Here is a 230,686-nt window from a genome sequence, read left to right on the forward strand (position 1 = left end):
GTCTTTTTCAAATTTTGATGATGCTTCTGTTCTTAAATTTAATTTTTTAGATACATTTCTTATGTTTACACCTTCAAAATTTGCACATTCTAAAAGAACCATAGTTGTATCATCTTTAACTTCTGAATTTAATCCACCCATTATACCTGCAAGACCAATTGTCTTTTCTCCGTCTTTTATGCATAATACATTTTCATCTAAATCTCTTTCAACTTCATCTAAAGTAGTAAACTTCTCACCACTTGCAGCTCTTTCCACAACAAAATTATTAGTTTTTATTTCTCTTGCGTCATAAGCATGTAATGGTTGACCAAGCTCTATCATAACAAAGTTTGTAATATCTACAATGTTATTTATAGGTCTAACACCTACTTCTAAAAGTCTTTCTTGCATCCAACCTGGAGATTGTTCTATTTTAACATTTTTTATACCTTTAAGCATAAATCTTCTGCATAGGTCATCTTTTATATCTACTTTATAGCTATCACAAATATTTTCAGTACACTTTGCTTTATATTCTATTTTAGGCATCTTATAAGTAGTTCTTAAAGTAGCAGCAGTTTCTCTTGCTATACCAACAACACTTAAACAATCTTGCCTATTAGATGTTATTTCAAACTCAATAACTGCACTACCCATTTTAACAACTTCTTTTATATCTACACCAATTGGAGTATCTTCTGGTAATATTAAAAGACCATGTACTGGCTCATCTCCAGCTGTTCCTAACTCTTCTTCAGAACAGAACATACCTTGAGATACTACACCTCTTAATTTGCCTTTTTTAATTTTAAGTCCTCCATGTAATGTAGCTCCATGTAATGCTACTGGAACTATATCTTGTTCCTTCATATTAGTTGCAGCTGTAACTATTTGTATTGGTTCTTCTTTATTAATATTCACCTCACAAATAACTAACTTTTCTGCATCAGGATGCTTCTCTATTTTTGTTATTTTTCCTGTAACTACATTTGTAATATCATCTCCTGTAATTACAAGTTCTTCTACCTTTGATCCTGATAATGTTAACGCATCTGCTAATTCCTTTGGTGAAATGTTTATATCAACGTAATCTTTAAGCCAATTTACTGGAACTTTCATTGTTATTCCTCCTTTAAATTATAATTTATTAAAACTGATTTAAGAATCTCATATCACTTTCATAAAGTAATCTTATATCATCAATTGCATATTTTTGCATAACCATTCTATCTAATCCAAAACCAAATGCAAATCCACTATAAACTTCTGGATCTATTCCACATTTTCTTAAAACTTCTGGATGTACCATTCCACATCCTAATATTTCTATCCAACCACTACCTTTACATACTCTACATCCTTCTCCATTGCATACAAAGCAAGTTGCATCCATTTCTGCTGAAGGTTCTGTGAATGGGAAATGATGTGGTCTAAATTTAGTTTTAACATCACCAAACATTTTTTTAGTAAATGATTCCAATGTACCTTTAAGATCTGCAAATGTTACTCCTTTATCTATAACAAGTCCTTCAACTTGATAGAATATAGGTGAATGAGTAGCATCAACTGCATCAGAACGATAAACCTTACCTGGAGCTATCATTTTTATAGGTGGTTTTTGGTTTTCCATTGTTCTTATTTGTATAGGAGATGTCTGTGTTCTTAACACTACATTATCATTTATATAAAAAGTATCTTGTTCACCTCTTGCTGGATGATCTTTTGGTATATTTAAAGCTTCAAAGTTATAGTAATCCTTCTCTACTTCTGGTCCTTCTTCTATAGAAAATCCCATTGATAGGAATATTTCTTTTATATGTTCAAGTGTTAAATCTAAAGGATGTCTATTACCTATTGTTTGTTTTTTGCCTGGCATAGAAATATCTATAACTTCATTTTTAAGTTTATTATCTTTTTCTCTTTTAGCAATGTCAGTAGCTACTTTCTCTATAGACACTTCTAAAGCACTTCTAACCTCATTGGCAAGCTTTCCAATCACAGGTCTTTCTTCTTTAGATAAACCTCCCATTCCTCTTAGTATCTGAGTAAGTTCACCTTTTTTTCCTAAGTACTTAACTCTTATATCTTCAAGGTTAGATTTTTCTACAACAGCTTTTATTTCTTCTAATGCTGAAGACTTAATTGCTTCTAATTTTTCCTTCATAATTAAATAAACTCCCTTCTTTAAAATAAATTAAACCTTTATGTAAAATTGTTATAAGTTATATAACATTTACTATCTTAATCCTAGACTAAAAATTTTAATTTAATCTTATAAATTACATAGATTTTTAAGATTAACTTTAAGTTTATGCATTTATCAAATAATATTTTATATTTATTTTTGCATATAAAAAATCCGCCCCTACAAAGGGACGGATATATCCGCGGTACCACCCTAATTAAACTTAAAATAAGTTTCTCTTAGTTAAAAGATATCGGTTTAACCCGCTAATTACTACCATTTTTATAACTTCACAATTAGAACTCCAGAGTGAACTTCACTATAAAACATTTCATATAAGAACTCTCAATCTATGATTCTTATTCCCTGTATGCTTTTTATACCTACTTTTCTCCTTCACAGTTTAGACACATAAATTAATATAATAATGCTTAGTTTATCATTTAATACAATATGCCTCAAATATTAATTTTTAAATATAGTTTCTATTATACTCATGTTTCATTTTAAATTCAACATTTTATTTAATATTTTTTTGTCTTACTGCCTCATACATCATTATAGATGCTGCAACTGAAGCATTTAATGATTCTGCTCCACCTGGCATTGGAATTTTTACCTTTTCATTGGAAAGTTCATAAATTTCATCACTAATTCCATTTCCTTCATTTCCTACAGCTATAATAACTTTTCCCGTAAGATTAATGTCATAGAAATTATTCTCAGTGTCTAAAGAGCTAGTAACTAATTTATATCCACGTTCTTGTAACTCTTTTAAAAAAGATAAATCTTTATCTTCAATTATTGGAATATTAAATATTGACCCCATTGTTGATCTTAATGTTTTTTCATTATATATATCAACTGTTCCTTTGGTAATTATAATTCCTAAGCAGTCAGATGCATGAGCAGTTCTTATTATAGTTCCAAGATTACCAGGGTCTTGAATTCTATCCACTAAAATGTATACTCCGTCCCTGTTTGATAAATTTAATGCTTTGTTTTCCACTACAGCAATAGCACCTTGAGGAGTATCTGTACTACTTATGATTTTTAAAATACTACTACTTACTGTATAAACGTCTCCTAAAAAATTTATATATCTATCATAATTTTCACTAGTACAATTTTCACTTATAAATATATATTTTATATTAAATTCAGATTTTATTGCTTCTTCTATAAATCTAAAGCCTTCAACTAAAAATAACCCTTGAGAATTTCTATGTTTTTTTTCTTTTAGTTTTCTTACATTTTTTATTAATGCATTTTCTTTACTACTAATGTACTGCAACATTTAATCCCCTATCTAATTAATTTTTCAAGATTATTTAGTTGCTTAGTTTCACCTATAGCTACTACTATATCTTCTTCTTGTATTCTTTCATCTGGTGATGGAGCAACGTTTATTTCATTATGAGTTTTTATAGCCATAATATTTATTCCGTATTCTGCCCTTAAGTTAAGTTCTCTTAAAGTCTTACCATACCAAGCTGGTGAACTTACAATCTCTGCAATACTAAAATCTGGAGAAAGTTCTATATAATCTAAAATATTAGAAGAACATAAGTTATGAGCTACTCTTACTCCCATATCTTTTTCTGGGAATATTACTCTATTAGCTCCTATTTTATATAAAACTTTTGCATGTAAAGCATTATTAGCTTTTGTTATTATATGTTTAACACCTAATTCTTTAACTAATAATGTTGATAATATACTTGCTTGGACATCAGATCCTATACTTATTATTGCAACATCAAAATTACTAATTCCTAATGCTCTTAAGCTATGCTCATCATTAGCATCAACTTGTACTGCATGAGTAACTTTATCAGATATGTTTTGTATTACTTCTTCATCTTTATCTACTGCTAAAACATCATTTCCTAGTGCATACAACGTTTCTGCAACAGATGTTCCAAATCTACCTAATCCAATTATAATAAATTGCTTTTTAACCATAATAATCACCTCTACCCAACTAAAATTTTATCTTCTGGATATTTTATACAAACTTTTTTATTTTTTCTTTTCTTAGCAATAGCTAAAACCAATGTTAATGGACCAACTCTTCCAGCATACATTGTAAGCGCTACTATTATCTTTCCAATAGTGTTTAACTTTTGAGTTAACCCCATAGTTACTCCAACTGTACCAAATGCTGATGTAGCTTCAAAAATATAAGACTCAAAAGGTTCTCCACTGGCAGACTGTGTTATAGCTAATAAGACAGAAACTGTAATTACTAATCCTATAGCTATAATCATAATAGCAAAAGATTTATATACTATATCTTGATTAATTCTTTTTTTAAATATAACAGTTTCATCTCTACCAGCTATAACTGATTTAACTGTCATATAAAGTATACCAGCTGTAGATGTTTTTAATCCTCCTGCTGTAGATCCTGGTGAACCACCTATAAACATTAATATTATTGTTAAAAATATTGATGGAATAGTCATTCCAGCTACAGATATAGAATTAAATCCTGCCGTTCTAGGACTTACTGATGCAAACATAGATGCTAAAAGTCTTTCTTTTATTCCCATATTTTTCATAGTTTCAGGATTATTATATTCAAATATGAAAAATAGTATTGTTCCTCCAATTAATAAAGTAGAAGTCATAGCTATTACTACTTTACTATGTAGTGATAATTTTTTTCTATTTCTATAGTTATATATTTCATCCCATACAAAAAAGCCCAATCCACCTATTACAATTAGTGCTCCTATTGTACATATTATAACGACATTGTCTCCATAATTAACTAAACTATTAAAGTTACCCATAAGATCAAATCCAGCATTACAAAATGCGGATATGGCATGGAATATACTATAATATATACCTTTTATCAATCCAAACTCAGGTATGAACTGTGTGCTTAATAATAATGCTCCAAGTCCTTCTATGGAAAAAGTAAATATAAGTATATACTTTGCAAGTTTAACTATTCCTTGTAATGAGGTTGAATTCATGGACTCCTGCATTATTAGCCTTTGCTGCAATGTTATTTTTTTACCTATAAGTAATGATAACATTGTTGCAAAAGCCATAAACCCTAATCCACCTATTTGTATAAGACATATTATTACTGTTTTGCCGAAATAATTCCAATGGGTACCAGTATCTACCGTAATTAAACCTGTTACACATACTGCTGATGTAGATGTAAATACTGAATCTATAAATGGAGTAACAGTACCATCATTACTTGATATAGGTAAACTTAATAATACTCCTCCCAAGAATATAATTCCGGCATAACCAATAGCTAATATCTGCATAGCTGTAAAATTTTTCATTTTAAAAAAATTACCTAGCTTTGATTTCACCAATAACACCTCTAATCATATATTTTCTCTTGAATGTAATTATATACTCTTTTTCTAAAATATTATACTACTTTTACTTATTTTCTTTAAATAATTATATAATACAAAAATGTAGCACAAGGCTACATTTTTATGTATTGTATTTAATTAAGCTCCTAATTGTTTTTTAGCAACTTCAACTAATTCAGCAAATGCTTTTGGATCATTTATAGCTATCTCAGAAAGCATTTTTCTGTTTATATCTATTTCTGCAAGCTTCATTCCGTTCATGAATCTTGAATATGAAAGACCATTCATTCTTGCAGCTGCGTTTATTCTAGCTATCCAAAGTTTTCTGAAGTCTCTTTTCTTTAACTTTCTTCCAACATATGCATTTCTTAATGCTCTTATAACTGACTCATTAGCAGTCTTAAATAACTTGCTCTTTCCACCGTAGTATCCTTTTGCAAGTTTTAATACTTTTTTATGTTTTTTACGAGCATTGATAGCTCTCTTTACTCTTGCCATTTAAAATACCTCCTAAATTATAAATATGGTAGTAATTTTTTCATTGCTTTCTCTTGAGTAACTGAAACGTATCCAGTTTTTCTAAGATTTCTTTTTGTTTTTGAACTTTTCTTAGTTAATATATGGCTTTTGAAAGCTTTTGCTCTTTTTAACTTTCCTGTTCCTGTTTTCTTGAATCTTTTAGCTGCACCTCTATGAGTTTTCATTTTTGGCATAATAAATTCCTCCTCTCAGTGTTTATGCTCTTTTTGGAGCTAATATTAATATCATATTTCTACCCTCTTGTTTAGCTGGCTTTTCTATAGTATAAACATCACCTAGCTTTTCAACAAAAGAGTTCAATATCTTATGTCCTACTTGTGAGTTTTCAATTTCTCTACCTCTAAATCTCACAGTAACTTTTACCTTATCTTCATCTAATAAGAATTTTTTTGCTCTATTAGCTTTTATAGTTATATCATTCTCTTCAATAGTAGCACTCAATCTGATTTCTTTTATGCTTATTGTTTTTTGCTTTTTCTTAGCTTCTTTTTCCTTTTTTTGTTGTTCATAGATAAACTTACCGAAATCCATAATCTTACAAACTGGTGGTTTTGCATTTGGAGAAATCATAACCAAATCTAATTCCTTTTCCTCAGCAATTCTTAATGCTTCCTTAGATGTTAGAACTCCTAATTGCTCACCCTCATCAGTAATAACCCTAATTTCTTTTTCCCTTATGTCTTCATTCATCATGAAGTCTTTATTTTTACTAATAGCAATTCACCTCCTGGTGTAATATATAGAATATATCTTATAATATATTTCTAACACTGATTATACTTATATAATAATAAAAGGACGGCAAAGCCGTCCTACTGCATTCATAGAATAATTTTACTACAGTGTAACCTTACTAGCATAACTGCAAGGTGAGAAACGGCTGTTTCTTCTTGTTTAATCTCTTATTTATTTCAACATCATGTATTGTAACCTAATTTTCTTTTAATGTCAATACTTTTTTCAAACTTTTAAATAGCTTTTTATTTGCTTGCATTTTATACATTCATCACAAAAGGAAACTCTATCACCAAATACTTTTTTTATAGTTTCTATAAGTTCCTTACTTTTACAATTTTGAACACAATGTATTATAACCTTTTGCGGTGCTGTTGTAATCAATCCACTTATTATTAAATCTTCAATTGTTACATTCAAATTTAAATTATCTACAGAAAGTTCATCCATTATACTTTGAAGAACATCTTCACCTAATTTATCTACAAGTGCATAATTACCATCATTATTTATGATTATATGAAGCTCATCTATTTTGCTTTCTTGGACATCTATAAAATATTTTAATAATTTTATAAACTCATCATACTCTTTTTCAACCATAAATTTTTCCACTATTTTTTCAATAATATCTTGTATTTCACATGAAAATTGCTTCATCCTAAATTTTATAAATCCATCTATATTTATATCACTGTTTTCTTCTAAAAATAATACTATTTTATCTACAATATCATTTTTTCTATTCATATAATAAATCATATGTTCATTTATTGGACTATTTTCCTTTTGTAAAATATTCAAAACTTCCTTTTTTATTTCTATAATATCTTCACATTTTAAAAAGTAAAAATTATCAACTAAATACTTAGAAAGATTTTTTTCACAAAAGTCATCTACAAGCTCTTTAAACAAAATATTTCCTATATACAAATTAAACATTTTTTGAAATTTAACATCATAATTTTCGTCATCACAATAAATCTTTATAATATGATGTTTATTTTCTATACTTTCAGAAACTCCTATTCTTACGCCTTTAATTTTGAAATACTCTCTTGCATTTCTTATAGCATCTATTAAATAATCTCTAGAATTCTCTTTTATAAGTGTTAGCATCAACATATAGCTCACTCCTTTTTAGTATGGTAACTACCTAACTATAAAAGCTATAACTTGTAAACATATTATTTAAATGATAATATATAAAAAATTATATTTCGTAATTATTATGTGTTTTATAACAATTCATATACATTAATATTTTTAACAATTATCGACAGCTAAATTATAAATTTTAAAGTTAAAATACTTCAACTTGAATTTATAATTTATCCATTTATCAAATGAGAAATCTTTATATACTTAATTCTATATTAGTATATAGTTACTCTTCTCAATTGATAGTAAAAATTTAATGTATAAATTAAATTTAAAACCTCTCAATAAAAATCAAAGAAAGAAGTGTTCATCATTGAAATTAGCATTAGTTGATTTTAGAATTTCTCAAGAAGAAATTAGAGCTCTTGAAAATTTAAATTGTATAGTAATGAAATGTCCTCCTTGTAATAAACTTTATGATGCAGTTTGTGGACATCCCGATATGCTCATAAATGTAATTTCTAATAAAAAATTAATGGTACATCCTGATATGAATACAGATTTTATTAACATTTTGAAAAATAAATATAATATATCTTTTATGTATTCAAATAATAGACTTACAGATAATTACCCTTATGATATATTTTTAAATGCAGTAAATTTAGATAACTATTTTATACATACTTTAAAACATACAGATAAAAAACTTTTGAATTTAGTTTCTCACAAAAATTTAATAAATGTTAAACAAGGATATTCTAAATGTTCTACTGCAATAATAAATGAAAAAGCATTGATAACTACTGATAAATCTATTTATAATGCCTTATCACATTATGATTTAGATGTTTTGTTACTTCCATCAGGAGATATAACTCTTCCTGGTTTAGATTATGGATTTATTGGTGGAACCTGTGGTCTACTAGATTCTAAGCATTTAGTCTTTTACGGTTCTTTAAATCAATATAAATTTAAAGATAATATTCTAAAATTTTTAAATAAACATAATGTCACACCTGTTTATCTATCTGATACCAAACTAATAGATAGAGGAAGTATTTTCTTTTTAGATATTTAGGCTTTTAGATTAGACTCTTAATTTATTATATTTTGATTTATAGTTTTTTGTTAAAAATTAACTTCGACTTTTAAATTTGTAAATTTACAAATTTTAAACTTAATTAAACCTCTTTGAAAGTTACATTTGAAATTTAATAGTTTATTTAAGACTAATTAATTTTTAATGTAGCTTTAACTCTAATTTTTGTAAATATGTATTAAAATAATTTTTTAAACACAAAAAAACTCATTACACAAATGTAATGAGTTTTTGGAGGCGCCACCCAGATTTGAACTGGGGATAAAGGCTTTGCAGGCCTCTGCCTTACCACTTGGCCATGGCGCCAAATTGGAGCGGAAGACGGGATTCGAACCCGCGACGTTCACCTTGGCAAGGTGACGCTCTACCACTGAGCCACTCCCGCATTTTTGGTGGCTCGAGCAGGAATCGAACCAGCGACACGAGGATTTTCAGTCCTCTGCTCTACCGACTGAGCTATCGAGCCTAAAATTTATTTAATTAAATGGCGACCTAGAAGGGACTCGAACCCTCGACCCCCGGCGTGACAGGCCGGTACTCTAACCAACTGAGCCACTAGGCCAAAATGGTGGTCACAACAGGGTTCGAACCTGTGACCCTCTGCTTGTAAGGCAGATGCTCTCCCAGCTGAGCTATGCGACCATCTCTTGTGCTCTCACTGAGCACATTTACATAATACAAAATCTTTAACCATATGTCAACACTTCAGTTATTAATTACATTAATTTATTTTTATTTTTCTTTTATTTTATTGTTGTTTCTTTATTTTGCTTTATAATCTATTTTTTATATATAATGCTTAAATTTTCTTTTTATTTTCTATTATTTATAGAGAGATGCAATCTATAACTTAAATTTATACATCAAATTTTCATTATCAGTTAAGAAAAATAAGTACAAATATAATTAGTTAAGAATTATGAATTAAGAATTTAGGATGAAAGTGACAACCACTTTCTGAAAATGATTTTTAAAAATCTATAAATATAATTTGCTTTGCAAATTTATAAAAAGATATGTTGAGAATTACTAGAAACGAAGTGAGTAGTAATAACCACAACTGTTCACTATTAACTAAAATATAAGATTCCAATTTTTTAATTTAACTTCAATACTTTAAACAATATACTTATCATAAGTTAAATATTTTTTTGGAATCCTATATCTTAAATTTTAGGTTTTTACGTTATTATTTCTCAATTTCTTTTAATAATTTACCTATATCTTCTTGAGTAAAATCATAACTTTTATTACAAAAATGGCACTTAAGTTCTTCTGTTTTTCCATCATCATATATTTCTTGTAAATCTTTTTTTCCTATACTTATTAATGCATTTTCAACTTTTTCTCTTGAACAATCACACTCAAACTCTAAAACACCCTCATCATAAAACTTTACATCCATATCATCAAATAGAGAATTTATAATATCCTGTACCGTTTTTCCATCACTTATCATTGTTGTAACTGAAGGTATTTCTTGAAGTCTATAACTTATAATATCTGCTACAAAATCAGATGCACCTGGCATCATTTGTATTATAAATCCACCAGCAGCTTTTATACTTAAATCTCTATCAACCAAAACGCCAACTGCTACTGCTGAAGGAGTTTGCTCTGAAACAGTAAAGTAATATGCTAAATCATCACCTATTTCACCAGTACATATTGGCACTTGACCTACATACGGTTCTTTTAGTCCCATATCTCTTATAATTTGCAGATATCCATCTGTTCCTATAGCTCCACCTACATCTAGTTTTCCCTTACTATTTAAAGGAAGATCTACACTAGGATTTCCTATGTATCCTTTAATTTTTCCATCGGTATGAGCTGTTACCACAACACCTTTTGCATCTCCACCTCCATTTATTTGTAATGTTAAACTATCATTTTCTGATTTTAACATAGCACTCATAAGTCCTGCTGATGTAAGCATTCTTCCTAACGCTGCAGATGCTGTCGGTGTGCAATTATGTATTTTAGTAGCCTTTTGTACCATATCTGTTGTTATAGCTGCTATTATTCTAACCTCTCCATCTTTAGCTGTTGCTCTTATTATCTTATCCATAAATCTCCAACCTCCTATTTACAATTAATATTAAAACATTATTTTCTTACTACATAAGTTATTCTTTCACTATCTTTTGTTATTTCTTTATCTTCATAACAATCTAATATGCAATTTACTTTAAATCCTATTTTATTTAGAACATTTAATATAAATTTACTTTCATACGCCCTCTCTATATGTTCTTCATCAAACCTTTTATAAACTTGTCCTTCTTTAACAAAAAATGTTAGATACATATTTACTATGTCATCTTCAAGATAATTTTCCCAAATATAGACAACATCTTCACTATCATAATTAAATACATTATTGCCTAATATATTTAATAATTTATTACTAGAATTCATATCAAAAATGAAAGTTCCACCTATATTTAACACTTCATAAACACCTTTGAAGTAATCTTCTAATGCTTCTTCTTCTATTATATAATTAGTAGAATCTAAACAACATGTAATAAGATCAAATTTATTTTTTATTTTCAAATTACATATATTTTGACAAAGCACCTTTGCTCTTATAGACTTTTCTCTTAATTTTTCCTCTGCCACAGTAAGCATTTCTTGAGATAAGTCTACAGCATATACATTCTGAAATTTTTCACCAACCTCGACAGTTAAATTTCCAGTTCCACAAGCCAGATCTAAATAATTTTTTCTTTCTATATTAAGTTCATCACATATGCTTAATATTTTAGTTGCCCATTTTTTATAATCAACGTCTCCATATATAAGTTCATCATAAATAGTAGCAAAATCTTTATAACAACTCACTATTGAACCTCCATCCTCTATATATTATAAATATATCTTCGTTTTAAAATCTATTGCAATTATATATTAAAAACTTCTTATTCTATACAATTTATAAGATTTAATGTTTATAGCTTTTCTTAATATATAATACTAAATTGTTAAAATACGCACAAGAAGGTTTTTTGTTAATCATTTATTTCATTATTTTTGGGTATTTTAAGTTGCTTTTTCTTTTTAGTCATTAAACCACCTATTCTACCACTTTCTTCTGTAGTCAAACTGCTCCAACCATGTTTTTCAACTTTATCTTTAAGACCTAACTCTTCTGCTATTTCATATTTCATTTTTTCTCTCAATTTTTCATAAGGAGTTAGTTCTCTATTACTTTTCAACTTTGCTTTTATAACTTTTTTTAATGGTGTTTTTCCCATAAAAACCCCTCCTATCGTATTAATATTCTTTACGATAAAAGGATTTTTATACATAAAAAGACTTGCAAAACGCAAGTCCTTTTATTGTTCAATATAGGTATATTTAAAATCTATAGTTCCCCACATAGGTCTAGTAAAGTTTTTAATTTCTTTTCTAACATATATATTCCTTATCTTCCATAAGCATGGACTAATAACACTATCTTCTTCTACCAATATTTTTTCCGCCTCATTAAATAATTCCATTCTACTCTTTTGATTATTAGTTCTAGAAGCTTCTCTTATTAATCTATCATACTTTTCATTAGACCAACCTGTTTGTATTATCCCAGCTGTAGATGACCATATATCAAAAAACGTGCTTGGATCATTATAATCACCAATCCAACTTTGAGCTGCCATTTGATAATCCATAGCCCTAGTTTTCTGTTGAAACTCAACCCAACCAACATATTCTATATCTATATTTACACCTAATTTTTTTTCAAAAATACTCTTTTCTAACTCACTATAATATTTAGATTTCTCATTTATTTCTGATTGTAAATATTTAAATGTATGATTTTTAGGATCTGGATCTAAACCAAGCTCCTTAAGTCCTTCTATTAGCAATTGTTTAGGATTATCATATTCTTTTTTCAAGTTATTCACTGGGAAATAATTCACATTCGTTCTATATTCTTCGCTCCCCAATTGAACACCTGGCGGACACCAACCTAATGCTGGTTCTGCTAAATTTCTAAAATCATCTTCACAGGCTTCTTCTCTTGCTGCTGCAATTATAAACGCTTTTCTTATTTTATTATTTTTAAAATATTCATCCTGTTGATTAAATATAGTATAATTTACTGAACCATCATAACCTTTTTTTATATTGAAACTGTTACTATCATTTAACTTTTCAATAGTTATTTTATCATAAACATTTGCTATGTCTAAATCTCCGTTTAAAAGTTCATTCATTTTTCTTTCTTCATCCTGCACAACTTTCATTGTAATTTTTTCTAATTTAACGGATTTTTCATCCCAATATTTTTTATTTTTCACAAGTTGAATCTCATCATCGTGAGTCCAACGAGATATAATAAAAGGTCCTGTGTAAACCATATATTGTGAACCTGATCCATATAGTTCCCCATATTTTTCTACTATGTCCTGTCTTTGAGGTTCCATAACTTTAAAATAAGTTAAGTTTAAAAAATATGCCGTTGGTACTTCTAAAGTTATTTGCAATGTAGATTCATCTATTTTCTTTACTCCTAATTCTCTTTCAGGAACTTGTCCTAAATTAAAATCTTCTGCATTTTTTATTGGATATAATAGAAATGCATATGGAGAGTTAACTTTTGGAGATAGTGTTCGTGTTATCCCATATATATAATCCTCTACCTTTACAGGCTGACCATCACTCCACTTCATATCTCTTAACTTAAAAGTCCAAACTAACCCATCATCAGATACAGACCATTTTTCAGCTCCTGCCGGTTTTATAATATCTTCACCATTTTCATCAACTTCTATTCTAGTAAGCCCTTCCATAACATTAGTTAAAACTTGAGATGAATAAGTATCTACTGTTTTTGATTGATCTAAAGTTTTAGGATCGGAATCTAAAAGCACTTGGAGATGATTTTTATCCTTTTCTACTATTTTATCCTTATTTTCTTTTCCTTTATTACATCCTACTAAAGCAATCATACAAAGAATAACTGCAATAGATATTTTAAATATATTTTTAAACTTCATCTCTACTACTCCTTAACTTATATTAAGACTCTGTTAAATCTTTTTACACTTTTAGCAAAATAGATAATTTTCTCATAATTAATGTGATATCTTTTCAAATTTTCCTTAATTCATCACTTCATAAAAATATCTATATATTAATTATATATTAATTATATGTAAATATTCAATTATATTAATATATTATCATATAAATCTTATAAGGGAAATAATCTTAATTTTTTAACACATCATTTTAAAATTATATATAGTTTCAAATTTCAACTTATACTTTTATCAAGTGAAGATTTTTAGTTTAAATAAAACAATTTAGTAGGTGATCATTTACAATTTAAAATAAGAAAAAGTGACGCACACAACGCCACTTTTCTTATTTTTATATTTATGTTATTCTCTTCCTGAAGTGTATACATTTTTTAAATCAGCAGTTCCAAATGTAGGAGATATATATCCTTTAACAAATTTACGAACATATGTGTTTTTAAATCTCCACACACCTTGAGTTATAACTGCATCATCAACTAATAATAATTTTTCTGCTTCTGCAAAAAGTTTAGCTCTTTCTTCAGTATCCATTGTTTTAGTCGTTTTATTTATTAACTCATCATATTTTTCACTTGTCCAACCTGTTGGAACTATTCCAGCAGTAGACATCCACATATCAAAGAATGTCATAGGATCATTATAATCTCCACCCCAAGCTTGAGAAGCTATTTGGAAATCTAATTGTTTAGTTCTATCTTGGAATATAGGCCAATCAACATACTCAACTTGTACATCTACACCTAAAGCTTGTTTAACATTTTGTTGTTCAAATTCAGCAAATTGTTTATTTGTAGCACTTGTTCCAGATTCTAAATATTTAAATGTGTGTTTTGATGGATCTGGATCAAGACCTTCTTCTTTTAATCCTTCTATTAATAACGCTTTTGGATCAGAATTTTCTTTTTTAATTTCATCTAAAGCATTAAATTTAATCTTTTCTCTAAATTCAACATCGCCAATTTTAACAGCCGGAGGACACCAAGCTGTCGCTGGCTCTGCTAAATTTCTATATAAAGTAGAACATGCACCTTCTCTATCTTTAGCAATAGCATATGCCTTTCTTATTTTTTTATTTTTGAAATACTTGTCATTTATATTAAACATTGTGTAAGTTGTTGAACCGTCATAGCTTTTCTTAATTTCAAAGGCATCCATTTTATCAAGTTTTTCTATCCACTCCGGTTTAGAAACACCAGCTATATCTAAAGACCCATTATATACTTCATTCATCCTTGCATTTTCATCTTTTATAATCTTCATTGTAGCCTTTTCTAGCTTAACATTTTCTGCATCCCAATACTCTGGATTTTTTTCTAATTCTACTTTATTGTTATGAACCCACTCTTTTATAACAAATGGTCCACAAAATACCATTGTATTTGCATCCGTACCATATTTGTCCCCAAATTTTTCAACTATATCTTGTCTTTGAGGTTGCATTACTTTAAAGTATGTTAACTCTAAAAAATATGAACATGGATTTTCAAGGGTAAATTCTAGGGTTTTATCATCTATTTTTTTTATTCCAACATCTTCCACTTTTGCTTTTCCACCATTATAAGCTTGTGCATTTTTAATTGGATATAATAAGAATGCATATGGTGAAGCTACTTCTGGATTTAAAGTTCTTGTAATACCATAAACATACTGGTCTGCTGTTACAGGCTGTCCATCATTCCACTTCATATTATCTCTTAATTTAAAAGTCCACTTTAATCCATCATCTGATTTTTCCCATGATTCTGCTCCAGCTTCAATTACTTTTTCTTGTCCATTTTCATCTACAGTTAGTCTTGTTAATGCTTCATTTACATTTGTTAAAACTTCAGATGAATATTTATCTGTTGACTTAGATTGGTCAATTGTTTTAGGCTCGTCCTGTAATATTACATTAACATATTGCTCCTTATCTATTTTTTCTTTACCTTCTTCTGCAGCATCCCCAGTACCTTTTCCAGCACTTCCACATCCAGTAAATACCATTGACGTAGTCAATGAAAGTGTAAGTAAAGCTGCTAATATTTTCTTGCTCTTCATAAGATTTCCCCCTTTTATTACCATTACGCACCATTACAGGTAAAAGTAAATCAATAATTTACTTATTGCTAACTAGCGTATATTGTAAAGTTTATTTTTTTAATTTAAAATTACCTTATACTTATGATTATATATATACATTTAAATAAATCAATAACATTGTCACATTTTTTACAATATTTTAAAAATATATACATTTGCATAACATTTAATAAGAGAAGTTCATTTTTAAACTAATTTATTAACTTTTTAATAACTTTGTTAATTTTTTTAAAATATTTCTACATGCTTCTTGCTTTAATATTATTTTTTTACATATAAAGTTGATGTTTTTTATCTTTTTTAATTTTTGATTTTTAAATTTAAAAGCGATTTCAAAATAATCTTTTATTTTGAAATCGCATGTTTTATTTATCTATTCTCTACCTGATATATAGGTGTGTTTTAATTCTACTTCACCCCACATTGGAGACATATAGTTTTTAATATAATTTCGAACATAGGTATTTTTAAATCTAAACACCGTTGGTCCTATAACAGCCTCATCTACTAGTAACAACCTTTCTGCTTCTTCAAATATTTTAACTCTTTCATTCTGATCTGTAGTTTGACCTGCTTTCTTTATTAACTCATCATATTTTTCACTTTCCCATCCATTAGGAGCCATTTTAGCAGTTGATATCCACATATCAAAGAATGTATTTGGATCATTATAATCACCAAGCCAACCTTTATGAGCCATTTGGTAATCTAATTTATTAGTTCTTTCTTGGAATATTGGCCATTCAACATAATCTATATCTACATTTACACCTAAAACACTTTTGAAATTTTGTTGCATAAAATCACCAAATTCTTTGGATCTAGCATCAGTTCCAGATTCTAAGTATTTAAATGTATGCTTTGTTGGATCTGGATCCATATTTTCTTCTTTAAGACCTTCTATTAATAATGCCTTTGGATCTGTAGTGCCTTCTTTCTTTAATTCATCTAAGAAATTAAAATCAACTTTCTTTCTATACTCTTCTCCACCAATTTGTATTCCTGGAGGACACCAAGCCGTTGCCGGTTCTGCTAAATTTCTAAATAAAGTTTTACTCATTCCTTCTCTATCCATAGCATAAGTAAATGCCTTTCTTATCTTTGCATTTTTAAAATATGGATCTGTAAAATTATATGCTATATACCACGCAGTACCATCGTAACCTTTTTTAACTTCAAAATTATTAGTTTTATCCAATTTTTCTATCCATTCCGGCTTAGAAACACCAGCTAAATCTATAGATCCATTATATAATTCATTCATTCTTGAACTTTCTTCTTTTATAATCTTCATAGTAACTTTTTCTAACTTCACCGCATCTTTATCCCAATAGTTAGGATTTTTAACTAATTCAACTTTGCTTTGATGAACCCAATCAGTTATCATATAAGGACCTGTAAACAAGAACGTATTTGCCTCTGTTCCATATTTATCTCCATGTTTTTCTATTAAATCTTTTCTTTGTGGTTCCATAACTTTAAAATACGTAAGTTCTAAGAAATAGGTACATGGTGCTTCTAGCGTGAACTCTAAGGTAGATTCATCAACTTTTTTAAGTCCTAAGTCTTCTGCTTTAGCTTTTCCTGTATTAAATGCCTGTGCATTTTTTATAGGATACAACAAATACGCATATGGAGAACCAGTCTCTTTATTTAAAGTTCTAGTTATACCATATATATAATCATCTACAGTAACCTTTTGTCCATCGCTCCAATTCATATCTCTCATTTTAAAAGTCCATTTTGTTCCATCTTTAGACATTTCCCAAGATTCTGCACCAGCTGGTACAATTGTATCTTTTCCATCCTTATCTACTTCTAAACGAGTTATAGCTTCCATTGCATTTCCTAAAACTTGAGACGACACTGTGTCTGTTGCTTTAGATGGATCTAATGTTTTAGGTTCTGCACCTAAAATCATATTTAAATATTGATCTTTATCCATTTTTGCTTCTTCTTTATTGTCATTTTTACTATTCTCACCTTTTTTTACATTTCCGCAACCTGCCAAAAAAACAGACATTCCTAAAGAAATTGTTAATAAAGCTGCCAACAACCTTTTCCCTTTCATATTCCCTACCCCCTTAATTTTTTTATTTCTCTCTTAATATATATTCTTAAACAGCTTAAGTAATTCTATTTTTAAGTTTTATTAATACAGTTTAAACCATATATTAATAGTTAAACCATTTTCTTCATAGCCTAATGAAAGTTTCACCATTATGTATTATTAAAAATTTGTATTTTAAAATGTTTTTTAAAGGGCCATTCCATAACTGGAATAGCCCTTATCTTTTTATTAACGACCTGAAGTATATAGATATTTAAGATCCATAATTCCAACGCCAAATGTTTTTGTTGTTGCATTTTTTACATACTTACGAACATATGAATTCTTAAATCTATAAACTGTTGGACTAAACACTGCTTCATCATAAACTAACATTTTTTCTGCCTCTGCAAATAACTTAGCTCTTTCTTCTGGATCTATAGTTTTAGTTGTTTTTTGTATTAATTCATCATATTTTTCATTTTTCCATCCACTGTGCACAACGCCAGCTGTAGACATCCACATATCAAAGAATGTCATAGGATCATTATAATCTCCTGTCCATCCCATTGAAGCTATTTGATAATCTAGTTGTTCTTCTCTACTTTGGAAAACAGCCCATTCACAAAATTCTGATTTTAAATTTACGCCTAATACACTTTGGAAATTTTGTTGTTCAAAATCAGCAAATTCTTTAGAGGTTGCATCTGTTCCTGCTTGTAAAAAGGTTATTGTATGCTTAGATGGATCTGGATCTAACCCTAATTCTTTTAATCCTTCTATAAATAAAGCTTTTGCATCTGGGTTTTCCTTTTTAAGTTCCTCAACAGGATTGAACTCAATTTTCTTTCTATACTCTTCATCACCAATCGAAACTGCTGGAGGACACCAAGCTAATGCCGGTTCTGCTAACCCTTTATATAAAGTTTCACACATACCTTCTCTATCTGTTGCTAGCATAAATGCCTTTCTTATTTTTGCATTTTGGAAATATTTATCCTTGTGATTAAAGAACATATATGCTGATGAACCATCATAACTTTTTAAGACTTCGAAGTTGCCACTATCATCAAATTTCTTTATCCATTCTGGTTTACTAACTCCAGCCATATCTAAAGAACCATTGTAAAGCTCATTCATAGCAGAACTTGTTTCCTTTATAATCTTCATTGTAGCTTTTTCTAATTTAACATTTTCTGCATCCCAGTATTCAGGATTTTTTTCTAATTCAATCTTATTATTGTGTACCCACTCTTTCATTTTAAAAGGTCCACATGACATCATAGTCTCTGCTTCTGTTCCATATTTATCTCCATACTTTTCTATTACATCTTCTCTTTGTGGTTGCATTACTTTAAAATATGTTAAATTTAAAAAGTAAGAGCATGGATTTTCTAAAGTAAATTCTATAGTTTTATCATCTATAGCCTTTACCCCTACATCTTCTAATTTACCTTTTCCACCATTATATGCTTGTGCATTTTTAATTGGGAACAATAAGAATCCATATGGTGAACCAACATCTGGGTTTAACGTTCTAGTTATACCATAAACATATTGTTCAGCTGTTACTGGCTGTCCATCAGACCACTTCATATCCCTTAATTTAAATGTCCATTTTAGTCCATCTTCTGACTTTTCCCAACTTTCTGCTCCAGCTTCTTTAATTACTTCCTTGCCATTTTCATCAGTTTCTACTCTTGTTAGCGCTTCATTTATATTTGTTAAAACAATAGATGAATATAAGTCACTTGATTTTGATTGATCTAGTGTTTTAGGTTCTTGAGTTAACCACGTATTTATATACTGCTCATCATCCATTTTTGATTCTTCTTTATTATCCCCACCTGCTGCATTGTTATCATTTTTTTTACTTTCCCCACAACCAGTTAAAGCTAAAGATGCAGTTAAGGAAAGTGTTAATAAAGCTGCTAATAATCTTTTACCTTTCATAAAAATAGCCTCCCTTTTATCAACCTAAGCAAATGAATAATTCACTTGGCAATATTATATACTTATATATATTTGAAAAGAACTTAAAAAATTACTTTTTTTTACTTAATTGTAATTTTTAATTATACCTATAGCGTATATTAAAGCTCTACTCAAATCAAGTTACTTTTTTATGAACTTTGAAATAATTTAATAATATAAATTCATATTTCTGAATATATCAAAGCTATTTATACTGTTGAAAAGGTTTTTATACCTCTTTTCTTTATTTTTTGACATCTTTTTTTTACTTTATTGCATCTTATTTTAGTTAACAATCTTTATTATTTATTTAAAAAAGAAAATATTTTAATATTTTCTTATAAGAAAATATAACATTTTTAAACTTTTGTATGCAAATATGAATATTTATATACAATTTTAAACATATGTATAATTCTAGCAACTTTATTGCAATAAAATATCTTCCTTTTAAGCTTTTACTACATTAAAAGAAGAATGGCTTCAAATGAATAAATTCATTTAAAACCATTCTTTTTTATAAAAACTTCATATCATATTTTATAATAAATGACATGCTACAAAGTGGTTTGGTTCAACTTCTTTGAATTCTGGATTTTTTTCACTACAAATAGGTTTAGCATATCTACATCTAGCTGCAAATCTACATCCTGGTTTTGGATTTATAGGACTTGGAACTTCTCCCTCAAGAGCTATTCTATTCTTATTCCTTCCAATTTCCGGGTCTGGTATAGGAATTGCTGAAAGTAGCGCTTGAGTATATGGATGCAATGGCTTTTCGTATAAATCATGACTTGATGCAAGTTCAACCATAGTACCAAGATACATAACACCAACTCTATCTGATATATGCTTAACCATAGATAAATCATGGGCAATAAATAGATAAGTTAATCCCAGTTCCTTTTGTAATTTTATAAGCAGATTTACTACCTGAGCCTGTATTGACACATCTAGTGCAGATATAGGCTCATCACAAACTATAAAATCTGGTTCTATAGCAAGAGCTCTGGCTATACCTATTCTTTGTCTTTGTCCACCTGAAAACTCATGTGGAAATCTTGACGCGTGCTCCTTATTTAATCCAACCAATTGCAAAAGGTGATATATTTTATCAGTTCTCTCTTGACCACTATATAATCCATGTATATCTATACCTTCACCAATTATATCACCAACAGTCATTCTAGGATTTAATGATGCATATGGGTCTTGGAATATTACTTGAGCTCTTCTTGCAAATTGCTTTTTTTCTTTTTTATTTAGCTTACTTATATCATGACCATCAAACAATATTTCTCCATCTGTAGCTTCATAAAGTCCCATAACTGTTCTACCACAAGTTGTTTTACCACAACCTGACTCACCAACAAGTCCTAAAGTTTCACCTTTATAGATATGAAAACTAACATCATCAACAGCTTTTAGTGTAGCATTTTTTCCTACATTAAAATATTTTTTTAAATTTTTAACATTTATTAAAATTTCATTATTATCTTTTTTTCTTCTATCACCAGCCATTACTCTTCACCTCTTTTCAGAACTTCAGGAACTTCAACCTTAGGTGCCATTGAATGTTTTAACCAACAAGCTACTTCATGAGTATCACTAATAACTGTAACCTCTGGCATTGCTTCTCTGCAAATTCCCATACAATATTCACATCTAGCTGCAAAAGGACATCCAACAGGTGGCTTTATCAAATCTGGAGGTGTTCCATTTAATGCATATAATACATCTTTATTCTTAGTATCTAATCTAGGAACTGATTGCAATAGCGCCCAAGTATATGGATGCTGTGGATCATAGAATATTTCATCTAAATTTCCTCTTTCTATTATTTGTCCTGCATACATAACTTGAATTCTATCAGCAACGTCTGCAACAACACCTAAATCATGAGTTACCAAAATAACAGCTGTTCCAAGCTTTTCTTGTAAATCTCCTATAAGATCCATAATCTGCGCTTGAATAGTAACATCAAGAGCAGTAGTTGGCTCATCTGCTATAAGAATCTTAGGGTTACATGCAAGCGCTATAGCTATCATAGCCCTTTGTCTCATACCACCTGAAAATTCATGTGGATATTGATAAGCTCTTTTATCTGCATTAGGAATATTAACAAGATCAAGCATTTTTATAGCTTCTTTCATAGCCTCATCTTTACTCATTCCTCTATGAATAATTAAACTTTCTGATATTTGTTTTCCAATTGTCATAGTTGGATTCAAAGAAGTCATAGGATCTTGGAATATCATAGATATATCCGCACCTCTAAGCTCTCTTAATTCTTTTTCATCCATATCTAAAACACTATTCCCATCAAATTCAATTTTACTTCCTTCTTTAATCTCTGCTGGCATCGGTTCTGGAAGCAATCTCATTATAGCTTTCGCTGTAACAGTTTTACCACAACCAGATTCTCCAACTACTGCCAATGTTTCACCTTTATTTAAATGAAAGCTTATACCTCTTACTGATTGAACTTCACCAGCATAAGTATGAAACGAAACTCTCAAATCTTTTATATCTAATATTTTTTCCATAGCTATTCCCTCCTACTACTGACGTAATTTTGGATCTAATGCGTCTCTCAGACCATCTCCAAGTAATTGGAATGATAGCATCGTTAAAGAAATCGCTAATGCTGGGAAGAACAATTGCTCTGGATAGAATATTAAGTTCTGTTGAGCAGCTGATGCCAATGCACCCCAGCTTGTGTCTGGTGATTGTACGCCAAGTCCAATATAACTTAAAAATGCTTCACCAAATATAAATCCAGGTATATCAAATGTTATGGCAACAATCATAACACCTAGTGTGTTTGGTATTAAGTGTCTTGCTATTATTCTTGATGAACTTGCACCTAGTGCCTTTGCTGCAAGAACATATTCTTGCTCTTTTATTTGTAGTAATTGTCCTCTAACAAGTCTAGCCATATAACACCATCCTGTAACGGTCATGGCTAAAATCAACGCTCCAATTCCCTTGCCAAATATCAAAGAAAATAATATTACTATTATTAAATAAGGTATACTTACTAATATTTCTAATATTCTCATCATTATATCATCAACTATTCCGCCAAAGAATCCTGCAACGCCACCATATATAGCACCAAGAACTGTATCTATAATAGCTCCAACAAGACCTATAAATATAGATACCCTACCACCTTGCCACACTCTTCCAAAAGTATCTCTTCCTAATTGATCTGTACCAAACCAATACTGTGAATTTGGTGGTTGATTTACTAAATCATTGTTTGTAACTTCAAAACTTACGCCAGATATAGCTCTTGCTATCATAGGACCTATAATAACCATTATAGTTAAAGCTATTAATATACAAAGCGATACTATTGCAACTTTGTTTTGTTTTAATCTTCTCCAAGCGTCTTGCCAATAAGTCATACTAGGTCTTAAAATTAAATCTGAATCTAACTCTTTACAACCTATAATTTCAAATTTTTCTTTTGATAATTCTGCCATAATACACACCCCCTATTTCTTTCCACCTGAAACTCTGATTCTTGGGTCAACTAATCCATATACTATATCTACTACAAATAGTGAGAAAATAAATAAAAAAGAAATGAATATTGTTTGTCCCATAACCATTGGATAATCTCTATCGTTTATTGATGAAACGAAATATTGTCCTAGTCCAGGTATAGCAAATATACTTTCAATAACAAATGATCCTGTAAATATATTTGCAATTTGAGGTCCTAATAATGTTATAGCTGGAAGTATCGCATTTCTTATAACATGCTTCCATATTAAGCTTACCTTTGAAACACCTTTAGATTTTGCAGTTAATATATAATCTTGTCCTATTACATCAAGGCAATTTGCTCTCATATATCTTGCATAAGTCGCTATAGATCCAAAACTTAATGCTATAGTTGGAAGTACTGTGTATTTAAGTCCACTTATTCCAAATCCAGCCCAACCAGTTGATGGTAATAACATCCATTTAACTGTGAAGAAGAATTGTAATAATGACCCTATTACGAAACTAGGTACAGAAATACCTAAAATCGCTATAAACATAACTACATAATCAGGCCATTTTCCCCTATTAAACGCCGCTATAATACCTAATAAAATTCCTAAAGTAAATCCTATTGCTATAGCTTGTATTCCTATTTTAGCTGAAATCGGTGCATAACTTGCAATAGATTCTGTAACACTTCTTCCTGCATAAGTTATAGACTCTCCTAAATCTCCATGTAGTGCATTTGTTATAAATTTTTGATATTGCACTATTACTGGCTCATTCAAACCATACTTTTGATAATAGTTTGCCTTAATTTGCGGTGGCAAATTTCTAGCCATAGAAGCCAGTGGGTCACCTGGTATAGCATGTATTAACATAAATGTTATTGTTATAGCTATAAATAGCGTTACAAACATGTACCCCAGTCTTTTTAACGTAAATTTTAACATCACATCATCCCTCCATTAAAATAAAGTGCTTGCAACGAACTATTTTATAAGTTCGTTGCACTTTTATTGTAAAACACCCTTACTTTCTTCCAGAAGTATAAGCGTATTTATAATCATTTACTCCGAATAATGGATACATTACATCATGAACATATTTAGCTACGTAAGTGTTTCTCTTTCTATAAACCATTGGTGAAATAACTGCTTCTTTATATATTAATAGTTCTTCTGCTTGTTTAAATAGTGCCGCTCTTTCATTTTGGTCTGTAGAGTTTTGAGCTTTCTTAATCAATTCATCGTATTCTTCACTTTTCCAGTCAGTTGGCACAACCCCTGCTCCTGATATAAACATATCAAAGAATGTCATTGGATCATTGTAATCACCTTGCCATGCTGCTGCAGCCATTTGATAATCAAATTCTTTTGTTCTTTTCTGGAAGATTGGAAAATCAACCTGTTCCACTTGAACATTTACACCTAATACTTGACTATAATTTTGTTGTGCAAAATCAGAAAACTCTTTCGCCTCTGCATTAGTGCCAGACTGTAAGTACTTAAATGTATGTTTAGATGGGTCCGTATCTAAACCTAGTTCTTTTAATCCCTCTACTAACAATGCCTTTGGATCTGAATTTTCATCCTTCACCTTTTTAACAAAATCTTCTGATTTACTTCTAAATGTTTCCTCACCACTTTTTACTGCTGGTGGGCACCAAGCATATGCCGGTTCTGCTAAACCTTTAAATAAAGTTTGAACTGAGCCTTCTCTATCTGCAGCTATCATAAATGCCTTTCTTATCTTAGCATTTGACATATATTTATCCTTAGTATTAAAGAATGTATATGTTGTAGCCCCATCATAGTTATTTATAACATTAAAGTTTCCAGTTTCATCAAACTTTTTAATCCATTCTGGCTTAGATACACCACAAGTATCTAGTGACCCATTTAAAAGCTCACTCATTCTTGAAGGTACTTCCTTTATTATTTTCATTGTTAGTTTATCTAAACTTACTTTATCTTTATCCCAATATTGATCATTTTTTTCTAATACAAATTGGTTATTATGTGTCCACTCTGTAATTTTAAATGGTCCATTAAATATTAATGTATTCGCTTCAGAGCCATATTTTTCTTCATTTTGCTCTACAATATCTTGTCTTTGTGGTTGCATTACTTTAAAAGATGTTATTCCCAAGAAGTAAGCACATGGACTTTCTAGTGTAATTTCCAATGTTTTATCGTCAACTGCTTTAACTCCTAATTCTTCAATTGGTAACTTACTTGAATTCACTTGTTCCGCATTTTTTATCGGATATAATAAGAATGCGTAAGGTGAACCAGTTTCTGGTTTCATTGTTCTTTTTATTGAGTATTCAAAATCTTTAGCAGTAACAGGTTTTCCATCACTCCAATTAGAGTCTCTTAAGTTAAATGTCCACTTTAATCCATCCTCGGAAGTTGTCCAACTTTCTGCTACTCCTCCAGCAACTTGTTCCTTTCCATCTTTAGTTTCTGTTCTTGTTAATGCATCCATACATTGAACTAAAACCTCTGAAGAATAAGTATCAGAACTTTTAGAAACATCTAAGGTTTTTGGTTCCAATGTCAATACATTTAAATATTGCTCTGCATCCTTTGTTCCCTCTCCTACATTTTCTCCATTAGCACTTTCACTTCCACCACTTCCACAACCAGTAAGAGCTATAGATGCAGTTAAAGAAACTGCTAATATTGTTGCTAACATTCTTTTGCTTTTCATTATTAGTCCCCCTTATTTTGTGGCAATGAATTTAATTGCGTATTATATTTTGAATTTTTAGATAATTCCAATTAATTTTACGCCCTAAATCATAAAATTTTATTTTTATCTAAATTTTCAATTTATTAATATTTTAATTTTAAATATATTCATATTTTATATATATTTTTAAACACTGCCACTTAACTTTTATACTTAACTTTTTACCAAAATCCAAACAGAATTATTTGGAAATTTTTATTTTTTATAATACTATCACATCACTTTTCAATTGTCAAACAATTTAGTTTTCATTTGTTTATGAAATTTTATTACTTTTAATGATTTTTTCAAATTTTTTTTATTTTTCTAATGCTAAAAGTCATTAATTTTCTCTATTTTGGAAAAATTTATTTCTAATTTGTAAACATTGTTCTTTTTTCTACTATTATATTCAATATAGAATATACTTTTTACAATTTAATATTAATCATTTATTTTTTTAATATACTCTAATTGTTTTACAAATAATTAGTTTAAAGTTTATCTTTGAAACTATTATTTTTAAGCTGTGTTAAAATTAACTACTAATTATTTATTTTTCACTATTTGTTATTTAAATTTAAGTCATAATAAATATCCTCCTGATTTTTTTAATATTTTTTCTATTTTTTAACTTATTATATTTTATTTATATATATATTTATGTAAGTAATTATATTTATTATGCTTAAATTTAAAACTATTTTTTAATTTTTTTTTAACAATGACTGATTTAAAATGTATTTTATTTGTATACCGTTTACTATTTTAAAATAATTTTTTCTAACTTACACTTAGTATATTTTGTTTGTTATGTTAAGTTTTATATCTTTATTTTAAATTTTTCTGTTTTATTTTTAAAATTTATTTGTTTTTCATAAAAATTGCAATTTTTTTTAAAGCAACTTTTAACAATTCATACATTGTTTATTATTCTGTAAATTTATTACATGATTCTTTTTTTGTTTTATTTTAATTTTTTCTTTTTATTTTGCAATAGAATTTGAAATTAATTGCATTTTTTTCATAGTGCAATTGTTTTCATTCCTATTTTTTTATTTTTTATTCATATATATATATCTTTTTTTATATAATTATTTTAATATACTATATAGAAGCTAATATTTTTTATATTGTTTCATATATTTTAATATGCATATTTTTACAAAGGTATATAACTTTATTATGTAAAAATATATAATACTATTATAGAGAAATAAATTTTAATTCTAATATTAACAACTTAATTTTGGAGCTAATATATCAATTATATTTTCTCATGTAATACGGATTATAATATATATTTGAGGAGTGATTATTTTGAATTATAATGTAGCTGTTGTAGGTGCTACTGGTATGGTAGGAAGACAATTTATAAGTATATTGGAAGAAAGAAACTTTCCTATAGATAATATTTATTTCTTTTCTTCCAAACGTTCTGCAGGTAGTACTTTAGTTTTTAAAAATAAAAAAGTAATTGTAGAAGAATTAACAGAAGCTAATATTAAAAATAAAAAAATTACCTTTGCATTATTTTCAGCTGGTGGTGATACTAGTTTAAAATTTGCTAAAACTTTCGTAAAATATGGAGCTATAGTTATAGATAATAGTAGTGCTTTTAGAATGGACCCTGCCGTTCCATTAGTTGTTCCAGAAGTTAATTGGGAAGATATAAAAAATCACAAAGGTATAATTGCCAATCCTAATTGTTCTACAATACAAGCAATGGTAGCTTTAAAACCACTATATGATGTATATGGAATAGATAGAATCATATATTCAACTTACCAAGCTGTTTCTGGAGCTGGTCTAGGTGGATTTAAAGATCTTGAAAATGGTTCAAAAGGAGAAAGTCCTAAGAAATTTACATCTCCTATAGCTTTTAATTTAATACCACAAATAGACGTGTTCTTAGAGAATGGATACACTAAAGAAGAAATGAAAATGATAAATGAAACAAGAAAAATCTTTCATGATGATTCTTTAAAAATAACAGCAACTACTGTTAGAGTTCCTGTATATCATGGTCATAGTGAAAGTATTAATGTTGAACTAAAATCTTCTTTTAATATAGAAGATATATTTAAACTTTATGCCTCTTCTAAAGGTATAGTTTTAAAAGATGATATTGAAAATTGTATTTATCCTATGCCTATAGATGTTGCTGGGAAAGATGAAGTTTATGTTGGTAGAATTAGACGAGATTTTAGCACAGACAATGGAATCAATCTTTGGGTTGTTGCTGACAATATAAGAAAAGGTGCCGCACTAAATGCAATTCAAATTGCTGAAGTATTTATTGAAAAAAATCTTATTTAATTATATATTTTAGAAATATAAATTTATTTTAGAAAGGATTGTTAATATGAGTATTTTTAAAGGTTCTGGAGTAGCTATAATTACCCCTTTTACTAAAACAGGAGTTGACTTTAATAAATTAAAAGAATTATTGGAATGGCATATCTCTAATGATACAGATGCAATTATTATTTGTGGAACTACCGGTGAAGCTTCTACAATGACTGAAAAAGAAAAAAAAGATACAATAAAATTTACTGTTGATACTATAAATAAAAGAATTCCTGTAATTGCTGGTACTGGAAGTAACAATACAGCTTCTGCTATAGAAATGAGTAAATATGCTGAATCAGTGGGAGTAGATGGATTATTAGTTATAAATCCATATTATAATAAAACTAGCAAAAAAGGTCTTGTTGCACATTTTAAAGCTGTTAACGATAATGTAAATACACCAATAATAGTTTATAATGTACCAGGTAGAACTGGCATGAATATACCGCCTGAAGTATTAAAAGAAATATGTGAATTTAAAAATATAGTTGCAGTTAAAGAAGCTAGTGGAGATATGAGCCAAATTATAAAAATAAAAGCTCTATGTAAAGATAAACTAGATATTTATTCTGGAAATGATGATCAAATAGTTCCAATATTAGCTATGGGCGGTATAGGTGTTATATCTGTTCTTGCTAATGTGATTCCTAATAAAGTTCATAATATATGCAAATTATTTGAAGAGGGTAATGTTAATGACGCTCTACAGCTACAATTAGATACATTGGATTTATCTAACAATTTATTTATAGAAACTAATCCTATTCCTGTTAAAACAGCTCTTAATTTAATGAACAAAAATGTAGGTGATTTAAGATTACCACTTGTTGATATGGAAGATAAAAATAAGGAAGCTTTAAAATCTTCTTTATCTGCTCATAACTTATTATAAAATTTAAAGATTCTATATGCCCATAATTTAAAACCATATAGAATATAATCTTTAAATCATTTAGGAGGATACTATGATAAAAGTACTTTTAGTTGGATGTAGTGGAAAAATGGGAAAAATGATTTCTTCCACATCTAAAAACTTTAAAAATTTAGAAATAGTAGCTGGTATTGATAAATTTAATGATAACACTTTAAATTATCCAATATTTAATACTATATCTGATTGTAATATAGATATAGATGTAATTTTAGATTTTTCTAGACCAGATTCTTTAAAAGATATTTCAACTTTTGCACTTAAAAATAATAAACCTGTGATATTTTGTACTACAGGATATTCTAAAGAAGAAAAATCACAAATACTAGAATTATCTAATACTATTCCTATTTTCTATTCTGCAAATATGTCTATTGGTATAAATATAGTCAATTCTGTGTTAAAAAATATAAGTAATTTACTTTTCAAAGATTTTGATATAGAAATAATAGAAAAACATCATAATCAAAAAGTAGATGCACCTAGTGGTACCGCATTACTTCTTGCTAACACTATTAAAAATTCTATAGATTCAGATACTAATTTCATATATGGAAGAGAAGGAATCTCCAAAAGAGATGATAAAGAGATAGGTATACACACAGTTCGTGGTGGAAATATAGTTGGAGAACATGAAGTTATATTTGCTGGTGCCGGTGAAGTTATTTCAATAAAACATTCTGCTATTTCTAGAGAAGTTTTTGCAATAGGTGCATTAAGAGCCTGTGAATTTATGTTTAATAAATCTAAAGGTTTATACTCTATGGATAATATCGTAAATACTAATTTATAAAAAATATAGCTCTAGAGAATCTAGAGCTATATTTTTTTTATGAAATTTTCTAATTTTTTTAAAGCAGCTTTTAATTCCTCATTGCTATAACAATAAGATATTCTAATATATCCTTCGCCACCTTCTCCAAAAGCAGTTCCTGGAACTATTGCTACTTTTTCTTCATTTAAAAGTCTATGACAAAATTCTTCACTAGTCATATTAAATTTTCTTATTGATGGGAATATGTAAAAAGCCCCTTCTGGTCTGCACACCTTAAATCCCATATCTTTCAATCGCGTATATACATAATCTCTTCTCTTTTTAAATTCTAATTTCATAGTTTCAACATCTTTAAGACCATATTTTAATCCTGACAAAGCCCCATACTGACTTATAGATGTAGCACAAGATACATTATATTGATGTACCTTTAGTATATTTTTCATAATATCTTTTGTAGTACATATATATCCTATTCTTAAACCAGTCATAGAAAACATCTTAGAAAAACCACTAACCATTATTATCTTTTCTCTTATATCATAACACTGACTTATAGAATAATAGTCACCATAACAAAGAGATGCATAAATTTCATCACTTATAACTATAATATCATTTTCCTTTATTATGTTATGCAAGCTTTCCCTTTCCTCTAATGTAAGTATACTTCCACAAGGATTACTTGGACATGATAATACTAATATCTTAGGTTTGTGAGTATTAATCATTTCCTTCAAATGACTAATATTTATAGTAAAATCCTCATTCAAATTGTAATTTACTATTTCACCACCTACGATTTTAGTTATACTTTCATATGCAGGATATGCTATATTAGGTATTAATACTTTATCTCCACTATTTATAAGTGCCATAAAAGTGCTCATAAGACCTTCACTACCACCTACTGTAATGCATATTTCATCTTCTTCATACTCTATACTATTATTTTTTAAGTATGCACTTATTTCTTGTCTAAGCTCTAATATCCCAGCATTTGGTGTATATGTAGTTTTATTTTCCTCAACTGCTTTTAAAACTCCATTTTTCACTGATTCTGGCATTGGAAAATCTGGTTGACCTAGCGTTAATGATATTGCATCATTAACCTTTAAAACCTTATTATAAAATTTTCTTATACCTGATATCTCTACTTTTTCTATATTTTTGCAAAAAATATTATCCATCTTTAATTACCCCAATTCTATATTAAAATTCTATTCCTTTTCTAGCTGGAACTCCTTCATTATAATAATGCTTAACTTCTTTCATCTCCGTTATAAGATTTGCCTTTTCTGCTATTTTTTCAGGAAGATCTCTTCCAGTGATTATAAGTTCCATATCTTTAGGCTTATTATCCATAATGTATATTATCTGTTCTTCTGTTAAAAGTTTATTTGTTACAGCACCAATCACTTCATCTAATATCAAAATATCACATGTTCTATTTTTTATAGTATCTAAACAAAAATTATATGCTTCTCTTATTTCTAGCTTTAATTGTTGTTTTTCTTCTTCATTTAAAGTCCAGAAAAATCCTTTAGTCTTTTCAAACCTAAATATATTAAAATATGGAGCCATTTTTTTAGCACTTTCAAGCTCACCTGTATTTCCTGTTTTCAAAAACTGAACAACATATACAGTGTATTTATTCCCTGCTGCTCTAGTTGCTAAACCCATAGCTGCAGTAGTTTTACCTTTTCCATTTCCTGTATATATTTGAATATATCCTTCTTTTAAATTTCCCAAAATTATTTCCTCCTACTTCATTATATATGTATTTTAAATCTAATTGTAAAATACTATTCATTTTTTATAAAAACCTTTAATTTTATAGTTTTTAAAAATTTTATTTCATAAATATATAAATTGAATTTATGTTGATAATTTATAATGGTTACTGTATAGTTTTATATTAACGTATAAAGTTTTTTATAAAAACAAATAAATATTACATATATGTCTTTAAATAATTTTTATTTTATTATATCATTTATGTTGTGAGTATTAACTAATGAAAGGAGTTATATATATGAATTATAATTTAACAGATCCATATGAGATAGCTAGATTTATAAAAGAATCAAAAAAAGCTACTCCAGTAAAAGTATATGTAAATGGTGATTTAAGCAATTGTAAATTTGATAACATAGAATGTTATGGCCATGGAAATTTTTACATATTATTTGGAAACTATGATGAGGTTAAAGATTTCTTAGATAAAAATAATAGTATAATCAATAATTTTAGAGTAGAAAATGATAGAAGAAATTCTGCAATTCCTATGCTAGATATGAAAGATATAAATGCTAGAATAGAACCAGGCGCTATAATTAGAGATAAAGTTAGTATTGGTAAAAATGCGGTTGTAATGATGGGTGCAGTTATTAATATTGGTGCTGAAATTGGTGAAGAGAGCATGGTTGATATGAATGCAGTAATAGGTGCTAGAGGAAAACTAGGTAAAAGAGTTCATCTTGGAGCTGGTGCTGTAGTTGCTGGGGTTTTAGAACCACCTAGCAAATCTTCATGTGAAATTGGAGATAATTCTCTAATTGGTGCTAATGCCGTTATACTTGAAGGTGTAAAAATTGGTGCAAACTCTGTTGTAGCAGCAGGTTCTGTTGTTACTGAAGATGTACCTGACAATGTAGTTGTTGCAGGTTGCCCTGCTAAAATTATTAAATCTGTAGATAATAAAACTAAAGGAAAAACTGAACTGTTAGATGATCTTAGAAAATAAAAAAGGTGCACAGCACCTTTTTTTATTTTCTATATTACATCTTGAATTTTTTCACTATCATTACAATCTTTATTTTCATTATCTTCCATATCAAATTCCTTATTTTCTGTATCACAAATAGCTATATCACTTTCGTCTTCTTCAACTCTTTCCATTTTTGATATAGAAACTTCATATGCTATTTTTTTAACTACTTCAGTATCAGATATTCTTTTTTGATACTCTCTACTTTGAACTCTTCCCCAAATTCTTATGTTATCGCCAACTTCTAAACTCCTACAGAACCTTGAATTTCTTCCCCATGCAATAGTAGGTATATAATCTGACTTGTTATATAATCTATTTACTGCTAATAACATATCTGCAATTTCTCTACCAAAAGGAGTTGTCCTATATATAGGCTCTTTACATATATATCCATCTAAGAAAATTTGATTTGGGTTTTTACTTTTTTCTTTTAACTCTCTAATATCTCTAGCAAAAACAGTTAATATAAGTCTATTAGATCCATCTACAAATTTATTATAAGATCTTAACTGTCCTTCTACTATTAATTCTGTTCCTAAATTCATATCTATACCAGTTGTAAGTCTTTCTGAAACTGTTATATTTAAAATATCAGTAGTATCACTTAATCTTGGAACTTCTAAACTAAAATTATAAAACCCTTCTCCATACATTTCATGACTAAATTCTAATCCTGATATAATTTTACCCTCTAAATAAATTTTGTTATTCAACATTGTATTGTCCATAGTAACCCCTCTTTCCCTTAGTTCAGTTTAGTTTTATATCATAGTATATTCTTCTTATCCGATAACTATGACCAATTTTATGAAAATTCTTATAATTCTTAATTTTATACCTTTAATCATTTGTTTCCATTATAATACAAATAGTATTTCTATGCAATGTATTATTTGTTTTTTATTTGCCTTCCATTACCATCTATTTTGTATCCATCATCATAGATTAAGTCTGTGATGGTAACAAATTCGTACCCTTCTTTTGATAATTTTTCTAAAACCATTGCTAAGGATTGTGGCGTATATTTTGCATTATGAAATAGTACTATAGATCCTTCTTTAGCTTTTTTTAGAACTCTTTCTGCTTCAATTTCTGCACCTTCACCTTTCCAATCTATACTATCTACATTCCATTGTATACATTTTCTACCTGTTTTCTCTACAATATCTAATGCCATATCATTAAATGCACCTTCTGGAAATCTAAAAGTTTTACTGGTTTTATTAGTAACATCTAATAATTTTGCGTCAGTTATATCCAGTTCTTTTATTATTTTTTCTTTTGATATAGAAGTCATATTTGGATGTTTATTACTATGATTTCCTAATTCATGCCCCCTTTTATCAATTTCTTTTACTTCTTCTGGAAAATCATCTATCCAAAGGCCAACCATATAAAATGTAGCTTTAGCATTGTACTTATCTAGAACATCTAAAATTTCATCTATATTGTTTTCTCCCCAGGTAGTATCAAATGTTATAGCTATCTTTTTCTCTTTTGTTTCAACTGAATAAATAGGCAACTTTTTATTGCTTTGCGAAACCACCTGAAGAGTGCTTGTACTACTTATTCCTATAATAGTAAGTCCAATAATCATAAGTATTGATAAAGTAATTATGAATCTTTTTTCCCCCTTAAATATCTCTATCCCCTCCATAAAATTAACTACCTAGTTCAATTAAATATTATTCAAATCTGATTCACTATATTACTAAAACTATTTTAATTTTTAATATAAATATAATGAAATAATTTTTAATCATTGATATAATGTAATATGAACTTAATTTTCACATTACATTTTAAAATATATTTAAGAACACTTTTAAAATGAATACATGCTCAAAATTACTTTATTAATAGAGAAAACATTTAAAATCAACCTTTAATGTTCATAAAATAATTTTAATTTAATGTGAATTTAATTATTTTATTAAAATAAAAATAATTAACTGGGTTACTTTATATAATATAAATATATAGGGCTCCAAAATTGCAAAGTATGAATTTTGGATACCCATAAGGTAAATACTACTTTTAATTAACTTAAGTATAAGAAAATGTTTAAAACATTCTTATAACTTATAAATTAATTGAGTAAGTATTTTACTATAATATTAATATAAATATAAGCTATTAAATAATTAAACTTATATTTTATTGATAAGTCTTTACTTTTATTCAAAGGAGGAAATTGAATGTTTGAAGATTCTATGAACTTAGCAGAGAATAAATTATTATTATTATATATTCTAAATAAAATCAAACTTCCTATTTCCAATATGCAAATTACAGAAATAATTTTAGAAAATAACTTTATGAATTATTTCACGCTACAGCAATATATAGTAGAACTGACCTCTGCAAATCTTTTAAAACATATTACTGACCACGGGAAAGATAGGCTAGTTATTGCTGATAACGGAAAAGAAGTTCTTTCATTATTTGAAAACAGAATCTCTAAAGAAAAACTTTCTCAGCTTGAAGAATATATGGAACATAAAATCTCTAGTATAAAAAAAGAGCTTACTGTAACTGCTGATTATACTATAGAAAATAAAAATAGTTATTTAGTTAATTTAATTGCTTCTGAAAATGATACAACACTTATAGATTTAAAAGTTAGTGTGGCTTCTAATAAGCAAGCTAGAGAACTTTGTTATAGATGGAAATCTAATTCTTCAGATTTATATACAAAAATTATTAATGCATTAATTGACGAAGATTAAACTTAAATTTTAATCATTCCTTTGGGCTCAAAATTTAAAGGAATGATTTTTTTACTTTTACTTATTTTATCTATTTTTATCAATTGATTATAATATATATCTTCAACATATATATTTTTTTCATCCACCAGAATATCTTTTAATATACCTCCTATTTCTATTTCATCAACTTTTTTTAATTTTGTAATATCAACAATTGTTATTGTTCCATCGCCAAAATTTGATATATAACAATAATTATTATAACAACACATATCTATAGGTATATTACCTATAGTTATACTAGCTATTTTATTATCTTTTAGCGATATAACTTTTAATTCACCCTTTGTCTCCTCGCCCATATTACTTTCACATACTAATATTTTTTCACCATTTTCATACCATAAAGCTTTTACAGGATAATTACCTACCTTCATATTTTTTATTTTTTCTTTTTCTTTTAAATTTATTATGCTTATATCATTACTTAAAGTATTTGCTACAACAATACTATTATTTTCTGGTGAAAAGTCTAAACTATGAGGTGATATACCACAGCTTATTACTTCTACTAGTTCTTTAGATAAAATATCAAAACATACTATGGTGTTAGATTCTTCACAAATTATATATAACTTATCGCCTATTAACCCCATATGACTACATCCTGATCCTATATAAAATTCTTCTATACCTCCATCATTTTTAAACAAATATATTTTATTGTTTTCAAAACTAGATATTATAAATGCTTTGTTATCAATACATATATTAAACGGTTTTATTTTTTCATGATAATTTAATTCTATAGGTTTTTCTAAAGTAAAATCATTAATATTTATTTTATCTATCCTATCGCTAGCAGAATTACAAATATAAAGATAACTCAAAAAATCACCTCCTCACAAGACATAAATATTTTAAAACTTACACATATAAGTCTATTACTTTTATACATATATCTTATGTTAAGGTGATTTATTATGATACAGTTTTTGTCATTTTTCGATTTATTAGGCATGTGAAAATAAATAATAGACCAAAGATTTGAAGCATATTAGTCTATTATTTATTTGATTATGCCTTACTTAAAATTTCTAATTATTTTTCTCATATCTCCAATCATATATAAAGATCCACTTATTAATAATAAATCTTCATCTTCACAGTATGATAAAGCTTTTTTATAAGCCTCTTCATAAGTTTTTATAGCTTCACAATCAATTTCTAACCTATCTATCTCTTTTTTTAATTCTGTTGCTAATTCTGCCCTTTCACTATTAGGGGTAACACAAATTACTTTATATGCATTAGGTGCTATAACATCTACCATATCCTTAACTTGTTTATCTGCTAATATCCCCAATATTAATACCATCTTTTTATAGTGAAAATATTTTTTTATACTTTCATCTAATTTTTTTATTCCATCTATGTTATGTGCACCATCTATGACTACCATAGGACTACTATTCATAATTTCTAGTCTTGCTGGCCATTTAACTTTTTTTAATCCTTCTATTATATTTTTTTTAGATATATTAACTCCTAATTTTATAAGTTCTTTTGCTGCATAGATTGCTACAGTAGAATTAGATATCTGATGAGTTCCTAATAATGCTAAATCGTACTCTTGCAACATATCATCTTTAATTAATATATGTTGTGCTAAATTTTTTTCCTCATCTATAGTAATTACTTTATCAAATTCTGCAATATCATTTGGTACTTTTATAAGCGGAGCATTTTTATCTTTTGCAACACTTTCAACAACTAGTTCTACTTCTTTTTTTTGTGGAAATAATACAATCGGTGTATTCTCTTTTATTATACCTGCCTTTTCATAGGCTATTTTTTCAATTGTATCACCTAATATCTGTGTATGGTCATAACTTATAGAACCTATTATACTTAAAATTGGATTTATAACATTTGTAGAATCTAATCTTCCTCCAAGACCTACTTCCACTACTACAAAATCAACATTTTTATTATAGAAATATAAAAATCCACAGCAGGTTATTATTTCAAACTCTGTTGGATTTCCATATCCACATTCACAAACTTTTTCTACTGCTTCTTTAACCTTAGAAACTATATAACACAAGTCATCTTTAGTTATATTTTTTCTATTTATTTGTATTCTTTCTTCGAATTCTTCTATATAAGGCGATATATACGTTCCCACAGCATAACCACTATCCATAAGAATTGAAGTTAACATTGCTGTTGTAGACCCTTTACCATTAGTTCCTGCAACATGAATTGTTTTTATTTTTTTATGGGGATTCCCTAAAAACTCTAATAATTTTTCTGTTCTTTCAAGCCCATATTTACTTCCAAATTTAGCTGTTTCTTTTATATATCTAATAGCTTCTTCATAATTCATTTGTAAGCCCCCCGTCTTTAAGTAACGTAAAATTCTTAATTTATCTATATATGATTTTATCATATTTAATACATTTAATATAGAAAAAACCTTGTATGTATAACTCTTTTTATTCTTAAACTGAAACAATATAAAACCTATTTAAAAGAACTTTTCACCAATTTATTTTCTTAATTTATAAAACTGTATTCATATAAGGTTCCAAGTTAAGTTTTAAAGTTATTCATTTATCAAATGAGAAAACTCAAATTAATATTTTATCAATAACTAACAAATTATTTTAGTCAAAAGTTAAGAGTGAATAGTGAACAGTTGTGGTTATTACTACTCACTTCGTTCCTAGTAATTCTCAACGTATCTTTTTAATTTGGTCTTATCTAAAAATTTAAACAAGCAATACCTCTAAACATTGGCTCCATAACAAATGGGACAGGCACGATAAGGTCTATTTTCTCCGCTAACACTTGATGCTCTTCTAGTTTTATATTTTTCTACTAATAAATCAAAGCCAGTCCCGAACACCTGAATAAGCAATTATCCAAAATTTTTACGCCTTCACAAGAGGGACAGACGCGTAATTGGCTACTTTGCTATACTTTGGGCTAGATGCTTTTGTTGATTTTAGTTTTTCTCCAATAGTACTCGAAGTCGGTCCCGAACAACTACGCAGCAAAGCTGCTATTTTAGGACCGGCTTTGATTGCTTTAGGTTTTATTGATAATCTTTCGATTTCACTGTAAAAATAACTTATGGAAAATTCACTTTGGTATACCTGTCCTTCTTGTTACAGTGGTACACTTAGCTGCTAAACTTTCTTCAATTTTTCTTTCAACCTCAAGTTTTACTCCATTCAATTCAAAAGAAACTGGTGATCCAGTTTCATCCGACATTGTCAATTATATAATTGTTACGGCTGTACATTTTAAAAATATTATATATTTTTAGTTAAGAGCTAAGAGTGGATAGTTAACAGTTATTGTGGTTATTTTTCTCAACTGATAACAAAATTTAATGTGAATTTTATTTTAGAAAAAATGAAATAGCCCTTATAATTAATCATAAGGACTATTTCCAAATTATTTTATATATTATTTAGTTAAGTTTTCTATACTCTCAAGTACAGCATTATACATTTCTTTGTATTTTTCACCTTTTGCCTTTTCTTCTTCTACAACAGCAGCTGGTGCTTTTGATACAAATCTCTCATTAGATAATTTTTTTTCTACTCTTTCAATTTCTGATTTTAACTTAACTTTTTCTTTGTTTAATCTTTCAAGTTCTTTTTCTAAATCTACAAGTTCTAATAGTGGCATATATATTTCAGCACCTTTAGATACTACTGTTACAACATTTTCTGGTGCATCATCTTTAGAGTTTATTAATATAACTTCACTTGCTGAAGCCAACTTTTCAAAGTATGGAACTCCCTCTTTAAAAGGCTCTGATACTTCTGTTGCATAAATATAAGTTTTTGCTTTTCTTGAAGGTGGAACATTCATTTCACTTCTAGCATTCCTTGTATTTTTAATAGCATCTATAATATAATTCATATATTCTTCTGCTTTTTCATCTTTTAATTCTTCTTCAAATTCTGGCCAATTAGAAATTGTTATTGATTCTGAATCCTCTTTTAAGTGAGTATATATTTCTTCTGTTATAAATGGCATTACTGGATGAAGTAATTTTAATCCAGCTACTAATACATCATTTAATACATTTAATGTAACACCTTTAGCTTCATCATCATCACTATATAATACAGGTTTTACAAGTTCAATATACCAATCACAGAATTCTGTCCACATAAAGTCATATACTTTTTGAAGTGCAACTCCAAGTTCAAATTTCTCTATATTATCAGTAACTTCTTTGATAATAGAGTTCATTCTTGATAATATCCATTTATCTGCTATTGAGTAATTAGTACAATCTTTGTATTTTTCCATTAAATTTTCATCAAAGTTCATCATAACAAATCTTGAAGCGTTCCATATTTTATTTGCAAAATTTCTTGCAGCTTCAACTCTTGACTCATAGAATCTTATATCACTTCCAGGAGCATTTCCTGTTACTAATGAGAATCTTAATGCATCAGCACCATAATTTTCTATTACTTCTAATGGATCTACTCCATTTCCTAAAGACTTAGACATTTTTATTCCTTGATCATCCCTAACAATTCCATGCATAAGAACATTTTCAAATGGTACTTGATCCATATTATAAAGTCCTGAGAATATCATTCTAGCTACCCAGAAGAATATTATGTCATATCCAGTTACTAATGTGTTTGTTGGATAGAAATAACTTAAGTCCTCTGATTTTTCTGGCCAACCTAATGTTGAAAACGGCCATAATGCAGAACTGAACCAAGTATCAAGTACATCCTTATCTTGTTCTACATTTGAAGAGTTACATTTTGAACAAGCTGTAACATCGTCTACAGATACTGTTAACGCTCCACAGTCTTTACAATACCAAACAGGAATTCTATGACCCCACCATAATTGTCTTGAAACACACCAATCTTGAATGTTTTCCATCCAGTTAAAGTATATTTTATCAAATCTTTCTGGTATAAACTTAGTTTCTTTTTCTTTTACAGCCTTTATTGCAGGCTCTGCTAAAACATCCATTTTTACGTACCATTGCTTTGATAACATTGGTTCTACAACTGTTTTACATCTATCATGTATCCCTACATTATGACTATGCTCTTTAATCTTAACAAGATATCCTTCTTTCTCTAATTCTTCTACTATAAGTTTTCTTGCTTCATATCTATCAAGACCAGAAAATTTTCCATAACCTTCACTTATCTTACCATTTTCCTCTAAAACAACTATCTCAGGTAATTTATGCCTTTTACCAACTTGATAATCATTAGGATCATGTGCTGGAGTTATTTTAACTGCACCTGTACCAAATTCAACGTCAACATAATCATCTGCCACTATTGGAATTTCTCTATCTACTAGTGGTAACTTAAGCATTTTTCCTACTAAGTGAGCATATCTTTCATCTTTTGGATTAACTGCTACTGCTGTATCTCCAAGTAAAGTTTCTGGTCTTGTAGTTGCTATTTCTATTTTTTCATCACTACCTACTACTGGGTAATTTATATGCCAGAAATGTCCACCTTGCTCTTCATATTCTATTTCAGCATCTGAAAGTGCTGTCATACATTTAGGACACCAGTTTGTTATTCTATTCCCTTGGTACATAAGTCCTTCATTATAAAGTTTTACGAAAACTTCTCTAACTGCCTTACTAACCCCTTCATCCATTGTGAACGTTTCACGAGTAAAGTCTGCAGAACAACCCATTTTTTTAAGTTGTGTTCTTATTCTCTCTCTATATTCTTCTGACCACTCCCAAACTTTTTCCAAAAATGCTTCTCTACCCATTTCTTTTTTCTTTAAACCTTTTTCAAGTAAAGCATTTTCTACTTTAACTTCTGTTGCTATACTTGCATGATCTTGTCCAGGAAGCCATAAAGTACTATATCCTTGCATTCTCTTAGTTCTTATTAATATGTCTTGAAGTGTATTATCAAGAGCATGACCTAAATGTAATTGTCCAGTTATATTTGGTGGTGGCATTATTATTGTATATGGTTTTTTACTTTTATCAACTTCAGGTGTGAAAAATTTCTTTTCTTCCCACCATTTATACAATCTTTCTTCAAACTCTTTCGGATCATAATTTTTTGCTAATTCTTTATTATTTTCCATAATAAATCCTCCTCTTCTTAATCTGTTTTTGTTTTTACAAAGCTAAATTTTCAATGTATATACTTAAATTTCATAATTTATAAAACAAAAAAAAGAGCTCTTTCATCCAAAAGGACGAAAAAACTCGTGGTACCACCTTTTTTCCCTGCAAAAACAGGCTCATATAAATTAACGATTTGACAACCGTCTCTATCTACTAAAGTTCAATAAAGAAGCTCCAAAGCTACCTTCAGATTATTCCATATAGAAAACCTTTCATCCTAGAGTTTTCCTCTCTTTGATACTTCCAAATCCTACTCCTCTTTTTCAATGCTTTTATTTTAAATATTATTTTTAATAATTATATATTAGTTTTGCTATAAAAGTCAACAGAGTAAATCTAATTACACTATAGTTATGTATACAAGTTTAGTAAAACATTACAAATAATGATTTCAATATTTACTATTTAAATTTAGAGTTTATATTTTATAGTATTACCAAAATACTAAATTAAATTGTAAATTTGTTATTAATTATATTTAAGTATGTATAAATTAAGTGTTATTGTCAATTATTACAAATGTAATTATATTTTTATTTGGGAGGTCTCGTATGAAATATTTTGAAAAAGCTAATGATCTTTATAATAAAAAACAATATGAACACGCAATAAATTTTTATAAAAAATCTATTGAAACTAAAGAAAATGAAGCTGCTTCCCTTTATAATACAGCAGTATGTTTTATTAAATTAAAAGAATTTGATAAAGCTATTATAAATTTACATAATGCATTAAATTTCAAAAAGGAAAGCTCCTATTTCTTTAATCTTGGCTATTGTTATGCAATGATTAATGAAAAAAATAAGGCACTAAATTATTTTAATATTGCATGGTCATTAAATCCTAAAGATGCTGAGTGTGAAAAAGCTATTAATTTAATTCTAAAATCGTACCTTCACAAAGCATCTTCATAAAAAACATAAAATAACTAGTCAAAATCTATTGATATTTGAATTTTTATAGAAACTATATTGAAGCAAAACTTTTCTTATATAAATTATAAGGCAGTTCATTATTCCATACAAAGTTAATTTTACATTAAACTTTTTCTATAAAACATCAATAGTATTGACTAGTTTTTTTACCATTCTCCTACAACTTTAGAATTTCTATGGTCATTTTTAAAATTATTATTATCAAAGTAATTTCCACCAGAATAAAATGTTGTATCTACATTTATCCATCTACCACTTGATTGATCATAAAACTCATTCCATGAATGATTTACCCATTGCTCACCGTTAAAGCCTTCACCTATAACCATTCTAACTTGTATATCATTCGCCCTACACATCGCCACAAATAAGCATGCATAGTCAAAACATACACCTTTTCCTGTATTAAAAGCTTCTATAGCTCCTGATTTTACTATTTTTAAATTATTTGATATAACTTCTGTTGCCTTTTCATCATCATATTTTATATTATTACCTATCCAATTATAAATGTCTTCTGCCTTTTCATAGGTACTTTCATTTTCTTTTACAATGGATAAAGCTGTTTTATTTATAGCAGCACTAGATTTAACTCCTTCATCCAAAGTAATTCCATTGTAATAAATTACAGCTTTTCTATCTAAGTATTCATTAAAAACACTTTTATCATTTTTACTAATATCTGTATCTTCAACAATTATCTTAAAAGATTCATTTACTACTTGAGGCAAATTTTTAACTACATTTGAATTTATCACTGGATTTACCACATTTTTTGATACATAGGTATATATTTGTGATTCTTCTAATGTATTCATATACTTTGGATTTTTATTAAACATAGCTCCAAAACTCAATAAAAAACATAATATAACTAAGTTGCAAATTGCCTTAGGACTTTGAAATAGCGCACCATATATCCTTCTGGATAAATTAGATTTTCTTTTTAAACTACTATCAATAGCCTCCAATATTGGAGTTAATATTATATTACTAACAACCCATAAAATAAATACAATAATCACTTGAATTATCAATATAAAAGATATTGTAACAGCAATTCTAGTAACAAAAATATTTTTAGTACATAAATTCATTATCCAGTTTGGTAAGTATTCATAAATATTATTAAACTTACCTTCATTATGCATTTGAAAAATAATCCATACATTTTTACTACCTATTATTATAGAAAATATCAATGCTAAACTAGTAAAGATAGAATTTATTACCTCTTTTAACGCTTCTGTTGAATTTTTTTTAAGAAATCCTATGATAATAGGATATATTAACACTGCTATTAATATTATATTTACCACATTACTTTTCAGAATGTAACACCACCTTTTATTTATATAGTTTTAAGTTTATATTCTCTAATTTAAATAAACTAGTAATTCAGTTTCATCCTAAACCATTAATTAATTATAGTTATATTTATCTTTTTCTAGCTAATAACAAAAATTTAAAGAGTAATTTAAATTTTGCTTATTTCCCCATCTATTATAATCTATGCATTATAATATTTCTTTTAATATAGTCTTTATTTCATCATATTTGTATCCACGTCTTAATAAATAATCATATAATTTTTTGTATAATTTTTCTTTATTAGCTTCTGATTTTTTTAAAACATTTAATCTTTTCAATGCTAAATCATGCAGTTCCTCAAAGTTTACTTCTTTTTGTTCTACAGTTTCAGAAAAATCATCACAAGTTATAATACTATTTACAACTTTATTTATTATACTAAAATCATATCCATTTCTTAAAAGATAATCACTTAATTTCTTTTTCAATTTTAAATAATTTTTTTCACTTTTAATTAAAGTTTTATATTTCTTTTCCCCTAATTTTAACGCTGTTAACTCTTCTTGTTCATTAGAAATCGTATTTAATTTACTTTCTATAACCTCTTCACTTATACCTTTATTTACTAATGAAAATTTTATTTTTGATTTCCCGTGAACCTTAATTTTATCTTTTATATAAAGTTCTGCATACCTTACGTCATCAACAAATGAATATTCTTTTAAAAATTCTATCACTCTTTGTATAGTTTTATCATCATATTCTTTACTTAGTAATTTATCATACATCTCTTTTTCTGTTTTATAAGATCTTTCTAAAATCTTTAATGCAGCATTTTTAGCCTTTATATAATTATCTTCCTCTACAACTTCTATAATCTTATTTTTGTCTAATTCTAAACCTTTTTTCAAATTATGATAATAAACCAATTCATTGCTACAAGCAAATAAAAATTCGTCATTAACATATACATTTACTCTATCTTTATTATTTTTTTGAACTTGAATTTTACTTATAATGTATTTCATAATAGATTTTATTAGTATCCTTTCTTTAATATCTATATCTCCTTAATATTTATAAGCAGACAATCCTCTATTTAAAATATTTCACTTCTAGTCAACGATTTACTTCAGTTTTAAATGAATATTCAAGAGTTTTGGTTTAAAAAAGCTTAAACCAATAAAAATTTCATTAGTTTAAGCTTTACTTTTATTCATCTCTAAGTAATATATGAATTGTAGGATCTTTTAAAACTTTTCTTGCCACTTTATATAAATCTTTTTTAGTTACATCACTTAATTTTTCCATTTCTTCTATGAATTCATATATATGTTCGCCTTCCATAGCCTGATGTAATACATAATTCCCCAAATCCGTAACATCTTCCAACGTTGATGCTACTGCAGTTTTAAATACTTTTTTCATAATCTCTATAGTTTCATCATCAAATATTATTTTTTCTTCTGTTATATCCTTTATACATTTATCAATAGTTTCTAACGTTTCTTCCACATTTTCTTCTGCTATTGATGTATAAATATATAATGTTTTTAATCCTTCACTTAAGTCTAATGTAGTATAAACATCATAAGCAAGTCCCCTGTCTTCTCTTAATTCTCTAAATAATATTGAGTTAGAACTTTCTCCAAACTTATGATTTAAAACCCTAAGTGCTAACTCTTCATCTTTTGTAAGATTATTAAATGAATACAAGTATAATACTGTACTTTGTTCTATTTCCTTTTTATAAGTTACTTCTTTTTTACATATATTTTTTTCAAATTCTACAATAGGTTTTTTTACTTCCTTTGATTTCCAATTGCCGAAATAATTATCAATTAAAGTCCTTATATATTCATGATCATAATTTGAAACTATTGATATATAACAATTATTCGGAACATAATATTTTTTATAAAACTCAACTAAATCTTCCTTTGACATAGCATTTATATGTTTTTCTTTTCCTATTACATCACACTTTAGTGGGCTTTTTAAAAATGCCATATCATTTATTCTGTTAAAGCTTAATTCTTCTAAATCATCTTTTCCACTTTTAACTTCAGAGATAATAACTCCTCTTTCCTTTTCTAACTGTTTTCTAGGGAATATAGAGTTAATTGTTAAATCTGCTAATAAATCTAAAGATTTATTTAATTCCTCATTAAGAGTTGTAGTACTATATACTGTACACTTATAATCTGTATACGCATTATACTCTCCCCCTAAACATTCTAATTCGTAATTTAAAACCTCATTATCTCTGTTTTTAGTACCTTTAAATAGCATGTGTTCAACAAAGTGGGCTATTCCTTTTTTATCATTCATCTCATATAATGCCCCTATATTAAACCCAACATGAACAGAAGCTAACTGAGTTTCTTTTTTTATTGTTATAAGCCTTATTCCATTTTCTAAAATAATATCACAGGTATCAAATATATTCTTAATAGTAATACCCTCCTCCCAAAATTTTCATAATCACTTTACATATATTTTTAAAAATAATATTCAAAATTCAAATAATATTTTATTTCAAAATATAAAAGAATACTGAATTATTATTTCTAATATTTTAAACTAAATATTTTTATTATATCATTTTATTTGCACATAACAAGAATAATTCTTTTATTCCTATAAATTACTATAATATATTGCCCCTGCTAAAGCAAATTTAAAATTTTATCAATAAATTTATAATTTTTTTTACATTTTCCTACTATATTATTTTCACGATTGATGTTATAATATAGATTTTTTCAATATATTCCATTGATATTATGTTAATACTATGTTACTATAAGTTGTATTTCAACTTTAGAAAAACTTAAAATATGAATTATTTAATAAGTTTATAGATTTATATGACTAACTACATTATAGAATAACATTATTAAGTTTATAGGTTATTTAAATTTTTATATAAAACATAATAGAAAGAGGAATGTTAATGAATAAAATTAAATTTGAAGATTTAAATCTTAAGCCTTCAGTATTAGAGGCTATTAATGATTTAAAATTTGAATATCCGTCTGATATTCAAGCTAAAAGCATACCAGTAAGCTTAGAAGGTTTTGACTTAATCGGTCAAGCACAAACTGGTACTGGAAAAACTGTTGCATTTGGTGCTCCACTTCTTAGTCTAATGGAACCCTCTAACGGAAACGTTCAAGCAATAATATTAGCCCCAACAAGAGAACTTGCAATACAAGTTAGTGAAGAATTAAGCAAACTAAATAAGTATGCTCAATATAAAATACTTCCAATTTTCGGTGGTCAATCAATTGATAAACAACTTAAACCATTAAAAAAAGGTGTAGATATAGTTGTTGGAACTCCTGGAAGAATTCTTTATCATATAAACAGAAAGACTCTTAAATTAGACCACGCTAAATTCCTAGTTTTAGATGAAGCGGACGAAATGCTAAACATGGGATTTATAGAAGATATAGAGCTTATTATAAGCAATTTAAAGAAAGAAAGACAAACATTATTGTTTTCAGCTACAATGCCAAAAGCTATTAAAAGCTTAGCTAAAAACTATATGAAATCTGACGCTAAACATATTGCTATTGCAAAACAATCTCTAACTGTATCTAAAATAAAGCAATTTTACTTTGAAGTAGGTCAAAAAGATAAACTTGAAGCTCTTTGCAGAATTTTAGATGTTGATGCACCAAAAAGCGCTATACTATTTTGTAAGACTAAAAGAGGTGTTGATGAATTAGTTTCTGCTTTACAAAGCAAAGGATACATAGTTGAAGGTATGCATGGTGACATGAAACAACTTCAAAGATTAAATACTTTAAAAAAATTCAAAACTGGTAATTTAAATTATTTAATAGCTACTGATGTTGCTGCACGTGGAATTGATGTAGAAGACATAACTCATGTTATAAACTATGATTTACCTCAAGATACAGAATCTTATGTTCATAGAATAGGAAGAACTGGTAGAGCTAACAAAGAAGGTACGGCTTATAGCTTTGCAAGTCGCAGAGAAATGTCTATGATAAGACAAATCGAAAATGTAACTAAGAGTAAAATGGAGAAAAAACAATTACCAACTTTAAATGATATATATGCTTCAAAATCAGAAAGTATATTAGAATCTGTTAAAGCTACTTTAGAAGAGAATTCTTATGAAAGTTTTATACAAACTTCTAAAGATTTAATAGATGAATTTGGAGCTGAAGATGTTACTGCTTCATTAATGAAAATATTATTTGATAAAGAGTTAAACTATGAGTATACTCAAGACACTCTTAAATGTGAAGAATCTTTCAGCAGGGATTCAAATAGAAGAGACTCAAATAGAAGAGATTTTAACAGAGATTTCAACAAAGATACTGCTAGATTATTTTTATCTGTAGGTAGACTTGATAAAGTTTCTGCTATAGATTTAGTTAAGTTTTTAGATAATACAGCTGGAGTAAAATCTAAAGAACTTGGAAGAATTGATATATTAGATAAGTTTACTTTTATAGATGTTCCTAATAACTTAGTTGATGTAATCTTAAAAAATAGTTCAGGTCAAAAAATAAATAATGTTAGAAAAGTAAGAATTGAAGTTTCTCATAAAAGAAAATAAATGCTAGGCTTTAGCCTAGCATTTATTTTTTTATTTTAAAAATATATTTGGTAACTTTTTCAACTTTGTATCATATGTTATATTATAATGGACAATTTTAAACTATATATTTACACCTATTTTGTTAAAGGTGTTTAACTTTTTATTCCATTTAGTTTTATTTTCTTTAGGAGGGGTATAATGAAATTTTTCAAAAAATTATTTTTAATACTTTCCTTAAGCCTTATATTGGAATACATTATAATATATTTACTATATATAAATAAATGAAATTAAATAATTTTTCCTATTTCAACTGCGTTTTTTAATTTTTTTATCACGTCAGTTTTATGTTCTTTTATTGCAACTATAGCTACTGTTGCTGGCCCACAAGTTTTTTTCAGATTTAAATCTACATTATCCTTTAATTCAAACTTTCTTTTATTGCTAACTGCTAGTTCTTTTGCTTCATACAATATTCCTTTTGAACCTACTGGAACTATTTCTAAAACTTCCTCTAAATTTATAAGATTATTTAAATCTTCATAAGAAAATATTTCATCATCACCATAAAAATTTATTTCACTTCCAACTTTAGGTTTACCTATGGCATACACCGTTGCTTTTTCGCTTATATTGTTAATTTTTGCACTTTTATTTTCACAAATTCCTATAACAGTAATTCCTACTCCTGTAGATGTGACCTTAAAATTTTCTTCTGTACTTCCCGTTAATGGTATGCCATCTATCGAAGCTAACTTCATTTCACTTTTTATACCCTTTATAATTTCTCTACCTGTAGGTTCCATCTCTGCACAAACATTATCTACAATACTTATTACTTTTGCTCCACTACATAGAATTTCTAATAATCCTACCCTTACACTATACTTGCCCGTTATAAAAGGTTCTACTTTTAGTGCATCATGTTCCTTATCCCCTATGCCTCCACTACTATCACAAGCTATAACCATTATTTTTTCTTTATCTATATCTACACATACTAAATCTCTCACTTTATTTCCTATCATATGTTAAACACCTACTCTTTAATTTTTTAAATATGTTAATTCTACAAATAAATTATATCAAAGTAATCTATAAATGCCATGAATTTTTCAAATTTATGTTATAATTTTATATAAACTTATTTAACTATAAAATAATAAAATTTAAGATTAATATCATACTAATAATGCTAAAGACATTTTTATTTTTTATTAATGTATAGACAATTATACATATGAACTAACTTAGTTAATACAACTAAAGAAATTATTTTAATATTAAATAAATATAAATATTATGCCGTACAAAAGGAGAAAAATATGAACAAAGTAAATTTTAAAGGTAGTGTAATGCTTAATCCTACACCTGTAGTATTAGTTACATCTAAAAATAGAGAAGATAAGATAAATGTCTTTACTGTTGGATGGATAAGTACTGTGTGTACAAAAGAACCTATCTTAGCAATGGGAATTAGGCCAGAAAGATTAAGCTATGATTATATAAAAGAAAGTAAAGAATGTGTAATTAACCTTACTACTAAAGATATGGTTAAAATGGTAGACTATTGTGGAGTGGTTAGTGGTAAAAAAATTGATAAAATTAAACATCTAGGAATTAAATTAAATGATGCTGTTAAAATAAATACTCCATCTTTAGAAGAATCTCCAGTTGCTTTAGAATGTAAATTAAAGTCTATCACACCACTTGGAACTCATGACTTATTTTTGTTAGAAGTTATAAATGTTAAAGTAAATGAGGATTTAATTGACGATAATGGTAAAATACATTTTGAAAAAGCTAATTTAATTAGTTATTGTCATGGTGAATATTTTGCTTTAAATACTAAGCCCTTAGGCAAGTTTGGATATTCTATAATGAAAAAGAAGACTGCTAAACGAAAACTTAATGAAAAAAACAAACAAAAATTCAAAAAATGATTTATGGAGCATATGTTTTGTTACGCCTATCCTTCTTATTATGGATGTACAATTTAAATATAGATTCAATCAATTTTATATCTTAATTTCAAGGTTTAATGCTTGTAATTGGATGAAACTCACTATTTAGTTTCATCCTAAACTCTTAATTCTTAACTTTTAACTAACTATACTTGACTGATAGCAAAGATTTGATAAGTAAACTTAAATATAAGGTTACATAACTATAATTTTTTTAATTAGTTTTTATTAAATTAGAAAATTATATCAAACTTAACTTTTATATAATAATAAAAAACAAAATTTTTTGACTATAATCTATAAATATATATTAAAAAATCTTTGAACTAAACAATATATTTATTAACTTATTTATTTAAGAAAGGTAGTGAATTTATGAATTTTTTTAAAGTAGCTTCCGCTTGTCCTATAACAAATGTGGCAGATGTAAACTTTAATGTTAATGAAATTAAAAAATGTATTTTAAATGGATTAAAACAAGATTGTAATTTAATAGTTTTTCCTGAACTAAGCATAACATCATATAGTTGTGGTGATTTATTTTTTCAAAACAAATTATTAATTGAAAGTGAAAAAGGCATATCTGAACTATGCGAATATTCCAAGAAAAAAAATATAATTATCTCTGTTGGTGCACCAATTTTACATAAAAATTGTTTATTTAATTGTGCTGTAGTTATATTTGATGGAAAAGTCATTGGTATTATTCCTAAAATCCATTTACCTAACTACTCTGAATTCTATGAAAAACGTTGGTTTACTAGTGGACTTAATATTATTGATGAAACTGTAAGCCTTAGCTTTCAAAAAGATATTCCATTTGGAACAAATATTATATTTTCTGCTGAAAATGCCAAAATAGGTTTTGAAGTATGTGAAGATTTATGGGTAACTATACCACCTAGTAGTTATCTAAGTTTATGTGGTGCTAATATAATTTGTAATTTATCATCTTCTAATGAATTAGTTGGAAAAGCTGAGGTTAGAAGGAACCTGGTTAAAAATCAAAGTTCAAGATGCATTGGTAGTTATATATATTCATCATCTGGTGTCTTTGAATCTTCTACTGATGTATTATTTAGTGGACATTTAATAATTTCTGAAAATGGTAGTACCCTTGCAGAAAATGAAAGATTTCAAAGAGAAAATGAGATAATAACTGGAATAATTGATCTAGATAAACTCAACAACGAGAGATTAAAAAATATAAGTTTTAGAGATAGTATGTGTTTCTGTCCTTTCACACCAAAAATAATTGACATAAATATAAAAAATACTTCCATTAATAGTTTTGATAGAACTATAGATAAACTTCCTTTTGTACCTAAAACAGAATCTGAACGAGAATCAAGATGTAAAGAAATATTTAACATTCAAACAGCTGCATTAGCTAAACGTCTTTGTCACACAAAACTTAAAAATGCTGTTATAGGTATTTCTGGTGGATTAGACTCTACTCTTGCACTATTAGTAGTTGTTAAAACTTTTGATATGCTTGGATTAAACAGAAAAAACATAAAAACAATTACTATGCCAGGATTTGGTACAACTGATAGAACTTATATAAATGCATTAAAACTTTGTGAAAATCTAGGTACCGAGCTTAAAGAAATAAATATTGTAGATGCTTGTATACAACATTTTAAAGACATCGGTCATGATCCATCTATACATGATGTTACTTATGAAAATGTTCAAGCAAGAGAAAGAACTCAAATATTAATGGATATTGCAAACAAAAATGCAGGACTTCTAATTGGAACTGGTGATTTATCAGAACTTGCATTAGGTTGGTGTACTTATAACGGTGATCATATGTCTATGTATTCTGTTAACTGTTCTATTCCTAAGACATTGGTGAGATATTTAGTTGAATACGTTGCAGAAAAGGAATTAGATGGTACTGCTTCAGAAGTTCTTATGGATATATTAGATACTCCTGTAAGTCCTGAGTTACTGCCAAAAAACAAAGAAGGTAAAATAGCTCAAAAAACTGAAGATATTGTAGGCCCTTATGAACTACATGACTTTTTCTTATTCCACTTTATAAAGCAAGGTGCTACTCCTGAAAAACTTCTATTTTTAAGTGAAAATGCCTTTGGCGATGAATATACTAAAGATGAAATTTTAAAATGGAGAGATATGTTTCTTAAAAGATTTTTTACTCAGCAATTTAAACGCTCTTGTATGCCTGATGGTCCAAAAGTAGGTTCTATAAGTCTTTCACCTAGAGGTGATTTAAGAATGCCATCAGATGCAAGCTATAATAGTTTTATATAGGAATTTAAAATATTATTAAAATAAAAAATGCATCGTTTATGATTAATTTTAAATCATAGACGATGCTCATTTTTAATAAAACACAATTCCTAAAACTGCTGAAATTACTATTATTAATATAGGATGTATTTTAGTTTTAAAGAGCATAACCCCTATTATTGCTCCTATTATTAAGCTTTTAAAATCTACATATGCTGTTTTACTTAAAGATATAAACACACCAATTATAAGACCAATAAGTGCTGGCTTCATTCCTGATAATGCTGAATTTAGTAATGTAGATTCCTTAAATTTTGTAAAAAAGAAATATGCAAGCGTAACTAATATAAACGACGTAGTCACAACTCCAAGAGTTGCCACAATACTTCCTAATACTCCACTTACCTTATATCCAGTAAAAGTAGCACAATTTATTGCAACTGGTCCTGGAGTCATTTGAGATATACCAATTATATCTACAAATTCTGTAGCACTAATCCATTTATTACTGTTAACCACTTCATTTTCTATAAGGGATAAAATGGCATATCCTCCACCAAAGCCAAAAGTGCCAACCTTTAAAAAAGCTAAATAAAGTTTTAAAAGTACCATATTCTATGACACCTTCTTTCTATTGGAAATTATCCCATATAAAGCAGCTAAAATAATTATTATAACAGGATTTACATTTAAAAATGCAGTAAGTAACACAGTAACTATCACAATAATTATATTATTAGTAGATTTTTTTACCGATTTACTAAGACTAACTACTGCTACTAAGACAAGCAATGGAACTGCTGCATTTATTCCACTAAACATTCTTTCTACAATAGCTAAGTTTCTAAATCTTGAAAAAAACATAGCTATAATAAGTATTATACCAAAGGATGGTAGAGTTACTCCCAATAGCCCTAGAATGGCACCTGGAAATTTTCCAATTTTATATCCAATAAATGTAGATGAATTTACTGCTAATGCCCCTGGGAAACTTTGAGCTATAACTAATATTTCAAGAAACTCATCTTTAGATAACCATTGATTTACTTCAACAACTTCCTTTTCTATAAGTGGAATCATTGCATACCCTCCACCAAAAGTAAAACTACCTATTTTAAGAAACGTGAAAAACATTTTTAGAAGCTTTTGCATATAACTACCTCTCTTTATATAATAATAATATGAACTTATAATTTATTTTTGAAGATATCTTAATAAAATTATACTACATTACGATAATAAATATAGAGTATCTATAAGAGGTGTTTAATATGGAAATATCAAAATTAAGAAATAGTCCACAAATCCAAAGAAGTGGTTCTAAAATAAATAAGCAATTAGACTTTTCTAAGAACTTTAACTTTGCTCAACAAAAAAAATCTGAAGAACAATTAAAACAAATGTTAAAAAATATAAAAAACAAAGGAACAAAATTAGTAGCAAGTAAAAATTATGCTGATGTTAAAGCTTATAAGAGAGAGATTAAGGCCTATTTAGAATCAGTGCTTGCTTTTATGTATTCAGTAAAAAAAGATACAAGTTTCTGGCAAACTCAATATTTCATTACAGTTGATATAATAGATAAAAAATTAGAAGAACTAACAAAAGATTTATTAAATGAACAGAAAGAAAATTTAGATGTAGCAAGTACTGTTGATGAAATAACAGGTCTTATAGTTGATATTTATAAATAAGTTAATTCCCTATTTATAACATAAAAAAACAGCCATAATATGGCTGTTCTCATTAAGACTAAGAAGCTACTTCTTCTTCTTCATTTTCACTTTGAGGTCTATTAAATTTCTTAGTAAATTGTGTAAGTAATATTACTATTGCTATTGAATAGATAACTGCTGTTACATAATATGCTATTCTATATCCTGAATCACCTAAGAAGTTTTCGTTGAAAAGGAATCCTGCTGTAAACAGACCTGCTAATATTGTTACAATTGCTTGTGATACGAATATTACTGAACTATAAGCTGGTCTTAATTCTTTAGTAACAAATTCCATTGGCAATGATTGAACTATTGGATTTGCTGCATTCATAAATCCTGCCCTAAAGAATAATCCTGCCCCTACTGCAAGTACCATCATTCCCCCAAATTTATCACCATTTCCTATAATTAGCATGAAAGGAACTGAAATTGCTGATAATAGTGATATGGCACCAACTCTACCAAATTTCTTAGAGAACCATGGTGAGAACATCATAAATATAACCATTGCTATTGTTTGAAGTGATATAAGGAATGATACTGTTGCTCTATCTATTCCTAAAGTTCCTAAGAATATTGTAAAATAAGGAACTATTAATGATGCACCAAACCTTATTAATCCATTATACACTAAGTATAATAGCGCATATTTATTACAAAGTACTCTCCAATCAATTTTAGTTTTACCTTTTTCATCTTGGTGTCCTGCATAATCTTCTTTAACTTCTTTTAGTAATAATAATGGTATCGTAGCAAGAACTGCAATTACCACAAATATTAAGAACACATCAGTATGTGCAGATATGTATGCTGCGTTTTGAGCTGTAGTAAATTTTGCTGTTTTAGTTGATAATGCCTGTGCTTGGTCATAAGCAATTCCAAGTCTTGAGGCAAATCTCCAAACTATTAATGCACCACCTGTAAAACTTGCTAATGCCATTCCTGCAACGTTAGAATACATTGTTCTTGAGAAAACCTTATCTCTTTCTTCTTCAGTTGTATATTGTGTTAAAAATGGTGGTAATACTGCATCAAATAAGTATAATCCTAAAATTAATACAAGAGTTATACAACTTACTGAAAACCAGCTTCTTGTAAAACTTATTAATATCAATCCAGCTATACTAACAACTCCGCCAGCTACAAGTATTTTTTTATATCCCATTTTAACTATAGCTGCTACTAATCCTGCAGTTAATAATGTAGCTATACCTGTATATATTGTATAACTATTTACTATTGTAGGCTGGGCTTGCTTTAAAAATGTTATAAGTGTATCATTTACAATACCACTTAATATACCCATAAATAAATAACTAATGAAAAACATTCTACTATTATGTTTATAACGTTTTAATACCTCTTCATTCATACAATCATCCCCCTATAATACACATACTTTAATTAACCCTTTATATAATTTCATACGAGAGAACACTTTTATGTAACAATATTTTACAAACCTCTGGCCAGAGACAATATATATTGTTAATCAATTCATAATTTATTTACATTTGTTTCTCAACTAGTACTATAATACACATTTTTTTGAAAATCAAGATATTATTTAAAATTAAGAAAATTTAGAATTTTCTATAAATTTTATAGTTTTTAATAAATATTTATGAATTTTTTATTTATTTTATATATATTTATTTTCTGTTTTGTAACTATTTTGTGAATATTGTTTCATTTTTTTTATTTTTTCATTCTTTTTATTTTTTTGTTACAAATAATGGATTTGTTTTCTATAAAATTTTATTTTAATTTATGTAAATAAAATTTTAATACATTTTTCACATTTTCCACTACTATTTCATATGAAATATCATTTAAAATATACATTTAAATTTTAAACATGTTTTTAAATTTCATAAATTTTTTTTCATAAAATAAAACTAATATTATAAAATCTTACACTAGTAGCTTTAATAATTTTTAATTAAACTTTTATATAAAATAATTAACTTTTCCTATTTATTGTAATTTAACCTTATTTTTATTAAATATTAAAAAATTAATTTTTATTTCACAGTGAAATTTATTGTTATTAAGACAATAATATTTCTTTTATATATAAACATATGAAATATAATATCAATTTTAAAACATGATATATTTAAATCTTTTAAAGTTAATCATATTTTTTTTAATTATGTTGATACTAATTATTAGGCTAATATTATTCTTTCAATCATAAAATATATATGAATACAATTAATAGAGGTGATATATTAATGTGGTTTAACAAAACAACAGAAGATGTTCTTAATCTCCTAAATTCCAATTTAGATAATGGACTTTCTTCAGATCAAGTATTAGAACATAAATCTAAATATGGGCTCAATAAATTTACTACTAAAAAACCTAAGACTAAGCTCCAAATGTTCTTTTCACAATTAAACGATATGATGATTTATATATTATTAGTTGCAGCCGTTTTATCTGCTGTAGTTGGAGAAACAAGTGATTCAATAATTATTTTAATAGTAATTCTTATTAATGCTATAGTTGGTATGATTCAAGAAGCTAAAGCAGAAAAAGCCTTAGATGCATTAAAGGAACTTTCTACGCCTAAAGCTCTTGTAAAAAGAGATGGAGTAATTGTTGAAATTCCTTCTGAAGATGTGGTTCCTGGCGATATAGTTATAATAGATGCAGGCAGATATATACCTTGTGATATACGTTTAATAGAAAGTGCCAATCTAAAAATTGAAGAATCAGCTTTAACAGGTGAATCTGTCCCTGTGGATAAAGATGCTAATATTACAATTGAAAATGAAGAAATTGCTCTTGGTGATCAAAAAAACATGGTCTTCATGTCGACTTTAGCCACTTACGGACGTGGTATAGGTATTGCTGTTGCAACAGGTATGGATACTGAAATTGGTAAAATTGCTAAGATGCTTGATACAGATGAATCAGAACAAACACCACTACAAAAAAAACTTGAACAACTTGGTAAATACCTTGGTTTTGCTGCTATAGCTATAAGTATAATAATGTTTGTAGTAGGTATTTTACAAAATAGAGACATTCTAGATATGTTTATAACTTCTATAAGTTTAGCCGTTGCTGCTATCCCTGAAGGATTACCTGCAATTGTTACTATTGTACTTGCAATTGGCGTTCAAAAAATGATAAAACAAAATGCCATAATAAGAAAACTACCTGCTGTTGAAACTCTTGGTTCTGTGAATGTTATTTGTTCTGATAAAACTGGTACATTGACTCAAAACAAGATGACAGTAACAAAATTTTATTGTAATAATAACCTAAATGATATCGAAAACCTAAATATGGATGATCCTGTAGAAAAATTACTAATAGAAAATTTAGTTCTTTGTAATGATGCCACTTCTAGTGAAGATTCTAAAACAGGGGACCCTACTGAAATAGCATTACTAGATATCGGAAACAAATATAATTTAACTAAACTAGACGCTAACAAGAATCATCCAAGAGTTGGTGAAATTCCATTTGACTCTGATAGGAAACTTATGAGCACTATAAATAAATTTTCTAATGAGTCTTTTGTATTAACTAAAGGTGCAATTGATAACCTTTTAAATTTGTGTACTAAAATATATTTAAACAATGAAATAAAAGATTTAACTACAGAACTTAAAGATTCAATCTTAAAAGCCTCATATAAAATGTCTGATGATGCTCTAAGAGTTTTAGGAGCTGCATATAAAACAGTTGAAGACTCTTCCAACTTAAAAGAAAATGATGTGGAAAGAGATCTTATATTTATAGGATTAGTAGGAATGATAGATCCTCCTAGACTAGAAGTTAAAGATTCAATAGAAATTTGCAAAAACTCTGGAATAAAAACAATAATGATAACTGGTGATCATAAAAATACTGCTTTTGCCATAGCTAAAGATTTAAATATAGCTACAGATTCATCACAAGTTATATCCGGAGCTGAATTAGATAAAATATCAGATGAGGAACTTGCAAACTCTATAGATAATCTTAGAGTTTTTGCAAGAGTTTCACCAGAACACAAAGTAAAAATTGTTAAAGCTATTAAATCAAAAGACAATATAGTTTCCATGACTGGTGATGGAGTTAATGATGCACCTTCATTGAAAGCTGCTGACATAGGCGTTGCTATGGGAATAACCGGTACAGACGTTGCAAAAGGTGCAGCTGATATGGTTCTTACAGATGATAATTTTTCTACTATCGTTTCAGCAATTAAAGAAGGACGAAATATTTTTAATAATATTAAAAAATCTGTTATTTTCTTAATTTCTTGCAATGCTGGTGAGATAGTCAGTCTATTTCTTGCAATTTTACTAGGTTGGGCTGCTCCACTTAGTGCAACACATATATTGTGGGTAAATTTAATCACTGATACTTTTCCAGCATTAGCATTAGGTGTAGATCCTGGTGATAAGGATGTTATGAATAAGCATCCTAGAAATGCTAAAGACAGTTTATTTAAAGGATCAATATTTACACTAATATTTAACGGTTTTTTAATTGGACTTTTAACATTAATAGCCTTTGTTTATGGAGCTAAAGTTTATGGTGGTTCTGACATAGCTTTATCAAACATACCTGATAAAATTCTTATTCATGCTCAAACGTTAGCTTTTACTGTATTAAGTAGTACTCAGCTTGCTCACTCATTAAATATGAGAAATGAAAGTAAATCCATATTTTCTATTGGTGTGTTTTCCAATAAATATTTAATTAGTTCTATAATACTAGGACTATTGCTACAATTTTTAGTTATAACAATACCACCGATAGCTACATTATTTGGAGTTTACAAACTTACTTTAAATGATTGGATTTTTGTACTATTAATTAGTTTAGTGCCAATTATAATAAATGAAATTTTAAAATTTTTCAAAAGAAGTAGTGAAAAAAAAGTTAGAGATTAATCTCTAACTTTTTTCTTATTTCTATTAATCTTATAATAGTCTAGTTCCCTCTTTATCTTGAGTTATCAATTTTTTCTTCATAAGCCCACCTAAAGCTCTCTTAAATGCATTTTTACTAGTTTTAAAAGTTTTTTCTATATCCTCTGGTGAAGATTTATCATTCAATTTCATAAATCCATCATTCTCTTTTAAGTACTCATGTATTTCTGTTTCTAAATCTGACTTTTCTTCTAATCTCACTTTTCTTAATGAAATACCTACTTTACCATCTTCATAATATTTTTTAACTCTACCTTTAACTATATCGCCTATTTTTAAATCATTGTAATATTCATTTTTTAATATTACACCTCTATATGTATTTTCTAAGGCTATTTCTGCAGAGTTATTAGTTTGGAACCCATATATAGTTCCTTCTACTTCTTGACCAATTTCATAAGAATTTGTGTCATGTAAATAATTATCTATTTTAGTTGTTGCTGCAAGTCTATTTGTTTTGTCTACATATAATACAAATAAATATTTTTTACCAACTTTCAATTTATAATTTGTTTCCTTAAATGGAACTAAAACATCCCTTTCTAATCCTATATTAACAAACGAGCCAATACGACTTTCATCAACTACTTCTAGATAAGCTACTTCTCCAACTGTCGCTAATGGCTCTTTCATAGTACCTATAATTCTATCTAAAGAATCCCTATATATAAATACTTCAAGTTCATCACCAATTCTTATATCATTTCTTAACGCACTTTTATTAGGTAATAATATATCATCTGATGAATTCCCTGTAGTCCCATCTAAATAATATCCAAACTCTGACCTTCTAACAACTTTTAAACTATTTATTTCACCAATTTTTATCATAATTTCCTCCTAAAGTTTTCATTAAATGCTCTTATGTTCATTTGCCATTTTTACATATTCTATTGCTGATTTTTTTATATTTTCTATTTCTTCTGATGTAAGTTCTCTAATAACTTTTGCTGGTGATCCCATACAAAGTACACCAGATGGTATTTTTTTACCTTGAGTTACTAAACTCCCTGCACCTATAATTGTGTTTTCTCCTATTTCCGCATTGTTTAAAATAATGGAACCCATTCCAACTAACACATTATTATTTATTTTACACCCATGGATTATTGCATTATGTCCTATTGTAACATTATCCCCAATTTCTGTTGGTACACCAAAATCATTATGAACAGTTGTGTTTTCTTGAATATTGGTATTTTCTCCTACTTTTAAATAACTCATATCACTTCTTAAAACTGTTCCATACCATATATTGGTATTCTTACCTATGGTAGCTTCTCCTACTATAGTTGCATTTTCTGCTATAAAACAACTTTCATCTATAACTGGACTCTTTCCTTTAAATGATTTTATCACAAAAATCACTCCTTATCATAAAAATATATTCATATCTGCCTTTAACCATATACTACTCTTCATTATATCCTTTTGCGTTGTGTATATTCAACCACTAAGTAAAGGTATATTTAAATACTATAATGCTAACTTTATAATATAGAGAAATAATATTTTATTTAAAATTATATAATTTTTTAGTATTAGTTTGAAATTAAGAGTTAAGACTTTATTATGAAAATGGCAATAGAATCTTATAAACATCTAAATTTAATCTTATTCTACTACATTAATCACTAAATTTATTTTTATAATTTAGTATATATTATTTTATATACTTATTTTTTTCTACAATAGTACAAATAATTCTATTATTTTCGAATTGTTTTTCATTATTGTTATAAAATAATAATTGTTGATTAAATTTAATCCTTGTTATATAATACAACATATAGTGCATATTATACTACATATAGTAATATGTAGTATTTTTGTTTCGTTAATTTTCTACGCTTAGGAGGTGCAGTGCTAGTTAGTTTTAAAAGTTAACTAATCTAGTGATGATAATGAGTAATATAAAAAATTTATTTAAAAGATATTATACAAAAAAACTTGATGAAAATAAAAATCTTAATGTATATGATTTATTCAAATGGAAAAAGATTAATGTTTTTATAAAGGACTATAAAAGTGATAAGGTTTTAGTTGATATGAAAGATTTAGAATTTCCTATTCACTACTCACAAAATGCTTGTGATATAATTGCTTCAAAGTATTTTAAAAAAGCAATGGTACCTAATGAATGTGGTTATGAAAATTCATTAAAAATGGTAGTCCATAGAATTGTTAACTTCTGGTGTGAAGCATTAGTTGATGAAGGTCTAATTGATTCTGAAAAAGAAAAAGAAATCCTTTATGACGAATTAGCATACTGTTTTTTAAATCAAATGTATGCACCAAATTCCCCACAATGGTTTAATACAGGTTTAATGCACTCCTATGGAATAAAGAGTGAAAGCTTAAATAATTATTATTTTGACCCTAAGGAGGGAAAGGTAGTAAAAAGTAAAGATGCTTATACAAGAACTCAAGCTTCAGCATGTTTTATACTATCTATAGAAGATAAGCTTTTAGGAAAACATTCTATATCTGAACAATTTGTAACGGAAACTAAATTATTTAAAGGTGGCTCTGGTACTGGTACAAACTACTCCAATATAAGAGCTAAAGGCGAAAAGCTTTCTGGCGGTGGCATATCTTCTGGAGTTATGAGCTTTTTAAAAGGTTTAGATAGAAATGCTGGAGCCATAAAATCTGGTGGAACTACTAGAAGAGCCGCTAAAATGGTAGCTTTAGATATAAATCATCCTGAAATATTAGAATTTATCCAGTGGAAAGCAAGAGAAGAAGATAAGGTTAGAGCTTTAGGTAAGATGGGATATGATGCCAACTTTGAAGGAGAAGCTTATGAAACAGTTTCTGGTCAAAATGGTAATAACTCTATAAGATTAAGTGATGATTTTATGCAAAAAGTTGAAAATCTTTCTGTTAATCCTGAAGAAACTATAGAGTTAAAAGGACGAGTAGATAATTTTATAAATAAAAAAGTAAAAGTAAGTTTATTATGGGATAAGTTTAATACATCTGCTTGGAAATGTGCAGACCCTGCACCTCAATTTGATGATACTTTTAATAGTTGGCATACTTGTCCATGTGGAGAAGATGGTTTATTTAATGCTAAATATAATAGAATAAATTCTACAAACCCATGTGGTGAGTATGCTTTTTTAGATGATACATCTTGCAATTTAGCATCCATAAACCTTTATAAATTTTATAATAATGAAGATAATTCTTTTGATTTAGAAGGTTATATTCACTTAGTTTCTATTTTGCAATTAGCTTTAGAAGCTTCTATACATTGGGGTCAATTTCCAACTGAAGATATAGCTAGAAAAACTTATTTATTTAGAACCACTGGTCTTGGAGTTTCTAATTTATCATCCTTGCTTATGGTTATGGGATATCCTTATGACTCTGATGAAGCCAGAGCAATTTCTGCATCTTTAATAGGATTACTTACAGCTACTTCTTATAAAACTTCAGCTATAATGGCAGAAAAGTTAGGTTCATTTGAAAAATATCCTATTAATAAAGAATATATGTTAAAGGTTATAAGAAATCATTGTAGAGTTGCTAAAGTTTTAGACTCTGAATATGAAAACTTAAATTATAAACCACTTGAAATTAATCATAATATTTTAAACAAAATTCACTGGGAGAAATTAAGCAAATTGCTAAAATCCACATGGAAAGATGCTCTTAATTTAGGTGAAAAGCATGGATATAGAAATGCTCAAGTTTCGGTTATTGCACCTACTGGAACTATATCATTTGCAATGGATTGTGGTGCTACTTCAATAGAACCATATTTTTCTCATTTTGTATATAAAAAATTATCTGGTGGTGGATTTATGACTATAGTAAATCCTGTTATAGAAGAAACACTTAAAAATTTAGGCTATTCTTCCAATGAAATTAAAGATATTTTAGATTATATACTTAGAAAAGAAATTGTCTCTGAAGATGGATTTGAATATGAAAAAATAATTGATGGAAAAATAGAAGATGCACCACATTTAAAAGATGAACATCTACCAATATTTGATACTGCTAATAAATGTGGTAGCGGCGATAGATTTATTGATGCCATGGGACATGTGCTTATGATGGCCAGTATAACTCCTATGATTTCTGGAGCTGTTTCTAAAACTGTTAATCTTCCATCTAATGCAACTGTAGAAGATTTTAAATCTGTTGTAATAAATTCATGGAAGCTTGGAATTAAAGGTATTTCTCTTTATAGGGATGGTTGCAAAGCTAGCCAACCACTTAATACTACTCTTGACGATGGAAAAAAATCCGACCTTGAAGATTTAACTTATGATGAGTTATTAAAAAAAGCTAGAGAATTAGAAGGTAACCGTTGTATTTCTACTCGCGAAAAACCTGAAGGAATTCGCTATGGAACAACCCATCCAGCTCAAATAGATGAAGTAAAAATATATACAACAGTTAATAGAAATGAAAAAGATGAAATTTGCGAAATTTATATAACTACAGATAGAGAAGGTACAATAATAATGGGACTTTTAAATTCCTTATCCAAATCTATATCTGTAATGTTGCAGTATAATGTTCCACCTCAGGATATAGCAAAAATGCTTAGAGGTCAAAAATATGAGCCTTATGGATTTGTTCAAAAACATCCATATATAAAACAAGTTTCTTCTATATCTGATTTAATTAGTAAAGTTATTGATATAGAACTTGGAGATTTTTCTAGGTGTCAAGTTAAACCACAAACTACTAGCACTGAATTTAATGTCCAAAATAATATTACTAACAATGTAGCAGAAACTGAAATTTCTAGTAGTTCTATTGATGGCGAACGAATTTATTCTGAAGTTTGTTCAAATTGTTCTAGTACTAGACTTGTAAGGAATGGTACTTGTAAGGTTTGCCAAGACTGTGGCACAACAACAGGATGTAGTTAAGTATATATAGTTAAAAAGTATAGTTCAAAATAAAGATTATTTTGAACTATACTTTTTTATTCTAAATTCTCATTTACTTCTTTATCCCATTGATCAACATAATCGCCAGTAGCCCATTCAGCCATTATAAGCTTTTCATTTTCTTTCAAATCAAATTCACCTAATGGTGCATCACTTAAGTTAGTTCCAACAATTTTATATACAAGTATTTTTTCATCTGTAAATACTACTGCCATGTCTTTATTTGGAGAACAAATTACATCTTTTGCCCTTGGCACCTGTTCTTTTACCTTTGCTAATGGTAAATATACTGAATCATATTTTAAAAGAGTTTGTGGAACATCTATAGGAATTTGGAAATCTGCATAATCATTATTGGTTAAATCTTGATTAACTCTACCTTTCATACCCCATTTTCCAGGTACTCTTTCTACACCAAATCCCCAAAAATCTTTAGTATAATCCTCTTTATTTATAGATCCTGTTTTATTATTTATCCTCATTATTTCTTCATTAACAACTTCTAGCTGCTCTTTGCCTAAAATTTTTGATATACTTATTGATTTCATTTCTCCTGAGTATACTGTATCAATAGGAATTGTTTCTAAATTTTCGTAATCAAATTTTTCATTTTCATAATCTACATTATTTCCATGAGTTTCTACACACATATAATCATTAGCTATAAAATTTATTTCAATAGTTCCATAGGTCCATCCATTTCTAATTTCCTTTTTAAGTGCATTGTTCCCTTCATCTTTTTTATTTAAAGGAATTGCAGTAATATTATCCTGTATATAATCATTTCCTGAGACCCTTTCACTTTCTACTTTCCAAAATCCATTTTTTCTAACTAAAAATATATATGGTATCTCTTTAATTTCCACATTCTCCCCATCAAAATTAACCCATAAAGTTCTATAAGAAAATTTATTCATTTTATCTATATAATTTTTAAATATAAGTGGATATGTATCCATTTTAGTAGTTTCCTTTAAGCCTATAAAAACACCACTTTTTTCTTTGGTTAAATCACTTTCATCAGAGTATTTACTATTTCCTATAGCAACACCCTTTTGATTTTGTTTTTCTTTCAACTCATCTATATCATTTGAATCAATCCTAGAAATGTAATATATTATATTATTACTTTCCACAATAGCATTATCATTGTCTATTAATAATACATCTTCATAATAGTGTTCATCTGAAGATATAGATATTATACTTATTCTCTCATCATTAATTCCTATCTCTTTTGGTTCTATTCCGTATTTTTTTAGAATATAGTTTTCCGCTTCTACTACTTTTAATTTATATTTTGGATTTTTATATGTATTATTAGGAAATATAGCTACTTGCGTATTTATAGTAATTATAGACTTATTCCAAACATTATATGATTCATTTAAATTATCACTTTTTTCTAAAGGTTTATATCCATTAACTATCCATTGTCCATTAATAATAGGTGTTGTAGTTGGTTCTTTTGCCTTCACAGCTAAATCAATATTATCATATTTACAACCTACCAATAGAATTATGATAATAAACATAGATATTAACCCGAAAATTTTCTTCATATACTACTCCTCTGCTTTAATATAAATTTCTACCGTATTTTTATAATAATAATGGTAATCTTACTATAACTTCTGTACCTACATTAACCTCACTTAATATTAATAATTCTCCATCATGTAGCTTCACTATTTCATCACACACTGATAATCCAATTCCATTACTTGACTTTGAATCTTTTCCTTTAAAAAACTTCTCTTTTACTTTTTCTAAGTCTTCTGAGGCTATGCCTCCGCCATTATCTTTAACACTTATGTTTATATACTTCTCATCAGCGTTAACACATATTAAAATCCTACCACCATCATTAGTAAATTTTATAGCATTATCAATTATATTTATAAAAACTTGTTTTGCTTTATTTATATCTACACTTATACTTGGCAACTCTCCATCTACTTTTAAAGTTAAAATTAAGCCTTCATTATTTGCTCTTGGTGTAAGTTGTTTACATATACCTTTAAGCAAATCATCAATATTTACATTTTCCTTTTTCAATGTCATATTTCCTGATAATAATTTTGAAAAATCTAATAAATCCTCAACTAAATATGTTAACCTATCAACCTCTTGTTCTATTATATCTAATCCTTCTTTTATCTCTTCCTCATCCTCAAATTCAGATGACTTTAATACAATAGACCATCCCTTTATTGATGTAAGTGGTGTTCTAAGTTCATGAGATACAGATGCAATAAATTCATTTTTTAATTTTTCGTTTTTTAATATCTCTTCTGACATATAATTTAAGGTGTCTGCTAGTTTTCCAATTTCATCATCAGAATACTTAGGTATTTTATCATTAAAGTTTCCCTCTGCCATTTTTTCTGCACCTTGACTTATTATTTTAAGCGGTTTTGCCACACTGTTAGAAATTACCAAACTAACAAAACTGGATAGTATTATAATGATAAATCCTGCCATTATTGCATATTGTGATACTTTTAATATATTTCTATCCACATCCACAGTAGAAGATGTGAATCTAAGAACCCCATCAACTTCTCCATTATAATATAGTGGCATATATACACTCAAAATAGGTTCATTATTTAAGCTACTTTTTTCTTTAAAAAACTTTATTTTACCATTAACCAATTCTTTAAATTCATTGGTTACTGTTATTTTACCCCTATTTTGACCTTGGGAATCCATTAAAATATCTCCCTTTTTATCTATTATTTCAGCCTTAGCATCAGCATTTTCCCAATAAAGATCTATATCATTAGAAATATTACTTTTTACAGTATCATTATAAAAATACGTATTATAAAAATTAGTAGATATACCAATTTGATTCACTAAACTTTCTTCTAAACCTCCATAATAGAAACTTCTAATAGCAAATATGCTTATAACTTCAACTAGTATTACTGTTATTATTATACTCACTAAATATCCACCGGAAATTCTTGTTTTTATAGATGTCACTTTACTATGCCCTCCATCTATATCCAGTTCCCCAAACCGTTTCAATATAAACTGGTTCTGATGGAACTTCTTCTATTTTACTTCGTAATCTTCTTATATTTACATCAACTATTTTATTATCGCCAACATAGTTATATCCCCACACCATATCTAAGAGCTCATCTCTACTAAAAGCTTTCCCTCTATTTTCTATAAATATCTTAATTATCATATATTCTTTTGGTGTTAAATCTAACTCTATATTATTTTTATATACCTTTTTACTATATATATCTAGCTTAAATTCTCCAGAATATAAATAATTATCTTCTTTTTCTTTTTTAGAATATTGCATTCTTCTTAATAAGGATTTTATTATTGCAACTAACTCTAATGGATTAAATGGTTTGACTAAATAATGATCTGCACCAAACTCTAACCCATTAATTTTATCAGAATCTTGCCCCCTAGCAGTTAACATTATAACTCCTATCTCCGGATAATCTTTTTTTAATATTTCACAAACCTTAAATCCATCTATACCTTTTCCAAGCATAATATCTAATATAACTATATCTGGATTTTCTTCTCTTGCTTTTTGAACTCCATCCTCTCCATTTTCAGCTTCTAATACATTAAAACTTTCCCTTTTAAGACTTATCTTTAGAAATTTTCTTATAGACATCTCATCCTCAACAACTAAAATTTTAGCCATATTACCACTCCCTATTATACATAAATAACCTATATTAATTTTGCTTAATTATAATTTTGTAAAATAAAACCTTATTGTAATATACAAACTTTTTAAAGGATGTTTTCTGTATTAATCTTTATAAAAGAAAATAAAAAATCACAGATTTCTGTGATTTTTTATTTTGAATCATCAATATCTTCATAATCAACATCTATAATCACAGATTCTTCATCTTCTGCTGTGTATAAATTTTCACTATTAGTTTTATTTTTATATTCCTTATTGTATTGACTATAAGACTGATCATAACTTTTAAATTGTTTTTTAGCTTTATGTTTTAAATACAAAACACCTAATACTGTTAATAATATTATTATCCCTACTATAGTAAATATAAAACTTATAACTGTTCCAAAGATAGATAGTATAGTTGGTCCTAATAATATAATAAGTACTATGCCTATTATTGTATATACTAACTCTTTACCGCTCATATCTATGTATTCACCTCTTTTAGTATTTGTATTAAATTTTTATATTTTAATATCATTATACTATAACTTTGTTTCAATTTATTTTCAATGTGAAATTTCAATTATATTTTATTATATTTATATTATAGCCCCATCTACATTTAATATTTGTCCTGTTATGTAAGATGAGTTTTGAGATACTAAAAAAGCTACAGCCTTAGCAACCTCTCTCGGTTCTCCTAGTCTTCCCATAGGAATTTCTTCTTGTAAATCTTTTAGTTCATCTTCACTAAGCCATGAATTCATTTTAGTTTTTATTACTCCTGGTGCAACTGCATTAACCCTTATATTCATAGGTGCAACTTCTTTAGCTAATGCTCTAGTAAACATATTTACTGCACCCTTTGATGCTGAATAGGCAACTTCGCATGACGCACCAACATTTCCCCACATTGAAGATATGTTTACTATATTTCCACATCCTCGTTCAATCATATGAGGTATTACATTTTTGCTCATATTAAATAAAGACTTTACGTTTACATTTATTAATTGATTAAATTCTTCTTCTTTCATATCAATAAATAATCCTACTTTAGATATAGCTGCATTATTTACTAATATATCAATTTTACCAAACTTACTTAAACATTTTGTTACTAATTCATTACAAAAATTATACTCAGAAACATTTCCTTTTACTAATATTCCATATCCACCTAAAGATTTAACTTCCTCTAATGTATTAATAGCACTTTCATCGTCATTATTATAATTTATAACCACACTAGCACCTAATCTAGTTAACTCCAAGACAATAGCTTTTCCAATACCTCTACTTCCACCTGTAACAATTGCTACTTTACCTTTTAAACTCATAAAATCACTTCCTTTTATTAATACTTCTCTTTAATATGTACATATAAAATTTGCTTTAACTACTAAAATATTTATATGTTATAAAAATAGCAGGTTTAAAATTAATATATATTTATATAACTTGAAATTTTTCCATTTGATAAATATATAACTAAAAACTTATAATTAAAATTTTAAAACTTTCTTTTATTTTAACATGAAAAATCCTATAAATTTATCACTTTATAAAAAAATCGAATTATATTTTAAAATTTCCAACAAATAATTGTTATTTGAATACTATTATTATTTAAATGTTATGATTATTTTATTTCAAAATATTTAAATAAACACTTTATTATTAATATAATTTATGGTATTATAATGTTGAATTATTAATAAGGGAGGTTTTTGATTATGGCTTATAAAATTGCTGATACTTGCATAAGCTGTGGAGCTTGTGAAGCTGAATGCCCAGTTAGTGCTATAAGTGCTGGAGATGGTTTATATGTTATAGATGCTAACACTTGTATCGATTGTGGTGCTTGTGCTAACGTTTGTCCAGTTGGAGCTCCAGCTCAAGAATAATTTTAACATATTATAAACTATTTCTTAATAGTTAAAAAGACTGATATATATCAGTCTTTTTTATTGGACAAGCTTTTACATAAAATGCGTTAAACAATTATCTAACAATTTTTTATTTTAAACTTCCAAAGCCTTCTCCTAGTGTTTCATGAACATTATAAATTATTATAAAAGCATTCTCATCTATATCTTTTATATATTTTCTAAGTTTTATAAATTCTTTCTTTTCAACTACTGTAGTTATTACCTCTTTTTTTTCCTTTGTATATGCACCATGTGCCTCATAAACAGTAGCACCTCTACCTAACTCATCCATAATAAATTTCTTTATTTCTTCACCACTGTTACTTACAATTTCAACTTTAGTTATTACATTCAATCCATCTATAATATAATCTACCATGAATCCATTTATAATAACACCAAATAAGGAATACATACCTATCATCGGTCCAAAAGTTGCTATAGCCATTAATGTTACTACAAAATCTGTAATTAATAACCCCTTTCCTATATCTAACTTGAAATATTTATTAAATATTTTTGCTATTATATCAGTACCTCCTGTTGAGGCATCTTGATTAAATATAATTCCCATTCCTATTGCACCAATTACTATTCCAAATATTAAATTTATAAATAAATCATCTACAATTGGACCATTAATATTAAAAATTTTAGTTAATATAGACATTAACATTGGTAACATCAAGCTACAATATATAGATTTAAATCCAAAACTTGCTCCTATAAATATAAAACCTATTATATATAATATAACATCTAATCCTAACATTATAATAGGTACTGCAATTGTAGGTATATAGCTATTAATTATTATTGCTAAACCAGATATTCCACCTGCAGCTAAATTATTTGGTACTAAGAATACTGATAATGCTACAGCTAAAAATACTAATCCTATTGTTATAAAAAAGAATTCTTTAAATGTTTTTTTGTTTAATCCCATATAAAACTCCTCCCCATTTTTATTTTATTTTTAAAAATATTTTTTAAATTATTTTTATATAAAAGTAATTTAATACACTAAATCACTAAAGCGAGAAATTAATATTAATCCTATTTTTCACCTATATTTTTTTAAATTTTTTTAATTTACTATATAATTTAATTATACACTTTCTTTAAAACTAGTACATAGTTTTTTTACGTTTTATTAACATAAAATTAACATAAATCAAAATAAAAAATCATGAGAAAAATCTCATGATTTTTTTATTTTATAAATACATCTCTCACTATAGCAACTATATCTTTTACTATTCTTAAATATTCAGAAACACTATCCTTTGTTTCAATTACATCTGCAGTAACAGTTGTAACTACCTCACTTACATCTTTAAAATTATCAGTTATTGTTACAATATTTTCTGTGGCTTCTGGTAAATTACTTATAGTTTTTTCTAAATTCTTTTCATTTTTTTCTATAACATTATTTAAATTTTGCAGGAATTTTATAGCTTTACTTAAGAAAATTATTACAAAAATTAAAGCTGTTCCTCCTAAAATACTTAATATTATAAAAAATAAATTTTCTATAGAAATATACAATTAAATCACCTAATTTCTATTATTTATTTTTTTAATCCTCTATAGGTTTCCAAGTTGACTCTTAGAATTATTCATTTCAAAACTTGGATATCTAAAATAGTGAAACACGCTTCGAATCACTTAGAATTCAACACTAAATTTTGTAAAAAATATTTTAAGATTGCTGAATAAATTTAAATGGGAGCTTGTTTCCCTATATATCTGATTCACAAATTTTATCTTTACAAGCTTCTTCTTCACAAATATTTTCTTCACAATTTTCATTTTCACAGTCTATATCTTCATACTTCTCTATTTTCTCAACATAAAAATTGGGTTTTTTCTTTTCCTCTAAATAAGCATTAATTTTTTCTTTTGCTTCTGAAACATTGTCCTTTATTTTAATTGAATTACCTCTTAAAGTTTCATTAGCACTTTTCGCTTTATCTTTAATTTGCTTTCTAGTTTCTTTTCCTGGTTTAGGTGCAAATAAAATTCCACCTACTACACCTATAGCAGATCCAATTAATGCAGTAGTAGCCGCTATTCCTCTTTGTTTTCTTTTGGCCTTTTTTTTCTCTTCTTTTTTTCTCTTTTGCATCTTAGATATCATCCCCATTTTCAATCTCCTCCCTTTGCCACTTGCTTAATTCTACATTTAAATATACTTCATATTACTAATTAAAAGGAATATAAATAATAAGTACTTTAAAATATGTATTATTTATATTTTATCACAAGTGAATATTTTTAGGAATATTTTGCTAATATATTTACTTTTAACTTATTCATTAAAATTTTATTTTAAGTTAATAAAAATAATATTTCCTAAAATTTCAAAATAATTAAGAAATCTTACATTCAATTTAAATCAAATTATCTTTTTTAAGCAAATTAAGTAAAGTTGGATTGAACTTAAATTCTTTAATTAATGCCTTAACTTCATTTAAAGCTTTTTCTTTTTTATTATTAGTTATATTTGCCTTTGATGCTCTAATTAATATATTTTTAGGTGAATGTGCTATATCAATAAATTCTAGAAGCTGAGTTTTATATCCTGCTGCTTCTAATAGATTAGCTCTAACTGCATCTGTCATAAGTGCAGCAACTCGTTCTTGTATTATCCCATATTTAGTTAATATATTTAAATCTTCACTTTTCATTTGATCATTGAACTCATGTTGACAGCAAGGAACTGAAAAAATCATTTTACTATTCCATTTTATTGCATTATAAAGTGCATAATCTGTTGCAGTATTGCAAGCATGCAATGTAATTACCATATCAACTTTATTATTATATTTAAATCCATTTATATCACCAAGTTCAAAATGTAAATCATCATAACCATACCTTGTTGCTATATCGTTACATTTTTTTATAACATCTTCTTTAAGGTCTAATCCTATCATTTTAACTTTAATTTTTCTAATTTCTACAAGATAATAATATAATACAAATGTTAAATATGATTTACCACACCCAAAATCTAAAACTGTAAGTTCTTCAAAATTATTTTTCTTTATTTCATCATCAATAATCTCTATAAATCTATTTATTTGTTTATACTTATCATACTTAGAATTAATAACCTTACCTTCCTTAGTAAAAACACCTAAATCAATAAGTGGTTCAATAATCATACCCTCTTTAAGTATGTAATTTTTTTCTTTATTATGGCTTTTATTAATAAGCTTTGAGTTATCACTTTTCTTTTTTCCTAAAAATATCTTTCCCTTTTTAGATATTTTCACTTCAAAATTACTTCCTTTAGACCATGCTGACATTTGCTTATAATTAGAATTCATGCATTCTAATAATTTTTCTTTTAGCATATTTTTTTCAATATTTTCATGAAATACTTGTTTATCTGTATACTGCTCTATTTGATAATATTCACCTTTACTATTTTCTTTTAATGTAAAATTTATCTTATTATATTTAACCTCTTTATTGCTCCTATTGCTAATAACTATTTTTATAATTTCTTCATTTAAAATTTCTTCAATTGTATTTCTTAAATCTTCCATATCAACACACCTTATTACTTATTTTTAATTTAACTTACTTATTATAACATAACTTATTTACATTATAATTAAAATATTTTCATACAAAATGTAGTATTGAATTTTAAACTTATTCATTTTAAAATAAAAATTTCAGATTTCCTGTGCAAAATATAGTAAAAAAGCTTCAAAATGAAACTTTAGTTTCACTTCAAAGCTTTTTTATTAATATTTTTATATTAGAATTCAGCTGTTCCTGTAGTTCTTGGGAATGGTATTACGTCTCTAATATTGCTTATTCCTGTTACGTACATTATCATTCTTTCAAATCCTAGTCCAAATCCAGCATGTTTAGTTCCGCCGTATTTTCTTAATTCTAGGTACCACCAGTAATCTTCTTTTTTAAGTCCTAATTCTTCTATTCTAGCTTCTAGTACATCTAATCTTTCTTCCCTTTGGCTTCCTCCAACTATTTCTCCTATTCCTGGTACTAATAAGTCCATAGCTGCAACAGTTTTTTGGTCTTCATTTAATCTCATATAGAATGCTTTTATCTCTTTTGGATAGTCAGTTACAAATAAAGGTTTTTTAAATACTTCTTCTGTTAAGTATCTTTCATGCTCTGTTTGTAAATCTATACCCCATTCTACTGGATATTGGAATTCTTTATCTGCTTTCTTTAGTATGTCAACTGCTTCTGTATAAGTTACTTTTCCAAAATCAGATGTAGCAACGTGTACTAATCTTTCTTTTAATCCTTTATCGATAAAGCTGTTGAAGAATTCTATTTCCTCTGGAGCATTTTCTAATACATAGCTTATTATATATTTAATCATATCTTCTGCAAGTTCCATATCATCTTGTAACTCTGCAAATGCTATTTCAGGCTCTACCATCCAGAATTCAGCAGCATGTCTTGCTGTATTTGAATTTTCAGCTCTAAATGTTGGTCCAAAAGTATAAACATTTCTAAATGCTAATGCATAAGCTTCTGCTGCAAGTTGACCACTAACTGTTAAATTTGTTTCTTTTCCAAAGAAATCTTCTTTATAATCTATTTCTCCACCTTCTGTTTTAGGAATATCGTTTAAATCCATAGTTGTAATTCTAAACATTTCTCCTGCGCCTTCACAGTCACTTCCTGTAATTATTGGAGTATGAGTATAAACAAATCCTCTTTCTTGGAAAAATTTGTGTATAGCAAAAGCTACTAATGAACGTACTCTAAATACAGCTGAGAAAGTATTACTTCTTGGTCTTAAATGAGCTATTGTTCTTAAGAATTCAAAACTATGTCTTTTCTTTTGAAGCGGATAATCGTTATCTGATTCTCCTTCTATCTCTATTTTTTCAGCTTTTAACTCAAAAGGTTGTTTAGCTCCTGGAGTTAAAACTAATTTTCCCTCTACTGTTATTGATGAACTAATGCTTAACTTTGATACTTCTTTAAAATTTTCTAATCCTTCTTCAAATATAACTTGAAGGTTCTTGAAGAAAGTTCCGTCATTGATTTCTATAAAACCAAAGTTTTTAGATGCCCTTAAAGTTCTAATCCATCCACTTATTGAAATCATTTGTTCTGCGTATTTTTCAGATTCTCTGTAAAGTTGTTTTACAAGTATTTTTTCCATATATATATCCTCCTTTAAATTGCGATTAAAAATTTTAACTTATATATCTATTTTTAATCTAATTAACTTTATTTTTTAGTTTTAATATAAATTTAAATATAAAAAAACCTTCCATCCTCTAATAAAAGGGACGAAAGGTTATGATTCCGCGGTACCACCCAAATTGTCATAAAATGACCAACTTATCATCAGTACAGATATTAATCGATACTGTTCAATCTATAACGGTTTGACTCCGTCTAAGCCTACTTTCATAACAATTTCGGTTAGAAACTCTGAGATGTTCTTCTATATAAGTTTCATATTGGTCTCTCACCACCACCAATTCGCTAAGATTACCTCTTATATATACTCTTCTCTTCATAGTTTTTATTTATTTGCTTTATTTATATATGATTTTATATTGACACAATTGAAATGTCAAGTGGAAAATCTTTTATTTTAAATTTATTTTTTCTATTTTGACATAATATTATGCACTATTTTTTAATTATTATTGTCAAACTCATGTATTTTTATATATTTTAAAATTTAATTCTATTTAAATTCAAAAATTATTTTTACACAATTAGAACATTTTTAACTCCATTTTTCAATGCTATTTCTTTTAATTTATTCATATAGTCTTGACTAGGTGTATATGCTTTTAAAAGTTCTTCTCTTACCCCTAAACTACGAAATTTTATTAATTTATAAATTATATTGTTATCTATTTTTGATATAAGTTTACTTCCCATATCTATAGTGTATTCATTATCTAATAGTTCTGGAACTACTACTGTTCTTATTTCATAGACTTTATCTTTTTTCGCAAGTTCTTCTATATTTTTTAAAACCATTTCATTTCCAAGGCCTACAAGTTCTTTGTTTTCTTTCGAATTAAAGGCTTTTAAATCTATCATAGTTTTATCTGTTACTTCTAACAACTGTTGATTTTCATATAATCTTGTTGATCCATTTGTATCTATGAATGTAGTTAAACCCATTTTTTTAACCACTTTAAATAACTCTAAAAGAAATTCACTTTGAAGAGTACATTCTCCACCGGATACTGTTATTCCTGATATAAAAAATTTAACTTTTTCTATTTCTTTAACAATATCATCTACAGTCATTTCCAAAACTTTTGGACTACTATTTCTATCGCAAGCAGCTATACAACAATCGCAATTCTTACACTTAGCCCTGTTATAATTAACTTTATCATCAACCATGGTAAGTGCACCATAGTTACAACTTTCAATACACTTACCACAGTTTATACATAAATTTATAGTTTCTGGATTGTGACAATACAAACAATTGTAATTACACCCTTGTAAAAATATTGCCATTCTATTTCCTTCTCCATCTACAGAACTAAATGGAATTATTTTATTTACTAAAGCTTTACTATTCTTCATTTTTCCTTAATCTTCTCTCTAATATCTTAGCATTTTTAGCTGCTCCATATCCTAAAACAACTGTATCATTTAGAACTTGCTCATTTTTTTCTAATTTTTCTATATCAGATCTTTTTACAAGATATCCAGTTATTCTTATTACATCACAATCAGCACAGTATACTGAAATATATCTTAAATTTAACTTAAATGCTCCTCTAACAATATCAACTATAGCTTTAGGATTTCTCTTAGCTGTTTCATCAAATTTAAATATATCACCTATTCCTGATGGAAAATACTTATGGTAAGGAGCACTTTGAATCAGGTGCTCATGTATTGGAGGTTCTTCTCCTATTGGAATTCTACAACCTGGAGCTACTCCTTTGTCACTATCAAGCCCTACTTGAGCATGTAATACATACTTTCCATCTGTTGCTTTGCAATGCTCATTTGTATGTAAGTTTACTACTTGTTGCATTTTCTCTATAATTTCTATTCCTAAATCATTAGCTTCTTTTGAATATCCAAATCTATCTTCTTGCTTTTCTGAGCCTACAAAATAGTTTACAGCATCTGCAAGTCCAACCATTCCGAACATTGCAGTAAAGTTATCTTTATTTAAAAATCCTTCTTTTACTAAGAAATTAGATTCAAAAAATCCACTTTCCTCCACAATAAAGTTCACTCTAACATCCATAAGCTCTAACATAGATTGAATTGATTTTGGTAATAGTTCGTTCATAAATTCATCTATATTTTTTGCCTTTGGTGCAAGCTTTGCAAGATTTAACCTTACTAAAGTATAACTTCCTCCACCAATATTTAGTCCATTATAACAACTTGCTATTGCGTAATTTCCTAAATCATTAGTGAACATTTCATGATTAGCAAAGCTTGGTTTTGCACAACTAAGTGCAGTATTCACAGCTTCCACCATAAGTTCATCCGGTGTATTTTCAGCAACTTTCAATGTTATATTAGGTGTGGAATTTTGCAGTTCTCTTTCTGCTTTTAAAATTAACCTTCCTGCTTTAGTATCCATAGGTCCGATATTTGCATGACAGAAAGAATCTGTTATTGTTCTATCAATGTGCATTAAAAATAATTTTATTGCATTGTATGCTTCCTCTTCATCCTTAACAAAAGGCTCTAAAAGTGTATCTAGATTTCCAACATAAACTGGGAATGTAGTTACTGATGGAACATGTTTATAAAGCATTAATAAACTGTGAGTTGCTTCCCATATATTTGTTGGTGGATTTATACCTAAAAACTTGCTACCTTCTCTCATAAATTTCTCATAATCTGGAACTATATATCTAGGTCTGTATGGTGCATTACCTTCCCATAAGTCACAAATTACACCTTCATCCATGTAATTTTTTATATCGTCATTAATATCTAATATATTAATACTATTTTCAGCTAACTTTGCTAAAGATATAACTTTCATTTGATAAGTTAATGTATTATTTTTAATAATTGAAAGTACTTCTTTTTCCATATCCATACTTAATCACTCCATATCACATTCAAAATTTTAGTTTAATGCATCTTCAAAAATAATAAATTAGTATTATTTTTATATTTAGTTATTCTTTAAACTAAGTATAAATTCTTTTTTGACACTTTTCAATAATTTTTATTAATTAGTACATTTTATTAATTAGTCTATAAGATAATTCACTATTTTAAATATTTTATACATTTAAATACATTTTTGTTAAAATGCACATCATTAATACATCTTAAAGCTTCCTGTGTAGTATAATTTCATTTTTGTGATACACTATTTTCTTCATTATACTACAAATATCGAGTTTTTTAAACAACTGTTTATAATATTAAAATTTGTTTATTTTGTATAAAATTTCTCTACCTATCTTCTCAGTTCCATCTAAAATACCTGCTTTTTTAAGTGTATATGTAATTTTTCTAGCAATGCCTATGGAAATATTTAATTCACTAGCTAATTGTTTATTAGTAAAACTCATACTTTTTTTAGATAAAAATCTCAAATAATCATAGGGTTCATTTAAATTTATAGTTTGAAAAATTCCAACTAAGTTATTATCTAATTTAGATACACCTTTCCTTCTCCAAGATCCTTTTCCATCATCAATTCTAAGTTCTTCTTTTGATATAAGTAATATTTGTATTGTTAAATTCTTTTCATTAATGAACTCTGGAGCAGAAACTAGTTCATCAAAGATATTCTCTACCTGACCCTTTTTAGGTGATTTTCTACTCCTTATAATTTCCCCTTTTTTATTTAAAGTTATTATAATATTTTCAACTGCTATAGGATGTACCAGTACTACTTTATTCTCAGTACAAAGTTTTTTTATTTTCTCTTTTATATTATAAAAATTTTTACTTTGAATTTCATATACGATATTTTCTTTTACTACATCAACAATATAACCTAAGCATGTAACTTCCATTTCCCCAGTACCTTCAGAATACATTTCCTTTAGCTGCCTATGTATTGTTTTTTCTTTCATCTGTCCAATTGTTTTCATTTTACCCCATCCTAAAAAATAAATTTTAATTCTTTATACAACAAAAATACTACAAATTTTTTCTATTTGTAGCATTTAATTTTTCTTCTTGCTATATAAAGTTGTCAATAATGCTATAGACGCTATAATATTTATAATAGGTATTAATACATATATAGATATAATGAAATCAATAAAATTATTTGAATCATCATCTTCATTATTTTCACTATTTAGCATCATATCGAACATTTTTGATTGAAATTGTTCATTATTATTAAGTGCATAAAATATAAGCATTATTGTTAACATACTAAATATAACAGTAACTAAATAAAAGTTAAGTATTAGCATTTTATAATCCTCCATTAGAGTATACTAATATTTTATAATTTAAAATAAACATACTATATACCCTAAGAATAAGTTAATATATTCCAATATACACAACCTATATATACTAGTATATAATAACATATATTATGTAAAAAAACATCTTCATCACCTTTTATTACATTATATGTAAAGTAACATATAATAGTATACTTTAATAAGATAAAATTAATAGATTTATTTTGTAAAATCTACAAGTTGATATACATCTAATGAATAAATTTTAATTTATGATTACTTCACTATACACACTATAATAAGGTGGTGATATAAATTGAGAGTAGCAGTAATATCTGATACTCATGTTAGGAAACATTTGAGTAAAATAGAAAATTTAATAGAATCAAAATTAAAAGATGTTGATTTAATAATCCATGCCGGTGATTTTACTAATGCTAAAACTCTTCCTTATATAAAAAAGTATTTTAATGTTATTGCAGTTTACGGCAATAATGATAAAGAAGAAACAAGACAAATATTAAATGAAAAAGAAATTATTACCTTAGAAAATTACAAAATAGGTATTTATCACGGTCATGGAGATAGTAAAACAACCTTAGATAATGTATCTGCAATTTTTGAAAATGAAAATTTAGATATAATTATTTTTGGTCATAGCCATAAACCTTTCATTACAACAAAAGACAAAACCTTAATTATAAATCCTGGTTCTCCTTCTAGTAAAAGGAAGGAAAGATTTTATTCATATATAATTTTAGATTTACTTCCTTCTGGAATAGAGGTTAATTTAAAACTTTTCTCTGAATAAAATAAAAGTGGGCGTCTAAAATAATATTAATATTTTTAGAATTCGCCCTTTTTATTTTATATAATTTTCTTTAAATTATTATAAAATATTTTTAAACATATCCATATAAACCTCTAACACTAACTTCTCCTGAAAGAACTTTTCCAACAGTACCATCATCATACTTAACAATTAATTCTCCATCATCTTCTATATCTATTACTTTAGCTGCAACTTCTTTTCCATAAGAAATTATTTTCACTTCTTTTCCAATTAAAATTGAATTCTTCTTACATATGTTTATTACATTTTCTAAGGTTCCATATTCTTTAAAAGCATCATAAAAATTCTCAAAGTGATTTAATAAACTACAAAGTAATTGCTTTCTACATATTTCTTTTTTGCATTCTATTTTTAATGATGTGGCAATTTTATTTAATTCATTTTCAAGTTCATTTTCTTCTGTGTTTACATTTATACCTATTCCCATAACAATATAATTAAGTTTTTCCATTTCTCCACTCATCTCTGTTAATATTCCACAGACTTTTTTATTATTTAATATTATATCATTAGGCCACTTTATTTCACTTTTTATTCCAAACTCTTCTAATGCACTATGTACTGCCGCTGCACCAATAAGTGTAATTCTTGGTGCCATCATAGTTGGTATATCTGGCTTTAATATAATGCTAACCCAGATTCCTTTTCCTTTTGGTGAATACCATACCCTGCCAAGTCTACCTCGTCCTAAACTTTGTTCTTCACTAATAACAATAGTTCCTTCCTCAAACCCATCTGTAGCTAATTCTTTTGCTTTTTTATTTGTAGAATCTATTTTAGAATAATACACATATGTTTTCCCTATATATTTTGTATTTAAACGTGGTAAAATTTCATCTTTAGTAAGTAAGTCTGGAACATCTATTAGCTTATACCCTTTTTTAGAAACAGAATCTATTTCATATCCTTCTGCTTTTAAGGAATTTATATGTTTCCAAATAGCTGCTCTAGTTATTCCCAATTCCTTACTTAACATCTCTCCTGATAAAAACTTGTCTGGATTTTCTTTTAAAGCTTTTAATATTTTTTCTTTCACACAATAACGCCCTTTCCATTTTTTTCTCAAAACACTATTAAATATTAATTTTTAAATGGGTTATATTAAACTACTCATTTTTATTATTTTTTATTTTATTGCTCTTTTCTAAGAATATTTTAACATTTTTATATTCTTTTTCAATTGCTTCTTCACTTATAAATCCTCGCCCTAACCTATCACTAAGACCTAATAGCGCCAATTCATCTAAATCAACATTATTGATCATTCCTTTTTCATCTTTAAATGGCATATCTTTAACTATAAATAATATATGCATATGATATCTAATCAAATTTTTTACTGTATTTATGAATTTTTCATCATTTATAAATGATCTTAAAAATTCTTCTGCCATTTTAGCCCCAACTATATCATGTTCATAAGCAGTATATCTTCCTTTTCTTAATACCGTTGTAGGTTTTTTACCTATATCATGAAGTAATGCTGACCACATAAAAGCTCTTATATTTTTACTTTTTTCTTTTAAAACAGCAGCTTTATCTATAACTAGCATAGTATGATTCCATACAGTGCCTTCCGGATGATGTTCTTTAGATTGAGGGACATTTTTTAAATCACTAATCATATTAAAAGGATATTTCTTGGGAAATTCATCATTATCAATTAACTCATTAAAGTAAATAGATGGTTTTTCCATAGAAAGTAATACTTTTTCAAATTCAGCAAAAATTCTTTTTAAACTCATAAAATTACCTTCTTCCTTTATAAATATATATTTTACATTGTAGTTAAAATATTGTATTATAGTTAATAATTTAATTTAACTTATTAATTATTTCTAAAAATTTCTAAATATATATATACCTATTTTTTTATTATGTGCATAAACTATAATTGAATTAAAATTGACTTTTATTTTATCATATATAGAAATAAGCACCAATTTAAATTTCATTAATATTGAGGTGATATCTATTGCGTAACATTATATTATTTATAAATAATATATTATTAATTTTATTTATTTTTGATTTATTTTTAAGAATAACTTTTTCCACAAGGAAAATATTTTTACCTTCCCATAAAAAAATAACAAAACTTAAAACAGAATCCTTGATTTTATTATGTTATTTTTTATCAATATCGTTAATTTTTATTAATAGTTTAGAAGCTTTAATAATAGGAATTACCATTCTTATAATGCTTAAAATACTTGAACTTAATAAAGAAAACACTATTTTTTTAAAGAAAATAGCTTTACTTCTATGTATAGGTGGAAGCATAGTAACTTTAATAATTTCAACAATATCTATCTTTCAATATGGAATATATTCTTTAAGACAAAGTCTCTTAGTAGTATTTAATATAGCCTCATCTTTCACAAAAGGTATTATAGATATTTTTGTTGCTTTCATAATAATATTCTTTTTTATAAATATTATTAGCAATATCAAACATTAATATATATTATTAAAATTAAAAGAGCCTCCTTATAACTGGACGCTCTTTTAATTTAATCTATATCACTATTAATTTGGTTTTGATTCATTAGGTTTTGATTCTTCTGGTTTAGAATCATCTGGCTTTGAATCTTGTGGCTTAGATTCTTCCTTTTTAGTTTCATCCTTTTTCGGTTCGTCTTTTTTAGTTTCGTCTTTTTTGGTTTCAGCCTTTCCTGTACCTCTTCTAATTATCGTAGGTAATGGCTGATATGTGTCAGTATTTATTAACTCTGTATTTATCAATACTCCATTCTCATATGTTAATCTATAGGCCTTAACTTTATGTCCAATAGATCCATTTTGTGTTACTTCTTCTTTGCCTGCTGCCAATGTAGAATCATCTTTATATTCTGTAGTTGTTGGTATAGTTCCATATTCTTCACTAGTAAATTCATAACTTTTAGATGTTTTTACAGCTGAGTTAGAGTACATATTAAAAGTAACTGTTCCTCCACCGGCAACACCTTCTATATATATTGGATACTTTGTAGAATTAGTAAATATATAATCCACTCCACCATAAGATATAGTTGCATCTAATCCTAAAGGGACATAAGATACTGGCAAATTATGATTTAATCTAGAATCTGGTAAAATACCCATTCTCAAAACTGCATTATGTAGAGTACTTGAAACTTGGCATATTCCTCCACCATATCCAGTCTCTAATTTATCACCAACTATTTCTATTCCAGACATATATCCTTTATCCGGTGTAGTATCTCCTACTATTGTATTAAAACTAAATTTTTCTCCAGGCATTAATAATGTTCCATTTACAGTACTAGCACCTAGTTCAATATTTACACTTTTATTATAATTTGAAGGATCATAGTTTGTACTATAAGTTGATATTAAAGTATCTATTTTAGCCAACTCATCTTTAGTAATAGTAGGCTTGTCCTCTACCATTTTACCTTCCATAACAACTTCCTTTTCAGAAGCACTAGATTTAGTCATTTTATTAATTATTTCTGCCTTTAAGTTTTCCGTATCTAACTTAGATCCTACTTGTTCTGGTGTTATGTTAAAATTACCGCCATAACCTGATATAGTAGCTTCTTTCTTAGGTTTATTAAGTTCATTTGCAATAGCATTTATTTTTTCATCTATTGGTTTTACATCATAAGTAAATTTGATTTCATGGTCTTTAACTTCTCCATTTTTTATCATCTTGAATTTTTCAAATGTAGAATTATTTTTACCTTCTTTTAGAACATCATCCACTGTTTTTTCGTAGTCAAACTTTAAAGATAAATCTTTATAATTTATATCATAGTTTTTTCCACCTGCTTTTACTACGATCTTCTTCTTTTCCATATTAGCTTTATAATTTTGGTCTATAATTTTTACAGCTTCTTCTTTTGTTTTTCCTGAAAGGTCGATACCTTGTATCCTCATACCTGGATATATAGCATTTTCATATTTAGAAACTGTACTTTTAACGTATGCAGTTCCACCACCTATAGCAATAACTACTACTAATGCAGAAATTGCCATTCCAATTTTTAGTTTTTTATTATTTTTTAATTTTTGAAGTTTTGATTTTTTATCTTTTTTTAAGTCCTCGCCCATATAATAAAATTCCTTTCATATTTTTTAAAAAACTTAAAGTATTATAGTGAAACAAGCCAAAACTTTAATTTATTTGTTGAATTTTAATATTTGTTATCATTTTAAAGTTAGCTTTATTAAAGAACTATAATCTTATCATAACCCTTTTAGAAATTAAAACCTTTCAAGTATAATTTAATCATGATTTTAAATTTCTATAACAACTATTAAATAAATTTATCATAATTTCATCTATAAGTATACCATATAGATATCACTTTTCCAGTGTCATAATTATTACAAATTTAACTGATTTTAAATAATTTTATAAATTATCTTCGATTTTCTTATTTAAATTTATATTTAAATAAAAAACAAAACTTTTGAAAATATTTGTCAAAAGTTTTATCTTATGTAGATTTAAACTCTATAAACTTAATACAACTTTTTAATTTATATGTAGGCTTAAATTTCACTTTTCTTATCTATATAACTTTTAGAGCTACTCATGCTTTAGAATAACTTTATTAACAGGTTTATAATAATCATCATATAAAAGTTTAGATTCTATTAATTTACTATTTTCATATACATTTCTATAAGTTTTTACTTTATAACCTATACTACCTGGATTTTTAATTTTCATATCACCAATAGCAATTGTATTATCAACTATATACTCTGTTTCTATTGGCTTTTCCCAATAAACTTCTTGTAAAAACTCATAATTTCTACTCTTTAAAGAATTATTAGAATATATATTAAAAACCACTTCATTATTCTCTATGTAACTTTGTATATATAAAGGATATCCTAATGTATTAGAAAATTTATAATCTATATAATCATAAGCTATTGTTGCATCCATACCTAAATTTGTGTATCTTACAGGCATATCATGATTTTTTCGTTCTATAGGTATTATTCCAGAATTTAATATAGCATTATGAAGTGTTGTAGATACTTGGCATATTCCTCCACCGATTCCATCTTCAAGTTTTCCATCTATTATTATCTTTGATGGTACATATCCTTTTGCTGCAGTAGTATCTCCAATTAGTTCATTAAAACTATATGTACTTCCATTCATTATCAATATACCATTATTACTATTAGTACAAAGTTCTATATTTTTAAATCTGCCGTCATCACCTGGAGATATTTTGGTTCTTGCACTTGCTATAAGCTTATCTATATCTTTTAAATTCTCTGTAGTTATATTCGGAGTTTTTTCTGTAACTTTAATATTATACTTTGTATTTAAATTTCTATTAGATATTATCAATGATTCTATATCCATTAAAATTTTATCTTTATCTATTTCTTCTTTATTTTTATGTGGAGTTATTATAAATTTTCCATCAGTCAAAGCAATTTTTGCATCTACACTTTCTTTATTTAATTTTTGTTCTAGTTTATTTAATATATCTATGACTATATTTTTATCATGAGTAAAACTTAAACTTAAGTTTAATTCTTGTGGCTTTTTTATAAGCTTATATTTTTCATAAATATTTTTATCTTTTCCATAATTAAATGCCTTATCTACAACTTTATCAATATCATAATTAGCTTTTATATCTTTGTAAGGAATAGTAATTTTTTCCCCTTTAAAGTCCATAATTATACCACTTTTTTCTAAAGGAGTTTCAAATTTGGCATTTAATAATTTTTTTGCATCATCTTTAGTGAGTCCACCTACATTATATCCTTGAATTTTTACATTAGGATATATTATAGATTCATATTTATCTGTGTTAGATTTAACATAAATATAATATGATATAAATGTTATTAAAAGAAATATTATAATTCCTAATATCCCCACATATACATTTCTTTTATTATTTTTCATTAATAATTCACCTCACTAAAAATATTTTATTAATCTAATATAAATATTTTTAGTATATCTACTTATAATATACAGTGAAAAATTTTCCCAATAGAATAAGTTATAAATAACCATTAATTTATTTATAATATTTAATTTTAAAACAATGATTTCAAGCATCTCTAATTCTAAAAATAGAAAAGCATCATTCTTTTGAATAATGCTTTTTATTTTATAATCAATTAATATTCTTTACCTAAAACTTATTTATTTGGATTAATTTCAATTTGCCCCTTCCATGAACCTACAACTTTTCCTATTTTATTAACATTTATATCCAAATTCACAGGATATTCTAAAGGATTAAAACCAACAAATGTTACAGTTCCTTCTGTTTTCTCTCCAAGCTCACGAATACCTATTTCTAGCTTATCTCCATCTTTAAACAATTCGAAAGGTGAACGACCTTCTTCACTTTGTAAAAATGTAAGTGTTGAGAATGTACCCTCTTTTTTATCTAAATAATATTCAGGATCATCTACTTGTTTTCCATCTTTAATACCATCATATTTTAAATCTAAGCCTTTAGTATCATACTCAACAGGAATAAGATTCCCATCTTTATCCTCTATTCTATAATTAATAGATACTCTAGATTCTGAAACATATAAATCTGTTAAATGAATAGTAATATCCTTATCTATAATCTTTTTATCTAAAGTTTGAAACTGACCATTTTTAGTTCCATCTACAACTGTTCCATCTTCCCTAACTAGTGTTTCATTAACAATAGAATCTTCTAGCACATAAGTTGAAAATAAACTCTGTACTCCTTTTGCTGCCATAGGTAAAGCCATTATCATTAATGCTGCCATTGTAACTGTAGTAATTTTTTTTAAATTTCTCTTGTTCATATTTATAAACACTCCTCTAATTTTACTAATTATGTTTTGATTATTTAAATTATCTTCTAATTTATTCCATGCTTTTTCAACATCAATTGTTTCTCTTTGTATATCCTGATTTCTTAGTTCAATTTCCCATTCATTAATTTCTAGTAGTTTATTAAATTCGATCTGACAAACCTTACAACTATCTAAATGCTTAGATACTTTTGTCATCATTTCTGATGAAAGTTCTCCATCAATATATGATTGTAATATTCCTAAATCATAACACTTCATATTTTTACCTCCAGTTTTCTCTATAAATATCTCTAAATTTTTTCTGAGCTCTAACTAACATTGTTCCTACATTAGATGTTTCTATTTGTAGTATTTCTGCTATTTCTTTATATTTAAGTCCTGAGTATCTCAATAATAAAAGTTTTTTATCTTGTTCCTTTAATTTTTCCATAACATTCCGTACATTTTCAATTTCCTCCTTTCTAATATATTGTTCATCAACCCTCTCCATATCTTCTTCTATAAAACTACCTACTTTTTCTATACGAGCTTTATGTCTTTTTTCTGATCTTAAATAATTATATGAAACATATATAGCTGATTTATTAAACCATCCTGTAACATTTTCAATTTCTCTCCAATTTATTTTGTATAATTGCATAAACACTTCTTGTGATAAATCTTCAGCTATAGCCTGATCTTTAACAATTTTCATAACTTGCTTAACAACATACACATAATATTCTTTAAATAATTCTTCAAATTCCATAAATGTTAAATCCTCTCCTAGTTCTATTTGTAAAGTTTATCTGTATTTAATATGTAAATTAATTTTAAATTCTTATAAATATTTATTTACTTTTATAATTTTGTACACTCATATATATAGAACCCAGATTTATAATTTTTATAACACATTTTTTATTTTATTTTTTTATTTTACACCACATACTAATTGACATATTTATAACACTCTATAAAAAATTAAAAGCTTTGCATTACTTATTTTAAAGTATTGCAAAGCTTCTATTAATAAATAAATTATAATTTTATAATAAAAACAACTATTTTATTTAATATTTTATTCGCTTAAAAAAGGGAAATTAAAATTAATTAATCTCCCTTGTAAATATAGTATAACTTTTAAATTATTATCTTTCTACTATTAAAGCAGTTCCTTGTCCACCACCTATGCATAGTGTAGCAAGACCTGTTTTACAATCTCTTTTAGCCATTTCATGAATTAAAGAAACTAAAATTCTAGCACCTGATGCACCGATTGGATGACCTAATGCTATAGCTCCTCCATTAACATTTACTATTTCTGTATTTAAATTTAAATCTTTTGCAACTGCTATAGATTGAGATGCAAAAGCTTCATTAGCTTCAATTAAATCTATATCTTCAATTTTTAAATTAGCTTTTTCTAATGCTTTTTTTGTAGCTGGAATTGGTCCACAACCCATTATTTTTGGATCTAAACCTGCTGATCCATAAGATTTAATAGTTGCTAAAGGTTTTACTCCTAATTCATCAGCTTTTTCTTTAGACATCACAATTAACATTGCTGATCCATCATTTATTCCTGATGCATTTCCTGCTGTTACTGTACCATCTTTTTTAAATGCTGGCTTTAACTTAGCTAGCTTTTCTATTGTCATATTAAATTTTGGGAACTCATCAGTATCAAATATTATTGGATCTTTTTTTCTTTGAGGAACTTCAACTGGAACTATTTCATCTTTGAATCTTCCTTCTTTTATTGCTCTCTCTGCTTTTAATTGACTATTTAAAGCAAATTCATCTTGCATTTCTCTAGTTATGCCGTATTTTTCAGCAACGTTTTCAGCTGTTATTCCCATATGATAGTTGTTAAATGCTTCCCATAAACCATCTTTTATCATTGTATCTACAACTGTTCCGTCACCCATTCTTTGTCCCCATCTGTTATTTGGTAAAACATATGGTGCAGTACTCATGCTTTCTGCTCCACCTACTAACATAACATCAGCATCGCCAGCTTTAATTATTTGTGCTGCTAAACTAACTGCTCTAAGACCTGATCCACAAACTTTATTTATTGACATAGCTGTTGATTCTTCTTTTAATCCAGCTTTTACAGCAATTTGACGAGCAACGTTTTGTCCTAATCCACCTGATAAAACACAACCGATTATAGCTTCATCTATAACATCTGCACTTATTCCAGCTCTTTTTATTGCCTCTTTAGCTGTTAAAACTCCTAAGTCTACAGCTGAAAATTTAGATAAGCCACCTCCAAATGAACCTATAGGTGTTCTTACTGCACTAGCAATTACTACTTCTCTCATGATTAAAATCCCCCTAAATAAAAATATTTTAATAATTTGTATTTAAATTAATATTTAAATCTATACATTTAAAATAAAAGCAAAATAAGATTTTTCTAAAATTTTTTATTAATTTTAGTTAAGTATAAATTTTATGTTTTTCTTTTTATAAGGTTTCAAATTGCCATCAAAATTTATTTTGAAATTTGAATACCCAAAAGAGTGATGCAAGCTTTCAACCATCTAAATTCAACCTACATTTAAAATGAAAATATTTTAAATCTATTTGAATAATCTTAAATTTTAGCTTGTTTCCCTATATCATTAATAGAATATGATATATTGTTAACTTTTATTAATGATTGTATAAATTTAAACATAAAAATTTAACTATTAATAAACTATAAGTTATTTATTATATAAAACTTTAACACCTTAATATAACTTAATCTAATATTATATTTTATACTATTTGAATTTTAAATAGATTCTTTGTATTCAATGGTAAATGATTACATTTTTGACATTTAATTAACTATATAGTGTCTAGACTATATATTTGTTTTTTTATTAACAAATTATTCTATTATACCCCATAATTTTATACTCGTATATTTATAGATAAAAAATTTACAAATATATGAATAGTCTAAAAATTTTTATCGCAACTTAATCTATATATATTTATCTATTCAAGTATCAATGACTTTAAAATCATTAAAATTTTGTAATATATTTTTAAATAACTTTAATAAATATATTATCATTAATTTTTATAAAATCTATATTTCTCAAAGAATTTTCTGTAAACTCAATTTTATTATACACTCTATTTATGAAATATTCTATATCTTTTAATTATTTTTTATAATCTATATAATTTTTCAAACTAAAATGTATTAATTAATCTGTTATTCTTTTAAAGAATATAACTATTTTTTTGTTTATAATGTATTTTATTTGTATTTTAAATAAAATTCAATTTAACTATTTTAAAATATAAAATTAATAAATTCAAAATAGAATATATAAATTATAAAAAACTGAATTTTTATTCTTTGTTTTGTATTAATTATTCACAAAAAATAAAATTCAGTTTACTTTTTAATCAACTCTATTAAATTTTAAAATAATTTATTTACTTTACATAAAACCATTGTTCATTTTTTTATTAATTGTTTTTAAATGACTTAAAGCATAATATGAAGTAAACCCTACAAAAATTCCTGTTCCAATTCCTGCTATAGTAAGTATCGGCAGATATAATAAAACACCCCATGTTTCAACAATTAATGATGCTACTATTAATTGACCTATATTATGAAATACAGCACCTATAACACTTACACCTATTATACTTACCTTATTCTTTAATAATTTTTTAATTATAGCCATTGATATAAAGCTAAAAATTGCTCCACCTAAGCTATACATTAGTCTTGACACACTTCCACCAAACATAACTGATAGTACTATTCTAATTGCCAATACTAAAAATGTTTCTTTATAATTTAAAGTATATAATGCTATAACCGTTATGATATTGGATAATCCAAGTCTTGCACCTGGAGTTATAAATGGTATAGGAAGCATACCCTCTACTATATGTAAAACTAATGCTTGAGATATCAACAATGATATATATACTAATTTGCTAGTTTTCTTCACAATATTCTCCTATCCAGATATAAAATCTTCTTCAGTATTATTATTTTTTATGTTTCCTTTTATTTCAATCACAACTTTATGGGGTAAGCAAACCACAGTTTCACCTACCCTATGTATATATCCAACTTGTTTACAAACTTTATCTTTACAATCAGAGTCAATTATACCTATTTTATTATCCATCACTTTTATAATATTATATCCGTTTTTAGTTTCTAATTTAAATTCCTCTTCTCCTACATGATTATCAAGTCTTATTTCTTTAAAAACTTTTCCATCACTAGTTACTACTGCATAAACTTGTTCTGATATTGCGCCTGAATTATTTACATAAAACACCAAATACGGTATAAAGGATATAAAAAAAAGAATAACTATAATTATAATATCTAATTTTTTTATAACTTTCATATCACCTTTCCATCCTATCAATTTGTTTTAGGCATATAAAATAATAAAATCTTAATACAATGAATATGCCTTATTATAGTTATTTTACTAAAATAACTTGTAGCTTTCTAGCTTTTTATTATTTTCAAGTAAATATTTAATGAAACTACCTTATAGAAAGTAACTTAATTTTTAAATTTTTTAAAGTGAAATTATATTCCTTCACTTTTTTAAAATTGATAAATAAATAACTGCTATTTTTGTATAATTTTAAATTTAAATTTTTATAATTCCCTGTTTTAACCTACTATTTAACTATTACATATGAAATTTGGCTAAATAGAGCTTTTTTTTAAATTTATTTTAATTTTTCTATAATAATCTTTACTTTTTCTTATTTTTTATATAAAATTAATAATAAATAGAGAATTCTTGAAATTGAATTTATTAAATTTATTGTTTTTTTTTAGTCAATATAAAATAAAATTTATTTTAGTTTTAACAGGGGGTTTTTTTATGAACAAAAAATTAGTTAGTATTATAGGTGCAACATTAGTAGCAGGAACACTATTAGTTGGATGTGGTTCTTCAACTGCTAAAGGTCCACAAGACGGAAGTTATAAAGCTGAATTTTCTGAAGCTGATGACCATGGTTGGGTAGGCTTTGTTGAAATAAAAGTTGCAGATGGAAAAATAACAGAAGCTAAATCTGATTATGTAAATGCTGAAGGAAAACTTAAAAGTGAAGATAAAGAATATGAAGAAAACATGAAAAAAGCTTCTGATTCTTATCCTGCTAAGTTCTCAAAAGAGTTTAGCACTGCATTAGTTGAAAAAGGAAATGTAGATGAAATAGATAACATTTCTGGTGCAACTACTTCATCTAATGATTTTAAATTATTAGCTAAAGAAGCTTTAAATGCAGCTAATAAAGGTAATACTGATACTATTAAAGTTAAGCCTTCAAAATAATTTATAGTTTTCTAAAAGCTTTAGGTTAAAATCCTAAAGCTTTTTTATGATATAATATAAAAAAATGTACTTTTATTTACTTATATTCTATACATTAAACGGAGGATAAAATATGAATAAACTTAAAAAATATTCTTTTACTTTTGTTATTTTATCTATACTATTTTTAGTTGGTTGTTCAAAAACGCCATCAGAACCACTTTCAAGAACTGAACTTATTATGGGTACTGTATGTACAGTTCAAATTTTTGATTCAAAAGATAGTTCTATATTAGATGAATGTTTTAATAAACTTACTGATTTAGAAAATTTAGTTAGTATAAATAAAGAAAATACAGAACTTGATAAAGTTAATAATATGTCTGGGAAATCAGCAGTTTCAGTAAGCAATGATACATATAATATTATAAAAAGTGGAATAAGCTATAGTTCTTTATCTAATGGAAACTTTGATATAACTATTGGTCCTATTGTTAAACTTTGGGGCATAGGAACTGATTCTGCTCGCCTTCCTAGCGATACAGAAATTAATGAAAAAAAATCTTTTATAAACTATAAAAATGTTATTTTGGATGATAGCAATAAAACTGTTTTTCTTAAAAACCCTAATATGATTATTGATTTAGGTGGTATTGCCAAAGGATATGCTGCAGATGCACTTACTGACATATTAAAAAAGCACAATGTTAATAGTGCTATGATTAACCTTGGTGGTAATTTATATATCTTAGGAAATAAAGAAGATGGTAATAAGTGGCGAATAGGTATACAAGATCCTAATGACTCAAATAGTACTGTAGGAAATTTATTAGTTAATGATAAATCCATAGTTACTTCTGGTGTATATGAACGTTTTTTTGAGGAAAACGGAAAAAAATATCATCATATACTTAACCCTAAAACTGGTTACCCTTATGAAAATGATCTTTTAGGTGTAACTATAATTAGTGATAAGTCTGTTGATGGTGATGCATTATCTACCACTACATTTGCCCTTGGCTGTGATGAAGGATTAAAATTCATAAATTCTTTAGAAAATATAGATGCTATTTTTATAACTAAAGATAATGAAATATATTTAAGTGATGGACTTAAAGACAATTTTAATGTTACTAACGCTAACTATAAATTAAAAAATTAATAAAAAGGTGTGCTATAAATTAAATCGCTATCTGTCAAACAGATAATATGGGAATGAATCTATAGTACACCTTTTCTTTTTTTATATTAACAAATATATGTATTTAAAATATTGGTTTATTGCTTAAATTATCTTCTTCTGTTCCATTAGGATTACTTTTTATGAACTCTCTTCCATTCTTAGCTTTTCCCACATTAACACCATTTATCATTCCATTTTTGGTCATGTCTATTGCTTGTTTTATAGGATAAGCCTCTCCATTAGATAGCATAACATCAGTTATATCACCTTCAGAATTTTTTCTTACTTTTTGAACAGTTAAATTTTCATTTTTTGATTGATTTTTATTCATAAATATCACCTCTTGTGAATATTATGTTTTATATATTCAAAATTTATTCAATTTTAAATATAACTCAGTATTTATTGTATATTTTATTTAGGTTGACAAACTCTTTTGTCCAAACCTATAATCATTATTATATACTTTTTAAATTGTACATTTTGTACAAGTAAATAATAATTTATGAGGTGGTTTGACAGTGCCCAATATCAATAATAAAGATATTGAAAGTAGTATAATTAATTGTGCAAAAGATTTGTTTATTCAAAGAGGTTATGAAAAAGTTGATATGAAACTTATTGCAAAAAAATGCAATCTTCCAATTGGTACAATTTTTAATTACTTTCCTAACAAAAGTAAAATTTACATGAAATTGCTAGAAGATAGTTGGAATTATACTTTTAATAGAATCAAAAAATTAAATTCACTTGATGCTAACTTAAGAATAGGTAATCTTATAGAAATACTGTACGATGATATGTGTTCTAGAAAAATTTTCAATACTGAATCTATAAATTTAGATTTATTAAAAAAGCAAAATGACTATGTAATAAACTCTATTGCTCATATAATCAACTCTTTTGAACACAACCCAAAGGATATTGTTAACTATCTTTATAGTACTACCTTTGTTAAGGCTATTTTAGATTATATTAACGAGCTTATAACAAATTCACATAGTTCAAGAAAAGAAAATCTTAATCTCTTAGCTATATTTGTAAATAAATTAATGTCTAATAAATTCTAATTAATAAAAGTAGTAGAAGGTGTAAAAAATAAACACCTTCTACTACTTTTATTATGCTTTATAAACAAATCCCTTATTATAAACTAATCCCTGAAGAATTTGTTTCTTATATTTTTCAAGTTGAACATTAACAAACTCTATATTTTTGCTTATTTCATTATTTCTATTTTTTAATTCTGTTCTTTCTATTTTTTTAATTTCTAAAATTTTATTTGATAATAATTTATATTGAGCTAGTGCCTCTAATAATTCTTTATATACATTTTCTATTTCCAAATGTAATTTTAAAGTTAATTCTTCTACTGAACTAAATATAGCAGAGTATAAATTATCACACACTATTATAGAATCTTCTATAATTTCTCTTTTTATAGTTTCATATTTACCACCATCTTTTTCATTCTGCTTTGAAAATATAGTAGATAAACCAGATGTTAAATTCTTCAAAACATTCTTTTTAGGGAATAAACTTATTTCATCATCTAAACTATTTATATAATCCTCATAACACATAGAAATTTTTTCTTTTAATTTATGATTTTCTATAAACTTAATTTCTTTAAATTCCTTAGCAAATTCTTCTGATATTGGTATAACCTTGTTAGTATTATTATTTATATTTCTTATAACTTCTAACTCATTAAAATATATCTTTTCATATTTACTTAAGAATATATCAAATTGACTTTTCATAAGCTTATTCATATTCTCTTTATACCATATTAAAATCTCTTCTGAAACTTTGTTTCTAGCTTCTTCTCTAATGTTTTTACTTTCTTTTAATTCGTCAACCACTTTAACATTTTCTTCTATTACTGCTGGAACAATAGTATTTATTTTTGTATTAATATATTCCTGCAATAAATTAGTATCTTGAGTTACCCTATCTTTAAAGTTTTCTATATTAGATTTTACTTCATCATCAAACTCTTTATACTTAAAGCTAGCTTCTTCCATAAGTTGAACTTCTAAACCTTTTTTCAGGAATTCATCTTCACACTCTTGATTTATATAATTCAATTCTTTAGACAGGTTATTATAAAATTCATTATATCTATACATAGTTATATTATTAGGATGTAATACTTGTATTTTTTCAAGTACATCATTATAATTTTTACCATTATAGATTGAAATATTTATATTAAATCCTGTTTTTTCCAGCCAGCTATTAAACTCTTCAATATCTTTTTTAGTAAAATGTTCTACCCCTTTTATAACAAATAAAACTTTATTTAAATTTTTCTTTTTATATATTTCTACTGAGTTTAATATATCTTGTTTTAAATCTCCACTGCTAGTTTTTAACATTACAACAGATATATCTGCTAAATCTAAATTTCTTTGACTACTTTCTAAAATTACATACTCTTCTTTATCTACTTTTTCTTTAAATTCACCATTCTCTTCAATTAATTTATCTAAAATACTTTCTTCATTTATATATTTAGGTAATATTTCTAATACCTTTATTCCTCTTCCCATAATTCTACATTGTTCATTATATTCTATATCAGTTTCCCTATTACACTTTTTACTAATATCCTTTAACTTACCAACTAAATCACTCCATGGATAACTTTCCAATGTATTTTTAGTTCCTGTTAGTTTATTTACACTAATTCTAAGTACTTCATTTATTATATTCACATCAAAATCTATCTTGTGTATTTCATTTATTGATAATAATTTTGTTGAGCACTCAATACTTTCATCATAGAATCCATTATTAAAAGCAGCAACCATGAAATAAAATATTATATTTTCTTCTAAATCTCTAACTAATTTGTTATTGTACTTTTTACTATCTATATCATCATAAACTTCTCTTAAAATATCTATACAAACATCAAAATACTTATAGTCCCCATTTTTATAACTTATTTTTATTAGCATGTTATTTAAGTATTTTACAAATCCCTCAAATAAAATATCATCATTTTTTATTCCATCATATAATGTTTTAGAAAGTAATTTCCATTGTTTAAAATCTAATGAATATAATGTTTCATTTAAAATTTCTATTACCTTTTGAAGATATTCCATTGTAAAATTTTTAGTTTCTTTACAACATTGGGATGCAATATCTATAAAATATTTATCCTTAGTTTTTAAATATTGATTATAACAAATCTCTAAAGATTTTATATAGCTTTCTTTATCTTTTAAAAATACTACTACATCTTTATCTACGTTCTCATAATATGGTATAACTTTTAATACATTTATTGCTGCCTCATAAGCTTTATCCACATCACTTATTGTTTTAGCTGCATAATATATACATTTATTTTTTTCTAGGAATAAAAATTCTCTATCACTTACAATTTGTTCATAAAGATCCAAAGATTTTTCTACATCGCTACATATATCCCCCAAGTTTTTTCTTGCCCACATAGATAATTCAAATATAGTAATATCACTATTATCTTGAACCATATTAAATAGTCTACTTTGTTCTTTAGTGATAACTGAAAGTACTTCTATAACTTTTTCAAAATGCTCTTGTGCAAAACTTCTATTATTTTTTTGTATGTATAATTCTCCTAAAGAAAAGTGACATGTTACAAGTTTTTTAAGATCATCATATTCTAACTTTGCTGCAGGTATATAGCTTAAATCTTTAACTAAATCATTAAAAAATTTTATTAATTGATTATCTTCAACCTCTTTACAAAATGAATTTTTTAAAACCCACTGATAATGTCTTTTTAATACTAAGGCTACTTCACAACTTTCCTTAGGATTAGATATACTTAAGTAAAAATTGAATTTTTCAACATTCTCATAAGACCTTTGTAAGAATTTTATTTGATTTTTTAGTATCACAATTTTTCACTCCTTAAATACTATATATAATATAATATAATATTTTATTATATATTTTAATTATCAACTATTTTAACTATTTATTAGGAATATATAATCATTTATCAAATTTATATATAAAAACTTTATTAATAACGAGTTAAATATGTTCCTAATGTTTTAAATTTGAACTTATTTTTTATATAATACTTATTTACAATACATCGTCTATATGTCACTGTATTGACAAGTATATTATAAAAAGCATTATACCTTTCTCTACTTAACAATATACTTAAATTTAATAAAAACTTCTAGTTAATTTCAAAAAATTTTATTATTATTTATAGTATTGAATTTTCCAATAGCTAACCGGTTTATCATTTGATATAAAAATAGATATCTCATGTATTATTTAATATTAAAATAAATTTTTCATTTTTCTTACTTGCTATATACTTATAATTGTTTTATAATAACATTAATTTTAAAATGCGTTGAAGAAGAAAAGTATCATAAATACTAATTCACAGAGAAAAGGTGTTGGTGAGAATCCTTTAAGGTTTATTATTTAATATAATACTCCTAATATAGGTTTATGAGAAGTGCCCTTCTGAGCTGAGTTCTGAAACTAGGTATTATTCAAATAGAAATATGCCTTATAGTATGAATTTCCAGGTTCGCCTGTTATAGCGATAGAATATAAATTTGTATTCGATTTTCAAGTGGGGTTTTTTTACCCAATTAGAGTGGAACCACGGAGTATATAATCTTCGTCTCTTATTTATAGAGACGGAGTTTTTTTATACCCTTTTTATATAGAATTGCAATTCATAAATTAAATAAAAACTTATAATAAAAGGATTTAAAGCTTTAATCTATTAACTTAATGTATTATTAAAAATTTAGGAGGTAAATTATGTTATACGAAAACATTTTAGATATGATAGGTAAAACACCTATAATAAAATTAAATTCATTAACTTCAAAGGATATGGCTGAGGTTTATGTAAAACTTGAAAAATATAACCCTGCAGGAAGTATTAAAGATAGAGCTGCTCTTGGAATGATAGAAGCTGCTGAAAAGGAAGGACTTTTAAGCCCTGACTCTATAATTTTAGAGCCTACAAGCGGAAATACTGGTATAGCTTTAGCCATGATTGGTCGTCTTAAAGGATACAAAGTTGCTCTAGTTATGCCGGAGACTATGAGTTTAGAAAGAAGAAAATTAATTAAAGCTTATGGTGCTGAATTAATTCTTACTGATGGCAGCAAAGGAATGAATGGTGCTATAGAAAAGGCTTTAGAGCTTGCTAGTAAAAATCCTAATTATTTTATACCTCAACAATTTGAAAATATTAATAATCCTAAAAAGCATTATGAAAGCACTGCACTAGAAATAATAGAGGATTTACCAAACTTATCTGCCTTTGTTGCTGGTGTAGGTACTTCTGGAACAATTACAGGTATAGGTAAAAAATTAAAAGAATATAATTCCTCTGTTGAAATAATTGCAGTAGAACCTTTAAATTCAGCAGTAATATCTGGTAAAAAACCATCACCTCATAAAATACAGGGTATTGGTGCTGGTTTTATTCCTAAACTTTTCGATCCATCAATTGTAGATTCAATAATAACTGTAAGTGATGAAGATGCTTTTAAAACAGCTAATGATTTAGCTAAATTAGAAGGATTATTCCTTGGAATTTCATCTGGAGCAAATGTTTTCGCTGCAATTCAAATAGCAAAAAAATTAGGTCCTAATCACAAAGTCTTAGCAATTTCTCCAGATGGTGGCGAAAAGTATATTTCTATGAATGTTTTTTCATAGATACTAATATAAGGATGTGACTTTAATGTTTAAATATCTTAGAGAAGACTTAAAAACTATAAAAAAGCAAGACCCTGCTATTAAAAGCACTCCAGAAGGATTTTTATATCCATGTATATATGCCTTGCTTTTCTATAGGATTTCAAATAAATTATACAATCATAACTTTTATTTTCTAGCTAGACTGATTTCTCAATTTAGCAGATCTTTAACAGGCATAGAAATCCATCCTGGTGCTAAAATTGGTAGAAGACTTTTTATTGACCATGGTATGGGTGTTGTAATAGGAGAAACAGCTATAGTTGGTGAAGATGTAGTAATATATCACGGCGTAACTTTAGGAGGTACAGGTCATCATAGTGGCAAACGTCATCCAACTATAGGCAACAATGTAATTATAGGTTGTGGTGCCAAAATTTTAGGTCCTATAACTATTGGTGATAATTCTAAAATTGGAGCTAACTCTGTAGTAGTAAAACCAATTCCAAGCAATAGTACCGCTGTTGGAATTCCAGCAACAGTTATAAGAACTTATGATCCACAATTCAAAACAATAGAAGTTATTTAAGAAAAAGGCGTCTTTTATATAATCTTAAAAGACGCCCTCTTTAATTTAAATAAAGTTATTTTTGAAATTCTATATCCATATGTGTTATAATTTTATTTAATATATTTACATATTAAAATTAAATATAAGTTTCGTATATGCTTAATTATATCAATATATATTGAGGTTTGAGCGTTTCTACCAGGATGCCTGAAATTCCTGACTACGAATATAAAATAAAGATATACGTATATATCTTTATTTAAATAATTAACTACAAGTGATTATTTAATATATTCCTAGACAGACAATTGGTCTAGGATTTTTTAATATATTAATTTAAGTGTTATAAAGTTACTATTGGAGGTATAATATGGAAAGTTTAAAAAATAAAATTTTAACTGAAGGTGTTGTTAGAGAAGGAAATATCTTAAAAGTAGATAAATTCTTAAATCACCAAATGGATATAAAATTTTTTAATGAAATTGGAAAAGAATTTAAAGAAAGATTTAAAGATCATAAAATAGATAAGATATTGACTATAGAAGCATCTGGAATTGCTATAGCCGGAATTGCTGCTCAGTATTTTGACTATGTACCAGTAGTTTTTGCTAAAAAAACAGATTCATTAAATATAGATAGCGAACTATATACAAGTAAGGTACATTCATTTACAAAGAAAAAAGATTATACTGTTATGGCATCAAAAAATTTCATTAAAAAGGGTGAAAACATCCTAATAATAGATGATTTTTTAGCTAACGGGTGTGCAGCACTAGGTTTAATAGACATTATAAAGCAAGGGGAAGCTAATGTTGTAGGAGTAGGTATTGTTATAGAAAAAGGATTCCAACCAGGAAGAAAAGTTCTTGAAGAAAAAAATATAAAAGTAGAATCTTTAGCAATAATCGAAAAAATGGATGCTGGAAAAATCTATTTTAAATAATATAAAATACATAACATAAAATAAGAACCATGAATTTCATATTTCGTGGTTCTTATTTTTAACTATTTATTAATTAACTATATTTCCATAACTTACATTACCAATTTATATGATTTTAATTAGACATAGTTTTCAAAACAAATATAATTATATTATAGCTTGTAGTTATTGGTGAATATAATAATATAATTTTTTAAAATATATTAGCCATCTTTAAAATTTATATTTTTAAACTTTAATTACTATAATTCACCTCGGCAATCAAGCTCCTTTAATTCTTGATTGCCTTTTTTTATTGATTAATATAATAACTTTTAAGGAGGGTTTTTATAAGTGAAAAAAAATGAGAATAAAATTTACTTTATTACAGCAATTGCCACCATACTTATATCTTTTTCTATAATGGTAGCAATAAGCTTTAAAAGTTCAAAAATAGATTTTAAACCCTATAATGAGTTTTTAAATGATTTAAATAACCATTCCGTATCTACTGTTTATTTAGTTCCATCTCCTAAGATAGAAGTTCTTTTAAACAATGGGACAAGCTATTTAACAGATAACCCAGATAGCAATACATTAAGAGAAACATTACTTAGCAAAAATGTTTCCGTAAAAGATAAATCAAATACATATATGTTACAAACAATATCTTCTATATTTTTAATAATTTCTATAGGCTATTTAACTATTTCTACAATTTCTAAAAAGAAATCAAAAGGTGGCATATCTTCTTTAAGTACAGAAGATGTATCTTCAACTGCAAAAGAAAAATTTAATTTTAATTCTTTAGCTGGTAATGAAGAAGCTAAAGAAAGTGTTAAAGATATTGTTGATTACCTTAAATTCCCTGAAAAATATCAAAAATATGGTGCTCGTGTTCCTAAAGGAGTAATTTTATATGGAGATCCTGGAACTGGTAAAACTTTGCTTGCTAAGGCTATAGCTGGTGAAGCCAATGTTCCATTTTATGCCGTATCCGGTTCAGACTTTATTCAAGTTTATGTAGGTGTTGGTGCTAGTAGAGTTCGTAACCTATTTAAAAAAGCTAAGGCACATAAAAAAGCTGTTATTTTTATTGATGAAATTGATGCTATTGGTAAAAAACGTAGTAATAGCACTAATGGTAGTTCTGAAGAAAAAGATCAAACACTAAATGCTCTATTGACTGAAATGTCTGGATTTAATGAAGATGAAGGTATAATTGTTATTGCGGCTACTAATAGATTAGATATATTAGATCCTGCCCTTTTAAGACCTGGCAGATTTGATAGGCATATTGAGATAGGTCTACCTGATGTATCAGCAAGAGAAAAAATTATTTCATTGCATCTTAAAAATAAACCTTTTAATGATTTAAATATAAAAGATATAGCAATTAAAACTGCTTATTTTTCCGGTGCTAAAATTGAAAATTTAATAAATGAAGCTGCCATACTTGCTTGTAAGGAATCTAGTGATTTTATTACTAACGCACATATAGACACAGCTTTTTCAACAATAATTGCTGGACATGAAAAAATTAATACTTCATCTTTTAAATATGAAGATAAAAAGATAACAGCATATCATGAAGCTGGGCATTGTTTAATTTCATTGTTAGAACTTCCTGAAGAAAAAGTATCAAAAGTAAGTATTATTCCAACTACCAAAGGTGCTGGTGGATATACTTTAACTTTACCTACTGATAAAAGTTATCAAAATTTAGAGTATTTATCAAAAAAAATTATGGTTTTTTTAGGTGGTAGAGCTGCAGAAGAACTTATTTTTGGTGAAAATCATATTACTACCGGTGCTTATAGTGATTTAAAACAAAGCAGTAATATGATTTACAATATGATAGCTGAATATGGTATGGGGAAATCCCTGGGACTTTTAAGACTTTCAGAGATGCCAACATCAATTCAAAATGCTAGTGCTAAAATGGTGTTAGATGAATGTAAAGACACAATAGATACTTTATATTTTAAAACGAAAACACTTTTATTAGACAATATAGATAATCTTAATATTTTAGCTAACGAACTAATGGATAAGGAAACCCTTTCTTATGATTGTATACTAAAATTGATTGAATAAAATAATTAATTTTAAAAATAAAGCTGTAAGATACCTTACAGCTTTATTTTTATTCAGACAATCCACTTTCCTTAAATTTCTTATTAAATTTTTCAGTTATATTATCTAACGGTTTTTTCAAAATAACACCAATAAATACTGCACCTATAAAGTATATTATTAACATTTTTATATCATAAATCACATTATCCTTTATCGGTCCAGCTACTGCTTCCCTCATAACTCCTATTGCATATGTAAATGGTAGAAATGGATTAATAGCTTGGAAAAATGGTGGTGTTACTTCTATTGGAAAAGTCCCTCCAGACCCTGCAACCTGAAGTACTAATAATATGACTCCAATGGCTTTACCTACGTTACCAAAAACAGAAACTAAAGTATAGACTATCATAGAAAATACTACAGAGGATATTATTGTAGATATTATAAATAATTTCATATTTACAATATAACATCCAAGTAAATACTTATCTCCTATAGCAACAATTAATCCCTGAATAAGTGCTATTGTTAGGAAAAATAAATATTTCCCAAAAAATTTCTCATAATTTTTTAAAATTCTCTTATCATCAAATTCATATACATCCACAGTTAGTATAGAAGATAGAATTAATGTACCTACCCATATTGCTAAAACTGTATAGAATGGAGACATAGCAGAACCATAATTAGGAATTTTGTATAAATCATTTTCTATTAACTCCACTGGTGTAGATATAAATGTTTTAGCAACACTAGGATCTATTTTTAGTAATTCTAATATTTTATCTACAAGCTTTTCATCTTGAAAAATAGTAGTTTTATCATTAATCTTAGATAAAGTTTCTCTTATATAAGGTAAATTTTTCTTAAGTTCTTCTATTCCTTCTATCCCTAATTCACTGCCTTTTTCTCCTATTTCTAATATTTGTTCTACTTTTGGAATATCTCCCTTTGCTTCATTTAATAAATTCAATGAATTATCTACTATTGTATTTAATTTATTTATAACATTATCTAATGCTGGTTTAAGCTCTGAATCAAAAGAATCTATCTTTCCATCTAAAAAGTTAATTATATCATTATTTATATCTTTTAATCCTTCTAAAGCATCCTTACCAATAGTTTGCCCTTCGCTTGTAGCTTTAATCAATTGATCCACTACTTGTATTTTTTCATTAATTCTTTGAGAAAAATTTTTTAACTGTGCCGATAATTGCTCTAAAAATTCATTGTTAGCTACATTGTTAATTCTGTCTATAGTATCTACTAAGTTTGTTATCCTTGCATCCATGTTATAAAATAATGTTCGAATCCTTTTAAGTCCATCTGTTACTTCAACTCCATTTGTAGAATCTACTATTCCTTCTATTATTATATTAATTTCTTTGGCTTTATCTCTTATAAACATTAAGCTTTCTTTTACGAATGGAGCTATAGTATCTATATCTTCTTTACCTCTTTGAATAAACTTTTCACTCTGATTTCCCACTTCTATTGCTGAATTCAAAGTTTCTTTTAAAATTGGAATATTACTTGTAATTTTATCTATAAATTCCTTGGCAGTTATTGATCCCTCATAAAGTTCATTTATTACTGTCTCAATTTCATCCATATTATTATTTAAGTCAGAAATTACATTAATTATTTTTTTTAAAGTAGGTCTTTGTCCTTCGATTTCAACACCTATTTTATTAAAATTTTCAAATATAACACCATTAACCATCTCAATAAAATTTTTAGATACTGTCTCTTGTAAGCTAGATGCACCCTTTTCTGTTATTTTAGGTGCTACTGCATTAATTTTTTCATTAACATTATATATAAGCTGAGGTTTTTTAGGGCTTTTTTCCAAAAATGAAGTAATATCTTTTGAAAATGTTTCTGTAATTATGATACTTGCATAGTATTTTCCATGATTAACCCCATAATCTGCATCCTTTTGATCTGTAAAAACCCATCCAATATCATGATTTTTTTTTAATTCTGAAACAATTTCCTCTCCTAATTTTAAATCCATGTTATCAAATTTATATCCAGAATCCTTATTTACAACAGCTACTTTAATCCCCTTAGTATTTCCATATGGATCCCAGCAAGCTTTAATATTAAACCATGCATACAAAGATGGTAAAATACATAATCCTAAAATAATTATAATTGCAACATAGTTTGTAAAAAGCATCTTCAAATCTCTTCTATATATCTGAAATATATTTTTCAATTAATTCACACCTCTCTATTAACAATATTTTAATTAGATATATAGTTATAGATTTACACTTTAATAAAAACTTATGCAAAAACTTATATTATTGCTTTTTAATTTAATTACCATAATAAATATTTTATACAACAAAAAAAGATAGCTATTAAGCTATCTTTTTCTGGAGCGGGTGAAGGGAATCGAACCCTCGTAACTAGCTTGGAAGGCTAGCACTCTACCATTGAGTTACACCCGCATAATTGTGTTAAAAGTGGTCGGGGTGACAGGGATTGAACCTGCGACCTCATGGTCCCAAACCACGCGCGCTCCCATCTGCGCCACACCCCGATATGAATTTATATATATATTACCATATTTAACTTATTTTTTCAAGTAACTTCAAAAAATAATTGGAGCGGGTGAAGGGAATCGAACCCTCGTAACTAGCTTGGAAGGCTAGCACTCTACCATTGAGTTACACCCGCAAATTGGAGCGGAAGACGAGATTCGAACTCGCGACGTTCACCTTGGCAAGGTGACGCTCTACCACTGAGCCACTCCCGCATATATGGGGTGACCGATGGGACTCGAACCCACGACACCCAGAGCCACAACCTGGTGCTCTACCAACTGAACTACGGTCACCATACATGGTGCGTTTTAAGGGATTCGAACCCCTGGCCCACGCCTTAGAAGGGCGTTGCTCTATCCAGCTGAGCTAAAAACGCACATTTACTTGTCCATCATTTAACTTTTGCTCCTGACGACAAAAATAATATTATCATAGTTTTTTTTGTTATGCAAGCATTTTTTGTTTTTTTTTATATTTTTTTATATTTTTTAAAATAATATAGTATATTTACTATAAAAAAGCTTAAATTTTACTTTAATTTACTATAAATTTAATCGTATTATTATTTTTTAACCTTATAACACAAATAAAATAATATTATAAAACTTAATACAAATAAAATATAAAATTAAAACTGTATTAAAATATATTTCTAGTCTAATACAGCTTTTAACTACATAATTATTTTTTAGTCATTTCTTCTGATTTTCTCATGCAATCAACTACTGCCTCTATAACTGAAGCTCTGAAGCCACTTCTCTCTAGACTTCTAACAGCTTCAATTGTAGTTCCTCCTGGCGAACAAACCATATCCTTTAACATTCCTGGATGCATACCTGTTTCTAACACCATTTTAGCAGATCCTAACACTGCTTGTGCTGCAAATTTATATGCCTTATCCCTAGGCATTCCACCTATTACTGCACCATCTGCTAATGCTTCTATAAACATAAATACATAAGCTGGAGATGAACCACTAACACCTATTACAGAATCTATTAAGTACTCATCAACAACCTCAGCTTTTCCAAAGCTTTTAAATATATCTTTTATATTATTTAATTCTTCTTCTGATATATTTTTATTTCTACAAAGTGCTGACATTCCTTCATTTACTAATGCTGGAGTATTAGGCATCGTCCTTACTATTTTCTTGTCTTCTCCTAATACATTTTCAATATCTTGTATAGTTTTTCCAGCTGCTATTGTTACTATAACTTTATCTTTTGACAAATCCTGTTTAATTTCTTTCATAACTATATCATAAACATTAGGTTTAATAGCTAAAAATAATATATCTGCTTTCTTTGCTACTTCATTAGAATTTGTTGTAGTACTAACACCAAACTCTCTATCTATCTCATCTAACTTACTTTCATTTAAATCAGAAACAATAACTTGATTTGGTTTAACTAGATTAGATTTGATTATTCCACCAATCATAGCTTTACCCATATTTCCTGAGCCAATAAATCCAATTATTTTATTCATTATCTTACCATCCTTTTATATGCTATTTCAAAATTGTTGTTGTGTTTTTTAATTATATTATCATTATTATCTTTAAATTTTATTAAATCTATTATACACAATTGACTCTAATATTTTAAGTATATTTAAATATAAAACTTTAAAATATTTTTTCTAGTTTTATAAACAAACTTATACAAATACATACTATTCACTACACATTTTGAAATTTTCCAAATTTACTAAAAATTTTTCCTACTCCACTGTAGAATTGCTTGTACAATTTTCCCTAAAAAAATATATACATTCCATTTATCTAATTTATAGATATCTTATTAAAGTATTACTCTTTATCTTTAAAAGGATTTGGCGTAAGAACCTCCAAAATTTTAACTATCTTACTTGTATGATTAGCAAAGTTATGCATTATTTGTGAACTATAATGTGCAGTATCTCCTGGATATAACTCATACTGTTCATTATCTACATACAATGTCAAAACTCCCTCTAACACGTATATAAACTCTTCACCTTCATGCTTATATTGAGTTAAATTGTCTTCTATGTTATTAGGCAATATTTCTATTAATCTTGGTAATAAAGCCTTATCATTAGGATTAGTAGTCAAGTTATAATTTATAAACATGGAACTGTCTATTTTAGACACTTCTTTTTCATAACTCTTCAAAACTACTCTATGTTTTCTTTTTGGATTAGTAAAAAAATAATTTAAATCCACATCTAAAGCTTCAGCTATTCTCATAAGCGAATCTGTAGCTATACTAGTAAGACCTCTTTCTAATTGTGACAAAAAACCTATTGAAAGTCCTGTAGCCTCACTTAATTCTCTTAATGTCATTTTTTTATCTGACCTTAGTTCTTTTATTTTATTTCCAATATCTTTTTTCAAAATTTACACCTCTTCATCAACATAGAAATTATCTATTTTTTAACATTTTTCTTAATATTAATAATACTCGAAACTAGTATTATTGTCTATAATTTCCGTTAAATTTTAATTAAATATTTTCATTATAGTGAAAATTTGGTATATTTTCTAGACCTTTAAATAAAATATCAACTTTTCAGTTTATAGTAAAATAATTTTGCACCATAAAATCGGGTTTCAATTTGACTTCTAAAATTTTCCATTCAAAAACTTGGATACCTAAAATAGTGAGACATACTCCGAATCACTAGAATTCAACACTGCATTTTGTATGAAAATATTTTAAAGTTATTGAATAAATTTAAATTCCAGCTTGTTTCCTTATATTACTAACTATATTTTTTATTAATTAATAAAAAGAATCTACATATAGCCTTAAATTTATATATCTATAAAAAATAAAGAACAAATCACATAATAATGATTTGTTCTTTACTTATCCTTCTTCTCTTTTTTTAGCTTATAATATGGACAAATATACTTATTAACTAATACAGCAATAATTATTCCTAATGCGGTTTCTAAAAATCTATTTACTCCATATTCAAATGGAGACTTATCTTTTAAATTAGTCATAATAGCTACGAAAACTATACATGATATAGTTGTTGACTTATTTTTATGAATTACATCACATAAGTATATAAGCAAACTAATACCCACTGCTGTAAGAATTACACTATTAGGCATTATATAAGAAAATGCTACGCCTAATACAGCTCCAAATGTGGTCCCTATAAGCCTATTTTTTCCTACTTCAAAAGAAGTTTCTACAGTAGATTGCATGCATATAACCGCTGCTATACACGCATAAAAAGGTGAAGAAAATTTAAAAATCCTACTTATTACTATGCAAATAAAAACAGATACTGCTGTTTTTATATTTCTCATACCTATTTTCTTCATAAATGTACTCCTTTAAATGACCTATAAAATTTAAATAAAAAATTTATGTATAATTTTTTATAGTATATATAATAACTTAATTATATATACTTTTCAAAATACCTTTTTTATTTATAGCTTATTAAATATAATTTAATACACTTGTTATTCCTTTACATTTAGTTTTTCTATAAATTTCTACGAAATTTAACACTCTAAATTTTAGCAAAATAAAAAACTGCCTTAATTAAAAAGCAGTTCTTTTTTTATGTTATTTTCTCATTTTTTGTTGTTCTCTTTGAATATCTTGTTGTGATAATCCTGTAGCCTCCATTACCTCTGTAATGCCCATATCTTGTTCTAAAAGATTTCTAGCTTTCTTTAGTAGTTTTTGTTGTTCTCCTTTATGCATTTTTTTACCCATAAATTACAAACTCCCTTCTAAATATGTTTAATTGTCTATTATATATATAAATTTTAGACAAATCTAAAATCATTAAGAACTAATCTAGATTATGAACTTAATCATCTACCAATTAACACTACATTTTTATTATATCCTATAGACATTAAACTTATTCATAAAAACAACATCTTTTATCTATAAAAGGAAACTTGTAATTTAATTAACTTATTATATAATATTATACTACTAAGGATAATATTAAAGATTTTATAAATTTAAGATTTTCACATTTTTTTTCTGGATACATAGCAAGGCATTTAGTAATTTGCAGTATTAATGTATATCCTAATCTTTCATTTACATCTTCAATGTTGTTAAAACAAGCTTTTTTAGTTAAAGGCTCAAATATTTGTTTAATATTACAAATAATTGTATCATTTATATTCATCATATCTTTTGCCTTATTGCTATTAAATATATATTTTTGTTGTATATAAAAACCTAAGCCTTTTCTATTTTCAATATCATCGTATAATATTTCAATTTGTACTTCTAATCTTTCTTTATCAGTTAAATTCTCCATTTTACTTTCTTCTATTTTCTTAAAAGTTTCTTTCCATGACTTATCTAATATATCCATAAACAATTCCATTTTACTACTATAATAATTATAAAATGTTCCTACTGCCATACCACATTCTTTTGCAATAAGCTTTATATCTACTCCATCATACCCTTTTTCTGAAAATAGTCTAAAAGTCTTTTTTCGTATAATTTCATCTAAATTTTTAATAATTTTTGGCATAGTATCTCCTCTTTTACTTTAAAATACGCTTTTTAAAAATAATATGTATTTGGACAACTAATTAAAATTAATATTTTTTTAATAATCAGCAGATTATTTTAGTTAAAAGTTAATAGTTGTGGTGATTATTACTCACTATATTCTTAATAAAACTAAACATACTTTTTTAAGACCAGCTTTGATTGTTCTAGGTTTAATTTATATCTTTTCAATTTTATTTTAAAAATAACTTAAGGAAAATAAATTTCGACAATTCTGCTCTTCTTGTTACAGTTGTAAACTTTGGATATAACTTCAGTTAACTTTATATCCAAAATTCAAGATTTAATTTATATATATATTCAAAGAAACTGATTCTCAGTTTCATCCATTACTTTTAACTCCTAGCTCTTAACTTTTAACTAACTATAGTTATTTTTCTTAACTGATAACAAAATTTTTATGAATAAATTTAAATATGATCTTATTTCCCTATATAAGATTTCATAAGATTATAATAGTAGTAAATGAATATAACTTTCCCATTTTCACTACAAGTATATTGCTTAGATATATAATAGTCAACTTAAGAAAAACAATAATTATTGCATTTAAAAGTTATATATTAATATGTACTTAAAATATTGTTATATATTAATTATTTGCTTAAATTTAAATAAAAAAATGCATCAAAATAAAACTAAATTTTATTCTAATACATTACAGATTACTAACTTAAGTTTTTAACTATTTTAAATAATACTGATTGAAATATTTCTTTTTCATCTTGTTTTATATTTAGAAAACACTGCTTATCGAATTCTTCAAATAAATTAAAAATTTCATTCTTTATAGAATGAGCTTTCTCTGTAAGAAATATTCTACTAACTCTTAAATCTTCACTATCTATTTTTTTAACTATAAAGCCTGACTTCTCCATTCTATTTACCATTTTAGTCATTGTTGCCGGAGTAACTGAAAGCTTCTCACATAACTCTTTTTGTCTTACTCCTTCATTTTTATATAAAACCATTATAAGAGACGGCTGTCCTCTATATAAACCTAATTTAATTAATTCTTCATCTAATTTTTTAAAAGTTTTATTAGCAACTCTTAAATACTCCGATATTAAATTTTCTTCCATAATTTTATTCCTCCACTTTAATTAGTCAACTAAATTGTACTTTAGATAACTTATAAATTTAATACAACTTTCATATATTGAAACAGATTCTAATCTAATTTCATTCTTTAGGAATTAAAATCTTCTGCATATAAAATAAAAAATAATTTTATATTCCTATATTATATGATATCTTTTAACAAACAAATATTCAAATATATTTTTTGTAAACTTTTTTTATTAATATTAAATTTAATTTAAATATTTTAAACTTTTTTAATTTTTTCTTCATCATACTTTAATTTAATGTAATTTTAACCAAAACATTTTTATTATCTTAATTTATAATTTAAAATATAATATAAAGTTTTAAATTGGCTTTTAAAATTATTTACTTCAAACCTTAGATATTTAAAAAGTAATATATGCTCATAAACCTTTTAGAATTATGTATAAATTTAAATTCAAAATTCCTTCTATATGTGTGTTTTAATCTCTAGAACTCTGAAGTAATTTTGAAATTAACTGAACTATTTCTATATATAACCATATAAGTGTTACAAGTAACCCAAAAGCAGAATACCATTCCATATACTTAGGTGCACCGTATTGAACATTTTTTAAGATAAAATCATAATCTAATATTAAACTAAAAGATGCCAGTGTCACTACTAGTACACTAAATCCTATTCCTATAGTTCCACCTCCATATATAGGTAAATAAATTCCAAATATAGATAATATAAATGACAGTATATATAATAAAAAAACTGATGTTATACCTATAGTTACCCCTTTTCTAATTTTTCCAGCTAATGTTGGTGTTCTTCTATATATAAGCAATGTAGCTATGGCCACTGCAAAGGTTAAGCAAGTAGCAGAAAATACTATACCTGGATAATTAGATTCCATCACCATAGAAAAACTCGCTAATAATACCCCTTCAAACATAGCATATAAAATTGATGTTACATTTGCAATTTTGGGTATAAAACTAGTTAATATAGATAATATAAATGCTGCTATAGATGATATAATAAGCAAACTATTGAAATCTGAAGTACCCTCTTTTAATACAGACCAGGTAGTTCCAAAAGAAGTTACTGTTATACCTATTAAAATTAATGATTTAATTATAGTTGAAGAAACTCTCATAGTTTTATTATTGTAACCTGTTTTTGATTTTTCAAATCCACTAGTTATAAAAGGATTAGAGTTTACTCTTTTCATACAATCACTCCTTACTACGATTAATCAAATTAACTTGTAATAATCATTAATAACCCTATCCATTTTCATTATTCTTATTCTTTTAACTTTTAAATATGAAGCTATAAAGCATAAATTTAAAATTCTATATTTGTTTTATATCATAAGATATTTTAACAAATAACACCATAATAATTAATTACGATGTTATTTGCAAAATTTTCTTTATAATGAACTTATACTATTCATCAACTTCTAATAATATTTTATTTAATATCATTTGTTCATATACATCTTTTTCTTTTTCCCATTTTTCAAAACTAATTATATTTTTACATAGCATAAACACCATTTCTTCTATTACATTATTTATTTTACATATATTTTTTTCATATATAAAACTTATAGATGTAGCCTTGCCAAAAGCATTTGCTATTATATTTAACATCTCACATTTTATGTATTCACTTTCCTCTTTAGTAAAATTATCATTTAGTTGACAGAATCCTTCATTATTATAAAATCTATACTCCATATATTGTATAAATCTTTCAAAATCTTCTGCATTACTTCCTAACTCTATTTCAAAAAGAATTTTAAAAAATATATTCCAATGAAAATCAATGTTTATAACATTTAATAACTTATTTCCGAATTTCTCACAAAACTTACTTTCAAAATTTATATCTCTATCAAATTCTAACTCTCTACCAAAATCAATATTATTCTTACTTATTTCATTTACTCTAGATAACATATTAATAAGGGTTTGATTATAATCCTGAAAATCTTTTGCATTGCTGCTTCTAAATATATAATTTACAATCACATCAGAAGATGTTTTAAAGTCAACTATAAATCCTATACTATTTTTCATCTGATTAGAGAAAGAATCATATATAATTTTAGATAACATAGTTTCTATTTGTTTTTTTCTTACATCTAAATCTGCAGTATTAGATTTAGCTGAATGATTATATACTACTGCTAATTGATTATCAATCATGCATAAATGTTTTTTTATAGATGTTAATATATTTTTTAGAAACTCATCACCTAACATATAATTTTTATTTTTATATATTACTTTATGTTCAATTTCACCCCAGAACATATTTACAAGAGATTTAATTTGAAGTTCAAATTTATATTTAGCTTTATCATTTTCATATATTCCATCTATTTTATATATTTCAAAACCATTTTTTTGTTTTTGAGGTTGCTCTCCAGCTAAATAAAGTCGTATATTTTTATTTAGTGAATTATAATAATATCCGTCTATATCTCTTTCATTAAATACCTCTCTTAATTTTTCATATATTTTCACTTCATCTTCTATAAATCTACACTCTACCCGTATACCAATTAAATCTTGTAAATTATGTAGTAGATCCTCTGCACATTTATATTTTTTATAATAATTATTTCTTATTATTTTTTCCTCTAAACTAGATTTAGATTTTATTCTCGTTACTAAGTTTATATCTCCATCATTCATAGATTCTAAATGTTTTTTTAAATAATCCTCTATTTCTTCAGAAACATCATTAATCTCTGGTTTAGCTTCTTCTAAAAGCTTTATAGTCTCATCTATGAAATTAAATATTTTAAGCTCCACAACATTTCCTCCATCTTTTTCATAAAAACTTTGTATAAGCATATTTTTATTTTAAATAACTTTTATGTCTTTTGTGTTACTTTTTATTTTCATTTCTAAGACAATATTTTTAACTATAATAAAAATTAAAGGTTACCTCAAAATTAATTATATTTTAAGATAACCTTCCATAATTTAATATTAAATTATATCTTTTTTTACAAAATTAAAGTGAGAAATTAAGTAACATACTATAATCCATGCTGTTAATATAAATAAAGAAAATTTATATGTTATAAGTGGACATATTAATAATCCTGCCCAATTACCTCTTATAACTGATGTAATATCAAAGTACGATGTAAATATAAATGGTAACACTCTATTTAATATATTAGGTAATCCTTGTTCTGATAAAAGTGTAATTTTAACAGTTATGCATAATAATATCAACATAGATATAAAGCTAACTCCTGTTGATACTGAACTATTTTTAATAAGTGTAGACATCAAAAAACAAAAGGAAACTGTAGCTGTAATTAAAAATATTTGTAATATTAATGCCTTTATAGTAAATTCCCAAGTAGTAACTAAATAACTACTTCCAATTACTGCTGAAATTGATTGTCCTGTATTTTCTACAAGCGCCATATCCATTTTATACTTTGTTCCTACAGCTATAGGTGCTGATGGATCTCCAAAACCCAATATTAATCCTAAAAAAATAAATGCCATAAATTCTAAAATTAAGACTATACCATTAGACATAAATACCACTGTTAAAAACTTTGAAATTAATACTTTACCTCTTGAAACTGGCTTTGTTAAAAGCATCTTTATAGTAGCAGGATCATTTTCTCCTGAAATAATATCTGATGCTAAAATTCCTATTATTACTATTATAAATAATCTATCTATAGTTTTTAAAAGACTTGGTAATGCAATAAATGCTGTACCATCACTATTATAATCATATTCTAAATCATTATCTAAATAGTATTGCTTTTCAGAAATTTCATCATTTAACTTTTGAATTTCTGTATCTAAACTAGGTGTAGCCCCCTCCCCTTTTCTTTTATTCAAAAACTCTATCTCTTTTTTCAGCCTATCTTTACATGGAATACTATTATCTAATAATTCTTCCTTAATAGCTAACTCATTTTTATCTTCTTCTACCCAAATACCATATCTCTCAGCCTGTATAATCTGATTATTTTCCAATGCATATTTTTTCTTTTCTTCATAATAATTAATTGACTCTTTAAGCCTTTCAGCTCGTTTTTTAGGCAGTTCATAACCAATATTTTTATACGCTCCAAATGTTGCAAGTGCAACTAAGCCAAAAGTCATTGATAAAACCACAATAAATCTTTTTTTACTTATCATTTTTTTTATTTCATTTCTAATTAAACTCCACACCCTATCACCTTCTTTATATTAATACATCCCTCTTATTAAATATCTTTGATGAAATAAAGTAACAAACAATACTCCAAATTAACATAATAACTATTCCTAAAGGAATACTAAATATTGTACTATTCAAACTCATTACTAAATTTCCTTTAATAATATCCGTACCACAACTATATGTTGTAAACAATATAGGATATAGTTTATTTAAAAATTTTAAAGGCAATATATAAGTTATTAATGATATGAGCATTAATATCCCTAAATTAATAGTTAAAGAAGTAATGCTATTTGTAAAAATAGTTGAAATGAACATAACAAAACTTACACATGTTATTATAAATATAAATTGCATAAATAGATTTAGCAGTATTAATTTCCAAGCAGAAATAATATATGAACTTCCAATTACAGCAGAAATGTTATTTATATATAAATTATTATTAGAAGCCTTCACATATTTTGTCCCAACAATTATAGGATAAGATGGATTACCAAAATTAAAAATTAAACTTATAATAATAAATGTAATAAACTCCATAAGACATATAGTTATTGTAACAATACATATATTACTTAAAAATTTAGAACAAAATATTTTTCGGCGTGATACCGGCTTTGTTAAAAGTGCTTTAATCGTTGAAAATGTATATTCACTTGCTATAATATCACTGCAAAGAAAAGCAATTAAAATTGGTAGAATCATTTTATTTATAAAATCAAATATTCCTGTTATATCTTCAAACGCATATATTTTATACTCCTTATTTGGTTCAATATCATTATCTAAAAGATAATTGTAATATTGTAATTCAGCATTACACTTCTCAATTTCAACAGAGTCTAAATTTTCTGACAATTCTCCTTTTTCATTTTCCAAGTTCTCAATTTTATTTTTCATAGTATTTTTCCAATTTTCATCTGGATTTGCTATATTATCTTTTAACATTTTAATCTCTTCATCTAATCTTTTCATTTGTATGTCTATATCTTTCTTTTTTTCTTTTGACAATGATTCACTTTTTGCTTCAGCCTTTAATTCAATAAGTACACTCTCTTTTTTCTTTAATTGTTCACTTGGGGTTTTTCCAAAACTGCTACTATACATATAGATAAGTTTAAAAACTATTAATAGTACTAAAGCTAATAAAAAAATATATAGCTTTTTATTATGAATTAGCTTTATGATTTCATTCTTTATGCAATTTATCAAATTACTCCTCCCCCTCCATGATTTCCATAAACCTATTTTCTAGATTTTGATGTGCCTTGTTTATTTCTTCTATGGGAATATTTCTTTTAGCAAATGCCTCAATAAGCTTAGGGAATGTACCTTTTTTACAATAAAATAATAACTTTTCCCCTTCCTCCTCAACATGTTTTACAAAATAAAGATTGAAAAGTAACTCTTTACCTTTCTCTTTTTCAGGGGTTATTAAGCATATTCTTTCATCAGTACTATTTTTCACAAGGTTTTCAGTAAGTTCAATAGATTTTATTGTCCCATTATTTATAAATGCAACTCTATCACAAAGCAATTCTATTTCAGAAAGTATGTGTGAAGATATAAATACAGCAGTATTATTTTCTTTAACTAACTTCTTTATAATATTTCTAAACTCTACTATCCCTGATGGATCCAATCCATTTGTAGGTTCATCTAAAATTAATAGTTTAGGATTTCCTAATAAAGCTTGCCCTAGCCCTAATCTTTGTTTCATTCCTAAAGAATACTTTTTAACCTTATCATCTATTCTTTCATTTAAACCTATAAAATCAATTACTTCCTGTATTTTATCCTCTGTAATATCACCGTACATCCTTGCGAACAGCCTTAAATTTTGTCTTCCAGTTAAATCTAAATAAAGTTCAGGGTTTTCTACAATACATCCAACACTTCTAATAGCTTTTACAAAATCCTTTTGTATATCATATCCATTTATCTTTATAGTTCCTTTATTAGGTTTAATTAGTCCAACTAACATTCTTATAGTAGTAGTTTTTCCTGCTCCATTTGATCCTAAAAAGCCAAAGACTTCTCCTTCTTTAACTTCAAAGCTAATTCCTTTTATTATTGGTCGTTTAGATAACTCCTTATATACATCTTTTACCTCTAATATATTTGCCATAATCCCCATCTCCCCTAACAGTAGATTTTTTAATTTAATTACAGATAAATTTAATTTTCATATACTTAATTCTTATTTATATTAGTTACTTAGTATGACATTAGTTAAATTATAAGTATTATTTTTTATGTAAAATGTAGTGTTGAATTTTAAGCAATTCGGAGCATGTGTCATTATTTTAGATATTCAAATTTTGAAATGGATAATTTTAAAAGTCAACTTAGAACCCTATATATAAATGCTTTTAATATATTTAGTCCCAATTTAAGAAAATGCAATATTGCCTATTTATTTTTAATTATACCATAATTTTCCTAAGAGTTTTAAATTATGTTTTTAAAGATCTTTAATCTTGCCAATTTGTATGTGGTTTATTTTCAATTTTAAAATTGTTTAAAATGTAAGTTTTATGTAATCTTTTTATATTTAAAATTATAATTTAAAGCTGCTCCTAACATTATGCTAGAAGCAGCTTTCTTATATTTTAAACTTCAATATTAATATAAAATTTAATTCTAAAGTTATCCATTTATAAGCTGATAATAAATAAACTTATTTCCCTATATAGAAGCTTCTTTCCCTATATCTTTAACCATATTATGAATCCATTTTCCTGATTTAAATCTTTTCATCATTATCACCACTTTAATAGCTTCCTCTACAAAAGTTAAAAGTACAACTAAATATACTGGTAAACAAATTATAAAAGCTCCTACATAAGCAAGTGGTATACCAATACACCATAGAGTTATCACCTGAACTAATGAACCGAAAGTGGAATCGCCACCACCTCTTAAAACACCTACTATCATTACAGCATTATACACTTTAACTATAAGTACTGCTGCATAAATATATAATATATATAAAGAGTCTAACTTTACAGTTTCTGAAACATTAAATATAGATAATATCCACCTTGAAGATAATGCTAATACTAAGGATAAAATTATAGAAACCATTATAGCTAATTTAGAAATTCTTTGTGCATATATTTTTCCTACTTCTTCTCTGTTTGCACCTATTTCATTTCCGACTATAACTACTGCTGCATTAGCTAGTCCGAATGTAACTATCATAAATAAATTCATTACTGTTGAACATATTTGTATAGAAGCTGCTGCCCCTGTACCTATCCTTCCGTATATAGCTACATATGTTACACTTCCAAGACCCCAACATGCTTCATTAAGAACTATTGGTATAGTAACTTTATATAATCCATTTAACACATACTTTTCTATGTTGATAAACTCTTTTATTTTGGCATTTAAAATCTCATTTTTTGAATAAACAACTATAAGAATTATTAAACATTCTACGATTCTTGCAGTAACTGTAGCTAATGCTGCTCCTTTTACTCCCATAGCCGGCAATCCTAATTTACCAAATATCAAAATGTAGTTTAATATTCCATTAGTTAAAAGTCCTATAAAACTTGCTACCATTGGAAGAACAGTATTTCCTATACTTCTTAAAGCAGCAGCATAATTAAATGTTATAGCTGTAAATAAATAACTTATGATAACTATAACTAAATATTCACTTCCTGTCTTTATAACTCTAGGATCTGTATTAAATATCCCCATTATTTGTTTTGGAAATAATAATCCAATTATACTAAATAGAAATGCAGCTATTATTCCAGATATAAGTCCAATTCCTAATGTCCTTTTTATATTTTTTACATCCTTTTTTCCCCATAATTGAGCTATAAATACACCAGAGCCTGCGCTTATACCAAATACAATTAAACTAAAAAGAAAATAGTATTGATTTGCAATTCCTACTGAAGCTAATTCAATTTCTCCAACAACACCTATCATCATAGTATCAAGCATATTTAGTGATGATGCTATTAAATTTTGCAAAACTATAGGTAATGTTATAATAAAAAGTCTTTTATAAAACTCTTTATCTTCTTTAAAACTTTTTAACATATTTTTTTAATCCCTCCCCTTAATTAAAACTTTTAAATCCACTGTATATATGTATATAAAACTTAAAGTTATCTCCCTATATTTAATTTTATAAACTTATATATCTATATTCCTTCTCATGTCTATTTAATAACATAAAAAAAACATCTACTTTTGAGTTTTTTTACAAAAGTGGATGTTTCAAACACTTCTCATTATTTTAAATACATAAAACTATAGGGAAACAAGCTCCAATTTAAATTTATTCAATAACTTTAAATTATTTTCATACAAGATTCAGCATTGAATTCTAAATGATTCGGATCATGTCTCACTATTTTAGGTATCCAAGTTTTGGAATGGATAATTTTAAGAGTCAACTTGGAACCCTATATACATAAAATTAATAACTTATTTACTATTAAATTTTCACCACTAGGTATGATATATTATTTTTTTGAATTTGTCAACAATTCACTTTTAAATAAATTTTCTTGCAGTTCTATTTTATTGACAATAGCTTAGGTCTATTGAGTATTTATAGCTAATTTACTCATTTTGTGTGAAAATATTTTAATGTTGTTGAATAAATTTTTGCTATCCGTTGAGAAAAATAAGTACAAATATAGTTAGTTGAGAATTACTAGGAACGAAGTGAATAGTAATAACCACAACTGTTAACTATTCATTCTTAACTTTTAACTAAAATACTTTGTTAGTTATTGATAAAATATTAATTTGAGTTTTCTTATTTGATAAATGAATAACTTTAAAATTTAATTTGGAACCCTATACCTATAATCAAATTTATTTTTCTTTACATAGTAGTTCTACAAATTTTTTTGATGCAGGGGATAATGACACGCTTTTCAAAAAACCAAAACCTATATTGCGTTTTGGTATTTGCTCAACAGTTTTAATTTCATATAAAATTTTATTTTCAAGATAGTTAGAAGAAAATTCTTTTACTACACAAGCAATTCCTAAATTAATTTTTGCAAACTCTAATAATAAATCATGTGATCCAAGTTCAATCTCAGCACCAATTTGAACGCCCTTAGAACTTATAAACTTTTCCACATATCTTCTAGAATTTGATTTAGGCTCAAGTAATATAAGTGGTAATTTAACAATATCTTCAAAATTTAATGGTGATGAAGTTAAATTTTTAAATTTTTCTCCACAAACAAAGATGTCGTGCACTTCCATACATTCAATTATTTCTATTGATGAATCTTCTATAGGCAAATTACAAATAGCAATGTCTATATTTCCAGACTTCACCAATGAGCATAATTCTAATGTCGTTCTGTTTATAATCTTTAATTTTACATTGGGATATTGGCTATGGAACTCTTCAAGATATGGTAGTAAAAAATATTTTGATGTAGTATCTCCAACACCTATTTTTAAATCCCCTATCATAAGATTTTTTGAATCTAATAGTTTTTTTTCACCAGCATCAATTAAATTTATAGCTGATATTGCATGTTCATATAATATTTTACCTTCATTGGTAAGAATGACACCCTTAGGAGTCCTTGTAAAAAGTCTTGTATCTAACTCTCTTTCCAACTGCATTATAGATTGACTTACAGCTGGCTGAGTCATATACAATTCCTTAGCTGCTTTTGAAAAACTTTTATTTTTTCCGACCTGACAAAACACCTTATATAAATCTAATTTAGTTATCATATAAGCCTCCCTTATACCCACTATATGTACTATTTATTTTACTTATACCATGAAAATATTGTATATTACAAGTAGAAAGAATAAATTCAATTCAAAATTTTTTTTGAAATTAAGGAGAGGTTAAAGTGGAAAGAGTAGTTGGAACTGTTGTTAGAGGTCTTCGTTGCCCAATTATAAATCAAGGAGATTGTATAGAAGATATCGTTGTTGATAGCGTATTAAAAGCTTCAGAAATAGAAGGATTTAAAATAAATGATAAAGATGTTGTTACTGTAACTGAATCTGTAGTTGCTCGTGCACAAGGAAACTATGCGACAATAGATCAAATCGCAAAAGATGTAAATTCAAAATTTGGTGATGATACAGTTGGAGTAATTTTCCCTATATTAAGCCGTAATCGTTTTGCTATATGTCTTCGTGGTATAGCTAAAGGTGCTAAAAAAATTATTTTAATGTTAAGCTATCCATCTGACGAAGTAGGAAACCACCTTGTTGATATAGATATGCTTGATGAAAAAGGCATAAACCCTTGGAGTGACGTATTAACTGAAAAACAATTCCGTAATTGCTTTGGAGAGGTTAAACACACATTTACTGGAGTTGATTATGTTCAGTACTATAAATCTTTAGTTGAAGAGTATGGCGTTGAATGTGAAGTTATTTTCTCAAACAATCCAAAAACTATCCTAAATTATACAAAGAGTGTTCTTACTTGTGATATACATTCAAGATTTAGAACTAAAAAAATATTAAAAGCTAATGGCGGAGAAAAAATTTATAGCCTTGATAATATATTATCATCATCTGTTGATGGTGGCGGATTTAATGAAAATTATGGTCTTTTAGGATCAAATAAATCTACTGAAAACACAGTTAAGTTATTCCCACGTGACTGTCAACCTGTTGTAGATACTATACAAGCTAAAATCAAAGAGAAAACTGGAAAAACTATTGAAGTTATGGTTTATGGTGATGGTGCTTTCAAAGATCCTGTAGGTAAGATTTGGGAACTAGCTGACCCTGTAGTATCTCCTGCATACACAGCTGGACTTGAAGGAACGCCTAATGAAGTAAAATTAAAATATCTTGCTGATAATAATTTTGCTGATTTAAGAGGAGAAGAACTTAAAAAAGCTATATCTGAATATATTAAAAATAAAGAGGATAATCTTGTAGGTTCTATGGTATCTCAAGGAACTACACCTAGAAGACTTACAGACCTTATAGGATCACTTTCTGATTTAACTTCTGGAAGTGGAGATAAAGGAACTCCTATAGTTTATATACAAGGTTATTTTGACAATTATACAAAATAAAAAAACAGGAATGCATTTTGCATTCCTATTTTTTTATATTTTTTATTAAGGATTTTGTATCTAATACTTTTTCCTCTTTATTTAGTTTTTTCTCATTTTTCATCTTATTTTTTTTCATACTTTCTTGTGATTTTATAGAACTTACATCTGTTTCAGATTTCTTTATAATTGGTGCAATATTATGTGATGTTTTTTTACTCTTTATTTTCATGTGAAACTTAGGCATATACTTTTCAACATAAGTATGCAAGTCCAATCTCCTATAAGCTATGTCTAAAATAAAAATAAACAATGCCACTATTATAAAAAATTCATCCAATTCTCTTTTAGATTTCTTTGTTATATTTTTATTTTCCTTATAAACATCTTTAATATCTGTAATTATAGTTCCATTTACTTCTTCAACTAATTGATCAGTTATATCTAAATTCTTATCCAAAGAAAATTCTGGTGAATAAGAATTAGCATATCCTCCCTTAGCTGTAGAAACAACTTTTCCATCCTCTTCTTCTATGACTTGTATCATATAGTTACCAGTTTCTTTTACATCAATTACGCCAGTATATTCTTTAGATGATTTAGGTGTTAGTAAAATTTCTTTTTTCTCATTTGATGGAGTTATAATAGTTGCCTTAACTTTAGATTTTTCTACATTCGATTCATTTTCCTTTTTAAAGGAAATATTCAGACTTGTACCAACTTTATTTACTTCTATAAAATTTCCACCTTCTGAGAAATTATCCGTTACAAATCCTAATATATTACTCCAAAGATTTTGAAAGTTTTTCCACCCTACATAATTTTTAGACCATTGACCTGTTACATCAGAATTCCACGCAACAGTTTTACCAAGCCCATATTGCCAAGTTGTAAGTATTGGATCATCTTCATCTGATTTTAAACAAACATTTGAAGTTGATTTTGCTGACGCTCCAATATATCCATATAAACTTGGTAGTCCACCTTCTGAAACTCCACTTAATACAGAGCCATTAGAATTTATTACCGGAGTAAACTCTCTATTATTCAAATAATATTTTTGAGCTAGAAAAGTTTCTTTTGCAAAAATTTCTGGTATATCAGTTCCTTGACTTACCTCATAATATCTTCCATTACAACCCTTAGCTATTTCTTGAAGAAGGCCCCTATCTGCACCACCTCCAACTGCTACTGTTGAAATAGTTATGTTATCTTTTTTACACTTTTCTATTAATTCATTATAACCTGTTTTCTCTGCTTCACCATCAGTTAATAATATAATATGTCTAACCTTTGCATCACTGCTTTTTATATTCTCATATCCCTTAGTTAAGCCTGGAATAATACTTGTTCCTCCACCTAGTGTAATAGATGATATATCACTAATTATCTTTTCTTCGTCAGTTATTACTTGCTTTTCTACAACTTCTGAATAGGCATCATCAAAGGTTATTACATTTATTTCATCTTTGTTATTTCTTAAAGATTTTAAACTTCTCATAGCCCCTTCTTTTGCTAAATCCAAGTTACTTACACCACCAACAGTGTCTGACATACTTCCTGATCTATCTATAACTAATGATAAACTCATTTTAGGAACTTCTTTTTTTCCTTTTAATTCCATATTAACCGGAAGAACTTTTTCTAATGGTGTCTCCATATAACCGCCAAGAGCATATGAATTATCTCCACCAAGGGCTATATATCCACCACCAAAATCTTTAACATAACTTTCAATAGAATTTACAAAGCCTTTAGACATATTATCTAATGAAACATTGCAAGTTACCACAGCTTTAAATTCTGTCAGTTTATCTATCGTCTCTGGTGCTACTGATGCATCCATTTTCTTATAGGGCATTTGAAGAGAGTTCAAAATGTTTATAAATTCATCACTTTCACCACTTCTATCTTCTAATACCAATATATTAGGCTTTCCAATAACTTCTGTATAGGCACTAGCTTCATTATTTCTAACTTCACTATCACCATCACATTCTATACTTGCTCTATAATTTTTGAATCCAGAACTTTCTGCCTTATCCTTAAAAACAAAATTATTATCTCCCTTGTTTACATTAACTTCTTGCTTCCCTACCACAGTATTTCCGCTATATAGAGTTATTGTTCCCTTTGTATTAACATTACTTTTTATTTTTAAATCCACATCAAAATTTTGCCCTATGCTTACTTTTTCTGAAACGGTAATTTTATCTATACTTGTGTCATTTATCTCTTTTTTGTTTGCTTTATAAACTTTTAAATCTATCCCCTTTTCTTTTAAAGTAGGAATTAAATTTAATGCTTTTCCATCATTTTCTGCCCCATCTGAAAGTAGAACAATTCTATTTTTGGTATTATTGGGGAATAATGATATAGCATAATTAATAGCACTTTCTATATTTGTATATTCTTTGTTTAATTCTGAAGAAACCTTTGAAAACTTACCGTACCTTGAAATGAAAGTTTCTACTTTAGGTTTTTCACCAAAAGATATTACCCCTATTTTATCCTTCGATGGTTTAATATCAATTGCTTTTGTTACAAACTCATTAAATTCCTTTTCACTACCATATACTGATTGAGAACTATCTATTAAAAATATAGTTGATGTATTTTTAGAAGTTAAGTATAAACTAGTTCCTGTAAGTGCTAAAACAATACATACAATAGCTATACTTCTTGCCGCTATTATAATTATTTTCCTATTTTTATCAATATACTCAAGAGTCTTATATCCATAATAAATAACAAAAGGAACAATAAGTAACAGTATTAAATATATTTTATTTTCAAAACCAAAATTCATTCTTTCACACCCTTCTTTGTAGTTACTAAAATTAAGCTTCTAATTTTTATTATTAGAATTTATTTTGATGTATCCAATCCACTCTAAGCTAATAAAAATTAATGAAGCAATTAATAATGGTGTCATCAAACTAATACCACTTATTGAATTTTCCTTATCTACAATATTAATATCTTTCTTATCCTTGTTTTCTTTTAATACGCTTTCTTCACGTGGAAAATTTACAGAAAATAAACTTTCTATTTCTTTATCCTTAGATTTTTGAATAACCTTGTATATACCTGGATTTGCAGTTTTATTATAGATTACTTCTGCACTCTCATTTGAAAAATTTTCTTCTTTATTATTACTATCTATAATTTTAATATTATCCACATTGTTTAGTATTGAAACTTTAACAGATTCACCACAAGTTATGTCCCTATTTTCTAACATATTATTTCCTGATAAATAATTTATTATATTGTTCATTAATATAGGAAAATTATGTGTTAATGGCATATCACTATCATGGATATTAAACCCCATCACAACAACCTTGTGATTATTTAAAGTTCCTAAAACTCCTGCAACTTTATTATTTATTTCTATAAAACTTTGAAGGTTTCCACTTAATTTTATAGGTGAAAAAGTTGCTAACTGAAAGCTTTCTCCTTCTATATAATCTGTAATAGAAGATTTATTAAATATAGCACTTCCCCCTTCTGTTTGGGGTTCTAAACCTATGAATTTATTTTCATCTTTTAAATTAGTTATTAATATATTTCCATCAGTAGGTAAACTCTCTGGTAATATACCATCATAAATGTATATATCATATCCAGATTTTATTTCTTCTGGATTATTAGTTTTGAAAAGTTCAATATCATTTCTTATTGACATAGCTTTTTCGAAAAATATATTTTTTTCACTTATCATCAAAACTTTCTTTTTATTAGTTTGATTTACTATGTTATAAAAATAATTATCTTCTTTTAAGCCGTCGTCTATATCTATTTCTGCCCTTAATACTGATACACCCTTAGAAATTTTATCAAATTGAACATTATAATTTTCCGTACCTTTTATATTTACCTCTTTAATCTGAAGTAATTTATCATCTCCATATAATGCAATTTCTACATTTTTATTATCTTTTGATGTATTAGTAATTGTTGCAATAGCATCTACTCCTTCATCATCTGATGTTGTTGATAAATTTTGTAGTATTAAATTATCTAAAACCCCATTTAAATTAATTACATCCCCTTTTACTCCTTCAATTTCAATAACATCATCAGTAAAATAATAATAAGCTAAATTCTTTTCATTATTTGCTATAGATTTAATTAAAGAAATAACCTCCTCATTAGACGAAGTTGAGTTGCTTTTTTCTATTGCCTTTATTAAATTTTTTACTTGTTTCTTATCCTTTGATGAAGACAATAATATTTCACTGTTTGGTGATGTAGTTATAAGGGTAACTTCTGCTTTATTTGGAAGAGAATCTACTAATCTTTCTGCTTCCAACTTACTTTCTTCAAGCTTCGTAGAATTTTTTGTTTTATAGTTCATACTTCCACTATTATCAATAACTATAATATTTTTGCTGTATCCACTTAATTTGCTATATATAAAAGGATTCACAAGGGAAAATATTAACGCCAATATTGTTAAAAGTTGAAGAAAAAATAATATATTTGTTCTTAATCTTTCCCAAGGTGTACTTGCCTGTAGATTATCTATAGCTTCATGCCAAAGCATATTGCTTGGAATAATAATCTCTTCATTTTTTCGTTTTAAAATATACATAGCTATAAAAGGAATTAGAAGGGTTAAAAACCATAAATTTATTGGGGATAATAACCTCATAGAACACCCTCCTTTGCAAGTTTTTCAAATATTACTTCTTCTAAGGAGCTATCACTAGAAACCTGGATAAATGTACCACCATATTTCTTACTTACATCCACCAAATTTTTTGTAAAACTTTTTAGTGCTTTTTTATAGTTTTCTATAATTTTTGATGTAACTGTAACTTTAATTTTTTCATTACTTTCACTATCCACTAAGGTAACTTCTCCATTTACCTTAGGCTTTAATTCGTCTTCACTTAAAACATTTATAAGTAGTATTTGTTCATGATTATATTTTAAAAATCTAATACTTTCCTCTATATTTTCTTTATTTAGAAAATCTGAAATTATAATTGTAAGCCCTCTTTTATTAAACTTAAATTTTTTCAAACTTTCTTTTATATTTATAGAGCCTTTAAACTCATATTTTTCCATAAAACCTGTCATTCTTTGAAAAGATGATATTGTTGAAAATCTTTCACTTTTTACACCATCATCTGTCATTAGATTTATATTTACTTTATCCTGATTGTTTAAAGCCAAGTATGCTAAAGCTGCTGAAATTTGTAAAGTTAATTTTTTCTTTTTTATATCACCAGAAGCCATTGAATTACTACAATCTATAAATATATTTATCATTGCTTCTTTTTCCTCAACAAACAACTTTACAAATAGCTTTTCAAATCTTCCATAGGCATTCCAATCAACTCGTCTTATATCATCTCCAACGTTATACTCTCTAAAATCTGAAAACTCAACAGATGTACCCTTTGCTTTTGAACGTCTAACCCCTGAATCACCACTATTGGCTAAAGAAGCAATCTTAATAGACATATTTTCAAGTTTACTAAAAAACTCCTTATCAAATACTTTATCTACCATAAATAACTCCTTATCATTACACTGTTTCTAACTGACTTTTAAGTATTTTTTCTAATATATCTTCACTTTTTATTCCATCTGCCATAGCATCAAAATTCAAGAAAAATCTATGTCTTAACGCTGGATATGCAACATACTCTATATCCTCAAAAGCTACATTAAAACGTCCTTCCATTATAGCTCTTATTTTAGATGTAGTAATAAGAGCCTGTGCTGCCCTTGGACTTGCGCCAAATCTTATATATTTTTTCGTTATCTCTGGTGCATTTTCATATTCTGGATGAGTTGCTAAAACAACTTTCAAAGCATATTCTTCTACAGAAGCTGACATTGGAACTTCTTTTAAAATCCTTCTTATATTTAAGATTTCCTCACCTGTGATAACATTTGTAAGATTTATTTTATTATTTTTTATAGTTACATTCATAATTTCTTTTAATTCTTCAAGATTAGGAAATGGTACCATCAATTTAAATAGAAATCTATCTAATTGCGCTTCTGGAAGTGGGTATGTACCATCCATTTCAATTGGATTTTGTGTTGCAAGAACCATAAAAGGTTCTTGTAGGGTATATGTGTTAGTTCCAACAGTAACAGTGTGTTCTTGCATAGCTTCTAATAATGCAGATTGTGTTTTTGGTGTTGCTCTATTTATTTCATCTGCTAAAACTAAACTTGAAAATATAGGACCTTTTTGAAAAGAAAATGAACTATTCCCTTCTTTATCCTTCATAATAATATTCGTTCCAACTACATCTGCTGGCATTAAGTCAGGTGTAAACTGAATTCTTGAAAAAGGTAAATCCATAACCTTAGATAATGTTTTTACTAACTGAGTTTTTCCAAGCCCTGGAGACCCTTCTAAAAGAACATTACCGCCTGCTAAAATCGCTATAACAACCTGTCTCACAACATCCTTTTGACCTATTATAGCCTTTGAAATTTCTCCTTCTATAACATTTATTTTATCTATAATATCTTTAACTTTTTCCATATCATATAAATTATTATCCATCTTAATCATCTCCATCTATTATTTATACAAAATAAATTTATTCTTCTATTTTAGAAAAATACTCTTTTATTATATTTTTCATTGATTCTGGTATTTTATTATTTTCTATACTTTCCATTGCAGCATCTTTGTAACTTCCTAATGCTTTGTTATAATCTACATAATTTCCAGCAGAAGTGTTAGCTTTATTTGAATTTTGAGTTGTACTTTCACCATTTTCACTAACTTTTCCTTGTAGATTTTCATTTTTTCCTTTTCCATCTACCCTTTCACCAACAAAAACCTTATCCCAGTCAGTATTCTCATCATTACTTTTTTTATTATTTCCTATGCCTCCATTAGAAGGTAGTTGACTTCCTTTAGTTGTATCTTTTACTGTCGTTCCGCTTCCAGCACCACTACCACTGCCATTACCATTTCCGTTACCATTTCCACTTGATGACGATTTACTTGCAGTTCCACTGCTACCTGATCCAGCTGTTCATGTACCACCACTACTATTACACCCTTTAGATACCTTGCCTTTTACGGATTCTATAGCATCGTCATTCATTTCTTCACTTAATTCACTGTTTAAGTCATTTAATGAAGATTCTAAATTCTCATCATTTCCCTCCATATTATTCATGACATTCTTTAATGCTTTACTTAGCTCTTCATTATCAGTATTTTCCATAGCTTCTTTTAATGACTCTGCTAACTTATTTTTTTCATCGTCTTTCATATCTTTAATTTTACTTTTTAAGTTTTTAAGTTCTTCTTCTGCTTTCTTTTTATCCTTATTTTTTAAAGCTTCTGCTAACTTTTCTGTGTTCTTATTTTTTTCTAAATTTTTAGCAATATTATTTAAATTTTTGTTTTTTACATTATCTAATTTCACGCTAGTTTTTTCTAGAGCCTTTGCTATTTCTTTTTCGCTTTTACTTTTTTTAATTTCCTTTTTAAGCTCTTTTAATTGGTTTTCAATTTGAAGTTTTTTTATCTCACTTACTTCTTTATCACTTTTTAATTCTTTTTCTATTTTTTCTACTTTTTTAACTTCATTTTTTTGCTCTGTATTTAATGCTTTTAATTTAGATGCCTCTTCCTTTAAAGGATTTGGTATAAATATTGCTAAAAAAAAGGCCAAAAAAGTAATGCTGAAAATTTTAATATACTTTATATTTGGCTTTATTTTTAGTTTCTTTATATCAAAATTTTTAAGTTGTAATTTTACATCTTCAAATAATAATTCATAATATGGACTATTATTATCTTCCATCTCTAAAAAAGTAGTAACTCTATTTTTTAAATTAATATAATCTACAGCTTTTCCTGTTTCTTTATATGTAGGAAATTTAACCACACTATATATAATTGAAACTAATGATGTACATCCTATTAATATTAATGATTTTTTTATGTAATCATAAGTTGGAATAAAAAATGATACTCCCTTTAAAGCAATAACCATAAGGAACCCAACTATAAATCCTATTAATAAGTTGTTTATTAGTTTTTTAATAAAAATTCGTATCTTACATTTAAATAAAGTATTTTTTATTTCTTTCACAACATCACCCTTTCTTTGATATAATGAGAGCGGTTAGTGGAAATCCATTTTAAAATTTCCACTAACCACATTTAATTTTTCACTTTTAAAATTATTTATCATATAATTTATACATCCAAAATGGTTATATACCTTCTCATTCCTTTGAATTCAATAAAAAATTTAAATAAAAGTATTTTTAGATTTATTAATTAATTTAATATTAAATTTTTTTTCATATAAATGTTTAACTTTTTATTTATATTTTCTTTTCCTTTTTTAAATTAAATAAATTCTGTTTCTTTCTTGTTGGATCTATTTTTCTTGCTGCTAATAGTATTATTAGTATTGTTGCTATTATCATAAAAATTATTGTTATCATATATGATGTTATTCCAAGAAAATTAATTTCTAAAGTTTTCCCAAAAATTTCTGTAAGGGATATTCCAAGTTGTGAAAATATTAATGTCATAAATCCTACTGCTGGACTTATAAGCAAATACCAATAAAATTGCTTAGCAGGATCAAATTGTATTCCATTATTATATTTATAAACTTGTAACATAGCGCACATTATTACTGGTCCTACATATATTAAAAATATTGTTATATATGAAAATACCGTTGCTACTATAGTTTTCTTAAAACGTGTAGAATAATAAATTCCTATTGCTCCAACAAAAGTAGCTGCTACTATGTTGATTATTAATATTCCGAATATACCTAAAGTATTTATTCCTATATAAGATAACAAAAATACAAATATAGGTGTTGATGAAATTATAAGTAAAATTATTTTACTTAGTGATGCTCCAAGTTTTCCTGTAATTATAGATAAAAAGCTCATGTCGGTTGTAAGAAGTATATCCAATGTTTGCTTTTCTCTTTCAGAAGATATAGCGCCTGATGCAATAGTTGGTGATATTATTGATATTAATGCAAATTGTACTATCATTAAAAATATAAAAGTACCAATGGCATCATTTTTTGTTATCATCCCTCTATAACTTGATTGAATATATAATCCTCCACACAATGTTAACATTAATACAGCTAAGTAACCTATTACAAGCAAACTTCCTCTAACATTACGCATAGATGTTCTTAATTCTTTTTTTAATACTGGGTTCAATTTTACATTATTTTTCATTATCATCACCTCCAATTACCTTCATAAATACTTCTTCTAAATTTCCATCTATAGTATTAAAACTAACAACTTTTATATTTTCCTTTATTAATCCTTCTAAAATATTACACATAACCTCTTCGCTACCTGAAAAAGATGCTGTTGCTACATTGCTTCCTATTTTTTTTATTTCTCCAATTTCTACATACTCTTTTAGTGACTTTATTGCACTTTCTACATCTTTTAAAACCTTTAATCTTATAAATTTTGTTTTATATGCTTTATCCATAACTTCTTCAACAGTACCACTTGTGACAGCTTTTCCATTTTGTATTATTACTAAATTAGTACAAAGTTCTGCAAGCTCTGGAAGTATATGAGAACTTATTATTATTGTCTTTCCCATCTCTTTTAAAGTTCTAAGAATATTTTTCATTTCTATTCTTGCTTTAGGATCCATACCAGATGCTGGCTCATCTAATATTAATAAACTAGGGTTATGAACAAGACATCTAGCAAGACATAACCTTTGCTTCATTCCTCTAGATAAATCATCTACATATGCATCTTTTTTATGAGATAAATTAACTAATTCTAATAAATCATTAATTAATTCATCTTTTTCTTTTCCTTCTATTCCATATATTGATGCATAAAACTCTAAGTATTCATCCACTTTCAAATCATCATAGACACCAAAGAAATCTGGCATGTATCCAATTTTTCTTTTTACTTCTCTTCTATTTTTTATAGCATCAACACCATCTATAAAAACTTCTCCATTATCACAATCTAAAAGTCCGCTAACAATTTTCATAGTAGTTGTTTTACCTGCTCCATTTGGACCAACAAATCCAAATATTTCCCCTTTTTTTACATGTAAATTCAAATTATCTACTGCTTTGAAAGAACCATAACTTTTAACTAAATCCTTTATTTCTAACATTATTTTGTCACCCCTTTACCACTTATTTGAGGTATTGTAGCACTTCCTTGTTCTGCTGTTTTTATTATAATTTTAATTTGTCCATCTTCATTTAAGTAATTATTTATCTCATCTTTATTTATAGATTTCTTTACATTGCCTTTTCCAATATCATAATATGTCTTAGTTTGTTTATTATAAATTTTATACTCAGCATTCATACCTTCAAAATTAATATCTAAGCTATTATATATAAAACTATTTCCTAATTCATACAAAACTTCTACTTCTGAGTTATCATAAATACTATTTGAATATGAATCATAATTAAAATTTCCCTCAAGTGGATTAACTGAATAACTTATAAATTCTTTTGGAATATTAATTTCAACATTAGATTCAACATTTATTTTTGTATTTAAATTAGTAACCAACATATTTTTTCCATATTGTTTTGCTTCTTTATTATTTATTTTTATAGGTTCTAAATTAAAATTATTTATAAGCCCAACTAAAATATAATTTTCTTTATTTTTTTCATAATAGTTTTGTAAAACCATTCTGTATATTTCAGCCTTTTGACTTTCACTTATTTGTTCTTTTTTTGATAATTTATTAAATGAAACTTGATTCATATTGAAAAAGTTATCTATAACTTCCCATGGTCCATTTTTTAAGTTTCCAACTATAGATGATGTTATTAAACTAAATTCTTTTTCACTTTTTGGTTCTATAGTATCCAGCTTTATAACACCGCCATCATTAACCACTACAAATGCATCTTCTATTTTATAATCTGTATTATTTTTTATTTTCCCCATTATATCTTTGTCTTTTAAAAATAATTCTAAGGACATGTCTCCGGAGCTTGTCCTTATAGCATTTCCTTTTATTTTATTACTATCAATTACATTTACATCATTCAATGTAAAACTATTATCATCTAAATTTATAGTTGATTTTATTTTATTTGGTACTGCCTTTCCTTGGTCATAATTACTACTTTGATCCATAGAAATTCTTTGCAAATCATAGTTTGATTCTATTTTGTTATTACCTTTACTTAAATTATTAAATTGTATATAACTTTCTAATGTCTCACTATCTTTTGTAAGATTTATTATATTTAATGATGTTACATATTTATCATTAACCCCACATACTTTTATATATCCTATTATTACTATAGAAAATACAACAGCTAACGCTGGTACCGCATACCACATTTTTTCTTTTTTATCTTTTCTCTTTAAGATAAAATAAGCTGATGGAAAAATAAATATTATATATATTGTGAATATTGAAAATAACATTTTTACACTTATTTTATTTGTTTCTGAAAAAGTAGATAGTATGTTTTCAACATTCCAAAATAAATTATTATCATTTTCATTTAAAATATTATCTGTACCATATACTTTAATATTCTCTGTTATAAAATCACTAATTTTATTAGAATTTACAACTGCTGAATTTGTTAAGTCAAAAGTTGTTACAAGTATTGTTCCTCCTTGTTTTTTACTTTTTAGGAGAATACCCTTACCACTCTCTTCTAATACAGTTTCACTATTATCCACAGTTAAATTAGCAATATTTACTTCTATTCCATTTTCATCAAGTTTTGTACTTTTTATAACAGATGTTCCATCTACACTTCCCTTAATAAAATCATCTTTAAATATACTAAGAGTTTTTTTATAATTCTCTCCTGTGCCTATTATTAGATTTCCGCCTTTTTCCACCCACTTTTTTAAAGCATCATACTGATTCTCTGATAGCTTAGATGTATCAAAATTACTTATTATTATTGTATTAAACGATGTTAATCCATTATATATTTGTGGAAAATCTTTTTCTGTAAAATTAACTACAACACTTTGAGCACTGTCACTAATAGCAATATTCTTAGTGTATGCCATATTAACATTATCTTCTGATAAAACGCCTATATAAGGAGTTCCTGAAAAACTTCCTCCAAGTACTTTAAAACTTTTTTCTGCAACAACTTTATTATCTTTATAAACTTTAACTAAATTATCAACGTAATTATCAAGTTTTATATCCATAGTTATAATCTTTTCGCTTCCTGATTCCATACTTATTGATTTTGTGTATGCATCATAGCCACCATAACTATTACTGCTCATAAAACCTATTGTCTTAGTTGGAATTAAAATTTTAATATTACCATTAAAATCCTTTCCATTGTTTTTTACTTTAATAGTAACTGGGCATTCATAACCTATCTTAAATGTTTTATCATAGCCATAGTTAATACTTTCTATAATCACTTCATTATTAGCTTTTTTCTCATCTGCTGCAAAGATGTTCATTGGAACAAAAATACTTACCATAAAAATCAATGTAGTCAGAAAAACACTTAACTTTTTTTCAAAATACTTCATCTTTTTCCCCCTTAATTTTAAAATTAATTCACAATCTAAAATGGACAATGGACACTTATAAAAACTTATATTAAAACACAAAGTTCTTTTTCAAATTGAATTTTTGTTTCATTCTAAAATATCCATTATCCATTAACATTAATATTTAATATCTTTCTTCAATTATTTTTATAACTTCTTCTTTAGAAACATTTATTGCCTTCATGCTTTCTATAAAGTCAACTAAAGCATCATCTATTAATTCCCTCTTCATACCATTTATAATTTTCTCATCTGCAGTTATACTACTTGGAAAATTTCTTACTGTGTTTATAACTCTCATACTCTCCATCTCCTTATATGCCCTTTGTACTGTATTAGGATTTACCTTTAACATTTCTGCAAGTTCTCTTCTAGATGGAATTGTATCCCCAGGCATTAGATCTCCTTTAACTATAGATTGTTTTACGTGTCTGATAATTTGGAGATATATAGGTTCTTTATCATTAACCACAAAATTCATTCAACCATCTCCTTACTTGGTGCTCAAACTGATTTATTATATGATTTTCTGTATTATCATTAAGTAAGGCTTCCACTTAATTCTATACAAACTTATACTTCTTAGCTATATTGACTATTTATGATACGGTTCATTATTATTTATTCTATATGCTCTATAAATTTGTTCTAAAAGCATTACTCTAAAAAGTTGATGTGGAAATGTCATCTTAGAAAAACATAATTTATAATCAGCTCTTTTTATTACACTTTCACTAATTCCCAAAGAACCACCAATAACAAAAACTATATTGCTATTTCCTCTTACCCCTAAATCTTTTATATATGAGGCTAATTTTTCTGAAGAAATCATCTCTCCTTTTAAATCTAATGCTATAACATAACTATTATCTTTTATATGTTTTAAAATATTTTGTCCTTCTTTTTCTTTTATGGCCAATTCTTCTTTTTTTGAAGCGTTATCTGGAGTTTTTTCATCTGGTAGCTCTATAATATCTAATTTGCAATATCTACTCAGTCTTTTACTATATTCATCTATAGCAAGCTTTAAATATTTCTCCTTTAACTTACCTACTGAAACTACTGTTATATTCATTTCTTCTCCTTTGTTACTACTTATTTTTAATTAAATGATAATCTTCTCTCCATTGTGAATCTAATATATTACTATTTATTTTCCCTAAAAAAACGTCTTTATTAGTTGACATATCTATAACTTTTACGTATTTTTCTTTGGAAAAATTTCCACTTTCTAAATCTATATTATTGTATAAAATTATCATATTATTATTATCTATCATAAAATCAGATATATTTTTTAAATCATCACTATTATTCACTTTAATTTCTTTATTTTCTTTGAACTTATTCTCATTTAAATCAAAGATAATAAACTTAGATTCATTAATATTTTCTATATCATTATTTATGTCTACAATCATAAATAATTTATCATCTTCTAAACAAACATTTCCATTTATTCTCAAGTTGTAATCTTTATTTTCAAAAATTCCATAATCTATAGAATTAAATTCTATAGTATTTATATCAATAACTCCCATAGTTAAATTAACAGTTTTGTTATATTCAAGATTTCTATCTACCAATGGAATATATATTTTTTCATCCCTTTGAAAAATCCCAACACTTTCCAAAATTCTCTTATCTTTTATTTCAATATTTTTAGATTCAACTACTGACTTATCATTTAAATCTATTACTGCTAAACTTATAGATGTTTCATGATCCTTTTCTTGTAAATCAGTATGTTCAAATATTAGGTATACTTTCTCCTTATAAATAGTTGAATATATTAAATCAATATTTCCAGTACAATTTAATTCTGCATCAAATTTTTTTATAGAATTTGTGTCCTTATCTTTACAAGATATATTTAATGTATTTTTATAAGAAGACATATTAAATCTTTGTTCCTCTTTATTAGCAATAACTACTTTTAATTTTTCATTTTCGCTAACAATCGAATTTTTCAATTCTATACTATCTCTAAATAAATTTTTATCTTGTAAAACCTCTTCTCCAACACCTCTGTAATAATCAAATCTTACTTTTTCTTTACTAAATTTCCCACTATTATCTAATATAAATTTGTTTGCATGAAACCTATCTGCTTGAATTAGTGTCTTTACCTTTACATTACCTAACTCTGAAAATTTTCCGTTTATTTTTTCTATATTTATCACTTTATTTTCAAAATTATTTATATTAATAGTAAACATATAAATTAAAGTTATGATGAAAGATATAGTAAGTACTGTTATATTAAATTTTTTTTTCATTTTTACCCTCCTTATTTATATGTTTTTATACTGAAACTTTATTTTCTAATAAATATTTTGCTACATAAAAATTAAGTATAATTGCTCCAGTGAAAACTATAATAAAATATGCTATCATTTCAGTTTGAAATAAATTTAAAAATTTAAATGGCACAATTGTATATATTGCTATAAATATACATCCATAAATTATACTTAAAATTAGACCTTTTATTTTTATATATCTTTCTATGAATACTGCTGTAAAAATGATTAATATAACGGAAATAAAAAACATAAAAAATAACATAATACTTATAAACCCAAATGCACCAACAAAAAAATCAACTTGCTTTAGATAAAAAATTAAACTTAATTTTTCAACTGCTTCTTTAGGTATTAGCATATAAAATGTATAATAATTTAAAGTTACAGCTATACTTTGAGTTGCAATTAAAACAAAAAGGTATCCAACTATTGATAACAATTTTGCTATTATTATTTTCCCTCTAGATATTGGTAACATCATAAGAGAATATATTGTTTTATTCATTCCAAACCACTCTCTGTACCATGAAAATGCTGAATATACAAGTAATATTGCAAACCCTATAAAAAAACCTAAGATTCCATTTACAAAACTATTATAATTAAAGCTTAAAGGACTAAGTTTTACTCCTGGACCATATTTTGAATTTAAATAAAAATCTAAATTCCCCTCTTTTATTGCATCTATCACCTGTGATTTTAGCCCTATAACTTGACTTCCATATAAAACTACTGTCAATACCATTAGTAATAGAAAACTTATAAGTAAAATTTTTTTTCCTCTATCTATTTCATTATTAAATAGGTATATAAATTTATTGTCTTTTCTCACCCCTGTAAACCTCCCTCATCTTGTCTACAATTGACATTCCTTCTTCAAATCTTACATCCTCTGCATTAAATTCTAATACGACTTTTCCATTATCCATCAATATAACTTCATCTACAATATTTTCCACTTCTTTGATTTCATGAGTAGTTATTACTATAGCCATATCTTCATCCATGTAATTTATCATTGAACTTATGAAATCTTCTCGTGTAAATATATCAATTCCTGAGAAAGGTTCATCTAACAAAAGATACTTTGCCTTTTGTGAAAACCCTAAAATTATTTTAACTCTTGCCAAATTTCCTTTAGATAATTTGTACATTTCTCTATCATCAGTTAGCTTAAACATTTTTAGCATGCTATAAGCCCTCTCCATATCCCAATTATTATAAAATACATCCATATAATCAAAAGCATCTTTTATTGTCATATTGGGATATTGTATATGCACATCTGGAACCATAGCTATTTTATTATAAGTTTTATAAGTTCTTTTTTCATTATCAATTAAAATTTCACCATCATCTAAACTTATAAGTCCCATTATAGCTTTTAATATTGTGGATTTACCAACTCCATTAATGCCTAATAAAGCAGTAATTTTCCCCTCTTTTATAGAAAAAGTAGCTCCATCTATTGCCTTAATCCTTCCAAATTTTTTAAAAGCATTATTAACTTGAATCATTTAACTCACCTCTTTATAAAATAATTATCTATTCAAATTCAACTTTTCCATTTTAATCAAAATTAAATTGTAAACATTATAAGCTAATGTTGCACCTAAAACATTCAAAATTATATTGATAAAATCAAAACTTTGATTATTTCCTAAGTAATATAAACAATATTGAATGAATTCAATAATTATAGAAATTAAAATCACTATGGAAACCATTTTCCTTTTATTCTTAAACTTTTCATATAATAATGGTAAAAACACTCCCAATGGCATAAATATTACAAAATTTATTAAAGCTTCTTTATTATAAATAAGTTCTTTTAATAAATTTAAATCCATATTATTCTTTAAATGTTGAAATAATATTACCAAATCTACTGGACTACAAAGAATATCTTTTCTTACTTTTATTTGTAATGGGAAAAATGAAATAGCTATAATTAAAAGAATATAAATAGCAAGTAATATCCACAAAAACTCCTTATTATAATCTATAAATTCGTTTTTATTTTTTCTTTTAACATCCCTTATAAAAACAAGTATCATAAGTATAGGTAATCCTAAAATAAAAACTAAAACTTCACTTAACTCCATTGCTTTCCCCTCCTTTAATAGTGTATTATTACATTAATACACATTAGTCAAAAAAATATAATAAATAAATTTGCATTACTATACAAATTTATCATTTATATTTTAATCTTTAAGTGTATTATATAGTTAATACATCAAATATGCAATACCCTTTTATAAAAAAGGTATTATATTTTTTAATAGTAGTATCCATAATACAGTTTATGAATACTACTATTTTCCAACTATATTAGCCATCTAAATAAGTACTGTTTAATTTTTAAGATTTATTTTTCAGTGTAGTATGCTACCCCTATACTTTTAGGTCCTACATGTAATCCTATTATTGGTCCTATAGATTGTATAGCTATCTCTATATTTAACTTTTCTTTTAATCTGTTTGCAAGTTCTTTTCCTTCTTCTTCACAGTTTATATGATGAACTATCATTTTCCCAATCCCTTTGTTAGTTACATCATTTATTACTGTTTCTACAATCTTATCTACTGCTTTTTTCTTAGTTCTAACTTTATTTAAAACTGTTGTTACTCCATTTTCCACTGTTAATATAGGTCTTATTTGAAGTATTGCACCAAATAGTGCAGCAGCACCACCAATTCTCCCACCTTTTTTTAAGTAGTCTAATGTATCCGGAACAAATAAAAATCTACTAGTATTAATTACACTATTTATATTTTCTACAACTGAAGAAATGTCTTTTCCCTCTTTGGCAATTCTAGCTCCTTCTATTGCTGCAAACCCCATTTGCATGCAATTGGATCTTGAATCTATAATCTCTACCTTTCTATCAGGATAATTTTCTAAAATCATATTTTTAACTAGATTTGCAGTTGAATAAGTACCACTCATTTCAGAAGAAATGAAAAGACCCACTATATCATCGCCATTTTTAACGATATTTTCAAATATATTGTAAAATTCTTCTACACTAGGTTGAGATGAAGTTGGAATACTTGAACATTTATCCATTTCTTTATAAAAAAAGTTATTTTCTAAATCCACTTCCCTATAACTTTTACCATTTAAAACTACGTTTAAAGATACTATTGATATATTATACTTTTCTATATATTCCTTTGGTATATAACTAGTGCTATCAGTGATTATTTTTACGCTCACCTAAATTACCTCCATATATATTATTTTTCAAATTTATTGGACAAATTTAAAATTATTTTTTAATTTACTTTTACTTAACTATAGTTGTACTTGTTTTTCACAACAAATAATAAAGATATAACTTTCAGTTTATTTTTTATCTGTTTTACAAACACCTTAAAATAGTTATTTAGTATTATATCATATAATAAGGAAAATAAACTCATTTTAAAAAAATAGCAGGATAATCACTTTAGATTTCCTACCATCTTCACACTAAAACATTTTATTTTTCCTTTTAAAAATGTTCTCCATTTTCATAATATCTTTTTTCCTCTAAATTATGAAAAATTATATCTAAGCAAGGCATTGCTTCTGTTTTAAAATATTTTGTTATAGCTTTTGCAACTTTATCTTGGATGTCTTGCCCTCTATCAAACCAAGATACTTCTATGATACTTGGCGCTTGAACTTTTTTACCGTCCATTATATATGTAGAATTTATCAATTCCATAGAAAAATAATCTCTTGGACATCCTATTATTTTTTCTAATTCATCAATAAGTTCAGTGCTGACTTCTAAAATCTTTGCTTCTTCTATACCTCTAATTTTTAGCATTGGCATTTAAATCACCATCCTTTGTTATATGTATAAAAAATATGTTTTAATTTGCTACTTTTAAATTTATGTAAAAAATAACTACATATCACATTGTTCTATTTCTATTGAATATTTTTTACAATATGGACAAACTATAACATTAACAATATAGCTATTGTCAACTTTTTTTGCCTTTTCTAACTTATTATATGACGTATTCTCATATTCTTTTGAAATATTACTCATGACATATTTACTATCTTTAGTAAATACATAGAAATGATACTCTAAAAATTTAAATATCTTTTCATTTTCTTCTTTACCTTTAAAACAAACCTGACAAGCTCTTTTATAATATTCAATATCCCAATAAGCGTCATCTTTATTGTTCAAAAGTTCAATTGTTTTTTCTATAGAAAAATCTAAAACTTCATTTTCTTCATCATTTAGAAAATCTTCACAATTATTTTCATTTAAAATATATTCTTCATTATCATATTTGAATTTATACTCCAAAACTTCACCGCCTTTAAAATTTATTTAAATCTATAAATAATTATACATAAATAGCATTACTTTGAATACTATAATTTAACGTAATATACAAATTCAATGTATATTATTTAACTTCATATTATATTATTAATTCATATTACTAATAAAATTATAACAAAAAACTAATTTCAAACTTGTATAGCCATACTTTTAAATTAAGGATATTAGAACCCATCTGAGAATTTCAATTTATATATTGAATTTTATAATTTTCAATCATTAATCGGATGACTTTAAACTTTATTTTCCCTATATAGGGTTCTAAAATTATATATTAATTTCTAGATAAATTAATATTTCACTTTACTTATATAAGCTTTTCATAGCAATAAAATTTTTTATCTTTTATTTCTCTAAAATAAATCTCTCCCTTAAGCTCATAACCATTTTTTATTAATAATTTTTGAGCTCTCTTATTCAATGAATATACCTCTGTTCTTATGGCCTTAGCTAAGTTTTCTTTTGCAAATTCTTCTGCAAATTTTATAAGATCTGTTGCCACACCACATCTTAAAATTTTTATATCTATAGCAAGTGTATTTATAACCATAAACTCATCTTCCTTAACAGACCATCCTATTTTTTTATATTCATCTGATACTCTGTTATTCATACATATAAAACCTGCTATTTTACTTCCTTCTATTTCATAGACAAATAATCTTTTACTTTTTATAATTTTTTCAGCTTCATGTTCATTAGGGTATATATATTCCCAATTCCCCTGTTCTTCTGAGTTTATATATTTTATTGTTTCATCTACTATAGAAATTATACTTTTTATATCTTTTTTTGTTGCTAATCTTATCATCTGTGTTTTCCTTTCTTTAATTTTATATCCTTAATATACCACAGCAAAAACACCCTATATTTATTAGGGCGTCTTATGCTTATACTAAACTTTAATCTAAGATTCCAATCTAGAATTTTAACTTATACCCTCATTAATTGAGAAATCTTTATATAAATTTAAAACCATAGTATTGGATAATTTTTATAAAATGCTTCTATCCACATTTTAAATCATAAATTATTCATTTATCATATGAGAAAATTTCAAATTAATATTTTACTAATAGTTAACACTTATTCTAGTTAAGAGTTGTGTTGATTATTAATCACTATGTTCCTAATAATATTAACGTATTTTTATTTCAAAAAACTGGCAAAGCAACTTATATTATTATGGTTTTAAAAACCAGACTCTAGTTTCATCCTAAACTATTAACTGACTAATAATCTTAATTCTTAACCTTTAACTATTTATAGTTATACTTGTTTTTCTTAACTGATAACAAAAATTTGGTGTATGGCTTTAAATGGGAGCTTATTTTCCTATATATCTACTAGAATAACTGTAAAAATTCTTCCATAGTTATTTTCGAAAAATATTCATTAATGTTTATAGTTTTTAGAATTTTCTTTATGTTGTCTGTTTTATGTTCACATTCTTTCAAAATTAATTCTAAATCACTTATATCTTTCACACCAAAAAAATCACCAAATATTTTTATATCTTTTATTATTCCTTTTTCCACCTTTAAGTTTAACTCTACAGTTCCCCCTTCAAATTTTCCTTCATTATAAAAGTCATATTTAGGAGAATCTCCAAAATTCCACTTCCAAGTTTCATATTTTTCTTTTTTAATTTTTTCAATATCATCTATTTCTTCTGGTGTTAATGGAGTAATTCTTGAATTCTCTTCACTTTTTAATATATATTCAAAAATTTTATTTTTAAAAGCTAACACATCTAAATCATAATTTAAGTGTTCTGAAATATTAGTTATTCTACTTACTACAGATTTAACTGCTTTATCCTGAAATTTTATTTTTTTAGGTTTCAATGCACCACTTAAATTAGTTATATCTGAAGAAAATAATAATGTACCATGATGCATAACTCTATTTTTATATTTACATTGTGCCGTTCCTGAAAATTTTTTTTCATCTATCAATAAATCATTTCGACCTGAAAACTCAGCTTTAACGCCTAATGTTTGTAGCACGCCTATTATGGGCTTACAAAATCTTTTAAAATCATTAAAGCTTTTTCCATCATCATTAACTATAAAAGTATAATTTAAATTTCCCAAATCATGAAAAACAGCCCCTCCACCAGTCTGTCTTCTTACAACTTTAACTTTGTTATTTTCTATAAAATCCATATCTATTTCAGATAATGTATTTTGATTTTTTCCAACTACTACACAGGGTTCATCACGCCATAAAATAAAATACTCATCATTTTTATATCTTAAAAAATATTCTTCTGCTGCTAAATTAAAATATGGATTAATATTTAAATTGTCAATGTATCTCATATTATTTCCTCCAAATTTTTATAAGAAAAGTTTAAATTATTTTTTATTTATGCTGTGTATTGCTTCTTTGTTTAATCCCATTATAGCCTCATCAAAAGCTTCCCCTAGTGTTGGATGAGCATGTACTACTTTTTTAAAATCATCTACTGTCATAGATTTTTCAATAGCTAATACACCTTCATGTATCAAATCTGATGCATGTGGACCCATTATATGAATGCCTAATAGTTTCTTACTTTCTTTTTCACATATAGCTTTTACAAAGCCTTCACCTTCCCCTAATGCTAATGCTTTACCATTTGCACCAAATAAGAACTTGTTTTTAATATATTCCATTCCATTAGATTTAATCTCCTCCTCTGTCATACCAACAGTTGCTATCTCTGGGAAAGTAAATATACAATTAGGAATTACTGACTTATGACATGGTTTATCCTCCATTATATGCTCAACTACTTCTATCCCTTGATGTGATGCTGCATGAGCAAGAAGACAAATCCCATTAATATCCCCAATTGCATAGACTCCATCTATATTAGTTTTATAATTATCATCTACTATTATTTTCTTTTTATCGTAATGAATTCCTAATTCATCTAAGTTCAATCCTGTAAAGTTTCCTCTTCTGCCTTTTGCCATTAAAACCATGTCTGAGTTTAACTCAAACTCCCCTTTTTTTCCTTCACACTTAATAGTTACATTGTTTTCATCACCATTAAATTCTAGTATTTTAGTTGATGTTAAGATATTTATTCCTGATTTTTTAGCCATAGCTGTATATCTCTTACTTATCTCTCTATCTATATCATATAGTATTGAATCTCTAGCCACTATTACAGTTACTTCACTTCCCATAGCTTTAAAAATGCTAGCAAATTCCATTCCAACAACACCGCCACCTGATACAACTAGGTGCTTTGGAATACGATTAAACTCTAAAATATCATCACTTATTATAATATTTTTATTTTCTATACCTTTTATATTTGGCATTTCAGCTTCTGAACCAGTAGCTATTATAATATTTTTACTTTTCAATGTAACTTGTCCATCTTGTGTTTCTACTAACACAGTATTCTTATCTTTTAAGAAAGCTTTTCCTCTTAATATCTCAACACCATTTCCTTTTAATAATTGTTCTACCCCACCAACCAAAGTTTTTATCACATTATTTTTTCTTTCTTGAACCTTTTCCACATTTACGTTGTAATTTTCAGTTTCTATTCCAAAATCATCTATATGTTTTAATATATTCATTATTTCTGCTGTTCTATATAATGTTTTAGTTGGAATACATCCTCTATTAAGACATGTTCCCCCAAAGCTATCCATCTCAACTACTGCAACATCTGCTCCCAAATGAGCAGCTCTAATAGCAGCCACATATCCACCAGGACCTCCACCTATAACTATAATATCCTTCATAAAATCACTACCCCCTTTTAATAAATATTTAATTTATATAAAATTTAAGAGTTAAGATGCAAGAAATTAATCTTAAATCCTAACTCTTTAAATAATTCCTACATTTTCAAACTACTTTTCCCATTTTAATATAGGAGTTCTTGCTGCTTTTACTTGGTCTAATCTTCTTACTGGAGCTTTTACTGGTGCTTCATGTAAAAGCTCTGGATTCTCTTTAGCTTCTATAGCTATTTTTTTCATGATATCTATAAACTCATCAATAGTTTCTTTACTTTCACTTTCAGTAGGTTCAATCATAAGTGCTTCTTCAACTATTAATGGGAAGTAAACTGTAGGTGGATGTACTCCATAATCTATCAGCCTTTTAGCTATATCAACTGTAGCTATATGATGTGGATTATCCTTAAGAGTACTTAATATAACTTCATGTTTACATATATCATCTTTTCCCAGATTATAATACTCTTTTAAAGCTTCTTTTATATAATTAGCATTTAAAACTGCATTTTCTGAAGCAGATTTTAATCCTTCTTTTCCCATGGTTAAAATATAAGTGTATGCTTTAACCATAACCCCAAAGTTTCCATAAAATCCTCTAATTTTTCCTAGTGAATCCGGTCTATTATAGTCTAAAACAAACTTATTATCTTCTTTTTCTACTGTTGGCATAGGAAGGAATTTAGCTAAATGCTTTTTAACTCCAACAGGACCTGAACCTGGTCCTCCACCACCGTGTGGAGTTGAAAATGTTTTATGAAGATTTAGATGACAAACATCAAATCCCATATCACCAGGTCTTGCAACTCCCATAATAGCATTTAAATTTGCTCCATCATAATATAGTAATCCACCGGCATCATGAACCAATTCACTAATAGTTTTTATATCTTTTTCAAACAATCCTAATGTACTTGGATTAGTAAGCATTAGTCCTGCAATTTCATCATTTAAAACTTTCTTAAGTTCGTCAATAGAAACTCTACCATCTGGATTAGATTTTATCTCTACAATGTCAAATCCTGCAACTGATGCGCTGGCTGGATTTGTACCATGTGCTGAATCTGGAACTATAATTTTTGTTCTTTTTTTATCTCCTCTTTTTTCATGATAAGATTTTATAATTAAAAGTCCAGTATATTCACCATGTGCTCCTGCTGCTGGTTGAAGAGTAAAATCATCCATTCCAGTAATTTCACATAATCTAACTTTTAAATCATGCATTAGTTCCAATGAACCTTGTGATATATTTTCATCTTGAAGTGGATGTATTTTTGAAAATCCGCTAAGTATAGCCATATCTTCATTTATTTTAGGATTATATTTCATAGTGCATGAACCTAATGGATAAAATCCTTTATCAACACTATAGTTTTTATTTGAAAGAGCTGTATAATGTCTTACAACATCAACTTCACTTACTTCTGGAAGTGCTAATTCATCTTCTCTTAATAAGTTTTTAGGTAGTAATTCTGATAGCTTTACTTCTGGTACATCTAAATTAGGAAGTCTATAGCCTTTTCTACCTTCTGATGACAGCTCAAATATAATTTTATTATAATCTTTCATTATATCTCCTCCATCACTTTCACTAAATTATCTATATCTTCCCTTGTTCTTTTTTCTGTAACACAAAGCATCATAGAATTTTCATATTCTGGATAAACCTTACCTAAATTATATCCACCTAAAATATTATTTTCTAATAATTTATTATTAATTTCACAAGGCGAAGTTTCTGTTTTTACTACAAACTCCTTAAAGAACGGCTTATTAAATACAGGCTTATACTTTCCTGACTTAATTAACTCATTATATGCATAATGCGATTTAACTAAGCATTGCTTTGCTACTTCTTTTATGCCTTCTTTTCCTAGAGTTGCCATATAAACTGCTGCACCTATAGCTACTGCAGTTTGATCTGAACAAATATTAGAAGTTGCTTTTTCTCTTCTTATATGTTGTTCTCTAGCTTGAAGTGTTAAAACAAAACCTCTTTTTCCATCAACATCTTCTGTCTGACCAACTATTCTGCCTGGCATCTTTCTCATAAGCTTTTTAGTAGTATTCATAAATCCAAGACCAGGACCACCATAACTTATATTAGCACCTAAACATTGTCCATCTCCTACAACTATATCTGCACCTAATTCACCAGGACTTTTTAATACTCCTAATGATATAGGATCTACATTCATTATTAAAAGAGATTTGTTTTTATGAATAGCTTCTACCATATTTTCAACATCTTCTATTAATCCAAAGAAGTTTGGACTTTGAATAACTACTGCTGCTACAGTTTTATCTAAACTACTAATAACTTTTTCTACATCTGTAGTTCCATCATCTAAGTCAACTTCTACCATTTCATAATTTCTAAATTTTAAATAAGTTTGAAGAACTTTTCTAGTGTCTGGACTTACTGACTTTGAAACTACTATAGTGTTTCTTTTTGTACTAGCTATTGCAAGTATAGCTGCCTCGGCTGTAGCCGTTGCACCATCATACATAGAAGAGTTTGAAACTTCCATGCCTGTTAAACTACAAATCATACTTTGATATTCAAAAACAGCTTGTAGTGTTCCTTGGCTTACTTCTGGTTGATATGGAGTATATGCTGTATAAAACTCTGATCTTCCAGTTATATGCTTAACTAATGCTGGTATATAATGATCATAATTGCCAGCACCTAAAAAGCATGTTAATTCATCCATAGACTTATTTTTTGCAGCTAAACTTTTCAACCTTTTTTCTACTTCTAATTCAGATAAAGAACTTTCTAAATTTAATTCCCTATTTAATTTTACATCTCCTGGTACATCCTTAAATAAATCATCTACAGATTTTATTGAAAGAAAATCTAAAATTTCTTTTGTTTCTTTTTCTGTATTTGGAATATAAGGAAACATAATTATGCCTCCTTACTTAACTCTTCACAAATTTTCTCATAATCCTCTGGTTTAATTAATCCTTCTAATTCACCTTTATCTGATATTTCTATTAATGCAACCCAATTTTCATATGGATCTTCATTTAAAGCTGCTGGATTATCTTCTAACTCTTCGTTAACTTCTAAAACTTTTCCACCTAATGGCATATAACTATCTGATGCTGCCTTAACAGATTCTATAGTTGCAAATGTTTCGCCCTTCTCTAACTCATCATCTACAGATGGTAATTCAATAAAAACTATATCCCCTAACATATGTTGTGCACAATCACTTATTCCTATATACGCTTTATCACCTTCAACTCTTACCCATTCATGATCATTAGTATAAAGTAAATTATTTAAAACTTTCATTTAAATAGCCCCCCATTTTTTAATAATTATAATTATAAATCTAAATTATTTTATTTGCTTTTTGTTTTCTTAGTATAGAATCGCTTATCTATAGCTATAGCTTTTAACTCTTTATTTCTAACTTTTATATTAAATTCAGTTCCTATTTTAGCGTATTGTTCCTCTACTAAAGCTAATCCAATTGGTTTATTTAATGTTGGTGATTTATAACCAGTTGTTACATGTCCAATTACTTTTCCATCTTTAACAACTTCATATCCATGTCTTGGAATACCCTTATCTAAAAGTTCAAACCCAACTAACTTTCTTGTTATTCCTTCTGCCTTTTGTTTTTTCAGAGCATCTTTTCCTATAAAATCTTCTTCTACTTTTAATTTTACAAAGAAACCAAATCCCATTTCTAGCGGAGTTATACTCTCATCCATTTCATTACCATATAACGGAAGACATGCTTCAAATCTTAATGTATCTCTAGCACCTAATCCTATTGGTTCTGCTCCCTCTTTTTCACCTGCTTTTAATATAGCATTCCATAATTCTTTAGCATCTTGTGGATCACAGTAAATTTCAAAACCATCTTCTCCTGTATATCCTGTTCTAGACACTAAACATTTTTTTCCATTAACTAATACATTTCTTCTAAGCTGAAAGAAATTTATTTCTTGTAAATTTATATCTACTATTTTTTGAAGAATTTCTTCTGCCATCGGTCCTTGAAATGCAAGTTGTGCAATACTTTGTGATACATCTATAATTTCAATATCAAAATCACCTTTATGATCCATTATCCATTTAACATCTTTATCTTTATTACTTGCATTAATAACTAAAAAGAAATCATCTTCATCAAATTTGTAAACTAATAAATCGTCTACTACTCCACCATCTTCTTTACACATAAATGTGTATAAAACACAATTATTGTTAAGAGTGTTAATATCATTAGTTACTAAATACTGAACAAATTTTTTAGCATCTTTTCCCTTTACTGTAACTTCTCCCATATGAGAAACATCAAATAGTCCAGCTCTTTCTCTTACAGTATGGTGCTCATGTAAAAAGCCTTTAAATTGCGTTGGCAATTCATATCCTGCGAATTCAACAACTTTTCCACCGTATTGTTCATACACCTCTCTTAAAGGAGTCCTTTTTAATTCTTCCATTTTAAATACCCCCCAGCAAATAAATTTTATATTTAACTAGCAATACCAAGTTGAGTACTAAAAATTACTGAAATTTAATAATTTATTAAATATTCAAATTATTTAGTTATCTTTAATTATAATTCCCAATAGTGTTTTTGTAAACCATTTCTAATTTTTACTCTACTAATTTCTATATAAAAAAAACATAAATTCATCTTATACAAAACATTTATATTATCTGTTAGAAAATTTATGTCTAATTTTTCATTTAAATATTAATTTTTAAATTCATTATATATTTTATTATATTTTTTTTTGATTTATTTTACCATATATATCTATGAATTAAATAATTTGTTAACATATTATTTATAATCAACATATATATAGTTGCATAGTATGTAATAGATATAATTATTTAATTAAAGGGGAGTAGTTTTAAATCATATCGTCAACACTTCGACAATATAGAAAAAAAGGTTAAACCCTTCTTATTGTCTGGCGCTATGTACCAATTTTATTGGTTACAAGACCTTTAATATAACTTTTAAAATAAATTTCTAAAAGTTATATTAAAGGTCTTTTTATATTTTTTTATGATAAAAAAATATAATTGTTGACAACTTGTCCTAATTGTTATATATTTAATACAGAATTTTTTTTAAACAAATATAAAATTTAATATTTCCTTGTATTAAAGGGGAGTAGTTGCAAATATATCTTCAACATGTCGGTAATTTATTGCCTGGGGATATATACCAAGTATTAATTTGGTTACAAGACCTTTGATATAGTTCTCAATAACTTTGAGTGCTATATCAAAGGTCTTTTTTGTTAAATAATATCTAATTTTGAAAGGAGCATTTATAAATGAATAATTATTTTTCAAGGTCTAAAGAGGAGGTTCTAACTGAATTCAATTCTTCTGTTAATGGATTAACTGACAATCAAGTCAAATCATATACAGAGAAATATGGTTTAAATGAACTTAAAGAAAAAGAAAAGAAAAGCACCTTTATTGTTTTTTTAGAACAATTTAAAGATTTACTAGTTCTTATACTTATTATAGCTGGAGTAGTTTCAATGGCTATAGGAAATATAGAAAGCACTTTAGTAATTTTTGTAGTTATTATTCTTAACGCTATACTTGGAACTGTTCAACATGTAAAAGCTGAACAATCTTTAAATAGCTTAAAGGCGCTGTCGGCTCCAAATTCTAAAGTTATAAGAAATGGTAATAAAATTGAAATACCATCTAATCAAGTTGTCCCTGGTGATATATTAATTTTAGAAGCAGGTGACTTAGTTGCTGCCGATGGTAGAATTCTTGAAAACTACTCACTTCAAGTTAATGAAAGTTCATTAACTGGTGAATCTGAAAGTGTTAATAAATTTTCTGAAATAATAAATGCAGAAGAAATTGCACTTGGAGATCAAAAAAACATGGTGTTCTCCGGTAGTCTTGTTACTTATGGTAGAGCTAATGTATTAATTACTAAAACAGGAATGGACACTGAAATTGGTAAAATTGCCTCTCTTCTTGAAAATACGCAAGAAAAGAAAACTCCATTACAAGCTAGTCTAGATGATTTCAGTAAAAAACTTGCTATCATAATTTTAATCATCTCAGCTATCATATTTGGAATAGATGTATTTAGAGGTACACCTATACTTGATTCATTAATGTTTGCTGTTGCACTTGCTGTAGCTGCTATTCCTGAAGCCTTAAGTTCTATAGTTACTATAGTTCTTGCTCTTGGAACTCAAAAAATGGCTAGTGAAAATGCCATTGTTAAATATCTTAAAGCAGTAGAAGGCCTTGGTTGTGTTTCTGTTATATGTTCTGATAAAACAGGAACTCTTACTCAAAATAAAATGACTGTAAAAAAATCTTTTGTTAACGGTAAAATTATCGAAGATAAGGAATATAATTTAAATGATGAAACTGAAAAATTACTTCTTCAAACATCAATTTTATGTAATGATTCATCTGCTGAAGGTGGAAAAGAGATTGGTGATCCAACTGAAGTTGCATTAGTTAACCTAGGAAAAATTTACTCTATAAATGAATTAGAATTAAGAAATAAATATGAGAGAATTTCTGAAATTCCATTTGATTCTGATAGAAAGTTAATGAGTACTTCTCATAAAATAAATGAAAAAAATTTAATGCTTACTAAAGGAGCACTAGACGTACTTCTTAACAGAGTTAAATATATTAAAACTTCTAATGGTGTAAGAGAAATTACAAAAGAAGATATAATCTCAATAGAAAAAACTAATAGAGAGTTCTCTGAAAATGGTTTAAGAGTTTTGGCTTTCGCTTATAAAGAAATTGAAGAAAATCAAAGTTTAACTTTAGATGATGAAAACAATTATACTTTCATAGGATTAATCTCTATGATTGACCCTCCAAGAGAAGAATCTAAAAAAGCTGTTCATGATTGTATAACTGCTGGAATTAAACCAGTTATGATAACTGGAGACCATAAGATAACTGCTTGTGCTATTGCTAAAGAAATAGGAATATTTAAAGATGGTGATTTAGCTCTTGAAGGTTTAGAACTTGAAAAAATGTCAGATGAAGAACTTAAAGAAAAAGTTGATAAAATATCTGTTTATGCTAGAGTTTCTCCTGAGCATAAAATTAGAATAGTTAGAGCTTGGCAGGAAAAAGATATGATTGTTGCCATGACTGGTGACGGTGTTAATGATGCTCCAGCTTTAAAACAAGCTAATATTGGTATTGCTATGGGAATCACAGGTACAGAAGTTTCAAAAGATGCTGCTTCTATGATTTTAACAGATGATAACTTTGCTACAATTGTTAAATCAGTAGCTAATGGAAGAAATGTTTATAAAAATATAAAGAACTCTATTAGATTCTTATTATCTGGTAATACTGCTGGTATATTAGCAATATTGTATGCTTCATTACTAGCTTTACCAATGCCATTTGCTCCAGTTCATTTACTATTTATAAATTTACTTACTGATAGTTTACCTGCAATAGCAATTGGACTAGAGATGGGAAATGATGATTTATTAACTGAAAAACCTAGAAACTCTAAAGACTCTATATTAACAAAAGACTTTATTAAATCTATTTCAGTTGAAGGTTTATTGATTGCTGTATTTACTATGATTGCATTTCATATAGGACTAAATTTTGGTGATGCTGCTCTTGCAAGCACAATGTCATTCTCTACATTATGTTTAGCTAGATTATTCCATGGATTTAATTGTAGAGGAAAACAATCAATATTTAAACTTGGATTTAAATCAAATAAATATAGTATATGGGCATTCTTAGCTGGATTTGTATTGCTTACAGCAGTGCTTGTAGTACCTGTATTACAAAACTTATTTGAAGTATCACCTCTTAATTTAGGACAAATAGGTTTAATATATATCTTAGCAATAATCCCTACTGTATTAATACAAGCTTACAAGCTTTTAATTAATGACAATTCAAATACTAATAAAAAAAACTTATCTAACTCAAATAAAGATAAATCTATAGCAGCTTAAAAAAGTGGTGCACATTGCACCACTTTTTTTAATTATATTTCAAACTATAAACTCTTTTTTTATCGTCTACAAGTTGTATTTTATCAAGCTTTATTAGTCCTTCAATTACGTGATTAGTAAATTGTATCTTATTAGTTACTCCTATCTTTTTTTTGCTCCATAATACACCAGTTTGCTCATTAGATATTAACTCTCTTATTTCTTTTGCACTAATCACTGTACCTTTTTTTAAATATTTTAAAACTTTATTACAACATTTAGTATATAACTTGTCCAATAAAACTGTGTTTAAGTTTCTTTCTTTTATAATACCTATATAAATTAATAGCATTGTTAAAAGTGCTATTGCTATAACATATACTATATATTTCATGACGTTCTCCTTTTACAATTAAGTATAACTTTATGGTTTCAAATTAAATTTTGAACTTATTCATTTATCAAATAAGAAAACTCAATTTAATATTTTATCAATAACTAACAGATTATTTTAGTTAAAGGCTAATAGTTGTATTGATTATTACCGATTTTGATTACTTTAGGTTTTAGGTTATTTATCTATATTTTTATATATCCATTATTATTAAGTATAGTTAAGTATTTTAACAATCTTGGAATTGCAGGTTCTATTTTTTCTCCGTATTCCTCTCTTATTTTTTCAGATATTTCATATATGTTCCTATTTCCGTCGCATAAATTCCAAACCTTAGAACCTATACTTTCCAATTCAATCCTAACAACTTTAGGTTTTCTAAAAATCTTATTCAATAATTTTTCAAAAGGAGAATTTCTAAAAACTATTATTGTCACATTTTCATCAATACATTTCCAACTTAATTTTTCATTTCTTTTTGGAATTCTCTCCATAATATTTTTACTTTTCATTTTATTAAATATATCCTCCAATCTTTAGTTGAAAATTAGACTTTTAAACAGTATACAGTGAGAATTTAAACTCTTTTTTAAATTCCCACTGCTATACTATTTGTTTTTAATAAAATTCTATCTCTATTAATTAAATTAATTTACTATTCTTATACCTTATCAGCTTCTGCATCTTTCATAGCTACTTTTAACATATAAACTAAAGATAAGGCTAACAATATAAATATTACAAGTGAGCCAAACTGTCCTACTATAGGATTTGCTAGTGCAAAGTCTTTTCCTCCAACTGCAAATCCAGCTAAAATAACGCCCATTATACCTTCACCAGCAATAAGACCTGATCCGTATAATATTCCAGCTTCATTAGCAGCAGTTCTTTTATTTTCATTTTTAACAAACTTATCTACTATACCTTTTATAAGACCACCAACCATTATAGGCGTTGATAAATGTATTGGTAAATAAAGTCCTATAGCTACTGGTAATGATGATACTCCTAGCAATTCAAATATTATAGAAGATACTGCACCCATAAATACTAAATTCCAAGGTAAGTTTCCATCCATAATACCTTCAATTATAAGTTTCATTAATCCAGCTTGTGGAGCTGCTAGTTCTTTACTTCCAAAAGTATATGCTTTATTTAAAAGAATCATTATAAATCCTACGGCTATAGCTGCTGCTAATACACCTACAAGTTCTCCAACCTGTTGTTTCCATGGAGTTGCACCAACTAAATATCCAGTTTTTAAATCTTGAGAAGTATCTCCAGCTATTGCTGAAGCTGTACATACAACTGCACCTATACACAATGCTGAAATCATTCCCTCTTTACCAGACATTCCAGTAACTTTTAATAATATTGTTGTTAAAAGTATTGCCGCTATAGTCATTCCAGAGATTGGATTTGATGAACTTCCAACTAAACCAACAACCCTTGAAGATACTGTAACAAAGAAAAATCCAAAGATAACTATTAACAAAGCACCAAACCAACCTACTGGTATTTGAGGTAATACAGCTATTAATATTATAGATACTATTGTCATTCCTATTATAAATTTAGGTCCTAAATCTCTGTCTGTTCTTTCTACTTCTACCATTTCACCCTTTTGTTTCAATCCTTTTAAAGCATCTTTAAATGATGAAATTATTACTGGCAATGATTTTCCTAAACTTACAATACCACCTGTAGCAACGGCACCTGCTCCTATATATTTTAAATAATTAGACCAAATGTCCCATGGTCCTAAGTTTTTTACAACATCTGTAGCTGGAAATATAACTTCACTTGAACCCATTCCAAAGAAAGTTATCATAGGTATAAAACAAAGCCAGCCAAGTATAGCACCAATTAACATATAAGATGATATTCTAGGTCCTACTATATATCCAACACCTAAAAGTGCAGGTAATGTATCCATACCTACTGTTGCATTAGAGTAACCTTCTATTGTTTTTTCTATTTCTGTTGGAAACATTTTAAACCCATCACCTATTAATTTATAGATTGCACCAACGGCACCTCCTATAAATACCATTTTAGCACTGTTTCCACCTTCTTCGCCTGCAACTAAAACTTCTGCACAGGCAACTCCTTCTGGATATGGAAGCACTCCATGTTCTTTAACTATTAAATATTTTCTTATAGGAATCATGAATACTACACCTAGTACTCCACCTACTAATGTAATAACTGTCATTGTTAATGCAGTTGGGGCCTCTCCCCATAAAAACAATGCTGGAATAGTAAAGATAGCTCCTGCAACTAATGATTCACCTGCCGATGCTATAGTTTGCACCATATTATTTTCTAATATAGATTTTCTTTTTAATAGAACTCTAACTATAGCCATGGAAATAACACCTGCTGGTATTGATGCAGAAACTGTCATACCAACTTTTAGTCCTAAATAAGCATTTGCTGCACCAAATATTATACATAGTATTATACCAATCACTATTGATAATGCAGTAAATTCTGGCATGACTTTGTCTGCTGGGATGTACGGAACATATTTTTCCTGACCATCTTTAAGACCATAAGCACCTTCCGGTAAGCCTTTTTTCATTGATATTCCTCCTTCTTAATAAATTTTGATTTTAAAGAGACTTTAAATACAATTTAATACTTAATGTAAAATAAACTATGATTACTTAATGATAATAATTTTATAAAAATGTAATTTAAAATATATCTCTTTACATCAAAACTTTATTTAGTCTTATAATTAAAGTATACTTTTGTATAATTTGTTATATTACTAAATAATGTGTAAACATTTTTCTTATTTGTTTTTATATAAAAGAGAAAAAGATTAGCAATTTGTTGCTAATCTTTTTACTTTCTATCTATCTTGTTTACCATCAGTAATATTTGAATCAGTTCCAACTATTATTTCTTTTTTTATCCATGCTTCATTATCATTCTCATCTATTATTAAAAAATGTATATAACCATTCTTATTTATGCCCTTATAACAAACAGTCTTATCATCATCAACAACTAAATGAGTTTTTTTAGAATCTACTTCAAATTTTTTTATTTCCCCATCCTTAAAAACAACTTTTCCACCAATAACATATACAGGCTTACTATAATTAGTTAAAATAGCATCTACCGTTCCATCTCCATAATACTTTAAAATTATTTCTGCATTAGGTAAAGATTTATCTATTTCTATTAAATAAATATAATATTTTTCTATACTATTAAATAAATTAATTTTTCCTACTAATTGCTTATATCCCGTAGCATTTATTATAATTTTATATTCACCTTTATCTAAACTTTCCATGTTGAAATTATTTTCATCACAATTTAAATCAATGTTTTTTCCATCTTTACTCAAAGAAATTTGCCCATCTAATATTTGTTCTTTACATGATTGTTTATTTTTAAATATACCCTCCTTGCAATTTTTATCACACTTAAAAACCTCTATATTTAAATTACTTTTTTCACTTTCAACATCATCTCTTATATTGTCAAATAAAATTTCTATATTTTCATTTAATTTTTCGTTACTATTTAAATATATATATTCAATTATTTTTTTTTCTTTATAAATCGCCTCTACCTTCACAAATCCTGATTGTATGTTTTCTACACCAAACATCATATTATCATCTTTAAGTTTAGTAGCTTTAATATTATTAAATCTAACCTCTAAATCATCTTTATCTAATCTAAGTTTCCATGCTATACTATTTATATTTTTATTGTCTATCATGTTTACTAAATTACTGCTATAATAAACTCCTTCAGGTATAGTACTATTATTTTTCTTTTTTTTCTCCCATCCATTTCCTCTTATATCTAATACCTTTTCATCTTTAACCTTATTTTGTGTAAAAACTAATACATCTTTTATTTTTTCATTTTTTTTCAATGCAATATATCCCTTAATCGGTTCTAATTCACCACAACATATTTCAATCTCTAATTCCTTTTCATTTGTGTACAGTTGAAACTGCCCTGTAGTCTTATTAATTTTATATTTAATTTCCTTATTATTTAATGATTTTATGCTATAATCAGTTTTAATTCTTTCTTTATTTATACTTATAAACTCATCTATTGATATATTATTGTTTTTAAATATACTTAAAAATTTGTTTTCATCATAAAGTCCTGGTCTATATATAATATTATCTTTTACTGGAAGTTCAAATACTTTACCAGTAATTTTATATTTATAACTTGATTCATCTATATCATCATTTAACTTTTTTAACTTAAATTGACACTGCATTTTGTTTAAATCTATATTTTTTAAATTTTTCACCATATTTTCTTCAATTTTTAGTGCAGAGTTTCTTTGTATACCATCCACAATATAGTAATGCCCATCCTTAGTTTTAATACCTACTTCAGGATTTTTTCCTGTTCCAAATCCAAATGTATGTTCTTTTTCATAACTTTCCTTTAAAATCAAATTCAAATTTCCACCTATATTTTCACTTGTTAACTTTCTTCCTGTTGCTTCATTATATATTTCATATAAATGCTCTGTTTTATATTTATCCCACTCATTATTTCCCTCTGGTCCAGTGTTTTTTATATATTTTAAAATCCATCTATAATTTTTAGAATCTGTATACTTATCAGCCTTCAAAATTCCATCGCTATTATTATCATCATATAAAAAAACTTCTTTTAAATGTTCATCTACTGAATTTATAGTATAAACCCCTTCTTCTATCTTTTCTAAAGGCATCATTTCTTGAAATGATATTTCACTACAAGTATTTTGTAATTTATTTTCATCAGCGTAAACCAATAAACTTGCTGAAAACACAAGGATAGCCATAATAGCAACTATTATAATACTAAAGTTTTTATTTTTACCCATTATCTCACTTCCCTCATAACTCATAACCAATAAAATTTTATCCTCTATTATAATTACTTATCACTTTACTGCTAATAATATTAATAATATTGTCTCTTTTAAAACAACAGTTTTATTTAGTTTCTACTCTTATACATATTATTCTTTTATCAACTAAATATTTCCTTTACCCCTTAATTTTAATTTATTCCTTAAATAAGAAAAAGGTTATATAAAGATATTTTTTATCTTTATATAACCTTTTTCTTATTTAATGATTTTAAACTATAATTCTAATGCTATTTCCATCATATCAGTAAATGTTTCTTGTCTTTCTTTGGGATTTGTTTCATCACCTGTTAATACGTGATCTGATACTGTAAGTATAGATAATGCTTTAACTTTATTTTTAGCTGCTAACGTATATAACTCTGCTGTTTCCATTTCTATAGCTAAAGTACCATAATCTATCCATTTTTGTATTCCCATTCCTGTATCATCATAAAATAAATCACTGGATAATACATTACCAACTTTTATATTTAATCCTTTATTTATACCAATCTCATAAGCCTTATTTAAAAGCTCAAAATTAGCTGTAGGTGCATAATCCATTCCTTGAAATCTTCTTCTATTAATTCCTGAATTAGTTGAAGCGCTCATAGCCAAAACTATATCTCTTATTTTAACATCCTCATTTATTGCTCCACAGCTTCCAACTCTAATTAGCTTTTTAACTCCATAAAAATTTATAAGCTCATTAGCATATATAGATAGTGATGGAAGTCCCATTCCAGTTCCCTGTACTGATATTCTTTTCCCCTTATATATACCTGTATATCCATACATACCTCGTACATCATTATAACATTTTACATCTTCTAAATAAGTATCTGCTATAAATTTTGCTCTTAATGGGTCCCCTGGTAATAGTACTATCTCTGCTACGTCCCCTTCATTAGCCATTATATGTAGATGTTTAGCCATATTAAACCCTCCTTTTAAAATATAATCTATTAATTATATAATATTATTATTTATAAATTATAACATTATTGTATTTTTTTAAAAAGCTATTATATAACTTTAAACTCTTTTATCTATCAGATAAAAGTATATTTGAGTTTCTTTAAAAATTTCACAGATTAGCAGTTTATGAAGTAGAGAGTATTATATTGGAAGTGCCGAAACAATTCAAAAATATATTCAAAATCAAAAGTTATTGTAATGTAAAATTAAGGTAGTACCGAACCACCTTAATTTTATGCCCTTTCATCCTCCGAGATAAACAAAACATAAAGCAATCAAAGCTGTTCGTAAAAAAGCACGTTTAGTATTATTAGGAACATAGTGAGTAATAATCACCACAACTATTAACTGTTCACTATTAACTTTTAACTAAAATAATCTGCTAATTATTGATAAAATATTAATCTTAAATTTTCTCATTTGATAAATGAATAAGTTTAAAATTAAAATTCACCTTTTGAACTTTCCGTTAAAAGTGATAAAATTAACATTATTATAGCTATAGGCACTATCCCTATTAATACTAATTTTATATTTAAAGCCTTAAATCCAACTATAATTGGACTTCCTAATGTATATACCCCAATTATAGAAGATATTATTAACATATTTATATTAAACTTTATTCCTTTTAATATTATTTTTAAAATACTATTTTTATTTTCTAATATATTTATTCTAATAAAAATTTCATTTTTGCTCATCGCCATTGATGTGGCTGTATTAATCATTTCAATACTAGTATTTTTTTTCAATTTAATTATACTATCACTAAAATAAATTATATTGTATATTACCAATAAAATAATTACTGTCTTTCTTCCACTACCTAATATAATAGTTAAAATAGCTAAAATAGCTATATATGGCACAAAGTTTATAAGCTCTATAAATAATTTATACACTTTATAAAATTTACTTCCAATTTTACTGTTAAAAATTATAAAAGATATTATTGAAAAAACTATAGCTGCCATAATAGCTATAACTACCATAACTATAGTGTTTAAAAATAAATATTTCATACTATGTGGAATTGACCAAATTTCTTTTTTTAAAACAATCATATCTATAAAATTAATAGTTAAACCTAAAATTATAGATAAAAATAATATTATTCCATGCTTTTTCCTAATCATCTCTCTACCCCTTTAAATAAGTTAAAGCTTTTATTATATCCTTTACATTAAGTGCTCCAACTATCTTTCCATTCTCTCCTAATACATCTAAATCATAAACAGTCTTTTGAAGCATAAATGTCAATGCATCTTTTAATGTTTTATTTTGAGAAATCCTTTCACTTGCATCTTTCCCCAGTTTTGGTATCATATAGTCTTCAATTACCATGTTAGATAGCATGTTAATATATAAATCAGCAGAACTTCCATCATTTAAAATGTCTACTTTTGAATTAGACATTAATTTATCTGCTCTATCAAAACTTTTAAGTTTCCCCTCTTCTATAACAGCTACCCTATCTCCAATTTTTATAGCTTCTTCTAAATTATTCGTAGCAAATATTATTGTTTTACCTAGTTCTTTATGTAATTTTAAAAGACATTCTGAAAGCATAAGCCTAGATTCTGATTGTAAATTTTTAAAAGGCTCGTCCATAATAATAATATATCCATCATTTAAAAAAGCTCTTATAAGACCTATCTTATGAATTTCTTCTGTATTTAATTGATATACTTTTTTGTTTTTATATTCATAATAATTTAAACCTAAAATAGAAAAATATTCATCTAATGTATTATCAATTTTTGTATTATCCCAATTTAATTTTTTAGGAACTATACTTAAATTCTTTCTTATATCCATATTAGAAAATAATCCAACCTCTTTATTTATGTACCCTATACTCAATCTAAGAGTTTTTATATCAAAGTCGTTTATATTAACATCATTTATGAATATTTCTCCTAAATCTTCAATTACTATCCTATTTAACATATTCAAAATCGTAGTTTTCCCACTTTTACTTTGACCTAAAATTACAGTTACTTCTCCATCTATAACATCTAAATTTAAGTTTTCAACAATAATTTCTTTATTATATATCTTTGTAACTTGCTCAAATGAAATCATTTTATCCTCCTTAATTCTATTAAATACTCTTTTTTCCATAGCTCCTCACTCTATAATATTATATATTTTTTTCTTCTTATTTATATACCTTTCCTTCAATATATCGACATTTATTCATATATTATAATACTTTTTTAATTATAATCATAAAAAAACATAAAAAGCATATAACTTTTTATGTTTTTCAAACTTAATCATATTCAAAATTTTATATAAACATTGATATAATCTTTATTATAACTAAATGCAAAGGATAAAATATATAAAATAAATACTTAGTAAATTTATTGTTTAATCCTCTTTTACCATTATATAAAAGTATAAAAATTATTGAAAATACCATCATCCATTGAGGATCATTCATAATTAATTGCTCATAAGCATTTCCGCTACCTATAGCTGAAAAAACACCAGTTATCAATAATGAAAATGTAATATAGGCTACTGACATAATAAATTTTTTATCTCTTAAAAAATAGAATATTAAAGTCATTCCTACTCCAAATATTGAAGCTTCTGAAAAAAATGATGCAATAATAACTAATACTGAACATATTATCCCTAAAATATATTTTTTGCTGTTTTTTGTATATTCTATTACATACATTAATAATACAGCTAATGCTAAGGATAAGAATATATTGTTATGAATATGAAATACTACTCCTATTATTTGCATAATTAATGCAGAGCCAAATAACCTACCCATGTATTTAACTTTACTTTTGGTGTGAAAAAACCCTTCTACTATAAAGTAAAAAAATATAGGTGAAACTACTCTTCCTATAAAATTAAACCATATAGGCATACCTGAAAAATTACTTCCTACATGATCAAATACCATTAATATCATTGCTATAATTTTAATTGCAAATGCATCCATAAATATCCTCCTTTAAATTTATTTTCTTTAAGGATATTCTATTCCATTTATTAATTAACTCAAATTTAAATTACTTTCATTTAAATTACAATGTTGTAATAAATCAAACTTTAATGTTTCAAGCTCTTATAAATTTTTAATCCTTTCACAACTTCTATTTAAATTTATTTATTAAATCTTTGTTGTTATTTAAAAAAATTCAAACTATCTATTATTAACCATGATGTTAATGGTAAAACCCTATATAAAAGCAAAATATGAATTCATTATACTTTATTTTTTAATTCCTCAATACTTTTAAATCTCCAAAACAAAAAATACACTATATTTATAAGAAATATTACAGTGAATATTGTTACAATTTGATTTAATATACTTACAGAATACATCATACTTGCAAATTTCATAAACATAAATGCATTTAGAAATGCTAATATATATGGTACAAAGAATATAAATGCCATTTCTTTTGATATTATTTCTTCTATTTCTTTATCTGTTACACCAATACTCTTTAAATTTCTGAAATTAATTTTATTATATATAACTTCATTATAAAATCTAATATAAACTAAACTTAATGCCATAAAATAAATTAATGTACAAATTAATGTAGAGAAATATATGTATATTTTATTTACAGATATAGAATCATAGTACCTACTTACTCTTGATATCATATAAAATGTATCTTGTTTATCATATTTATAATATTCTTCTCTTATGTCATCAATTATTTTAGTAGCTTCTGTCCATTTAGGCAAATCATATGCTATACAACTAACATAATTTAATTTTCCATTTAATTCATTAAAAATATTTTCTGAAATAACATATAAATCTTTACCACTAATTGCATATGTTACATTGGATATAACCTTCTTATTTATACGTAACTTCTTACCATTAACAGGTATATAATCTTCTGTAATTTCATCATTAAATAAGGGGACACTATAGACCTCATCATCATTAACACTAATTTCAGACTTTCCATGTTGTAAAGCTAATTTATTATAGTCTTCATTACTTATAAATGAAATATACTCATTAAAATTCAGTATCTTATATTTAGTTTTATAGTAACTAAAATTATCTTTTTCTAATATATTATCTAGATCTTTTTCAAAGGGAATTGTTTCACTTTTATTATTTATGAAAATGCAATATGTATAAGGAATTTCAACCTCTAAGTTTTTTGCTACTACCATAGAATCCGTATATAGCATAGATATTATAGCAAAGGTTACAGTTAAAAGAATTGTTGCTAAAATTACTATATTAGACATATTAATGAACCGTTCTTTAATTGAGGATAATAGTATTATATTTTTACCTTTTATTTTTATGAAATGTATCTTAGATAATAAATGTAAAAAATAAGGAATTAAATATTTTAATAATATAAAATTTATAATAGCTACCGTAAAAAATTCAATAGCAACGTAAATAGGACTTATTTCAATATGTGAATTAAATCTATGTAATAATATCATAAGTATTAATATTATTATAGACGTATAAATTTTCCTTTTATTTAAAGCTTCAGTTTTTTTATTATTAATTAAAAGCTCATCACATCCTTTTTTTAAAATTTTCTTATAATTAATAGTGTAAGCTAAAATGAATATTATGGTATAAGCTAAAACAGTTTCTATTATTGCATAAGTTGGAAAATAGAAATTCATATTTTCTATTTTTGTAATATCACTAAAAATTATAAGAAAAAATTTTAAAAATATAACACCTAATATAACACCAATAATTATTGCACTTCCACCAACTATTAAATTTTCTATCATAAAAAACTTATAAAAATCTTTATAATCTACACCCAGTGCCATTAATACTCCAAATTCTTTTTTTCTCATATTTATAAATGTACTTAATGAATACATTATAAAAAATATAGATATTAGAATAACTTCAAATTTCATATAACTAATATCAAACTGTAAATCACCTTTTACACTTTGCATTAATACAGGATGATTTATTATAGCTGAAGTTATTATGAATATAAAAACAGCTGCACAACTGCTAATTAAATAATATAAATATAATTTCAAATTTCTTATAGTACTTTTAAATAAGATTTTTTCAAAGTTCATAATCATTCCCTCCTAGAAAGGAAAGTACATCTAATATTTCTCTATAAAATTGCGTATTATTTTCTCCTTTATATATTTCATTATAAATTTCTCCATCCCTTAAAAATATAACTCTACTTGAAAAACTTGCAATATAAGGATCATGAGTAACCATGAATATAGTTGTATTCATTCCGGTTTGTATCTTCTTCATTAACTTCATTACATCATTACTGCTTTTTAAATCTAAACTTCCTGTTGGTTCATCTGCAAATAAAACTTTAGGCTCTGTAATTAAAGCTCTAGCTATAGCTACTTTTTGTTTTTCTCCTCCTGAAATTTCAAATATACTTTTATGTAATATGTCTTTTATATTTAAAAATTCACTTAAAAATTTTAATTTAGATTTTATTTCGCTATTCTTTTTATTTAAAAATGTTAATGGTAAAATTATATTGTCTTTTACATTTAAATAATCCAATAATCTAAAATCTTGAAATACACAACCTAAATTTTCCCTTCTAAATATTGTTATTTCTTCTTCTGAGAAATTACTAATATTTTTATTATATATTTTTACTTTTCCTGCAGAAGGCTTTGTCATTCCATAACAAATATTCAAAAAAGTACTTTTCCCACTGCCTGAAGGCCCCATAATTGCTATAAACTCATTATTTTCTAAATAAAAATTTAAATTTTTAATAGCAAATTCACCTTTTTTATAAATTTTATAAACTCCTTCTAGTTCTATTAAATTCAACTTATCACCTCAAAACGTTATATTATAATAATAACTTTAGTTCCAATTCCTTGCTGTGACTCTATATATATTTGATGATCTAATTTATTGCACACTTCTTTTACTAAATGCAATCCCATTCCTGTTGATTCACCATAAGTTCTTCCATTTTCACCTGTATAGAAAGCCTCAAAAACTCTTTTTATATCACTTTTAGATATCCCTATACCTTCATCTATGACTTGAATCTTCACTCTATCATTTTCCTTCTCAGCTATAACTTCTACAGATTTGCCCTTACCTTGTGAATATTTTATACTATTTATTAATATTTGTTCTAATATAAATTCTATCCATTTTTTATCGCTATTTATAATTAGCCCCTCTTCAATTCTAGTTTTAGGAAAAATTTTATTCTTTATAAAATAACTTTTTAAAGTATTTATAGCATTTTTTATAGGAATTTCTGCTGGAAATTGTTTTATTGAAAAATCATTTCTGAAATCTTCTATTCTAGCATTGTATAAAGCTAATTTTAATCCTCTTTCTAATTTATCAACTTCACTTTTTATATCTAATATAAATTCTTCTCTTTCATATTCTTGCATATATAGTTTTATTACTGAAATCGGCGTTTTCATATGATGAACCCATTGATTCATAAAATCTAACTGTTCTTTTTGCCTTTTTATTTGATTATAAACTTCACCTTGATAAAATCCATACATTTCATTACTGATTCTATTTAATTCCTGTCCTAAATAAGAATCTCCAAACTCTGATACTAGTTCTTCAAAATTTACATAACTTTTAGATAATCCTTTATAAAACTTTTTATTTTTGAAATATCTACAACCCATATAAATTAAAACTATAAACATATTTAGAATAACAAAATACATTTTGTTATTTACAGTATTAAGTCCATCAAAGATTAAGTCACAGCCGAATATTAGTACAAAGCTAAATAAATATATCAAAACAAACCCTAAATTATCTTTTATAAACAGTTTCATCTAATTGCCTCCAACTTATATTAATCCTATATCCTGCCCCCCTAACAGTTTCTATAACATTTTCTATATTAAGCTCTAACAATCGTTTTCTTAATCTTGTTATATTTACATTTAGTGTATTATCATCTACAAAGGATTGATCATCCCAAAGTTTTTCTAATAATACATCTCTAGATACAATTTTAGGATAACTGCTCATAAGACAATCTATAAGTTCACACTCCTTTTTACTTAATATAACCTTATTTTCCTTATATTCCAGTTCTAATCTTTCTGGGTATAGCATTAGTCCTTCTAAATTTACAATTCTTTCATTTGATGTTGATGCATATTCTCCATATACTCTTCTTAAATTGCTTTTTATCTTAGCTCTTACAATTTCATAATTAAATGGTTTAACTATGTAATCATCTGCACCACTTTCTATAGCCATTATCTGATTCATATCACTGTCTCTAGCAGATATAAATATTATAGGACATAGTGATTTTTGTCTTATTTTACTACACCAATAATACCCATCAAATTTGGGTAAATTTACATCCATAAGAACTAAATTGGGGTTTTCTCTGTTGAAAATTTCCATAACTTCATCAAATTTTTCAACTTTAAAAACACTATATCCGTATCTTTCAATATATTCACTTAACAATGTTGCAATTTTCAAATCATCCTCTACTACCATTATTTTATAAGACATACCCTTATCTCCATTTCATAAATTTTATTTATAATATAAAAAATACAATATTATTATAAATAAGGTATGTCTATTTTAAACATACCTTATTTATATTATCTATTATTTCCGTAAAATTATTTCAATAGTTTTTAATTTACTATTTTAAACCTTCCATCTATTCAGTTTCACTTATTATTTTATAATAATTTTTTGAAGTTATTATGTAATATATCATGTATATCACAATGTATGGAATTAATACTTGCAGTTCAATTAAAGCTGTATTTTGATTAAAAGCCTTTGCTATATATGAAATTGCTACAGCACTATGCACTATTCCTACAATTAAAGGAATTATAAACACATATGCAACCTCTTTGTATATTGTAGATTTTATACTTTTTTCACTAACTCCTATCTTTCTTAAAGATTTGTATCTACCACTTTCTTCTGTTGCTTCTGAAATTTGTTTGAAAAATATTATACTTCCCATTGCAACTAAGAATACTCCCCCTACAAATATTCCTATGAATAGCATTCCAGAAATAGATGTAGATTGTTCTTTAAAGTTTTCATAGTAAGATGAATATATAAATATATCACTTCTATCATCTTTATTTTTTAATACTTCTTCATTTACTGCATCATTAATCTTTTTATCTAACATTTCTATATTTTTATTATCGGAAAGTTGATATATATTTAATTTTTGTAACTCACCAATTTTCTTTACTTCATTATAATCTTTATCATTTAGTATAATGGTTTCAAATGACATATGCTCATTTATTAAATTATTTTTATAATATTTCTTTATAGTATAATTTTCAAAATTAATATTATCATTTGTTATATTTATTTCTTTAGGCTCTTCTTTATTAGATGCACTGTCTCCAAATTCATAAAAATATAGACATTCACCTGGTTTTAAATCAATATTTTCATATTTTTTCTCTCTTAAATTATTTATCTTATCGAAATCACTTTCAGACATCACATTCAAATTTGACTGTTGTAAATCTACTTCACCTTCAACTTCAACATATTCAGCCTTTGTACTTCCTAAAAATTTAGTATTATTTTCTTCTTGTATAAATTTTGTAATATCACGGTCTAATGACTTACTATCTATAGATGTCATATATGAATATGGATACATATCATTAAACTTCCCGATAAACTTATCATAATAGCTTATACTTACACCCATAGCTGTTATAGTTGTTGCACTTAAAATCGCTATTAATGCTAATGCTCTAGAATTTCCTTTTATTCTAAACAGTAACTTAGATGTTACTATCATATTTAATCCTTTAAAATAAGATGTTTTATTTCTTTTTCTAGCCTTTATTAAAAATATTAATAAAGATGAAAATAACATAAAAGTTCCAACAGTTATTGATATTAATATTACTATCAATGATAACTCTGCATTTGAGGAATTTATTAAATTTAAATAGTTAAGATATCCAAACAAAATAAGTATTATTGATAATACTGCTTTTATCATTGATGCTTTTGGCTCAACTTCTCTTTTGCTTTCTGCTTTAAATAAATCTATAAGCTCAAATTTATAAATAGTTCTTCCACTAATAATAGAAACTAAAATAAAGATTATAATAAATGCTATAATTGTATTTATTATTCCTTTACTTGTTATTACTTTTCCAATAGGTATACTAAGTCCAATCATCTTTATTAGAACAATAGTTGCAAATTTCGCAAATATAGCTCCTAACAAAATTCCTATCACTAATGCTATAATACCAATAAAGAAAGTCTCTAAAAACAACATTCTACCTATACTCTCATTTTCAATTCCTAAAAGAGAATATAATCCAATTTCCTTTTTTCTTTTCTTTAGAAAAAAGTTATTAGAATACCATATAAACATTCCAGAAAAAAATAATATTATGTAAGATGACATTTTAAAACCTGTACTAAGTTTAACACTTTCTTGTAAAATACCATTTATTGTTTCATTAAACTCTAAAGATTTAAATATAAAAAATATTGATACTGATACTATTATAGAAACAAGATAAACAATATAATTTTTCAAATTCATTTTAACATTATTTTTTGCTATATTAAATATCATCTGTAGAATCACCACCAATTAAAGCCATAGTATCAATTATTTCCTGAAAAAATACTTTTCTTGTTGAAGATTTATGAATTTCTTTATAAAGCTTACCATCTTTTATAAAGATTACCCTTTTACAATAACTTGCAGCACCTGGATCATGTGTTACCATCATTATCGTAGCTTTTCTTTCTTCATTTAACCTTTCTAAGGAATTTAAAAGTTCTTTTGATGACTTAGAATCTAATGCTCCAGTAGGTTCATCTGCTAGTATAATAGATGGTTGTGATATTATTGCTCTAGCTGCTGCTGTTCTTTGTTTTTGTCCTCCTGAAAGTTCAGTTGGGTATTTATTTAATAGTTCTTCTATTCCTAACCTTTTACATGTTTCCATAACCTTTAACTCTATTTCTTTAACACTTACCTTACTTATAGCTAAAGGTAAAGCTATATTTTCTTTAACAGTTAATGTATCTAACAAATTAAAATCTTGAAATATAAATCCTAAGTTTTCTCTTCTAAACTTAGCTAATTCTTTATTATTTAAATCAGTAATATTTTTTTCCTCAATTTTAATTTGCCCATGAGATGGTTTATCTATAGTTGATACTATATTTAATAATGTACTTTTTCCTGCCCCTGATGGTCCCATTACACCTACAAATTCTCCTTCCAAAATTTGTAAATCTATATTTTCTAATGCTTTATAACTAATCCCTTTAGTTTTATATACTTTTGAAACATTTTTAATTTCTAATACGCTTTTCATTTAACCATTCTCCTTATAGTTATTTTAATGATGGATATAAAAATTTATATATTTTTTGTCTATTTTCAATTTTATCTCCATAGTATTTTTTTGCATATGACTTATCTTGTTCTTCAACTTCACCATTTCTACTTACCCAATTTGCCATCATTTCCTTAAAATCTTTACCATTAAAATTTTCTGATATATAAAATGAACCTAATCTTATATTATTCTCTGCCTTAGCTACATCTGCTTTGTTTTCAATTTTTATTCCTGCCTTTTTTGCTATTTCCATACCTGACTCATCTGTTATATTCATAAGTCCAGATGGTCTTCCTTTTTTATAAGGTGTTTCTCTGAAATTTGTTTCAAAGTGAATAACAGCCGCTATAACAGACGGATCTACTTTGTAATTTTCTCCACACTCCTTTATAACATCTATATTTGTTATAGGAAATAGCATTTCTCTTACAAATAGCCCAGAGCTTATTACTATTACAGCTAATGATAATAAAACTATTGTTACTTTCTTCATGTTTTTTATTCCTCCAAACTATACTAAAATTTTATTTAATAACTTAAAATTAATTTTTTAATTTATTACAAGTTTATTTTAATATGGATTTATAATTTTAAATATTGATTTATATTTCATAAATATTACAGCCTTGTAATGTTAATAAAAATAACCTTGCTAAAATTTAGCAAGGTTATTTTTACTACATATTATTTTATAATCTATATAATTCTTATTTTAATTTTATACTCCCTGTTCTACATTTCCATTTCCATTTCTAATTTTAGGACCATTTCCATTACAACAACCTCTATTTTGTTTACAGTTTTCTTTATTTTGCTCACAATTCTCTCTATTTTGAGGACAATTTTCCTTATCTCCTCCATAATAACATTGATCATTCGTGTTTTCTTCCACTGCTGGAGTTTCAGTCCCATCACTTATCTTAACCGGTGCAATTTCACTTTTTACTTCAGATTGCATATTTTGACTCTTAGTTTCAACATTATTTGATGTCCCTGCAAAAACCATTCCTGTAGCACCTAAAGTCATAGTTGTTGCCATAATTAATGATAATATTATTTTTTTCATTTTAAATTCCTCCTATAAGTTAAATTCATATTCTCTAATATAATATTACTTATAAGTTTTAATACTTTTTTGTTTAATTTGTGATGAATTTGTGAAAATTGTAATTAAAGCACTTTATCTTTAGGGATTATGAAATAAAATTCTACTCCAGATTCTTTCAAGTTTCTAGCACCATATGAAAATTCATGTTTTAATAATATTTCTTTTGAAATAGATAAACCAATTCCCATTCCTCCACTACTCTTATTTTTTAAATATCTATCCCAAACTTCACCTACAATTTCTTCATCTATTCCTTTCCCATTATCTCTTATGCTTATTTTTACATTATCACTTACATCTTCTAATATTATTTTTATAGAATCTCCACAGCTATGTTTTATACTGTTATCTATTAAATTATAAATTACTCTATATAAGTAAATTTCATCACCTTTTATAAAAACATCATAATTAAAGTTATTTATAACAATTATTCTAAAATTATTATTACTCATAAAACTAATCTTTTTTACACATTCCTTTATAATATGAGTAATACTAATTCTTTCGAAATTCATATTAACTTTACCTTCTTTTATTTTTGAAAGTTGTAATATTTCAGATACTAACCTGTTTAACCTATCAACTTCTTCAATTATGATTTCACTATATTCTTTTACCTCTTCTCCTTTTACTAATTCATCACCTATTGCCTCGCTATAATTTTTAATAATACTTAGGGGAGTTTTAAAATCATGACTGACATTAGCTATAAATTCCCTTTGCAAATTATATTTATAGCTTATTTCCTTAGACATTTTTTTAATACTTTGTGCCAACTCCTCTATTTCATCTCCTGTTTTAACATTTATATGTACATCAAAATTTTCTTTTGCTATTTCATCTGAAGCCTGTTTTAAATCTATTATAGGCTTTGTAAATCTTCTTCCAAGATAAATAGCCAATGGATTTGATATTATAATAGAAACCATAAATATAATAGCTAAAATTAAATATATTAAATTTATATATTCTTTTGTATCATAATAACTTTTCATTACAACTATGTATCCAGAATCTGTAGATTTTTTATACGTTAAATATTTTTCTCTTTTATTAGTAACTAAAATGTCCTTTTCTTTCAACTTTTCTACATCTACTTTATTTAACCACATCATTTTCCCAGGTCCAAAACAATGTGAATTACCACCTTCGCTAATTATTCCTAATACTAATGAACTACTATATGTTCCATACATTTTATATTCTGATTCTATTTGACCACTTATCTTTTCTAACTCATTATATTGTTGCTTTATGTATACTTTTCCTAAAAGAACTGTTGAAAAAATATATCCTAGTCCCATAACAAGAACTGTAGATAATAGAAAGTATTTTAAAATTCTCTTAGTTATTTTATTCGTTCCTGTCTTCAAGTTTATAACCTACCCCCCACACTGTCTTTAAATTCTCATTAAAATATTTTATTTTTTCTCTTAGATTTTTAACATGAGTATCTATCGTTCTAGAATCTCCTATAAAATCATATCCCCATACCTTTTCTAAAAGTTTTTCTCTATTAAACACTATATTCATATTTCTAATCAAAAAAGTCATTAAATCAAACTCTTTAGGTGTCAAAGTTATAATACTACCAAACTCCTTTACTAGATGTTTTTCTACATCGACTATCAAATTATCAATCTTAAAATTTTCACATCTATTTTCCTTAATTGTATTAATTCTAAGCTTAACTCTTAATACAAGTTCCCTCATACTTATAGGTTTTACCATATAATCATCTGCACCTAACTCTAATCCAAATATTCTATCTTCCTCATCACCTCTAGCGGTTATCATGATTACAGGGACTTTAGAATCTAATGATTTTGATTTTCTTAACAAAGACCATCCATCTTTTTTAGGTATCATAACATCTAAAATTATAAGATCAAAAGTTTCATTTTCTATAAGTTCATTTCCTTCAAAACCATCTTTTGCACATATAATTTCATAGCCCTCTTTATTTAAATATAGTTTCATAACATCTCTAAGTTTTTTTTCATCTTCAACTATTAATATTTTACTCATAATGACACCTCACCCTTACTTACTATATAGTTTATAAGTAATTATACATATTTTTAATAGAAATTTACTTATTCTATTATACTTTTAACATTAAATTTATAATAGAAAATAGCTGTTTAAAACAACATTTTACTATTATTTTAAACAGCTACAGTTAAATTATAAACTATTTATTGCATTTTCTATTCTTTTTAATGCTTCTTCTATAATTTTTCTACTAGTTCCTATATTCATTCTTTGGAATTGTTCTCCTGCGTGTCCAAACATCTTTCCATTATTTAATCCTACTTTGCATTTATTTATAAAGAATTTATTTAATTCATCATTGCTCATATTTAATTTGGAGCAATCTAACCATAATAAATATGTGCCCTGTGGTCTTTGAACTTTTATTTTAGGAATTTTATTTTCAAAATAATTTAATACAAATTCTACATTTTCATTTAGGTAATCCATTAATTGATTATACCATTGTTCACCATTAACATAAGCAGCTTCTAAAGCTACTGCCCCCATTATATTAGGACCATGTATACAATGCTTATCTAATTGAATTTCAAATTGTTTTCTTAATTTTTCATTTTGTATGATTATATTAGCTGTTTCTAGACCAGCAATATTAAATGTTTTATTTGGTGCTGTACAAATAATTGAATTGTTTGCAAATTCATCATTTATTTGTGCAAATACAGTATGCTTATTTGGTTTATATACTATATCACCATGAATCTCATCGGAAACAACTAGTATATTATTTTCTATACATATTTCACCTAACTCTTTTAATTCCTTCATTGTCCATACCCTACCTCCTGGATTATGTGGACTACAAAGAATTATCATTTTTGTCTTATCTGTAATTATTTCTTTTAAATTTTCTAAATCCATTTTATAATTACTACCATCATAAACTAACGGATTTTCTAAAACTTCACAATCATTATTTTTTATTAATCTATAAAAGGGATGATAAACTGGAGTCTGTAAAATAACTTGGTCACCAGGTTTTGTAAATGCTGCAATAATACTATTAACTCCTGGTACCACTCCTGGCGTAAATTTTATCCAGTCTTTTTCTATTTTCCATTGAAACCTTTTTTGCATCCAATCAATTACTGACTTATAGTAAGAATCTGGTGAATATGTATAACCAAACACTTCATGCTTTAATCTTTCTTCCATAGCTTTAATTATAGCTGGTTCTACCCCAAAATCCATATCTGCAATCCACATAGGAATTACATCATCTCTTCCAAATATAGCTCTGCGATTATCCCATTTAGCACAATTAGTACCTATTCTATTAGGAATTTCATCAAAATTATATTTCATACTAACCCCTCCAAAATTTGACCTTATTTTTATTTACTTTGATTATATGTCTATTTTCACATTATGTCTAATAAGTAAAGTCTATATTGCCATTTTAAAATAGAAGAAACTGATTAATTTAAATTTATAATAAACTTTAAACTAATCAGTTTGCCTAAATATATACTATTTAACTTTCTCTATAGATTCTTCAGCAAAAGTTTTTGTTACTATTTTTTCATATGGAGCTCTTTTATCTAATTCTTTTGCCATGTCCATTACATCCATCAATCTATTAAGACTTTCTTCTTCAAGTATTGGATTTTGGCACCAAGCATCTATTGATTTATATCGATTCACAACAGTTACTATATCTTCCATCTTCATATCATTAAAAAATGGTGCTATTGATTTTGCAATTTCTTCTGCACTATGATTTTGTACGTATATTTGGCCTTTGTATATTGCATTTGTAAAACTTTGTATTGTTTGTTTATTTTCTTTTATATATTTATTTGTTGCTGAATAAGCTGTATATGGTATTTCTCCTGACTCTTCTCCAATTGATGCAACAATATATCCTTGTCCTTGCTTTTCAAGGGATGTTGCAGATGGTTCAAATAATGTTACATAATCCCCTTCTCCTGCTGTAAACGAACCTGCCATAACATTAAATTGAATATCTGTTCTAACATTAACTTCCCCATCTTCTTTATTGGTTCCGATTTTCAAATTATTATTTTTGATTGTATACTCTAATGTCATTTCAGGCACTCCACCTTTTCTACCACCAAGTACCTCTTTCCCCTTTAAATTCTCAAATTTAAAATTATCCTCCTTATCTCTTCCAACTAAAAAGCTACCATCTCTTTTAGTAAGTTGAGCAAAATTTATTGCATAGTCATTACTTCCTTTATTATAAACATATATAGATGCTTCTGGTCCCATAAGCCCAATTTGAACTTCATCTGATATTAATGCTGCCATAGTCTTATCAGCCCCCTGTGCTGCTATAAGTTCAATATCTAATCCTTCTTCTTTAAAGTAACCTTCATTTATAGCTACATATTGCGGTGCATAAAAAATAGAGTGTGTTACTTCTGCAACTTTTATTTTAGTAAACTCTTCATTCTTCTTTCCACATCCGCTAAAAAACATTGAACATATAAAAGCGCTGGTTAAAACAGCTATTAACTTTTTATATCTTTTCAATTTTTTCACCTCATACCTCTTTAATCTAATAAGTCAAAAGAATCACTAATTATTATCTACGTTTTGTTTTGACTTATAAATTTTTTCTATCACATTTACCACTTCATACATTATAAGCGCACATACAGCTAAAACTACAACACCCATCATAACTAAATCTAATCTAAATACTTGCCCTCCATATACTATCAAATACCCAATTCCATATCTTGATACTAAAAATTCACCTACTATTACTCCCACCCAAGACATTCCTATATTTATTTTTACTATATTTATTATATTTCCTATATTAGATGGTAGAATTAATTTTGTGAGAATTTGACTTTTCGTAGCTCCAAAACTTCTAAGCATTTTTATTTTTTCTTCATCTGCATTAATAAAATAATTATATGCTGACAATATAGTTGTAACTACAGATATAGTTACAGCTATAACTACAATCCCTTTTATTCCAGCACCAGCCCAAACTATAAGAATAGGTGCTAATGCGGTTTTAGGAAGTGCATTTAGAACTACCATAAAAGGATCTAATATTTTCGCTACTGTTTTAGACCACCATAACATTATAGCAATTATAATTCCTAAAACTGTACCAATAGTAAAACCTAAAACTGTTTCCCATACAGATATGCCAACGTGTTTAAACAACTCACCATTAGAAACATATTCTTTAAATAAAACATATATATCTGATGGCTTGCTAAATAGAAATGTATCTATAATTTTTACTCTGGCAAAAACTTCCCAAATTACTAACAACATAACTAGTAAAAATATCTGCCAAAATAATATTTTATATTTATTCTTTTTTCTTTCCTTTAAAAACTTTTCATATGCTGAAAGAGATGAATTATTTTTCATGAACATCCAACTCCCTCCAAAGATTATCAAAATAATCCTTAAATTCTGGTGCTTTTCTTGCCAAAAGTGGTGTTTTTTCATTAGTTACTGTTAATTCTATATCATATACTTTTTTAATATTTGCTGGTCTTTTAGATAAAACAGCAACTTGATCTGCCATTGATATTGCTTCAGATATATCATGTGTTACTAATATTGTTGTTTTATTTTCATTTTTAATTATTTTATATATATCGTCACTTACCATGAGTCTTGTTTGGTAATCCAAAGCAGAAAAAGGTTCATCTAAAAGTAAAATATCTGGATCAACAGAAAGTGTTCTTATTAAAGCAACTCTTTGCCTCATTCCTCCAGATAATTCTCTAGGATATCTATTTCTAAATTCCCATAATCCATAATTTTTTAATAATCTATTTATCTTTTTTATTGCATCATCATTTAATTTTTTTTGTATTTCAAGTCCAATAGTTATATTATCCATTATGGTTCTCCATTCTAATAAATGGTCTCGTTGAAACATATATCCAATCTTTCCTTTTATATTTATATCTCCTGATGTTGGTTTTAACAAATTACTTAATATATTTAAAAGTGTTGATTTTCCGCTACCAGATGGTCCTAAAATTGCTAAAATCTTACCTTCTTCTAAGGAAAAACTTAAATTTTCTAAAACCTTAAGCTCTCCATCTATAGTATAGAAATTCATCCCTACATTTTTCACATCAACAATAGAGGACACTTTCTCACCTCCAAACTATAAGATTAGAAAATGACTAATTTATTTTTCATAACCTTATAATCTATATATTAATATGTTATTTACAAAATAGTTGTTTTGTGATAGTTTTATTACTTTTTTCCACACAAAAAAGAAGTAGTTTGTACAAACTACTTCTGTATTAATTGCTTTTTATTTTTAATATCTACTTTTTTATTTTTAAAAGGATTTTTGCCTTTTCCTATTAGTTGAAAAAAATATATTATCTTAGAAACCGAAAATAGTATATCATTGCTTTTAGATATAGCTACTTTTTTACCCATAGCCTTACCACCGACAGTCATAGCTGCAATCACAGCACTTATTGTTGCTGCAATTAATATTTGATTAAGATTTGGTTTCGCCTGTAATATTTTAGAAACAATTACTACACCAACAGAACCACTAATAATCCCTGAAACGTCACCTATAACGTCGTTACAAAAGTTGGAAACTTTGCTTGCATTTCTAATTAATTTTACAACTATCTTGGCCTCTGGAACACGCTTTGATGCCATAGAATGAAATGGGGTTTCGTCACCAGCTGTAACTGCTGTACCTACAATATCGAATACTACGCCTAAAAGAATTATCGCAAATAATATTGCTAAAGCTACTAATATATTTACCTTAGATAATGTTGATTCTGATATTAAAGATACTGTTCCACTTATAACAAAAGTTGTTATAACGATTGTTATAAGCCACCTTCGCTCACCATTTTCCTGTTTTGAATTTTTATTTTTATTACTCGTGCCCAATTATATCCTCCTAATTTTTTTATATACTTAATTATAATTTTCAATATACATAATTAAAGGATTAAAAAGTTAACTTTTAAATCTATTTATATAATACTCAAAATTACAATTACTTATTCTTATAAATTATTAATATTTTCAATTAAACAAGTGGTGACATATTAAGTTAATTTTACGGCTTAGGTCTAGCAGGATTTCCCATAAGATAACTAAAATGTCGCCATTTTAGCAGTTTCCTTTGAATATCTTATCTACGCTAATGCATAGGGCCAGATTACCACTTAGTCCGCACCACAATCCCTAATATGTCTCTTTTAGAACAGTCTAGGAGATTTCCTCAACAGTTGGGTATCTTTTTATCCTCTTTTGCAACATAGGTTTCAGTAAGCAATTAATAACACTTCTTGGCCTAGAATTGTTATCTCAACCTAACCTCCCCCTATATCACTCAAGGCAAGCTACACTGCACATAGCTAAACTCACCACATTACAGGTTTAATCCATTGCCGTACTTTAGACATCTCTTCTAAAGCACATACAATGGTCTCCACGGAAGTAGGAGCAATGACCACATGCCTTTGCGTCTGTCCCACAACCTTAACTCCCAGCACCAGCCCAAAACTGGGCGTCTCAAGCCAGCACCAGGAACTTCATCGATATGCTCTTCAACGGATTTTTAGCCCCGTCTTCAAAGATACTTACCCGACTAGAATACTGCACCACTTATTATATTGTAATATATACTATAAAGTGTTTTTAACTAATTGTAAATGGCTTTTAACTTCGTATTTTAATTAAAATTGACCTTGTAATTTAACTAAACAATCAAATCTCCTTCAATCACACTATAGAATGTCCAAGCTTTCATTTTTAAGTTAATTATATTGTATTTACTAACTTAAAAATTTGTTATTAAATTTTTCTGAATTTTAAAACAATCCTCTCAAGTACTTAGTTTACTAGCATACCACTATTTCTCCAAATTTCTAACACTTAATTTTTTCATCTTTAAGATATAATTCCCATTTAAATAGCCACAAATTACATATCATATAATTTGTTTGTATTGTTAATTAAATCCTTTAAAGAAAAGTCTTGTCCTTCATATTCAACTAATGTTTTACTACCTTTAACCAGTATACAAGTTATTATTGATAAAATTCCTACAGTAAATAATAACATCATTACATATTTAACTGAAATAAATTCACTTAAGACTCCTGCTACTAATGTCCCTAATGGTGCTAATCCCATAGAGAAAGTACGTAAAATAGATAGAACCTGCCCTCTTTTATTAGCTGGAATCACCAACATCTTAGTACTATCTAATATTACATTAAATATTCTATTAAAAAAGGCCATAGTAAACATTATGATCATCATTAAAACATAATTCTTCATTAATGACAAAAAAAATATAGTTATAGAAAAAATAATTAAACTGCATACATATGCTTTAAATTTTAACTTTTTTTCTAATTTAATCATAGTTAATAGAGTACTTGATATAATTGCTCCAATTGAAAACACTGTCATTAAATATCCATATCCCTTAACGCCTAAAAAACTTATTTCAGTACAATAAACCTTTAATAACATCATTCCTCCTGAAAAGCAAAAGTTTAGTATACTATTACATAAAAATATATTTCTTAAAGTTTTAAACTTCCATACAAACCTAAACCCTTCTTTAAATTCTTCTTTAAAATCTACTTTTAAATTCTTATTAACTGTAGATTCTACACTGATAAATATTTCTGTAAATGCTGAAAATAAATATGATAATCCATTAAACAAAAATAAATATGATGCTCCAAGTGTTATATATAAAACTCCTCCAATCCCATTCCCTATCATATTCATTCCTGATTGAGCTAAGCTAGTTGCTGAATTCGCTTGAACAAGTCTTGATTTTGGTACTATATCTGGTTTTATTGCCATAACTGCTGGATTAAAAAATGCAGCACATATACCACTTATAACTGCTACCACAAAAGCCATCCATACCTCTATCACTCCAATAATTGCACTTATACCTACCACTGTAATTAATATACCTCTTATAAAATCTGTTATAACTATAACTTTTTTCTTATTATATCTATCTACAAGCACTCCAATAAAAGGACCTAAAACTATCCTTGGCAACATAGTTAGTGTAGTTAAAAGTCCCATAATTGTAGTTGAACCTGTAACATCCAGTATCCAAAATTCTAATGCAAATATGTATAACATATCTCCTAAAGCAGATACCAATTGCCCCTGCCATAATAATAAAAAATTTTTATTCCAAAGTTTTTCTTTTTTTACTTCTAAATAAGTGTCCCCCAAAATTACTCCACCCTTTATTCAATACTATATTTTAAATTTAAATTATCTTAAATTACATATCATATAAATTATTTGTATTATTAATTAAATTCTTAATATCATTTTCCTTACCTTCAAATTCTATTATATTTTTACTTCCTTTTACTGACACACACATTATTGATACTACTAACCCCATTACATATAATACTAAAAGTGCATATTTTATCTTCATTATTTCACCTAAAAATCCTCCAACTAAACTTCCTAAAGGCATTAATCCCATGCTTAGTGTAGATGCTATGGCTGAAACCTTTCCCCTTTTATCCTTCGGTATAACAAGAATCATTGTACTATTAAATATGTTATTGAATACGGCTATACAAAGCGCTGCTGTAAACATTATAAAAACAATTATATTATAATTTTTAATTAAAGGAAAAAGCACAATTTCTACTGCCCATAGTGTTAAAGAATACTTGTATATATAAAATTTATGCTTTTTCTTTAACTTAAATACTGATAATAAAATACTTCCTAAAACCATGCCCATAGCCATTATAGTCATCGTATATCCATATTTTTCTATTCCTAAAAATTTATTTTCTTTAAAATAAGGTATAAATAGTATCATTCCTGCATTAAAAAAGAAGTTTATACAACATACACATAAAAAAACATCCCTTAAGGTTTTAAAATTCCATATAAATTTAAATCCTTCTTTAAAATCCTCTTTAAATGAAACTTTGTTTTTTTTCTTTATTAACTTAGGAACATCTATAAACAACTCTGTAAAAGAAGAAAATATATATGAAATTCCATTAAATAAAAACATATATGGTGCTCCTATTGCAACGTATATTATACCGCCAACTGCATTTCCTACCATGTCCATACCTGACTGTGCTAAACTAGTTGCTGAATTTGCTTGAACAAGCTTTGACTCATGTACTATATCTGGTTTAACAGCCATAACTGTTGGATTAAAAAATGCAGAACATAATCCATTTACAATCCCTACAATAAATACCATCCACACTTTTATAAATCCCATAAGCGCTGCAATACCGACAAATGTAACAAAAAAACCTCTAATAAAATCTGTTATAACTATAATCCTTTTTCTATCCCATCTATCAACAAACACCCCAGCAAAAGGTCCTAAAATTAACCTTGGCAACATTGTTAGTGCACTTAAAAGCCCCATAATAGCAGTTGAACCAGTAACGTCTAAAATCCAAAAGTCTAATGCTATAGTGTATATAACGTCACCTAAAACAGATACTAGCTGTCCTTGCCAAAGTAAGAAAAAATTTTTATTCCATAGTTTTATTTTTTCATTTTCAACTGGTTTAATTTCTCCCATATATTCATCCCCTATACTGTATTTTTTTTATATCTAGTATCCAGATAACCCCTCCTGCCTACATTTCTTTTCTACTTTGTTAAAAATTAAAACTCCAAGAAATAAAAATACAAACATTGATATAACTAATATTAAAAATTCATATTTTAAATCCATAAATGGAGTTTCTCCTATAAGTAGTACCCTTGCACTATTATTCATATATGTTAATGGAATAATAAAACTTATAGGAAGTAAAAATCTTGGTAATACTTCTATAGGAAAAGTTGATCCTGAAAACCCTTGCATTAATCCATCTGATACATCTATTACTGTATTTTCATTTTTAATTATAAGAACTAAACTTGCTACAATTAACCCCAGTCCCATAAGTGAAAATAGAAATGGTATTAAAAATATTATGCATTTCAATAGCTCTTTACTAAAGACATTGAAATTAAAAGCTAATCTACAAATAACACCAACAAGTATTACTTCAAATGTAGAAGTTATAAATTCGAATATAGTATTAGCTAAAACTAACACAATTCTATTTACTGGTGTTGTCCAATTTGATTCTAAAACTCCATCCCACATTTCTTCCTTCAAACTATACCCTATGGACCACATAATAGCTGAAGAATAAACTGATATCATAAACCCTGTAACCATAAATCCCACATAATTATCACTACCGGTAAATTCTTTAAAACCACCAGTTCCTCCAAATCCTTTAGCCATTAGTATTTGTGGTGTTAGCCATATTATTGGCATTGCAAAAACCATTAATATATTTAATGGATATCTAAAATATATTTTTGCTCTTACTATAATTTTTTGTTTTATAACCCTTAATATATGCTTAAAACTCATAGTAAATCCCCCTAAAACCTTGATAGTGAACCATCTTCTCTTACTTTTCTTTCTAATACCCAAAATATTAATCTTCCAATAATAAAATAAATTACTCCCAATATTAGGCATAACATTAATGATTTACCTGAATCAATTAGACTATTGCCATTTAACATAACAGATCTTGCAGCTTCAATTCCAAATGTAAATGATAATGATTTTGAAATCACTTGCATAGATTTTGGCATAACAATTATAGGAAATGATATACCTGCGAATACCATAACTATTCCCCTTACTATATGAACAGCTACATTAGCTTCTTTAAGCCATAACACTAAACTTGCCAGTATACTTCCAATTCCAATAACTCCTATTAAAATTACAGCAAAAATCACTATCCATTGAAGTAAATTTCCTTTGATCTCTAATCCATACAAAACTTTATATTCTAAAATAGATATAACTATGTATAGAAATGATCTTATTACTGTTATAACTGAACCACCTATCATAATATCAAATTTGTTTATTGGGCATATCCATAAAGACTCTAAAGTTCCTTTTTTCTGTTCAATTCTTAAAAATGATCCAAAACTCCATAGTGTCATATTTACCCACATATACACTAGTGAACCAATGAGAATATATCCTTTAAAATCTGAATAGCCAGTAATCTTCATAAAGTTACCAGCAAAACTTCCATCCTTACCAGATAATACAATAGCATTTAATATATAAATCAAAGGAAATACTGCCGGCCAAATAATTAATCCTATTATCCAATCTCTATATCTTACTAGCTCTATTAATCCCTTTTTCCCCATTGCCATTATTACCTTAAACCTTTTCACATTATACACCTACTCTCTCAAAGCCTTACCTGTTAATTTTATAAAGACATCCTCTAAAGAAGGCTTTAAAACATTTATATTTCTAATACTTGTATTAAATTCATTTAATACATTTAGAATAGGCTGTATTATATCTGTGCCATCATTATGGTGAATCAATACTTCATAAGTTCCTTTGTTGGATAAATACGTTGAATTAACATTTTCTATTAGATTAATTAACTCTAATTTTTTTAGCATCTCTTCTTTTACATTATCAACTTCTATTTTTAAACTACTAATATCTGAGATACTTTCTTTTAAATTATCTGGTGTATCAAGAGCAATAATTTCTCCATTATCAATTATTGCAATTCTATCACATAAAAAATCTGCTTCTTCCATATAATGTGTTGTTAATAAAATTGTCTTACCCTCTTTTTTCAATGACAATATTATATCTCTTAAATTTAATGCAGATTGTGGATCTAATCCTAAAGTAGGTTCATCTAATAGAATCACTGGAGCATCAGGTATAAGCGCCTTGCCTAATGCGACCTTTTGTTTCATACCTGTGGAAAATTTTTCTACTGTTATATCTGCTTTATCAATTATCCCTAATCTTTTTAATATCTTTTCAGTCCTTTGCTTCCCTTCTTTTGAACTAAATCCATATAAACTTGCAAAATATTCTAAATTTTCTCTAGCTGTTAATTTCCAATATACACTTCTGTCCCCTGCTAAAATACTTCCTATCTGAGATAAAGCTTTTATTTGATCTTTTTCACTGTCTATTCCATTAACCTTTATCGTTCCATCTGTTGGTCTTAAAAGCCCCATTATCATTTTTATAACAGTTGTTTTTCCTGCTCCATTAGGCCCTAAAAGTCCAAAAATCTCCCCTTTTTTAATATTAAAGCTTACATCTTTTACAGCTTTAAATTCTGTTTTTTCAATAGTTTTAAAAAATTTTTTCTTCCTTACTATAAAAGTTTTCTTAACATTTTTTATTTGTACAATTTCTCCCATAAAATCCCCCTAAAATATACCCTTTTATAAAATTAAATATTAGAATTTCAAAATGAAATTCTAATATTTAATACTTGAACACAAAATTTTAATTTATATTATAATTTTTACACAACTTCCATCACGTTCTTCCATATCAACTATAGCCATACCCTTACAACTTTTTTTCAAATCTTTAAATGCTCTTTTTAATGTTCTTTTATCAATGTTTTTTAAAAATTCTAATGCTTCCTCGTTTATTTTATCTTTAGAATCTTTATTTTTTGCTCCATACTTTCCAGCTAATGATATGCAGTTTATAGCTATGGATATACAAAACATAGGAATTGGTATAATGAACTTTCGCCCCATATTTTCCTTTATAATTATTTTCATAGTTCTACCTACTTTATTACTTTTTAATTAACATTTTTCAAAATAAATTTATTTTATTTCAACTATTACAATATCGCCTTCTGCACTTTCAACTTCTACAATTCTTCCTGTAATTCCTTGATCTATAGCATTTCTTATTAAGTCCATATCCACCTTATCCTCAACTTTTGACATAGATGGAATCTTATTAGTTGCTGCTAACATTAATTTTATAAATTTTATAGGTATTTTTATTTTAACTTTGTCTCCATCATTAGAAATAACAAAAACATACAACATAATTTCACTGTTTTTAGGAACTTCTGCTAAAAATTTCTCTCCTTCCTCTTTTAACAATTGTAATTGAGTTTCATCTAATTTTTTTGAGACATTTTCATTATCATATTCATCTTTAATTTCTACATTTTCCTCAACACTATTTTTTAATGATGCTATAAGACTTGCTCCAGTTTCTGCATCAATTTTTCCTTCTTCTATCATTTTTAAAACTCTTAAAACTTCTGTTTGCATTTTCCCTCTCCTTTTTTTCGAATTTTCTGTATATTATTTCAATAGGTTCTTATATATTTTTAAGAACCCTTTAATTACCTTAATAAATTCATTGCTTCTTCTGCTGTTATTTTCCCATTCTCAAGCATATCTAAAATTTCATTATTATTAGATGTTTTGTTGTATGCTTCATCTTCAGGAAAACTTGTATTTAAATCAAGAGCATTAATTACATCATCCAGTTTTCCTCTAACTGTTGGATATGATACTCCTAATTTCTTTTCAACATCTTTTATGCTTCCTCTACACTTTAGAAAAATTTCTATAAATTTTAATTGGTCTTTAGAAAGACTTTCAAATTTTGAAAATGAAAATTCATTTTCTATAATAGTATTGCATTTATTACATTTCAATTTAACGATTTTTAAGCTATGATTACATATAGGACATTTGCTAAGAACTTTATACATCTTTATAAATTCCTCCTTATATTAATAATTATATGATAACTATTCTATTTAGTAAACACTTTAATTGAATATTTTTATTTTAAAATTGATTTTTTAAATTTTATTCATAATTTAAATTAAATAAATTAATTTAAACATTAATTTATTTAATTTCTATCCAAATCTCTTTTAATGAATTTATTATATTTTTCAAGTTTATAACCTCAACTATTTTTATCCCACCAATTTCTAATACTTTGTCCTTAGCAAAAATTATAAACAATTCTTCTGAATTGTTCTTTTTTAATATTACTAAATTATAATCTTCACATTGAATATCATTAAATCTTTCTTTTATATCCTCTATTATACTAACTAAATCTTTAATAGAAATCCCTTTTATTTTAAGTAATTTATCAAATAAACTTAATGCAACACTTTCTGAAAAGTTAAATTCTAAACAATTACCAAAATTATATTTATATAATGTAAGTGTTGCTACAGAAACTAGCTTTTTTTCTAATAACAATTTTTCATTTATTTTAAAATTTTCTGGTTTAGATGAAAACATATTTGCCATATCATCTAAGGATATTTCGTCTTTTAATGTTATTATTTTATTTATTCTTTCCAAAACTTCTTCTCGTGGGAAAAAAGTTTCTTGACCTGTAAAAGTTGCTATTTTCATGAACCATTCTTCTGGTATTACCTTTTTTCTTTTCCATCTATAAAGTTGTCCATAAGAAATTCCTGTTAATTCTAAAAGTTCTTTTTTTGAAATTAAATCTTGTTCCATATTAAAAACCTCCTTTTTATAGATGTTTATTTATTATATATACAGTATAGCAAAACATTGTTATACTGTATATGAATTTAAACTCTTATTGTGTAGCAATTCATCTATATCTTTAATTTTCTTATAAGATAATTCACAATATAAACATATAAATTTTATTTAAAAAACATATAAACATTTATAATTAATTTTTTTCTATGTTAAAATCATATGAAAAAGCCATCAGAACAATATTATTCTAATGGCTTAAAAATATTATTAATTTTCTAACTTAAAATATGATATAGTTTCTTTTATTGTTTCTGATAGTATTAGTAATTCATCTGTACTTCGAGTAATCATTTCAAGTGATCCTGTTTGCTCTGTTGTAGATTTATTAACTTCTTCTGCTAGTGCTGCAACTTCTTCTGCTACTGCTGCAACCTGAGTTATCGAGTCCACAACATCTTTTTTAGTTAAATTAATTGTTCCAATTTCATTATTCATAACAGTCATTGCATCAAACATATTTTTTAAACACTTATTCATATTTAAAAAAGATTGTCTCATCATATTGAATGAATCTACTTGTTCTTTGCTTAAATCATTAGAAGTTTCAAAAGCCTTTTCTGTAGATTTTATTACTTTATTTATACCTGAAATTATGGATTGTATATTTTCAGTCGCATCTTCCGTTTCATGAGATAATACTCTAATTTCTTCTGCTACCACAGCAAAACCTTTACCCATTTCACCTGCTTTAGCTGCTTCAATAGATGCATTTAATGACAATAAATTAGTTTGCTGAGATATTTTATTTATCGTAACCACAATAGTTGAAATATCACTCATTTGTTCTATTAATGTCAATACTGAATTTTTAACTGTTTCAAAGCTATCTATAGAATTTTTATTAGCTTCTGCTAAAAACTTAATTTTTGATGTGCTATCATTTAATGAATCCATGACCTCTTTACCTTGTTCTTCCATTTGTAAATTTTTATTTGCTAACAATTCTATTTTTTCTTCTAAGGCTTGAGTTTTTAAACTTACTTTTTCAGCATCATTTGCTTGAACAACTATTCCTTGTGTTATTTCATCTATAGATGCCTTTATTTCTGCATTGGATTCTCTAAAATTTTCATTAATATTTTTTAATTCTGTTGATGATTTTTCTAATTGTTCTACAGATGAAAAAGAACTTCCTATTAGATTTTTTAAGCTTTCTATCATCTTATTTACATCATTAGCTAGTATTTCAATTTCATCATCACTGTTAATCTCATTAACCTTTATAGATAAATCACCATCTGCTACTTTTTTTACTTTGCCGCTTAATAATTTTATAGGTTTGGTGATTTTTTTTCCAAATACATACATAACAAATATGCCTATAAATATAACAACTATAAATACAATTAGTATTTTCACCACCATATTCATAACTGGAGCTAACATATCTTTTTTAGATCCACTTGAAAACATAATCCAGTCTGTTCCATCTATTTTAGAATATGCAGAAATTTTTTTCTCACCATTGTATTTATATTCAAATAAACCACTATCTTTTATATCTCCATTGTTTAATAATTCATTTAGTGCATCAAGATTTATACTTTTACCAATTAAACTCTTATCTTCATGAAATAAAACATTATGATTTTTATCAACTAAATAATTGTAAAATCCATCATTCTTAAATTTTTCCACTATTTCAGTGAAACTTTCCACTTTTATTTCTTTAGATATAGTTCCATTAAATTTATTATTTTTATCTACTATGGGCTTAGATGCCACACATACTAAATTATCACTTATTAAAGATTTTTTCACTGAAGAAATATTTTTTTCACCATTATCCCTAGTTTTTATAAAAAATTCTTCACTACTAATATTTTCTCCTATAACACTTGAGTTAGTAGCAAGTAATATTTTTCCTTCTTTATTAGTTATAAATATTTCTTCTATAAAATTATTATTTTTTTTCTCATTATTAAATGTTTCTAATATCTCTTTATTTAAAGTTATTATCTTTTCATCAACAGCTTGTCCGTTATTATCTATAACTAACTGAATATATCCTTCTTGATAGCTATCTAATTGTCCTACCTCTCTGTCCATAAGCTGATGAATAGACTCACTAGCTCCCTTTACATTTGTAGTAAATATTTCTGTAACTTTATCTGAAAAAAAATTACTACTTAATCCTATAATTATAAAGCTAAATAGAAGTACAATTAGGATTATAATTATGCTCATAATAAACATTAATTTACCTTGTATAGATTTTAATTTGTTTTTCATACTACTCCTCCTTAGCTAAGCTAATAAGTAGTTTTTATACAACCTATTAACAAATTAAAATTTTCATAGAACTATAGAGTTTTTAAATTATTTATTTAAAAACTTGAATATCTAAGATAATAAAACATATTGGAAAACACTTGAAATTATATAGTTCTACATAATATAATATATACTTATTAAATAAAAAGTGGCACTATATAGAGAAAGTAAAATTTATGCTTAATGGTTTCCAAAAGACATAGTTTTTTTAAATCATCTAGAAAAAATTCAATTAACATAAATAGAAAACTTAAAATTAAATAAAACCGTAATATACACTACGGCTTTATCTATTACTAATACTTTTCAACTGGAAATTGAATTTCAGTAATATATTCATTATCTAATGATGTCTCGTGAACATCTATTTTATATATTTCAATTGGTTCACTTTTAATTTTATAATTATTTTCTTTTATAAATTCTAAAATCTTAGGTAAGTGTTCTTTATTTGTACAATATGATCCTCTATATGAATAAGTAACATAATATCCTTTTTCAAGTAAAAGATTATATGATTTTTCCTTGTCCTCTAACAAACAAAATACTGATTTATACTGATTGTATATGTTTTCTTTTAACTGGTTTAAATCATATATGGCTCCTATGTTTTTGTTTCCTAAAACATAAAATTTTTCTTCAAATTTTTTCTGTAATTTTTTAACTAAAAAATCCACATCTTCATCTCTAGATATATTACCATTAAGTTTAAGTGCTTTTCTTTCATTCATATAAACAACTTTCATAGTATAAAGTTCACAACTATTTACTACATTATCTATATTATTTAATCTATTAATTATATTTTCCTTTTGCTTACTTAAATCTTTTATTTGTTTATCAATTATATGTATTTCCTCTTTTAAAACCTCCTTAGTAATCTCTATGTTTCTATTATCTATATAATCTTTTATTTTCTTCATAGAAAAATTTAATGTTCTTAATTCTTTAATTAAATTTAGTTTCCATATATCACTTATACTATAAAGTCTATATCCATTAGTATCTCTTATTGGTTTTAAAATACCTAACTCTTCATAATACATAAGTGAATCTCTTCCAATTCCATATATTTTAGAAATTTCTCCAATCTTATAATAATCCTTCAAAATAACACCTCTTAATTACATATCATGTACTTACTTGTACAATGTTTAGTTTTATATTTACTATATAAATTAATTTACTATATAAATTAATTTACTCTTTACTTTAATTGTTTTTTAATAACCACTCCACTTCTATTGCTAAACATAAATATAATAATATTTATGCAACTCTTGACCTTGGTATTATACCAAGGTTTATAATTCTATTATAGTATTATTTTATAATATTTTATTAAATTTTAAATAAATTTAATAAAAAAAATATCATTATAAAATTTAATAATTTCAAGGAGTGTTTTTATGTCTAATTCTGTTGATGCCGTCGCCAATAAGTCGGCACTAAGAAAAAAATTTTTACATTACTTATTCCCCTCAGTAATAGCTATGTGGGTTTACTCAATTTATACTATGGTTGATGGTATGTTTGTTGGTAGAGGAGTTGGTCCTACCGCTTTAGCTGCTGTAAATATTGCTATGCCTTATGTGAATTTCGTTTTTGCATGCTCTATGTTCTTTTCAACCGGTGCATCTACAATAATTTCAATTTCCCTTGGAAAAAATAATAATAAAGATGCTAATGAAATTTTCACCCTCAACCTTGTGGCTATGATTGTATTCTCACTAACTATTAGCATACTGAGTTATATTAACATTGATAAACTTGCACTATTTTTAGGTGCTACTGAAAACACCTTACCATTTGTAATTTCATATCTTAAAATTATAATTGTTTTCAACACGTTTTTTATAGTTTCTTACTGTTTAGAAGTTCTTACAAAAACTGATGGCTTTCCTTACTTGGCAATAATAGGAGTTGTTCTTTCTGCAATAACCAATATATTTCTTGACTACCTATTCGTGATAAAACTAAATAGAGGAGTTGAGGGCGCTGCAGTTGCAACAGGTATTTCACAAGTAATATCAACAATATTTTTCTTTAGTCATTTTTGTAGAAAAGTTTCTAAACTAAAACTAACTAAATTTAAATTTAAGTTTAACACTATAAAAAGAATAATATTTATAGGATTCCCTGATGCTATAACAGAACTTACATCTGGAGTTGTTATATTATTATTTAATCAAAGCATTTTAAAACATATAGGAGAAAATGGAATAGTAAGTTATAGCGTTATATGTTACGTTAGTACTTTAGTTCTAATGACAATGATTGGTATAACCCAAGGAATGCAACCACTATCTAGCTTCTATTTTGGAAAAGAAGATAATGCCAGTATTAAACAACTTTTAAAAATGTCCTTTAAAGCTATAACTTTTGCATCAATTTTAATATTTACTATATCTATAATATTTACTAATGAAATAGTAAGCATTTTTATAAGTAAAGAAAACTTAGAGTTATTTTCTTACTCAGTAAAATCATTTAGAATATATTCTTTTTCCTTTTTAATTTTAGGTTATAATATATTAATTTCTGGATTCTCTTCTTCTATTGAAAAACCTATATATGCTACTATAATTTCATTATCAAGGGGACTTATATTAGTTTCTATAGTTCTTTTAGTAATGGTTACTATCTTTGGTGGTTCTGGAATATGGTTTACAACTATAATTTCTGAAGGTTTATGTGTTATAATTTCATTCTTTGTTATAAAAAAATCTTTAATTTATATAAATTCAAATGAACCTGATGATTCTCTGGAAATTGATTGTTTTTAATTTTCCTTTAAAAAAACTATGAAGTTAGATACAATATCTAACTTCATAGTTTTTTATATTTCATATTGAGTTCTAAGTTAACTCTTAAATTTATTCATTGAAAAACTTGAATATCAAAAATAGTGAGACATGCTCTAAATCGCTTAGAATTAAACACTACGTCTTATATAAAAATATTTTAAACTTATTGAATAAATTTAAATTGGAGCTTATTTCTCTACATACTAAGACAAATTTAAAATTATAATACCTTTTTAATTAAACATATTATTTACACCAATCATTTAAATAATCTACAAATTTAAATTTTATAATTTCTAAATAAGTTTTACTTATAGGTATAATTTTACCAGACTCTAATGTTATTTCCCCTTTGTTTATTTCTTTTATTTTCTTTATATTAACTATGTATCCTTTATGACATCTTGCAAATTGATTATGTGGTAAAAATTCTTCAACTTCAGATATCTTACCATAGAAAGTATTACTAGTTGTATCTGTGCATACAAACATCACTCTCCTAATACTTTCAAAATATTCTATCTCATCTAAAGGAACTTTTGTTATTACACCTTTATACTTACAACAAAAATAGTCTTCCTCTTTTTTAGTTATTGAACATATAGCTCTTTCAAAAACTAACTTTAATTTTTCTTTATTAACTGGCTTTAACAAATAATTTAAAGCTCCAGTATCATATCCATCAAAAACATATTCCTTAGAAGACGTTATAAAAACCAATATAAGTCTTTCATTATAACTCTTTATTAACTTTCCAATGTCTATACCGTTTGTACTATTCATTATAATATCTAGAAATACTATATCATATTTATACGGATTATCTTTTATTTTTATCGCTAAGTCATCACCGTTTTCAAACTCATCTATATTAATTTCTATTATAGACTTATTACAAATTTCTTTTAATATATCTATAATTTCTTTTCTATGAAGCTTAATATCATCACATATTGCAATATTGTAACTCATAATTCCTCCTAAACCATTTGCTTTTATAACCTATTTACATACCTATTATACTATAACTTTTTATACTCAAGTAAAGCAAATTATTAATGATTCTATAGCTCGTAACTACATAATATCCCCTAAATATATACCATAAATTTATTATATTTATTTTTAACTTTTTCCAATTGTGACCTATGAATATACTCTATTATACCTTTTTTTATTTCTAAAAAACATTTCACAAATGTAAATTATTATTAATTTATACTGTAGACTTTTATCAAGTTGTTAACTATTTTCACATAAAAAAAAAGATATTCAAGATGAATCCTCTTTATTTTTAAAACAATAAATTTAAAAATGATTGTACTACAAAACTACTAATTTTACATTTATTCTACAATAATTAATTATAGCATATATTAAAATAGTTATATATATAAATTAACTTTTTATATATATATTTCCTAATTCTTATATTTAAATGAATTTTTTATCTATTATATAAATTATAGTACCTATTAATTTTTTTATCTAATTCACTTAAATTTATATATCTTCTTTCCCTTAAAATTTCTTTTCCATCTATATAAAATATTACTGTAGGTATATCAAATATATTATATTTAGAAACAACTTCCTTACAATCGTTTATTTCTATTTTAAAACTCTTTAACTCTTCATAATAATCTACTATTTTATCTACCTTGCCTTTTAACACATTACAAACTTCACAACTTTCATTTGAAAAATATAATATTACAAAATTATTTTCTCTCACACATCTTTCTATGTCTAATACGTTATTTAATATTTTCATTATACTAACACTCCATTCCTTATTTCACAAAATTTAATTAATCATATATATTTTATTTTTTATGTTCTTTAAAATCAAATTTATAAGTTTACTTCTATTAACCTATTACAAATGTAATAGGTTTTATCTTATATATAAAAGAAGCATAATAAAATATTATACTTCTTTTATATATAAGATAATTATATAGAACTTTTAATATGCTTATTTTTTTTTAATCTCGAAAAATCATACTCTAAAAAAATAGCAGACATTAATATTATTATCGATCCAATTATTTGAACGCCATTTAACATTTCACCAAATATAAAAAATGCAAATATACTACCTAAAACTGGCTCTAAAGCAACTAATATACTAGTTAAACTTGTATCTATGTACTCAGTAGCTTTTACATAAAACGTATTTGATATAAATGTACTTAGAAATCCTATTGATAAAATATTTAATATAACGATTGCTGGATGATTATTAGTTATAACAGCTATTTTTATATCCTTAAAATTAGTAAACATAGCTAAAAATAATGTAGCTGACAAAAATCCATATATTAACATTGTATCTTTTTTATATTTTTCTATGTAAAATCTAGGAATAACAATCTGAAGTGCAAATAGCATTCCAGTAACGACCCCTGCAACAGCTCCTATAAGATCTAACTTAATTTTTTCTCCACCTAAAATATTAGCTATGCATAAACACCCAATCATAGCAAAAATAATTACAAATATTTTTTTTAATGTTATTTTTTCTTTAAAAAATATTGCGTTAAATATAGTGACCCATATAGAATTTGTAAACATTAATACAGTAGCTATTGATATTGGAATTTTGGATACAGACAAATTAAAAGCAATAAAACACATTGCAAATGTACCAACTCCATAAAAAGAGCATATTACTAGTCCCCTTATATCAATTTTTAAAGCTTCCCTATTGTTTTTTAACAGCCACAATAAAAAACATACCGTTGCTATAGATGCCCTAAAAAATGATATCCCTTTTTCATCTAAGCCTGCAATACATAAATTTCTGCTTGTAATACCCATCACGCTCCAAAATAAGGTAGCTATCAATACTAAAGCAATACCCTTGTTTTTATTATTCATTTTAATTCTAGTTACCAAATCTTAAACCCTATATTTTTTTGGTAACCTCCTCCCCCCTAGTTTCTTATATTTTTTCTTTTAAATTATTTACATTTTTTATTTTAGAGCATAGTAAAATTTTGAACAATATATATTTGAAATTTTAAATAAAAATATATCTTATTTTTTTATATAGGTTTAAAGCTATAGGGAAACAAGCTCCAATTTAAATTTATTCAACAACCTTAAAATGTTTTTACACAAGATGTAGTGTTGAATTCTAAGTGATTAGGAGCATATCTCACTATTTTAGGTATCCAAGTTTTGAAATGAATAACTTTAAGAGTCAACTTGGAACCCTATAAGATTATACTTGCTAATAAATAAAGCTAGACATTGGTATTTTATCTATAAAGTAAATACCAATATCTAGCTAATTTTTTAATCATGAAATCATGTTTTTAAAATTATTTTTATTTTTAAATGTTAAATTCCAACTTATTATTGTTGCAATAAATATTATTATTAAATATACATAAATTCCATAGGAAATAGTTGTTGAAATATAGTGCCCTCCCCATATTGCTCCAGTTATAATAAATGACAACATATACGCTCCTAGGGATTTTTTATTTTCGCTTGGACTGTACTTCATAGAAAATGGTAATCCTACACCTATACATTTTAAATCTATTAATACCATTAATATCATAACAAAAATCATTATAATTAGATGTATAATAAATTTCCATTTGAAAATTAGCAAGTAAATTATCCCATCTAGAATAACTACAGGCATAATAAATTTATAAATACAAGCTTTTATTGAACCCTTATAAATCAAGTTATAATTTTCTATAGGTAGTGCCTTGTAAATCCATCCGCCTTTATACTCCTTGGAAAATTGAATCATTGTTATCATTGGTGATGCCAACATTATTAAAGCATAAAATGTAAAGTAAGACTTACCTTGTGATATATTCTGAATACTGTTTGCTGTATTGCTTGTATTTCCAATGTTCATAAGTAAAAATATTAAAGGAAATATAGCTGCCATGGCTAATGATGGATAAACCTTAAGTTTAAAATCTCTTTCTTTGCTTAACATTTCACAGGAAAAATTAAAGAATGCTCTTTCTATTTTATTTTTACATATAAATTTGCTTAACTTTAAAGTAAATTTCCCTTTTTCTTTGTTAGATATTTGAGAATTTTCATTTAACTTTATTAAATATTCTTCAAAACTTTTTGCTGTTTTAAAGTATAAAATTATACTTAATATAGGTACAACTACTGCTAATATTGCTAATATACTTATGCCTATATCTAATTGTTTATTTTTTGCAATTGATAATGGTGCTGAAAACCAAAGCGGTGGTAAAAAATAATGAACCATTTTAGCAGTATACGTTCCACTAATATTTTCAAAATTGAATAATCTTCCAATAAATTGATATCCTATTGTAATTATTACAGTTAAAATTATTTGTATAAAATTTATTATATCTTTAAGTCTTTCACCATCAAAATACTTTAGCACTAAATAATATACTAATGCTGTTATTGTTACAAGAAATAAATCTATAAAAATTATTTCAACAAAAAATACTATAAAAAATAAAACCCCATATCTTAACGATGCTATAAGAGAAAATCCGCAAAGAGCAAGTGTAATTTCACAAATATATATAATTATATGTGTAAATTTTGCAGCATTTATAGTTCTTAAATCTATGCCTTTAGTTCCAATTAAAGTTTTATCTCTAACATCTAAGATAACAGTTGAAAAATCAGATATAAAAATAGATAAAATAAAAAACATAATCATTGAAAAATACATACTCATTTTAGCCATGACATTTATATCTGGAATAATAACAAACATAAAAACTATACCTAAAAATAAATAATACTTCAATGCACTTTTAAACTGATTTTTTTCTTCTTTCTTATCATCATTAGTATTACTTAAAACTGTTGGAGTCTTTCTACTGTCTGTAGTAAGTTTCATTTTTAATATTAGACTCATCATATCATAATCTACACCTAATTTTTCGTAGACCCACTTAAATTTATCTATTAGTTTTAGAATTTTAAACTCCCACACAATTATTCCTCTCCTTCAACTATAGATATAATTTTTTTAGCTGTCTCTTTATGCATACTAAATCCAGTTAATTCGTTAAATATATTTTCTAATGAACCTTCATTTATTTGCACTTTTAATTCCTCAAATGTTCCATCTGCAATAACTGTACCTTCATTTATAAGAATTATTCTATCACTTATTTTTTCTACAACATCCATAATATGTGATGAATAAAATATAGTTTTTCCTTTAGAAGCCAATTCTTCTAAAAGTTCTTTAACTATCATTATTATATTCGCATCTAACCCACTTAGTGGTTCATCCCAAAATAATATATCTGGATTATGCAAAATACTGGCTATTATCATTACCTTTTGTTTCATACCCTTTGAAAAATTAGATAATCTAGAATTATAGGACTGGCCTACATTAAAAACCTCCATTAATTCTTTTGCTTTTTTATCTATATCATCATATTCCATACCATATAATTGTCCTATAAATGTTAAGTATTCTTTTGCTGTTAAACTCTCATAAACATCTGCTACTTCTGGAACATAACCTATTCTTTTTTTATAGCTTCCATCACTATTTTTTATATTTTCTCCTAAAACTTTTATTTCTCCATCATAATCTTCTAATAATCCTAATATTAACTTAACAGTAGTACTCTTACCTGCACCATTAGGACCTATATATCCTATGATTTCACCTTTATAAACCTCTATATTTACACCATTTAAAACATTTTTGCTTCCAAAACTTTTTCTTAAATCTTTTATTTCTAAAGCACTTTTCCTCTCCACAATTATACCCCTTTTCATAAAACTACATAATTATATTCTATTATATACATTTTTTATTTACCTTTATATAGAATCAACTTAAAATACCTTATTTCATACTTATCCTTAGTATTTTTATAAAATTAGATAAAAAAAGAAATTAGAAATATTATACTAATTTCTCTTTTTCTTATGTTTTTAATATTAAGATATTATAAATTTTTTAAACATCTATAATCTTATCTTTAAATACTATTTAGTATTATAATTTTAAAGTATTATAATATGTAAAAATACTTTCATCTAAACTATTATTTATTAAACTGCATTTTATAATAAAAGAGTTATTATTAATGAAAGTAAAAAATTTGTTGTTGCTGGTGGATCAATATGTGAATCCGCATGACTATTTAAAGTCTTACATACTATATCACCTACTATCGCTGCAATAATACCAAAAGCTGCACCAATATAAATGTTACCACTAGTAACTCCAGCTAATCCTGCCATTAAAGTTATATGATGTGTTACAGGAACTGCATACCCCATTTGTGCAAAAATTAATGTAGTCGCACTAATAAAGAAACCTAACACTGCAATTCCTGTTGTTACTGCATAATACGAACTTACTAAACCAGCACCTAAACCTAACATTATCAAATAAATTATTTCTTTACTATTAGGAAAATATTTTCTCTCTTTAACTTTTGTATCTCCCAATAAACCACTTTTACCAAATACTAATCTTGCAATAACTCCAGATGTTAAAACTGTTAGTGCACCTGTATCTGCTGGAACATGTATAATTTCTAAAAATAAATAATTTAATACGCATCCAATTACACCAAATGCACCACCTACTAATAAGATTAATGGATTAGAAAACTTATTAAGTGGTGTTACAAGATCAGCTCCTGACTCAAGTTCACCAATTTTATGTGCAAAAGCTGCAGCTCCAACTCCAGCTGCAAAAGAAATATGTGGTCCTAAAAAAGCTCCAAAAGCAACACCATCAACCATGTTAATTGGACCTGTGGACACAGTAAGTCCCGTAAGTCCAACTATTCCTACAAGTATAAATGCTGGTAAGGCTCCTATTGCCGCTGCAAAGGCACCTCCACCAAATGCTGCTAAAATCATAAAAATATCCATGTATACTTCCCCCCTAAAATTAAAACTGAAATTATATTAATAATTTCACTTTAAACCTTTTCATTTAAAATTTTTATTTATTCCTATTATACTAAATCATAGAATTAAAAAGTTAAAATTTAATAATATTTAATATATTTTCAACTTTGCCCCTCACAATTCTACATTTTTAATATGTTTTGTAAATTATCTCAACTTTAATATTTTTTCAAATTTCAACTGAATAATCAGTATGTATTTTAAATACCTATAGATAATTTTATTCTATTTGTTTTTTCTATTTCTAAACTTGTATGTTTTTTGTTAGATTTTAATATATAGAAATCTATATTTTTAATTTATTCATTAAGACTTTAAATATTTTACTAATACTTAAATTTAATGAGTATATTAAAATTTTATATTCTTGCACTACTTTATATATAATTAGGAGGATTTAATATGAAAACTGAAGTAAGTATCAAAAAAATCAAATCAGATGCAGAAGAACTTTTCAGAAAAGGTGATTTCTTTTGTTCTGAAGCTATAGTTTATTCTATAAAAAACAATTTTGAATTAGACATGCCTGATGAAATGGTTGCTATGGCATCTGGATTTCCTGTAGGTATAGGCCGTTCAAAATGTGTATGTGGAGCAGTTTCTGGTGGTATTCTTTGTCTTGGTTATTTCTTTGGTAGAACTAAAGGTGGAGACAAAAAAGTAGAAAATACTTTAAAACTTGCAAATGAACTTCAAGAAAGTTTTAGACAAAATCATGGTTGTTTATGTTGTAAAGTACATACTCAAGGTATGGATATGGGTTCTGGCGAACATAAGGCTCAATGTATATCATTTACTGGTGAAGTTGCAGAAAAAGCTGCTAGCATAATAGTTAGAGAACTTAATTTGAAAAATATTGATGAAGAGTAGGTCTTAAATATGAAAAATTTTTTAAACTTAATACCACTCCCTATTGCTGGGTTAATGCTAGCCTTAGCATCTACTGGAAATTTAGTTGCAAACTATAGTCCTATATATAAAAACATATTTGGAGCTATTTCTGCAATAATTTTTATATGTCTTGTGTTAAAATTTTTTATTAATCCAAAATCTGTTATAGATGATTTGAAAAACCCAGTAATAGCTAGTGTAACTCCTACATTTTCTATGGGAATAATTATTTTATCAACATATATAAAGCCTTATTCTTATAAATGTGCTTTTATATTTTGGATTTTAGGCATTATTATACATTTTGTATTAATGCTTTACTTTACTATAAAGTTTATTTTAAAATTTAATATAAAAAAAGTATTTCCAAGTTATTTCATAGTTTATGTAGGTATTGTAGTTGTAAGCTTAACTGCTCCAAATTTTAATGCTTTAACTTTTGGCAAGACTGTATTTTGGTTTGGGTTTATATGTTATTTAATTTTATTACCTATAGTCCTTTATAGAGTTTTAATTATAAAGCAACTTCCTAAGCCAACATTACCACTTATAACTATTTTTGCAGCACCAGCTAGTCTTTGTCTTGCTGGATATATAAATTCATTTGACGCAAAAAATTCTATTATAATTGGAATATTATTATCTTTATCATTAATAACATTAATAGCAGTAATCATTCTTTTACCTAAATTTCTTAAAATAGAGTTTTATCCAAGCTACTCAGCATTTACATTTCCATTAGTAATAAGTGCTATAGCTTTAAAAGCTTCAAATAAATTTTTAGGCTCAATAAATATGAAATCTAGCTTATTGAATTACATAAGCAAGGCTTCTGAATATATTGCAATAGTTATAGTTTTATACGTTCTTATAAGATATATGCATTTTATATATACAAAATTAAAAACAAAAACTAATTTAACTATAAATTCTTAAAAGTAGATTCAATTGAATCTACTTTTTTTCAAAAGAACAAATTTTTTCTTTCAATAATTTAATTTCTTCTTCTTTTTCTTTTAAAACTTTATTATATTCACACTTTACACTACCTAAATTATCATTTAATAAATTAATAAATGAAGCCATTTCATCAGCACTTCCAGCAATACGATTAAATAATAATAAATTTGCTTCTAATACCTTAGGTATTTCTTTATGTGAATACCTAAGCTGGTGATCTATTTCACCATATCCTTCTTCAAATATAGTTCTTACTTGAATTTCTGCTATAACCTTTTGACTAGTTGGATAAAATTCTATCAAATAGTGCACTGATCTATATCCTGATTTTCTTGAATGAATTTGTATTCCTAATTCTTCAAACCTGCTTGTGTCATCGCCCTCTCTAACATTAGCTGTCATCTCTGTAACTTTCCATGTATTAAGTATAAATTGATGTATACTTTCCCATTCTTGCTTAAATATATGTATAGCTCTAATTCCTATCAAATCATTTATTTCATCTTTATAGTTTTCTATAGTAAAGTTAAAATCTTCCCCATATTTTTCTTTTCTATCTCTTGTTTTTCTAATAATTTTTTCTATTAATCTTTCTGCATTTTTAACTCTTGCCTTAACAGTATGAACATTACATGCATTCTTTACTATATTAGAAATAAATTCTGCTTGTGTTTCATAATTTTCTCTAGATTGTATAAAATCGTTATATATTGCATTTAAATTATCCCAATTAATATTATTCTTTTCAATTTCTTGTACTGTAAAAGGATATTTTTCAAAAAAAACTTTTTTATCAATGTTGTTTTTCATAGTAATAGCACTCTCCTATATTCAATAATCCCAAAGAAGCTTCTACATTTATTATATATCAAATTCAAAATAATTAATTAATCTATTTTAATATCTAATAAAAAGTAGTCCTAAAATAGAACCAATTAAAATTCTACTTTAGGACCATTTGTACTCTTTCTATATACATTATAATTGCACATATAAATGTATTCCCTTATCATAATTTTATTTTCTATATTTAATATTATAGATTTTTCCTTTAAATTTTCATCCATATAATTTTCACAAAAATTATATACTTTTTTATTAGGAAATATTATATATTTAATTATATTTAAATTTAACTTTACATAATTTCCAACAAAAATTTTTTTGTCCTTTAAATTCATAATCTTTTCATTGTCTAAATATATTCTAATTCCAGGGTAATATTTTAGATATTTAATATCTGAAGTATTTTCATATTGTAAATCTAACATATTAATTTCCGATTTAGTTGAAAATTGATTGTAAAAGTTAAAGTAATTTTTGTCTTCTTCAAATTTATATAGTATACTATCATTTAAAAATTTGATTTCATTTTTTAAAATATTAATATACTCTTTTATTGTTAGAGAGCGGCATAAAAAGCTATATTCCATATTATTTTCACAATTAAATTTATAATGCATTTCATTCTTTATACTGATAGAATTTTTTTCACTTCTTCTCTCTCTAAATTCTTTCATTGATTTATAAAATTTATTCATATTTTTAATACTTTCAAAAATATAGCTATTTTTTTCTAAAAAATCCTTATTATTATTTAAAGCTTCCAAACTTTACTCCCCCTAAATTACAATAAATTATCTTCACTGATTAATTTGATTTAAACACGTAAAATACCTTTATTTTTCTTTTAAATTTCTGTTAATTTATATGTATATACATTCATATTTACATTATATGTTTAGTAAAAATTAAAAAATAATTATTTATTGAAAATTGATTTTTTTCTGACTTTTTTGTATACTTATATACATATAATTACTTTTTGTTATATTTTTTATATTTTTTACTTTTTTATACATTAAATATAATTTAATTTTTTTGTGAAATATCTCAGGAAATAAACTAATACTTAAAGCTATTTATTAATCTAAAAATTTAGCTTTTTAGAAAGTTTTTTGAATTTAAAGTTTTTACAAACATATTTCACTATTTTAGGTATCCAAGTTTTGAAATGTATAATTTTAAAATTCAACTTGGAACTTTATAAACTCTGTTTCTATTTATATATTTAAGTTTTTTATTTTTAAAACTATTTTCAGTATTTTTTATTAAACTTAATTAATTATAGATATACTTATTTTTTTAAGTTAATATTTAAAATTATATAATTTTAAATTCAAATTTATAAACCTAAATAACAATCATAATTTTAATTATTTATTATTCACTAGAGATTAATTTTAAACTCGAGGGGGAATTTAAGTGGAATCTTTTAATAATTTTATTGCAACAGCTAATAACTATCTTTGGGGATATGTACTAATAGCCCTTTTGTTAGTTCTTGGTATATATTTTTCTATAGGTACTAAGTTTGTTCAATTTAGATATATAAAAGAAATGTTTATACTTCTTTTAAATGGAGGTAATAAAGATAAAAAGAAAGAAGGTAGTGTATCTTCCTTTCAATCCTTTTGTATAAGTACTGCTTCTAAAGTAGGTACTGGTAACATTGCAGGAGTTGCTATTGCTGTAGCTTTGGGTGGTCCAGGAGCAGTCTTTTGGATGTGGCTTATAGCATTAATTGGTGGTGCTTCTTGTTTCGTAGAATGTACATTAGCACAGATTTATAAAGTTAAGGATGGAAATGCTTACAGAGGTGGTCCTGCCTATTACATGGAAAAAGGACTTAATAAAAGATGGATGGGAATATTATTTTCAATACTTATTACTATTTCTTTTGGACTAATATTTAACTCTGTACAAGCTAATACGATCTCAGTGGCTTTTAATACTGGATTTGGAGTAAGTAAAACTACTATAGGTATTATCCTTGTTGTTGCTACATCTTTGATAATATTTGGAGGGGTTACAAGAATTGCTAGGGTTTCTGAAATAATTGTACCTATCTTTGCCATAGCTTATATAATTGTATCACTTTTAGTCCTTGTATTAAATATTACTCAACTTCCAAATATCTTAAAAATAATTTTTCAAAATGCCTTTGGATTAAAAGCAATTACATCTGGTGGATTAGGTGCTACTATAATGCAAGGTGTTAAAAGAGGTTTATTCTCTAATGAAGCTGGAATGGGTAGTTCACCAAATGCTGCTGCTGCCGCTGAAGCATGTCACCCAGTTGAACAAGGTCTTGTTCAAACTCTAGGAGTTTTCGTTGATACTATAATAATTTGTAGTGCCACAGCATTTATAATTTTATCTTCTGGAACTTATGCGGATTCAAACCTTACTGGTATAGAATTAACACAGCATGCTCTTACTTCACAAATAGGTTCTTTTGGCAACTATTTTATAGCAATTTGTATTTTGTTATTTGCTTTTAGTTCTATAATAGGTAATTACTATTATGGGGAATCTAATATAGAATTTATTAAAACTAATAAATTTATCCTAACCATATATAGAATTTGCGTTGTTGGAATGGTTATGTTTGGTTCTTTAGTTAAAGTAGAATTTGTTTGGAATATAGCTGATTTCTTTATGGGCTTAATGGCAATAATAAATTTAATTGCTATATCACTTTTAGGTAAGCATGCATTTTCGGCATTAAAAGATTATACAGCTCAAAAAAAAGCAGGTATTAAGAATCCTATATTTAAATCATCATCTATACCTGGATTAAAAAATGCTGATGAATGGAAAGATTAATTAATAATTAATTATTTCTACTACAAAATATTGTATAAATTAATCTCTATTGGATTTTTATAATGTGAAAATGTCTTAAAATTTATTTTTATTATTTTAAGACATTTCCTTTTTTGTATATTTTTATTTACTTTTTATTTTCAATTAAATTCCATTTTATTATTTTACTACTTTAAATTATATGAATGCCTATGAAATTATAACCATTCACACTTTTTTAACATTTTAATTATAATTTTTATCCATAAACTCTATAAATTTCTTTCATTTCTTTATTTATCACCCTCTAGATGGTATTTTAAAATTTTCTCTCTACTTTTGAATTTTTTGTTAACTGTTTATAAAAAATACTTATTTTTGAATTTTCCTTTAATTTAACTATCATTTTACTGTTAATTTGTTCTATTCTTATTTTGTTGAAAATTGACTTTTTTTAGTGTATTTCGTATTATTATTATATATTGAAAATTCATTACTTTATTTGCGTTATTTATTTAATATATAAAAAAACATAAATACGTTCATACTAAAATAATTCATAGAGATTAATTTTTATTTTTACTGAGGAGGAATTTTATGGACTTTTTAAACAATTTAATTTCAACAACCAATACCTATCTTTGGGGATACATACTAATTGCACTTTTAATATTATCAGGCTTATACTTCTCTATAAAAACAAACTTTGTTCAATTTAGATACATAAAAGAAATGTATAGACTTCTTGTTAGCAAAGATAGTAAGGCTGGCGGCAAAGAAGGTAAGGTTTCTTCTTTCCAATCATTTTGTATAAGTACAGCTTCTAAAGTTGGAACTGGAAACATAGCAGGAGTTGCTATTGCTGTTTCTTTAGGTGGTCCTGGTGCTGTATTTTGGATGTGGATTATAGCTCTTATAGGAAGTGCTTCTGGTTTTGTAGAATGTACATTAGCACAAATCTATAAAGTTAAAGATGGTAAAGCATTCAGAGGTGGTCCTGCTTACTACATGGAAAAAGGACTTAACAAAAGATGGATGGGAATAATTTTCTCAATATTAATTACAATATCTTTTGGATTAATATTTAACTCAGTTCAAGCTAATACTATTACTGTAGCTTTCGATAGTGCTTTTGGAATAAGCAGAAATGTTTCTGGAATTATTATAGTTATTCTTACATCATTAGTAATATTTGGTGGAGTTACAAGAATAGCTAGAGTTTCAGAAGTAATAGTTCCTATTTTCGCTATAGCTTATATAGCAGTTGCAATATTAGTACTTGTTTTAAATATTACTCAAGTACCAGCAATATTAAAACTTATATTTGAAAATGCATTTGGATTTAAATCAGTAACTGCTGGTGGACTTGGTGCAACTATAATGCAAGGTATTAAAAGAGGATTATTCTCTAACGAAGCTGGTATGGGAAGTTCTCCAAATGCCGCTGCTGCAGCTGAAGCATCTCACCCAGTTGAACAAGGATTTGTTCAAACATTAGGAGTTTTTGTTGCTACTTTAATAATTTGTAGTGCTACTGCATTTATAATATTAGCATCTGGAACATATTCAGACACAAACCTTACTGGTATAGAATTAACACAACAAGCTTTAAGTTCTCAAATAGGACCATTTGGTAGTGTATTTGTTACTGTATGTATTTTCTTATTTGCCTTTAGTTCTATAATTGGTAATTACTACTATGGACAATCTAACATAGAATTTATAAAAACTAACAAAGTATTCTTAAATGTTTATAGAGCGTTAGTAGTTGCAATGGTTTTATTCGGATCATTAGTAAAAGTAGATTTTGTTTGGAACTTAGCTGATTTATTCATGGGAATTATGGCTATAGTAAACTTAATAGCTATACTATTCTTAGGTAAATATGCTTTCTTAGCTTTAAAAGACTATATTGCTCAGAAAAAAGCAGGTGTTGAAACTCCAGTATTTAAAGCATCCTCTATACCTGGATTAAAAAATGCTGATGAGTGGGAAAACTAATTGATTTTTCTATCATCTAATTTAAACAATAATAAAATTTAATTTAAAATTATTTGTATTACTATAGAATTTATAACTTTTTATCAATTAATCTCTAATGAATTATATAAACAAAAAGGTACTTTAAAGTACCTTTTTTAATTTATATTCAACTTTTAAACTTATAAACTTATTTTTCCTTTACCCCTTCACTTAACACACATTGAAAATCCCTTAACTCTTCTACTGATGGATACGTTAATTTCAAATACATTGCCTTATTTATAGTTTTTAATGCATCATCATATTGGGATACTAAGTATTTAGCTTTTGCTACATTATATAAATATTCTATAGAATTACTTTTAGTTTTTATCAATTCATCATAATATTTTAAAACTTTTGTATAATAATATTTATTATATTTATTTATTTCAATAAGATTTCCTTTTATCCATTTATACATACTTATTTCATAACCTACTTTTTTACTTTTATACCATAATACTATTTCATTTAACTTTTCTTTTTTATTTTCCAAATTTACAACATCTATTTTATTAAAACATAATATAGTATGTGGAATTAAACTACTTATTTTTTTATTTTTATATTCTAATAAATCTAATCTACAAGTAAAATCTCGTATTTTCCATCCTATTATTATATTTTTATTTTTTCTAGAGCAAACTTCTTTTATATTTAAATAACCTATGTTATCCCCTTTCCCTTCATAATTATCTAAAATCTGTACTCCCTCTCCTGTAACCTTACATATACCTATATGTCCATATCCCTTGTAATTATAAGCATATATAATTTCATCTTCTTTATCATTGTCTAAATCTAATTTGATAATGTCATTTTCACCACCAAATTTATTTAGAGAAATAACTTCTGCTCCTTCTGGTATAACATCTTCTATATTAAAATATAATTCACTCTCCCTTAATCTATTATATGTTTTTCCTGTTTTCATAATGGATTGATATATAACTTTCATTTTTCCATATTCATCTATATCTAATAATGTTTCTATAATTCCAAACATATGTTCATTTGACGGTTCAATTATAATTTGTTGTATTAATAGTGAATTATAATTTTTTCCTACTTGTTTTACTGGATAAATAGCATTTATAGGAGATATATGTGGAGCATTACTCCCTAAAAATTTTCCACTTCTGCTATATATATTATTTAAATATTCATCATTATCATCATTAATATTTAGAACAAACTTCTTTTTAGTTTCCTCACAAAAAATTTCAATATTATAATCATCTAAATACCTAGCTTTAAATTTATATTTTTCATAAAAACTATTATAATTAAAAATCTCTGTTAAGTTTCCTTCCTCATATCTATATACATGTGCAATTAAATGTGCTATTTCTCCTCCTAAAGCACCTCTTATCATAATCTCTTGTTTATCATTTTCAGTAAAATTAATTAAAGCCAAATCTAAATCATAGCCCTTTACATTTAAATGTATAGTTTCTTCTCTCATTTTTTTTTGCTGTATAACAACATCTACTGATTCAATATAATTACTATCTTCATCAAATGGACATCCCATTAAAAAAACTAATTCTCCTTCACTTTTTCCTGTAACATAACCATTTTTCACAGAAATTATATCTCTATTGTATCTATATAGGCCCATTTCTTCCTCCAAAATTATTTCTTCTACTAACCAATATATTTAATATCTATGTTTTAGATACTAAATCAAGTTAAATTTTTACATAACATAAAACCCTCACAACATTTTTATGTTGTGAAGGTTTTATATTTACTATTTATCAACCGTGTGCGTAAAGCTACGCCACTTTATTCCAATAAAATATCTCTTTTTAATTTATTCAATAACCTTAAAATTTTTTCATACAAAATGCAGTGTTAAATTCTAATTGATTCATAGCATGTCTCACTTTTTTTCTAATAACTATAACCATATTTTTTCTACTTTATATAAATTTTCAAAGAAAATTATATTGTTAGGTTAAAAGAAACTGGACTCAAGTTTCATTCTAAGCTATTAACTAAATGCAGTTGTACTTATTTTTATAGACTTATAACAAAGATTTGATGAATAAACATAAATATATTTTTTAAAATTTGAAATTCTATATGAATGGATTATAAAATCTACTATTATTTTTTAGTATAAAGTATAATGATAAAATAAATAATCCTGTTGCTAGAATTAAAGCTATATAATCATTTTTTCTAAAATCTCTTGCATTATACCATGTACGTTTTTTCATTTTTCCAAAAGCTCTTAACTCCATAGCTGCACTTATAGTATCTATTCTATCTAAACTTGAAAATATTAAAGGCATAAGTATAGATGCTGAATTTTTTATTCTTTTGCTTAATTTTTCTTTTTTAGACATGTCTATTCCTCTTGCTTGTTGTGCAAAAGAAATATCTTTATAATCCCTTTGAATATCTGGTATATATCTTAAGGCTATTGCAACTGAATAAGATATACGATAATTAACACCTATTTTATTTAAGGAAGCTGCAAATTCACTTGGATCTGTAGCTAGTATAAATAAAAGTGCTACTGGTATTACGGAAAAATACTTTATTGTTATATTAAATTGATAAAATAATTGTTCTAATGTTAAAGAATAATTACCTAGCATATGAAATAATACATGTTTGGTTTTGTATATTTCTACACCTTGATAAGGTGAGAATATAAATATAGCTATATTATTAAGTAGTAGAAAAAATAATATAAAGTATATTATTATTGCCACATTTTTAAATTTCAACTTAGACATTTTAAAAATAACTATACTTAAAACAAACATAACTACTAAAACTCTAGTATCATACGTTAACATAGATGCTAAGGCCCATAATATAAAAAATATAAGTTTTGTAGCTCCCGTCAAGTTATGTATTATTGAGTCTTTATTTATATAAGACAGCATCGTATCACTCATTATTTTCTTTCCCCCCTATCTTCTTCAATAAATCTTTCAATAAACTTTTTAGGATTATCAATATTAGATTTTAATGCCAATTTTTGCAAAGATGTTTCTTTAAGATTAGCTGCCTCTATTATCCTGTGATCAGTTAAAATATTCATTGATAAATCATCAGCAATCTTCTCTCCCTGTGATAGAACTATAGCTTTGTTGCTATACTCCAACATTAGATGCATATCATGAGTAATCATTATAATAGTTACTCCCTTTTTATTTAATTCTAATAAAAACTCCATAATCTCATTATAATGTTTGAAATCTTGTCCAGCAGTTGGTTCATCTAATATTATTATTTCTGGATTTAAAACTAAAATTGATGCTATTGTAACACGTTTTTTTTGACCAAAACTCAATGCAGATATTGGCCAATTTCTATACTCATATAATCCACAAATCTTTAAGGTTTTATATACTCTTTCTTCTATTTCTTCTTTACCTATTCCTCTAACTTTAAGTCCTAATGCAACCTCATCAAATATCATAGTTTTAGATATCATTTGATTGGGATTTTGCATTACCATACCTATTTTTTCTGCTCTTTCTTTTATCGTGTTTTTTTCTATATCTATACCATCAAAAAATATTTTTCCAGTAGTTGGTTTATAAAATCCACATATAAGCTTAGAAATAGTGGATTTCCCTGCTCCATTTTTTCCTACTATACTAACCATATCTCCTTTATATATACTAAATGACACATCTTTCAATATTTGTTTTTCTTCATTATATTGAAATGAAACATTCTGAAGTTCTAGTATAGATTTATTTTTTTCTTTTTTCTTTTTATCTACTGAATTAAGGTACCAACTATTTAATTTTTCTTTACATTCATTTATATCTATTATTTCTACATTTTTAGCGTTCATTTCCTCGGTAATATGACATCCTGCATATTTAAGAGCAGTTATATATAAAGGTTCTCTTATTCCATTTTCAATTAAAATATTTGAAGCTAAGAGTTTATTTGGTGTGGTGTCTTCCATTATTACACCATCATTCATAATTATTATTCTATCAACATCACAATGTAGTACATCTTCTAATCTATGTTCTATTATTAAAACTGTTTTATTAGTTTCCTTCTGTATTTTATCTATAAGTTCAATAGATGTTTTTCCTGATGCTGGATCTAAACTTGCTAAAGGCTCATCAAAGAGTAATATATCTACATCATCGATAATAGCTCCTGCTAATGTTACTCTTTGCTTTTGACCACCAGATAAATTATGTGGTGATGAATACAGATGACTATTTATGTCAACTAATCTAGATACATTTTCAACTTTATCTTTCATATTTTTTTTCATAACACAATAATTTTCTAATTTAAAAGCTATATCTTCTCCAACTGTTAATCCAATAAATTGGCTATCTGGATCTTGTAGTACTGTTCCAACCATTGTAGATATTTCAAAAATACTTAATTCATTGGCTTCTTTACCTTTAATTTTTAAACTTCCTGTAGTTTCTGCTTTATATGAAAAAGGAATTAAGCCATTTATACAATTTGAAAGTGTGCTTTTACCACATCCTGAAGGTCCTACTATAAGAACTTTTTCTCCTTCATATATAGTTAAATTTATATTTTTTAATGTAGGTTTAGCCTGAACTATATATTGAACTGAAAAATCCTTAAATTCTAGAATTGGTTTTTTCATATATTGTCCTCCTTTTTTAATCTATACAATAACTTTCTATTATTTTTATGAAATATTGATTTTCCCAATTAAAATACCGGAGTTGTTTCTCCGGTATACTTTTAGTATTCTTTATCTAGACTACCTTTTTTTGTTCTAGTTTTAGCATAATTGTTTATAAGGATAGTTCCTAATATTCCAACTGTAATTGTATTAGATACTCCCCCTATAGCACCTTGTAAAAAAACCTTATTAGAAGGCTCTGCATATATTAAAATATCTAGACCTGGTGCAACTAATCCCCATGCTATAATATTGGATATAATTTGTACAATATTAAAAACAGTAATTTGTTTTTTTCCAAAAATACCTTCATCAATCTTAATTTTTTTACAACACACGCCTATAATAAACCCCATAATAGCAGAGGCTATAACCCAACTTATCCAAGGTGAACCATAGAAGATTATATCTTTTAATCCATGACCTATAAGACCGATTAAAAATCCTGCTAAAGGACCGTACAATACGGACATTAATGCTAAAAATGCATAAGCAGTTTCTATATTTGTATTTGGTATACCTGTTGGTATTGACCCAAAACGACCTAATATCATAAATACGGCAGATCCAATTCCAACAGCTACAATTGTTTTAATTGGTAATGTATTACGCTTCATCTTTATCTCTCCAAACATTTAATACAAATAAAATTTCATATTATCTTAAATTATAATTTCATAATTATACACCGTTAAATATAAAATTAAACAAGCTAAAAGTCAAGTGGCATATTAAAATTAAATATAAAAAAGCTATCTTAAAATGTTTTTTATTTTAAGATAGCTTTAAATTTATTTATGAAAAATATATTAGATTTCAAATATAAACCAAACTTATACTGGTTTAGCTATTTTGCTAAATCTTTTTATTGGTAAAACTGCCATTAAACCAACTGTTAATAGTCCTTCTACCCCTGCACTACTTATATTATAAATAAATGAGTATAACCAAACATTCATTCCATCAGGTGCATATTGTCCAAAAAATACTGCTCCTGACACTATATTTACAAGTACACTTAGGGACACTGATAGTAAACAGCCTCCAATTAAATTTAACTTTTTACTGCTTCCAAAAGTTCCAGCAAGTCCTAATGCCATTGTTGAAAGCACATAATCTAATAAAAACTGTGCTGGATGCACTACCGTTGCTCCATTTAACAGTTTTAAAAGTCCAAAAATCATACCACCTGTAAGTCCCACTCTTCTTCCATATAATATAGATAAAAGCATTACAGGCAACATAGAAAATAAACTAATTCCACCACCTTGAGGATATTTTATAAATTGTATCAAATAAAGTACAAATGATATTGCACTAAACATAGCTGTAATAACCATAGTTCTTATATTGAATTTTTCTTTTCTTAAATCTATAAAATACATAATCATTAAAATTACACTAAGTATTGTAACTAATATAACCATTACCATGCTCCTTTTGATTTTAATATAAATATCAATCACTAATTAAATTTGAAAAGAAGAAAATTTTTCACTTATATACCAGCATAACATAACCAAATCTACATATCTTGATTTGCCATGTTCCAAAACTCCATTTCATACAGACTACATTTTACAAATATGTCTTTTAGCCTTTCTTTTTCTTTTTCATTTAAATCATTACAAATTTTATTTACATACTCTAACCATACATCTGTAAAATCATTAAAGTCTTTAGAAGAATATTCTTCAATCCAAGGTCTATAAAAGTTTTTCTCTAAATTATCTTTATAATTTTCTAATAAATACTTACCTATATAATTGTAACTCCAAGTACATGGTAGTGTTGCAATAGCTATTTCTTTTATATTCCCTGTTAATGCTATTGACTTCATATAACTTGTATAATTTATTGTAGCAATGTTATACTCCATTTTTTCAACATCCTCTATCTTATAACCATGATCTGTTAAATATTTTATATGAACTGCTGTCTCATCTTCCATAGTTCCCTTAGTTGAACTATAAAAAAACTTCATTTCTTCCATAGTATCAGCTTTTACAACCCCTACACAAAACACTTTTGCATATTCCTTAAGGTATAAATAATCTTGTATAAGATATTTCATAAATTTATTTTTATCCAATGTTCCCTTAGCTAAATTACATATAAATGGATGTTCTTTATATCCTTCCCATATTTCCTTTGAACTTGAATATAAATAATCTGTAAACTTCATAAAACTCCCCCTAATTTTAATATTAAAAATTTTCCAAACACAATAAAAGCTATACCCAACTTGGATATAGCTTTTTATACTTAAATACAAAACTATAAAATTTGCACAAAACTAAAACTTTTCGTTTTAATAACGCTTTCCTACGCTGGTATTATCCAATTTCAGGTTCAAGGGTTAGTATATGTATACCTCTCAGCTTTAATAGCACCCCTAGCTAATTATATTATTCTCTTTTCAATATTCATTATAAAACAAATATATTAAAATATCTACATTTATACTAAATATTCTTAATTAATATTAATTTCTTTTTATCTATTATAGTGTTCCAAATTAAATTTTAAACTTATTTATTTATCAATAACTAACAGGTTGTTTTAGTTAAGAGTTAAGAGTGAACAGTTGTGTTTATTACTACTCACTTCGTTCCTAGTAATTCTCGACGTATCTTTTTATAAATTTGCAAAGCAAACTATAATGATAGATTTTTAAAAATCATTTTCAGAAAGTGTTTGCTACTTTCATCCTAAATTCATAATTCATAAATCCTAATTCTTAACTAACTATATTTGTACTTATTTTTCTCAACTGATAACAAAAATTTATCATCGTACATTTATTATGAATTTTATTATAATGTTGCAATTAAAAACTTTGTTTTTATTCCTTGTGCTGTAAACATTTCTTCATGTTCTGTTACTACATTACCTTTAAAATCACTTTTATGTAAATCATAAGTTATGTACTTTATATTAAATTTACACTCTTTAAAATACTCTAATGACTCTTCAAAAAGTTCATCATCATCAGTTTTAAACCATATTTCTCCGCTCTTTTTTAAAAAAGTTTTATATTTATTTAATTGTCTTGTATGTGTTAATCTTCTTTTCTTATGTTTTTCTTTTGGCCAAGGATTACAAAAGTTTATATATATTCTATCGATTTCATCTTTTTCATCTAACATCTCTTCAATAAGTCCAATTTCCTGTGCCATAAGCTTTACATTGTCAACTTTTCTTTCCTTTTTATCAACTGCATTTTCTATATTTCTTTTTGCTAAAACTAAAACTTCATCTTTTATATCTATAGCTATATAATTAATATTTTCATTTTCTGCAGCATGTTCAGCCATAAATGTACCTTTTCCACAACCTAACTCTAAGTATAACGGTTGAATCCTGTTAAAGCTTTCCTTCCATTTTCCTTTATATTCACTAGGTTTAGCAACAAAAAAATCACAACTTTCTAATTCAGGTCTAGCCCATGGCTTTCTTCTCATTCTCATATTAAATCACTCCATATCTTACAATATATCTTTATATTTTTAATACAAATCACTAGACTTTATTATACATAAAGCCTTTAATTGTATCAATCATAGTTAAGTTTTAACATATAGTTTTTACTTATAAAATTTCAATTCATAATTTAAATTTAATTTTTTATATAGCTATCTTATCTTTAGACATAATAAAAGGGTAATCCCTTTTATTATATTATTTTATTTTGAGATTACCCTATAAAAATATATTCTATTTAATTGTAATAAAGATTTTCTGATGGATATTCTGGGTCACAAGTTATATCTATTCCAATTTTTCTAAATGTCTGTTCATCATTTTTATTTAGTATTGTAGTTGAATGTGCTTGACATCCTTTAAGCATTGGTAATTTTGCCATAGCAACTTGAGCCATAGGATTTGTAGCTGCACAAATACTAAGTGCTATTAATATTTCTTCACATGTTAATGCTGTGTTTTTACTACCTAATGTTTTAGATTTTAAGTTTATTATTGGCTCCAATATAACTGGTGATATTAAATGTATTTCATCTGATATGTTAGCAAAATGTTTAATAGCATTTAGTACTACTGCTGCTGTTGCATCCATAACATTTGAACTTTTACCTGTTAATATAGTTCCATCTTCAAGTTCTAAAGCTACTGCTGGGCATATTTCATTTTTTGCACAGTTTTCTTTAAGTTTTGCTGAATGCTCTCTCGCTGGCATTACAACTTTTCTATCTTGCTCTTTTAAATTAAGTTCTTCCATTATAAGTTTCACTCTTTGGAAAGTCTCTTTATCTGCATAACCTTTTTTATAATCACATGCTGTTTTAAAGTATCTTCTAATAATTTCTTGCTGAGATGCTTCTTTTACTACATCATCATCTATTATTCCGTATCCAACTCTATTAACTCCCATATCTGTTGGAGATTTATAAACAGCCTCTTCCCCAGTTATTTTTTCTATAATTCTTCTTAAAACTGGGAAACTTTCTATATCACGGTTATAGTTTACTGCTACTTTTCCATAAGCATCAAAATGGAATGAATCTATCATATTTACATCTTTCAAGTCTGCTGTAGCAGCCTCATAAGCTATATTAAGAGGGTGTTTTAGAGGTACATTCCAAACTGGGAATGTTTCAAACTTCGAATATCCTGCTACATTACCTCTTTTATACTCATGGTATAACTGACTAAGACATGTTGCAAGCTTTCCACTTCCTGGTCCTGGTGCTGTAACAACTACTATTGGTTTACTTGTTTCAATGTATGGATTTTGTCCATATCCTTCATCACTAACTATAGTATCTACATCTGTTGGATATCCTTTTGTAGATTTATGCTTATATACTTTTATTCCTCTACGTTCTAACTTATTTATAAATACTTTAGTTGCTGGTTGACCTTCATATCTAGTTATTACCACACTGTTTACGTCTAGTTCATAAGATCTCAAATCATCTATTAGTCTTAAAACGTCCATATCATATGTAATACCAAAGTCGCCTCTTATTTTATTTCTTTCAATATCCCCTGCATATACACAAATAACGACTTCAACTTTTTCTTTTAGCTTGTGTAATAATTTTATTTTTGCATTCTCATCAAAACCTGGTAAAACCCTTTTGGCATGTAAGTCAAATAATAATTTTCCACCAAACTCTAGATATAGTTTGTCATAATTATTAACTCTTTCCAAAATATATTTTGATTGTTCTTCAAGATACTTCTTATGATCGAATCCTATTTTCATTTTTTCACCCTCACTTATTAAGACTTAATTTTTATTAATTTACAATCTTTATTTAAATTTTTAATTAATAATAGTGAGTATTTTATTTATAAATTACTCACTATATCAACTATTAATATTTAACTCTATTCACTTATAGTATCTGTGTTTTGTTCTAAGTTTATGTTATTTATTTAATTTATCATTACAAAGTTAGATGATACCATAAATTTTATAATATTGTATAGATATTTTTTTTAAAATACAGTGATTATGTTAAAATATCTCTACCCTATATTGATTTTTTTCAATATACTATTGTTATACAAAATAATCCAAAGTAAATTTTGGATTTTAATATAAATCATAAAATTCTACTGATACTTTCTCATCTACCGATTTTATATTATTATTTATTAATGACATGTTCATTTCATCCTTACAATTACACTTTACAATAGGAAGTTCAATAATAAATTCACTACCTTCTTCTAATTGTTCATTTAAGTAAACTTTACCATCATGAAGAACTACTAAGGACTTTACTAATGCCAACCCTATACCTGTACCACTTTTCTCTTTATTATAATTTTTATTACTTTGTGCAAATCTGTCAAATATATGCTCTCTAAATTCTTTTGGTATACCTATTCCATCATCCTTAACTCGTATTACAACAAAATCATCTTTTTTAGAAACATATACCAATACATTTCCATGTTCTTCTGTAAATTTTATTGCATTAGATAATAAATTTAAAATTACTTGTTCTAATTTATCCTTATCAGTTTTTATTTCCAACTCTTCAAAATCTGTATCAAATATAATATTTATATTTTTTATATCAGCATAAGGAACTACTGACATTGTTACGTCTTCTATTAATTTGACTATATTATAATCTTTAAAATTCATTTTCATAAATCCACTTTCAATTTTAGTTATATCTAATAAATTATTTACAAGTTTAAGCATTCTATTACAATTTTCTCTTATAATACCCTCATATTTATCATAGGAACTTCTAAAATCCTCTACGCTTAATTTTCTCTTATTATTTAAAAGTTGAACAGATGAATATATTATATTTATAGGAGTTCTCACTTCATGTGATAAATTCGAAAAAATTTCTGTCTTTATTCTATCATATTCTTTTATTTCATCATATTTTTCTTTTAAAATATCAACTTCATTTTTATAACTAAGGTCTCTAGAAACTATTATTTTTCCTACAGATTGTCCTTTTTCATTTAGCATGTTTGTTATTAATGACTCTACCACAACTAATTTATCTTGTTTAGTTAAAATTTTATGTTTAATCCAAATATGATTTTCACAGTCTGAATCTAAAAATTTATTATTACAAACTTTAAAACTAAATAATTTGTTATAGTGACTATTATTAAGTTCATCCCTATCATAATCTAAAGTTTCTAAAACTGCATTATTAACATATGTTATTATTCCATCATTATCTATCGTTATTATTAAATCTTTAATATTTTCAGTTATTGTTGCTAATTTATTTTCGCTTATAACTAACCTTTCATGAGCCTCATACTCGTCTGACATATCCACTAATGTACATACCATTCTGTCAACATTATTATTAAGGTGTATTTTTTGTATATCTAAATTATGAACCTTTCCATTATTAAATAATACTTTTTTATATAATCCATCCTTCTCTATTTTAAACTCTATTTCATCTTTATCATTAAAAATAATATACTTTTTTAATTTCAATTCCAATTCTTTATTTTGCTCTTCCATCGAGTTAAACTTATTACAACTAGATTCTCTTATTTTTCTATTAGCATAAACTATATTCTCGTTTTCGTCATAGACTACAACTTCATTTCTTTGATTATATTCAGCCAGCTCATAAAATATCTTTAACTCTTTTTTTAATCTATCACTTTCTTTTTCTTTTATAACCATTTCAATAAATAATCCTAAAATAAGTGAGTTAAACCCCAAAAAAGTTAATATGTTGCATCCACTATATATGTTTTCTATTTTAAATTTTATAAAACATAATAAATATATTCTTTTTATTGTAAAGAAACCTAAACTTAAAATAATAATTGTATATATAAAATCTTTATTTTTTCTACTTTTTTTCATAAGTGATGTTAATACAAAAATATAGTAAATTATAAAAATAAAATTTACATATAAATACAAATTTTGTTTAAATATACTATTATTAATTTTTAATAAATTTAATTCAAAATTATTTAAAATTATTGTTAATATTACTATTGAAATTATTGAATAAAATTTATTTTTTTCCATTAATCTAAGTAATTTATTATGTTCTTTTTTAACTGTAAAAGTAATTAATATTGTTCTTAAAATATATGCACCAATAATCAATGACAACCTTGCATTTAATTCATGACTTTGATTATATAATTTGAAATTAATATACAGTCTTTCTACTGTAAAACTTAAATAAAATAAAGATATTATAAAAAAATCACTTTTCTTATATGTATAATAATAAATCCAACAACTAGCCATAGAAATAATAGCTAAAGTACCATTTATTATTTTAAAATCATAAGCTGTAATATATTTATCTATTGGTAAAAACTTAATATAAAATGCCCCTAAAAAACTTAAAATAAGTAAAATTAATGATATATACATAATTATTTTGTTAATATCTAACGTTGATATTTTTTTCTTGTCTTCAGTTAACTCTAAATTCATAACAAACCTCATCTACAAAATTTTTATAACCTTATACCATAATAAATTAAGATGCTTAATTATTTTTTAATTTATTCCCTTAATGCTATTATATTTCATGTGTTTTTTTTAGTCTACATTATTATGTATATTTTTACAAATTAATTTAAATTTCGACTAAAAAAAATACAACCTATAGTTAAAGTTTAACTTAGATTGTATTCTAAAATTATAATACTATATTTATTTAAAATAATTCATCTAATAAAATATAATAAGCAATTTTATTAGCATCATATTTATCCAAACCATATTCATCTAAAAATAATTTTACATAATGATCATTTCCAAAATTAGTTCGTATACTTCTGCATGCAATTCCTATATCTTGATATCTATCGCCAATACCACCTCTTCCCCAATCTATAAAACCACTTATTTCACCTTTATGTTGAATTATATTCGGTAAGCAGTAATCTCCGTGAACTAACACTAAATCTTCACATTCAGGCCGCATACTCTCTAATTTATTAACAATTTCTAAATAACTTTTATCTTTATTACAATTAAAATTCACAAGTTTTTGTTCTATATTTTTTCTTCCTTCTTTTAATTTAACATCTAGAGTTTGTACTACATTACAATTTGTAATATTTATATTATGAATCATTTTTAATCCTTTAGCCAAATTCTTTACTATTAGTTCTTTATTAAAATTTTCTCTTAATAAATTTAATGTATTTTCTCCCTTTATTTCTGACATTATTAAAAATTGATTATTACAATCCCCAACATACAGTAACACTTCTGGAACATTTAACTTTCCCTTCAGCCAATCCAATAACTTTACTTCTTGCCTAAATATTTCATATTTACTTTGGGCTATTTTTAAATAGGCTCTTCTATTTTGCATATTAATTTTAAATACTTCAGCTTTAGAACATCCAATACACACTTTCTCTATGCTATCCATATCTATCAAATCACAAATCTCCTTAGGTAAATTTAAAATCATATACATTCTCCTTTTAAACAAATTATTTATAAAAATAATAGTTCAAAAACTTAATTAACATTTTAAAATTATAAAACTTTATTTTTTTATGTATATATAAAGAAAATAATAGACACAAATTACAATATATATTTTATAAAATTCAAGCCTATCAGATTCTAATAATAATTATTTATTATTAGATACTGTCAACTCAAGATTTTGTGAAATAATTAAGTAATTTGCTCTATTATTTAATTTAATATTTAATAAATTTTCATTTGTTTTAACAAATTTGTGGATTATTCATTATTTTTTTTACTATTTTAGGTATAAATATCATACCTAATGTTCCTAAAATAGTTATTATAAGAATTCCATTAGCCTTTGTAGTAACAAATGGTGCTATATCAAAAAGATTTCTTATAAACGGTATAGTGAATGACCCTATAAATAACAATATCATTCCAAACAATATCAATATTCTATATAGATTTAATGGCCTTGACACCTTAAATACAACGAATAAACTTAATGCAGTAAACACAACTAAAGATAATGATGAAGACTGTTTCATAGAAAGTCCACTATGGAATCCTATAAGAAATGCAATTGTAGTGCTTATACCTATCATTACACCATTTGGTATTGATACTTGTAAAACCCTTTTTAAAAAATTTTTTTTAATTCTTTCCTTATTAGGTGCCAATGCTAAGAAAAATGATGGTATTCCTATAGTTATGCTACCAATTAAAGTTAATTGAAATGGCGTAATAGGAAATGGTAACCTTAATAGAGAAAAGGATATACACATAATTATAAAATATACTATTTTGGACAAGAAAAGTTCTGACACTTTTTCCAAATTATTTATAAGTTGACGTCCTTCTGTTACAACATTTGGTAATGAAGCAAAATCTGAATTCATAAGTACAAGTTGTGCTACTGCCTTTGTAGCATCTGCTCCACTAGCCATAGCTATACCACAATCAGCTTCCTTTAATGCTAAAACATCATTAACTCCGTCTCCCGTCATAGCTACGGTATGCTCATTGGATTTTAAAGCTTTCACTATTCTTCTCTTTTGATGAGGTGTAACTCTTCCAAATACACATGTTTCTTCTACAACCTTAGCTAATTCTTCTTCACTTTCTGGAAGCAATCTAGAATCGATATACTTTTCTCCATTTTTAATTCCAACTTTTTTAGCTATAGCCGAAACAGTTATAGGATTATCCCCTGATATAATTTTTATTTTTACATTTTCTTTTTCAAAATAATCTATAGCTTCCTCAGCGTTATCTCTTATTATATCTTCAAGAAATATAAGTCCTATTCCGTGTATGTCTCCATTTAAATCCTCACTTAAAATTTCTCCATTAAATTTTGCTAATAAAAGAATTCTTTTTCCAGCCTCTGCTGCGCTTTTGACACGTTTAGCTATATTTGCATACTCTTCTTTTAAAATAACCTCTGGTGCACCTAATATCCAGGTTCCTTCATTTTCAAATTCTACGGCTGTCCATTTTCTTTTAGATGAAAAAGGAATCTTATTCTTTACTTTTAAATTTGGATTTTCCTTAAATTTGTTGAGTATAGCTTTATTAGTCTGATTTCCACCTAAAAAACTATATGCTATTGCTGATGTATATTTTTCTACATCCTTTGTATTATTTTCTTTTAATGCTATAATTTCGCTAACTTTTAAATCACCTTTAGTAATTGTTCCTGTTTTATCTAAACATAAAACATCTACACGAGCTAAAACTTCTGTAGCTGGTAATTCCTGAACAAGAGTATGAAGTTTAGATAGCCTTATAACTGCTACAACAAAAGTAGTGCTGGTTAATAAAATTAACCCCTCAGGAACCATTCCTATAATTCCTGTAACAGAACCAATTAATGCACTTTTCCAACTTTCATTTCCTGACATAAGCTGACTAGTTGTTAAAAGTAAGCCTAAAGGAAGTATCATCCACATTATTATTTTAAATATCTTTCCTGTAGATTTTTGAAGTTCAGAATTTATTAGTTTAAATTTTCTTGCTTCATTTGCAAGTTTTGCTGCATATGTTTCTCCTCCGACACAACGTGCTACTGCATAACACTGACCTGCTGTTACAACACTACCTGATAAAAGTTTACTCCCTTTTTGTTTTAATATAGAATCTGATTCACCAGTAATCATAGATTCATCGACTTCTACTTCAACATCTTGTATAACTTCACAGTCTACTAATATCTGATCTCCTGTCTTTAAAATCATTATGTCATCTATCACTATTTCTTCTGCTGTAATATTTTTAGTTTTTCCATTTCTTATAACATATGCTCTTTTACTATTAATGACTGCTAATCTTTCTAATATTCTTTTTGCATGTATTTCTTGAAATGCACCTAATATTATATTTGCTATTACTATTATTATAAAAACAGCATCCTTAGGTGAACCTATTAAAATTAACAATATTGCTAATGATATATTTAAAATATTATAGCTTGTTAATATATTCGCCCTTAAAATCTGAGTTAATGTTCGAGAAGGTGGTTTAGGAATATTATTAACCTTACCACTTTTAATTCTTTCTTCTACATCCTTATCATTAAGTCCTCTTATTTTTTCTTCCATAATATTTTAATCACCGCCTTTACTTTTGTTTTTATGATTTTAACCTTTTGTATAGAGTTGTAAACTATTTTTAAATAAATGCTTTTTAAATTTTCAACTTATAGTTGAATTAATTTTTAAACTTGTCTTACTCTATTATACATTAACATTATTAAATTAACCTTAAATTAACGTGACATAATCTTAAAATTACATTACATTTTTGAAATATATCTTTATTTTAAATAAAATTTACTAAAAATAAAAATGAAATAACTTAAAAAGTCTAATTTTATACTTATAATGTTTATTATGAAATAAAATTTAATCATATTAATATAATTATCATTACATAATTTTACAAATAAATATAGGGTTTTAAAAAACCCTATATTTTAATCTTCTATAATATCCTTTTTATCCTCTTTCTTTACTTCATTTTCTTTTTTATTAATACTTTCATTTTTTATAATTCTATTTGCCCTACTAAGTTCACTATTAGCTCTACTTTCTATGTTATTAATAGATTTTTCTAATTTTAATTTTTGTTTAGAAACAAAATTATTAGGATATTTTATATCTTTAAGATAACCTAACTCTACTTTTAAATTTCCTTTAGTAATATTCAATGAATGTATGTTATCCATGCTATTTCTAGCTTTAATTAGATTTTTAAGGCTTTTAGAAATTATAACTCCATCTCTTTCTTCATCACCATTTTTATTTTCTTTTTCTTTCTGTTCTAGTTTTTCTTTTGCTTTTTCTAATTCTTTTTCTTTTTCTATCATAAGAGCTTGTTGCATTTGTTCTTCTATTAACTTTATTTTAGCATCTAACTCTTTGTTTTTTTCAATTCTCTCTTTTGGTGTTAAATCTTGTTTTTGTAAATTCTCCTTTTGTTTTATTAAATTTTCTTTAGCTTCTTGAAGATTATTTATAATATCAGCTTTTTTAAATTTAATACTTTTATTGAATTTTAAATTTAGATTATCCTCATCCTTTTTAATTTGTGAAAACATAGTATTAGTTTTTGTATTTAATCCTTCAACTCTCATAATTTTTATCCCCCAAAACATTTATATATTATAATATTTGTATAACTTTTCTAGGAATTCCTATATCAACCACTTTAATATTGCCACAATATTCTGATATATGTTCTTTTAAAAAACCTACCTTTGGTAACTGCAATGTTATAGTTTCATCAGCTTTTATTGCTACCCCCATAACCTCTCCATTATCACCATTTATTCCAGATGGAATATCTATAGCTATAGTATATGCACTACATTTGTTTACCTTTAGAATTAAACTTTCATAAATACCTGAAATTTTTCTTTTTAAGCCAGTTCCAAATATTCCATCAATAATTACATCAGCATAAATTAAACTCTGTAATTTATTTAAATCGGTATTCTCATTTATAAATCTTATTCCTATCTTATTATCGTCTAATTTATTTATATTCTTTATAATTTGAAAGTTTTCATTAAAATCATTGCTTGCTTTCTTTAAATTTCCTACTATAAATACTTCAACATTATAATTATGCAAATATAAATGTCTTGATAGTGCAAGTCCATCTCCACCATTATTTCCAACACCCGAAATTATAATTACCTTTGAATTAGGCATTTCTTTTAATTTTTCATCTACCTCATTAAATATTTTTATTGCTGCATTTTCCATAAGTATCATTCCACTTATTCCTAATTGATTTATACAATAATTATCTATTTGTTTCATTTTTTTTGAGTCAACGTACTTCATATTATCCCTCTCTTAAATATGTCAGTAACTAAACTTTAACCCTTAATTTTTAAGTATAATTACTAGTTATTATAATACACATATAAAAATTATACTCTAATTTTATAGGATTCTAAACTATTAGTTCTTAAATCTTAGCCATTAACTAACTACAACTCTACTAGAGCCTTTAAATTTTCTATGTAAATAACTATATAGTCAAATATGTCTTTTTAAACATTTATTTCTATACATTTCATTGTCTGCAAATGTTAAAATTTCAGTTACTTCCGTGCCATTTATCGGATAAATGGCTTTTCCTATACTAAATGAAATATTAATTTTTTTATTTATATCATTCTTTAAATATATTTTGTTTCTACATATAATTTCAATAATATCTGAAATTTTTTCATATTTAGTAGTTATTATTGAAAATTCATCTCCACCTATCCTATATATTTGCCCATCTTTATTAATATACTCTTTTAATATATCAATAAAGTGTTTTAAGCATTTATCTCCAAAAATATGACCATTATTATCGTTTATACTTTTAAAATCATTTATATCTAAATAAAAAATTCCAAATTCAATATCTTTTTTTATTAAACCTGAAATATCCTCTTCAAATTTTCTTCTACTATAAGCACTAGTTATATCATCTCTTTCTGCAATAAAAATAGCTTGTTCCAATGATTTCATATTTTCAGTAAAAAAATATATTACCGGATAAAAAATCAATGTACTTAAGCAAAATATACTATAAATTATTACTCCATAAAAACAATTATGGAATATAATAAATCTAAATAGTAACGTTAAAGAAATTACATATGAAAAAGGGGCAAATGATATTAAATAACCTATCTTTGTCCTCAATGTCTTAATATTAGGCCTATACACTTTAGCAACATGAAATAGATTAAATAATAATACTAATATACTTATAAGGCTAAAACATAATTTATATATGATGACATTACCTTTATTAACCTCATTTAAAATTATAAAATCTTCACATAATATATAAATTGTTATTATAGATAAATTAGCTATAAGTGATGAATAATATACAAAAGCAACCTCTCTAATTGATCCTTTATATATTTTATATTTCATAGGAAACAAAAGAATATATATAAATTGGGCTATCATAATGCTATCCTCTAATTGAAAACACATTGATATAATGAAAAAAAATAACAAATATATAAGTGAAACTCCAAAAGTTTTTAAGTTTATTTTTGGTTTATTTTCATATAATGCTGATCTCATTAATAAAGTAGTAAAAACATATTGACCTATTAGATATAAGAATTGTTTTTTCATATTTTATTTCCTCTATCTTAAGTAACATTAACATATTTGTATACTTAATTTCCATTCCCTTCTAAATATTCACTTAAAATTCAACACAATATACACTTAAATTTTAGCATATAAATACATTTTAATCCAATAATTAAAATATATGTATTAAAAGTTTCTTTTTTGTTTATTCTACATAAATAAAACTTATAATTTAAATTTAATTATAAGTTTTATCTTAGATATCTTTAAATTATATAATATACAATTTTACTTTAAGTAAGTATTCTCATTCTATATGCTTGTATTGCAGTTTTACTCAATTTATCTATAAGTTTATTATTTACATAAGCCCCTACAAAAGCACCTATACCTGGTATCATTTGTAACAGTTTGGCAAGATCTATATAATCTCTGTATTCCTGCTGAAACGTTTTCCAATCAAAGCAACTTATATCATCTGGTAACATAGTACAATACTTTTCCCAATCTTCCATAGTATAAAAGACTTTATTTACATGATTTTTACTTGAAAAAGCTAGTTGAAATATATTTAGTATATATAATCGTTCTTTATAATCCTTAACATCAAAGCCATAAATAGCAGCAATATCATAAAGAAGCTTTATTTTTATCCCTAATAATAATGGGAAATCGGCAATTCCTAAAGCTATACCCCCAGCACCAGTTCCAGCACCTTCTATAATTGCTGTGTTTTTATAAACTTTAGTTTTTTCTTCAACTAAGTCTTCCCTTTCCTTTAAAGACAAATTTAAATAAGGTTTTTTAGTAATATACTTTGATCCAAATAAAACTGCTTGTGTCATATTCTTTATTGTGTTCGTCATAAATTCATGATATTTACTGGGCAACATTCCATTAAACTTGTTTTGAACTCCCTTAGTAGCTTTCTCAAATATAGATGGTCCTTTTCTCATTTCTTTTTTCCATTTTTCAAGCTCGCTTAATGCCACTTGATTATAAAATTCCATACTGTTTTCAACTCCACACTTTATACTTTAAACATATAATACTATATTACTTATTGACTACTTTTCATTTTTCAAAAAAATTATATAATTTTTTTCCGAATTTAATCATTTATATCTTAGATTTTTTTAATTCCTAGTTAAGTTATATTATCCAATTTTTTAAATATACATTCTTAAACAAAAATAAAAAGCATCCCCATAATAAATTGAGATGCCTTCTACTTTATAAAGTTATTTTCCACAACATTTCTTATATTTCTTTCCACTACCACATATACAAGGTTCATTTCTTCCAACTATCTTTTTATTAGCATTAACATTTAACTTTCTTAAAGATAATTCTTTCGGAGTAAATCCTTTGTTGCTCCATTTTCTTGAATTATTAGAAACATTTGCTACCAATTTCACAATTTCCTCTAATTGTTTTTTACTTTTTATCTCTATCTTTCTTCTATCTAACTCAAAAAGAACTCTTTGAATATCGAAATCAGAATCTACTAGTCCCATGCATATATCTTCAAAAGTTTCTTGTGCAAGTTCAGTATCAACACACATTTCATTTAAAAATTTTTTTAATTTTATATGTTCCTCTGTTAATTCCACATAATCTTCATCTGCATATTTAAGTAATTCTTCCTTAGGTAAAATTTTATATTCTTTGCCTTCTCTAAGTTCTTGTAATGTTTCATATTCACCTTCATTAACTAATAACGCTTGATGTATAACTCTTTCATCATCGAACTCAACCATACCTAAACTACCTGCAAACTTATCTAATATATCTAAAAACTCTTTTTCATCTAATTTTTCATCATTATTATCATTAAAGATATTCATAAAAAATTCTATTTCAAATATTCCATATAAATTAGAAAATGCTAATAAATACTCTTGCACATTTCTGTATCTTTCTTGTTTTACATCTAACTCTTTAAAATTGATTTTTTTAACAACATCTTTTATTTCATTTGGCATAACTATATATACTTTATTTTCCGAAATATATGTAAAAGCCATTCCTATGTTATATAAAAATACATAATTTTCAACTGGCATAGTTGTACATTCTATGTACTTTTCATCTCTAAGTTCTTGAAGTAATTTCATCCCATTATCATCTACAGAAACTAAATCTTCTTGTAATATATTAGCATCTTGAATCTTACTACATAACGCATCTACTAACATATCCTTTTTCATTTTATGTCTACCAACAATTTCATATATTCCAGCTAAGTCAGTTAGATTATTTTTTGTAAGATCACTTAAGCATTCTTTTAAAGAAAATTTTAATTCTTTTTTTATAGCTAATTCTTTATTAGCTTCAATTATGTAATTAATTAATTCTTGATTCATATTTGAACTCTCTCCCAAAATAATTTTTTAAATTTAAACTATAATACCGTCCGTATAGTCTTTCAATATAGCTTTCTAAACCCTAACTTTAACTTATATTTCTAGTCATTTTAATTTAATACTATCCAAATAAATTCATCTTATCCTAAAAACATAATAGAATCTTATAAATCATAAGTTAAATCTAGATTATACATTACTATATTCACATATTATCTATTATACTTTTTTATACTTTTTTATGCAAATTAGCTTATAAAATTTAAAATTACATCATCATTTTTAAATTTAATTTGCATATACTCATTTTTATTTATATATATTAAATTTAAATTAAATTTTAAAATTAAAAAGGATAATCATTTTGTAAAACTTTAAATTTGTAATTCCATGCCTTATATTATATTTTTTTAACTCTAATCATAATTTCAGTTAAATATTCTTTTTCATTTTTAAGTGCAAAGAAATCCAATAATGTATTTTCATAAGAATCTCCAATTATTTTATAATTATTCTCTTTAATAAACTTTAAAATTTTTTCATAAGATTTATATGTACTTTCATAATCACCTTTATGATTTATGCATACATATTTTCCACTAGGTTTTATAAATAATTTGTTATTATTAATTTTATTATCTAATTTTATAAATAATTTACTTAAAGTATTAAATTTTTTATTTTCCACATCACTTTTCCTTACTATTGCGCCTATTGGATATCCATCATATATATTATTTTCATCACAATATTTAACAAAATTAATAACATCCATCATTATTTCTTTTTGAGAACAATTATTTAAATCTGATAATATTAAATATTCCTCGTTACACTCTTTTATATAAGCTTCATTGTTCTCAAGTTCCATTATTCCCCTTTGAGCAATATTGATTTTGTTTGTTAGATTATAAGCCATCTTTTCTAATTTCTTAATTTTTAGTGCAACTTTACTTCTTTCATCTTCTAAAAGCCTTATATATTCTTCTGGTGTCCTATTATATAAATATTTTTTTATTTTATCTAATGAAACATCCAGTTCTCTTAATTCTAATAATATAGTAAAAGTATCATACTGACTTAAACTGTAAAGTCTATAATTATTTTCATCTCTATATTCTGGTGAAAAAATACCTATTTTATCGTAAAAAATGAGAGTTTTTCTTTGAACCCCACATAATTTAGCAAATTCGCTTACAGTAAAATATTTATTTTTAACATTGTTACCCATTTTGCCTCCTTAATCCTATAATAAACCCCTTAATATTTTCCCCTTGACTGTATAGTTACTATACACTTTATAATTACTTTTATCAATTAATTATATAAGGAGGGATTTTAATGGAAGCTACTTTTTCTAAGAAATTTACTTTCATTGAGTTTTTAAGATTCGTATCTCCAGCAATTATATCTATGATATTTATATCATTATATACAATTGTAGATGGAGTTTTTGTATCACTACTTGTGGGTTCTGATGCACTTGCAAGTATCAATATAACATTTCCTATAATAAATTTAATTTTTGGCATATCCATTATGTTTGGAACTGGTGGTAGTGCTTTTGTAGCTATAAATCTTGGTGAAAATAAACTTCAAAAAGCCAACGAAGCTTTTTCACTAATTTTTCTAGTTGCTTCTATAATTGGTATTATTCTAGGCTTAATAGGTTATATATTTATAGAAGATATTTCCGTGATTTTAGGAGCCACTGATAATTTACTACCCTATTGCATTTCTTATGGAAGAATAATATCCCTATTTGCACCATTTTTCGTTGTAAAATCTATGTTTGAATTTTTCGTAAGAACTGATGGTAATTTCAACTTCAGCTTATTACTTTCTATTGTCGGTGGTATTATAAATATAATTTTGGATTATGTTCTTATAAAATACTTTAACCTTGGCATAGCTGGTGCAGCAATTGCAACTTCCCTTGGAGTGTTTATATCTACATTAATGGGATTTGGTTATTTCTTTACAAAAAAATCTAAACTTAAATTTACAAAAACAAAATTCAATTTAAACATTATAAAAAACACTATGTTAAATGGATCTTCTGAGATGGTTACCGAACTTTCAACTGGCTTTGTAACATTATTATTTAATATGCTCACTCTTAAATATGCTGGAGAAAATGGTGTTGCCGCATTAACAATAATTTTATATACTCATTTTCTTTTAGTATCTACATATTTAGGTTTTTCATCTGGTATATCACCACTTATAAGTTTTAATTATGGAGCAAAAAATGAATATAAACTAAAAGAAACGTTTAATTACTCTAAAATATTTATTTCAATATCGTCTATAATTATATTCTTATTATCCCTAATTTTAGGAAAATACGTAGTGAGAATATTTGTGCCTTATTCTAGTCCAGTTTTCATTCTTGCTGTACATGGATTAAAATTATTTTCAATTGCATTTTTATTTGTAGGAATTAATATTTTTGCATCTGCAATGTTCACAGCTTTTTCCAATGGAAAAGTATCTTCAATAATTTCATTTGCTAGAACCTTTTTCTTTGCACTTGTATTTGGATTTATACTTCCATACTTCTTGGGAATAGACGGCGTTTGGCTAAGTATCCCACTTGCAGAAATTATAACAACTTTCATTTCTATACATTACATAAAAAAGTACAAAAAACAATATACTATTTAATCATATTTTTACATATAAAAATAAATATTAATTTTTAAAAAGACTTCAGCATAAAACTAAATTATGCTGAAGTCTTAAAATATATATAATTATTATTTCAAATTAGAACTCATACTATTTTTTAATTAATAGGCTATTAATTTTTTTACAAACTCAGTATTAGGGTTATATTTTATTTCATCACTAGTTCCTATTTGTTCTAT

General features: G+C 26.2%; 191 protein-coding genes, 11 tRNA genes, 2 riboswitches and 4 other annotated features (2 of these 208 cut by a window edge). Of the genes, 30 read left to right on the forward strand and 172 right to left on the reverse strand.

Going from position 1 to position 230,686, the window contains the following annotated elements; all coding sequences use genetic code 11:
- The 9 genes from pheT to ytxC all read right to left on the reverse strand — a co-directional run.
- Nucleotides 1-1,101, reverse strand: the 5' end (the start) of a protein-coding gene (gene pheT, locus KQI36_RS03595; RefSeq protein ID WP_216449636.1) for a phenylalanine--tRNA ligase subunit beta. Its footprint begins 1,278 nt before the window's first position; 1,101 of the gene's 2,379 nt are visible here — the first part of the coding sequence; it begins with the start codon at nt 1,099-1,101; the stop codon falls past the left edge of the window.
- 28 nt (nt 1,102-1,129) lie between these two features.
- The gene (pheS, locus tag KQI36_RS03600) at nt 1,130-2,146 is read right to left on the reverse strand and encodes a phenylalanine--tRNA ligase subunit alpha (RefSeq protein ID WP_216449637.1); all 1,017 of its coding nucleotides are present in this window, start codon (nt 2,144-2,146) and stop codon (nt 1,130-1,132) included.
- A 204-nt stretch (nt 2,147-2,350) separates the two neighbouring features.
- Nucleotides 2,351-2,576: a binding site (T-box leader), on the reverse strand.
- 111 nt (nt 2,577-2,687) lie between these two features.
- The gene (locus KQI36_RS03605) at nt 2,688-3,461 is read right to left on the reverse strand and encodes a TrmH family RNA methyltransferase (protein ID WP_216449933.1); all 774 of its coding nucleotides are present in this window, start codon (nt 3,459-3,461) and stop codon (nt 2,688-2,690) included.
- 11 nt (nt 3,462-3,472) lie between these two features.
- Entirely contained in the window at nt 3,473-4,132 is a 660-nt protein-coding gene (locus tag KQI36_RS03610) for a potassium channel family protein (RefSeq protein WP_216449638.1), read from the reverse strand.
- Between the two features lie 11 nt (nt 4,133-4,143).
- Nucleotides 4,144-5,481, reverse strand: a complete 1,338-nt coding sequence (locus KQI36_RS03615; RefSeq protein ID WP_216449934.1) for a TrkH family potassium uptake protein — start codon at nt 5,479-5,481, stop codon at nt 4,144-4,146.
- A 177-nt stretch (nt 5,482-5,658) separates the two neighbouring features.
- Complete coding sequence (gene rplT, locus KQI36_RS03620; protein ID WP_010293074.1) at nt 5,659-6,018, reverse strand: 50S ribosomal protein L20; 360 nt, start codon at nt 6,016-6,018, stop codon at nt 5,659-5,661.
- 17 nt (nt 6,019-6,035) lie between these two features.
- The gene (gene rpmI / locus KQI36_RS03625; RefSeq protein WP_010293075.1) at nt 6,036-6,233 is read right to left on the reverse strand and encodes a 50S ribosomal protein L35; all 198 of its coding nucleotides are present in this window, start codon (nt 6,231-6,233) and stop codon (nt 6,036-6,038) included.
- A gap of 22 nt (nt 6,234-6,255) precedes the next feature.
- Nucleotides 6,256-6,753, reverse strand: a complete 498-nt coding sequence (gene infC, locus KQI36_RS03630; protein WP_216449639.1) for a translation initiation factor IF-3 — start codon at nt 6,751-6,753, stop codon at nt 6,256-6,258.
- 91 nt (nt 6,754-6,844) lie between these two features.
- Nucleotides 6,845-6,958: a sequence feature (ribosomal protein L20 leader region), on the reverse strand.
- A 62-nt stretch (nt 6,959-7,020) separates the two neighbouring features.
- The gene (gene ytxC / locus KQI36_RS03635) at nt 7,021-7,920 is read right to left on the reverse strand and encodes a putative sporulation protein YtxC (protein WP_216449640.1); all 900 of its coding nucleotides are present in this window, start codon (nt 7,918-7,920) and stop codon (nt 7,021-7,023) included.
- 349 nt (nt 7,921-8,269) lie between these two features.
- Between ytxC and KQI36_RS03640 the strand changes: the two genes are divergently transcribed.
- Nucleotides 8,270-8,977 carry a DUF6873 family GME fold protein gene (locus KQI36_RS03640; protein WP_216449641.1) on the forward strand — a complete coding sequence of 236 codons (708 nt, stop codon included), beginning with the start codon at nt 8,270-8,272 and terminating at the stop codon, nt 8,975-8,977.
- A gap of 253 nt (nt 8,978-9,230) precedes the next feature.
- Here KQI36_RS03640 and KQI36_RS03645 read toward each other — a convergent pair.
- From KQI36_RS03645 to KQI36_RS03725, 17 genes are all read right to left on the reverse strand, one after another.
- Nucleotides 9,231-9,304: transfer RNA gene (locus tag KQI36_RS03645), tRNA-Cys, on the reverse strand.
- Nucleotides 9,305-9,308: 4 nt separating this feature from the next.
- Nucleotides 9,309-9,383 (reverse strand) — tRNA-Gly (locus KQI36_RS03650).
- Nucleotides 9,384-9,388: 5 nt separating this feature from the next.
- Nucleotides 9,389-9,464: transfer RNA gene (locus KQI36_RS03655), tRNA-Phe, on the reverse strand.
- 19 nt (nt 9,465-9,483) lie between these two features.
- A tRNA-Asp gene (locus KQI36_RS03660) sits at nt 9,484-9,560 on the reverse strand.
- Nucleotides 9,561-9,564: 4 nt separating this feature from the next.
- A tRNA-Val gene (locus tag KQI36_RS03665) sits at nt 9,565-9,640 on the reverse strand.
- Between the two features lie 547 nt (nt 9,641-10,187).
- Nucleotides 10,188-11,069 (reverse strand): Hsp33 family molecular chaperone HslO, encoded by an 882-nt coding sequence (gene hslO, locus KQI36_RS03670; RefSeq protein WP_216449642.1) that lies wholly within the window; start codon nt 11,067-11,069, stop codon nt 10,188-10,190.
- A gap of 38 nt (nt 11,070-11,107) precedes the next feature.
- On the reverse strand, nt 11,108-11,845 hold the full coding sequence (locus tag KQI36_RS03675) for a class I SAM-dependent DNA methyltransferase (RefSeq protein WP_216449643.1): 738 nt from the start codon (nt 11,843-11,845) through the stop codon (nt 11,108-11,110).
- A 167-nt stretch (nt 11,846-12,012) separates the two neighbouring features.
- Nucleotides 12,013-12,258, reverse strand: a complete 246-nt coding sequence (locus KQI36_RS03680; protein ID WP_010293088.1) for an alpha/beta-type small acid-soluble spore protein — start codon at nt 12,256-12,258, stop codon at nt 12,013-12,015.
- Between the two features lie 81 nt (nt 12,259-12,339).
- The gene (locus KQI36_RS03685) at nt 12,340-14,004 is read right to left on the reverse strand and encodes a peptide ABC transporter substrate-binding protein (RefSeq protein WP_216449644.1); all 1,665 of its coding nucleotides are present in this window, start codon (nt 14,002-14,004) and stop codon (nt 12,340-12,342) included.
- Between the two features lie 387 nt (nt 14,005-14,391).
- Entirely contained in the window at nt 14,392-16,086 is a 1,695-nt protein-coding gene (locus tag KQI36_RS03690) for a peptide ABC transporter substrate-binding protein (RefSeq protein ID WP_216449645.1), read from the reverse strand.
- Nucleotides 16,087-16,501: 415 nt separating this feature from the next.
- On the reverse strand, nt 16,502-18,199 hold the full coding sequence (locus KQI36_RS03695) for a peptide ABC transporter substrate-binding protein (RefSeq protein WP_216449646.1): 1,698 nt from the start codon (nt 18,197-18,199) through the stop codon (nt 16,502-16,504).
- A gap of 228 nt (nt 18,200-18,427) precedes the next feature.
- Nucleotides 18,428-20,131, reverse strand: a complete 1,704-nt coding sequence (locus tag KQI36_RS03700; RefSeq protein ID WP_216449647.1) for a peptide ABC transporter substrate-binding protein — start codon at nt 20,129-20,131, stop codon at nt 18,428-18,430.
- Nucleotides 20,132-20,692: 561 nt separating this feature from the next.
- Nucleotides 20,693-21,673, reverse strand: a complete 981-nt coding sequence (locus tag KQI36_RS03705; RefSeq protein WP_010293098.1) for an ABC transporter ATP-binding protein — start codon at nt 21,671-21,673, stop codon at nt 20,693-20,695.
- Nucleotides 21,673-22,698 (reverse strand): ABC transporter ATP-binding protein, encoded by a 1,026-nt coding sequence (locus KQI36_RS03710; protein WP_216449648.1) that lies wholly within the window; start codon nt 22,696-22,698, stop codon nt 21,673-21,675. Before KQI36_RS03710 ends, KQI36_RS03705 begins: the two co-directional genes overlap by 1 nt.
- A 15-nt stretch (nt 22,699-22,713) precedes the next feature.
- Complete coding sequence (locus KQI36_RS03715) at nt 22,714-23,643, reverse strand: ABC transporter permease (protein WP_216449649.1); 930 nt, start codon at nt 23,641-23,643, stop codon at nt 22,714-22,716.
- Between the two features lie 12 nt (nt 23,644-23,655).
- Nucleotides 23,656-24,603 (reverse strand): ABC transporter permease, encoded by a 948-nt coding sequence (locus tag KQI36_RS03720; protein WP_010293103.1) that lies wholly within the window; start codon nt 24,601-24,603, stop codon nt 23,656-23,658.
- A 79-nt stretch (nt 24,604-24,682) separates the two neighbouring features.
- Nucleotides 24,683-26,365, reverse strand: a complete 1,683-nt coding sequence (locus tag KQI36_RS03725; RefSeq protein ID WP_216449650.1) for a peptide ABC transporter substrate-binding protein — start codon at nt 26,363-26,365, stop codon at nt 24,683-24,685.
- Nucleotides 26,366-27,706: 1,341 nt separating this feature from the next.
- Between KQI36_RS03725 and KQI36_RS03730 the strand changes: the two genes are divergently transcribed.
- The 3 genes from KQI36_RS03730 (at nt 27,707) to dapB (ending at nt 30,462) form a co-directional block, all read left to right on the forward strand.
- Nucleotides 27,707-28,705: an aspartate-semialdehyde dehydrogenase gene (locus tag KQI36_RS03730; RefSeq protein ID WP_216449651.1), complete on the forward strand. Its 999-nt coding sequence runs from the start codon at nt 27,707-27,709 to the stop codon at nt 28,703-28,705.
- 46 nt (nt 28,706-28,751) lie between these two features.
- A complete protein-coding gene (gene dapA / locus KQI36_RS03735; RefSeq protein ID WP_216449652.1) occupies nt 28,752-29,630 on the forward strand; it encodes a 4-hydroxy-tetrahydrodipicolinate synthase in 879 nt (292 codons plus the stop codon).
- Between the two features lie 73 nt (nt 29,631-29,703).
- Complete coding sequence (gene dapB / locus KQI36_RS03740) at nt 29,704-30,462, forward strand: 4-hydroxy-tetrahydrodipicolinate reductase (RefSeq protein ID WP_216449653.1); 759 nt, start codon at nt 29,704-29,706, stop codon at nt 30,460-30,462.
- Nucleotides 30,463-30,488: 26 nt separating this feature from the next.
- On the opposite strand, the gene KQI36_RS03745 is transcribed toward dapB, so the two are convergent.
- Both KQI36_RS03745 and KQI36_RS03750 read right to left on the reverse strand, forming a co-directional pair.
- Nucleotides 30,489-31,634, reverse strand: a complete 1,146-nt coding sequence (locus KQI36_RS03745; RefSeq protein WP_216449654.1) for a pyridoxal phosphate-dependent aminotransferase — start codon at nt 31,632-31,634, stop codon at nt 30,489-30,491.
- Between the two features lie 22 nt (nt 31,635-31,656).
- On the reverse strand, nt 31,657-32,196 hold the full coding sequence (locus tag KQI36_RS03750; RefSeq protein ID WP_216449655.1) for a cob(I)yrinic acid a,c-diamide adenosyltransferase: 540 nt from the start codon (nt 32,194-32,196) through the stop codon (nt 31,657-31,659).
- A gap of 283 nt (nt 32,197-32,479) precedes the next feature.
- Here KQI36_RS03750 and dapD point away from each other — a divergent pair, with 283 nt between their 5' ends.
- On the forward strand, nt 32,480-33,190 hold the full coding sequence (gene dapD, locus KQI36_RS03755) for a 2,3,4,5-tetrahydropyridine-2,6-dicarboxylate N-acetyltransferase (protein WP_216449656.1): 711 nt from the start codon (nt 32,480-32,482) through the stop codon (nt 33,188-33,190).
- Nucleotides 33,191-33,219: 29 nt separating this feature from the next.
- Here dapD and KQI36_RS03760 read toward each other — a convergent pair whose 3' ends face one another.
- Both KQI36_RS03760 and KQI36_RS03765 read right to left on the reverse strand, forming a co-directional pair.
- Nucleotides 33,220-33,945, reverse strand: coding sequence for a single-stranded DNA-binding protein (locus KQI36_RS03760; RefSeq protein ID WP_216449657.1), 726 nt, complete (start codon nt 33,943-33,945; stop codon nt 33,220-33,222).
- A gap of 161 nt (nt 33,946-34,106) precedes the next feature.
- Nucleotides 34,107-34,874 (reverse strand): polysaccharide deacetylase family protein, encoded by a 768-nt coding sequence (locus KQI36_RS03765; protein WP_216449658.1) that lies wholly within the window; start codon nt 34,872-34,874, stop codon nt 34,107-34,109.
- A gap of 541 nt (nt 34,875-35,415) precedes the next feature.
- Here KQI36_RS03765 and KQI36_RS03770 point away from each other — a divergent pair.
- A complete protein-coding gene (locus KQI36_RS03770) occupies nt 35,416-35,946 on the forward strand; it encodes a DUF4364 family protein (protein ID WP_010293119.1) in 531 nt (176 codons plus the stop codon).
- Between the two features lie 2 nt (nt 35,947-35,948).
- Here KQI36_RS03770 and KQI36_RS03775 read toward each other — a convergent pair whose 3' ends face one another.
- The 4 genes from KQI36_RS03775 to KQI36_RS03785 all read right to left on the reverse strand — a co-directional run bounded on the left by KQI36_RS03775 (nt 35,949) and on the right by KQI36_RS03785 (nt 42,051).
- Nucleotides 35,949-36,818, reverse strand: a complete 870-nt coding sequence (locus KQI36_RS03775) for a YncE family protein (protein WP_216449659.1) — start codon at nt 36,816-36,818, stop codon at nt 35,949-35,951.
- Between the two features lie 194 nt (nt 36,819-37,012).
- The gene (locus KQI36_RS03780) at nt 37,013-38,317 is read right to left on the reverse strand and encodes a bifunctional folylpolyglutamate synthase/dihydrofolate synthase (RefSeq protein WP_216449660.1); all 1,305 of its coding nucleotides are present in this window, start codon (nt 38,315-38,317) and stop codon (nt 37,013-37,015) included.
- Between the two features lie 758 nt (nt 38,318-39,075).
- On the reverse strand, nt 39,076-39,207 hold the full coding sequence (locus KQI36_RS17830) for a hypothetical protein (protein WP_280527023.1): 132 nt from the start codon (nt 39,205-39,207) through the stop codon (nt 39,076-39,078).
- 198 nt (nt 39,208-39,405) lie between these two features.
- Complete coding sequence (locus KQI36_RS03785; protein WP_216449661.1) at nt 39,406-42,051, reverse strand: valine--tRNA ligase; 2,646 nt, start codon at nt 42,049-42,051, stop codon at nt 39,406-39,408.
- Between the two features lie 107 nt (nt 42,052-42,158).
- Nucleotides 42,159-42,370: a binding site (T-box leader), on the reverse strand.
- Nucleotides 42,371-42,645: 275 nt separating this feature from the next.
- On the opposite strand from KQI36_RS03785, the gene KQI36_RS03790 reads away from it, so the two are divergent.
- On the forward strand, nt 42,646-43,008 hold the full coding sequence (locus KQI36_RS03790; protein ID WP_010293130.1) for a tetratricopeptide repeat protein: 363 nt from the start codon (nt 42,646-42,648) through the stop codon (nt 43,006-43,008).
- A 167-nt stretch (nt 43,009-43,175) separates the two neighbouring features.
- Here the strand turns inward: KQI36_RS03790 and KQI36_RS17905 are convergent, their stop codons facing one another.
- The 3 genes from KQI36_RS17905 to KQI36_RS03805 form a co-directional block, all read right to left on the reverse strand.
- On the reverse strand, nt 43,176-44,348 hold the full coding sequence (locus KQI36_RS17905; protein WP_216449662.1) for a transglutaminase domain-containing protein: 1,173 nt from the start codon (nt 44,346-44,348) through the stop codon (nt 43,176-43,178).
- A 198-nt stretch (nt 44,349-44,546) separates the two neighbouring features.
- A complete protein-coding gene (recX, locus tag KQI36_RS03800; protein ID WP_216449663.1) occupies nt 44,547-45,368 on the reverse strand; it encodes a recombination regulator RecX in 822 nt (273 codons plus the stop codon).
- 184 nt (nt 45,369-45,552) lie between these two features.
- Nucleotides 45,553-46,785: a M16 family metallopeptidase gene (locus tag KQI36_RS03805; RefSeq protein WP_216449935.1), complete on the reverse strand. Its 1,233-nt coding sequence runs from the start codon at nt 46,783-46,785 to the stop codon at nt 45,553-45,555.
- 511 nt (nt 46,786-47,296) lie between these two features.
- Here KQI36_RS03805 and KQI36_RS03810 point away from each other — a divergent pair.
- Nucleotides 47,297-48,937 carry a DEAD/DEAH box helicase gene (locus KQI36_RS03810; protein ID WP_010293136.1) on the forward strand — a complete coding sequence of 547 codons (1,641 nt, stop codon included), beginning with the start codon at nt 47,297-47,299 and terminating at the stop codon, nt 48,935-48,937.
- A 272-nt stretch (nt 48,938-49,209) separates the two neighbouring features.
- Here KQI36_RS03810 and KQI36_RS03815 read toward each other — a convergent pair whose 3' ends face one another.
- A complete protein-coding gene (locus KQI36_RS03815) occupies nt 49,210-49,947 on the reverse strand; it encodes an AIR synthase related protein (RefSeq protein WP_216449664.1) in 738 nt (245 codons plus the stop codon).
- 297 nt (nt 49,948-50,244) lie between these two features.
- Between KQI36_RS03815 and KQI36_RS03820 the strand changes: the two genes are divergently transcribed.
- Nucleotides 50,245-50,862, forward strand: a complete 618-nt coding sequence (locus KQI36_RS03820) for a flavin reductase family protein (protein ID WP_216449665.1) — start codon at nt 50,245-50,247, stop codon at nt 50,860-50,862.
- 396 nt (nt 50,863-51,258) lie between these two features.
- Nucleotides 51,259-53,163 carry an NAD(+) synthase gene (locus KQI36_RS03825; RefSeq protein WP_216449666.1) on the forward strand — a complete coding sequence of 635 codons (1,905 nt, stop codon included), beginning with the start codon at nt 51,259-51,261 and terminating at the stop codon, nt 53,161-53,163.
- 72 nt (nt 53,164-53,235) lie between these two features.
- Here the strand turns inward: KQI36_RS03825 and KQI36_RS03830 are convergent, their stop codons facing one another.
- On the reverse strand, nt 53,236-53,754 hold the full coding sequence (locus tag KQI36_RS03830; RefSeq protein ID WP_216449667.1) for a chromate transporter: 519 nt from the start codon (nt 53,752-53,754) through the stop codon (nt 53,236-53,238).
- 3 nt (nt 53,755-53,757) lie between these two features.
- Nucleotides 53,758-54,294, reverse strand: coding sequence for a chromate transporter (locus KQI36_RS03835; protein ID WP_010293146.1), 537 nt, complete (start codon nt 54,292-54,294; stop codon nt 53,758-53,760).
- 119 nt (nt 54,295-54,413) lie between these two features.
- On the opposite strand from KQI36_RS03835, the gene KQI36_RS03840 reads away from it, so the two are divergent.
- Nucleotides 54,414-54,836, forward strand: coding sequence for a YaaR family protein (locus KQI36_RS03840; RefSeq protein WP_216449668.1), 423 nt, complete (start codon nt 54,414-54,416; stop codon nt 54,834-54,836).
- A 58-nt stretch (nt 54,837-54,894) separates the two neighbouring features.
- Here KQI36_RS03840 and KQI36_RS03845 read toward each other — a convergent pair whose 3' ends face one another.
- Nucleotides 54,895-56,232 carry an MFS transporter gene (locus tag KQI36_RS03845; RefSeq protein ID WP_216449669.1) on the reverse strand — a complete coding sequence of 446 codons (1,338 nt, stop codon included), beginning with the start codon at nt 56,230-56,232 and terminating at the stop codon, nt 54,895-54,897.
- 865 nt (nt 56,233-57,097) lie between these two features.
- On the opposite strand from KQI36_RS03845, the gene KQI36_RS03850 reads away from it, so the two are divergent.
- Nucleotides 57,098-59,761, forward strand: a complete 2,664-nt coding sequence (locus KQI36_RS03850) for a cation-translocating P-type ATPase (RefSeq protein ID WP_244991462.1) — start codon at nt 57,098-57,100, stop codon at nt 59,759-59,761.
- A 30-nt stretch (nt 59,762-59,791) separates the two neighbouring features.
- Here KQI36_RS03850 and KQI36_RS03855 read toward each other — a convergent pair whose 3' ends face one another.
- On the reverse strand, nt 59,792-60,631 hold the full coding sequence (locus KQI36_RS03855; RefSeq protein WP_216449670.1) for a CvfB family protein: 840 nt from the start codon (nt 60,629-60,631) through the stop codon (nt 59,792-59,794).
- Between the two features lie 21 nt (nt 60,632-60,652).
- Entirely contained in the window at nt 60,653-61,159 is a 507-nt protein-coding gene (locus KQI36_RS03860) for a gamma carbonic anhydrase family protein (RefSeq protein ID WP_216449671.1), read from the reverse strand.
- A 545-nt stretch (nt 61,160-61,704) separates the two neighbouring features.
- On the opposite strand from KQI36_RS03860, the gene KQI36_RS03865 reads away from it, so the two are divergent.
- Nucleotides 61,705-64,695, forward strand: a complete 2,991-nt coding sequence (locus KQI36_RS03865) for a vitamin B12-dependent ribonucleotide reductase (RefSeq protein WP_216449672.1) — start codon at nt 61,705-61,707, stop codon at nt 64,693-64,695.
- A gap of 56 nt (nt 64,696-64,751) precedes the next feature.
- Here the strand turns inward: KQI36_RS03865 and KQI36_RS03870 are convergent, their stop codons facing one another.
- The 5 genes from KQI36_RS03870 to ymfI all read right to left on the reverse strand — a co-directional run bounded on the left by KQI36_RS03870 (nt 64,752) and on the right by ymfI (nt 69,735).
- Complete coding sequence (locus tag KQI36_RS03870) at nt 64,752-66,278, reverse strand: hypothetical protein (RefSeq protein WP_216449673.1); 1,527 nt, start codon at nt 66,276-66,278, stop codon at nt 64,752-64,754.
- A 40-nt stretch (nt 66,279-66,318) separates the two neighbouring features.
- Nucleotides 66,319-67,707 (reverse strand): sensor histidine kinase, encoded by a 1,389-nt coding sequence (locus KQI36_RS17910; RefSeq protein WP_216449674.1) that lies wholly within the window; start codon nt 67,705-67,707, stop codon nt 66,319-66,321.
- A gap of 4 nt (nt 67,708-67,711) precedes the next feature.
- Entirely contained in the window at nt 67,712-68,401 is a 690-nt protein-coding gene (locus KQI36_RS03880; protein WP_010293156.1) for a response regulator transcription factor, read from the reverse strand.
- 158 nt (nt 68,402-68,559) lie between these two features.
- Nucleotides 68,560-68,877, reverse strand: coding sequence for a hypothetical protein (locus KQI36_RS03885; RefSeq protein WP_010293159.1), 318 nt, complete (start codon nt 68,875-68,877; stop codon nt 68,560-68,562).
- Nucleotides 68,878-68,994: 117 nt separating this feature from the next.
- Complete coding sequence (gene ymfI / locus KQI36_RS03890; protein WP_216449675.1) at nt 68,995-69,735, reverse strand: elongation factor P 5-aminopentanone reductase; 741 nt, start codon at nt 69,733-69,735, stop codon at nt 68,995-68,997.
- A gap of 396 nt (nt 69,736-70,131) precedes the next feature.
- Here ymfI and KQI36_RS03895 point away from each other — a divergent pair, with 396 nt between their 5' ends.
- On the forward strand, nt 70,132-70,302 hold the full coding sequence (locus KQI36_RS03895; RefSeq protein WP_010293161.1) for a DUF362 domain-containing protein: 171 nt from the start codon (nt 70,132-70,134) through the stop codon (nt 70,300-70,302).
- A 112-nt stretch (nt 70,303-70,414) separates the two neighbouring features.
- On the opposite strand, the gene KQI36_RS03900 is transcribed toward KQI36_RS03895, so the two are convergent.
- The 9 genes from KQI36_RS03900 to KQI36_RS03940 form a co-directional block, all read right to left on the reverse strand.
- A complete protein-coding gene (locus KQI36_RS03900) occupies nt 70,415-71,272 on the reverse strand; it encodes a YitT family protein (protein ID WP_244991463.1) in 858 nt (285 codons plus the stop codon).
- Nucleotides 71,273-71,538: 266 nt separating this feature from the next.
- The gene (locus KQI36_RS03905) at nt 71,539-71,874 is read right to left on the reverse strand and encodes a hypothetical protein (RefSeq protein WP_216449676.1); all 336 of its coding nucleotides are present in this window, start codon (nt 71,872-71,874) and stop codon (nt 71,539-71,541) included.
- A gap of 193 nt (nt 71,875-72,067) precedes the next feature.
- Nucleotides 72,068-72,472 (reverse strand): YtxH domain-containing protein, encoded by a 405-nt coding sequence (locus KQI36_RS03910; RefSeq protein ID WP_216449677.1) that lies wholly within the window; start codon nt 72,470-72,472, stop codon nt 72,068-72,070.
- A gap of 247 nt (nt 72,473-72,719) precedes the next feature.
- Nucleotides 72,720-73,883: a class I SAM-dependent methyltransferase gene (locus tag KQI36_RS03915; RefSeq protein ID WP_216449678.1), complete on the reverse strand. Its 1,164-nt coding sequence runs from the start codon at nt 73,881-73,883 to the stop codon at nt 72,720-72,722.
- A gap of 218 nt (nt 73,884-74,101) precedes the next feature.
- The gene (gene asnS / locus KQI36_RS03920; RefSeq protein WP_010293167.1) at nt 74,102-75,493 is read right to left on the reverse strand and encodes an asparagine--tRNA ligase; all 1,392 of its coding nucleotides are present in this window, start codon (nt 75,491-75,493) and stop codon (nt 74,102-74,104) included.
- 123 nt (nt 75,494-75,616) lie between these two features.
- Nucleotides 75,617-75,866: a binding site (T-box leader), on the reverse strand.
- A 187-nt stretch (nt 75,867-76,053) separates the two neighbouring features.
- On the reverse strand, nt 76,054-76,896 hold the full coding sequence (locus KQI36_RS03925; protein WP_216449679.1) for a YjjW family glycine radical enzyme activase: 843 nt from the start codon (nt 76,894-76,896) through the stop codon (nt 76,054-76,056).
- On the reverse strand, nt 76,886-78,388 hold the full coding sequence (locus tag KQI36_RS03930) for a YjjI family glycine radical enzyme (RefSeq protein ID WP_216449680.1): 1,503 nt from the start codon (nt 78,386-78,388) through the stop codon (nt 76,886-76,888). Before KQI36_RS03930 ends, KQI36_RS03925 begins: the two co-directional genes overlap by 11 nt.
- Before the next feature lie 334 nt (nt 78,389-78,722).
- Nucleotides 78,723-79,400 (reverse strand): DUF8091 domain-containing protein, encoded by a 678-nt coding sequence (locus KQI36_RS03935; RefSeq protein WP_216449681.1) that lies wholly within the window; start codon nt 79,398-79,400, stop codon nt 78,723-78,725.
- Nucleotides 79,401-79,475: 75 nt separating this feature from the next.
- Nucleotides 79,476-79,733: a hypothetical protein gene (locus KQI36_RS03940; protein ID WP_010293172.1), complete on the reverse strand. Its 258-nt coding sequence runs from the start codon at nt 79,731-79,733 to the stop codon at nt 79,476-79,478.
- 313 nt (nt 79,734-80,046) lie between these two features.
- On the opposite strand from KQI36_RS03940, the gene KQI36_RS03945 reads away from it, so the two are divergent.
- Nucleotides 80,047-80,541: a metallophosphoesterase family protein gene (locus tag KQI36_RS03945; RefSeq protein ID WP_010293174.1), complete on the forward strand. Its 495-nt coding sequence runs from the start codon at nt 80,047-80,049 to the stop codon at nt 80,539-80,541.
- Nucleotides 80,542-80,632: 91 nt separating this feature from the next.
- Here the strand turns inward: KQI36_RS03945 and KQI36_RS03950 are convergent, their stop codons facing one another.
- From KQI36_RS03950 to KQI36_RS03990, 9 genes are all read right to left on the reverse strand, one after another.
- Entirely contained in the window at nt 80,633-81,619 is a 987-nt protein-coding gene (locus KQI36_RS03950) for a biotin--[acetyl-CoA-carboxylase] ligase (RefSeq protein ID WP_216449682.1), read from the reverse strand.
- A gap of 70 nt (nt 81,620-81,689) precedes the next feature.
- Nucleotides 81,690-82,328 carry an HDIG domain-containing metalloprotein gene (locus KQI36_RS03955; protein WP_216449683.1) on the reverse strand — a complete coding sequence of 213 codons (639 nt, stop codon included), beginning with the start codon at nt 82,326-82,328 and terminating at the stop codon, nt 81,690-81,692.
- A gap of 784 nt (nt 82,329-83,112) precedes the next feature.
- A complete protein-coding gene (locus KQI36_RS03960) occupies nt 83,113-84,660 on the reverse strand; it encodes a VanW family protein (protein WP_216449684.1) in 1,548 nt (515 codons plus the stop codon).
- 481 nt (nt 84,661-85,141) lie between these two features.
- Nucleotides 85,142-86,494 carry a VanW family protein gene (locus KQI36_RS03965; RefSeq protein ID WP_216449685.1) on the reverse strand — a complete coding sequence of 451 codons (1,353 nt, stop codon included), beginning with the start codon at nt 86,492-86,494 and terminating at the stop codon, nt 85,142-85,144.
- A 242-nt stretch (nt 86,495-86,736) separates the two neighbouring features.
- Complete coding sequence (locus KQI36_RS03970) at nt 86,737-87,657, reverse strand: zf-HC2 domain-containing protein (RefSeq protein WP_216449686.1); 921 nt, start codon at nt 87,655-87,657, stop codon at nt 86,737-86,739.
- Between the two features lie 4 nt (nt 87,658-87,661).
- Nucleotides 87,662-88,147 carry an RNA polymerase sigma factor SigX gene (locus KQI36_RS03975; RefSeq protein WP_216449687.1) on the reverse strand — a complete coding sequence of 162 codons (486 nt, stop codon included), beginning with the start codon at nt 88,145-88,147 and terminating at the stop codon, nt 87,662-87,664.
- 382 nt (nt 88,148-88,529) lie between these two features.
- The gene (locus tag KQI36_RS03980) at nt 88,530-89,708 is read right to left on the reverse strand and encodes an acetyl-CoA C-acetyltransferase (RefSeq protein WP_010293185.1); all 1,179 of its coding nucleotides are present in this window, start codon (nt 89,706-89,708) and stop codon (nt 88,530-88,532) included.
- Between the two features lie 1,122 nt (nt 89,709-90,830).
- Entirely contained in the window at nt 90,831-91,355 is a 525-nt protein-coding gene (locus KQI36_RS03985) for a Gx transporter family protein (protein WP_216449688.1), read from the reverse strand.
- A gap of 9 nt (nt 91,356-91,364) precedes the next feature.
- A complete protein-coding gene (locus KQI36_RS03990; RefSeq protein ID WP_244991464.1) occupies nt 91,365-91,766 on the reverse strand; it encodes a NusG domain II-containing protein in 402 nt (133 codons plus the stop codon).
- A 495-nt stretch (nt 91,767-92,261) separates the two neighbouring features.
- On the opposite strand from KQI36_RS03990, the gene KQI36_RS03995 reads away from it, so the two are divergent.
- Together KQI36_RS03995 and KQI36_RS04000 are read left to right on the forward strand one after the other, a co-directional pair.
- Nucleotides 92,262-92,717, forward strand: coding sequence for an FMN-binding protein (locus KQI36_RS03995; protein ID WP_216449689.1), 456 nt, complete (start codon nt 92,262-92,264; stop codon nt 92,715-92,717).
- A 112-nt stretch (nt 92,718-92,829) separates the two neighbouring features.
- Nucleotides 92,830-93,858 (forward strand): FAD:protein FMN transferase, encoded by a 1,029-nt coding sequence (locus KQI36_RS04000; RefSeq protein ID WP_216449690.1) that lies wholly within the window; start codon nt 92,830-92,832, stop codon nt 93,856-93,858.
- Between the two features lie 103 nt (nt 93,859-93,961).
- On the opposite strand, the gene KQI36_RS04005 is transcribed toward KQI36_RS04000, so the two are convergent.
- On the reverse strand, nt 93,962-94,210 hold the full coding sequence (locus tag KQI36_RS04005) for a DUF3892 domain-containing protein (RefSeq protein WP_010293192.1): 249 nt from the start codon (nt 94,208-94,210) through the stop codon (nt 93,962-93,964).
- 190 nt (nt 94,211-94,400) lie between these two features.
- Here KQI36_RS04005 and KQI36_RS04010 point away from each other — a divergent pair, with 190 nt between their 5' ends.
- A complete protein-coding gene (locus tag KQI36_RS04010) occupies nt 94,401-94,949 on the forward strand; it encodes a TetR/AcrR family transcriptional regulator (RefSeq protein ID WP_216449691.1) in 549 nt (182 codons plus the stop codon).
- A 51-nt stretch (nt 94,950-95,000) separates the two neighbouring features.
- Here KQI36_RS04010 and KQI36_RS04015 read toward each other — a convergent pair whose 3' ends face one another.
- Nucleotides 95,001-97,778 (reverse strand): hypothetical protein, encoded by a 2,778-nt coding sequence (locus tag KQI36_RS04015; RefSeq protein WP_216449692.1) that lies wholly within the window; start codon nt 97,776-97,778, stop codon nt 95,001-95,003.
- Between the two features lie 898 nt (nt 97,779-98,676).
- Here KQI36_RS04015 and cysK point away from each other — a divergent pair.
- From cysK to KQI36_RS04035, 4 genes are all read left to right on the forward strand, one after another.
- A complete protein-coding gene (gene cysK, locus KQI36_RS04020) occupies nt 98,677-99,588 on the forward strand; it encodes a cysteine synthase A (protein ID WP_216449693.1) in 912 nt (303 codons plus the stop codon).
- A gap of 25 nt (nt 99,589-99,613) precedes the next feature.
- Nucleotides 99,614-100,156, forward strand: a complete 543-nt coding sequence (gene epsC, locus KQI36_RS04025; protein WP_010293201.1) for a serine O-acetyltransferase EpsC — start codon at nt 99,614-99,616, stop codon at nt 100,154-100,156.
- Nucleotides 100,157-100,267: 111 nt separating this feature from the next.
- Nucleotides 100,268-100,381: riboswitch (purine riboswitch) on the forward strand.
- A gap of 127 nt (nt 100,382-100,508) precedes the next feature.
- On the forward strand, nt 100,509-101,081 hold the full coding sequence (locus KQI36_RS04030; protein ID WP_216449694.1) for a xanthine phosphoribosyltransferase: 573 nt from the start codon (nt 100,509-100,511) through the stop codon (nt 101,079-101,081).
- A 333-nt stretch (nt 101,082-101,414) separates the two neighbouring features.
- On the forward strand, nt 101,415-103,157 hold the full coding sequence (locus tag KQI36_RS04035) for an ATP-dependent metallopeptidase FtsH/Yme1/Tma family protein (protein ID WP_216449695.1): 1,743 nt from the start codon (nt 101,415-101,417) through the stop codon (nt 103,155-103,157).
- Between the two features lie 49 nt (nt 103,158-103,206).
- Here KQI36_RS04035 and KQI36_RS04040 read toward each other — a convergent pair whose 3' ends face one another.
- The 20 genes from KQI36_RS04040 to KQI36_RS04135 form a co-directional block, all read right to left on the reverse strand.
- A complete protein-coding gene (locus KQI36_RS04040) occupies nt 103,207-105,360 on the reverse strand; it encodes a YhgE/Pip domain-containing protein (protein WP_216449696.1) in 2,154 nt (717 codons plus the stop codon).
- Nucleotides 105,361-105,524: 164 nt separating this feature from the next.
- Nucleotides 105,525-105,598: transfer RNA gene (locus KQI36_RS04045), tRNA-Gly, on the reverse strand.
- A gap of 16 nt (nt 105,599-105,614) precedes the next feature.
- Nucleotides 105,615-105,690 (reverse strand) — tRNA-Pro (locus tag KQI36_RS04050).
- 63 nt (nt 105,691-105,753) lie between these two features.
- Nucleotides 105,754-105,827, reverse strand: a tRNA-Gly gene (locus KQI36_RS04055).
- Nucleotides 105,828-105,831: 4 nt separating this feature from the next.
- Nucleotides 105,832-105,906 (reverse strand) — tRNA-Gly (locus KQI36_RS04060).
- Nucleotides 105,907-105,911: 5 nt separating this feature from the next.
- Nucleotides 105,912-105,987, reverse strand: a tRNA-His gene (locus KQI36_RS04065).
- A 6-nt stretch (nt 105,988-105,993) separates the two neighbouring features.
- Nucleotides 105,994-106,070 (reverse strand) — tRNA-Arg (locus tag KQI36_RS04070).
- A 305-nt stretch (nt 106,071-106,375) separates the two neighbouring features.
- Nucleotides 106,376-107,185: a pyrroline-5-carboxylate reductase gene (gene proC, locus KQI36_RS04075; RefSeq protein ID WP_216449697.1), complete on the reverse strand. Its 810-nt coding sequence runs from the start codon at nt 107,183-107,185 to the stop codon at nt 106,376-106,378.
- A 322-nt stretch (nt 107,186-107,507) separates the two neighbouring features.
- Nucleotides 107,508-108,074 (reverse strand): helix-turn-helix domain-containing protein, encoded by a 567-nt coding sequence (locus tag KQI36_RS04080; RefSeq protein ID WP_216449698.1) that lies wholly within the window; start codon nt 108,072-108,074, stop codon nt 107,508-107,510.
- Between the two features lie 471 nt (nt 108,075-108,545).
- Nucleotides 108,546-109,019 carry an FUSC family protein gene (locus KQI36_RS04085; RefSeq protein ID WP_216449699.1) on the reverse strand — a complete coding sequence of 158 codons (474 nt, stop codon included), beginning with the start codon at nt 109,017-109,019 and terminating at the stop codon, nt 108,546-108,548.
- A gap of 250 nt (nt 109,020-109,269) precedes the next feature.
- Complete coding sequence (locus KQI36_RS04090) at nt 109,270-109,422, reverse strand: hypothetical protein (protein WP_010293208.1); 153 nt, start codon at nt 109,420-109,422, stop codon at nt 109,270-109,272.
- A gap of 220 nt (nt 109,423-109,642) precedes the next feature.
- Nucleotides 109,643-110,209, reverse strand: coding sequence for a TetR/AcrR family transcriptional regulator (locus KQI36_RS04095; RefSeq protein ID WP_216449700.1), 567 nt, complete (start codon nt 110,207-110,209; stop codon nt 109,643-109,645).
- Nucleotides 110,210-110,918: 709 nt separating this feature from the next.
- On the reverse strand, nt 110,919-111,332 hold the full coding sequence (locus tag KQI36_RS04100; protein ID WP_216449701.1) for a MarR family winged helix-turn-helix transcriptional regulator: 414 nt from the start codon (nt 111,330-111,332) through the stop codon (nt 110,919-110,921).
- Nucleotides 111,333-111,800: 468 nt separating this feature from the next.
- Nucleotides 111,801-112,541 (reverse strand): Bax inhibitor-1/YccA family protein, encoded by a 741-nt coding sequence (locus tag KQI36_RS04105; RefSeq protein WP_216449702.1) that lies wholly within the window; start codon nt 112,539-112,541, stop codon nt 111,801-111,803.
- A gap of 220 nt (nt 112,542-112,761) precedes the next feature.
- The gene (locus tag KQI36_RS04110) at nt 112,762-114,138 is read right to left on the reverse strand and encodes a GTP pyrophosphokinase (RefSeq protein ID WP_061994660.1); all 1,377 of its coding nucleotides are present in this window, start codon (nt 114,136-114,138) and stop codon (nt 112,762-112,764) included.
- A 180-nt stretch (nt 114,139-114,318) separates the two neighbouring features.
- Nucleotides 114,319-115,536 carry an ABC transporter permease subunit gene (locus KQI36_RS04115; RefSeq protein ID WP_216449703.1) on the reverse strand — a complete coding sequence of 406 codons (1,218 nt, stop codon included), beginning with the start codon at nt 115,534-115,536 and terminating at the stop codon, nt 114,319-114,321.
- Between the two features lie 13 nt (nt 115,537-115,549).
- Nucleotides 115,550-116,743: an ABC transporter permease subunit gene (locus tag KQI36_RS04120; RefSeq protein WP_061994662.1), complete on the reverse strand. Its 1,194-nt coding sequence runs from the start codon at nt 116,741-116,743 to the stop codon at nt 115,550-115,552.
- Between the two features lies 1 nt (nt 116,744).
- Nucleotides 116,745-117,659, reverse strand: coding sequence for an ABC transporter ATP-binding protein (locus tag KQI36_RS04125; RefSeq protein ID WP_216449704.1), 915 nt, complete (start codon nt 117,657-117,659; stop codon nt 116,745-116,747).
- A 560-nt stretch (nt 117,660-118,219) separates the two neighbouring features.
- Entirely contained in the window at nt 118,220-119,599 is a 1,380-nt protein-coding gene (locus KQI36_RS04130; RefSeq protein WP_216449705.1) for an MATE family efflux transporter, read from the reverse strand.
- Between the two features lie 786 nt (nt 119,600-120,385).
- Nucleotides 120,386-121,273: a LysR family transcriptional regulator gene (locus tag KQI36_RS04135; RefSeq protein WP_216449706.1), complete on the reverse strand. Its 888-nt coding sequence runs from the start codon at nt 121,271-121,273 to the stop codon at nt 120,386-120,388.
- A 125-nt stretch (nt 121,274-121,398) separates the two neighbouring features.
- Here KQI36_RS04135 and KQI36_RS04140 point away from each other — a divergent pair, with 125 nt between their 5' ends.
- Entirely contained in the window at nt 121,399-122,589 is a 1,191-nt protein-coding gene (locus KQI36_RS04140) for a coenzyme F420-0:L-glutamate ligase (RefSeq protein WP_061994671.1), read from the forward strand.
- Between the two features lie 25 nt (nt 122,590-122,614).
- Here the strand turns inward: KQI36_RS04140 and KQI36_RS04145 are convergent, their stop codons facing one another.
- The 24 genes from KQI36_RS04145 to gcvT form a co-directional block, all read right to left on the reverse strand.
- Nucleotides 122,615-125,377 carry a VWA domain-containing protein gene (locus tag KQI36_RS04145; RefSeq protein ID WP_216449707.1) on the reverse strand — a complete coding sequence of 921 codons (2,763 nt, stop codon included), beginning with the start codon at nt 125,375-125,377 and terminating at the stop codon, nt 122,615-122,617.
- Between the two features lie 39 nt (nt 125,378-125,416).
- On the reverse strand, nt 125,417-127,228 hold the full coding sequence (locus KQI36_RS04150) for a vWA domain-containing protein (protein WP_216449708.1): 1,812 nt from the start codon (nt 127,226-127,228) through the stop codon (nt 125,417-125,419).
- The gene (locus KQI36_RS04155; protein ID WP_216449709.1) at nt 127,225-128,094 is read right to left on the reverse strand and encodes a DUF58 domain-containing protein; all 870 of its coding nucleotides are present in this window, start codon (nt 128,092-128,094) and stop codon (nt 127,225-127,227) included. Before KQI36_RS04155 ends, KQI36_RS04150 begins: the two co-directional genes overlap by 4 nt.
- A gap of 16 nt (nt 128,095-128,110) precedes the next feature.
- Nucleotides 128,111-129,109 carry an AAA family ATPase gene (locus KQI36_RS04160; RefSeq protein ID WP_216449710.1) on the reverse strand — a complete coding sequence of 333 codons (999 nt, stop codon included), beginning with the start codon at nt 129,107-129,109 and terminating at the stop codon, nt 128,111-128,113.
- A gap of 481 nt (nt 129,110-129,590) precedes the next feature.
- Nucleotides 129,591-130,661 carry a hypothetical protein gene (locus KQI36_RS04165; protein ID WP_216449711.1) on the reverse strand — a complete coding sequence of 357 codons (1,071 nt, stop codon included), beginning with the start codon at nt 130,659-130,661 and terminating at the stop codon, nt 129,591-129,593.
- 238 nt (nt 130,662-130,899) lie between these two features.
- Nucleotides 130,900-131,790, reverse strand: coding sequence for an ABC transporter permease (locus KQI36_RS04170; protein WP_216449712.1), 891 nt, complete (start codon nt 131,788-131,790; stop codon nt 130,900-130,902).
- Nucleotides 131,780-132,715 carry an ABC transporter ATP-binding protein gene (locus KQI36_RS04175; RefSeq protein ID WP_216449713.1) on the reverse strand — a complete coding sequence of 312 codons (936 nt, stop codon included), beginning with the start codon at nt 132,713-132,715 and terminating at the stop codon, nt 131,780-131,782. Before KQI36_RS04175 ends, KQI36_RS04170 begins: the two co-directional genes overlap by 11 nt.
- Nucleotides 132,715-135,099: a hypothetical protein gene (locus tag KQI36_RS04180; RefSeq protein WP_216449714.1), complete on the reverse strand. Its 2,385-nt coding sequence runs from the start codon at nt 135,097-135,099 to the stop codon at nt 132,715-132,717. Before KQI36_RS04180 ends, KQI36_RS04175 begins: the two co-directional genes overlap by 1 nt.
- 145 nt (nt 135,100-135,244) lie before the next feature.
- A complete protein-coding gene (locus KQI36_RS04185) occupies nt 135,245-135,601 on the reverse strand; it encodes a GntR family transcriptional regulator (protein WP_010293242.1) in 357 nt (118 codons plus the stop codon).
- A 114-nt stretch (nt 135,602-135,715) separates the two neighbouring features.
- Entirely contained in the window at nt 135,716-136,195 is a 480-nt protein-coding gene (gene rlmH, locus KQI36_RS04190) for a 23S rRNA (pseudouridine(1915)-N(3))-methyltransferase RlmH (protein WP_010293243.1), read from the reverse strand.
- A 16-nt stretch (nt 136,196-136,211) separates the two neighbouring features.
- Nucleotides 136,212-137,399 carry a hypothetical protein gene (locus tag KQI36_RS04195; RefSeq protein ID WP_216449715.1) on the reverse strand — a complete coding sequence of 396 codons (1,188 nt, stop codon included), beginning with the start codon at nt 137,397-137,399 and terminating at the stop codon, nt 136,212-136,214.
- A gap of 25 nt (nt 137,400-137,424) precedes the next feature.
- Nucleotides 137,425-138,258 (reverse strand): hypothetical protein, encoded by an 834-nt coding sequence (locus KQI36_RS04200; RefSeq protein WP_216449716.1) that lies wholly within the window; start codon nt 138,256-138,258, stop codon nt 137,425-137,427.
- Nucleotides 138,242-138,943, reverse strand: a complete 702-nt coding sequence (locus KQI36_RS04205; RefSeq protein WP_216449717.1) for an ATP-binding cassette domain-containing protein — start codon at nt 138,941-138,943, stop codon at nt 138,242-138,244. The genes KQI36_RS04200 and KQI36_RS04205 overlap by 17 nt, the downstream gene beginning before the upstream one ends.
- A 24-nt stretch (nt 138,944-138,967) precedes the next feature.
- Nucleotides 138,968-139,531 (reverse strand): VanZ family protein, encoded by a 564-nt coding sequence (locus KQI36_RS04210; RefSeq protein ID WP_216449718.1) that lies wholly within the window; start codon nt 139,529-139,531, stop codon nt 138,968-138,970.
- 266 nt (nt 139,532-139,797) lie between these two features.
- Complete coding sequence (locus KQI36_RS04215) at nt 139,798-140,649, reverse strand: DegV family protein (protein ID WP_216449719.1); 852 nt, start codon at nt 140,647-140,649, stop codon at nt 139,798-139,800.
- A gap of 277 nt (nt 140,650-140,926) precedes the next feature.
- Nucleotides 140,927-141,253, reverse strand: coding sequence for a DUF1904 family protein (locus KQI36_RS04220; RefSeq protein WP_216449720.1), 327 nt, complete (start codon nt 141,251-141,253; stop codon nt 140,927-140,929).
- A 75-nt stretch (nt 141,254-141,328) separates the two neighbouring features.
- Nucleotides 141,329-141,745, reverse strand: coding sequence for a DUF3785 family protein (locus KQI36_RS04225; protein ID WP_010293255.1), 417 nt, complete (start codon nt 141,743-141,745; stop codon nt 141,329-141,331).
- A gap of 346 nt (nt 141,746-142,091) precedes the next feature.
- Nucleotides 142,092-142,595 (reverse strand): GNAT family N-acetyltransferase, encoded by a 504-nt coding sequence (locus KQI36_RS04230; RefSeq protein WP_216449721.1) that lies wholly within the window; start codon nt 142,593-142,595, stop codon nt 142,092-142,094.
- A gap of 535 nt (nt 142,596-143,130) precedes the next feature.
- Nucleotides 143,131-144,108 (reverse strand): lipoate--protein ligase, encoded by a 978-nt coding sequence (gene lplA / locus KQI36_RS04235; protein WP_216449722.1) that lies wholly within the window; start codon nt 144,106-144,108, stop codon nt 143,131-143,133.
- Between the two features lie 36 nt (nt 144,109-144,144).
- A complete protein-coding gene (gene lpdA / locus KQI36_RS04240) occupies nt 144,145-145,533 on the reverse strand; it encodes a dihydrolipoyl dehydrogenase (RefSeq protein ID WP_216449723.1) in 1,389 nt (462 codons plus the stop codon).
- Between the two features lie 111 nt (nt 145,534-145,644).
- Nucleotides 145,645-147,099 (reverse strand): aminomethyl-transferring glycine dehydrogenase subunit GcvPB, encoded by a 1,455-nt coding sequence (gene gcvPB, locus KQI36_RS04245; protein ID WP_216449724.1) that lies wholly within the window; start codon nt 147,097-147,099, stop codon nt 145,645-145,647.
- A complete protein-coding gene (gene gcvPA / locus KQI36_RS04250) occupies nt 147,099-148,439 on the reverse strand; it encodes an aminomethyl-transferring glycine dehydrogenase subunit GcvPA (protein ID WP_216449725.1) in 1,341 nt (446 codons plus the stop codon). Before gcvPA ends, gcvPB begins: the two co-directional genes overlap by 1 nt.
- 2 nt (nt 148,440-148,441) lie before the next feature.
- Nucleotides 148,442-148,834, reverse strand: a complete 393-nt coding sequence (gene gcvH, locus KQI36_RS04255; protein WP_010293263.1) for a glycine cleavage system protein GcvH — start codon at nt 148,832-148,834, stop codon at nt 148,442-148,444.
- 50 nt (nt 148,835-148,884) lie between these two features.
- On the reverse strand, nt 148,885-149,997 hold the full coding sequence (gcvT, locus tag KQI36_RS04260; protein ID WP_216449726.1) for a glycine cleavage system aminomethyltransferase GcvT: 1,113 nt from the start codon (nt 149,995-149,997) through the stop codon (nt 148,885-148,887).
- 852 nt (nt 149,998-150,849) lie between these two features.
- On the opposite strand from gcvT, the gene KQI36_RS04265 reads away from it, so the two are divergent.
- Nucleotides 150,850-153,510 carry a cation-translocating P-type ATPase gene (locus KQI36_RS04265; protein WP_216449727.1) on the forward strand — a complete coding sequence of 887 codons (2,661 nt, stop codon included), beginning with the start codon at nt 150,850-150,852 and terminating at the stop codon, nt 153,508-153,510.
- 28 nt (nt 153,511-153,538) lie between these two features.
- Here KQI36_RS04265 and KQI36_RS04270 read toward each other — a convergent pair whose 3' ends face one another.
- The 34 genes from KQI36_RS04270 to KQI36_RS04435 form a co-directional block, all read right to left on the reverse strand.
- Nucleotides 153,539-153,883, reverse strand: coding sequence for a hypothetical protein (locus KQI36_RS04270; protein WP_010293269.1), 345 nt, complete (start codon nt 153,881-153,883; stop codon nt 153,539-153,541).
- Nucleotides 153,884-154,068: 185 nt separating this feature from the next.
- The gene (locus tag KQI36_RS04275) at nt 154,069-154,395 is read right to left on the reverse strand and encodes a PqqD family protein (protein WP_216449728.1); all 327 of its coding nucleotides are present in this window, start codon (nt 154,393-154,395) and stop codon (nt 154,069-154,071) included.
- Between the two features lie 149 nt (nt 154,396-154,544).
- Nucleotides 154,545-156,467, reverse strand: a complete 1,923-nt coding sequence (locus KQI36_RS04280) for an OPT family oligopeptide transporter (RefSeq protein WP_216449729.1) — start codon at nt 156,465-156,467, stop codon at nt 154,545-154,547.
- A 276-nt stretch (nt 156,468-156,743) separates the two neighbouring features.
- Entirely contained in the window at nt 156,744-158,750 is a 2,007-nt protein-coding gene (locus KQI36_RS04285; RefSeq protein ID WP_216449730.1) for a hypothetical protein, read from the reverse strand.
- A gap of 264 nt (nt 158,751-159,014) precedes the next feature.
- Nucleotides 159,015-159,716 (reverse strand): purine-nucleoside phosphorylase, encoded by a 702-nt coding sequence (gene deoD / locus KQI36_RS04290; protein WP_216449731.1) that lies wholly within the window; start codon nt 159,714-159,716, stop codon nt 159,015-159,017.
- A 485-nt stretch (nt 159,717-160,201) separates the two neighbouring features.
- Entirely contained in the window at nt 160,202-160,897 is a 696-nt protein-coding gene (locus tag KQI36_RS04295; RefSeq protein WP_216449732.1) for a hypothetical protein, read from the reverse strand.
- 4 nt (nt 160,898-160,901) lie between these two features.
- Nucleotides 160,902-161,846 (reverse strand): ATP-binding cassette domain-containing protein, encoded by a 945-nt coding sequence (locus KQI36_RS04300; protein ID WP_216449733.1) that lies wholly within the window; start codon nt 161,844-161,846, stop codon nt 160,902-160,904.
- 208 nt (nt 161,847-162,054) lie between these two features.
- Nucleotides 162,055-162,735, reverse strand: coding sequence for a TraX family protein (locus KQI36_RS04305; protein WP_216449938.1), 681 nt, complete (start codon nt 162,733-162,735; stop codon nt 162,055-162,057).
- A gap of 260 nt (nt 162,736-162,995) precedes the next feature.
- The gene (locus KQI36_RS04310) at nt 162,996-164,840 is read right to left on the reverse strand and encodes an ABC transporter permease (protein WP_216449734.1); all 1,845 of its coding nucleotides are present in this window, start codon (nt 164,838-164,840) and stop codon (nt 162,996-162,998) included.
- A complete protein-coding gene (locus KQI36_RS04315; RefSeq protein ID WP_216449735.1) occupies nt 164,830-165,579 on the reverse strand; it encodes an ABC transporter ATP-binding protein in 750 nt (249 codons plus the stop codon). Before KQI36_RS04315 ends, KQI36_RS04310 begins: the two co-directional genes overlap by 11 nt.
- 17 nt (nt 165,580-165,596) lie before the next feature.
- Complete coding sequence (locus KQI36_RS04320) at nt 165,597-166,574, reverse strand: sensor histidine kinase (protein ID WP_244991466.1); 978 nt, start codon at nt 166,572-166,574, stop codon at nt 165,597-165,599.
- Entirely contained in the window at nt 166,552-167,274 is a 723-nt protein-coding gene (locus KQI36_RS04325; protein WP_061994707.1) for a response regulator transcription factor, read from the reverse strand. The genes KQI36_RS04320 and KQI36_RS04325 overlap by 23 nt, the downstream gene beginning before the upstream one ends.
- A gap of 157 nt (nt 167,275-167,431) precedes the next feature.
- The gene (locus KQI36_RS04330) at nt 167,432-169,357 is read right to left on the reverse strand and encodes an ABC transporter permease (protein ID WP_216449736.1); all 1,926 of its coding nucleotides are present in this window, start codon (nt 169,355-169,357) and stop codon (nt 167,432-167,434) included.
- Nucleotides 169,347-170,111 carry an ABC transporter ATP-binding protein gene (locus KQI36_RS04335; RefSeq protein ID WP_216449739.1) on the reverse strand — a complete coding sequence of 255 codons (765 nt, stop codon included), beginning with the start codon at nt 170,109-170,111 and terminating at the stop codon, nt 169,347-169,349. Before KQI36_RS04335 ends, KQI36_RS04330 begins: the two co-directional genes overlap by 11 nt.
- A 19-nt stretch (nt 170,112-170,130) precedes the next feature.
- A complete protein-coding gene (locus KQI36_RS04340; protein ID WP_216449746.1) occupies nt 170,131-170,628 on the reverse strand; it encodes a transglycosylase SLT domain-containing protein in 498 nt (165 codons plus the stop codon).
- Between the two features lie 225 nt (nt 170,629-170,853).
- Nucleotides 170,854-171,201 (reverse strand): hypothetical protein, encoded by a 348-nt coding sequence (locus KQI36_RS04345; protein WP_216449747.1) that lies wholly within the window; start codon nt 171,199-171,201, stop codon nt 170,854-170,856.
- Between the two features lie 104 nt (nt 171,202-171,305).
- Entirely contained in the window at nt 171,306-172,619 is a 1,314-nt protein-coding gene (locus KQI36_RS04350; protein WP_216449749.1) for a sensor histidine kinase, read from the reverse strand.
- Nucleotides 172,600-173,274, reverse strand: a complete 675-nt coding sequence (locus tag KQI36_RS04355) for a response regulator transcription factor (protein ID WP_216449750.1) — start codon at nt 173,272-173,274, stop codon at nt 172,600-172,602. Before KQI36_RS04355 ends, KQI36_RS04350 begins: the two co-directional genes overlap by 20 nt.
- Nucleotides 173,275-173,433: 159 nt before the next feature.
- Nucleotides 173,434-174,606 carry a MalY/PatB family protein gene (locus tag KQI36_RS04360; RefSeq protein ID WP_216449752.1) on the reverse strand — a complete coding sequence of 391 codons (1,173 nt, stop codon included), beginning with the start codon at nt 174,604-174,606 and terminating at the stop codon, nt 173,434-173,436.
- Between the two features lie 165 nt (nt 174,607-174,771).
- Entirely contained in the window at nt 174,772-175,797 is a 1,026-nt protein-coding gene (locus KQI36_RS04365) for an ABC transporter substrate-binding protein (protein WP_216449940.1), read from the reverse strand.
- 45 nt (nt 175,798-175,842) lie between these two features.
- Nucleotides 175,843-176,667 carry an ABC transporter permease gene (locus tag KQI36_RS04370; protein WP_341473506.1) on the reverse strand — a complete coding sequence of 275 codons (825 nt, stop codon included), beginning with the start codon at nt 176,665-176,667 and terminating at the stop codon, nt 175,843-175,845.
- Nucleotides 176,651-177,400, reverse strand: coding sequence for an ABC transporter ATP-binding protein (locus tag KQI36_RS04375; RefSeq protein ID WP_010293310.1), 750 nt, complete (start codon nt 177,398-177,400; stop codon nt 176,651-176,653). The genes KQI36_RS04370 and KQI36_RS04375 overlap by 17 nt, the downstream gene beginning before the upstream one ends.
- Nucleotides 177,401-177,549: 149 nt before the next feature.
- Nucleotides 177,550-178,179, reverse strand: coding sequence for a membrane protein (locus KQI36_RS04380; protein ID WP_010293311.1), 630 nt, complete (start codon nt 178,177-178,179; stop codon nt 177,550-177,552).
- 1,041 nt (nt 178,180-179,220) lie between these two features.
- Nucleotides 179,221-180,510, reverse strand: coding sequence for an MFS transporter (locus KQI36_RS04385; protein ID WP_216449753.1), 1,290 nt, complete (start codon nt 180,508-180,510; stop codon nt 179,221-179,223).
- 52 nt (nt 180,511-180,562) lie between these two features.
- The gene (locus tag KQI36_RS04390) at nt 180,563-181,855 is read right to left on the reverse strand and encodes an MFS transporter (protein WP_216449754.1); all 1,293 of its coding nucleotides are present in this window, start codon (nt 181,853-181,855) and stop codon (nt 180,563-180,565) included.
- Between the two features lie 33 nt (nt 181,856-181,888).
- On the reverse strand, nt 181,889-182,707 hold the full coding sequence (locus KQI36_RS04395) for an ABC transporter permease (RefSeq protein ID WP_010293317.1): 819 nt from the start codon (nt 182,705-182,707) through the stop codon (nt 181,889-181,891).
- 11 nt (nt 182,708-182,718) lie between these two features.
- Nucleotides 182,719-183,543: an ABC transporter permease gene (locus tag KQI36_RS04400; RefSeq protein ID WP_216449755.1), complete on the reverse strand. Its 825-nt coding sequence runs from the start codon at nt 183,541-183,543 to the stop codon at nt 182,719-182,721.
- Between the two features lie 9 nt (nt 183,544-183,552).
- Complete coding sequence (locus KQI36_RS04405) at nt 183,553-184,551, reverse strand: ABC transporter ATP-binding protein (RefSeq protein WP_216449756.1); 999 nt, start codon at nt 184,549-184,551, stop codon at nt 183,553-183,555.
- A 93-nt stretch (nt 184,552-184,644) separates the two neighbouring features.
- Nucleotides 184,645-184,926, reverse strand: a complete 282-nt coding sequence (locus KQI36_RS04410) for a hypothetical protein (protein WP_216449757.1) — start codon at nt 184,924-184,926, stop codon at nt 184,645-184,647.
- 48 nt (nt 184,927-184,974) lie between these two features.
- The gene (locus tag KQI36_RS04415) at nt 184,975-185,436 is read right to left on the reverse strand and encodes an SHOCT-like domain-containing protein (protein WP_010293322.1); all 462 of its coding nucleotides are present in this window, start codon (nt 185,434-185,436) and stop codon (nt 184,975-184,977) included.
- A 74-nt stretch (nt 185,437-185,510) separates the two neighbouring features.
- Nucleotides 185,511-185,885: a DUF2089 domain-containing protein gene (locus KQI36_RS04420; protein ID WP_216449759.1), complete on the reverse strand. Its 375-nt coding sequence runs from the start codon at nt 185,883-185,885 to the stop codon at nt 185,511-185,513.
- Between the two features lie 142 nt (nt 185,886-186,027).
- Complete coding sequence (locus tag KQI36_RS04425; protein ID WP_216449761.1) at nt 186,028-186,660, reverse strand: DUF4004 family protein; 633 nt, start codon at nt 186,658-186,660, stop codon at nt 186,028-186,030.
- Between the two features lie 258 nt (nt 186,661-186,918).
- A complete protein-coding gene (locus tag KQI36_RS04430; protein ID WP_216449763.1) occupies nt 186,919-188,943 on the reverse strand; it encodes a methyl-accepting chemotaxis protein in 2,025 nt (674 codons plus the stop codon).
- Nucleotides 188,944-189,281: 338 nt separating this feature from the next.
- The gene (locus KQI36_RS04435; protein WP_216449764.1) at nt 189,282-190,094 is read right to left on the reverse strand and encodes a MerR family transcriptional regulator; all 813 of its coding nucleotides are present in this window, start codon (nt 190,092-190,094) and stop codon (nt 189,282-189,284) included.
- Nucleotides 190,095-190,394: 300 nt separating this feature from the next.
- Between KQI36_RS04435 and KQI36_RS04440 the strand changes: the two genes are divergently transcribed.
- Nucleotides 190,395-191,771 carry an MATE family efflux transporter gene (locus KQI36_RS04440; RefSeq protein WP_216449766.1) on the forward strand — a complete coding sequence of 459 codons (1,377 nt, stop codon included), beginning with the start codon at nt 190,395-190,397 and terminating at the stop codon, nt 191,769-191,771.
- A 267-nt stretch (nt 191,772-192,038) separates the two neighbouring features.
- On the opposite strand, the gene KQI36_RS04445 is transcribed toward KQI36_RS04440, so the two are convergent.
- From KQI36_RS04445 to KQI36_RS04470, 6 genes are all read right to left on the reverse strand, one after another.
- Nucleotides 192,039-192,764: a LytR/AlgR family response regulator transcription factor gene (locus KQI36_RS04445; RefSeq protein WP_010293330.1), complete on the reverse strand. Its 726-nt coding sequence runs from the start codon at nt 192,762-192,764 to the stop codon at nt 192,039-192,041.
- A 475-nt stretch (nt 192,765-193,239) separates the two neighbouring features.
- Nucleotides 193,240-193,566, reverse strand: a complete 327-nt coding sequence (locus KQI36_RS04450) for a thioredoxin family protein (protein WP_216449768.1) — start codon at nt 193,564-193,566, stop codon at nt 193,240-193,242.
- A gap of 182 nt (nt 193,567-193,748) precedes the next feature.
- Entirely contained in the window at nt 193,749-194,693 is a 945-nt protein-coding gene (locus KQI36_RS04455) for a DMT family transporter (protein WP_244991467.1), read from the reverse strand.
- A 406-nt stretch (nt 194,694-195,099) separates the two neighbouring features.
- On the reverse strand, nt 195,100-196,761 hold the full coding sequence (locus KQI36_RS04460) for a hypothetical protein (protein WP_216449769.1): 1,662 nt from the start codon (nt 196,759-196,761) through the stop codon (nt 195,100-195,102).
- A gap of 2 nt (nt 196,762-196,763) precedes the next feature.
- Nucleotides 196,764-197,567, reverse strand: a complete 804-nt coding sequence (locus tag KQI36_RS04465) for an ABC transporter ATP-binding protein (protein WP_042315872.1) — start codon at nt 197,565-197,567, stop codon at nt 196,764-196,766.
- 291 nt (nt 197,568-197,858) lie between these two features.
- Entirely contained in the window at nt 197,859-198,680 is an 822-nt protein-coding gene (locus tag KQI36_RS04470) for a DUF7973 family transport facilitator (RefSeq protein WP_216449773.1), read from the reverse strand.
- Between the two features lie 441 nt (nt 198,681-199,121).
- On the opposite strand from KQI36_RS04470, the gene KQI36_RS04475 reads away from it, so the two are divergent.
- Both KQI36_RS04475 and KQI36_RS04480 read left to right on the forward strand, forming a co-directional pair.
- Nucleotides 199,122-199,589, forward strand: coding sequence for a C-GCAxxG-C-C family (seleno)protein (locus KQI36_RS04475; RefSeq protein WP_216449779.1), 468 nt, complete (start codon nt 199,122-199,124; stop codon nt 199,587-199,589).
- Nucleotides 199,590-199,598: 9 nt separating this feature from the next.
- The gene (locus tag KQI36_RS04480) at nt 199,599-200,546 is read left to right on the forward strand and encodes a TDT family transporter (protein ID WP_216449780.1); all 948 of its coding nucleotides are present in this window, start codon (nt 199,599-199,601) and stop codon (nt 200,544-200,546) included.
- An 18-nt stretch (nt 200,547-200,564) separates the two neighbouring features.
- Here the strand turns inward: KQI36_RS04480 and KQI36_RS04485 are convergent, their stop codons facing one another.
- Both KQI36_RS04485 and KQI36_RS04490 read right to left on the reverse strand, forming a co-directional pair.
- The gene (locus tag KQI36_RS04485) at nt 200,565-201,380 is read right to left on the reverse strand and encodes a RelA/SpoT domain-containing protein (protein ID WP_216449781.1); all 816 of its coding nucleotides are present in this window, start codon (nt 201,378-201,380) and stop codon (nt 200,565-200,567) included.
- A 125-nt stretch (nt 201,381-201,505) separates the two neighbouring features.
- The gene (locus KQI36_RS04490; protein ID WP_216449783.1) at nt 201,506-202,180 is read right to left on the reverse strand and encodes a hypothetical protein; all 675 of its coding nucleotides are present in this window, start codon (nt 202,178-202,180) and stop codon (nt 201,506-201,508) included.
- A gap of 655 nt (nt 202,181-202,835) precedes the next feature.
- On the opposite strand from KQI36_RS04490, the gene KQI36_RS04495 reads away from it, so the two are divergent.
- Nucleotides 202,836-204,239, forward strand: coding sequence for an alanine/glycine:cation symporter family protein (locus tag KQI36_RS04495; RefSeq protein ID WP_216449784.1), 1,404 nt, complete (start codon nt 202,836-202,838; stop codon nt 204,237-204,239).
- Between the two features lie 576 nt (nt 204,240-204,815).
- Nucleotides 204,816-206,219, forward strand: coding sequence for an alanine/glycine:cation symporter family protein (locus KQI36_RS04500; protein WP_010293348.1), 1,404 nt, complete (start codon nt 204,816-204,818; stop codon nt 206,217-206,219).
- Between the two features lie 169 nt (nt 206,220-206,388).
- Here the strand turns inward: KQI36_RS04500 and KQI36_RS04505 are convergent, their stop codons facing one another.
- From KQI36_RS04505 to KQI36_RS04585, 17 genes are all read right to left on the reverse strand, one after another.
- The gene (locus KQI36_RS04505) at nt 206,389-207,864 is read right to left on the reverse strand and encodes a hypothetical protein (protein ID WP_216449786.1); all 1,476 of its coding nucleotides are present in this window, start codon (nt 207,862-207,864) and stop codon (nt 206,389-206,391) included.
- 463 nt (nt 207,865-208,327) lie between these two features.
- Nucleotides 208,328-209,158, reverse strand: coding sequence for an energy-coupling factor transporter transmembrane component T family protein (locus KQI36_RS04510; RefSeq protein ID WP_216449788.1), 831 nt, complete (start codon nt 209,156-209,158; stop codon nt 208,328-208,330).
- A complete protein-coding gene (locus tag KQI36_RS04515) occupies nt 209,158-210,861 on the reverse strand; it encodes an ABC transporter ATP-binding protein (protein ID WP_216449790.1) in 1,704 nt (567 codons plus the stop codon). The genes KQI36_RS04510 and KQI36_RS04515 overlap by 1 nt, the downstream gene beginning before the upstream one ends.
- Nucleotides 210,862-210,962: 101 nt before the next feature.
- Complete coding sequence (locus KQI36_RS04520; RefSeq protein ID WP_010293355.1) at nt 210,963-211,520, reverse strand: ECF-type riboflavin transporter substrate-binding protein; 558 nt, start codon at nt 211,518-211,520, stop codon at nt 210,963-210,965.
- A 216-nt stretch (nt 211,521-211,736) separates the two neighbouring features.
- The gene (gene thiT, locus KQI36_RS04525) at nt 211,737-212,330 is read right to left on the reverse strand and encodes an energy-coupled thiamine transporter ThiT (protein WP_010293356.1); all 594 of its coding nucleotides are present in this window, start codon (nt 212,328-212,330) and stop codon (nt 211,737-211,739) included.
- Nucleotides 212,331-212,428: 98 nt separating this feature from the next.
- On the reverse strand, nt 212,429-213,088 hold the full coding sequence (tenA, locus tag KQI36_RS04530; RefSeq protein WP_216449791.1) for a thiaminase II: 660 nt from the start codon (nt 213,086-213,088) through the stop codon (nt 212,429-212,431).
- A gap of 120 nt (nt 213,089-213,208) precedes the next feature.
- Nucleotides 213,209-213,310: riboswitch (TPP riboswitch) on the reverse strand.
- A 409-nt stretch (nt 213,311-213,719) separates the two neighbouring features.
- Complete coding sequence (gene trmB / locus KQI36_RS04535; RefSeq protein ID WP_216449792.1) at nt 213,720-214,373, reverse strand: tRNA (guanosine(46)-N7)-methyltransferase TrmB; 654 nt, start codon at nt 214,371-214,373, stop codon at nt 213,720-213,722.
- Between the two features lie 251 nt (nt 214,374-214,624).
- Nucleotides 214,625-216,130, reverse strand: a complete 1,506-nt coding sequence (locus KQI36_RS04540; RefSeq protein ID WP_010293359.1) for a DUF1846 domain-containing protein — start codon at nt 216,128-216,130, stop codon at nt 214,625-214,627.
- 333 nt (nt 216,131-216,463) lie between these two features.
- Complete coding sequence (locus KQI36_RS04545) at nt 216,464-218,827, reverse strand: sensor histidine kinase (protein ID WP_216449793.1); 2,364 nt, start codon at nt 218,825-218,827, stop codon at nt 216,464-216,466.
- A gap of 226 nt (nt 218,828-219,053) precedes the next feature.
- Nucleotides 219,054-219,821 carry an APH(3') family aminoglycoside O-phosphotransferase gene (locus KQI36_RS04550; protein ID WP_216449794.1) on the reverse strand — a complete coding sequence of 256 codons (768 nt, stop codon included), beginning with the start codon at nt 219,819-219,821 and terminating at the stop codon, nt 219,054-219,056.
- A 265-nt stretch (nt 219,822-220,086) separates the two neighbouring features.
- Nucleotides 220,087-222,429 carry a cation-translocating P-type ATPase gene (locus tag KQI36_RS04555; RefSeq protein ID WP_216449796.1) on the reverse strand — a complete coding sequence of 781 codons (2,343 nt, stop codon included), beginning with the start codon at nt 222,427-222,429 and terminating at the stop codon, nt 220,087-220,089.
- Between the two features lie 374 nt (nt 222,430-222,803).
- Nucleotides 222,804-223,463 carry a hypothetical protein gene (locus KQI36_RS04560; protein WP_216449798.1) on the reverse strand — a complete coding sequence of 220 codons (660 nt, stop codon included), beginning with the start codon at nt 223,461-223,463 and terminating at the stop codon, nt 222,804-222,806.
- A 28-nt stretch (nt 223,464-223,491) separates the two neighbouring features.
- The gene (locus KQI36_RS04565) at nt 223,492-224,178 is read right to left on the reverse strand and encodes an NAD(P)H-hydrate epimerase (protein ID WP_216449800.1); all 687 of its coding nucleotides are present in this window, start codon (nt 224,176-224,178) and stop codon (nt 223,492-223,494) included.
- Between the two features lie 198 nt (nt 224,179-224,376).
- The gene (locus KQI36_RS04570; protein WP_216449802.1) at nt 224,377-225,489 is read right to left on the reverse strand and encodes a GGDEF domain-containing protein; all 1,113 of its coding nucleotides are present in this window, start codon (nt 225,487-225,489) and stop codon (nt 224,377-224,379) included.
- 254 nt (nt 225,490-225,743) lie between these two features.
- Nucleotides 225,744-226,460, reverse strand: coding sequence for an EcsC family protein (locus KQI36_RS04575; RefSeq protein WP_216449804.1), 717 nt, complete (start codon nt 226,458-226,460; stop codon nt 225,744-225,746).
- A gap of 231 nt (nt 226,461-226,691) precedes the next feature.
- A complete protein-coding gene (locus KQI36_RS04580) occupies nt 226,692-227,816 on the reverse strand; it encodes an SEC-C metal-binding domain-containing protein (RefSeq protein ID WP_216449805.1) in 1,125 nt (374 codons plus the stop codon).
- Between the two features lie 400 nt (nt 227,817-228,216).
- Nucleotides 228,217-229,047 (reverse strand): MerR family transcriptional regulator, encoded by an 831-nt coding sequence (locus KQI36_RS04585; protein ID WP_216449807.1) that lies wholly within the window; start codon nt 229,045-229,047, stop codon nt 228,217-228,219.
- A 110-nt stretch (nt 229,048-229,157) separates the two neighbouring features.
- Here KQI36_RS04585 and KQI36_RS04590 point away from each other — a divergent pair, with 110 nt between their 5' ends.
- Nucleotides 229,158-230,483 (forward strand): MATE family efflux transporter, encoded by a 1,326-nt coding sequence (locus KQI36_RS04590; protein ID WP_216449810.1) that lies wholly within the window; start codon nt 229,158-229,160, stop codon nt 230,481-230,483.
- A gap of 125 nt (nt 230,484-230,608) precedes the next feature.
- Here KQI36_RS04590 and KQI36_RS04595 read toward each other — a convergent pair whose 3' ends face one another.
- Nucleotides 230,609-230,686: the 3' portion of an ATP-binding cassette domain-containing protein gene (locus KQI36_RS04595; protein ID WP_216449811.1), read on the reverse strand. The gene runs 651 nt beyond the window's last position; 78 of the gene's 729 nt are visible here — the last part of the coding sequence; its start codon lies off the right edge, out of view; its stop codon occupies nt 230,609-230,611.

It is taken from the genome of Clostridium senegalense, assembly GCF_018916625.1.
Lineage (GTDB): Bacteria > Bacillota > Clostridia > Clostridiales > Clostridiaceae > Clostridium_J > Clostridium_J senegalense.

What these genes read in the sequence shown, in the direction of transcription:
- KQI36_RS03955 (WP_216449683.1), bottom strand. Translation starts at nt 82,328, where the DNA reads ATGAGTTTAAAAAGAATTTTTGCTGAATTTGAAAAAGTATTACTTTCT.
- KQI36_RS04445 (WP_010293330.1), bottom strand. Translation starts at nt 192,764, where the DNA reads ATGAGTTACAATATTGCAATATGTGATGATATTAAGCTTCATAGAAAA.
- gcvT (WP_216449726.1), bottom strand. Translation starts at nt 149,997, where the DNA reads ATGGAAGAATTAAAAAGGACTCCTTTAAGAGAGGTGTATGAACAATAC.
- KQI36_RS03965 (WP_216449685.1), bottom strand. Translation starts at nt 86,494, where the DNA reads ATGAAAAATAATAAAAGAAATGTATATGTGGGGATATTAGGAATTATA.
- KQI36_RS03990 (WP_244991464.1), bottom strand. Translation starts at nt 91,766, where the DNA reads ATGAAAGTTATAAAAAAATTAGATATTATAATTATAGTTATTCTTTTT.
- trmB (WP_216449792.1), bottom strand. Translation starts at nt 214,373, where the DNA reads ATGAGAATGAGAAGAAAGCCATGGGCTAGACCTGAATTAGAAAGTTGT.
- KQI36_RS03815 (WP_216449664.1), bottom strand. Translation starts at nt 49,947, where the DNA reads ATGATAGGAAATAAAGTGAGAGATTTAGTATGTGTAGATATAGATAAA.
- proC (WP_216449697.1), bottom strand. Translation starts at nt 107,185, where the DNA reads ATGAATAAAATAATTGGATTTATTGGCTCAGGAAATATGGGTAAAGCT.
- cysK (WP_216449693.1), top strand. Translation starts at nt 98,677, where the DNA reads ATGTTATACGAAAACATTTTAGATATGATAGGTAAAACACCTATAATA.
- KQI36_RS04320 (WP_244991466.1), bottom strand. Translation starts at nt 166,574, where the DNA reads ATGAAACTGTTTATAAAAGATAATTTAGGGTTTGTTTTGATATATTTA.
- KQI36_RS04410 (WP_216449757.1), bottom strand. Translation starts at nt 184,926, where the DNA reads ATGAAAATAATTATAAAGGAAAATATGGGGCGAAAGTTCATTATACCA.
- KQI36_RS03705 (WP_010293098.1), bottom strand. Translation starts at nt 21,673, where the DNA reads ATGGCTGGTGATAGAAGAAAAAAAGATAATAATGAAATTTTAATAAAT.
- KQI36_RS04425 (WP_216449761.1), bottom strand. Translation starts at nt 186,660, where the DNA reads ATGGAACAAGATTTAATTTCAAAAAAAGAACTTTTAGAATTAACAGGA.
- rpmI (WP_010293075.1), bottom strand. Translation starts at nt 6,233, where the DNA reads ATGCCAAAAATGAAAACTCATAGAGGTGCAGCTAAAAGATTCAAGAAA.
- KQI36_RS04185 (WP_010293242.1), bottom strand. Translation starts at nt 135,601, where the DNA reads ATGAATTTTGTGGTTAATGATAAAGAACCTATATATCTCCAAATTATC.
- KQI36_RS03840 (WP_216449668.1), top strand. Translation starts at nt 54,414, where the DNA reads ATGGAAATATCAAAATTAAGAAATAGTCCACAAATCCAAAGAAGTGGT.
- KQI36_RS04355 (WP_216449750.1), bottom strand. Translation starts at nt 173,274, where the DNA reads ATGAGTAAAATATTAATAGTTGAAGATGAAAAAAAACTTAGAGATGTT.
- KQI36_RS03825 (WP_216449666.1), top strand. Translation starts at nt 51,259, where the DNA reads ATGAATTTTTTTAAAGTAGCTTCCGCTTGTCCTATAACAAATGTGGCA.
- ymfI (WP_216449675.1), bottom strand. Translation starts at nt 69,735, where the DNA reads ATGAGTTTAAAAGGTAAAGTAGCAATTGTTACAGGTGGAAGTAGAGGT.
- KQI36_RS04340 (WP_216449746.1), bottom strand. Translation starts at nt 170,628, where the DNA reads ATGAAGAAAGTAACAATAGTTTTATTATCATTAGCTGTAATAGTAATA.
- KQI36_RS04570 (WP_216449802.1), bottom strand. Translation starts at nt 225,489, where the DNA reads ATGAAAAAACAATTCTTATATCTAATAGGTCAATATGTTTTTACTACT.
- KQI36_RS04540 (WP_010293359.1), bottom strand. Translation starts at nt 216,130, where the DNA reads ATGAAAATAGGATTCGATCATAAGAAGTATCTTGAAGAACAATCAAAA.
- KQI36_RS04195 (WP_216449715.1), bottom strand. Translation starts at nt 137,399, where the DNA reads ATGAAAAAAAAATTTAATATAACAGTACTTACTATATCTTTCATCATA.
- KQI36_RS03925 (WP_216449679.1), bottom strand. Translation starts at nt 76,896, where the DNA reads ATGAAGAATAGTAAAGCTTTAGTAAATAAAATAATTCCATTTAGTTCT.
- KQI36_RS04300 (WP_216449733.1), bottom strand. Translation starts at nt 161,846, where the DNA reads ATGATTTCATTTGAGCAAGTTACAAAGATATATAATAAAGAAATTATT.
- KQI36_RS04480 (WP_216449780.1), top strand. Translation starts at nt 199,599, where the DNA reads ATGAAAAATTTTTTAAACTTAATACCACTCCCTATTGCTGGGTTAATG.
- asnS (WP_010293167.1), bottom strand. Translation starts at nt 75,493, where the DNA reads ATGGAAAAAATACTTGTAAAACAACTTTACAGAGAATCTGAAAAATAC.
- KQI36_RS04590 (WP_216449810.1), top strand. Translation starts at nt 229,158, where the DNA reads ATGGAAGCTACTTTTTCTAAGAAATTTACTTTCATTGAGTTTTTAAGA.
- KQI36_RS03940 (WP_010293172.1), bottom strand. Translation starts at nt 79,733, where the DNA reads ATGCTAATACTTAACTTTTATTTAGTTACTGTTATATTTAGTATGTTA.
- KQI36_RS04420 (WP_216449759.1), bottom strand. Translation starts at nt 185,885, where the DNA reads ATGTATAAAGTTCTTAGCAAATGTCCTATATGTAATCATAGCTTAAAA.
- KQI36_RS03930 (WP_216449680.1), bottom strand. Translation starts at nt 78,388, where the DNA reads ATGGATATGGAAAAAGAAGTACTTTCAATTATTAAAAATAATACATTA.
- KQI36_RS03880 (WP_010293156.1), bottom strand. Translation starts at nt 68,401, where the DNA reads ATGGCTAAAATTTTAGTTGTTGAGGATGAGATGTCTATAAGAAAATTT.
- KQI36_RS03785 (WP_216449661.1), bottom strand. Translation starts at nt 42,051, where the DNA reads ATGGAAAATAATAAAGAATTAGCAAAAAATTATGATCCGAAAGAGTTT.
- KQI36_RS03915 (WP_216449678.1), bottom strand. Translation starts at nt 73,883, where the DNA reads ATGGAAGATTTAAGAAATACAATTGAAGAAATTTTAAATGAAGAAATT.
- lplA (WP_216449722.1), bottom strand. Translation starts at nt 144,108, where the DNA reads ATGAGATACATTGACAATTTAAATATTAATCCATATTTTAATTTAGCA.
- hslO (WP_216449642.1), bottom strand. Translation starts at nt 11,069, where the DNA reads ATGGATAAGATAATAAGAGCAACAGCTAAAGATGGAGAGGTTAGAATA.
- KQI36_RS04550 (WP_216449794.1), bottom strand. Translation starts at nt 219,821, where the DNA reads ATGATTTTAAATTTACCTAAGGAGATTTGTGATTTGATAGATATGGAT.
- KQI36_RS04000 (WP_216449690.1), top strand. Translation starts at nt 92,830, where the DNA reads ATGAATAAACTTAAAAAATATTCTTTTACTTTTGTTATTTTATCTATA.
- KQI36_RS03850 (WP_244991462.1), top strand. Translation starts at nt 57,098, where the DNA reads ATGTGGTTTAACAAAACAACAGAAGATGTTCTTAATCTCCTAAATTCC.
- KQI36_RS04100 (WP_216449701.1), bottom strand. Translation starts at nt 111,332, where the DNA reads ATGGAAGAAAATTTAATATCGGAGTATTTAAGAGTTGCTAATAAAACT.
- gcvPA (WP_216449725.1), bottom strand. Translation starts at nt 148,439, where the DNA reads ATGTTTCCTTATATTCCAAATACAGAAAAAGAAACAAAAGAAATTTTA.
- KQI36_RS04520 (WP_010293355.1), bottom strand. Translation starts at nt 211,520, where the DNA reads ATGAAGCGTAATACATTACCAATTAAAACAATTGTAGCTGTTGGAATT.
- gcvPB (WP_216449724.1), bottom strand. Translation starts at nt 147,099, where the DNA reads ATGAAAGATTATAATAAAATTATATTTGAGCTGTCATCAGAAGGTAGA.
- KQI36_RS03820 (WP_216449665.1), top strand. Translation starts at nt 50,245, where the DNA reads ATGAACAAAGTAAATTTTAAAGGTAGTGTAATGCTTAATCCTACACCT.
- KQI36_RS04465 (WP_042315872.1), bottom strand. Translation starts at nt 197,567, where the DNA reads ATGAAAAGGGGTATAATTGTGGAGAGGAAAAGTGCTTTAGAAATAAAA.
- KQI36_RS03810 (WP_010293136.1), top strand. Translation starts at nt 47,297, where the DNA reads ATGAATAAAATTAAATTTGAAGATTTAAATCTTAAGCCTTCAGTATTA.
- KQI36_RS03700 (WP_216449647.1), bottom strand. Translation starts at nt 20,131, where the DNA reads ATGAAAGGTAAAAGATTATTAGCAGCTTTATTAACACTTTCCTTAACT.
- KQI36_RS04125 (WP_216449704.1), bottom strand. Translation starts at nt 117,659, where the DNA reads ATGGCAAATATATTAGAGGTAAAAGATGTATATAAGGAGTTATCTAAA.
- tenA (WP_216449791.1), bottom strand. Translation starts at nt 213,088, where the DNA reads ATGAAGTTTACAGATTATTTATATTCAAGTTCAAAGGAAATATGGGAA.
- KQI36_RS03960 (WP_216449684.1), bottom strand. Translation starts at nt 84,660, where the DNA reads ATGGGCGAGGACTTAAAAAAAGATAAAAAATCAAAACTTCAAAAATTA.
- gcvH (WP_010293263.1), bottom strand. Translation starts at nt 148,834, where the DNA reads ATGAAAGTTTTAAATAATTTACTTTATACTAATGATCATGAATGGGTA.
- deoD (WP_216449731.1), bottom strand. Translation starts at nt 159,716, where the DNA reads ATGGCTAAACATCTACATATAATGGCTAATGAAGGGGACGTAGCAGAG.
- KQI36_RS04575 (WP_216449804.1), bottom strand. Translation starts at nt 226,460, where the DNA reads ATGGAATTTTATAATCAAGTGGCATTAAGCGAGCTTGAAAAATGGAAA.
- KQI36_RS03765 (WP_216449658.1), bottom strand. Translation starts at nt 34,874, where the DNA reads ATGGAGGGGATAGAGATATTTAAGGGGGAAAAAAGATTCATAATTACT.
- KQI36_RS04440 (WP_216449766.1), top strand. Translation starts at nt 190,395, where the DNA reads ATGTCTAATTCTGTTGATGCCGTCGCCAATAAGTCGGCACTAAGAAAA.
- KQI36_RS04450 (WP_216449768.1), bottom strand. Translation starts at nt 193,566, where the DNA reads ATGAAAATATTAAATAACGTATTAGACATAGAAAGATGTGTGAGAGAA.
- KQI36_RS03830 (WP_216449667.1), bottom strand. Translation starts at nt 53,754, where the DNA reads ATGGTACTTTTAAAACTTTATTTAGCTTTTTTAAAGGTTGGCACTTTT.
- KQI36_RS04090 (WP_010293208.1), bottom strand. Translation starts at nt 109,422, where the DNA reads ATGGGTAAAAAAATGCATAAAGGAGAACAACAAAAACTACTAAAGAAA.
- KQI36_RS03975 (WP_216449687.1), bottom strand. Translation starts at nt 88,147, where the DNA reads ATGGAATTTGAAGAATTATTTAAAGAATATTATGTGTATGTTGTTAAG.
- KQI36_RS04220 (WP_216449720.1), bottom strand. Translation starts at nt 141,253, where the DNA reads ATGCCAATGCTAAAAATTAGAGGTATAGAAGAAGCAAAGATTTTAGAA.
- KQI36_RS04405 (WP_216449756.1), bottom strand. Translation starts at nt 184,551, where the DNA reads ATGGGAGAAATTGTACAAATAAAAAATGTTAAGAAAACTTTTATAGTA.
- KQI36_RS04085 (WP_216449699.1), bottom strand. Translation starts at nt 109,019, where the DNA reads ATGAAGAAAATAGGTATGAGAAATATAAAAACAGCAGTATCTGTTTTT.
- epsC (WP_010293201.1), top strand. Translation starts at nt 99,614, where the DNA reads ATGTTTAAATATCTTAGAGAAGACTTAAAAACTATAAAAAAGCAAGAC.
- KQI36_RS04545 (WP_216449793.1), bottom strand. Translation starts at nt 218,827, where the DNA reads ATGAATTTAGAGTTAACTGAAGACAAGAAAAAAATATCAACGTTAGAT.
- KQI36_RS04230 (WP_216449721.1), bottom strand. Translation starts at nt 142,595, where the DNA reads ATGATAAGATTAGCAACAAAAAAAGATATAAAAAGTATAATTTCTATA.
- KQI36_RS04395 (WP_010293317.1), bottom strand. Translation starts at nt 182,707, where the DNA reads ATGAGTTTTAAGCATATATTAAGGGTTATAAAACAAAAAATTATAGTA.
- KQI36_RS03835 (WP_010293146.1), bottom strand. Translation starts at nt 54,294, where the DNA reads ATGCAAAAGCTTCTAAAAATGTTTTTCACGTTTCTTAAAATAGGTAGT.
- KQI36_RS03780 (WP_216449660.1), bottom strand. Translation starts at nt 38,317, where the DNA reads ATGAATTATGAAGAAGCTATTAGATATATAAAAGAAACAGCTAAATTT.
- KQI36_RS03845 (WP_216449669.1), bottom strand. Translation starts at nt 56,232, where the DNA reads ATGAATGAAGAGGTATTAAAACGTTATAAACATAATAGTAGAATGTTT.
- KQI36_RS03685 (WP_216449644.1), bottom strand. Translation starts at nt 14,004, where the DNA reads ATGAAGTTTAAAAATATATTTAAAATATCTATTGCAGTTATTCTTTGT.
- KQI36_RS04295 (WP_216449732.1), bottom strand. Translation starts at nt 160,897, where the DNA reads ATGATTAGGAAAAAGCATGGAATAATATTATTTTTATCTATAATTTTA.
- KQI36_RS03710 (WP_216449648.1), bottom strand. Translation starts at nt 22,698, where the DNA reads ATGGAAAAAATATTAGATATAAAAGATTTGAGAGTTTCGTTTCATACT.
- KQI36_RS04325 (WP_061994707.1), bottom strand. Translation starts at nt 167,274, where the DNA reads ATGTCTTATAAAATAATGGTAGTAGAGGATGATTTGAAAATTGCAACA.
- KQI36_RS04515 (WP_216449790.1), bottom strand. Translation starts at nt 210,861, where the DNA reads ATGAAAAAACCAATTCTAGAATTTAAGGATTTTTCAGTTCAATATATA.
- KQI36_RS03760 (WP_216449657.1), bottom strand. Translation starts at nt 33,945, where the DNA reads ATGGACAATACAATGTTGAATAACAAAATTTATTTAGAGGGTAAAATT.
- KQI36_RS04430 (WP_216449763.1), bottom strand. Translation starts at nt 188,943, where the DNA reads ATGAAAAACAAATTAAAATCTATACAAGGTAAATTAATGTTTATTATG.
- KQI36_RS03695 (WP_216449646.1), bottom strand. Translation starts at nt 18,199, where the DNA reads ATGAAAGGGAAAAGGTTGTTGGCAGCTTTATTAACAATTTCTTTAGGA.
- KQI36_RS03895 (WP_010293161.1), top strand. Translation starts at nt 70,132, where the DNA reads ATGGCTTATAAAATTGCTGATACTTGCATAAGCTGTGGAGCTTGTGAA.
- infC (WP_216449639.1), bottom strand. Translation starts at nt 6,753, where the DNA reads ATGATGAATGAAGACATAAGGGAAAAAGAAATTAGGGTTATTACTGAT.
- KQI36_RS04270 (WP_010293269.1), bottom strand. Translation starts at nt 153,883, where the DNA reads ATGAAATATATAGTATATGTTATAGCAATAGCACTTTTAACAATGCTA.
- KQI36_RS04210 (WP_216449718.1), bottom strand. Translation starts at nt 139,531, where the DNA reads ATGGAGTTAAGTGAAGTTTTAGTTTTTATTTTAGGATTACCTATACTT.
- KQI36_RS04505 (WP_216449786.1), bottom strand. Translation starts at nt 207,864, where the DNA reads ATGGGCCTATATAGATACAATAGAGATATAATTTCTGTGAAAAATGGT.
- KQI36_RS04205 (WP_216449717.1), bottom strand. Translation starts at nt 138,943, where the DNA reads ATGATTCAAGTTAATAATGCTTTTAAAAAATTTGGAAGGATTAAGGCA.
- KQI36_RS03790 (WP_010293130.1), top strand. Translation starts at nt 42,646, where the DNA reads ATGAAATATTTTGAAAAAGCTAATGATCTTTATAATAAAAAACAATAT.
- KQI36_RS04005 (WP_010293192.1), bottom strand. Translation starts at nt 94,210, where the DNA reads ATGAATAAAAATCAATCAAAAAATGAAAATTTAACTGTTCAAAAAGTA.
- KQI36_RS04360 (WP_216449752.1), bottom strand. Translation starts at nt 174,606, where the DNA reads ATGAAATATAATTTTGATGAAATTCCTAATAGAATAGGTACTAATTGT.
- KQI36_RS03615 (WP_216449934.1), bottom strand. Translation starts at nt 5,481, where the DNA reads ATGAAAAATTTTACAGCTATGCAGATATTAGCTATTGGTTATGCCGGA.
- pheS (WP_216449637.1), bottom strand. Translation starts at nt 2,146, where the DNA reads ATGAAGGAAAAATTAGAAGCAATTAAGTCTTCAGCATTAGAAGAAATA.
- KQI36_RS03910 (WP_216449677.1), bottom strand. Translation starts at nt 72,472, where the DNA reads ATGGGGATGATATCTAAGATGCAAAAGAGAAAAAAAGAAGAGAAAAAA.
- KQI36_RS04585 (WP_216449807.1), bottom strand. Translation starts at nt 229,047, where the DNA reads ATGGGTAACAATGTTAAAAATAAATATTTTACTGTAAGCGAATTTGCT.
- KQI36_RS03715 (WP_216449649.1), bottom strand. Translation starts at nt 23,643, where the DNA reads ATGGCAGAATTATCAAAAGAAAAATTTGAAATTATAGGTTGTAAAGAG.
- KQI36_RS03900 (WP_244991463.1), bottom strand. Translation starts at nt 71,272, where the DNA reads ATGGGATTAAACAAAAAAACATTTAAAGAATTCTTTTTTATAACAATA.
- lpdA (WP_216449723.1), bottom strand. Translation starts at nt 145,533, where the DNA reads ATGAAGGATATTATAGTTATAGGTGGAGGTCCTGGTGGATATGTGGCT.
- KQI36_RS04130 (WP_216449705.1), bottom strand. Translation starts at nt 119,599, where the DNA reads ATGTTAAAAAGTTTTAAAGAAGATAAAGAGTTTTATAAAAGACTTTTT.
- KQI36_RS04565 (WP_216449800.1), bottom strand. Translation starts at nt 224,178, where the DNA reads ATGAAGTACGTTGACTCAAAAAAAATGAAACAAATAGATAATTATTGT.
- KQI36_RS04330 (WP_216449736.1), bottom strand. Translation starts at nt 169,357, where the DNA reads ATGATATTTAATATAGCAAAAAATAATGTTAAAATGAATTTGAAAAAT.
- KQI36_RS03870 (WP_216449673.1), bottom strand. Translation starts at nt 66,278, where the DNA reads ATGAAGAAAATTTTCGGGTTAATATCTATGTTTATTATCATAATTCTA.
- KQI36_RS04180 (WP_216449714.1), bottom strand. Translation starts at nt 135,099, where the DNA reads ATGAAGTATTTTGAAAAAAAGTTAAGTGTTTTTCTGACTACATTGATT.
- rlmH (WP_010293243.1), bottom strand. Translation starts at nt 136,195, where the DNA reads ATGAATATAACAGTAGTTTCAGTAGGTAAGTTAAAGGAGAAATATTTA.
- KQI36_RS04500 (WP_010293348.1), top strand. Translation starts at nt 204,816, where the DNA reads ATGGACTTTTTAAACAATTTAATTTCAACAACCAATACCTATCTTTGG.
- KQI36_RS04415 (WP_010293322.1), bottom strand. Translation starts at nt 185,436, where the DNA reads ATGCAAACAGAAGTTTTAAGAGTTTTAAAAATGATAGAAGAAGGAAAA.
- KQI36_RS04390 (WP_216449754.1), bottom strand. Translation starts at nt 181,855, where the DNA reads ATGGGAGAAATTAAACCAGTTGAAAATGAAAAAATAAAACTATGGAAT.
- KQI36_RS04265 (WP_216449727.1), top strand. Translation starts at nt 150,850, where the DNA reads ATGAATAATTATTTTTCAAGGTCTAAAGAGGAGGTTCTAACTGAATTC.
- KQI36_RS17830 (WP_280527023.1), bottom strand. Translation starts at nt 39,207, where the DNA reads ATGTCGGATGAAACTGGATCACCAGTTTCTTTTGAATTGAATGGAGTA.
- KQI36_RS03935 (WP_216449681.1), bottom strand. Translation starts at nt 79,400, where the DNA reads ATGAAAACAATTGGACAGATGAAAGAAAAAACAATACATAGGCAGCTA.
- KQI36_RS03680 (WP_010293088.1), bottom strand. Translation starts at nt 12,258, where the DNA reads ATGGGAAAAACACCATTAAAAAAAGTTATAAAAGCAAAGTTGAAAAGT.
- KQI36_RS04155 (WP_216449709.1), bottom strand. Translation starts at nt 128,094, where the DNA reads ATGGTAGATAAAGTATTTGATAAGGAGTTTTTTAGTAAACTTGAAAAT.
- KQI36_RS04475 (WP_216449779.1), top strand. Translation starts at nt 199,122, where the DNA reads ATGAAAACTGAAGTAAGTATCAAAAAAATCAAATCAGATGCAGAAGAA.
- KQI36_RS04275 (WP_216449728.1), bottom strand. Translation starts at nt 154,395, where the DNA reads ATGAAAAGTAAAAATATTATGGAGAGAATTCCAAAAAGAAATGAAAAA.
- KQI36_RS04555 (WP_216449796.1), bottom strand. Translation starts at nt 222,429, where the DNA reads ATGGAAGAAAAAATAAGAGGACTTAATGATAAGGATGTAGAAGAAAGA.
- KQI36_RS03770 (WP_010293119.1), top strand. Translation starts at nt 35,416, where the DNA reads ATGTTTGAAGATTCTATGAACTTAGCAGAGAATAAATTATTATTATTA.
- KQI36_RS04150 (WP_216449708.1), bottom strand. Translation starts at nt 127,228, where the DNA reads ATGAGGTTATTATCCCCAATAAATTTATGGTTTTTAACCCTTCTAATT.
- KQI36_RS04160 (WP_216449710.1), bottom strand. Translation starts at nt 129,109, where the DNA reads ATGGATAATAATTTATATGATATGGAAAAAGTTAAAGATATTATAGAT.
- KQI36_RS04370 (WP_341473506.1), bottom strand. Translation starts at nt 176,667, where the DNA reads ATGTTCATGAAAAATAATTCATCTCTTTCAGCATATGAAAAGTTTTTA.
- KQI36_RS03690 (WP_216449645.1), bottom strand. Translation starts at nt 16,086, where the DNA reads ATGAAGAGCAAGAAAATATTAGCAGCTTTACTTACACTTTCATTGACT.
- KQI36_RS03970 (WP_216449686.1), bottom strand. Translation starts at nt 87,657, where the DNA reads ATGAAGTGTTATGATTTAGGAATATTACAATCATATATTGATGGAGAA.
- KQI36_RS03610 (WP_216449638.1), bottom strand. Translation starts at nt 4,132, where the DNA reads ATGGTTAAAAAGCAATTTATTATAATTGGATTAGGTAGATTTGGAACA.
- KQI36_RS04485 (WP_216449781.1), bottom strand. Translation starts at nt 201,380, where the DNA reads ATGAAAAACAACATTGATAAAAAAGTTTTTTTTGAAAAATATCCTTTT.
- KQI36_RS04335 (WP_216449739.1), bottom strand. Translation starts at nt 170,111, where the DNA reads ATGAAAAGCGTATTAGAAATTAAAAATGTTTCAAAAGTATATAAAACT.
- KQI36_RS04560 (WP_216449798.1), bottom strand. Translation starts at nt 223,463, where the DNA reads ATGAGAGTTGAAGGATTAAATACAAAAACTAATACTATGTTTTCACAA.
- recX (WP_216449663.1), bottom strand. Translation starts at nt 45,368, where the DNA reads ATGAAATACATTATAAGTAAAATTCAAGTTCAAAAAAATAATAAAGAT.
- KQI36_RS04580 (WP_216449805.1), bottom strand. Translation starts at nt 227,816, where the DNA reads ATGAATCAAGAATTAATTAATTACATAATTGAAGCTAATAAAGAATTA.
- KQI36_RS04310 (WP_216449734.1), bottom strand. Translation starts at nt 164,840, where the DNA reads ATGAACTTTGAAAAAATCTTATTTAAAAGTACTATAAGAAATTTGAAA.
- KQI36_RS04470 (WP_216449773.1), bottom strand. Translation starts at nt 198,680, where the DNA reads ATGGATATTTTTATGATTTTAGCAGCATTTGGTGGAGGTGCCTTTGCA.
- rplT (WP_010293074.1), bottom strand. Translation starts at nt 6,018, where the DNA reads ATGGCAAGAGTAAAGAGAGCTATCAATGCTCGTAAAAAACATAAAAAA.
- KQI36_RS04105 (WP_216449702.1), bottom strand. Translation starts at nt 112,541, where the DNA reads ATGAAAAGAGTAAACTCTAATCCTTTTATAACTAGTGGATTTGAAAAA.
- KQI36_RS04285 (WP_216449730.1), bottom strand. Translation starts at nt 158,750, where the DNA reads ATGGGTAAAAATAAAAACTTTAGTATTATAATAGTTGCTATTATGGCT.
- dapA (WP_216449652.1), top strand. Translation starts at nt 28,752, where the DNA reads ATGAGTATTTTTAAAGGTTCTGGAGTAGCTATAATTACCCCTTTTACT.
- KQI36_RS04135 (WP_216449706.1), bottom strand. Translation starts at nt 121,273, where the DNA reads ATGATAACTAAATTAGATTTATATAAGGTGTTTTGTCAGGTCGGAAAA.
- KQI36_RS03855 (WP_216449670.1), bottom strand. Translation starts at nt 60,631, where the DNA reads ATGATAAAAATTGGTGAAATAAATAGTTTAAAAGTTGTTAGAAGGTCA.
- KQI36_RS04030 (WP_216449694.1), top strand. Translation starts at nt 100,509, where the DNA reads ATGGAAAGTTTAAAAAATAAAATTTTAACTGAAGGTGTTGTTAGAGAA.
- KQI36_RS03720 (WP_010293103.1), bottom strand. Translation starts at nt 24,603, where the DNA reads ATGTTAAAATTTACGTTAAAAAGACTGGGGTACATGTTTGTAACGCTA.
- dapB (WP_216449653.1), top strand. Translation starts at nt 29,704, where the DNA reads ATGATAAAAGTACTTTTAGTTGGATGTAGTGGAAAAATGGGAAAAATG.
- KQI36_RS03865 (WP_216449672.1), top strand. Translation starts at nt 61,705, where the DNA reads ATGAGTAATATAAAAAATTTATTTAAAAGATATTATACAAAAAAACTT.
- KQI36_RS04345 (WP_216449747.1), bottom strand. Translation starts at nt 171,201, where the DNA reads ATGAAAAAAATAATATTATCATTAATTATGGCAACAACTATGACTTTA.
- KQI36_RS03885 (WP_010293159.1), bottom strand. Translation starts at nt 68,877, where the DNA reads ATGAGCGGTAAAGAGTTAGTATATACAATAATAGGCATAGTACTTATT.
- ytxC (WP_216449640.1), bottom strand. Translation starts at nt 7,920, where the DNA reads ATGTTGATGCTAACACTTATAAAAGAGAATTCTAGAGATTATTTAATA.
- dapD (WP_216449656.1), top strand. Translation starts at nt 32,480, where the DNA reads ATGAATTATAATTTAACAGATCCATATGAGATAGCTAGATTTATAAAA.
- KQI36_RS04510 (WP_216449788.1), bottom strand. Translation starts at nt 209,158, where the DNA reads ATGAGTGATACGATGCTGTCTTATATAAATAAAGACTCAATAATACAT.
- KQI36_RS04175 (WP_216449713.1), bottom strand. Translation starts at nt 132,715, where the DNA reads ATGTTAGAAATAAAGGATTTAGTTAAAAGTTATGGTTCTTTCAAAGCA.
- KQI36_RS03995 (WP_216449689.1), top strand. Translation starts at nt 92,262, where the DNA reads ATGAACAAAAAATTAGTTAGTATTATAGGTGCAACATTAGTAGCAGGA.
- KQI36_RS03745 (WP_216449654.1), bottom strand. Translation starts at nt 31,634, where the DNA reads ATGGATAATATTTTTTGCAAAAATATAGAAAAAGTAGAGATATCAGGT.
- KQI36_RS04095 (WP_216449700.1), bottom strand. Translation starts at nt 110,209, where the DNA reads ATGCCAAAAATTATTAAAAATTTAGATGAAATTATACGAAAAAAGACT.
- KQI36_RS03725 (WP_216449650.1), bottom strand. Translation starts at nt 26,365, where the DNA reads ATGAAAAGCAAAAGAATGTTAGCAACAATATTAGCAGTTTCTTTAACT.
- KQI36_RS04280 (WP_216449729.1), bottom strand. Translation starts at nt 156,467, where the DNA reads ATGAAAAAAGGCTTACCGGAAGGTGCTTATGGTCTTAAAGATGGTCAG.
- thiT (WP_010293356.1), bottom strand. Translation starts at nt 212,330, where the DNA reads ATGGTTATATTAGTTACAATACTTAGTGTAATTTTAATGATTATGTAT.
- KQI36_RS04145 (WP_216449707.1), bottom strand. Translation starts at nt 125,377, where the DNA reads ATGAATTTTGGTTTTGAAAATAAAATATATTTAATACTGTTACTTATT.
- KQI36_RS04170 (WP_216449712.1), bottom strand. Translation starts at nt 131,790, where the DNA reads ATGAAAAATAATGTAAAATTGAACCCAGTATTAAAAAAAGAATTAAGA.
- KQI36_RS03980 (WP_010293185.1), bottom strand. Translation starts at nt 89,708, where the DNA reads ATGAGAGAAGTAGTAATTGCTAGTGCAGTAAGAACACCTATAGGTTCA.